A 230686-nucleotide genomic window follows, 5' to 3' on the forward strand; every position below is an offset into this window, starting at 1 on the left:
GGAGTATTGGGCAGATCCGCTGGCACGGCCTCATCACCGATATCCAATGCCAGCCGCGGGCGCACATGGTGGCCACGGTTGGCCAGCACCGCGGTGGCCGATGCCAGCTGCAGAGGCGTCACCTGGAGGTAGCCCTGGCCAATGCCAACGGAGAGCGTCTCACCCGGGTACCAGGATTGCTCGAAACGCGCCCGTTTCCACTCTCGCGACGGCAACAGCCCATCACCCTGCCCGGCGACATCAGCAGCGACCCGGGTACCAAAACCAAAGCTCCCGAGGTGCTCGTGGATATTATCGATGCCGAGATCATGGGCCAGCGAATAGAAGTAGGTATTATTGGACACCGCCAACGCGCGCTCCAGATCAACGCGACCATGCCCCCAACGCAACCAGTTGCGATAACGGCGGTCGTCATTGGGAAGCTGGTAGTAACCAGGGTCGTAGACCACCTCTTCCGGCGTGATGACCCCTTCAATCAAACCACTCATGGCCATGAACGGCTTGATGGTTGAACCCGCCGGATAACTGCCTCGTGTCGCACGATTGAACAACGGTAGGTCGATGTCCTCCTGCAAGGCTCGATAGGAAGCAACATCAATCCCGGTCACGAACTGATTACTGTCGAAGCCCGGTACCGAGGCCATGGCAATGATTTCACCAGTCTGCGGCGCGATGGCCACAATCGCACCACGCCGACCGTCGAGTAGATCATAGGCCAACTGCTGCATATCACTGTCGATGGTCAGCGTCAGGTCCTTGCCCGGCTCGGGATCCGTGTGCCCCAACTCACGAAGCACTCGGCCACGAGCATTGGTTTCCACCTTGCGCAGGCCTGCACGACCGTGCAACTGGTTCTCGTAGAAATACTCGACACCGGTCTTGCCGATGAAATGAGTGCCCGCGTAATTGCCGGGATCCAGATCTTGAAGCTCTTCAGCATTGATGCGCCCGACGTAGCCGAGCGCATGTGCCATGATATCGGCATGCGGGTAGTAACGTAGTAACTGAGCCTGGACCTCAACCCCCGGCAGACGGTGACGATTGACTGCCAGGCGAGCGATCTGCCATTCGGTGAGATCACTCATCAGCAACGCCGGCTGAAAAGGACGCTGACGCTGGCGCGAGCGAACCTTGAACTCATCGACTTCCTCAGCCGGGAGCTCCAGAAGATTCACCAGCATAGTCAACGTCTCATCGAGATCATCGACTCGCTCTCGCACCAGCGTCAGGTTGTAGGTCGGACGATTCTCCGCAACCAGTTTGCCATTGCGGTCATATATCAAACCACGCGTGGGAGGCAGTGGCTCGACGCGTACTCGGTTATTCTCGGAGCGGGTGCTGTAGACCTCATGCTGAACAATCTGTAGGTAGCACAGTCGGCCGACCAGCAGGCCCGACAGCAGCAACACCACCAACACGGCCAGACTGGCACGCACCCGGAAGATACGCAGCGCGTGCTCGGGGTTTTTCAGGGTTTCACGACGCTCACGCATGTGAGGGGCAATCCTTGGCAGACAGGGTCATCGGTGGTACGGATGTCCCACCATCAGCGTCCAGGCACGATAGAGCTGCTCGGCGAGCAGCAGCCGCACCAGCGGATGAGGCAGGGTCAAAGCGGACAGCGACCAGCGCTGGTGGGCGCGGGCCGAAAGTTCAGACGCCAGACCGTCAGGGCCGCCAACCAGCAATACGACATCACGTCCATCCAGACGCCATTGCTCAGCGGCCTCAGCCAGCCTTTCGGTACTCCAGGATTTGCCCAGGACTTCCAGCGCCACCAGGTGTTCGTCCCCCTTGAGGCGCGCTTCGATACGCTCTGCCTCCTGGGCAACGGCCCGCCCGACATCCGCATTTCGCCCACGATGGCCAGGGGCGATCTCCTCGACCTCGAGTGAGAAATCACGAGGCAATCGCTTGCGATACTCTTCGACCCCTTCGTTGACCCAACCCGGCATGCGTGTACCAACCGCCAGCAGGCGGACTTTCATGCCTTGGCCTCTTCTCCCGAGGGAGCGGCATCAGTCGGCAGGTCTGCCCACAGGCGTTCGAGATCATACAAGTCTCGCGTCGCCGGCAGCATCACGTGCACCACCAGCTCTCCCAGGTCCACGAGCACCCAGTCAGAACCATTCTCACCTTCGACACCAAGCGGCTGAATGCCCTCTTCCTTGACCGCTGTAACGACAGTGTTGGCCAGAGCCGAAACATGCCGCGTGGAGGTGCCACTGGCGACCACCATCCAATCCGTCACGCTGGTCAAGCGCGAGACATCCAGTGCCGCGACGTCTACGGCCTTGAGATCTTCCAGCGCCTCGATCACGATCGTCTTCAGTGCGTCGATCTGCATAGCCCCTCTTCTATGGGTATTCGGAAAGATCGCCATTGTAACCCGTGTGTCGACTTCTGGCAGTGACAAAAACGCCGACAGTGATATCTCGTCTGCGCGATAAACACCCAGCCGCCATCAACGATAGAGGCCAAGACGCAGAATTTCCTGCTCCACTGCTTCGCTGAGCAGGTAGCGCACGCTGTCGCCACGCGCCAGGCTGTCGCGCACAAAGGTTGCCGAAATCGCCATGCGTGACGGGAGTCTCAGCCGCAACAGACTGCCACAAGGGCGCTGTTCAAGAGCGTCGGCGCTGGCCACCTCACGCCCGGCAAGCAGGCGCTGAAGCGCCCCCGGCAAGGCTTTTTCATGGTCAGGTCTGTCGACCACCACAACGTGAGCAAGTTCAAACAGACGCTCGGGCTGATGCCAGTCGGCCAGCTTGAGGAACGCATCATGCCCCAGCGCCATGATCAAACGCGCCTGGTCACCATAGCGCGCACGCAGGTCGCCAAGCGTATCTGCGCTCCAGGACGGACCGTCTCGTTCGAGTTCACAAGGGTCGGCCAGCAACCCCGGAGTGCTGTCGATGGCAAGACGCAGTAATGCCAGGCGCTGCTGAGAGGATACCTGAGGACGGTCACGCAGCGGCGGCTGTGCAGAGGGGATCATGTGCACCCCGTCCAGTGCCAGCGCCATGCGCAGTTCAACGGCGGTACGCAGATGACCGAGATGCACAGGATCGAAAGTGCCGCCCAGCATCGCAATACGTACCGGACGGCCTTCCGTCGAGCGGGGAAAGGTCAAGCTCACTGGCGAATCTGCCCTTCACCGAAAACAACATATTTGCGTGTGGTAAGGCCCTCAAGCCCAACCGGACCACGTACATGCAGGCGATCAGTGGAAATGCCTATTTCCGCGCCCAGGCCATATTCGAAGCCATCGGCGAAACGGGTCGAGGCATTGACCATCACCGAACTGGAGTCCACTTCCGCCACAAAGCGCCGCGCCAACCGATAGTCGTTGGTGACGATGGCATCAGTATGACGAGAACTGTAACGATCGATATGGGCCATGGCATCATCGATGCCATCGACGACACGAATCGCCAGAATCGGTGCCAGATATTCCGTCTGCCAGTCTTCCTCTGACGCCGGCAGCATATTCGCCACAACCGCTCTTGCACGCTCGCACCCACGCATCTCAACACCGTGACCAGCATACGCCGCGGCCAGGCGCGGCAGAATACGTTCAGCGATCGACGCATCAACCAGCAATGTTTCCATGGCATTGCAGACCCCATAACGATGGGTCTTGGCATTCACGGCAATTGCCTCTGCCATATCGAGATCGGCACTAGCGTCTATATATACATGACAGATACCATCAAGATGCTTGATTACTGGAACGCGAGCTTCGCTCGAAATCCGTTCGATCAAGGATTTGCCTCCGCGAGGGATGATGACATCAACATATTCGGGCATGGTAATCAGACGTCCCACCGCCGCACGATCCGTGGTGGCCACTACCTGAGCGGCAGTCACATCAACCCCGGCTTCCGAAAGGCCTCGGGTGATACAGCTTGCCAGAGCAGCATTGGACTCGCTTGCCTCCGAACCGCCTCGCAAAATGCAGGCGTTGCCGGATTTCAGGCACAGACTCGCAGCCTCCATGGTAACGTTGGGGCGCGATTCATAGATAATGCCGATAACGCCGAGAGGAACGCGCATGTGACCAAGCTGAATGCCACTAGGCAGCGACTTCAAGCCATCGATCTCTCCTACCGGATCCGGCAAGGCCGCAACCTGATGCAAACCGGCAATCATCGCGTCGATGCGCACGTCGGTCAGCGCCAGTCGATCAAGCATGGCGTCGTCCAGGCCATTGGCACGACCGCGCTCGAGGTCATGTTGATTCGCCAGCTTGACCTCGCTGCGCGCAGCATCAAGCTGGCGCGCAATGGCCTGCAGCGCGGCGTTCTTGGTCCGGGTGTCGGTGCGGCGCAGTGTCGTAGCCGCGGCGCGCGCCGCCTGCCCCAGCTGAGTCATGTAGGTGTCGACATTGTCGATCAGGGTGGCAGTGGTCTCGGCATTCATACAGCCAGCAGTCTCCTGTGGGGCGATCGCCAACGTCCCTACACCAGGGACACCAGCGGAAAGCGCGGCAGATCCTGCTGCACAGCGCTTGTCATTGGAAGACAACCATCTTAAGACAGCATGCGGACCAAGTACAAAGTCAGCCTATTCAAGATCAACCTCCTTATCGGCGCCCTGCTGCTTGGCTACCAGGCATTCAGCGCACCGCAACTTGTTGACGCCTCGATTCTGAGTATCGCCGCGCTATGGCTGGCGATTACAGGATTGCTGATCGAATTCAATCACCGGCGCCAGGCGCATCGCAGCTGGCTGCCGGTCATCAGCGTGTTGCTGACGGCATTGATCATGCTGTCACCAGATGCCCAAGGCGAGTGGTTATGGGCCTGGCCATGCCTGCTGATGCTGGCTCAGCCAACGTGGATGCTGGCACTCAACATCGGCCTGTCCTGCCTGTGCTGGTGGTGGCTACTCAACCTGCTGAGCCTGCATCACTGGTTACTGAGTGGCGCCGTGCTGTTGTGCATGATCCTGATCGCGGTGGCTCGATCACTGCCCATCGGACAGTCACAACGCACCATCCTCAAACGTGCCCGCCTGGCGCCCGGTCTTCCGCTATGGCCGCTTACACAGCTGGAGCGCGACCTTCCTCGCGAGCACGGCCGCGCGGCACGCGACAATGTCTTTGCCGAACTGGTATTGATCCAGACCTCAGCCCGCCACCTCTGGCCGCTGGCACAGCAGATCTGCCATCGTATCCATGCGTTCGAGAATGTCTATCGTGTCAACAGCCGTACTATCGGCGTCATCCTTACCAGTCAGGACGCACTTCAAGCCGAGTCCCGACGCACAGAGATTCTCGAGAGTCTCGCCCATCCATCCACCATCCGGGCAACCGCTCTAGGCAAGGTCACCAGCCTTCCTCAAGCGCTGAGCGCGCTGGACAAGCAACCACCGTCGACTCGTGTAATTGAGGATACGCCATGAACGAATCGCCACAGTGGTCTACCCGCCTACGTGCCAGCGCGGACGTTATCGCCACGCTGATGCTGGCAGGATTAGCCGTCTGGCACTACCTGCTCGGTGAGTACGAACAGATCATTCTTCCCGTACTGCTGGCTTGTCTACTGCTGTTCGCCACCCTGGCCGACATGCGCCGCAAGACAGTGTTGTCCGGGTGGCTACTTCTGTTGTGCGGCTATACGATGGCCATCGACCGTCTGCCGGGACTCCATGAGTTTCACGACTTCTGGCTTGCCGCTACGATCACTTTCACTCTGCTTCTGCTGCCACTCGGACCAGCGCTGATTCTCAACCTTCTGTTACTGCCGCTATGGCTGGCACTGCTCGATGGAGGCATGGAAGAGTGGTCGCACGCGCTGTCCTATCTCACCCTCGTCAGCACCCTGACTCTCGCTGCCTGGGAGCATCTCCGTCAACGCGATCTGGCACGTGCTACCGACCCCACAGACCCTGACTGTGATGCAGTCAACCATGCCACACTGCACGAACGTCTCGCCGGTGAATTCGATCGCGCCAAGCATTTGAACCAACGCCTTGCTGTCTTGATCATGCATCTGCCTCAGCTCGACCTCGCCAGCGAGCAGTTCGGCACTCGTGCCCAACTGGCACAGCTTGACCTCCTCTGCAGCACCGTACGCAACAAATGCCGAAATCACGATTTTCTCGGACGCGAGAACCACGCAGACTTCTGGTTGGTACTGCCAAACACCACCGAAAGTGGCGCGCTGCTTGTGCTCAAACGCCTTGAGCAAGCTCTCGACGAAGTACGACTGATAGACACTGGCCCTCTCACGCTTCGAACCCAGCTGTGTGCATTACACAGCGATGAGAACTTGAATCACTTCGAGCAGCGCCTTGCCATCCGCACACAATCTCTGACTGAGGCATAATTACCTCCTTCAGGACACCGAAGCCTGGCATCGATCCATATCTCGACAGGGACAGCATGAGTTACCAGCAAACCTCCCCCTTCAGCAAACTGAGTGCAGCATTCTGCTCAGTCTCGAAAGCGACGCTCCAGCACCAGCGCATCATCGCCTGCGTCCAGGCAGCTCGCGCGTGAACCTTGAGCACTGGCTGCTGCAATTAACGCCATCTCCCAGCATGCTGCTGCTGTTGGTCATGTTGATCGCGCTGACAGAGTCACTGGCACTGGTAGGCGTGTTGATCCCCGGAGTGGTGTTGATCACTGCGGCGGCATCACTGGCCGGACACCAGGAACTCAGCGCCTACTGGGTCATGCTGGCGGCGTTCATCGGCGCAGTGATCGGCGACGGCCTCAGTTATGGTCTTGGTTACCGCCACCGTGATCAGGTCACGTCCATGTGGCCTCTGTCACGCCATCCGGAATGGCTGGAACGCGGCACGCGGTTCTTCCAACGTCACGGCACCCTGTCGGTGTTGCTGGGACGCTTCGTCGGTCCCGTCAGGCCTATCGTTCCGCTGATCGCTGGCATCATGCGCATGCCTCCTACAACCTTCCTGTGGGCCAATATCGGTTCGGCGTTACTGTGGGCCCCTGCTTATGTCCTACCTGGCTACCTGCTGGGCCGCACCTGGCAGCAATGGCTAACGGTGCCAAACGAGCTGAACCCATGGTTGACAGCACTGGGCGTAACGATAGTGATCCTGGCCATACTATTTTCGCTGGTAAGGCACCACGCCTACCCCGATGGCCTGCTGTACCGTAGCCTCGCGTGGCTGACCGGGCACTTGCCCCACGGTCAACGGTTGTGGCACGCATTGGCACCACAGCATGAAGATGAACCGCCGCTGGCCAGTTGGCTGCTGCTGCTGTCATCACTCACGGCACTATGCGCCTGGACTCTGGTGGTACTGCATGCCGATGGCCCGCTGACAATCGACGCTCAGCTCAATCAGCTGATCGGTACGCTGAGCCTGCCGATCCTGGCTGGCTGGTCTCAGGTAATGGCAAAGGCGGGTGATACTCTGGGCGTGTTGGCGCTGATCGCTCCCTGGCTGATCTGGCTACTCAGCAAACGTCACTATGCAGCGCTTGGCCATGTACTCGGTGGCCTACTCGGCATCGCTGTGCTCAACACCCTGGGCAAGGAGGTCATCGGGCGGGCACGACCCGATGTGCCGGATTACCTTGCCCACTCGCTGTCCTACCCCAGCGCTCACACCTCAACAGCGGTGGTGTTGTATGGCATGGCAGCAACCTTTATTGCCCAGTCGATGCCGCGCTCCCAGCGCTTCTGGCCTTACTGGATCGCTATTGTGATTGTGGTACCCATGGCGCTATCACGACTGACACTTGGTGTGCACTGGCTCAGTGATTTGATCGGTGGCGCCCTGCTCGGGCTAGTGGTCTGCTCGATGATCAATCTCGCCTGGTTACGTCAACCACGGCGACAACTGGCACCCTGCCCACTGACACTACTGGTGATCTGTTCACTGGCACTGCTGAGCGCTCGGCTCTTGTGGCTTCCCCCCATCTAGACAGAAGTTACCGGGAGTAAAGGCGCGATCAAGAGACAGTGGCAGGAAGAGCAAGTGGGCTGGTTCAGTGCACAGCTCAGTTCAGTTCAGTGCACAGCTCAGCTCAGCTCAGTTCAAAGGTCTCAATCCCAGCATCAGCCCAGCGCCAGCCAGACACCAACACCGATCATCAATGTGCCGGCAATACGATTGAGCAAGCGAACATTTCCTCCCTTGCCCAGCAGGTGACGCAGGCTCTTGCCCCCTGTGGCGTAGAGCAGTAGGCAGCAGAATTCGAGGGTCAGAATAATCGCAATCAGGCCAAGCAACTGGCTCACGACCGGTCGGCCGGCATCGATGAACGGTGGCAATAGCGCAACAAAGAATGCCCAGCCCTTGGGATTGGCAACCGCGGTGACGAACCCCTGCAGTGCCAGCTCACGACGACTGGCCGGCGCTGTATCGACGACTTCCTCAGGGATCGCCATTCGGCCACGGGAGCGCCACATCATCACCCCCAGATAGAGCAGATAGGCCCCTCCCGCCCACTTGAAGAGTTCGAACAGCGCCGGCTGTTTGAGCATCAGTGCGGCCACTCCGGCGCCAGCCGCGAAGGCCACCAACCCTACGCCGAAAAGCTCACCAAACATCATCCACAGCGCCCGCTTCACGCCCTGAGTCATGCCCAGCACCATGGCCAATGTCATGCACATGCCCGGCGTCAATGACACAAGAAAGAAGGTCGGAACAAATACCGAAAGTACCGACAGCGACGGCATCAAAGGTCCTTACCCGGAAGGCCGGGAATCTATCTTTCAGGGGAGGGGCTGATCGCCCCAGCGAGGCACCAGACGTTGCTCGATACCCAACTGGTTGAGTATGCGCGCGACGATGAAGTCGACCAGTTGATCGATGCTGGTCGGGCGATGATAGAAGCCGGGAGCTGCAGGCATCACCACCACTCCCATCTGCGTCAGCTTGAGCATGTGCTCGAGATGAATCGCGGATAAAGGCGTCTCGCGCGGCACCAGCACCAGAGTACGGCGCTCCTTGAGGGCGACATCGGCAGCGCGTTCAATGAGGTTGTTACTCGCGCCGCAGGCCACTGCCGACAGTGTCCCTGTGGAACAGGGACAGATCACCATCGCCGTACTGGCTCCAGAGCCCGAAGCGACCGGCGCCATCCAGTCCTCACGGCCGAAGCAACGAATCTGACCCGGTGCCGCCGCGAAGCGCTGGCTCAGCACCTCGGCCTGACGCTCCGGGCGCGGTGGTAACTCATCATCGGTTTCCGTGGCGATGACCAGCAGCGCCGCCTTCGAGACCATCACCCACACCTCGTGATTGGCCTGCACCAGCGCCTCGATCAAGCGCAGTCCATACTGCGCCCCCGAGGCTCCGGTAATCGCCACCGTCACCGGCGGATTGAATGCCTCAGCCATGCTTCTCCTCCAGCGCCGACAGCAACAGCTCGTGGATACCGCCGAAGCCACCGTTGGACATCACCACGATCCGGTCCTCGGGGCGAGCCTCGGCAACGATGTCCGCTACCAACGTGTCGATCGTGCCAAGGCAGCGTGCCGGAACTGGTGACGTGGCCACCACGCCATCCAATGACCAGTCCATGCCTTCGGGCTGGTACCACCAGACCGCATCGGCGTTCTCGACACTGGCCGCCAGCCGCTCTCGCAACGTGCCCAACCGCATGGTGTTCGAACGCGGCTCTATCACTGCCAGCAGGCGCCCCGGTCGTGATGACCCGCTCAGTCCACCGAGCGTCGCAGCGATAGCCGTTGGATGGTGAGCAAAATCATCAATCACCTGAATTCCAGCCACCTCGCCACGCACTTCCTGACGGCGGCGCGGTGTTTCGAAACGTGATAGCGCCTCGGCTCCGTTATCCAGCGAGATGCCGTAAAAGTGAGCCACCGCCAACGCCGCCAGGGCATTGCGGGCATTGTAGTCACCGCTCAACGACCAATCGATGACAACCTGCTCTTCACGGCCATCACCGTCGCGGTGAGCTACCCGGAAACGACTGGCATCGTCACGCTCCAGCTCGAGTCGCCAGCACCCCTTATCCGAACTACCGAAGTGCTCAACGGGCGTCCAGACTCCCTGTTCCAACACTCGCTCGAGTGCCGGTTCATCCGCAGCCACCAACAGGCGCCCGCGACTGGGCACGGTACGCACCAGGTGATGAAACTGCCGTTCAATCGCGGCGAGATCCGGGAAGATGTCGGCATGATCAAACTCGAGATTGCCCAGCACCGCGACTTCAGGTCGGTAATGCACGAACTTGGAACGCTTGTCGAAGAACGCCGTGTCATATTCATCAGCCTCGACGACAAAAGGCCCGTCAACTTCACCCAGCCGCGCAGAAATCCCGAAATTACGCGGCACGCCACCAATCAGGAATCCGGGCTTCAGACCGGCACTTTCCAGCAGCCAGGCGCACATGCTGGCGGTAGTGGTCTTGCCATGGGTGCCGGCAACTGCCACGACACGCCTCCCCGGCAAGACATGCTCTGCCAACCATTGAGCTCCGGAGATATACGGCAGTCCAGCATCGAGAATCGCTTCGACTTCGGGATTGCCCCGCGACAGCGCATTACCGATGATGACCTGATCCGGGCGAGGTCGTAGATTATCAGCGGCATAGCCGCTCATCAGCTTGATCCCCGCCTGCTGCAACTGGGTGCTCATGGGTGGGTAGACATTGGCGTCGGAGCCGGTCACCTCGTATCCCAGCTCGCGCGCCAGCAGTGCCAGACTGCCCATGAAGGTGCCACAGATTCCGACAATATGAAGATGCATGGCGCCTCCAATACGCTCAACCAGCCATTGCGGGGACAACGCCGCCCCGCGGGAATCCATTGCCGGGGCACTCTCCGACCCGCCCCCAGCAAAGCAGCGAGACTAGCACGCTCCCCCGTCTGCCTCCAGCGACGACCTACGACGCCGCCTCCCGACAGATGCAGCGCCCAGGTTGATGGGCTATTATCGGCGACCCACCCGAGTCAATTTTCGATGGTGTCGAGCGTCAAGGATGCACCGCACCCACCACCAGGATCAGGAGCCCTCAAGCCCCATGGCCAAGCACAACGCTTTCTATGCACAGTCAGGCGGCGTTACTGCCGTAATCAACGCCAGCGCCTGCGGCGTCATCGAAGCCTGCCGCCGCCATAGCGACTCCATCGGTAAGGTCTACGCCGGTCACAATGGAATCATCGGCGCCCTGACGGAAGATCTGATCGACGTCAGCCAGGAAAGTGACGAAAGCATTGCCGCCCTTCGCCACACGCCCGGAGGTGCCTTTGGCTCCTGCCGCTACAAGCTGAAGGACATCGAGAGCCATCGCGTGCAGTACGAGCGGCTGATCGAAGTCTTCAAGGCTCACGACATCCGCTACTTCTTCTACAACGGCGGCGGCGACAGTGCCGACACCTGCCTCAAGGTCTCCCAGCTGTCGGAGAAAATGGGCTATCCGCTGACCGCCATTCATGTACCGAAGACCGTCGACAACGACCTACCGATCACCGACAACAGCCCGGGTTTCGGCAGCGTGGCCAAGTATATCGCCACCTCCACCCTCGAGGCTTCGCTCGATATCGCCTCGATGTGCGCCACCTCGACCAAGGTGTTCGTTCTCGAAGTCATGGGCCGTCATGCTGGCTGGATCGCGGCTGCAGGTGGCCTTGCCGGTCAGGGTGAAGGCGAGCCGCCACACCTGGTGATCTTCCCGGAAGTGGCCTTCGATCGTCGCAAGGTCATGGAGCGCGTCGAGTACGCCGTCAAGAACTACGGCTACTGCGTGATCGTGGTCTCCGAAGGAGCGCGTTACGAGGACGGTACCTTCCTCGCCGACTCCGGCAACACCGACGCCTTCGGCCATCGCCAGTTGGGCGGTGTAGCACCAACACTGGCCGGAATGGTCAAGCAGGATCTCGGCTACAAGTACCACTGGGCCGTCGCCGACTATCTGCAACGGGCAGCTCGCCACCTCGCCTCCAGAACCGATGTTGAACAAGCCTATGCGGTTGGCGAGAGAGCTGTGGAACTGGCTGTCGCCGGTGAGAACTCACGCATGCCAGCGATCAAACGCGTCAGCGACAATCCCTATCGCTGGGAAATCGAGTCGGCGCCACTGGCAGAAGTCGCCAACCGTGAGAAGTTCATGCCGCCCGATTACATCAGCGAGGATGGTTTCAGCATTACCGATGCCTGTCGTGCCTATCTGTCGCCATTGATCCAGGGCGAAGACTTCCCGCCGTTCGAGAACGGCCTGCCGAAGGTGGCTCATCTCAAGCTGGCTCGTGTCGAGAAGCGTCTACCGGAATTCACCATCTAAACCGACGCGCTACTCTCGACCTGCACCACCACAGACCTGCACCACCACAGACCTGCACCAACTTTGCTCCGCCTGCCGCCAGGCGGAGCAATGTCCTTCCCGCGTCAGCCGCGCGACACCGCTACAATCCCTCCCAGCAACAGCACGCCCCCGACTATGAAGCTACCGCTCAGCGGCTCATCCAGCAGCACAGCACCGAATATCACGCCGAAGATAGGCGACAGGAAGGAAAACACTCCCAACTGCGACGCCCAGTAACGACGCAACAACGCAAACCACAGCAACAACGCCGCGCAGGAGATCACCAGCGTCTGAAAGACCAGACTGGTAACGGCGACTCCACTGAACTGCATGCTGCCGAGATCTCCCGTGAACAGCACCACCGGGAGCAACAACGCCCCCGCGGTAAGCAATTGATAGCCCTGAGTCTGCAAGGGCGGCGCTTCCGACAGCGAAGTGCGACGCAACACCAGTGTCGTTGCCGCCCAGCTCAAACCTGCCAATAGGCCCAGCGCATCGCCCACCAGCATCGAGCCCGCATTGATACCAGTCCCACCCGGCGCCATGGCCGTCACCAACCCCACAAACGCCAACGCCATTCCCCACCATTGGCGCTTCGACAATTGCTCTCCCGGCACCAGAAGATGCAGCCCCAGCGCCGCAAACACCGGAGCCGTATAGAGAAAGACCGACATATGCGAAGCGGTGGTGTAGTTGAGCCCCAGAGCGACAAATACGAACTCAAGAGTGAACCCCAGCCCAACCAGAATCCCCGGCCCCAGCCCCGCCATGAAATCACGCCAGGTGACCCCACGCAGAGCAGCCAACCCAAGTACCAACAACGCAGCCAGACTCGAGCGCAAGGCGATCTGAGTCAGCGGTGCGATGTCTGCCGCTGCCGATTTGATTGCCACTTGTTGCAGCCCCAGCGCCAGGCAGAACACCAGCATGGCGCCGCTGGCGGACAAGTCCATGGAACGGCGCATCGGCGCAATAGCCACCGGCGTCGACGAAGCGGAAGAACAGGACATGAATCGTCTCCTTGGTGAACCATGTGGCAGAGTTGAGCATTTGCAACGCAATAGTCCAAACGATTATCCTGGTGCCCCAGGCTCAGGAAAACTCAACTCATGAAGATCGAGCGTCTGCCCCTGAATGGCCTCCGCGCGTTTGCCGAAGCGGCTCGTGAAGGCAGTTTCAAACTGGCTGCAGAGCGTCTTGGCGTCACACCAGGTGCAGTCAGTCGACAGATCAAGCAGCTTGAGGAAAACCTGGGTGTAGCGCTGTTCGAGCGTCATGCCAACGGCGTACGAACCAGCGCTGCTGGACGGCGTCTCGCTGAGGATGTCGACGCCGGACTGGCGCGCATCGCTGCCGGTATGGATGCGATCACCCAGCTCACGCCGGGCACCACGCGACTACTGCTCAGTGCGCCGCCCTCCCTCGCCCAGTTATGGCTGCTGCCACGCCTCACTGATTTCGAGGCCCAACACCGCCAACTGGAAATATCGATTGATGCGAGCCAGGGGTTCAGCGAACCCAGTTGGTACGAGAGCGATGCTCGCCTTGCACTGAGCTACGGCCGCCCACCCCGACCTGGCGTAAGAAACCTGCCGCTGTTCGAAGACATGCTGGTCCCGGTGTGCTCACCGGCATTACTCAAGCAAAGCCCGATCCAGCATCCTCGGGACTTGTTGGGACACACACTGTTCGATGTCAGCTGGTCAACGCCAAGGCGAGATGGATTCCCCGGCTGGAAGGATTGGTTTGCCAAAGCGGGCATGCCCGAGCAGCAGTTACCGACCTTGCGTCGCTACTCACTTTACGGCCTGGCGCTGGATCAGGCCATCGCAGGACGCGGGGTGATCCTCGCCAGCTTACCGGTTGTCGCGGATCGCCTGGCCAGCGGCGTACTGACCCGCCCCTTCGGTGATGAACTCATGATTCCCTCACCGTTCCGCTATGAACTGGTTATACCCGACACAGGCGTGCCGCCGAGGGGTATCAAAGAGTTCATGGACTGGCTACTCGAGGAAGCCCAGCGATTTCGCGAAATCACACCTGGAATGTCGTAAACAAGAGTTAAGAGTTAAGAGTTAAGAGTTAAGAAACATGACACCTCTCCTCATCCTGTAAAGGGAGGTGTCTACAAAATCGGGGGCATAGCACCTCTTCCCTCTTCCCTCTTCCCTCTTCCCTCTTCCCTCTTCCCTCTTCCCTCTCGCGCTGTGCGCGTCTAACGCACCCACCATGAAATGATCAACAGCACCAACAAGCCCCCGGCGATGATCTGCCAGACATTGGCCGGGTCTCGCCATACCCTTGGCGTGGACGACTCGCCACTTGATTGACGGTTGGGGTGCAGGCTGTAGAGAAACTCGGACAAGCGCCGAAAACGCAACGAGCGCTGTGGATCCAGCGCACGACGCAAGGCTTCATCCAGTTCACGGCTGACCTCGGGATTTCGCGTGCGAGCACTGCGATAGTTCAGTTGCTCGAGATCGGTATGGCTACGCAGCTTATGGCTAGGTACCGCGTAGGGCAGCTCGTTGGTCAGTATCCAGTAAGCGGTTGATGCCAGCGCGTACTGATCGCTGCGTCGGCCCACCTCGTCATCGAGCGCATATTCCGGGGCACTGTGCTCATTGAGCCCAACCTGCTGAGCCAGCAGCCGCGAACGACGATGACCATCGACATCACGGAGATGACAGGCACTGAAGTCAACCAACACCACCTGCCCATGCTCATCGATGAGCACATTATCGGGATGTATCTGCTGATGCAGAAGGTCGCGGTGATGCAATGCCTGCAATGCCTTCCCCAACTGCAGCGCAAGGTCGAGTCGCTGAGCCAGACTGGCCTGCGGATGCCGTGCCATCCAATCACTCAGCGTGATGCCCCCGACATGGCGCATCAGGTAATACAGGTAGCGTCTCGGTCGCGAAGGTTCGATCACTCTGACCACGAAGGGTGAACGCACTCGTTCGACCACCCACTGCTGCAACAGGAAATGCTCGAGATAGACGTTGCGATTGGACAACTCCGGGCTCGGCGCCTTGAGCACGCAGTCACGGTTGGTGCGGATATCTCGCACTCGATAGACCCGCGAATGTGTAGTGCGTGACAGCACCTCCACCACTTCCAGGCCATCGAGGCGCTCTCCCGGCGTCAACTCAGGAGGAATCGGTAGGTCACCATACACGCGGCTGGGCGTATCCAGCTCGGCATCAGGCAGCTCATCGACGCGTACCAGCTGAAAGCAGAAGGAGTCACTACCGTAGCCGCGCTCTCCCGCCCGTTCGCGAGCGGCCTGGGCCAGACGCTCACAGGCAGCGTTGAGATCACTGGCATTCTGACGTATCAAACCGACATAGTCCGAGGGCATCAACGTCCCGCGCACCCCCTGGGTGGTCAACAGGAAAATATCGCCCTGCTTGAGTCCCGGCTGGATATAGTCAATATCAACACCGGCATCCATGCCCAACGCACGCGCCGGATAGCGGTAACCACCAAGATCAGTGACGTGATCGCGGCTGAGCTGCTCAAATTCGGCACCACGCAGACGGAACACCATGGTATCGCCAACATGAAAGAGATGAGCGTCACGACCGGCAAGCACCAGCGCTGACATGGAGGAGACATAACTGCCTTCGGGCAGCTGCCGAGTCTGACCATGGCACCAGGCGTTCAGCGCCCTCATGACGCGATACACCGAATCCTTGACATCCCAATGCTCAGGCGTCGAGTAGTAGTCAGCAAGAAAACCACGCACACAAAGATCACCCGCCTGGGCGGCGAGAGCGTTGCGCGATGCCGAATCACTGATCAAGGCACAAGCACCCTTGGTACTCATCTGCTGCCCCGACGGCATCGATACCGACATGCTGCTGCGATGACGCCGGCGGTCCGGCGCCACGAATGCCTGTCCATAACTCAACGATAATCGCCCAGCGGCCAAACTCACCTCCTGTATGGAACACCTTGACGCTGTGTCATGTCGCATCGGGTCAATATCATACACCTCAATGACATACGCTGGCTCGTACTGGATCGCTCACAGCAGCTCTCATTGCGGAGCAGCCATGCGTCATTTATTCGCCAAGGAAGTGGAGATGTTGGTAATCGGTCCACGGGATTCGTATAATTCCGGCGATTTTACGACCGTACAGCCCGTACCCGCTCAACGAAGGACACGCACTCATGAACTTCGATAACATCCCCGCTGGCAAGGATCTGCCCAACGACATCTATGTCGCCATCGAGATTCCGGCCAATCATCAGCCGATCAAATATGAGATCGACAAGGACATGGGCGCACTTCTTGTTGACCGTTTCATGGCCACTCCGATGTTCTATCCGGCCAACTACGGTTTCATTCCCCATACCCTGGCCGATGATGGCGATGCCCTCGACGCCCTGGTGGTAACTCCCTACCCGGTAGCTCCGGGCAGTGTTATCCGTGCTCGTCCCGTCGGCATCCTCAACATGACCGATGAAGCTGGCGAAGATGCCAAGCTGGTGTGTGTACCTCATCCCAAGCTGTCGTCCCTGTACGACGATATTCAGGAAGTCACTGACCTGCCAGAGCTGCTGCGCCTGCAGATCGCCCATTTCTTCGAGAACTACAAGGATCTCGAGAAAGGCAAGTGGGTCAAGGTCGAATCCTGGGAAGGTGCCGACGCCGCACGCAAGGCCATCGAGAAATCAGTGGAAGCCTACGCTCGCGACAAGTAATTCGTGTGACAGGCAACTCGCTTGATGGCTGAATTGAAAGCGCCCTTGTCCAGGACAAGGGCGCTTTTCATAGCACAGCGCATTGCTTACGAATGCTGCTCACTGCTGGTTTCAGCAGGCTCTCCCTCGTCCCCGGTAGACTCTTTCTCAGCCCCGGTAGACTCTTTTCCAGCCCCGGTAGACTCTTCCTCGGGCTCAGTAGACTCTCCTCCAGCCCCAGTAGCCTCCGGCGTGGAGTGTTGCTCTGAATCCAACTGCTGGCCTTCTCCGCCTGACGATCCGGGCTGTGGTTGGGCAGCCTCTGTGGATTGCTTACCACCTGCCTGATCCTGCGGCATATCAGGCGCGGCCGCCAAGCCTGCTTCCAGCTCAACCAACGATTCGTCAATCCGCGTCAAGTGGTGAGCCATGGTCAACGGGTAGTTGGCAAAGACGCCGAAACCACTGCCTCGCAGTACTACCGGGCTCCATAGGTGACGCTGAGTACGCTGTAGTTCAGCCTGCACTCGCTGCCATTGCTGGAGCATGCCGGCTGCCGTGATGACATCACGCTGGTCACGCAGCATCGCCTCCATCAGGTGCAGCAATGCCCAGGCCTGGCCACGCGCCTGATGCAGATCATTATCGACTCTGTACCAGGCGACGTCGGCTGACTCGGGCACTTCAATTCCCAGCTCCCTCAACATATCGGCATCACCCACCGACGCCGACAAGCGCTCGGTCACAGGTGTCAGCTCGGTGCGTGCTGCGGCCAACCAGTCCGCCATTCCCTTGCCACTGGCCTCAAAGGCGCCACTACCGCTTTCACTAAAGGCCTGGAGATAGTCATTCACTTGTCCACGTGCTGTCTTGAGCTGTTTGCCCGTGGAGGAAATCAACCAATTGTCGGCATTACCCCGCATCACTGCATCCAGCGACTCTATTGATGGCGCTCCCTGAGGGTCGAGCGTCGCCAGACTGTGGCTCATCACCTGGGACTGACGCAGTACACCCCACTCCCAGGATGGCATGTTGTCCATCACCAATCCTGGCGGCAGGATATCATCGCGTAGATACCCTCCCGGCTTGTCCTGCAACGTATCGAGTAGCTGCTTCAAGGTGGCTACACTGACCGCGCCACGCTTGTCGAGCACCAGAGAGCCCCGCTGCTGCTCTGTCGCGGCCTCAACGTCAAAAGCCCTGGGCGTCATGTTCCACCATATTCCCAGCCCTGCCATCACCACCAGCGCGGCGATCAACAACACCAGCAGAGGTTTCCATATCCACCCATACTGTGGCTTCTCCAGCTGTTCGCGGCGGCGGGCAGCGCGTAATCGGCGGCTCGTCATGGCTTGGTCTCCTGCATGAATTGATCTCCTGCGCTGAGGCTCCGTTATCCGCATGTTCGCTGTTGAATCATGAAACGCGATTGAACAGGAAACAGCGGACTTATTGGTACAATACCATTGCATCCCAAATTCTCAGCGTCGAGGTCGGAACCTGCATCGGTGCCCATAGTCAGACATTCGTGTTCCACTATCCCGCAACTCTCGCTTCATCCATGACGACACCATTCAAGGATATGATGTGCTGTCTGTAACTCGCTTCCTCACACTACTCTTGTTGACGCTTCTTTCCTGGAGCGCCCAGGCGCAGTTTTTCTCACAATCAAGCTCGTCCACCTTCCTGCCGGTGGACGAAGCCTTTGTGCCCAGCGCCTGGCACGATGGTGATCATCTCTACATCGGTTTCGAGAATGCCGACGGCTACTATCTGTATCGCCACCAATTCGACGTCGCAAGCGCGATGGGCGATGGCATCCTCAGCGAGCCAGAGTTACCTGCCGGAGACGAGAAGACCGATGAATTCTTCGGCGAAGTGCGAGTGTTCTATGATCAGGTGGTGTTTGCCACGCCCTTCACCGCTCCCCAACAGGGTCCGGTAGATATTCAGCTGACCTTTCAGGGCTGTGCCGATGCCGGCCTCTGCTATCCACCGGAAACCATTGACCTTACCGCGGCGGAAACCTCTCCACCGCCCCAGTTTACCGACGCGGCACAGCAGCTGACTCCCGGCGATGCCTCCGACAATGCGCAAGCTGCGGATACCGGTAACACTCAAGCGGACAGTGCCAGCGCTGAATCACAGGGTTCTGCAGCGCCATCTGCGTCACCGAGCAGCGCTCCACTCAGTGAAGACAGCCGCTTCAAGGCACTGATCGAGGATGCGGGCCTGCCGGTTATGCTCGGCCTGTTCTTCCTCGCAGGCCTGGGTCTGACCTTTACGCCCTGCGTGTTGCCGATGATCCCCATCCTGTCATCGATCATCGTCGGCCAGAACCCGAGCCGCGGACGCGCTCTAGCCCTATCCGCCAGTTATGTCGCCGGTATGGCGCTGACCTACGCCAGCGTCGGTGTACTTATGGGCCTGTTTGGAGCGGGACTCAATCTTCAGGCACGCCTGCAGTCTGCTCCAGTGCTGATCACTTTTGCGATCCTGTTCGGACTCTTTGCTCTGGCAATGTTTGGTGTCTTCAACCTCCAACTGTCACCACGCCTGAACACCATGATTGATGGCTGGCAGCAGCGCGCACAACGCAGCGGCCCTCTGGGACTTGCCGTAGCAGGAGCGCTATCGGTATTGGTGGTGTCCCCCTGCGTCTCGGCACCACTGGCCGGCGCACTGGTGTTCATCTCGACCACTGGCGATGCGATGGTCGGTGGTATGGCGTTATTGGCACTGGCGCTTGGTATGGGCGTCCCGCTATTGCTGGTCGGCACCTTCGGTACCACGCTGCTACCGCGCTCGGGTAACTGGATGAATGGCGTCAAGGTTGCCTTCGGCATCCTGCTGCTGGGCGTTTCCATCTGGCTGATCGAGCGCCTGTTGCCAGGTCCCATCGCGCTGATCCTGTGGGCCGCATTGGCGATCGGCAGCGGTCTGACGCTGGGAGCAACCAACCTCCAGACCAAATCCGGCTGGCCGAGAGTGCGTCAGACCGCCGGCATCCTGCTGCTGATCTGGGGGATTACCCTGGTCATCGGTGCATCGCGTGGCGCCGAAGATCCTCTACGACCATTGGCGGTAGCACAGTTCACTGGCATTCCGGGCAACAACGCTCAGGGCAACGACCACGCCGAAATCACCGTGGTCCATACGCTCGACGAACTGCAGCAGCAATTGGCCAGCACGGACCAACCGGCCTTCGTCAACATCACTGCTGAATGGTGTATTTCCTGCAAGGTCATGGAACGCGAAGTCTTTCCCGATCCCGATGTCCAACGGGCACTGGCCGGTTACCGCTGGATCGACGTTGATGTGACCGAGAGCAATGCTGATAGCCGTGAAGTGCTGGAACATCTGCAACTGTTCGGCCCGCCCAGTTTACTGTTCTTCAACGGTGCGGAGGAGATCCGCGAGGCGCGAATCCAGGGCGAATTGGACGCCGATGAACTCGCTCGTCACGCCGAAGGTGTCAGCCAATGGCTGGCCGCACATGACCCTGCACAAGCATGATCAGACGAGGGCGAACAGCGTTCGTCCTTTTCTGGACAAGGCTGGTTATTTTGGGCAAACTTCGCAACCAACTGTGAATTATTAGCAGATAGAGCAGCAAGAGACGCAATCTTGCAGGGATCTATCGAAAGTTCGCCCGGGTTTACAGCACCCGGCCCATTCTTCATCTGATTGTCGAGATACTGTCATGGATATTCGTAAGGTCAAGAAGCTGATTGAGCTACTGGAAGAGTCAAACATCAGCGAAATCGAGATCCAGGAAGGCGAAGAATCGGTCCGTATCAGCCGTCACCCTGAAGGTGCTACATGGCAACCTCCGATGCATGCTGCACAACCGTGGGGCGCCCCCGCTGCACAACAGCCTGCTCCGGCCGCTCCCGTTGAGCAGCCGGCTGCCGCCGCTGACAACGGCCCAAGCTACCAGGGAAAGGCTGTACCATCACCGATGGTCGGCACCTTCTATCGCTCTCCGGCGCCAGGCGCCAAGCCATTCGTTGAAGTCGGCTCCAGCGTGCGCAAGGGCGACACTGTGTGTATCGTCGAAGCAATGAAGATGATGAACCAGATCGAAGCTGACAGTGATGGCGTTATCGAGGCTATCCTCGTTGAAGACGGCGAACCGGTCGAGTTCGATCAGACGCTGGTTGTCATTTCCTGAGACGCTGACATTTCACGGCAACATGCGTTGCTCTCGTGATTGAACAGGTCTTCCAGTTGTCATCTCAGGAAACACTGACCAGATGAACAAGGCGGTGCGACGCGGATATCACAAGTAGCGCTTGCGCCTTGTCGGTTCCACCGCCAATGTCACCGGCCAGTATTTCCCCCACTTTCAGCGGACACCAACATGTTGGACAAGGTTCTAATCGCCAACCGAGGCGAGATCGCACTGCGAATCCTGCGCGCCTGCAAGGAGCTGGGAATCAAGACAGTCGCGGTACACTCCAAGGCCGACCGCGAACTCATGCACGTGCGCCTCGCCGACGAAGCCGTGTGCATTGGCCCGGCCTCCTCGGCCCAGTCATATCTGAACATCCCATCGCTGATCAGCGCCGCCGAGGTAACTGATGCCAGCGCGATCCACCCTGGCTACGGCTTCCTTTCCGAGAACGCCGATTTCGCCGAACAGGTCGAGCGCTCAGGATTCACCTTCATTGGCCCACGCCCTGACACCATCCGCCTGATGGGTGACAAGGTCAGCGCCATCGAAGCGATGAAGAAGGCCGGTGTTCCCACCGTGCCAGGCTCAGACGGCCCGCTGTCCGATGACGAGGGCGAACTGATCGCCACCGCGCGACGCATCGGCTACCCGGTGATCATCAAGGCCGCCGCGGGTGGCGGCGGTCGCGGCATGCGCGTCGTGCACACCGAAGCTCACCTGATCTCCGCGATTACCGTGACCCGTACCGAGGCGCATTCTGCCTTCGGCGATGGCACCGTATACATGGAGAAGTTTCTCGAGAAGCCGCGCCATGTCGAGGTTCAGGTACTGGCTGATGGCCAGGGTAACGCCATCCACCTCTTCGATCGCGACTGTTCGCTGCAGCGCCGCCACCAGAAGGTGCTCGAGGAGGCCCCAGCTCCGGGCCTCGATCCAGAAGCCCGTGCGCGCGTTCTCGAGTCGTGCCGCGAGGCCTGTGTCGAGATCGGTTACCGTGGTGCCGGTACCTTTGAATTCCTCTACGAGGATGGCGAGTTCTTCTTCATCGAGATGAACACACGCGTTCAGGTCGAGCACCCGGTCACCGAAATGGTGACCGGTGTGGATATCGTGCGCGAGCAGTTGCGCATCGCCTCCGGCCTGCCGCTGTCGATCCGTCAGGAAGATGTGGAAGCCAGTGGCCATGCCTTCGAGTGCCGTATCAATGCTGAGGACGCACGCACCTTCATGCCCTCGCCCGGCAAGGTCACGCTCTATCATCCTCCGGGTGGTCTTGGCGTGCGCATGGATTCCCATGTATATACCGGCTACACCGTGCCGCCGCACTATGACTCCCTGATCGGCAAACTGATCACCTGGGGCGTCGACCGCGAGACGGCATTGACCCGCATGCGTAATGCACTGGACGAACTGTTGGTCGAAGGCATCAAGACCAATACCGATCTGCACAAGGATCTGGTTCGTGATGGTTACTTCCAGCAGGGCGGCGTCAATATCCATTACCTGGAAAAGAAACTCGGCCTCTGATTACGATCAGCGGACGATCTTGACAGCACGGGGCGGCCTTGGCCGCCCCGGCTGCGTTTTGCCGACCTATCACTATCAGGAGGCTTGCCATGGCCTGGCTTCAGCTCAAGGCACAGGTGCCGCCCGAACAGGCGGAGCTGCTCGAGGAACTACTGCTGGAGGAAGGTGCGACTGCCATCACTCTGCAGGACGCGCATGACGACCCGGTCTTCGAGCCCGACCGCGGCACTACTCCCCTGTGGGATCAGACGGTATTGACCGGTCTCTATGATGACCTCGAAGGCATTCACGACATGCTGGAGCGGCTGGCGGCCGCCTGGGCGGAGCAGATGCCTGAAGAGCCCTGCCCGGTCATCGAGCATGAGCTGCTCGACGACCGTGACTGGGAACGCGAGTGGATGGAAGACTTCAAGCCGATGCGCATGGGGCAACGCCTGTGGATCGTGCCCAGCTGGCACGAGCCACCAGAGGACGATGCGGTCAACCTCAAGCTCGATCCGGGCCTCGCCTTCGGCACCGGTACTCACCCGACCACCGCGCTGTGTCTTGAATGGCTCGATGCGCTGGCGATCGCTGGCGGCCTCGACGACGTCGAGGTACTGGATGTCGGTTGTGGCTCAGGCATCCTGGCCATTGCCGCACTGAAGCTAGGCGCCAGCAATGCCATCGGTACCGATATTGACCCTCAGGCCCTATCGGCCAGTCGTGACAACGCTGAGCGTAACTCCATCGACGAGCCACGCCTGGTGTTGCGCTACCCCGAGCAGATGAACGATGAGCGCTTCCCGCTGGTCGTGGCCAATATTCTCGCCGGTCCATTGGTCGAACTGGCTCCGAGCGTTGCCGGGCATGTGGCTCCGGGAGGGCGCCTTGCACTGTCCGGCATCCTCGACAATCAGGCCGAAGAGGTACTCGAGGCCTACCGTGACCAGGGATTGATCATGGATGAACCGAGCTATCGCGAAGGCTGGGTGCGTCTCAGCGGCTACCGCCCGACCCCCTAAGCAGCCGTAACCACTGTAGATCAGGCGTCTGTACCTTCACCAAAAGTGATTGGACGCGTATGATATGCAGCCCCGATCAAGGACCAGATACATGTCCGATACTCGCCCACTGCCCAGCATTGGCCCCCATCGCCTCACCAGCCGTGTGATTCTTGCACCCATGGCTGGTGTAACCGATCGGCCATTTCGCGCCCTATGCCGACAGTTGGGTGCAGGCCTGGTAGTGGGCGAGATGTTGACCGCCGATCCTGCATTGTGGAACACGCGAAAATCACGTTTGCGCATGGACCATTGCGGCGAGCCGGGGCCCCGTGCCGTGCAGATTGCCGGTGGTGATGCCGAGATGCTTGCTACCGCGGCCAGGCTCAATGCAGAACAGGGCGCCGAGATCATCGATATCAATATGGGTTGTCCGGCAAAGAAGGTCTGTAACAAGGCCGCAGGTTCTGCACTGCTCCGCGACGAGTCGCTGGTGGCCGAGATTCTTGAAGCGGTGGTCAAGGCCGTGGACATTCCGGTGACCCTGAAGATTCGCACTGGTTGGTGCGCCGACAGCAATAATGCCGTGCGTGTGGCGCGGCTGGCCGAGGACAACGGCATTCAAGCGCTGGCCGTGCACGGCCGTCATCGCCAGCAGCGCTACACCGGTGACGCCGAGTACGACACCATTGCCGAAGTAGTCTCCAGCGTACAGATTCCGGTCTTCGCCAATGGTGATATCACATCAGCCGACAAGGCTTGCGCTGTGCTCGACTATACTGGTGCGAATGCGGTGATGATTGGTCGCGGTGCCCAGGGTAACCCATGGATTTTCCGCGAGATCGACCATTACCTGCGATACGGTGAAAAATTGGCCGCCCCAGACATGACTGAACGATGTGGCGTGCTCGGTGGACACCTGAAGGCTCTGCATGCCTTCTATGGGGAGCATATGGGCGTCCGCATTGCCCGTAAGCACCTGGGTTGGTATCTGGACGGTGACAATCGCCTCGACGATGCATCGCGCCGCCAGCTACGCGCCACTTTCAATGGCCTGGACAATGTCCAGAGCCAACTGGATTTTATTGACGAACTCTTTCGTCACGACCCCGCTGACGCGCCTACGCGCGTGGCCAGGGTCGTGGCACACCATGGAACCCGCGCCGCATGACTAGCCGACAAGCCATAGATCAGACGCCATCGTTCTCCTCGCTGGACGACGAAAACCAGGATCTTGAAGGCCTGGCCTCTGCCAGCATGGCCGACAGCGACGACCGCCCGTTGCGAGAAGCCGTGATCTTCGCCATGCGACGTTACTTCAATCATCTTGATGGCGGCACCGTCACCGACCTCCACGCCATGGTACTGGCCGAGGTCGAGGCACCACTGCTGTCTTCAGTGCTTGAGCACACCAATGGTAATCAGACCCGCGCCGCCGAAATGCTCGGCCTCAATCGCGGCACGCTGCGCAAGAAGCTCAAGCACTACGACCTGATCTAGAAGGAAGGGAGCCCAGCGGCTCCCTTCCTGCGTTTGTTCCACCACGATCATCGACTGCTATAGAGACCAACCCCCATGGCCCATTCCTCTCCCATCGCCATTCGTCGCGCCCTGATCAGCGTGTCGGACAAGACCGGGATCGTCGACTTCGCTCGCGCACTGCATGCTCAGGGCGTTGAACTGCTGTCCACCGGCGGCACTTTCCGCCTGCTCAGTGAACACGGTATCCCGGTCACCGAGGTATCCGAGCACACCGGTTTCCCCGAGATCATGGACGGTCGCGTCAAGACTCTGCACCCGACCATTCATGGCGGCATTCTGGGTCGCCGCGGCCAGGATGATGAGGTCATGGAGCAGCATGGTATTGCGCCCATCGACATGGTCGTGGTCAATCTCTATCCCTTCGCCGAGACCATTGCACGCCCCGACTGCACACTCGAGGACGCCATCGAGAACATCGATATCGGCGGCCCGACCATGGTTCGCGCCTGCGCCAAGAACCACGCCTACACCTCCATCGTCGTCAATGCCAACGACTATGCCCGGGTCATCGACGAGATGCAGAACAACGCTGGCGCTCTCGCTCAGGCCACTCGTTTCGACCTCGCGGTCAAGGCCTTCGAGCACACCGCTGGTTACGACGGTGCCATCGCCGACTACCTGGGTCGTCTGGTGGAAGACTCCGAAGATGGCTTCCCGCGCACCTGGAATATGCAACTGACGCGCAAGCAGTCAATGCGCTATGGCGAGAACCCGCACCAGAAGGCCGCCTTCTACGTTGATCCGCAGGCTAGCGAGCCCAGTGTTTCCACTGCTGTGACTCTGCAGGGCAAGCCGCTGTCGTTCAATAACGTCGCCGACACAGATTCCGCCTTCGAGTGCGTCAAGGGCTTCACCGAAACCGCTTGTGTCATCGTCAAGCACGCCAACCCCTGCGGTGTGGCCGTGGGCGATACCGCTCTGGCAGCCTATGACAAGGCATTCGCGACTGACCCGACCAGCGCCTTCGGCGGCATTATCGCCTTCAACGTCCCGCTGGACGCCGAAACCGCACGCGCAATCATTGACCGCCAGTTCGTCGAAGTCATCATCGCTCCCGGGATCAGCAACGAGGCAAGTGCCATCGTCGCCGAGAAGAAGAATGTACGCCTGCTCGATGTCAGCGCCAATTGGTCAAACCAGCGCGATACCGGCCTCGACCTCAAGCGTGTCACTGGTGGCCTACTGGTCCAGGACCGCGACCTGGGCATGGTCGGTCGTGACGATCTGACCGTGGTTACAGAGCGCGTGCCTTCCGAGCAGGAAATGCGTGATCTGGAATTCGCCTGGAAGGTCGCCAAGTACGTCAAATCCAACGCCATCGTCTACGCCCGCGAGGGACAGACCATCGGTGTCGGCGCAGGTCAGATGAGCCGTGTCTACTCGGCACGCATCGCCGGCATCAAGGCCGCCGATGAAAGCCTGTCGGTTCCCGGCTCGGTCATGGCCAGCGATGCTTTCTTCCCCTTCCGTGACGGCATCGATGCCGCCGCTAGCGCTGGTATCACCGCAGTGATTCAGCCCGGTGGCTCAATGCGCGACCAGGAAGTCATCGACGCAGCCAATGAGGCCGGCATCGCCATGGTCTTCACCGGAATGCGCCACTTCCGTCACTGATCCCGGTGTAGAGAATAGAAAAGCTCGGGGTTCAAGCCCCGAGCTTTTCGTTTGTCCTGCTCTTGTCTCTTATCTCTTCCTTCTTACCTCTGCGCCATCATTCCCCAAGATCAATACACAGGTACTTGGTCTCGAGGAACTCTTCCAGGCCCTGGTGGCCACCCTCACGACCCAGACCGGATGCCTTGACACCACCGAAAGGTGCGGAGGCATTGGAAATCATGCCGGTATTGATACCCAACATGCCATATTCCAGCGCATCGGCGAGACGCCACATGCGGCCCATGTCCCGGGTATAGAAATACGCCGCCAGACCATACTCGGTGTCATTGGCCATGCTCACCGCTTCGGCCTCATCATCAAAGGCAAAGACTGCCGCCAGCGGGCCAAAGGTCTCTTCGCCGGCGACCTTCATTGAGGAGGTTGCACCACTGATCAGTGTTGGCGTGAAGAAATTGCCGCCCAACGGATGCGGGTGACCACCGATCCACAGCTCAGCACCACCATCCACGGCATCCTGAACGTGCTCGTTGACCTTGGCCACGGCCTTGTCATCGATCAGCGGGCCAATATTGACGCCGGCATCAACACCATCGCCAACGGTCAGTTCGCTGTTCATTGCCACAGCCAGTTTCTCGCTGAAGGCGTTGATCACACTGGACTGCACCAGGAAACGATTGGTGCACACGCAAGTCTGCCCGGCATTACGGAACTTGGCGGCCATCGCACCAGTGACAGCTGCGTCGAGATCCGCATCCTCGAAGACGATGAACGGCGCGTTGCCACCCAGCTCCAGGGAAATCTTCTGGATATGCTGTGCGGCTTGCGCCATCAGACTGCGGCCGACTTCTGTCGAACCGGTGAAGGTCACCTTGCGTACGACCGAAGACTCGGTCAGAGCACTGGCGATTTCACTGGCGGCCCCCGGCACCACGTTGAACACACCACGCGGAACACCAGCGCGCTCGGCGAGCAAAGCCAGCGCCGTCGCAGACAGCGGCGTCTGACTGGCGGGCTTGCAAATGATGGTACAACCCGCCGCCAACGCAGCCCCCGCCTTGCGGGTGATCATCGCCGCCGGGAAGTTCCAGGGAGTGATGGCACCACAGACACCCACGGGGTGCTTGGTCACCACGATGCGCTGATTGGAATTGGCTGCCGGAATGGTCTCACCGTAGACACGACGACCTTCCTCGGCGAACCAGCGCAGGAAGCTGGCTGCGTAGACAATCTCACCAGCCGCTTCCTTGAGGGGCTTGCCCTGCTCGAGGGTCATGATGGTAGCCAGCTCATCCTGATGCTCGAGCATAAGCTCGTACCACTTCATCAGGATATCGGCACGCTGCTGAGCGGAGAGGTTGCGCCAGGCAGGCAAGGCGGCATCCGCTGCAGCAATGGCCGTTTCGGTCTCGGCACGCCCAAGGCGCGGCACCTGAGCGATGACCTCGCCGGTGGCGGGATTCACAACATCGATCTGCTCATCGCCATCTGCGGCGACCCAACTGCCATCAATATAGGCGAAGGGACGAAACAGCGGCATGTCCTGTAACGAAGTCATGGGGTAGCTCCTGAGGGAAACAGCAATGGGTAATCGACTCCCATGCTAAGCGCTACACCCCCGGATCGCCAACCTGACAGCGACTCAAGATTTATCTGAATCACTATCGAATAGTTGCGAATTTTCCCGACGCCGCGTCTGGCGCGACGCAGAGAGGGTAATCGACACGGAATCCGCAAAACGCAGCGCGTGAGGTTTGTCGATTTCCAGTTGGGTCGTCAGCACCTGCTCATGGCTCATGATCAGATCAAGCAACTCCCGGGTCATACGCTCCAGCAGCAGAAAGCGATTACTCTCGACATGGGCGATGATTTCCTTGGTGATGGTGCGGTAATTCAGCGCCTGCTCGATCTCGTTGAACTCCACGGCGGCATCTGCGGAATAGCGAATCACCGCATTGATGATCACATCCTGTTGATTGCGCAGCTCCTCATCCTTGATACCGATGTAGGTTCTCAAACGCAGGTTCTTGATACGGATCGTCGCCAATGAATGGTCGAGATGCTGATCATCCAACACGTGTAATGCCATACTGCCCTCCCTGACACGGTTATCAACCAGGAGATACGGTTGTTGATTATTATCGGCCGCCAGCCGCTGGAATCATTAACTGGCTCTGGACTCTGGCGCCGAAACCCGGCTCTGGAACTTGGCTCTAAACCCCGGCTCTAACCCCCGGCTCAGCGGCCATTGACCAGAGTCAGGAACTCCTGACGAGTTGACGACTTCTCGCGGAAAGCACCCAGCATCACCGATGACGTCATGCTGGAATTCTGCTTCTCGACACCACGCATCATCATACATAAGTGACGCGCCTCAATGACTACTGCCACGCCCTGAGCATCGGTGACCTGCTGTACAGCGTCAGCGATCTGGCGGGTCAGGTTTTCCTGGATCTGCATGCGGCGCGCATACATATCGACGATACGAGCAAACTTTGAAAGTCCCAGCACCTTACCGTTGGGCAGGTAAGCGATATGGCACTTACCGATGAACGGCAACAGATGGTGTTCACACATCGAGTACAGTTCGATGTCCTTGACCAGCACCATCTCATCGGTCTCGGAGCTGAATACTGCTCCATTGACGATTTCCTCGAGCGACTGGGTATAGCCGCGATTGAGAAATTGCATGGCCTTGGCCGCGCGCCGTGGAGTATCAACAAGTCCTTCGCGGTCCGGGTCTTCGCCCAGTTCCGTGATGAGGTTGCGATAATGGTTGGCAAGAGAGTCGATCATGGTCAGGCCCTTCAGGGGAAATCCAGCTAACGGCTGCGATGGCGCTGCCACCACTTTGCGAATGGCTGATGCAGGTTGGCAATCACGCTCGCATCACGACCGAACTCCCCCCACCAAAGGAGAACGCGTCACACGAGCAGGAATTCTGGCACTTGGCAAAATACAAACCATCTAGTTTACACATTGCCAAACAAAGATGTGACCGCAGCGTAGCGTTGCGTAGGTGGGTCTTGTGCGCATACATACCTTGTACACCATTGAACGCAACGTACAATTCGGAAACAACAAGCGCCGTAGTCTACCTCAGCCAACACTTCTGCGCAGCGCCAGAAACGTCATCCCACCAGCGACTTGCGCATGAAAAGAGGTTACTTCGGTAAACAATGCTCACGCCAACCAACGCGGCGTCTTGTCCATTGCCAGTCGCTGCTGCTCCAACTGGCGAATGTGAGTATCCCAGAACTCCGCGCCTCTGACCCAGGGGAAGGCCGCAGGGAACGCAGGGTCTTCCCAACGCGATACCACCCAGGCACTGTGGCGCACCAGACGCAGCGCCCTGAGAGGCTCCATCAGCTCCAGCTCTCGAGTGTCGAATTCTCGAGCCTGTTCGTAACCTTCAACCACTTCGCTGTACTGCATGAAGCGCTCTTCGACGTCCTCGGAGGTAAGCAGCATCCACAGGTCCTGTACCGCAGGCGCCATCAGTGCATCGTCGAAATCAACCAGTGCGAAGTGCTCATCACGTCCAAGCATGTTGCCGATATGACAATCGCCATGAACACGTAGCCAGGCAAACTGCTGCCAGTCGATCACCTCCATCTGACGTATCATGGCGCTGGAGACACGTTCATAGGCCTGACACTGACGGCGATCCATCCAACCGCTTGCCATCACTACTTCGCCAGCCTGTGCCGCCATGCTGACCGGTTCCAGACGCAGACGTGTGGAGAACTCCTGCCGCTCTCCAACCGCATGCATCTGACCTATCAGTTCGCCCAGCACAAACAGGTGGGAAGGATTTTCCAACTCCGGAGCCTGACCACTCAACTGCGGAAACAACGCGATGCGAAAGCCCTCGCCATGGTGCAGGCTCTCGCCGGCATCGTTGCGCCAGGGAACACCCACAGGCACACCGGCATCCGCCAGCTGGAAGAGCCAATCGTGCTCCTCCTGGATCTGCTCATCCGTCCAGCGGCCGGGACGGTAGAATTTGACTACCCAACGCTTGCGATCATCGTCATGTACCATGTAGACGCGATTCTCGTAGCTGTTGAGAGCGAAGGGCTCTCCCGGCAGCCAGAAACCCAGCGACTCGATGGCCGACACCACAAGGGCCGGAGACAGTTCTGCAAAGGGAAGCAGCGGCGAGGTCATGGAAACTCCAGACAATAATATCCACGCATGCTATCAGACCCTCGACGCAGGTGTCCTTGCCATCGCCCAGGCATCGACACGATCAGCTCCTGAGCGCAGACAGCAACGCGCCAGGTGCTCCATGGTTGCCCCAGTGGTCATCACGTCATCCACCAGCGCCACATGCCTCGGTAGCGTGCCGTCAACTTGAAAGCCTCCACGCATATTACGCAGTCTGGCACTGCGACTCAGACCACGCTGCGCCGTGCCCTGTCGTTGACGGCGTGCCTCAATCACAGGCAGTGATAGGCGCGCTGCCAGTTGGCGCACCAGCCACTCAGCATGCTGAAGCCCACGCTGACGGGCACGCGCTGCATCTGCAGGCACCGCCAGCAGCGCCTCTGGGCGCTCGAGATCCGGCACAGCTCTCAACTGAGCGGCAAGCAACGAGACCAACAGCTGCCCCGCATGACGGTCAGCATGAAACTTGAAACGCTGCACCAACTGCTGCACCTCTCCACGATACAGCAGTGGCGCATGACAAGCCGTATAGGCCGGCGGCAAGACTAGACAGCGACCACACAAACCGTGGTGTGTGACCTTATCGAGGGACCTGCTCAAGGGCTCGGCGCATCGTCGACAGGCGATATGGTTCCATGGCAATTGCCGATAACACGCCTCACACAGCCCAGCCGCCCCCTCCCTGCCCAGCCCCGAGCCGTTGCCCCCCGCAGGCAAACCTTCTCGACACAACAGACAGCTTCCCGGCAACCATCTCCCGGCCAGGCAGTTAACTTTGAAAATGACACTGGTTGACAGTGAACGCCAAGTCTTTATCCTTCGTGTAAACTTAAAATATCCAGCAGAGTTGACCATGACATTGACCTCCCAGTCCGCCACATCGTCATCCGCGACCGCTCCATTCGCTACCACTCCATCTCCCGCTCCTGCCACTCCAACCCATGCGGATTCACGCGTTCGCCATGACTGGTCAGTGGAAGAGATCGAGGCACTGCTGGCGTTGCCCTTCAATGATCTGCTGTTCCGCGCCCAGCAGATTCATCGCACCTATTTCGACCCCAATGCCGTGCAGATTTCCACCCTGCTATCGATCAAGACCGGTGCCTGCCCCGAGGACTGCAAGTACTGCCCTCAATCAGGGCACTACAACACCGGCCTTGGCAAGGAGAAGTTGCTGGAAATCGAGAAGGTCGTCACCCAGGCTCGTGCGGCGCGCGATGCCGGCGCCAGCCGTTTCTGCATGGGCGCCGCCTGGCGCAGCCCGCGCCAGAAAGACCTTGATGTGGTGCTGGAAATGGTCCGTCAGGTCAAGGACCTGGGGCTGGAAACCTGCATGACGCTGGGTATGCTCGATGGTGACCAGGCCTCACAGCTGGCCGATGCCGGGCTCGACTACTACAACCATAATCTGGACACCTCGCCGGAATACTATGGCGAGATCATCACCACTCGCACCTATGGCGACCGTCTGGAAACCCTGGATCACGTCCGCCAGGCCGGAATGAGCATCTGCTCCGGCGGTATTGTCGGCCTGGGTGAATCCTCCCGGGACCGGGCTGCCCTGCTGCAGCAGTTGGCCCGCCTCGAGCCACAGCCCGAGTCAGTGCCGATCAACATGCTGGTCAAAGTGGCAGGCACTCCGCTGGAGGACGTCGACGACCTCGACCCCATCGACTTCATCCGCACCATCGCCGTAGCGCGCATCCTCATGCCAAAGAGCCATGTGCGCCTCTCCGCTGGCCGCGAGCAGATGTCGGAGTCAACCCAGTCACTGGCCTTCCTTGCCGGAGCCAACTCGATCTTCCACGGTGAGACGCTGCTGACCACCTCCAACCCACAACTCGCACGGGACCGGGCACTGTTCGACAAGCTCGGCCTGCACCCCGAACAGCGCGAGGTCTGCCGCAGCGACAACGAGCAGCAGCAACACCTCGAGGCCGCCATTCAGCGTCGCACCAACGAATCCCTCTTCTACGACGCTACGGCTTGATGGATGCGCCCGTTTGATGAACATACCAGCCTGATGAACATGGGAAACTGGCAGACCTTTCTCGCCCACCACGCGGCCAACCAACAGCAGGCGGGACGCTGGCGCCATCGCGCCGTGCGCAAGTCAGGTGATGAGCGAATCGACTTCGCCAGCAATGACTATCTGGGGCTATCCAGCGATCCGCGGATCATCGAAGCCCAGCAGCGCGGCGCACAACGTCATGGTGCCGGCAGTGGTGCCTCACACCTGGTGACCGGGCACTGCGATGTCCACCATGAGCTGGAGGAGGCCCTTGCCAGGCATACCGGCCGCGAGCGCGCTCTGCTGTTTTCCACCGGTTACATGGCGAATCTGGGCGTGCTCCAGGCCCTGTGCGACAGCGATTGTCTGGTATTTCAGGATCGTCTCAATCACGCCTCCCTGCTCGACGGTGCAAGGCTTGCCAATGCGCGTTCACGCCGCTATCACCATGCCAACGGCGACGACCTGCAGCGCCTGCTGACTCGAGCCGCGCCTGGACAAAGGCGGCTGATTGTCAGCGATGGTGTATTCAGCATGGACGGTGATATTGCGCCACTCGAGGCACTTACCAGCATCGCAGCACACCACCATGCATGGCTGATGATCGATGATGCCCATGGGTTTGGCGTATTGGGGGAGCATGGTGACGGCTGTGTCGGCCAGCGCTACGCCAGCGACCAGGTTCAGGTACTGGTCGGGACTCTCGGCAAGGCGCTTGGCACCGCCGGCGCTTTTGTCGCCGGTGATGCCACATTGATCGACCACCTGATCCAATTTGCTCGACCCTATATCTACACCACTGCGCTGCCTCCCGGGGTGGCCAGTGCCAGCCTCGAGTCGCTATCGATCTGTGCCAGCGAACCCGAGCGCCGCCGCCACCTGCAGCACCTGATCGCGCATTTCCGTGCTGCAGCCCTGACAGCGGGTCTGCCGCTGATGGATTCCTCGACTCCCATTCAGCCGTTGTTGCTCGGCGACGAAGCTCGGGTCATGCGCTGGAGTCATCAGTTGGCTGAACAGGGGTTGAGTGTCGGAGCCATTCGTCCACCCACGGTGGCCGCTGGCCAGGCTCGGCTGCGGATTACCCTCAGCGCTCGACATGACGTCGGCAGCATCGAGCGCCTGGTCAACGCCTTGCAGCATTGCCAACAGGGAGAGCTACAGCGATGAAGCTGATACTGCTTTCCGGCTGGGGACTGGATGCCCGCATCTGGCAACCTCTGGCACCTTACTGGTCCAACACTACCCAACTTACCTCTCCGGACTGGCCAGGCATGGGACAACGCCCAACACTGGACCAGGCCACTGAAGAAGCCCCTATCGCCGCCCTGTCCTCGGCCATGGCTGAGGACCTTTCCGCAGATGCCATCTGGGTCGGCTGGTCGCTGGGCGCCCTGCAGGCAACTGCCCTCGCCCACCATCTCCCGACACCTCGAGGGTTGGTTCTGCTCGGCATGGGCTCACGATTCTGTCATCCGCAAGGCGTCAGTGAGGCGACTCTGGCCAATTTCCGCAGTGCCTTCGACCGTGATCCAGACAAGGCATGGCAGCACTTTCTGCGCTGGCAGTTGAGCGGCGAACCGTCACCGCGCAGTGGCTTCCAGACGCTCAGCAGACTGATAGGCGAGACCCTGTCCGGCGATCGCGACACTCTGGCCCATGGCCTCGAGTGCCTTGCACACAACGATATTTCCAGTGTGCTGTCGCAGATTTCCTGCCCAGTCCGGCGCATCTGCGGCGACAACGATCCACTACTTGCCGAATCAGTCCGCAACAGCATGGATGCTCAACTCGCCGATGCTGGCCATTGCCCAATGATCAGTCAGCCCCGCGCTCTGGCACAGCTGATCGAGCACGAGGCACATATCATTGACATTCAAAGTCAGCAGCAGCGGCATTCCGCTGAGGAGCAAACCGTCTGATGAACGCTCCGCTACGTGTTGATCAAAGCCGGCTATCTGCTGAGGGTGAGGACACCAATAACTGGTCCCGGCGTGTCGCCCATGCCTTCTCACGCGCGGCTCCCCACTATCGACGCCATGCCCGAGCTCAAGCGGTAATGGCAGAATCCCTGTGGCCTCACTTGCCCAACACCGCGAGGCGAATTGTCGATATTGGCTGCGGACCGGGAGACCTGACCTGCGCACTGGCCGATCACTTCCCTGAGGCTCAGTTGCTCGGTGTAGACCTGTCAGCAGCTATGCTCGACGCGGCTCGACAGTTATCACAGCAACCGCGACTTACCTGGCTCTGCGCCGATGCCACTCAGCTTCCCCTCGCCAACGCCAGTCAGGATCTGGTCGTTTCCAACCTGGCGATTCAGTGGTGTCCCGATCTCACGGCCACCCTCCGGGAACTGCGGCGCGTGATGCGTCCCGGTGGTCGAGCGGTGATCAACACCCTGGCTCCCGGCACTTTGAGTGAGATCGAACACGTCTGGCGCCGGCCCGGGACTCCATCAGGTCTGTTGCAATTTCGCGATGCGGCCCAGCACCGGCTTGCTGCCCAGCTCAGCGGTTGGTCCGATATTGCCATTGAGGAATTCCAGCAGCGCTTCTACTACCCCGATCTCAAGGCGGTCATGAATTCGATCAAAGGTGTTGGCGCTCAACTCAGTGGCAGTAGCACTCAACGCACCCGAAGCGATATACAGCGGGCACGACATCGGTACGAAACATTACGCGAGTCCGAAGGCCTTCCGGTCAGCTACCAGCGACTGACCCTGGTACTGGATGCCTGAGGTACTGGATGCCTGAGGTACTGGAAGCCCAGAGCAACGACATCGCCATCATCAGGAGTCATGAGCAACATGCGGCACTACTTCATCACCGGTACCGATACCGATGCCGGCAAGACGCTCGTTGCCTCGGCGCTGCTGGCCCGAGCGCGGTTGGATGGACTCACAACCCTGGGCCTCAAACCCGTGGCGTCGGGTTGCGAAGCCACGGCCGAGGGACTGCGCAATGCCGATGCACTGAGCCTGATGGACCAGACCTACCCGGCGACCGACTACGCGACCATCAACCCTCACGCCTTCGAGCCCGCCATCGCGCCTCACCTGGCCGCACAACGTGCCGGATGCAAACTGGATCTTGAACAACTGACACAGACCCTGAAGCCAGCGCTTGAACAAGCTCGAGACCTGGTAGTGATCGAAGGGGCTGGCGGCTGGCGCGTCCCGCTCAACACCAATCAATATCTAGCGGAACTTGCCTCGAGGCTTGAGCTGCCGGTGATCCTCGTCGTCGGCCTGAAACTTGGCTGCCTCAACCACGCCCAATTGACCGCAGAAGCCATCAAGGCTGATGGCCTCGAACTGGCTGGCTGGGTCGGCAACCTGCTGGACCCCGGTTTTTCCGCAGACGAAGCGTTGTATAAGGAAAATCTCGATCACCTCACCGGGGTGCTACCAGGCCCTTGCCTGGGTATCGTGCCCCGAATCTCAGCGACATGCCCTTGCGAGCGCGCGAAAAAGGCCGCAGATTACCTGCACTTGCCGATAATTGATTGACTTGAGGAACGGCTTCCGTAAAATACGGACCGCCTACCTGCAGTGCGGATGTGGTGGAATTGGTAGACACGCTAGATTTAGGTTCTAGTGCCTTCGGGCGTGGGAGTTCAAGTCTCCCCATCCGCACCATTTTGATTCCCTTCAGTTTTTCCCTATTTCGATCACGTTGTCTCGACGCGCTGGATTATCCAACGTGACAGGATCGTGACCGAGCCGGTTGGTCGCCCCTGGCGAGGTCGGATTCATGGCCCGTTATCTGATTTCGCCAAATCCGGCATGACCGGCATTCAGCGCCATCGACTCCCGCTTCCTGCCGTCTCTCCCGAGGTTGAGTTCGATCCGGCCAAGTGCCCTCTGTAGTCCACTGCCTACAACCGGGGTATGCTGCGCAGACTCCCTCGCATCAACACAAGGAGCGTGTCGTGCTGTCCACTGCCATCGCAATCTTCGCCACTCTGCTGCTGGGCATCACTATCCTGGCGCGTCTGCCGTTCCACTGGTGGTGGATACGCTGCTGTGAGTTCCCTCGCCTGCAGATCGCCTTTCTGGCTATATTCGCGCTGTTGCTCACTCCGCTCGCCGATGGCTCCTTGCGCTGGCTGGCCATATTGAGCGGCCTTGCCACTCTGGTGATCCAGGCATGCTATATCCTTCCCTGGACTCGCTTCTGGCCGGTACAGGTCCAGCGCTACGAACCAGGCCACGATGAGCGCTGCGTACGCCTGTTGGTTGCCAATGTACTGACGCCCAACCGCAATGCCGAAGGACTGATCGCTCTGGTGCATCAACACGAGCCGGATATCGTGTTGACCCTGGAGTCTGACGACTGGTGGGGCCAGCAGCTCGACAGCGCCCTGGCCAGTCAATGGCCACATGCCGTGCGTATTCCCCAGGACAACCTCTACGGCATGCACCTCTTTTCTCGGCTACCGCTGGCGTCAACGCAAGTCGAGCGGTTGATTCAGGACGACATTCCTTCGATTTCCACCGAGGTCACCCTGAGCTGCGGAGAGACCATTCGCTTGTACGCGGTGCACCCTCGCCCACCGGCTCCCAACGAGAGCAAGGAATCCCTGTGGCGTGATGCCGAGTTGCTGCTGATCGGCAAGCGTATTCATGAAGATCCCGTCGCGACTCTTGTCGCAGGTGATCTCAATGACGTGGCATGGTCACGCACAACCCGATTATTCTGCCGCGTCAGCGGCATGCTTGACCCGCGCCGAGGGCGTGGCATGTTCAGCACCTTTCATGCTCAGTATCCGTTGCTGCGCTGGCCGCTAGACCATGTCTTCTCAAGCGAACACTTCACGCTACGCGACATGCGGCGGCTGCCGGGATTCGGGTCGGACCACTTCCCGATTCTCACCACACTCTGCTATCGCCCCTCCCGAGCGGACGAGCACGAGACACCCGAGGCGAACCATGACGAGCGACATGAAGCACGCGCCACGATCCGCGAAGGCATGGAGCGAGAACAGGAGTCTTGAATTGCCCCTCTTTCCTCCAACCCCACCGTTATGGATAGCCCATGGCGCGTAAGTGACGCGCATGGAACGGGTTCATCGTTATGCAGGAAAGTCCGAGCAACTGCCTGGTGACTGCACGGCCTGCCTGTGATCAACGGCGCGGATGGGCTGACGCTTCAGTTCCCAACACTGATTCTGTCCATATCCTGCAAATAGTTGCTACGAGTGCCCTTGCTCCAACGACGGCCAACACGTCCCAATCAAGGCACTTGCGTTGAAGACAGAAGAGCCACCTTGCCGGAATCATTGTGGTGGAATTGACGGCCAGCGAACTGTCAGCACCAGCGACTCTTCTTCAGAGCGAAAGGAGTGTGGTGTGCCTGGACCGAAGAGGACAAAATCTCCTTCTTTCTGAAGCGCAACTTCCTTATCTGGAAAAAGCAGCACGAAATGACCGCGAACAAGGATATTGAGGGTCCTGACGGGGTTTCCTGGCGCCCACTCATGGCGAGTTTCACCCTCGGCATGCGTGTACCACTTCAATTCCACGTCTTCAGTCCGTAAAGGGTTATCTTCACCCGGTATAAAATGCCCGAGGAGCCAGCCACGGGTATCTCTGGAATCGGTCAACGCATTTCCTGAAGTTGGTACTGGGTAAGCTACGTCCATATCACCTCCTTATGATCATCAACCTCTGAATAGATGGGTATCTGGCTACCAGAAGATGGCCATCCGGACACCTACAGGATGCATTTTCATCCTGACCTAGAGACCGGGAATGCCGATAGGTCCGGGCAGGTCTGGAATGGGAGAACAGGCAGCCAGTGCTGTCGCAGTAGCAATGAGAGCGGCGACCATCACGAACACATTCAATTTCGACATGCAGTGAACCTCAAATTGGAAGGTGTATTGCCGGACTATCCGAGCAGGGAATCAAACCACAACGGACCCATTGTTCAACATCAGATAACACAGGCTAACCGTCCTCACCCACGGAGGTACACTGTCGCATGAGGGCTACACTGGCCGCTGAATCTCCACGTATGGGGCCGGCCAGCCAATTTCCGGAATGTCTTTACTTGAGGGAGCAACACCATCTGTGTTTACAGCCTACCCTGCTACTTTCTTCCCAGTAGCGTCCAAACGCCAACCCCGAAAATAACACCAAGGATCATAGGCACATTCTGCAAATGAGCCACAAACGAAAACAGTGGCCCACTGGCCAATGCCTCCTGAGCTCGTGTCACGAATACAATGAAAGCAGTTGCTGCCGCCAGTGCTACTGCTACGCGCAAGAGTGCGAACATTTCCATCTCCCGAGACAACCGTTCTCAAGGCCACCCATGGCCAGCCCCATACGCTCATGCTATTCAGCATAGGTGATGGAAACCAGGTGATGGAAACCAGGTGATAGAAACCAGGTGATGGAAACCACACGGCGTCCTCGAATGATCAAAGTCCCCTCTATCTGCTTCTCCATCCTCCTTGCTCAGCTCGTTGCCCTTATTGATTGAATTCAGGTTGATTGAATTCAGGCGTCACTGGGTCGGCAAGCGCGCCATGAGGAAGATGCCAGAGGTAGCGCCTGGTATATCGTCCTGATTTGCGCTCGACTCAATACCTTTCACGTTGCGCCGAGAGTGGTAGCGGTGCAGAATGCACCAGCGAAGGGGAGTATTCTCTGGGAGCCCTCTCCCAGTGCGGCTATCGTCAGCACGGACCCAATGGTTCCGGTAGCAGCAGCATCGGGAAAACCGATGTAGAAGAGACTTTCGGTAACTACACCGTTTACCGGAGGATTCTTCATGGCTATCCCATTCTGGCTGTGGGCCACCACAGTCGTCGGCATCATCGTACTGTTTCTCTTCGATTTCGTGTTCCACGCACGCAAGCCACACGAGCCTACCTTCAAGGAGGCCGCAGGCTGGTCGGTATTCTTCATCACCCTGGCAATGATCTTTGGTGCAGGCATCTGGGTCTTCTGGGGACCTCAGTATGGTGCCGAGTACTTTGCCGGCTTCGTCACTGAAAAGAGCCTGTCGGTCGATAACCTGTTCGTGTTCGTGATCATCATGGCGCGTTTTGCGGTACCGCGGATCTATCAGCAGAAGGTGCTGCTGCTGGGCATCGCGATTGCACTGGTCATGCGAGCAATATTCATTGCGTTGGGTGCTGCAGCTATCGCACGTTATAGCTGGGTTTTCTATATCTTCGGTGGCTTTCTCGTCTATACCGCGGTGCATCTTGCGAAAACACACTTCAGCGAGACAAAGGATGAGGATGAAGGCCAACAACCCAGCTGGATCGAGCGCTGGACACGTCGAGTGATTCCCGCCACCAGCGAGTATCATGGCAATAGTCTGTTTACTCGCATTGATGGAAGAAAACTGGCGACTCCGCTGTTCTTCGTGGTTGTTGCGCTGGGCTTCACAGATCTGCTGTTTGCGCTGGACTCCATTCCCGCGATCTATGGCCTGACCAAGGAGCCCTATATCGTCTTCACCACCAACGCCTTTGCTCTGCTTGGTCTGTTGCAGTTGTACTTCCTGCTGGGCGGACTGCTGGACCGCCTCGTTTACCTGGGGCTGGGACTGTCCATGATTCTGGCCTTCATTGGTGCGAAGCTCATTCTTGAAGCACTGCACACCAACAGCATCCCGTTCATCAACGGCGGCCAACCTATCCATTGGGGTCCAGAAATCCCCATCTGGCTTTCGTTGACCATCATCATCGGAGTCCTGCTGATCACGACCGTTGCCAGCCTGCTGAAGACTCATGTGATCGACAGCAAGGTCGGTCGTTCCTGACGCTTGTCGCTTGCCCCCGGCACGCAAGCGTAGCGATTGCAGAAGCTACTGGGCGTACTTGAAACACCGGGCGTACTTGAAACACCGGTCGTCGCTGAACCATCAAGGGGAGACGAGGCAGACAATCCGTCGGCGCCTCGTCCCCTCTCGATCATCCCCCACAACAAGACCCTCTTTCGGACACATGGCATGCCCGACGAGGGGCCTTTAGCGCAGATTCGCCCTCACCGTCAATACCTTCCAGCTTGACAACAGAATAGCGTTCTTCACGCTCGAAGCTCATATAGTGGTCTCGTTGCAGAATATAATGAATAAAAAATTAATGAATATAACGCAGGGGGAAAACCATGAAGCAGGAACTGGAGAAACGGCTAACCGAAGCCGTCGCCAGTGGCGATGCTGGTCTAATCATGCAGGTACTTGGATCAATAGCTCAGAAAAAAGGCGGTATGCTGGAGCTGGCGGAAACCACGGGGCTGTCGAGAGGAAACCTCTATCGAACCTTCTGGGATCAGGCCAACCCCAAGCTGGAGGTATTGCTGGCGATCCTTGAAGCACTGGATCTTGAGCTGAAGATCGAAGTCAAACAAGCTCGTCGCGTCTGAGAGGAAAGGTTACAACGTGCCTACGGAGCCATAACAGGCTCCATAGCCACGATTGAATCGACTATTCTGACGCTGAACCAGGATCACCCGCCAGTTCCGCCGGTTCCGCCAAGTCCTCTACGCTCCCGGAACAACAGGTTCGGGCCATAGCACGTCATGATGGCAGCATCATCGCCCAGGGCAATCACTTCGATTGTTAAATTCTACTATCAATATAATTAGCTTGCTAATAATATGCTCGGTATCAAGTCACACCAAGACAAGGATACCAGCATGAAGATCAAGCTAATCAGTGCCAGCCTTCTACTCGCCGCCCTACCGCTGGCGGCCCAGGCCGACCCAGCCACCGAACGTGCTCTGCAACTCAGCGAGCCGCTGTCTGCCGGGACACACTCTGCCCGAGTCAGTGAGCCAGTTGCCGATGTTTCCTTCGACCTTGTGGCCGAAGGCAACAGCGCCGCCATAGCCCAATCAAGGCTCAAGCTCCGCGCTCAGCAACAGGACACCACCGACATCACCATCAGTGAACACGCACAGCAACTGGCTCTGAACGCCACACGTTAAGACACAAGTCGCACTACCCTTTATAGACCGAAGGCCTCCAACCGGAGGCCTTTTCTGTTGCTGAGACGCCATTTCACTCACTCGACAAGCGTGACCCGAAAGCCAATGAGGCTTTCGAACTGCATCAAGCACGTTGCGCCGACAGGAACTAGACTCAAGATCCAATCTAGACAGATGGAGGCACTACATGTTCAAGAAGATTCTGGTGCCCATCGACGGGTCCGAATACGCTCGTGATGCCTTGAAGGTCGCCTGTCAGCTCTCGGACGATACTGGCAGTCAGATTATTCTCCTTCATGTCCCCGAAGAATTGGACCACGAGCCTCTCCTGGTATGGGGAGTTGCTGCAGTGCCGGCATTTTCGGCTCTCGAGAAGCGTGAAGAAGTCGGCAGGGAGATACTGAACAAGGCCGAGCAAGAGGCCAGGCAGCTTGATGCACCGGAGACAAGCACCATCCTGACACATGGAGACCCTGGGCGAGTGATTCTCAATACGGCCAGGGACATGGCGGTCGATGCCATCATCATGGGAAGCCGAGGCCTGGGTGAGCTCAAGAGCCTCATGATTGGTAGCGTCTCACATAAAGTCAGCCATGGCGCAGGCTGCCGGGTCATTACCGTGCATTGACGCCCTTTTCTCCCTCCCTAACCAGTCAGCAATGCAATGGCCAGCAACCATATAGAGAAGCGGAAATAGCTCATTGTCCTGGCTACCTCCATGACCGGAGGCTGGGCAAACCAGCCCCCGGTCATGACACATCATTCGTCGGGAATTGCGGCTTCGATCAGTTGTGTCAGCAGGGTCAGCGATTCCTGCCAACCAACGTGGCAAGACTCGGCCGGAATAAGGTCGGGAACACCCTCCTGAACAATCTCCAGCTCAGTTCCGCAGGAAACTTGACGGAAAGAGACCGTTACCTGCATCTCACCGGTCAAGCCAGGGTCGTCGAAGACGTCAGTGTGACGAATGCGCTTGTTTGTCTCCAACTCAAGGTACTCGCCACCAAAAGTGTGTGATTGGCCTGTGGTGAAATTGGTGAACGACATCCTGTAGGAGCCGCCCACCCGGGCATCAAGATGATGAACCTTTGCAGTGAAACCATGGGGTGGTAGCCACTTGACCATGGCATCCGGATCAAGGAAGGCCCGATAGACTCGCTCGGTCGGGGCGCGGAGGACGCGATGAAGACGGATCGTGCTGGGCATGAGGAATGCTCCTTTTGGTTGACGAAGTGGTTCAGCCTTCGGTAGACGAACGAGCCGCCTCGATTTCGACAACACAACAGATGCGGAGCATGCCCTTGAGACACTGTTGATTACCGCAAAGCCGATAATGCTGGGCGACTCCACGGCATTGCTGGTGTTGATCACCTTGCAGATGGCCGGCGTCTGACCACCAGAGTGATCATTTCTGCTCGAGGTCTATCGAATCCAGCCGCCAACGGCGCTGTTCCTCGCTACAGCCCGGTACGTCATTGCAGCGCTGCAATGTCATCGTTCCATCATTCGAGAACGGTTCACCACGACGAGCGCCTGATACCCTGATCGGAACCTCGGCATAGAGAGTTCCCGCTGCACCTTCGGTCCGTGCTTCACCTGTCATCTCGCCATGGAATGCTTGATAGGCCAGCATCGACTGCTCGAAGCGGCGCGATCCACTCTGATGAATCGGTGTATCCGGCCCCCACATCTCATAGGCCTGTTCAAACTCCCCTGCCGTCAGCAGGTCGAAGTAGCGCTGCCCCGTCAGTACCGGATCACTGGCAACCCTGGCGTCAGCATCCCGGGAGGCATTCTGCTGCGATTCAATGGAACTCGGGGCCGCAAGCGAAGTGCAGGAAGTCAGCAATAGTAGCAACAGCGCCGAACAGAAGACGCTATTCACTTTGTGTCGAGCGTACATGCGCATCGTTTTCACCATTTCCTGAAGACAGGAAACAGTGACAAACCTCCGTCACAACTTCAATCGATACCCTCCAGTCAGGACGCAATGGCTTCGGATAATTGTCGATTTTGGTGGCGCCTGTTCGTCTATTCCCCAGAGGCAGGTATAGCTCCTGTCCGCATGTTCATAATCGCCTGACCATGGGAGAGTCATAATGAAACTGTATGGATTGGGACCGACTCGCTCGATCCGCGCCCTCTGGGTCCTGAACGAGCTGAAAATTCCCTTCGAGTTCGTATCGGTCAACCTGCCTGAGGCAGAGCACCAACATCCCGAATTCCTGCGCCTCAATCCAGCTGGCAAGGTCCCGGTACTGGTAGATGATGACGCCGTGATCACCGAATCGGTGGCTATTGTGCTGTATCTAGCAGAAAAATATCCTTCCAACGGGCTTCTGCCTGTCGATATCAAGGCACGAGCCCAGGTATATCGCTGGATGATGTTTGCCGTTACCGAGTTGGAACCCCCGCTGTGGCGCATTGCTCGACACACCATGGTCTATCCGGAAGATAGTCGCCTACCCGCAGAGATAGCCTTGGCAAGGCGAGAATTCGTGGAAATGGTCACAGTTCTGGAGCGTCATATGCAAGGAAGGCAATTCATTGTCGGTAACAGCATCACGCTGGCCGACTGCGTGACCGCTTATCTGATCGACTGGGCAAATGAAGACGGTCTGCTCGAGGATCAGCCACAACTCCTTGCCTACCTGCAGCGCATGTACGCTCGTCCAGCTGCACCGCCACGAATCGCAGCGGCATTCGCGGAGCTCCAGAGCGGTGATAATCAACACAACTGACCTTGTGCAGAGGCTGGACACTCACCCAGTTCAGCCTCTTCGGGGCTCTCACCAAATTCCATTTCACCATGCACGAGGCAAGGCAGCCAACGCCATGGAAAGTGTCGCGACACACCTCTCAATACTGGGCTGTCATCAAGCCGCTGGTCCTCCTCCGCATATCGTTCCCTACTGAGTGCAGACGACACATTCAGCCGCGTGTTCGTCACCATCCCCAACACACCGGCGAGAAATGTCAATTTTTCGCACCGTAAACAACTCACGTGGACCAGTCATTGTGGTGCGATCGTCGCCAGCCTGAAAATACCGTCCGCAAGCCAGCTACCCTCAGTATCTACGAGGGTCTGACAATACGCCGATGCAATAAATACAGGGCATTCATCTCTGTGCTGGTGGCAACATGGCTTCACACGCAAGATACACGCCCCCTGACCTCCGATAGTCAACAACGCCATATCATCAATGACTGATGTCACGGGTCACTGGAGAACGCCTGTACTACGGCCTGTACTACGGTACCTGTTATTCATGACCCCGAGCGTCCTTCCCGGTATGGTATTACCTACCAGGAACGCCTGATCAACTGGAGACAACTCATGCTCACCAATGTCGCCCTGGGATTGCTGATCTTTGCCGTGCTGATGATCTTCTACGGCGTTATCGCAATCCACGACATCCCTTACCTGATCGCCAAGAAACGTAATCACCCCCACCAGGATGCCATTCATGTTGCCGGCTGGGTCAGCCTCTTTACCCTGCATGTGCTGTGGCCCTTCCTGTGGATCTGGGCAACGCTGTATCGCCCGGAGCGTGGCTGGGGATTCAAGCAGATCGAGGCAGAGCAGGCCCGCGAGCGTGATGAGATCGACCGTCTGCGTGTTGAACTCTCCGCCATGCAGTCACGCCTTGCCGCCCTCGAGAGCCGCCCCACTCAGCCACCATCAGCCCCGCAAGGAGAGTAAGACGCCATGGAAATGATGATCCTGCTGGTATACGGGGCGATCTGTATCGCGATCTTCAAGTTGTTCCGTATCCCGGTCAACAAGTGGACAGTGCCTACGGCAGTACTGGGGGGCATTGTCATCATCACCGGGCTGGTGCTGATGATGAACTACAACCATCCCTTCACCCATCAGGCCCGCCAGGCCTATGTGGTAACGCCGTTGGTGTCTGAAGTGCGCGCACGGGTGGTGTCCGTCGATGCCAAGCCCAATGAGTTCGTCAAGGCCGGCACGCCGTTGTTCACTCTGGACTCCGCCAAATACGAAGCCATCGTCGAGCAACTCAGTGCCGAGCTTCAGGATGCCCTACGCAACTCTCAGGGACGTGAGGCAACCGTCAGTGAAGCCGAGGCAGCACTGGTGGCAGCTCAGGCTCAGCGTGACCAGGCAAGCCGCACACTGGCACGCTACCGGAATGCCTCCAGTGCATTCAGTCGCCAACAGATCGATCAAGCACAACGCAACTTTGAAACCGCCCAGGCGGGCGTTGGCCAGGCAGAAGCGGCATTGGAACGTGCCAGAGCCCAGCAGGATACCGTCGAAGGTGAGCTGGACCCTCTGGTTGCTGCCAAACAGGCTCAACTCGAGCAGGCTCAGCTCGATCTTGACCACACCATCGTTCATGCCCCCACCGATGGCTACCTGACACAGCTGGCCGTTCGTCCCGGCATGATGGCTGTGCCACTCCCCCTGCGCCCAATGGGTGTTTTCCTGCACAAGCAGGAGGGAACCTTCACCGCCGCCTTCCGTCAACAGTCACTGTTGCGTCTCGAAGAGGGTTCGGAAGCCGAGTTGATCTTTACCGCACTACCGGGGCGTGTCTACGCTGCGCGCATCGAGCAGATTCTGCCAGCCATTGCCGAATCACAACTGGTGGCTGGAGATCGCCTGGTCGGTACCGAAGCCTTCGCCAACATGGACAGCCGAGTACTGGTCACCCTTAAACTGGACGAAGATCAGGATATCCCCGCACTGCCTCTCGGTGTAACCGCCCAGGCCGCCGTCTATAGCGAGAACCGCGACCATCTCTCGATCATGCGCAAGGTGTTGCTGCGCATGCTGAGCTGGCAGCACTATCTCTACGTCGATCACTGATCCCGACTTATGCCACCCCGGCCATCAGCCACAGCATGGCCGGGGTGGTTTCCGCATACAGAGCCGGGGACAGGACCGGACAGGACAGGACAGGACAGGACAGGACAGGAAAATACCAACATCAAAAGGCAGCACAATAAACGACAGTGTGCCCAACGATGTTTTCCATCACCTGGTGAGCAATGACGACATTCGGCATGCGCGACTCAGCCAGGCAGCCCGCAGTTGAAAAGCCATGAATATGGCAATCAGCAGCTTCTATTCTTCAGGCATATCCAATTCAATCGGAATCGGCGATGGCGGGACCCACTGGCCGTCGATCAGCGTATTGATGGGTCGATAGAAGCGGAAGGTATAGCCCCACCCGGGCTCGATCGCTAGATAGTTTCGCGCCTCGGGATCGCCTCCGAACATCACGGTGACGGAGCCATCTTCGTTGGCATGGGCGTTACTACTCATCAATGACCAGGCCCCCCTGGCATCAGGCAACAGACGTCCTTCTCGATCGTGGACGGTAACCGACCAGAAGCCGGTGATCGGGACATCGAAGGGGATTGTCAGCATCTGGGCACTATCGCTCTCATTGTGTAGCGGAGTAAAGGTCATATAGTAGGCAGCTGATTCAGGCTGGCCAAGCCAGCCGGCGGCAGTGCCCCACAAATGACGGATAGGGTCGACTTCCTCGCTGGCGCCGAACATCCGGTGGCTGCCCTTGACCCAGGGCGAGAGCGCCAGCACCGCCTCACGCAACTCGGTCATCTGGCGTGCATCCCAATCCGGTAGTTCCAGCGAACCGGAAGCCTCCTGATGCCACTGGATGGCATCCTGCATCTCGTTGGCGCGGGCAATGTCGTCAGGATCATCGGCATCCACCTGGGTGCGGAAAACCACCAGCGCATAGCGTGTTCCCACGCTGTCCTCCGTCAACTCCAGCTCACGCCCACCATAGGTCATGGAAGGTGTGAAATGGTCCTGATTGATGACCTGCATCGACTGCATGCGTGTTGCGCTCTCCGGTGTGACAAGGCTTACCGGGTGACTCAGATCGAACAGGCCGATGCTATGCAGCACATCACGATTGGGCCGCACCATTTTTCCCTCAACAGGGAGCGGCTCACGCTGGTGGCGTAACGTGCCGAAATATCCATCCTCAGCATAGCGCCGCAAATGCATATCGGTCTGCGCCCGCACATAGTTGTCAATAGTGACCTCGACGGCCGCGTTGGCCATTACCGGCCACGCCAGGACAGCGATCGCCACTAGTGCAAGCCATGCCGAGGTTGTTGTGTGTTTCATTGCTGTCCACCTGATCACGAATCCGACTTTTTGAGGATAGTCCCTATATGCCGATTACCGAGAAGCGTCAGCAGATATCCGCGACCAGGCAAACCTCCGCGCCAGAGCTCTCCCGATGAGTCCGCCAGATACGACAGGGCCCATCTCATGGATGGGCCCTGATCACTGACATGACAAGCGATGAGATTCAGCTACCGGCGATGGTCATCTCATCAATCAACCAACTGCCGGTATGAATGCTGCCTCGGGTGTCTATGTCATTACCGACACCAACCAGACCGGCATACATCGCGGGTAAGTTACCGGCGATGGTGAACTCCTCCACCGGATGCTGAATCCTGCCATTCTCTACCCAGAAACCGGCAGCTCCACGCGAGTAGTCGCCAGTCACACCGTTGACGCCCTGCCCCATCAGTTCGGTAACCAGAATGCCGCGATCCATCTGTGCCAGAAGCTCGTCACGCGACTTCAGCTCGGCGCCGATACGCAGGTTCCGCGCGCCGCCAGCGTTAGCGGTGGTATTCATCCCCAGGCGACGAGCACTGTAGGCCGACAGCATATAGCTGGCCAACTCCCCCCGATCAATGAACACGTTGTCACGCGTTTGCACGCCATCACCGTCGAAGGGACTACTCGCCGTACCGCCCATCAGCATTGGCTGTTCACCCAGAGTAAACCAACTGGGGAACAACGTATCGCCCAATCGTCCACACAGGAAGGACGCATCGCGGTAGATGGCTCCTCCTGCGATGGCCGACATCAAGTGTCCCAGCAAACCACTGGCCTGGCTGGGATCGAACAGCACCGGGAAACGCCCTGTCTGCAAGCGCTGAGCGCCGAGACGACGAACCGTACGTTCAGCAGCGCTACGTCCCACTTCAGCAGGATCCAGCAGCTCACCAGGATGACGCGCACTGGTGTAGTCATAATCACGCTGCATGCCGCCGGCATCCTCGGCAATCAACATGCAGGACAACGAGTGACGACTACCGCGCTGACTACCCATGAAATCATGGCTGTTGGCGTAGACGCGCACGCCCTCACCGCTGGACAGACTAGCGCCATCGGAACTACGAATGCCCTTGGCCGCGAGACCTGCTGCTTCGCAGGACAACGCCAGTTCAATGGCCTCATCGGTGCTCAACTCCCACGGATGATGGACATCAAGATCCGGCAGGTGCGTCGCCATCAGTTCGGCATCCGCGAGGCCAGATGCCGGATCTTCACCGGTATAACGAGCGATAGCCATGGCTCGTTCAACCACGGTCTTGATCGATGCATCACTGGCATCTGTCGAGGAAGCGCTGCCCTTGCGCTGACCAACATAAACGGTGACCGCAATTCCCTGGTCCCGTGACAGCTCGACCGACTCCACGTCACCTTCCCGGACACTAACGCCAATGCCCTGATCGACACTGGCCCCGACCTCGCAGGCATCGGCACCCAACTGCCTGGCCATCGCCAGAGCGGCGGCTGCGCGACCCTCGAGCACCTTCTGCTGGGCTCCGGCATCGAATGCCTGTGTCATGACTATTCTCCTATCGTGACCACGCATGGCCACTGCTGTATTGCATTGCGCGCCGCGTAGCACGACGCGTACTGGTATACTGCGCACATTTCCCGACTCCTGGAACATGGGCACCGGTATGACTCAAACTGAGCACAACCCCGCGGACGAACAACCCAGCAAATCCCAGCTCAAACGCGAAATGCACGAACTGCAGGCGCTGGGTGAACAGTTCATCGCCATGAAACCCGAAGAGCGCGAGCGCTTTCCTCTCTCTGACGAGTTCAAGCGCGCCATCGAGGAAACCGGTCGTATTCGCGCCCGAGAAGCTCGCCGCCGCCATATGCAGTACGTCGGCAAGCTGATACGCAAGGAAGACCTCGAAGCCATTCAGGCTGTTTTCGACGAGATCGAACAAACACAGACCCAGCGCGATCATGCCTTCCATCGCCTCGAGAAATGGCGCGACCGCCTGCTCGAGGATGGCGATGACGCCGTACAGGCCTTCATCACCGAGTACCCGCACGTCGATATTCAGGCGCTGCGTCAACTCGTGCGTAACGCCCGCCGTGAACGTGAACAGAACAAGCCGCCGACCAACAACAAGCGACTGTTCAAACTGATGCGCGAGACGGCGGGGCTCTGAAACCCACAAGAGGGAAGAAGGAAGAGGGAAGACCAGGGCGCGCCGCCAGCGGTAAGCCACGGATCTCGAGCCACGTGCCCCTGGCTGTCCATTATTGCGCAGTGGAGGACAGACAAAAGCCAGGGTCGTGCTTGCTGACTTCTTCCCTCTCACTTCTTCCCTCTGACCTCTTGTCCTCTCAGGACTGCGTCCCACCCACTGTCAGTTCATCAAGTTTCAGTGTCGGCTGTCCCACGCCAACCGGCACACCCTGGCCTTCCTTGCCACACACGCCGATACCGGTATCCAGCTCCATGTCGTGGCCGATCATCGATACGCGCCCCATGGCTTCCGGACCATTGCCGATCAGTGTCGCGCCCTTCACCGGCGCCGTAATACGGCCATCCTCGATCAGGTAGGCTTCACTGGCCGAGAATACGAACTTGCCGGAAGTGATATCGACCTGGCCGCCACCGAAGCTGACGGCATACAGGCCACGGCTGACGCTCTTGATGATGTCCTGCGGATCGTCATTGCCCGCCTGCATATAGGTGTTGGTCATCCGCGGCATCGGCATATGCGCAAAGGATTCACGGCGAGCATTGCCGGTAGGCTTCATGCCCATCAGGCGCGCATTGAGCTTGTCCTGCATATAACCGGTGAGAATGCCGTCCTCGATCAGGGTGGTGCACTGAGACGGTGTCCCTTCATCATCCACTGACATCGAGCCGCGACGATCCTGCAGCGTGCCATCATCAACCACCGTGACGCCAGGTGCGGCGACCCGTTGACCAATACGCCCAGCGAAGGCCGAGCTACCCTTGCGGTTGAAGTCTCCTTCCAGACCATGGCCCACCGCCTCGTGCAGCAGAATACCCGGCCAGCCTGCCCCAAGGACTACTGGCATCTGCCCCGCTGGCGCATCGATGGCCTCGAGGTTGACCAGCGCCTGGCGTACGGCTTCACGGGCATAGGTCTCGGCGACGCCCTCGTCGCGCAACCTGGCCATCGGGTAGCGTCCACCACCTCCAGCACTGCCACGCTCACGACGGCCATTGCGGGTTACAATCACACTGACGTTGAAGCGCACCAGCGGGCGAATATCGGCCGCCAGGGTGCCATCACTGGATGTCACCAGCACCACTTCATGGACGCCACTCAGTGATGCACTGACCTGAGAGACACTGGGATCTGCGGCACGCGCAACGCGATCGGCGAGCTTGAGCATCGCAACCTTGTCTTCAGCCGACAGCCCCGTCAGCGGGTCGACTCCGGCGTAACGCGGCTCAGCACTCACCTGAATACGTGGCGCACGCTCGAGACGAGAGCCGCTGCGCACGATACCGCTGGCCGTGCGGCCGGTTTCCATCAGTGCATCGGCGGTAATCTGGTTGGAGTAGGCAAAGCCGGTTTTCTCGCCAGCCATGGCTCGAACACCGACACCACCGTCGATGTTATAACTGGCTTCCTTGACCTCACCGTCTTCCAGCACCCAGCCCTCATGCCAGGTTCGCTCGAAGTACAGATCGGCATAATCGATGCCGGCACCCAAGGCATGCTCGAGGCCACGATCAAGGCCATCGAGATCCAGGCCGCCAGGCGTGAGAAGCGTCGTTACCGCTTCGTCGAAGGACTCGTGTTGAGATGTCATTGAGCACTTTCCAGAGAAATCTGCGGCGCGGTCCAGGGACCACGCACTTGATAATGGATTCGCGTGACACTATCGATAGCGTCACCGAATAACTTGTCGGCCACGAACAGTGCGCCACCGACCATGGGCGCCCCCGCAAGCACCGCGGCCAACGGCAGGTTATTGCTGACAGGAACGGTCACTCCCAGCATCAATTCGAGCTCTCGTGTCGCAAGATTCGCTGCGCCCTCTAGAGTGAAGTTCGTTGCCGGGCCATCAATCTTGATCGGGCCCTGGGTCTCCAACACTCCACCATACAACGTTGCGTTCCCTCTGACACGGTCAAAGGCAGTACCAGAGCCCGTCACATCGGAGAAATCGAGGCTCAGGCGGCGCAGCAGATTATCGACGTTGAGCAGACCAATCACGCGCGCCGATGGAGAACTGATGTTGGCAAAGGACCCATCCTCCAGGTCTACGTCGAGGCTGCCACGCGAACGTGCAAGGGCGAACTGCCACGGCGCACCGGGCCATGCCAGTTGACTATCGACGTCCATTGAGCGACTACGTACTGCCACCTGTTGTCCCAGGGCTTCCAGGGCCGTCCCCGGGTCACCGCCCGTTATCGCAAGGCGTGAACGTGTCAGGCTCTCACTGCTGCCCGAGGCCTCCCACACCAGCTCGCCTTCTGCCGTCAATTCGCCGAGACTCAGCGACAATGGGTCCAGCGACAACCGCTCCTGACTAGCCAGCCATTGGCCCTTGAACGGACCGAACTGGTGGCCCTGATACTCCAGATCGATAATTTCCAGAATGCCGGCAGGCAGCTCACCAAGACGCCGAATAAAAGGCTCAGGGTGGCCTGCGATATCCAACTCACCAAACAACGAGCCTGGCGCGGCTTCCACCGCCGGTTCCGGAGTCAGGTTAGCCACCACCCCATCAAGATTGAGGCGATTCAAGTGAATACGCAGCGGCTGTGGTGCTCCGATCAGATAGTCGATCTGTCCCGCCATCAGGCTGCCATCCACCGAAGCGCGCCAGTTCCTTCCCTGAGGGTAAGCATCAAGCGCCAATGACCCGAGACAACTTCCATCGCTGGAGAGGCATGCCGTATCGGCCTCTACACGACTGATGGCAAAAGGCAGTCCACCACTACCGGCAACGTTGCTGGCACCGTCATTGCTCAACAGCGGTTTGATGGCATCGACCCAGGCAACGCTATCAAGGCGCGGCAATGTCGCACCGATCACCCAGCCAGAGGAAGTCGGCCAGCTACCCGGACGTTGACGTCCGATCCATACCTGCCCCTGACCGTCGAGCGCATCACGCCAACGCATGCCGACCGACGTCCCCAATTGGGCACTGATGGTACCGGGGTCGCCGAGCCCGATATCGAGATTCAATGGCAACATCTGGCCACTGGTCTTGCCGATCGGCTCGGGCAAGGCGATGGCCAGTCCCTGCAGGGTACTGTCGATGCTCAGCTGCTTATCGTTGATATCCAACTGACCCCGCCAGGGAGTAGACCCACTGATCAGCGTATCTGGATTCAGGCCAGCAAACTCACTCAGGGCGTTGGCATGCACGGTTCCAGACAGAGATACCGGCTGACCAATTCCCTTCAAGTCAGCGCTGATGTCACCACCCAGCATGTGCCCCTGGAGCTGACCCAGTAGTCCCCCTTGCTCACCTTGCTGTTGCCAGCTCAACGGTCCACTGACATCAGTAAATTCCAGCCCAGTGGTCGCTTGTTCGATGCGCGATGCATTGACCCGAGTGGCAACCTCAAGATCCAGCGCTTCAGGGTTGTCCATCGGCATGCTCAACGTCAGTTTGCCATCGACGTTGCCCTGCCCCTGCCAATTCGCCCCAGCCTCAGCACCCTCCACCGGCATCTCGGCGATAAAGGCAAACAGGTCCTCAAGCGAACCTTGCACAGGTCCCTCTATATCAAGCGTCTTCTCATGGAGCTTGACCCTGGCGTTCTCAGTGACCAAACCATGGGATTCTGCGTGATCGACACTGGCCTCAAGATCTTCCCCGGCTATCGACAGATGGCCGCTGACATTGGTCAACGCAGGCCAGCCTTCCGCATAAGGCAGCAGGCCATCGACGACCTCCAGCTCAAGATCCAGCGTCGGGTCGAACCGCTCACCGGATAGCCCATCCTGCTCGCGCAGGGGCACATGTAGACGCAGGCTGCCTTCAGGCACTCGACCTGCCAACCCGCTGGACAGCCATTCGGCAAGATCCGGATCGACGTCATTACGCAGCAGTGGCATGGGTAGCCACCCGGTCAGCGCCTGATCAACAGCATCAACATTCTGGAAGTCCAGGCTCAGGCCAAATCCGCCACGCTGATCCGAGGCTATGGCCAGGCCGAAATCGCCCTGAACGTCAGCCCCTTTCCAGCCTACGGAGAGATTACGACCACTGACATAGCTGCGCGGGCCATCATAGGACCAATCGACCAGCCCCTGTGCGTAATCCAGCTCCATCGGTTCAGCAAAGATCTCGGGGAAGAACATCGACGCGCCCTCGTCGTTGACGAAGTTGACACGTCCATGAGTACCATCGGCCTCAACCCACACCTTCAGAGGACCGCCACCTGGCGCGCTTTGCCAAGGGGAAACCTCAACGGAAGTTGCCGCCACCTGAGCCTGCCACAGACCATCGCGCTGTCCGAAACCAAGGCCCGTGACCTGGCCTCGTGGTTGCAAGGCATCAACGGCACGCGCCAGCCCCTCGGGAAGCTGCAGGCGCTCACGCCAGGCTGCCAATGCCGACAGCTCAAAGCCCGATGCATTGGCCCACCAGCCATCCTCGGTGCTGGCCACATGCCAGAAACGCGGAATCGGGTTGCCAGTCGGAGCCTGTTCACCTTCACCACCGGTCCATTCAACGTTCTCGGAACGCCCCTCGAACCAGGATTCCCAGTCATCGCCTTCCTTGCGCACCCACTGTCCACGCAACTCACTGCCTGTGAGTACCACGCCACCGGGATGCTCGGCATCGTCATCCAAAGGACGCGACTGATTAAGTGCCAGGTGTGGTGCCATGATATCGAGACGAACATCCGCTACTCGCCCAGCGTCCCAGCGCCCCCACAGATTGACATCACCACTGGCCTCGTCGAAGCGCACGATGTCCTCGATCCCCAGCAATGCGGAAAAGCCAGTGAGACTGTCGAGCTGCATGCTGCCCTGAAGCCGGGCATTGAAGTTCGCGGCATCCTCCTCGCCTGGCGTAAGAGACATGACAACCTGCATGCCTTCCTTGCCTCGGCCATCGACAAAGACCTTACCCTCGATATGGGTATTGCCGTTGTCATCCGCAGTCATCAGCACCTGTGGGGCATGTAGTACCGTATTACGATGCTGACCGTGGAGCACCAGCCGCAGGTCATCTACCCAGGCTCGTTGCCGCAATAGAACGCCGACCCAGAAATCGACTCGCTGCAGGCTGAACTCACCTTCGGGCACCAACTCCGGGGGAATACGGGCTGGCTTGGGCCACACCCAGCGACCCTGCTGGTCCTGATAGAGATGCAGGGTGACCCCACTGAAATGAGCACGCTCGACCACCGGAATCGCGTTGCGGATGGACTCGATAGTGTCGAGGCGCACGTCGCCGTGCTCGATCTGCAGCAACGGATAGTCGCCCAGCGAGCTACGTGAATCGAGAGCCAGACCTTGGATGCTCGCGCGAGGATCAACACCAACCATGGCACCATCGATATGCGTCAGGCTGGCACCGGCATCAAAGCGCGACTCGAGCATATCGACCAGCGCTGTCTCCAGCAGGTCGATCTGAGAGAACGACAGGCGCAACACCAGCAACAGTAGTGCGACCAGCGCCAGCACCACCGCAACCAGCGTCAACAACCATCGTGACAGCAGGCGGAATGGCGCCATGAAATCACATCAGCACGATGTCGTACTGCTCCTGGGAATAGTGAGATTCGACCTGAAAACGGATCGTCTTGCCGATGAATTCCTCGAGATCGGCCACTGCGGAGGACTCTTCGTCGAGCAGACGATCGACCACCGCCTGCGACGCCAATACCGCATAGGTTTCGGCATTATAGGCGCGCTCTTCACGCAGAATCTCTCGGAATATCTCGTAGCACACCGACTCAGGGGTCTTCAGCGTACCGCGCCCATGGCAGGATGGGCACGGCTCACAGAGCGTCTGCTCAAGACTCTCGCGAGTACGCTTGCGGGTCAGCTGAACCAACCCCAGCTCAGTCACCCCCGTGCACTTGGTCTTGGCATGGTCACGCTCCAGAGACTTCTCGAGCATGCGCAACACCTGGCGCTGATGCTCGAGGTCCACCATATCGATGAAATCAATGATAATGATCCCGCCGAGATTGCGCAGACGCAGTTGGCGAGCAATTGCAGTCGCCGCCTCAAGATTGGTCTTGAAGATGGTTTCCTCAAGATTGCGATGGCCGACATATCCACCGGTATTGACATCAATGGTGGTCATCGCCTCGGTCGGATCGATGACCAGATAGCCACCGGACTTGAGCTGTACCTTGCGCGCCAGTGCCTTCTGGATCTCGTCCTCGACACTATACAGATCAAAGATCGGGCGCTCGCCTGAGTAGTGCTCGATGCGCCCTACAGCAGTCGGCATGAACTCCTCGGCAAACTCCACCAGCTTGACGAAGTTCTCGCGAGAGTCGATACGCACCTTCTCGATCTCGTCACGCATTACATCACGCAGCGTACGCATGAACAGCGGCAAGTCGTCATAGATCACACTGGGGGCCGGTGCTGTAATCTTCCGCTCGCTGACTTTACGCCATAGCCGCAGCAGGAAATGCATATCAGCGGCCATTTCGACCACTGATACACCTTCTGCAGCGGTGCGTACGATGAAGCCACCGGAAATCTCGATATCCTGATCGGCCTGGGCCTGTTCGACCAGTTCGCGTAGACGTTCGCGTTCGGCCTCATCCTCGATACGCTGGGATACTCCATTGTGCGAGGAGTCCGGCATATAGACGAGATAACGCGAGGGAACGGAGAGATGCGTCGTCAGTCGCGCGCCCTTGGACCCGATCGGGTCCTTGGTGACCTGAACGACCAACGACTGCCCTTCGTGCAACAGCTGGGAAATCGAGGGCTGCTCTTCAGGAGCAGAGCCCGCAGCGACGACTTCATGAGCATGGATAAAAGCGGCACGCTCAAGGCCTATATCGACAAAAGCTGCCTGCATGCCCGGGAGCACACGAACCACCCGCCCCTGATAGATATTGCCGACGATACCACGACGTCGTGCACGTTCGATGAAGGCTTCCTGCAGTACGCCGTTCTCGACCACTGCAACTCGAGTTTCCATCGGCGTCAGATTGATGAGTACTTCACCACTCATGCAGCAGTCCTTGTCCCGGTCTTCTGAAAATCCTGTAGCCTGAACATCCATGCAGTCTGAAGACCCGACGACCTGGAAAATTCAGCAGTCTGGTAATCTGGCACTCTGTGCGCATTATGGCACGGCTTGCGCCGGTCAGTCGCGGTCTGCACGGTTCTGGACGCCCTCAGCAATCGCGATCGCAACGCGCAACCTCGTCTCAAGCCTGCCAGACGGCCACCCCCTGACGCGCCAGCAACTGAGCCGTCTCGTACAATGGCAAACCCACCACGGCAGAATAACTGCCTTCGATTCGCTCGACGAACACCGCTGCCAGCCCCTGAATCGCATAGCCTCCGGCCTTGTCCGAAGGCTCGCCGGTATGCCAGTACGCACGGATTTCATCGTTGCTGATTGCACGCATATGAACAGCGGTGACCACTGTCGTCTCCAGCGTGCCCTGGGGACCGACCACCGCTACTGATGTCAGCACCTGGTGCTGACGAGCGGACAACGACTTGAGCATGGCAAAGGCATGCGCCTCGTCTCGTGGCTTGCCGAGAATCCTGCCATCGCAGACCACGGCGGTATCCGACCCGAGAGTCGGCAACCCATCCCCGATCGCACCCGCTTCAGCCTTGGCGATCGCCAGCCGTGCGACATAGTCCTCGGCGCACTCCTCTGGCTGCGGGGTTTCATCGATATCGACCGGAGACACCACAACCTTGATGCCAATCGACGCCAACAGCTCACGCCGCCTCGGTGATGCCGAAGCGAGACGAAGCTGCTCTGGAGCACCTGCCGACACGGGATCAGTCATTGGCTGGACGCCGTCCCAACGCCTTGAACAGCGTTGCCAACCAGGGCCACAGCGCCGCGCCGATCAACGATGGAATCAGGAATGACAGATGCATGGAGAATGGTCCGAACAGAGTGCGCAGCCACTGCTCAACCAACTGCGACAACCCCAGCAAGACGAGGATCAACACCGCCTGCTGAATCAGCGAATAGGTGCGGAAGCGCGGGTAGACCAAAGCTCCGAGGAACGCGAGCAATGACAATATCAGCGCATTCTGACCCAGCGGCGCTCCCTCGATGAGGTCAAGCAACAAGCCGAACACGAAGCCATGGAAGACGCCAACTCGCTCGGGCTGCTGCATGCACCAGTAAATCAGCATCAACCCCAGCCAATCAGGGCGCCATACCTGCCATCCTTCGGCCATTGGCATCACCTGCAGGCACAGCGCCAGCAGCAGAGACAACCACACCCAGAACAGGCTGGTTCGAACTGGAACTGCCATCAGCGCTCCTCCTCTTCCTCGTTGGGCAGCAACAGCGTTCCCAACCGCACGGCGGCGTCAATGGCCTGGGGATCCAGGTCGGGCTGCCAACGCCCTTCTGCGACGTTCAATGCCGGCTCTGGCGGAAACAGCAACAGGAAGTGCCGGGAACGTTGCAGGCGCGCCACCGGTTCAGCAACGACCGCGGCAAATGGCTCGCCCGGGTCATGCCCGACATCCGTCACACGCGCCACCGGGTAACCGACTGGAAAGCGTCCGGCGAGACCAGAGCTGACCAGCAGATCGCCAACGCGGATATCAGCAGTATCAGGAACGTGAAGCACCTTGAGCGAGCTATAGCTACCAGTGCCCTGAATGATGAAGCGCAAGCCGTTGCGGTTGACCTGGATAGGCAGAGCATGACTGGCATCGGTGACCAGCAGTACACGGCTGGAATAGGCAGAAAGCTCACTGACCTGACCAGCCAGACCAGAAGAATCCATCACTGGCTGTCCCACATAGACACCATCACGACGGCCACGATTGATGACCATCTGATGGGTAAAGGGATCAGGATCCAGCGACAGCAGTTCCGCTGTCAGGTAGGGAACATCATGCTCATGAGCCGCATCCAGCAGCTCACGCAGGCGCACATTCTCGGCAGTCAGACTGGCCATGCGCTGAACACGATGTGACAACGTGAGCAACTGTTCACGCAGGCGCGCGTTCTCCTCGACAAGGGCACGTTGTTCAGACAACGCCAACGCCCCCCAGTTGAGTATGTCGCTGGGTAGACTTACCGCCAGTTGAATCGGCGCCACCAGCGTCGACAGCTGGGCACGCACCGACTCCATGCGAGTGAAGTGAGTGTCAACGAACATCAATGCACCGGCTACCACCGCACACAGAAACATGCGGTAGCCAGGCACTGAGCCGTGCGAGAACAGCGGTTTGATAGGCCGTCTCCCTGGAGATCCTGGGCCGAGATTCAGTCGCTTGAGAGCAGCTCGAACGTACGCTGGTCAATCATCTCGAGGGCCTTGCCACCGCCACGCGCTACACAGGTCAAGGGGTCATCTGCCACCACCACCGGCAGACCGGTTTCCTCGGCGATCAGCTTGTCCAGATCACGCAGCAACGCCCCACCGCCGGTCAGTACCAGACCGCGCTCGGCGATATCCGATGCCAGCTCAGGCGGAGACTGTTCCAGCGCGCTCTTGACCGCAGCGACAATAGAGCCCAGCGGCTCCTGCAGTGCGTCAAGAATCTCATGGGAGTTGAGTGTGAAGCTGCGCGGAATGCCTTCTGCCAGGTTGCGTCCACGCACATCGATCTCGCGCAGCTCGCCGCCCGGATAGGCACAACCGATCTCTTCCTTGATACGCTCAGCGGTCGCCTCACCAATCAGGCTACCGTAGTGACGGCGCACATAGGCACTGATGGCTTCATCGAAGCGATCACCACCCACGCGAATCGACTCGGAATAGACCACGCCGTTGAGCGAGATGATGGCAATCTCGCTGGTGCCTCCACCGATATCCACCACCATTGAGCCCTGCGCTTCCTCGACCGGAAGGCCAGCACCAATGGCTGCGGCCATCGGTTCTTCAATCAGGAACACCTCACGCGCACCAGCGCCCTCGGCGGATTCCTTGATCGCACGGCGCTCAACCTGCGTGGACATGCAGGGAACACAGACCAGTACGCGCGGAGACGGCGTCAGGAAGGTGCTCTGATGCACCTTGCGAATAAAATGCTGGAGCATCTGCTCGGTCACGGTGAAGTCGGCAATCACGCCGTCCTTCATCGGACGAATAGCAGTGATGTTCCCGGGTGTGCGGCCCAACATACGCTTGGCGTCGGCCCCCACCGCAGCAACACTGCGCATGTTGCCGGATTGACGAATGGCAACAACAGACGGCTCATCGAGGACAATGCCGCGATGACGCACGTAAATAAGTGTATTGGCCGTTCCCAGGTCGATCGACAGATCGCTTGAAAACACACCTCTTAAACGTTTGAACATGGAAACGATACCTAGTGCTGACCGGAAACCCTGTGCGGACGCAAACGGTATCACTGCGCCCCCCCAGCGGCAAGCGCAAGGCGCATATGTTGTGCATCCAGACCTGCCAGACCACGCTGATCTGTGGTACCTTTTGCGGTCATTTCCCGCAAGCTTCCCTTGAGGAAAACCATCATGGCGCTTGAACACGCCGAGGTACTCCGCGCCGCGCACCTGGCACGGTTAGACCTTTCCGACAAAGATGCAGCAAAGTACCTGGACGATATCGGACAAATCCTGGACATGGTTGACCAGCTTCAGAAGCTGGATACGACGGATGTCGCCCCTCTTGCTCACCCGATGGACGCCACACAGCGTCTACGCGCCGACGAAGTGACCGAAAAGGATCAACGCGATCACTATCAGCAGTGCGCTCCTCAAGTTGAGAACGGGCTCTATCTAGTGCCCCGCGTCGTTGAGTAGCACGGATGAACAGCATGCCCATCCTTGATCCAGCCCCCCCCGGAGCCACGCCTTTTCGGAGCCAGGCCCATGCATGACAAGACGATTACCGAGATTGTCGGCGCACTCGACGCCGGTACGATCTCCAGTCGCGAGCTGACTCAAGATCTGCTCGGACGCATCGACCGTCTCGACGGTCAACTCAATTCCTTCATCACCGTCACCGCCGAGCAGGCGCTGTCCGCTGCCGATCAGGCCGACCAGCAGCGTGCCAATGGTCAGGCCGGCCCATTGACCGGCGTACCGCTGGCGATCAAGGACATCTTCTGCACCCAGGGCGTCAAGACCAGCTGCGGCTCGAAGATGCTCGACAACTTTGTCGCTCCCTATGACGCCACAGTGGTCAGCAAGCTGCGCGCGGCAGGCACTGTGAGTCTCGGCAAGACCAATATGGATGAGTTCGCCATGGGCTCATCCAACGAGAACAGCTTCTACGGCCCAGTGAAAAACCCCTGGGACCTGACGGCGGTTCCCGGCGGGTCGTCCGGCGGTAGCGCCGCGGCAGTTGCCGCCGGCCTGGTACCGGCAGCACTCGGTACCGATACCGGAGGCTCGATTCGTCAGCCGGCAGCATTCTGCGGCATTACCGGCCTCAAGCCGACTTATGGACGTGTCTCGCGCTACGGCATGATCGCCTACGCCTCGAGCCTCGACCAGGGCGGCCCAATGGCGCGCTCCGCCGCCGACTGTGCACTGCTGCTGAATACCATCGCGGGGCACGACGCCCGCGACTCCACCAGCATCGCGCGTGGCGTGCCGGACTACAGTGAAGAACTGGATGCCCCGTTGGCTGGCCTCAAGATCGGCCTGCCACGCGAATACTTTGGTGACGGCCTTGATGCCGACGTCGAAACCGCTATCCGCGATGCCATCAAGGTCTTCGAGTCACTCGGCGCCAGCGTGCGTGAAGTCAGCCTGCCGCATACGTCCTATGCGATTCCAGCCTACTACGTCATCGCGCCTGCGGAGGCTTCCTCCAACCTGTCGCGCTATGATGGCGTGCGCTTCGGTCATCGTTGCGACAACCCCAGCGACCTGATTGATCTCTACAAGCGTTCACGTGCAGAAGGCTTTGGCGACGAGGTCAAGCGCCGCATCCTGATCGGCACCCACACCCTTTCCGAAGGTTTCTTCGACGCCTACTACAAGAAGGCTCAGCAGGTTCGCCGCTTGATCCGTCAGGACTTCCTCGGCGCCTTCGAGGAGGTCGACGTGCTGATGGGCCCTGCCACGCCAACCCCGGCGTTCGACCTGGGCGCGACCAAGGACCCGGTGTCGATGTATCTGCAGGATATCTACACCATCGCCATCAACCTCGCAGGCATCCCCGGCATCAGTGTGCCGGCCGGTTTTTCCGGCAAGCGCCCGGTGGGGCTGCAGATTCTCGGTACGCACTTCTCCGAGGCCCGTCTGCTCAACGTCGCCCACCAGTTCCAGCAGGCCACTGACTGGCACCTGCGTCGTCCCGAGATCGCCGAGGAGAACGCCTGATGCAATGGGAAACCGTGATCGGGCTGGAAGTCCACGTCCAGCTCGCGACTCAGTCGAAGATCTTTTCCGGGTCCTCCACCGCCTTCGGCGCCGAGCCCAACACTCAAGCCAACGCTGTTGACCTGGGACTGCCCGGCGTACTGCCGGTACTCAACGAACAGGCCGTCGCCATGGCACTGAAATTCGGGCTGGGCATCAACGCCGAGATTCCCGAAGTGTCGGTGTTTGACCGCAAGAACTACTTCTACCCGGATCTGCCCAAGGGCTATCAGACCAGCCAGATGTACGACCCCATCGTCGGTCGTGGCGAGGTCGAGGTGCTGCTCGACGACGGCAGCGCCAAGGTCATCCGCGTGCACCACGCGCACCTTGAAGAAGACGCCGGCAAGTCGCTGCATGAAGACTTCCACGGCATGACCGGTATCGACCTCAATCGTGCCGGGACTCCGCTGCTGGAAATCGTCTCCGAACCGGACATGCGTTCCGCGAAAGAGGCCGTCGGCTATCTGCGCGCGATCCACTCAATCGTCACCTACCTGGGCATTTCCGACGGCAACATGGCAGAAGGCTCGATGCGCTGCGATGTCAACGTCTCGGTACGCCCCAGGGGGCAGGAAGAATTCGGTACTCGCGCCGAGATCAAGAACGTCAATTCCTTCCGCTTCGTCGAGCGCGCCATCGCCTACGAAGTCGAACGCCAGATCGAGCTGATCGAAGACGGCGGCAAGGTGGTCCAGGAAACGCGCCTATACGACCCGGATGCCGACGAAACTCGCAGCATGCGTACCAAGGAGGAAGCCAACGACTATCGTTACTTCCCCTGCCCCGACCTGCTGCCGGTAGTGGTCGACAGCGCTTACGTCGAGCACCTGCGTGAATCGCTGCCGGAACTGCCCGCCGAGAAGCGCGCGCGCTTCCAGGACGAACTGGGACTGTCGGCCTACGACGCCGGAGTGCTTTCAGCCAGCCGCGCCATGGCCGAATACTTCGAGCGCGTCAAGGATGTCTGTGGCGATGCCAAGCAAGCCGCCAACTGGGTACAAGGCGAACTGTCCGGCGCTCTCAACCGCGACTCACTGGATATTTCCGATAGCTCGGTCGATGCGGACCAACTGGGTGGGCTGATCACTCGGGTCATCGACAACACCATCAACGGCAAGGCGGCCAAGCAGGTCTTCCAGGCGCTGTGGAACGGCGAAGGTGACTCTGCCGATGCGATCATTGATGCTCACGGCCTCAAGCAGGTCACCGATACCGGTGCCATCGAATCGATGGTCGACCAGGTCATCGCTGACAGCCCGGCCCAGGTGGCCCAGTATTGTGATGCCGAACCGGACAAGCGCGGCAAGATGATTGGCTACTTTGTCGGCCAGGTGATGAAGGCATCGCGCGGCACCGCCAACCCGCAGCAAGTGAATACCCTGTTGAAGGATAAGCTCGACGCACTGTGTTGACAGGAAGCATGCTGCTTGAAACTGGTTGAGCTGAACCGTGCTGAATTCAACCGCTGAGCCGGCTCATGGACCAGCCGTATGAATGATGCCTATTCAGCAGCAGTTATGGCATGATCGCGACAGGGTCGGCGCTATGCCGACCCTGTCGTACTGCTTTATGGACACAACAATTCCGTATTCAAGGAGCTTCGGAAGCACCGAGCTTCAAAATCAAGGACTACCGGGTTTAAGGAACGATAGATGTCAGATGACGTCGGCGCCCGCCTCAGGGCCCTGAGAACCTTGCGCGGCATCTCACAGCGTGAGCTGGCCAAACGTTGCGGCGTGACGCATTCCAGCCTGTCACTGATCGAACAGGGCAAGGTAAGTCCCTCAGTCAGTTCACTGAAGAAGATTCTCGATGCCATTCCGATGAGCGTCGGCGACTTCTTCACCATGGACCTGGAAAGTCGCAATCAGGTGTTCTTCGGTGCAGACGAGCTGACTGATGTTGGCAGTGGAGATGTCATCTACAAGCTGGTCGGAGCCAATCGCGAATCCCGAGCACTATCGTTCATGGTCGAGACCTACCGGCCCGGCAGTGACACCGGACGCGAGATGATTGCTCATCAGGGAGAAGAGGCAGGCGTGATTCTTGAAGGTGAGATAGAGATCACCATAGGTGCTGAGACTCGCGTGCTGGGCGCTGGTGAAGCCTACTACTTCGATACCAATGTCCCCCACCGCTTCCGCAACCCCGGCAAGACGCCCTGCCGACTGGTCAGCTGCGCCACCCCAGCGCGAACCTTTTAACTCGGCCAGCCATACTCGACCGGCCAGCCATACTCAACTGGGCCAACCACCCAAGGAAGGCCTACTCCAGGTGCTCCCAGCCGAAAACCTGGCAACAGGTCGGCGACTGGGAGCATTTCCGGCGCGCTACCCCAACGCCATCCAGACACTCTTGAGCTCGGAATACTCTTCCAGCGAGTGGTGAGACTTGTCACGACCGTTACCGGATTGCTTGACGCCACCGAAGGGCACGGTCTGATCACCACCTGCCCAGTTGTTGACGAATACCTGGCCGGACTCGAGGCGACGCGTCACACGCATGATGCGATCGATATCCTGACTCCAGAGACCCGCGGCGAGGCCATAATCACTATCGTTGGCCATTGCCACCGCCTCGTCCTCGCTATCGAAGCCAAATACCGACAGCACCGGGCCGAAGATTTCCTCACGGCCAATGGTCATCTGGTCGGTAACGCCATCGAACACCGTCGGGCGAATGAACAGCCCCGGCCCTTCCAGCGCCTCGCCACCGGTACGCAGTCGCGCGCCTTCCTCAACACCCTGACGAATGAAGTCGAGTATGCGCTCATATTGCGTCTGGTCGACGATCGCGCCCATGAAGCTCTGCGGGTCGAGCGGGTCTCCCGGCTGCATTGACTCGGCGGCCTTGAGCACCTTGTCCACAAAGGCTTCACGCACACTATTCTCGACCAACAGGCGTGACCCCGCGATGCAGACCTCACCCTGATTGTGGAAGATCGCCTCTGCCGCGTGGCGAGCGACTCGGTCCAGATCGCGACAATCCGCAAATACCAGATTGGGGCTCTTGCCGCCGCACTCCAGATAGACGCGCTTGAGGTTGGATTGCCCGGCATACTGCATCAGCATCTTGCCGACACCGGTGGAGCCGGTAAACGCCAGGCAATTGACGTCCATCGACAGCGCCAGCGCCTTGCCCACGGTATGACCGAAGCCCGGCAGCACCTGGAACACCCCTTTGGGAAGCCCTGCTTCAAGCGCCAGCTGCGCCAGCCGCAGCGCCGATAGCGGTGATTTCTCGGACGGTTTGAGAATCACACTATTGCCTGCCGCCAACGCCGGTCCGATCTTCCACGCTGTCATCATCAACGGGAAATTCCACGGCACGATGGACGCCACCACACCGAGCGGTTCGCGCAGCACCATCGCCAGCGCATCCTCTCCCGTTGGCGCCACTTCGCCGTACATCTTGTCGATGCACTCCGCCTGGTAACGGATGGTGCCGATAGCTCCCGCCATATCTCCCAGCGAGCTCATGATTGGCTTACCCATATCGAGGGTGTCCAGCAACGCCAGTTCATCACGGTGCTGCTCCATCAGATCAGCAAGCCTGAGCATCACCTGCTTGCGCTTGCCGGGCGCCATACGCGACCACTCGCCACCACGAAACGCCTCTCGAGCATGGGCAACGGCCTTGTCAGCGTCCGCCGCATCACAGCTGGCGACGCGCGCCAGCACTTCGCCGGTGGCCGGGTTGATGGTTTCGAACGTTTCGCCACTTTCGGCATCGACGAACTCGTCATTGATGAAGGCACGGCATTCCAGTTCAGTCTTGAGCTGCTCAGCCAGGTCGCGCCAACCTGCCAGATCCTGAGGACGTGTCATGCAGGAGTCTCCATGTGGGAAGGTGTTGTGGTCTTGACGGTAACGCCCTGCTGCTCGAGTCGGCGCATGGTCTCGTCCAGTGCCGCATGCGCGAGACGCACCAGCTCATCAACCTGTTCAGTGGTTATCACCAACGGCGGCGAGATCACCATGGTGTCACCAACCGAGCGCATCACCAGGCCAGTTTCAAAGCAGATATCACGGCATAGGTTGCCCACCGCCAGTGTCTTGTCGAAGCGCTTGCCACTGGCCTTGTCGGCGACGATTTCCAGCGCCCCGATCAGGCCGAGAGAACGCGCCTCGCCGATCAACGGATGCTGTTCCAGCTCCTTCCAGCGCCTGGCGAGGTGCGGGCCGGCAACATCACGCACGTGCTCGACCACCCCTTCCTGTTCCATCAGCTGTAGATTCTTCAGCGCTACCGCCGCACAGGTCGGATGACCGGAGTAGGTAAAGCCATGGTAGAACTCACCGCCTTCGTCGATCAGAGTGCTGGCCACGCGGTCGCCGACCAGTACGCCACCGATCGGCAGATACCCGGACGACAGTCCCTTGGCGATCGGCATCAAGTCGGGTTCGATGCCATAGTGCACACTACCGAACCATTCGCCGAGACGACCGAAGCCGCAGATGACTTCATCGGCAACCAGCAGAATGTCGTACTTTGCCAACACCTCCTTGATCGCCGGCCAGTAGCTGTCCGGGGGAATGATCGCGCCACCGGCGCCCTGCACCGGCTCGGCGATGAAGGCTGCCACCTTGTCGGCTCCCAGCTCTTCGATACGCGTTTCCAGTGCTGCGGCACAGACCTTGCCGAATTCCTCGGCACTCAGCTCACGTCCTTCTCCGAACCAGTAAGGCTGGCGAATATGGCTGATACCCGGCACACAGGGGCCACCCTGCTCATGCATCGGCGCCATGCCACCCAGACTCATGCCCGCCACCGTGGAGCCGTGGTAGGCATTCTCGCGACCGATGATCCACTGCTTCTCCGGTTTACCCTTGAGCGCCCAGTAACGGCGCACCATACGCAGCACCGTGTCATTGGCCTCAGAGCCAGACCCGGTGAAGAACACTCGATTCATATGCGCAGGCGCCAGGCGACATAGCGTCTCGGCAAGCTCTACCGCAGGCGGGTGCGTGGTCTTGAAGAAATTGTTGTAGTACGGCAGCTGTTGCATCTGCTCGGCTGCCGCCGTCACCAACTCCTCGCGACCATAGCCGAGATTCACACACCACAGGCCAGCCATGGCATCGAGGATCTGATTGCCATCGGCATCCTGGATATAGATGCCTTCAGCCGAAGTGATGATACGGCTACCTTCCTCACCAAGCGCCTTGAAGTCGGTGAACGGATGCAGATGATGATCGCGGTCGAGCTGCTGGAGCCTCGCGGTATCTGGCGGGGTCATGGCCCACTCCTTTCATGAAAGAATGCCGATAGAATTGTTATGTTTTAATCAACATATCGATCCGCATGCGGAATGCCAACCTTTTTCGTATCACCACGCGCCATCCATAGGTAACTTACTGATTATAAGCATTAGACCATCGTAGGACTTCTATATTTCCTGAAAATATTTCAGTTCCATACTAACCATACGCCACCAGATTGGTCGCCTATGAATAACGAAACAGCGGAGAGATTCCAACACCGAGTTGCCCGCAACGTGGAGCGATCCACGGCTTCCTGAGCGGCCATTTCCCGAAAGCATGATCGCCATGGGACAATCCAGGCTACTTATAGGCAGGTAACACAGAGCGGCCACCCGAGAGCGATGTGATGAATATTGAACAGCCAGGCAAGCATGAGCACCAGAGATTGGTGGAGGTATGGGAGGCATCCGTACGCGCCACGCATGACTTTCTCGACGAGCAGGACCTTATTGCCCTCAAGCCGCTCATCCTCGAGCAGTATCTGGATGCCGTCGAACTCAAGTGCGCCAGGAACGAGGATGGAGCCATCGTCGGCTTCTCTGGCGTACACGATGGCAATCTGGAAATGCTGTTCGTGGCGCCACAGGCACGCGGTACAGGCGTGGGCTCACTGCTGATCAGCCATGCCATCCAACATCAGGGCATCACCAAAGTGGATGTCAACGAGCAGAATGAACAGGCACTGGCGTTCTACAGACACATCGGCTTCCAGGTGACCGGACGCTCACCGCTGGATGGCCAGGGCAAGCCCTATCCCATACTGCATATGTGCCTGGGCACGGGTTAGCAACGCATAGCAGGCCCTGCCACCGACGGCGGTTACCTCTACACCAGCGCACTGTCAGTCAGATGCTCAGAAAAGAACGCCAGCAGGTGCTGATGGTGGTCGTTCTCGGCAACGCTTCTCGGTATATGATCCTCACCTTGATAGTAATGGACCGAAGGGTTGCGTCCATGATCCACCAAGCGTTGTTCGAGACGACGTGTCATATCCACGGTCCATACCGTGTCGGCGGTACCATGAGACAACATCAATGGGCCAGCATATTGTTCAATCTCGATCGGCGTTGTAGGCAACAATCCTTCGTGAGTCCCCCGCCACGTCCAGGCACGCTCCGCAGCATCCCACGCCCGCCAGTCAGCCTCGCCTACATCACGATACATACGTGAGTCAAAGGCCGCACAGATACTATCGGGCGGGCTATGTGCAGCCAACGCATCCGGCAAGCCGCTCATTCCTTCCCGCGCCATCAATGTGGCCATCAGCAAGGCATACTCCGCACCACGCGACACGCCATAGACACCAACACGCGACTGACTGAAGTTAAAAGCACGCAGCGCCGCCAGTGCTTCGACACCTCGGTCCAGCGGGCAGTCACGAATATGCCCCGCGTTCCAGGCATTACCGCCCTCGGAGTAGCTGAAGGGAAAAGCCAGGAAGCCATGCGCGGCAAGGATCACCGCGTTGCGATGGCTCCAGCCTGACCAGGGACCTTCAGATCCGTGCAACACCATAACTGCGGGAAAAGGCCCATCACCAGCGGGACCATAGGTTGTGCTCCACTGATCCTGAGACAAGGGCATCAAGCGCCTGACGATCTGCAATTCCATTGCAACCTCTCTGATTCCTGAGTTCGATTTCTAGAACCTGGAACCCTGAACCTAATCCAAGTTCAGGATTCCAGGCTTTTCGACCAGTTGACCGCAACAGCGGCTCTTCCGCCATCCATTTGACGCCTCCATAGCGGCTAACTAGTTTGAGTTGACACTCCAGCTACGACAACAAAGCCAATGGAGGCTGTCATGCATACTCCTCGCTGGTGGCACCGCTCGCAGCAAGGCAAGTATCTCGTTGGTGCCGCTTCTGCCTTCCTGCTCGCCTGCTCGACCGCCAACGCGCAGTCTTCGTCATCGGAAGAGATTCCTCGACTGGAATCCACGCAATGTGTGACCGACGCACTGACAGCGTTGAACGCCGAGTGTTACACCTTCCATGGTTACGAGAACTGGGACGAACCTGGCGATAACCTCATCGAGATTCCGGTTGCGGTGATCGAACCGCAGCACGGCGAATCCCAGTCAGACGAGACGCAAGACGTACCGGTGTTCTTCTTCCCCGGTGGACCAGGCTACTCATCACTGGGCAATCAGGACTATATCGAGCAACTGCGCAAGGACATCGGCAACCGCACGCTGGTGACGATGGATCATCGTGGCTACGTCAATGCCAAGCCGGCGCTGGAGTGCCCTGATTACGCCGATGTTTCTCCCTATCACAACATCATCCATACTCCTGCAATCACCTCGTCGCTGAAGCCCATGGAGCGACTGGAGACGATCACCAGCGCGGTGGAAGACTGCTACCAGAAGCTCAGCGATGAAGGTATCGACGTTGCGCAGTACAACCAGTACAGCGTGTCACGTGACGTTGAAGAGATACGCAAGCTACTGGATTACGATGAGATCGACGCCTTCGGTTCCTCGACCGGCAGCGGCACAGTCGTGTCCTTCATTCAGTATTATCCCGATAGCGTACGCAGCGCGATCCTCGGCTGGCCGTGGTTCAGCCACCTGCGCAACCGCCCACCTGTCGACGAGTTCTACACCGCCAAGCAGACCTTCACCGATACCCTGGCACTGTGCGCCGCCGAAGATAAGGCCTGCCGTGACATGCTGCCGAACTGGCTGCTGGCCATCGACCAGGCGCGTCGCAGCCTGGATGCCAGGCCCTACATCGTCGATGTCGAGGATGATGCCGGCCACAGCGAGACACTCTATTTCGATGGTGCCGCCTTTCTCGACACCCTCTACCTGATGCTGCCTGCGGACTATGCGGAATTGCCCAGCCTTGTCGCCGATATCAAGGCCGGCGACTACACCCGCCTCCGGGACTTCTTCCTGATCGACGACTACTCCGCCGAGACCGAAGCTCCCAATTACGCACTCGGCTACTTCCTCGCCCATGTGTGCGGTGATATGGGCAGCAACCGTCCCTCGCGAGCCGACTCGATTGCCGCTGTGCAACGCGAGCCAGCGATTCTCGGCTTCGAGCCACCCTGGGTCTGTGGCTGGTGGGGCAAGGATGGTGACGTGCCCAGCGAGCACAATGTGCCGCCGGAATCCGACACACCGGCACTGGCCATTCACGGTCAGATGGATCCCTGCTGCGGCACCCGCTGGAGCGATCAGCTACGCCGGACCATGCCCAACGTGCAAGCGGTGGAGTATCAAGGCCTGGGCCACAACCCAGTCAATGAATGCCGCTCGACGATGATCCAGGCGTTCCTCGACGACCCCATGGCAACTGTCGATGATAGCTGTCGGCAGGAAGTGGCACTGGAGCCCTGGGTGATCGAACCACCGCAATAGCGGTGGTTCGCCTATGCTTTCACCTCTCAGCCTTATTCACTTCTCACACCCCTTCATACCACCATTCCTATCACCACTAATGAACAGATGAGTACGCCCCCATGAAGCCACAACAGCAAAAGGAACTGCTCCAGACGCTGCAGGAACGGTTCGAAAGCAACATGAATCGCCATCCGGATATGTCCTGGGAAGACGTACAATCTCGACTGGAAGGCAAGACCGCCAAACTGAAAGCGCTGTACGAGATGGAACGCACCGACGGTGAGCCGGATGTGGTGGGGCTCGATCAGAAGTCGGGCGAGTACCTGTTCGTCGACTGCTCAAAGGAAAGCCCCACCGGCCGCCGCAGCCTATGTTTCGACCGCGCAGCGCTGGAAGCCCGCAAGAAGCACAAGCCGGAGAGCAGTGCTGCTGATGTGGCCAGGGAGATCGGCATCGAACTGCTGACCGAAGACCAGTACCGTGAGCTGCAGCAGTTCGGCCCCTTCGATGCCAAGACATCGAGCTGGATACAAACCCCTGACAACATTCGTCAGCGTGGCGGCGCGCTGTTCTGCGACTACCGCTATGGCACGGTCTTCACCTACCACAATGGTGCCGATTCGTATTATGCGGCACGAGGCTTCCGCGGCTTGCTACGTGTCTAGATCGGAGTCCTGCTATCCAAAGGAGACGCTGGATGAGCAACCTGATTCTCACCACCTTCGATTGGGTTCCCGAGATGCCACGCGGCTTTGTGCGCGATCTACGCGTGCGCTGGGCACTGGAAGAAGCCGAGTTGCCTTACCGTGTGGAAGGCGTGCCCTTTGCCGAACGCGGGGCCGAGCATTTCGCGCATCAACCCTTTGGCCAGGTTCCCTGGCTGACCGATGGCGATATCTCGATCTTCGAGAGTGGCGCGATCCTGCTGCATCTGGGTGAGCGCAGCGACGTACTGATGCCCAGCGATCCACGCGGCCGTAGAGAGACTATCGAATGGCTGTTCGCGGCTCTCAACTCCGTCGAGATGGCGAGCCTTCCCTGGGCGCTGTACCTGTTTACTGGTGATAGCGAAGACACGCCCGGCCGGAGACTCCTCGACAGATTTCTCGCTTCACGACTCGAGCATCTCGAGCCGATCCTCGCCAAGCGCGAGTGGCTGGCGGGAAGCTTCTCGATTGCCGACATACTCATGGCGGATATACTGCGCCTTGTCGATCGCTTCGATGGGCTGAAGGACCATCCCGCCAGTCGGGCTTATATTGCTCGCGCCACGGCCCGCCCATCTTTCGTCAAGGCCCACGCCGATCAGATGGCGCATTTCGCTGCTGCAGACTAATGAGGCCCAGAGCGGACCTTCCGACATGTTCAGGCGATATGATGCTCGCTGAATAGCGGATCCCTCTCTCCCACCATCCTCACCATCATTTGATACCAGAAGGACGCTCATGGATCAGGATCAACTCAAGGCGCTATTCGATCAGCAGGCTGAGCACTACGACACTCAATGGACGAAAATGGCTCCGATCAACAATGGGCTGTATTTCCTGCTTGAATCGGTTTTCGCCGAGCTTCCGACAGACGCGCGCATACTGTGTGTCGGCGCCGGTACCGGCAGAGAGCTGATCCACCTCGCCAACACATTCCCCGGCTGGCACTTTACCGCCGTGGAGCCTTCCGGCCCAATGCTTGATGTTTGCCGACAGTCCGCCGAAGCGGCATCCATAGCAGCACGCTGTTCCTTTCACGAGGGATATCTCCATTCTCTTCCCGAAGTCGCCCCCTTCGATGCGGCAACCAGCTTTCTGGTATCCCAGTTCATTCTGGACAAGAGCGCTCGCTCGGGATTCTTCAATGAAATTGCCACCAGGCTCAAACCGAGCGGCATACTCGCCAACGCCGATCTAGCATCAGACACCAGCTCCGCGGAATATCCATTGCTGCTGGAAGTGTGGCAACGGGTGATGTCTGGGGCCAACCTGTCCGCCGAAGACTTGAGCAAAATAATGGAAGCCTACGCCAGAGACGTGGCGATTCTTCCGCCCACCGAAACAGCAGCCATCATGCAATCCGGGGGCTTTGAGACACCGGTTCAGTTCTTCCAGTCCGGGTTGATTCACGCCTGGTTTGCCCGGCGCCATTCCGAGAGAGCCGCCTGATGACAAGCAACGTCGTGATTCTGGTCGATGTACAGAACGTGTACTACACCACCCGCCAGACCTTTCGCCGCAACTTCGATTACAACCGTTTCTGGTCGAGGGCCACCTCGGGCTGCAACGTCGTCAAGGCCATCGCCTATGCCATCGATCGCGGCGACCGCAAGCAATACGAGTTTCAGAACATCCTGCGCGCGATCGGCTTCGAGGTGAAATTGAAGCCCTTTATCCAACGAGCCGACGGCTCCGCCAAGGGCGACTGGGACGTCGGTATCACCATCGATGCTCTCGAGTACGCCGAGAGCGCGGATCGCGTGATACTGGTCACCGGCGATGGAGACTTTGCAATTCTGGTCGACAAACTGCGCCTGGATAAAGGCAAGGATGTCGAGGTGTATGGTGTTGCGAGGTTGACCGCCAACTCATTGATCAAGGCCGCGAACACCTTCACTCCCATCGACGATGAGTTGCTGCTGAACTGACGTGCGCCAGTTCGATCCCGGCGGGTCCTTTCCATAGGTGTAGCCGTTTTTCCACCAGCGGAGGTTGCATCTACCCTTGAGGAACGAGGTTCTGTCACACCAGTGCCGTTCAGGCAAAACGGGGGCATACATGGTCTATCAGGCATGTTTCAGGAACTATCACCTAGCAGTGCTACCGGCTATGGCGCCGACCTTTCCAACGCGCCCACAACCCCGTTTCAGGGGTACAGATACGGTGGGCATGGGAGCGCAGAAATGAGCACAAACGACCCGCGCCCAACAGTGAGCGTGGCACACATTGTCCTGCAGACCGACCGGATGGAGGCATCCGCCGAGTTCATGCGCACCATTGGCATGCGACCTATCTTCGATGGCCCCACAGTATCCATCTACGAGCTGCGTGGAGGCACCCACCTGATCCTGATGCAGGATGACACTGTCACAGCAGGTGACGCAGCCTTCGACCTCATGGTGGATGATCTGCACGAGATGCATCAGCGACTGACATCACAGGGACTTGCGCCCTCACCCATCGAACCGCGCCCGGAAATCGACCATGAAGCCTTTACCGTCCGCGAGCCCGCCGGACATGTCATCACGGTCTTTTCCAGTCACGTATCCAACAACCCTGTATAAAGCGAGGTGCCCCAGTGCTGCAGCAAGTCGGTGGAGTGGCAATTCAGCCCAGGCACAGGGCGACATGCCACTGCAACCCGCGGGCGTGACCAACCCCCTGGCCGGCCCGCTTTCATGAACAGTGTGTAGCTCAAGCTGTGATGCTACGGTCGAGCAGCTCCAACATGCCGTCAGCGATTTCCTTACCATGGGTTTCGATGGCGAAGTGACCACTATCGAGGAAGCGCACCTCGGCGTTCGGGTTGTCACGCTTGAACGCTTCGGCACCAGGCGGCGTGAAGAACGGGTCGTTCTCGCCCCAGATCGCCAGGGTTGGAGGTTGGTAGCGACGGAAGAACTCGTGTAGCTGCGCGTATTGCTTGATGTTCTCGCCATAGTCCAGCAGCAGATCCATCTGTGCCTCGACGCCAATGCGTTCGATGGCGGCATGCGCCAACTGGTAGGTCTCCGGCGGAATCAGCGAAGTGTCGCTGACGCCTTCGATGTACTGCCACTTGATCATTTCATAGGTGGTGAACCGGCGTAGCGCCTCGCGGTTGGCGGCAGTCGGCTCGGCCCACGCCTTGCGCATATCCGCCCAACCGGCACTCAAGCCCTCTTCGTAGGCGTTACCGTTCTGGCTCAGGATCGCGGTGATCTTGTGCGGGTTCTTCACCGCCAGACGCCAGCCGACCGGCGCGCCGAAATCAAACACGTACATGGCGAAGCGATCCAGCTCCTTTGCCACCGTGAAGGCATCGATCACCGACGCCAGGTTGTCAAAGGTGTAGCTGAACTCAACACCCGGCATGACAGAGGTCTGCCCGAAGCCAGGCAGATCGGGGGCGATCACATGGTATTTCCGAGCCAGTTGCGGGATCAGATCACGGAACATGTATGACGAGGCTGCAAACCCGTGCAACAGCAGCACGACAGGCGCATCCGGTGAGCCAGCTTCGCGATAGAAGACGCTGACGCCCTGGATTTCCATGCTTCTGTAGTGGATCTGAACGGGGCTTTCCGCGGTGTTGGTTGTGGCGGCCAATGGCATTTCGCTGGTGTTCATGACTTTACCTCGACGTTAAAGTTGGTGCGCAGCCTCCAATAACCTCTATAATTTATCCATACAGGTTACTTGGACTGAGCATGGACCACCCCATCATAACCTGTCAAAGTATTTTTTAGAGGTTACGAGATGACGAATACAGGAACACCGCACGACGCCAGCGCATCCGAGGCACCGATGGTCGGCGACCATCTCGCCATGGACTTGCTGAATACGGAGGCGCGCGACAACGGTGAGGTCATTGAATACTGGAACAGCGGTAACGATGTGCTCCAGTGGCTGGAGCGAAGCAGAGGCGTTTCGGCATTGGAGGACAAGGCGGTAGACCTTGCTGAGTTACTGACCCAAGCGAAGGCGCTACGGGCACTGGCGCGGCAGCTTATCGTTCAGCGCAAGGAGGGCCAACTGGGTGATGTCAGCGGCCTGAACGAGTACCTGAATGCCTACCCCAGCGTCCCGCATCTGGAACGCGATGGCGAAGACAACCTGATAATGACCCGCACAGCGTGCGGTGAACCGATGGCCTCCCTACTCGGCCCCCTCGCCGAGGCAGTGGCGCAGTTGCTGGTTGAAGGCAACTTCACCCTCGTCAAACAGTGCGATCACCCGGATTGCATCCTGTGGTTCTACGACCGCACCAAGGCGCACAAACGCCGCTGGTGCAGCATGGCCTTGTGTGGCAACCGCTACAAGGCGGCTCAGTTCAGGAAAAGAACCGGCAGCGCAACGCCTTGAAGCGCAGTGCCGGCAATGGTCGGCCAACCGCTTGGCGCAAAATCGGTTTCTGGCCACCAGCAGGAATTGCACATCAGGGCTCAATCGATGATGGTGGCCTAAACAGGTGTGGAGCGGTATGGATAGGTGCTGATAGATAAGTATTGATAGCCTGGTATCAATAGCCAGGTATAAAGAGGCATGCGCGTGTCGCAGAAGCCTTTCGGGCTGACGTGGAGAGGATAGTTCTCTTTCACCGGGGACCCTATCCTGGCTGGGAAGCGGTTAACCTCCTCATGATCACCCAAGGCTGAACACCGGACCATCACGCACCCCAGCAGGAGCACCTTGAATGTTCTTCTCTCTACAAGGCCATGGACGCGGCCTGGCGATGGCAGCCGCAGGCGTCACGGTCCTGAGCTTCGACAGCCTGCTGGTTCGGCTGGCAGCGACGGATGGATGGAACATCATCTTCTGGCGGGGTGCCCTGATGGCACTATCGCTCGGTTTGCTGTGCCTCAGTGGGCGCCGGCTGGCAACGCTGCGTGGGAATCCCGGCGTTTCACTGTTCTCTGCCATAACGCTGGCTATCACCTCCAGTCTATTTGTGCTCGCGGTCATGAACACCAAGGTCGCGAATGTGGTGGTCATCCTGAGTGCCGCCCCCCTGTTTGCTGCCATCTTCACGCGTTGCTTTCTGCATGAGACGGTAGCCATGCGCACCTGGCTGGCGATCATAGCGGCCATGGTCGGCATGCTGATCGTCTTCTCTGGTTCGCTGTCCGGTGAAGGCCTGCTCGGCGATATCTATGCAGTGATCGCAGCGGCCGCCGTCGGCGGTAACCTCACCCTCCTGCGCCGCCACCCCAACCTGGATAGAATTCCCCTGATTGCCATAGGGGGCGGCTTATCAGCGCTGATTGCCTGGCCGATGGCAACGCCACTGGCCCTGTCGACACAAAGCTACGGCGTATTGGCACTGATGGGCCTATTACAGATGCCGCTGGCCACCGCACTGATCAACAACGCGACCCGCTATCTGCCATCGGCGGAAGTTGCGCTGTTCTATTTGATTGAAGCGGTGTTTGGCACCCTGTGGGTGTGGTGGTGGTTGGATGAGCAGCCACCGCAGGCGACCCTGCTCGGCGGCTCCTTGATCCTGTTGACGCTCTTCATCAATGCCTGGCTGGGCCTACGCAGCTCAACCCGCCGAATGGCCCAGCCTACCGGCGAGTACCGCAGCCCATAGCGGCCAACTCGTCCGTCTGGAAGCAGACAGTCTGCCGTTGCGCCTCCCCGGAGGCGCATATTGCTCTCGCCAGGCACGGTACCGTCGATGAATAGAGCCCCAATACGGTCAGCAGTATCATGGAGATACCGTAGGCCCCTCGATATGAGGGCAATGTCGCCAACCACTTGTACTGAAAGTAAAAAAGCCCCATGACAATCGCCATCAGGGCTTCTCTTCTCTTCTCTTCTCACCACACCACACCACAACATTCCCACTAATTCTGTCCAGGCCCGTCTCACCAACAGGCTGTTGTTACTCACTACGGCACTGCCACTGATGGCGGTACCAGGCCAAGTCAAGGCCTGGTACCGCCAAACGCATCATGGTTACCACGATACGACAATTCAGGTGCATCCTCGCGAGCAACGCTGAGGTTTCCGGAATGGAAATGACTCAGCAAATGCCTTCATCTTCGTGAGTCAGACAACGCTAGAGGCACCATGGCGCATCCTGGCACTACCGCGACACCTGGCGACGCGATAGCCAACCGCCCCAGCGATGAGCAGCATGCCACCACAACCGACTGCCAGCACGTATGCTCCGAGCGTTGCTGATCGAGATAGCCCGTACTCGCTGGCATATCCGGAAAGGGTATCTGCGTACTGGAACCATAGAAATGCACTAACCAGCACGCCTGAGAGCATGGTAATGATGGCAATCCAGCGAGTACCCCGCTCCCACGCCGTTCGTGACGCCTCACTCGGGCGATGCAAGCTCGCTAGATAATCTCGCTCCGCCTGACTGACCTCGGTCAGTCGTGAAGCGATAACAATAGCGACCAGCGCAGCAATCGCACTGATCACCACGGGATGCAGATAAACAGGCAACGAGATCCACTCAACCTGGACTGCAAGCGAGAGCAGGAGGTTACCAGCGAAACCGACGATCAGACCCCAGGCCGCGCCGGCAGCAGTAATGCGTCGACTCCAGATACTCATTAACGCGACCGGTCCCCATGATGAAGCAAACAAGGTCGCCGCGAACCACACCACAGCCATCACCGCCGGTGGCTGAAAGAGCGCCAACAGGAAGGCAACCAGCCCCGCCAACAGCACAGAGATACGACTGGCACGCATCGCGGCAGCCTCGCTGCGTGAGGCTGGCAGGATATCATTGGCGATACTGAAGCCAATGATCGACAGGAAGGTCGAGCACGATGACAGGCCCGCGGCGAAGACCCCCGTCAGAATAATCATGCCTAACCACGTCGGTAGCACGTTGAGCGACGCCCAGATCATGGATCGTTCGGACTCAAGATCCGGCATGTAGAGGTTTATTGCCGCACCGGTAAGCATCATCAGCGCGTAGAAGACAGCCAAGGACACGGCCGTCAGCATCGCTGAGCGCATCACCACATGCTCGTTGCGTGCCATCAGATAACGGCTCGACTGCCAGGGACTAGCTGCCAGCACGGCAGCCCACACCAGCCCCAGTGTGACGCCCCAGGTAGCAGCCTCCCCCGGTGTACTGAACTGGGCACCGTCCCCCTCCAGCACACCATGCCATAGCGCGATTCCGGGTTTATCGGTTTGACTCAGCAAGCCACCAATAACGCCCTGCCAGCCGCCCAGGTCGCTGATGATGTAGATGGACCCACCGATAGCGGCCAACGAGAAGATCACGAACATCACGGTATCGGTGAGCACTACGCCAGCCGATCCCGAGTAGAGAATGAAGCTGGTGAAGGTGAGCCAGACCAACAGCAGGCCCATCCAGTAGGGCAAGCCAGTCAGTTCCTCGAACATGATGCCCGCGCCTTGCATGACGCCAAGCAAATAAGCCCCCAGCCCCACCACTGTAGTGATTCCCGCGATGCACTGAACCCTACGTGATGCGAACCGTTTACCGAAGAACTCCGGCACGGTAAGCGCTTCGCTGCGGCGCAGATAACGCCCAAAGGCCAGCGCCCCCAACAGGCACCCCGAGGTGCTGATGGCGGCGAAGATCAACATCACAAACGGGTAGCCTGCATAGGCGAACCCTGTCTCACCAAGGAAGGCGCTGGTGCTGAGATAACTTGCTACCAGCGTACCGAGAATCAGGAAAGTGGGGGCGTTACGTCCTGCGACGAGATAATCGTCAAGGTGTTTGACGCGCCGCCCTGCCCAATTACCGATCAAGAAATAACAGACGAGACTGAAGACGATAGCAAGCGTATAGCTCATGAGGCTCTTGTTCTATGGTTGTTGGAAAGTCCGTCATCCTAGAGCTTACCTATGGGCACAATATGTCCTGTGCACGTCACTCACCAAAACGACGGCGACATCGATGCAGGTACCCGCTCTCTGCTTGACCTTATGGAGTAGATGCCTGGGGAGCAGGACACACCGAGACCAACGCACAGGCTCAGACACTCATACAGTTGGTTCAGTGACACTCCCAGGCAATGGAGTAACCAGTTGAACAGTTGTAGCTCCAGCTCGCCTGGTGCACGCAGCTATTGGTAGGTGAGCCGCGGCCAGGAGCCCAAGCCGGAAAGTCTGCTTTGCTCCAAGGTGCTGCTTGTCCTTCCCTGGGCCATCAAGTCGCCGACATCGCGTGGTATGCCTAAAGGGTTATTGGTTCAAATAGGCGAAGTGCTCAAATACCGATGCTGTGACAGCTGAGATTCGCATACTCCACCTCAATATGGATGACCTTCCCTGAGGTCCCGGATACGGTGCTGACGTTCCGCTCCAGGGCACCGCAGTGATTCATACGGCCGGAGCCGTTGAAAATGGATACATGGATCGCATGTGAATTCAGGGAGATCTTCTACCATTTAAATAGGCAAGGCCCGAGTAGCAAAATAACAAATGAGGTGGAAGATGCCCGTATTGCAGACCCCCGATAATTACGAATCGATGAAGCCCAAGCTGAATTCAGCGGCAATCGTGGGACACACCACGGCATCCTCTGTACGACTCTGGGTGCGCACCTACAAGAAAGGGAAATGGTGGCTACTACTCAGTAAACAGAAACTGGAAGAGGATAACTACGGCCTATCGGGTAAGACACCTGAAGCGATCAAGGATGAGCACGACTACGTCGTCGCGCTCGATCATCACCAGTTCCTTGATGAGGAGGGCCTGACACATTGCTTCACTGTTGATGGTCTGGCCGCCGAAACCCGCTATTACTACTACCTGATTGGACCACAAGATATCGGAAGGCGCGTCGAGTTGGGCGGCGATCACCAACACTGGTTTCGCACGTTGCCGAAGACGCCAATCGGTCTGCGCTTCGGGTTCTATTCCTGCCACGATCCCTACAGTGTCAAACCGACTAACGAAGGTGCCTGGGAGAACTTTCTCGAAGTCCTTGATGATCGCCGCGCCCACTTTGTGATCGGCGGTGGAGACCAGATCTACTGCGATACCAACAAGGCGTCTCGTATTCAGGATGTCTGGGACTGGCTGAAAGACAACAAGCAGGCGCTACTCGAAGAATACACTGACGACTCTGGATTCCTCGATGAAAAAGGCCTGGTCGACTATTTCGTAAAACTGTATCGAACGTATTACCGGGTCTACTGGCATTTCGAAAACGTCAGAGCGGTCTACCGGCGCTTTCCGCAATACATGATCTGGGATGACCATGAAATCATGGATGGTTGGGGGTCGCTGACAAAGCGGGAACGCGAAGATAAGCTGGCTCGAATATTCCGTGATGATGACCCGGAGAAGGACTATCAGCTCGTCATGCTGATGTTTCGCGCCGCCTCCAAGGTGTACTGGGAATACCAGCACTCCCACAATCCACCGACAACGCTGGACTTGGAAAACCTGGACAATGCGCAATGGGATTATGGCTTCGAGCATGGAGAATTCGCGTTCTACGCCCTCGACCTGCGCGGTCACCATGACTGCGAACTGGATGAGTACAGGCTGCTCGGAAAAGCTCAGTTCGATCGCTTCAAGCGTTGGATGACATCACGCAAAATAACGCGCAAGAAAGCAGTCTTCATCATCTCACCCGTGCCAGTCGTGCACTGGAACGAGATGATGGCGAATACCCTCGATGTGGGTAGTGTTAAAGACGATTTCATGGATGAGTGGGGACACAAAACGAACCACGAAGAACGCAATAAACTGCTGGACGTACTACTGAGAACTTCCGATAAGCACCAACTACCCATCATCATCCTGAGTGGCGATGTTCACTGCGCCAGCGCATTTCGCATCACCCACTCAACCCGGTACAAAAAGGCCAATCTGTGCAATGTCACTTCCAGCGCAATATCGCGCGCTCCAGCACTATCCCTCGCCACCATTGCCATGCAGCGTTCGGCCAGGATCAACGGCTATGATGGGAACTTCGAACAGATCTATACCGTAGCAGGCAAGAACAACTTCGCATTGATTAACGCTGATTACTGGGATGGCGAACTCACTATAGGAGCTCATCTGTACCGATGTGGACCCGAAGGAGATGACCTGCACCAGAAATACATTGCGTTGGTGTAGCTGGAACAACATCAGGCAACAAACTGAGAAAACTCCGCGATCGGCACCGTACTGCCAAGCACGCGGTCAGGAGCCCAGGCCGGAAAGTCGGCTCTGCTCCCTGGTGCTGCCTGCCCTTCCCTGGGCCATCAAGCCGCCTACACCTCGCCCTACTGCCTGGAACATCCAGCAGACACAAGCCCTTTGAGGATGGTGATCAGTACTGGGACAACAGCTCTTCCACAACAGGTGTCATCTTGCTGCGCACGCTAGCCCACTTGCTGAAGTCAAAGCCGCCCTTGCCTGTCAGATGGTATTCCGCATAGGCAACCCGTTCATCGCCCTTGAACATCCTGAGCTCAGCGTGGGAAAGATACGGCGTGAAATCCCATGACCTCAGCGCGGTATAGGTCATCCTGTATTCGCAATGTGCCGGTGTCGCTCCGGAGTAGATTTCTGTTGTAATCGAGTGGTCGTGGAACACGTCAGTCACAGCGTCGACGAAGCCATCCACGATCACCTTGGGGTTATCCTCGATACAGACATTCGACACGCTATACGAGCGATCCAGCGATGTGACCTGAATGGAAGTACAACCGGAAACGGTCATCAGCAACGCCACCACAGCACATTTCTTCAATCCAACCTCCTTGCCAAGCTACCTGGTTTCGTGGAGCACATCCGGCCTATCGCCGTGCGCCACGCTCCCTTATCGGCAGCCAGGAAGGCATCTTGAGTCGAAGTGGTCCACCTTCTGACGGGCTTAAGTCACTGCTTACCTCGCAAGCCTCTTAGCGAGCCACCACTGCCCTGCCGTACCCCTAAGGCGTGATTCCCGCCGCGTCCATCAGGCATGGATTGATAAGAAAAAACGTTCAGAAAAATGGGGAAAATCATAATTGTCTGCTATAAGAGACATAATGCATACATGAGGGGTGATAGCGATGCGGCTGGGCTCGGTAGCGTCGTTGCAACGAATAGTCGATCAATGGCCGGTTGCGACCCAAAGCGGCCCTTCCGGCAAAGGCAGCATGCTCGTTTATTGGTATTATATAGCCACGCCAGCAAAAAAAACATCGAAAAAGCAATGGATTGGTGTGTCGGCATACAAATGTTGAACGCGCACGCTCGTTCAAGTCAATAAACGAGCGGGCTATCTAATACCTGTTAGGCATCGAAATGGACAACAGTGCAAAGATCAAGAAGTGGATATCGGAAGACTCCATGCGAATGCAGGCACTTTTCATTGCAAATGCGCTGGAGTTGAGTGATTGGTGCCTCGCCGCCGGGTTCGTTCGCAACCTTACTTGGGACAAAGTTCATGGGTATAGCTGCGCGACAGCTCTGAATGACATCGACTTGATTTACTTTGATCCGGGCAACACAAGCGAGGAAACGGATAAGGACTTAGAACAGCAACTCAAAGCTATCTCCGACTTCCCATGGTCGGTAAAGAACCAGGCGAGAATGCATAAACGGAATGACGATAGCCCGTATGCGTCAACTGAAGACGCTATGAGCTATTGGGTAGAAGTAGAAACGGCGGTTGGCGCCACCTTAAATGCAAGCCACAATATAGAAATCGTTGCTCCTTTCGGTATTGATGTGCTTTTCGAATATACGATTACACCGAATTCAAAGAGGCCGAAGCCAGAAGCATTCGCTCAGCGCATGCAAGAGAAAAGGTGGCTCGAAATATGGCCAAGGCTGGTGGTAAATGCCTAACCATGCAATTAAGTACGCTCCCTGCGGTCGCCGGACGCTCGTTCCTCGCGCCGCTTATTGCGGGCGTTATATTTTTGGAGATCGCAATGCTGGAAGGTTTGGGTAAATTCTTGAATTCCTTGATAGGAGCCCTTCCAGCCCTCTACGAAAAGTATAGGGAAGGCCAGCATGACGAAAGAATAGTGGAGTTGTTTGAAAGCTACTTCATCCTTGGGGACTTGGTGGAAACTGCCGATGAGCTATTAAGCCTTGCTCGCAACAGAGAGATCATTGAGTTTTCAAAGCTGTCTGAGAAAGAGCTCGAAGAACATTATGCTATCGTTCAAAGCAATATCACGATACAGCTCCAGCGGTTACAAAGGCTTGGAGACATCTTTCTTCAAAATCCAACGATTGATCTCCTCGACCCCAGCATCCGAAAGAATTTGAAGTCATCGATTGGCGACAAAGAGAATGGACTTTTCACCCTTGGTGCAGGTTTGTTTTTCAATCAGATTTTTGGAACAGGGTCAGCGGTTCCGGAGGTCGAAACAGACAGGCAGCGCATGGAGAGAGCAGTCGATGAAAAATACCGTTTTATTTATGATATTACAGAGTCGGAAAGAATATCAGTGAAAGATCAGAGAGTTATTGTTTCCGACCTGAGAGAACTAAGAACTAGATACAGAGACATACTGAATGAAGTAACAGAGCCAAAACACAAAATCTTATTGGCATCGCGGGCACAGCAATTTTCTGCTAAATATAGTGTAAGGCGGTAGCAAATATAACCAGTCGCTGTAGTACGCGGCCGATGGGCGCCGCTAAGCTAAGTGTTAGGAAGGAATATGGAACATAGCACTCCAAAAAGGGTCTTTCTTGATAATTGTATTCTCAGTATCAGCGATACTGTGCAAGGCGCGCAAAAAAACCATCAGATCAATTGGGGTGGAAAAGAGCATACAGTGAAGATTTCTGGGTTTGAGGGAAAGCCATTGCCTAAGGAGTCCCAGCCTTGGAAGAGAGAGCAAGTTGAATGCATGCCAACAATTGGCAGACTGGCAAGACAGGATGTTATCGCTTTGTCGTCTTACGTGGAAACCATGTTCGAGGGATGGAAGCGTCCGGGATCATCCTCAGCGACCGCCATTGGCAATGTTTTTAACGGGGTAGAGTTTGAGCATGTAGAGGCTGCCGTTGAGAGGTCGTACTTTTTTCAATCCTCACTGGATGAGCATGTTGATAGTCAGAGTATGATAAAGTTCTGTAAATGGCTATTGAATATCGATCCGAATGTTTTAATTGATAAAGTCACTCAGGCGAAGAGTTTGCCAAGCTTTCAAGTGGCCAATCTTCGGAACGTTAAAAGGTTCAGTGAGCTTTGCAAGGGATTGTCTGAGAAACAATATCCGGACGCATTTCACCTATGGACAGCTGAGGTTAATGGTGCAGATTTTTTCTTAACAATTGATAAAAAATTCATTCACGTGATGACTGAAACGAATCGAGTAGACTTGCCTTGCCCTCCACTTTCACCTTCTCAGCTGCTTAATCAATTAGGAATAGATGAGAGAGATCCCATTGAATACATGGAGGGAGTTTTCTACGACATTTTGGGAAGGCGCGGATAACAAGAGTTTCGAACCGGCCTTGCCTAACAATGCGGTCAACGGGACGCCAACGACGCTGCGCTCCAAATTTGCCGCAGAGCGCGTCGTTAGTTTCTGAGGACATCGGGAGTAAAAATGGAAGTTCGCGACATTAAACTTTACATTGATGGACGCTGGCAGCTCACTGATCTCAATGTGCTGACAAGAGTTTATATCCAGCTATATGGACTTCTTTACTCTCTGGATGTTGCTGATGACTACCTGGACGGGGAAATTCAGTACATATATGGGAAGTATCCTTGGTGCGGCGGATTTAGTGCTGTTAATTTCTATCAAAACCTTTTCGTTAAAATGCCGCGCGACTACAAGCCTCAGATTCGGTCAATTCAATATGCTTCTCCGGGTTTCATTGAGCTTTCCCAGCTAGTTGACGTTGCAAAGGATGTTGCCCAGATTGTTGGCTATGTCTCGGCCGCACTACTTGCAGGCAACAAAACCTACAGTACTATCCAGAAGGGGATAAGCGAAAGGAAGCTTTCGAAAATCAATCTTCGCAGCGAAGAGCTTTCATTGCTCGAAAAAGAAAGAGCATTCATACATAACTCCGTGAATGACATCGCTAGGGTGATGGGAATAAAAGCTGAGACATTGTCTAAGATTTATTTCCGAACAGAGAATAACGAGTTAGCTGTCCTAAAAATCTTATCATCTGTTTATCGCCGGGCACGGGACCTAGCCAAGCTAGAGAACAGCGGTAAGCTGGATTTGAAGAAGGGGCATGCCACAGAGAGTGAAACTAACAATAAAAGGCAGTCGGACTCGTAAACTCGCCGCTGCTTTGGGGCGTTAGAGCTCACGAAGTTTCGAATGTCAGCGTCATTAAAGGACAGAAATGCAAAGCCTTGTAAAACACACACTTTATCTATTTCTTTGGATTACTGGTCTCACTGCTGCTATGGCGCTCGCCGGAATTGGCTATGCATGGTTTTCCTCAGAGCCCAAAGAGCTTCCTCATTTAGAGTGGTTAATTGGTTCCGTAATAATAGAGGTGGTTGTAGTAATTATTATGCTTGCAAAAAAGGGGATGAAGTATCTGCCTGACACGCAAACGGATAAAGAACCAAAGGACACACTTAAGTTTATGGAGAATTTTATCTCAATGGGAACAAGTGCGACGGTAGTGAGTAACAGAGTTTCATGGCTTGTTGGTGATGATAAATTGACATCTATTCTTCAATCCAAAATTGAAAGCGGTACTCGCATTGAAATTATTACGCCAAGTGCAGTTCCAGAGGTGCTCAGAGAAAAGCTGAAAGGCGCATCTTTCATTATTACAAAAGAACCAGTTTCTCCTGAATCAAGATTTACATTAGTGAATGGCGACCGAAGCGGTGCTGAAAAGCTTGCCATAGCACGAGGCGTTCACCCTGATCATGAGATAACAATTTTCGACAATAATTCTGGCCCTCAAATAATTGCAATGGCAAAGGACATAATTAGAAAATCTAAGGAGTTGTCCAATGCCGCATAGATGGTGCAATTCAGCACAAATACGTCGAGAGCAAATTGAGTCAGGGACAGACTTAACATTCAATGAGATATTCAAGCCACTTATAGTAAGCCGCATTAATGAACTTAGGCCTGGTCGAGTTCTGGAAGTCGGTGCTGGGACTGGTCACATTTCCATTGAACTATTTAAATTGGGTTATTCGGTCACGGCAATAGAACCTTCTTTAGGCATGTATTTGGTCGCCCAAGATGTTTTGTCTTCAACCGATGTAAAATTGGTAAACTGCACATCATTCGAGTTAGAGCAAGATACGTTTTACGAGGTCGCTTTTTCTCACCTTGTTGCACACGTTGTTGATGATCTTTCTGCATTTTTTAGGTCGATCGGACAGCACCTTGAGAAGAACGGACACTTTATTTTCTCAATTCCACATCCCTGCTTTTATAATGACTACAAGCGTTTTTTTGGAGATGAATATAATTACATGGTATCAATGACAAAAAACGTGTCATTTACCATCACAAAAGATTCACAAAATACAATAAGTGGAGTTCCGTATCACCACAGGCCATTGTCAGAATACTTTAATAAGCTGGTTGATTCCGGTTTCGCTATCGACGGCTTTGATGAAACTTACCCAGATGAACATATACAAGAAAAATATGGATCCAAATGGGAAGCTCCGCGATATTGTATGTTTACATGCAAAAAGATCTAACAAACGCATGTTGTCGGATTGGTTTCCGCTACGCTCCAAACCAACCGCAAATGCGGGCGTTATATCAGCTTCATCTGAATGGCCGCTTCTGGCCGAATGCACAACTTTAGACAATACCGATGGATTAGTTTTGGCAGTCAATTAGTGAGATGCCACATAGATCGACTGGGATTCGGGTGGGGGTAGCTCGAACGTTGAGCGCATCCAAGCGACTTCGGCTGTCGGCGTACGGCCGAATAGACGTCTGAACTCGCGGCTGAACTGAGAGGGGCTCTCATAGCCGACATCGCTTGCCGCTACAGCGGCAGTCCTGGCTTGACGAAACATCAGGAGCCGCGCCTGATGAAGCCGGACAGCCTTCACGTATTGCATGGGTGACGTCTGTGTCGCCGCTTTGAAATGTACATGGAAGGTCGGGACGCTCATACGTGCCTCACGCGCCAGTGACTCGACATCCAGTGGCGTTGCGTAGGCTTCGTGAATACGACGTATCGCACGGCTGATACGGCCGAAAGGCGTGGTTGTCCCCAGTGCGGCTCGCATCGCCCCGCCTTGCTCACCTCGAAGTACGCGGAAGTAGATCTCGCGAACCATTTGGCGACCAAGAATCTTCCCGTCCTCTGGCGACTCCATGATCTCAAGAAAGCGCGACACCGTGTCAGCCAATGCCGGCTCTATCGGTGACGCCATCAGACCGCATGGCGTTGACGGGCCGCTTATGCCTTCTTCCTCGAGCTCAAGCAGCAGCTCAGCGGCCAGCGGAATATCCAGATGAAGATAAATGGCCAGCAAGGGCTGTTCGATACTGGCCTCGGTTTCCATGGTAAACGGCACAGGAAGCGATACCGCCAGATAGTGCTGCGCGTCATAGACGTACGTTTGATTGCCCCAATATCCGCGCTTGCGTCCTTGGCAAACGATGACGATACCCGGGTCATACAGAACAGGCGTCCGGCGCAATGGGCGATTGGAGCGCAGCAAACGCACGTCCGGCAGCGCGGTCAGGTTGTAGCCTTCTTTTGGTGCCATCCTGGCGAGCAAGTCGACGATGTGCTGCTCTTGATGCGCTAGTTGCATGTCCCGGTCGTTCATCGATCTCTCAATCAGGAAACTGTGCGTCGATCATCTGTGCGAGTTCTCTTCTGAATCGTTGCTGCGCCATAGGAATAGGCAAGCAAACCAGACGATCTCGCGTTCGAATTCAAGACCCTACTCTCTAGCATAAGCGCTCTTCTTGTACACAAGCCACAATCAGTGGAGAGCGTAATCATGAGTCAGTCCAGAACTATCCTGATCACCGGAGTCAGCAGTGGGTTCGGCCAGGCCTTGGCGAACGAAGCACTCGCTGCAGGCCACCAAGTCATCGGTACGGTGCGTCGTGAGGAAGCTGCCAAAGCGTTCGAGGCCCACGAATCGAAGCGAGCACATGCTCGTCTACTCGACCTGACCGATACTCCATCGATACCCTCAGTCGTCAAGGGGATCTGCGATGAGTTTGGCCACATCGACGTGTTGGTCAACAATGCCGGATATGGTCATGAAGGCATACTGGAAGAGTCACCCTCCGAGGAGATGCGTCGGCAGTTCGAGGTCAATGTATTCGGTGCAGTCGAGATGATCAAAGCCGTGTTGCCATCCTTCCGCGAACGCCGCGCTGGCCATATCATCAATATCACGTCGATGGGTGGCTACATTACGATGCCGGGTATTGCGTACTACTGTGGCAGCAAGTTCGCGCTGGAAGGCATCTCCGACACGCTGAGCAAGGAGTTGGCGCCGTTCAATATTCATGTCACCGCCGTGGCGCCCGGCTCGTTTCGAACCGATTGGGCTGGCCGATCGATGCGCCGCTCCCCTCGCAGTATCGCTGATTATGACACCCTGTTCGATCCGGTCAGACAAGCCAGAAAGGACAAGAATGGGCACCAGTCGGGCGACCCGGTAAAAGCGGCTCAGGCCATGCTCGAGATCATTGAAAGCGACACACCACCGGCGCACCTATTGCTCGGCAGTGACGCACTCAAGCTGGTTCGGAACCAACTGGTCGATAAGTCGCGGGAGATCGATGCCTGGCAGAGATTGACGGTATCGACAGACGGTTGAATTCGGACTCTACTCTTCTCGAAAGGCCCTACTGAACTGGTCGGTGATAGGCTTGATGAAATACGTCAGTGCGGAGCGCTCTTCGGTGGTGATAAAGACTTCGACTGGCATACCAGGCAGCAACGAAGGAACGCCGAGTTTTTCAAGCTCTTCTGCAGAAACGTCAACCTCGCCGAGGTAGTAGGGTTCGCCAGTCGTATCGTCGCGTGTTGTCGCTGCGGAGATATAGACGACCTCACCTTTGAGCTCCGGTGTTGTTCTCTGATTGAAGGCAGTGAAACGGAGCCTGACCGGCTGTCCAATCCAGAGTTGGTCGATGGTTACTGGAGCAAGTTGCGCTTCGATTTCCAGTTTGGCCCCTTCCGGAACGATCGTGACAAGTTCTTCGGCAGGCGTGATCACGCCTCCTATCGTATGGATATTCAGCTCATTTATGGTTCCAGAAATCGGCGCGCGAATGTCCGTTCGCGCCAGCCGATCCTCGATGGCGATGCGCCGGTCACGCAGTTCCGAAAATTCCGCCTCCACGGTACTTAATTCACGCTGTGCCTCGGTACGGGCGTTCTCGTCGATCGCAATAATCTGCAGGCGAATTTCACTCATGCGGGTTCTCGCTCTGGCAATGGATGCGTGGATCTCACCGCGTTCACCCGAAAGTTGTGCTCTTTCACGAGCGATCGGAACGAAGCGTGTTCGTGCGAGCAGCCCCCTGCCAACAAGGCCTTTGTTCGCCTCGTATTCGTCCTCGACTACAATCGATTCCTCGTCTTTCGACTCCCGCTGCGCTTCCAGTCCCTTTATCTCCTCTTCGATTTGCTCGACGCTGAGTTCGAGCTGCTGCTTCTTGCTTTCGCGACTTGTCCGATTGCCGTGGAAGAGGCGTGTTTCGCCGAGGAACACATCCGGAGATTCGTCTACGGCCAGATCAGACGGGAACTCGATTGCCGCAAGCCCATCCCGTTCTGCCAGCAGACGCGCCCGCCGGATGGCCAATTCCACGAGTTTGGAGCGCACGATCGAAAGCTCCGCCCTGGTCTGTGTGTCCTGGAGCCGCAGCAACACGTCTCCCGCTTGAACGAAGTCCCCTTCCCTGATGACTATCTCGCTGACGATGCCGCCATCTGGATGCTGTATCGACTTCAGATTCTGATCCACCGTCACCGATCCTTGCGCGATGATGGCACCACTGAGTTGAGCGCTCACGGCCCAACTGCCGGCCCCCACCACCAACAGTAGGGCGAGTGCCGCGCCCACACAGACACGCGGACCGAGCCGAAAGGCGTTATCCGGTTTCGGCAAGGGCTTTCCCGCCCCCTCGGAAAGATCATCTGCGCTCATACTGTGCTCCTATGATAGCCACTCAAGACCATCGTCACGCTGTGTAGACCACGACAGCTTGTGTACTCCCTGAAGCGAGACGGCCGTCGCCCACATTTCATCGTCCTCGAAGTCGGTCTCGACCACGGTCCACTCGCTGCCATCGTCCCGATCATGGCGATAACGTATCGGCAGATCGTCATCGTCTTCACCGTGATAGATGTGCTCGAAACGGTCGTCCGGCTCGTCGTCGTCCTTCCAGAAAATATCGTACTCAGACATCCGGATACGGTCTCCGACGCCAAAATCCAGGATCACGTGCGAAACGGCGAGAGATAGACCCCCACCGGCGCTGGCGAACGCAAAGACGTCATCACCAGCACCGCCAGCGAGCGTGGCTGCCTCACCACCGAGGATGAAGTGATCGGCCTCACGGCCTCCAAGCACCTTCTCGAACCCGGTGATGGAGTCATCGCCGATTTCCACACCGCTGACGACACCGCTTACCAGATTGACCACGAGCCCTTTCGTCGCATGGCTGTAGTCCAGAGTGTCCGAGTTCCCGCCGCCACCGTCGTACACGTCATCGTCCGCATCCAGCGCCGCCACGACCCGATCACTTCCCATGCCACCGAAAACCTGGTCGCGACCTGCGCCGTCGTACAACTTGTCGTCTCCCGCACCGCCGGTGAGCGTGTCATCTCCTCCGTCACCGTGAACGGAGTCTGCCCCATCCCCCCCAAGCAACAGATCGTCGCCTTCACCGCCGCTCAGGTGATCCTCGCCAGTGTTCCCGAAGATCACGTCATCGCCGAATCCGCCAAATAACCTGTCGTCGCCGGCTCCGCCGAAAAGATGGTCGTTGCCAGCGCCGCCGAAAATAATGTCTTCGCCATCGCCGCCGACCACCACGTCATCACCGTCTCCAGCGACGATGTGGTCGTCTCCCGATCCTCCGATCAGTACGTCGTTGCCGGCCCGTCCATCAATGTTGTCATCACCACCTGCGCCGTCGATCTCATCGGCACACATGCTGCCGAGAAGCGTGTCGTTTGCCGCAGTCCCCGTGATAACGGGCTGCTCAACGACGGAGAAACGGGCGACCGCATCGGTCACAAGCTCGCCGTCAGTGACCTGGTAGGTAACAGTCACGGGCCCCGGTTGCCCATCATCGCTCTGGAAAACCCAACCGCCTTCCGCTTCCGTGAGCGTGCCGGAGGACACGGCCAGGTTTTGAACCGAGAGGACGTCGCCATCGGGATCCTCGGCCTTGCTCAGCAGGTCATCGAGGGCGATCAGCAGTGCCACGCAAGGCGCCACATCCAGCAGATAGACGGGACCTGATACTCGGGGAGCACGGTTGCCATCGGGCCGGGTGCCAACATCATCGTCGTCTTCGGGGTCGAGTGTGTCGCTATCCGCAGAGTCATCACCATTCGCAGAGCCATCGCCGTTCGTAGAACCATCGCCATCCGCAGAGCCATCGCCTTTCGTAGAGCCATCGCCGTTCGTAGCACCGGAGCCATCCACGGGGCCATTGCCTCCGGCGGGCGGGTTATCACCCGGCGGTGATTTGCCAACCGAAGGACCGCCACCACCGGGTGAGAGGCGATTACCGGCAAGATCAAAAATTTCGGCAGTCGCTGGACTGGCACCGCCCCCTCGGTCCGCCCTTTCAGCGCCACCATTGGCGCGTGCCGATCCGGATACGGGCACGCCTTCGCTTTCGTTCGGATAGCGAAGGGCCATCGCGGCGGCTATCGGCGTTACCGAGCCGGGAGATTCGGAGTCAGGCAGATCAGGAGATTCCCGCGGAATGGCACTCTCCTCAACCATGCCCGCTGGAGTTCCGGCATCCGCTGCAGCGGCGGGCGGCTCCTCCGGCTGCGATGGGGGTATCTGCTCCCGCCCCCAGGAAAAGATCGAGGCCAGGTAAGCAGCGACTCCCGTCAGTAGACCGCCGATAACCAGAGGTGTGCGAGAGACCTCGTCCCCGCTCTTCAGAACGTAGCGCTGCGAGGCGTCAGTCTCCGGTGAAACGCTCTTCGTACCTTTGACGTTAATCATGGTCCGAATGCCTCCTTCCTAGGCGGCGGGGTAGATCGTACTTCGCGCACGTTGGACTTGCCGATGATCTCATCCTTCTGACCAAAAGCGGCCAACCGTCCGTTCTGAATCACACCCACGAGATCAACCGCAGACAGAGCGCTTGGGCGATGGGCGGCCACCACCGCGATGCCACCACGCTGTCTCACGCCCTCAATTGCCACCGTCAGCGCTGCTTCACCTTCCGCGTCGAGGTTGGAATTGGGTTCGTCCAGGACGACGATGAAGGGATTGCCGAATAGTGCGCGGGCGAGTCCGATCCGCTGCCGCTGGCCGCCTGACAGCGACGCACCGAGTGAGCCGAGCTGCGTGTGATAGCCGTTCGGCAAGCGCACGATCATCTCGTGGACGCTTGCGGCCATCGCCGCCGCCACGATTGCCTGTGGGTCCGGTGTTTCCTGAAACCGCGAAATGTTCTCTTCGATCGTGCCATTGAGCAGCGCGACCTCCTGAGGCAGGTAGCCGATGAGCTGACCGAGAGCTTCGTCGTGCCATTGCGAGAGCTCCGCATCATCGAGCCGCACACTTCCACGCAGCACCGGCCAGATTCCTGTCAACGCGCGCAGCAACGTGGTCTTGCCACCTCCGCTGGGGCCGATGATTCCAACCGCTTGGCCAGCCTTCAGTTCGAAACTCACCTCGCTGAGCAGGACTTGTCCTGAATCGGGTGCGGCGACGGTGATGTTCTCGACCTTGAGCGAGGAGCTCGGGGTCGGCAGTTCCATCGGTTCATCAGCATCCGCCAGCGCCTCTACCGTTTCCTTCAGCCGTGCGAATGCGGTTCGCGCTCCGACAACGCTCTTCCAGTTACCTATCGCAAGATCGATGGGGGCAAGGGCCCGCGCAGACGCGATGGAGGCAGCGATGATTGCGCCGGCGCTCAGCTCTCCCAGGATAGTGAGCAAGGCACCAAGGCCAAGGACAGCTGACTGCAGGATCATCCGCAGCACGCGCGAGACCGCTCCAAGGGTGCCGCTGACATCGTTGGTTCGCGTCTGCAACTCCAGATGATCATCGTTGGCACGGTTGAAGCGGGCAGCCGCACGTCCGGCGAAACCCATCGCCTTGAGAATTTCGGCATTGCGGGCGTTGGAATCGGCGATGGTGTTGCGGATGATAACCGCCTGCTGCATGGCGCTGCTCAGTTTGGAGGTCATCAACTCCGTGACGATCGCGAGCATGGCCAGAATGAATCCGCCGAGAAAAACCAACGCGCCAAGATAAGGATGCAGCAAGTAGACGAACACCAGAAACAGCGGCATCCAGGGAAGGTCCAGCAGTGCTACCGGCCCCTGACTCCCGAGGAAGCCACGCACGGTATCGACGTCGCGACCACGCTCCAGTGATTCCGCTGTCGAAAACCCGAAGCGCGGCATGTCGATAGCGACCCGGTGCGCCATCGGCGCGATATTCTTGTCGAGGCGCGCGCCGACACGAACAAGAATCTGGGAACGGATGATGTCGAACATCCCCTGAAAGCAATACAGGCCAAGCGCCAGAATGGAGATGGCGATCAGCGTTGAAATGCTGCCGCTGGTCAGCGCCCGGTCGTAGATCTGCAACATATAGAAGGCACCGGTCAGTGCGAGGACGTTGATGATCCCCGACATACTGAACAGGAAGAAAAAGATCCCTCGAAAACCTTTGGTCAGCTGCTCTGCGCTCTTACGCTTTGCCGACGTCTTTGCGTCTCTCTTGCGCATGAGAACTCCCCCCTGTCCCTATATTGAACGGTCTATCCCTGCGGGCAGGCCCGCCCCGCAGGGATCGTTCTTGTTGTAGTTGTAGTTATTGTTGTAGTTCCTGTTGTAGTGCTTGTTGTTGTAGTTCCTGTTGTAGTGATTGTTGTTATAGCGCTTGTTGTCGTTCGTTAGAGGTTGAAGTCGCTCACTCCCAGTTCATGTCGACCCTTGATGCTGAGGGAGAAGTCGGCATCATCATCTCCGGTCGTGTTGCCCTGAACGACGGTGTAGTCCTCGCCGTCGAGTGTTTGGTGGCTGAACATGAGCTGGCCAGCGCCGGTGAAGGCCTCCGTCACCAACGTGAAGTTCTGGTTCCCCGATGCACACCCATTCGCGTCAATGCCGCTTAGATCGATACGGTCGCCCGGCTGAAATCCCATGATGGTATCGCCGTCCGCATTCGCCGCGGAGAGGAAGCGGAACGTGTCATTGCCTGCACCGCCGTCCATTACGTTGACCGCGCCACTTGCCGTGATCGTGTCGTTTCCTGACCCCGTGACGATGTTCTCGACACCCCACAGCCCATCATTGCCGGTTTCAGTGCTCGAGACGCTGCCACGTCCCATGAACCCGGTGCCAAGGTCCGCTGTGATCGCCGCCGTGATCGCCGACATATCCAGCGTGTCGCTGCCACTGCCTCCCACCATGTCGTCGCCGTAGTAGGTGTCGTCACCATCGCCGGTTTCGGCCACTAGCAAGTCATCGCCATCGCCGCCGAAGACTGTGTCGTCACCGTCACCGGCATTGATGAAGTCGTTGCCGTCCTCTCCAAGAACGCGGTCGTCGCCGTCATCGCCGTAGAGCATGTCTGCCCCATCGCCGCCAAGGATGTCGTCGTCGCCATCATGGCCGAAGACCACGTCCCTGCCGCCCAGCGCCATGATCGTATCGCCGTCCGCCGTACCCACCAGAGCATCGGCGCCTTCGCTACCCGCAATCGCTGCCGCAGGAATCGACACAACGACCTCCTCCTCGTCGGAAGATGGTTGATCGCCATCATTCACGGGGACGTCGTCGTCCTGATCCACCTGATCGTCCTGATCGTTCGGCGGTGTTGCGTCGAAGGTCGGCAGCTGGCCGTTGCTGCGGAAGGTAACGGAGTGACCATCTGTCGATATCGTGGTCGAGCCGTCCTCGTTCGTGGTGGAGACGTAATCGTCGATTGTGGTGCCCGGCTTCAGCTCGACCACATCCTGTGGCCGCAATGTACCGATGATGGTGTCATTGCCACCGGCGCCCTTGAACACGATCCGGTGTTCGGAGAGCAGTGACGAGATGTCGACGGTGTCATTCCCACTCGACCCAAGGATCGTAATCGTATCGGGCCGCAGGCTCGTCGCGACGTCAAAGCTGCCGTACATTTCGACAGTGTCGCCGTCGAACTGGCCGCCACCGCTTACCCCGCCGCCGTTCACGACGATCTCCTCGATCTCGGTGAGCTCAGCGATGATGGTGGCAGCGGCTTCGCCGACGCCACCGACTTCGCGGGTGACGATGATCTCGACCTCATCGCTTCCGGCAAAGCCGATACGGGCAACCGCCTCGTCGTAGGTATAGATGCGGTAGGTCTCGGCTTCCTCATTACCGACGACCTGGAAGGTGTCGCCCTCGGCACCTTCACCGCCACCGTTGATGTTGTCCATACCGTCGCCGGGCCGCCAGATGAACGTGTCATCGTCGGTCTGCGGCGGTACCACGTCGTCATCGCCGTCGCCCAGATCATGCCCTTGCAGCGTATCGTCACCGGCACCGCCGATGATGACATCGTTGCCATTGCTACCGACAATGTTGTCGTCACCATCACCGCCGAAGATGATCCCCGGGTCTGCCGATGTCACGTCACCGTCGCCGCTGACGATGTTCAGCACTTCGCCATCACCGAACTGCAGCCGCTCGATGCTGATCAGCGTGTCCTCGTCGCCGCTGGCCAGATGCGTGACGGTCGAAAGCCCCGAGCCGCTCACGCCGAAGGTGTAGTCTCCCGCCGACCCCGCAAAACGTGCGGTATCGATGCCGCTGCCGCCGTTGAGGACGTCGTTGCCTTCGCCGCCATCCAGCACATCGTCCTGGTTGCCACCTTGCAGGTTGTCGTTGCCACCGTTTCCGATCAACTCATCGTTGCCGTTGGCGCCGACCAGGTTGTTGGCGCCGGCGTTGCCCGTAAGCTGATTGCCGACACCGTTGCCCCGCGCATTGAGGTTACTGCCGCCAAGCAGCACCGCATTCTCCACGGTGTGACCACCAACGACCTGATCGTCCAGGCCGGGGTGCAGGTTCACCGAGATGGTGGAAAGGATCGTATCGATGCCACCACCACCGTTCACGACATCGCCGTCATCGGTGACAACGAAGGTATCGTTGCCAGCGCCGCCGATCATCGTGTCTGCACCGCCACCAGCGAGGAAAATGTCGTCTCCCGCGCCACCGGTAAGACTGTCATTTCCGCCGAAGCCCAGCATGAGATCGGCCTCGTTGGAGCCGGACATCGGAGGTCTGACGATGTTGTAGGAACTACCCTCGACCTCAACCCGCTCGATAGCGATGAGCGTGTCGGTGCCGCCAGCAACACTGGTCACCGTCAGATTGCCCCCTGCAGGAGCAAAGGTGTAATCGGTGATCGGACCCTCCAGTACAACGGTGTCCGTGCCGTTGGCCCCAGTCAGGATGTTATTGCCGGAGTTACCTGTTAGCTGGTTGTCGGCCGCGTTGCCTCGGGCATTGAGGTCATCGCTGCCAAGCAGTACCGCATTCTCCGTTGTGTGCCCCCCAGTAACCTGGTTGTCCAGGGTGGGGTGCAGGTTGATCGAGATGGATGCACGGATCGTGTCAATGCCGTCACCGCCATTCACCACATCCCCGTCGTCGTCGATCACGAAGGTGTCATCGCCCGCGCCACCAGACATGGTGTCGGCACCTTCTCCGCCGTCGATGAGGTTGTCGTCATCGTCACCGCTCAGGGTGTCGTTGAAGGCACTACCCTCGAGATTCTCGATGTCGATCAGCCGGTCGACGCCAGCGCCGATCGTATCCTGCTCCTCGAAGCTGGCCAGCCCAGCCTGCCCAAGCAGCGAGACAGTGACTGCGGCTCCCGCAGCGGCATACGAAGCAGTATCTCGCCCTGCACCGCCATCAATACGGTCGTCTCCTGCGCCACCCTCGAGATGATCGTCACCGGCTGCGCCGCGGAGGTCGTCTCCGCCATCGCCACCCAACAGGGTGTCGTTACCGAAGCCGCCATTCAAGGCATCGTCGCCCTGACCTCCTTGCAGGGTATTATCGAGGCTATTGCCCAGCAGCGTGTCGTTACCGGTTCCGCCGGTAACGTTCTCCACGCCGCGGGTGATTGAAAAGCCCGTTGCCGCTCCGGTAAGCAGATTCACCGAGACGTTCTCGCCGGTGTCGTAGGTCAGGGTGTCAATCCCGCCGCGTAGGTCGAGATCTGTCGCCTCCACGCCGGTGACCGAAGTCGTGCCATTCACCAGGTCCACGACACCACCGTTCACCCGGACTTCGACGTCATCGTCGGCATCAAAGCTGCCTTCAACGATCCTCAGCCGATCCTGGCCAGCGCCGCCATCAATCTCGTCGCTGCCATGACCATTGCCATAGATGATCGTGTCGTCGCCAGCCTCGCCAAGCACCACGTCATCGCCTTGACCGCCATCGAGCGTGTCTCCGCCGGCACCGCCCCGGAGGGTGTCGCTGCCACCGGCGCCATTCAGAACGTCATTCCCGTTACCTCCGGAGATGTCATTGGCTCCATCACCGGCGATAACGAAATCGTCGCCCTGGTTGGTGCCGCCCTCGGCGTCACCACCGATCCCAGCGCTCACCACCGGATCGTTGGACTCGATGTAGTTACCGACGACTTCGGTCACTTCCGAGATCACCTCATGGGTGTTGAGGAGGTCATCCTGGTAAACCACCCGCATCCGCAGCTGCATACCGACAAGATCCGGCCCGGGGATGAAGGAACGGTCGTTGCCGCCGAGTTCCGCCGGCACTGTCTGCCAGTTGTTGAGGCCGTTCGGTGAGTACTCCCAGTTATAGGTGAGCAGGAACTCCTCGAAGGCGTCAGTCATGCCATCGGGGTCGGTGAAGGCCACAGTCGCGGTGAGCTCCTGCCCTTCAGTCGGGGACATATCGCTGATCAGCAGCGGTCCCGTCGGATCGTCGTTGACGCCGATGACAGGGTCTGTTGGCTGCGAGGAAACGATCTCCAGCACCCCACCGGCATCGACATAGTTGCCGAGTACCCGGATCCGGAGCCCATCGTGCTCATCACCCGGAGTGAAGGTCAGTCCGTTGACATTGGGAATGTCGATATAGTCACCGGTGCCATCGTTGCGCTCGATCTGCCAGCGGAAGGTCATCTGGGTCGGATCGACGCGACCGTCCGGGTTGTTGAGATCCCGGATGTTGTCGGCATTGACCGTCAGCGCCTGGTCCTCGCGAGCCGGAAGCCCCTCGATGATCAGACGGCCGGTGGGATCGACGTTGCCGGTTTCGCGGATGGTGTAGATGCCATCTGCGAATTGGATCCGTTCGATGCCGATGAGTGTGTCGGTACCCTCATCGATCTGCGGATCTATATCCTCGTGCTCGCGCCGCGCCACGTAGGTCCGGTCGCCGACATGAGTGATCTCATACCAATCGCGGTTGCCCGCGAAGATCGCCGTGTCGGTGTCATTGCTGCTGTCTTCGTCGTACTTGATCTCACGAACAATCTTCAGCTGTTTCGGTTTAATGACCCCTTCCAGCAGGAAGTTGGACAACTCTTTGGTCACACCGCCTACCGTGACCATATCCGTGAGACTGTCGACGGTGAAGGCCTCGGTCCCTTCCATCACATTGCCATCAACATCGAGCTCGCGGATGCTGAGGCGCACGTTCAGCCAGGCATCGCCGTGGATGAAGTCGTTGGCGCCGCGCCCCTCCATGGTATCGTTGCCGTCCCCGCCCAGCAGCATGTTGCCCTCGGCCCAGGCCACTACCTCCTCCAGATCAACGTTGGGGTCGGTCGGCGCATCCTCGATGCTGATGCCGAGGAGTTCGCGCAACCCATCGATCCGGTTGACGCCGGCCTGAGTCAGGCCGTGATTCTCGAGGCTGAACTCGACCTCGATCTCCTCAGTGCTGCCGCGGTCGTCGCCGCGCAGAACGTCGTCATGGATCCACCCGGACAGACCTTCGGTCTGATCGAAGCGGTCACGCAGGATATCGTCAGCGACTGTGGTGAAGATAGGAATCCGCATATCGGAATCCGCGGCTACCGGGCTGCCCTTGTGGATCGCCCAGTCAAAGCCGAACATGCCCTCGTTGCGCATGACGCTTTCACCCTGGACCATGATGTCGTCGCCGGACTCCGCGTCGAAGTCGTTTTCGTTGGCGCCGGCAAACATCACGTCATGACCGAGGATGGTGGAGTTGAAGAACAGCTCCGAGTTGTCTCCATTTAGAACATCGAAGCCGTCGCCGCCCTCCATCCAGTCGTCGCCTTCATTGCCGAGGATGAAATCGTGATCGGCACCACCGAGGATGAAGTCGTTGCCCTCTCCCGCGAATACCTCGGTCGCATCAACGCCGACGAGAATGACGTCCTGGCCATCTCCGCCCATGACTACATCGAGGCCGTTCGAGTTGGCAATGACGTCGTCGCCACCTTCGCCTTTGATGAAGTCACCGGTGTCGCCGGTATCGGTGATGATGTCGTCACCGGCGCCACCGATGATGAGGTCAACACCATGGCCACCCTCGATTCGGTCGTTGCCGGTGTCGCCCCAGATGGCGTCATCTCCGTCACCACCAATGATGGTGTCGTCGTTCTCCGTGCCGCCGATTACCGCATGCTCTCCGCCGGTGAAGCGAAGATAGTTATCGTCAGGCCCTTCTGTCGACGGATTATCCCGCTCCACCTTATCGCGGATCGCGTTGAGCACCGGGTCGTCGCCCTCGGGGTCCATGGCGATCTGCTTGGACTCATCCACCTCGAGCACCACGTCGTGCTTGGCAAAGGAGTCGACTCCCACGTGGAAGTTGACCTCGTCGTCCTCGGTGCCGAGGATTCCGTCCGCGCCGGGTAACGCCATGTCCGTATTGGCCATGATCAGCTTGGAAAAGGCGTTGTTCTCGAGCTCGTTGAGCAGGTTCAGGCCCTGGGTCCGCGACAGGTAGTAGAAGCGGTCGCCTTCCTGCAGGTTCTCGAGCTGCAGCTCGAATACCGCATTGAAGGTGGAACCCAGCATGCCGCCAAAGGGCATGATCTTTTCAGCGAGGCCGCCGATCCAGAGGTCAACCAGGTTGAGTCCGGTCTCCACTCCCGCCCAATCGCCTGTACCGTTGAGAAACTCCAGGCGATCCGCGATTTCTCCCGCCGGGCTCACAATATCGAGCCGCACGTCCTCTACCAGGATCTGGTTCATTGATCCATCGGTCTGCTGGATCTCGATGCTGAGCTCTTGCCCGGCCTGTGCGGCACCGATCAAGCCAGTCTCGATCGAGAAGGTCGCCCAACCGCCATCATCAGCAGGAGCGGTCAGCGAAACGGTCGCCAACACGACCCCGCCCGCGACGAGCCGCGCTTCTCCGCCGGGCCAATCCTGGTTGGTACGATCACCCACATCGAGCGTCAGCCGGTAGTTCACACCCTCCTCAAGGGTGATACCGGTGTCCTGGGAAAGCTGCGCGTTCTCGCGGAGCCAGGCCACGTTCGAGCCATCGACACCATTCGGATCGACCACACTGGCGTCCGGGGCGTAGAGGCCGCCGGTACCGCCGGTCAAGGTCCAGCCGCTCGGCGCTCCGACGCTGTAGTTGCCTTGTGGATCAACGTTGACACCTGGCTCTCCCGCGGCCAGCGAGTCCGACTCGAAACCTGCATTGGTGAGCGCGGCTGCCACCGTCTCTGTAGACTCGGCCAGACCCAGAAGAGCCATCGCCACGTCGCGCTTCTCAACCAGAGTATCGGCAGCCTCCAGCAGCGGATGAGTGCCGTAGGCCGCGATGAAGTTGATAACCGAAGCAGGCGTCTTCAAGTTGGCGCCGAAATCCGCCCAGCTTTCATAAGGCTTGAGCCAGCTCGAATTGCTCGCGGCATACAATTGTTCACGGGCATCGTTCAGCGAGGGCACGCCGGCATCACGACCGCGGGCAATATTGATTGCCGGCAGATCCAACGGCAGGCCAAGCAGGTTGTTGCGCAGCGAATCGGTCACGAACTCATCGATTTCGTTGCCGTGGACATAGGTCATGCCGCGGAATATCGCTCCGGCCGCCTGCTCTGCGCTGATCGTCTGGTTCTGGTCGAACAGAACCGGGTTGAGGAAGGCCTCGATCAAGCCCACATCCACACCCCAGTCCTCGATGGGGATGAGATTGCCGTCCGCATCCACTGGCTGCCCCTCATCGTTGAGGGGAAGCAGCTTCAGGTGGTCAGTCAGCATCGAATGACCGAAGCGGTAGACAGTGTGGGCGAACTCGGCAAAGATCGCCGGATCGACATCGGTCACGGTGTTGAAGACGAAGACATCGATCAGCGGCGAGACCTTACGGCCGAACTCCTCGAACACGAGGTGCTGGTACTGCATCTCAGTGGAGAAACGCGCGGTCTGGAACAGACGCTCGCCGTCCCAGTTGAGCGCATTAGGGTCGAACCCGGCAACGACCGGATCGATCAACCACTCGTTGAGGAAGTCGATATCACCGGCTTCGGCAAGTTCGAGGATCTGCCTCTTGACGTCCTCGACCTGGCGATTGTGCTCGGAGTGGAAAACGTGGTGCACGGCGGTGAGGCCGATGTTTTCGTTACCACGACCGTCGCCGACGATGAAGTGGCGGTCGAGCAGTTCGTTGTCGTAGAAGGTCTCACCGGTATTCGGATCCACCGGAACCGGATCGCCGATCGGGTCGGTGCCGGAGTTCGGATCAGGCATCAGGATCGCCGGCTGTCCTTCGGCTCCCGCCACCAGCACCGGCACCGCATTATGGGCGATGTCGTCAAGGAAGGCATGCGAGGTGCGGACCGGACCGCGGCCATCATTCAGCTCGGACAGCACAATCGGGTTGGCAGCCGTGCCGCTGACGGTCACATCGTCGGCAGTGTTCGGAATGAGATCCGGGCCGATATTGACCACCACCTGCGGGAAGCCATTCTCGTCGCGGATGAATTCGCCGTAGGGATCGGTGCGCAGCAGAGGAACGCCGAAGACGTCGCGGTCATCGAGGTCGATCCCGAGCTTCTCGCGCGCCTGGTCCTTGACGTCCTTCCAGGTGGCCAGACCGCCACTTTCACCATTGAGCAACCGGCCACTCGCCATCGGCTTGCCGTCAACCATCTCGTAATGGCGCAGGAATACCTGGTGTGACGGATGCGAGGTGTAGGTCTGATTCTGGTCGACGAACGGCGTCGTCTTGTTTCTTGCTTCCGGCGTGTCGTCGTCAGTTCCCAGAATGCCATCGGCCCCCGGCCCCATGGACGGTGCCAGACGTGTCAGCACCAGCGGCATGTTGACGTCCACCTCGTCGCCGCTGTCTGGAATGCCGTCAGGCCCGTGGGTGACAAGCGGATCGTCCGCCGTCAGCGGCATGTAGATCGTGCCGTTATCGCCCTTGTGAATCAGGTCGAGACCATGGTCAAAGAACTGGCCGAAGAAGGTCATCCAGCCGTTGAATGGTGCCGATAGCCCCTCGTCCGGCGCCACGTTGGGCAGCAGGATGGTATTGCCGTCCATCTCAATGCCGAAGGTGTCGGACAACTCCTGGTCCATGACGGCCTTCGCTGCGTCGAGCGCCGGCTTGAGCGCCTCACGCGCCGCAGCCACAGTCTCTTCAGTGGTGGCCAGCGCTTGCTGGGCCGCAGCCAGGCTCGCCTCTGCATCGTCGATGGCAACCTGATCACCGCCCTGCTGTGCCGCCTCGAGAGCATCCTCAGCAGCGGTGACCACATCCTTCGCCGCGTTCACCTGCTGCGCCAGTGGCTGATACGCCGTCACTGCAGGGTCGTTGAGAAACTCGGCGTAGCGCGCCCGCACCGCTGTAATGGCGCTGGACAGCGGCATGGCATCGTACTCGGCATGCTGTAGCGCCGCCATGATAGCGGCAGGGTTGTTCAGCGTCTGATCGGAAATCAGCGTCGAGATGATCCGCGGATCGGCATCTACGACGTTGCCCGTATGCCCGCCGTTCTGCCCCATGTTCGTCGGCTCACCAACGACACCATAGTCGTTGTTGTTGATAATGCCGTGGAAGGTGTCATCGCCTTCATTGATGTAGTGCGGCTGCATCGCACGCGGCATGATCTGATCGGCTGCGCCCCAGAGTTCTCGCCCTGGCGTAATGTTATTGAGGCTGCCGTCAACGGTGCGCAGGCCATAAGGCAGATGCGGCTGCGCAAGCAGTTGATCGAGTGGCGTGCCAGCAACATGCGCCTCGGCGATCTTGATTTGCTCGAGTATGAACTCCAGGTCGTGTTTGTTCAGTTTGACGGCCATGTTCCCTCCCAGGCCCCACAGGGCTCTGCGACTTATTCTTATTAACCAATATGGTTATTTGGCGACCCCTTGAACCTCACCAGCGGGCTACCGTTTTATGTCTTCCACAGCCAGCAGGCATGTCTCCGCACCTCGACAGACAAACCATCTGCGGTATCTTTTTCACCCCTGCTAATGACTCAAGATGACATTCAGCAAGTCTTTTCACCTCCTCATATTCATCATCACTTATCTTCGAGAGTTCTAATCAATAAGCACGAGATGCTCGTTCCTCAAGAAGATGAAGTTTTTGTGACAGCAGCGATCAACATTCTCATCATTACCTGACTAACTAATTACAACCATTGATTCCAGATAGGAAAATCATCCACCAAGCGTTGTGCGACAAGTCATCGAGCGGTGATCAGGCAAGGCGGAATCGATGGAAAAGGTGGAATTTACGATGTGCAAATGAGCATTTTGAGAGCGGCTCCAACACCGAACGCACAAGCCCAGGCCCTTTTCGTACAAGAACTCGATCCATTTCAGGACTGCCATGGGGGTTTGCCAGAGCCATCGGAGCACCAGTCAACATGGGGAGAGTACCGGCTATGGAAATGGCTTTGGGTTCTGATGCCATTGCATCAATTGCATTGGTCATCAGCAGTGTGACCGGGTCGTACTGAGCGCTTATGCCCTGAGTTCACGGCCGGAATTCAAAATAACCGCAGCAACTGGATCTCATGGATCTGCTGAATCAGGAAAGGCGACTATCGTGCATGGGATGCAGGTACCACCACATCATCAGCCTTGCGAGGGCATGGCCGTTCTTGTCCAGAAAGCAATGGAGCGCGAAAGCGCTGCAAGTGGCCAGATCGACTTGAGGGCGACATCATCGCCCTACCGAAAAAAGGAATTGAACGGGGTGCTGGACAGCAATCAGTACTGGGACAACAGCTCTTCCACTACCGGCGTCATCTTGCTGCTTACGCTAGCCCACTTGCTGAAGTCAAAGCCGCCCTTGCCTGTCAGATGGTATTCCGCATAGGCAACCCGTTCCTCACCCTTGAACATCCTGAGCTCAGCGTGGGAGAGATACGGCGTGAAGTCCCATGACCTCAGCGCGGTGTAGGTCATCCTGTATTCGCAATGTGCCGGTGTCGCTCCGGAGTAGAGTTCTGTTGTAATCGAGTGATCGTGGAACACGTCAGTCACAGCGTCGACGAAGCCGTCCACGATCACCTTGGGGTTATCCTCGATACAGACATTCGACACGCTGTACGAGCGATCCAGCGGCGTGACCTGAATGGATGTACAACCGGAAACGGTCATCAGCACCGCCACCACAGCACATTTCTTCAATCCAACGTCCTTGCCAAGCTACCTGGTTTCGTGGGGCAAATCGGGCCTATCACCATGCGCCCCGCCCACCGCTTATCGGCAGCCTAGAAGTCACCTTGAGTCGAAGTGATCCACCTTCTGACGGACTTAGTCACTGCTTACCTTGCGAGTCGCGTAGCGAGGTACTACCGCCCTCCCGCACTCCCTAAGGCACGGTTCCCGCTGCGTCCATCAGGCATGGATTGATAAGAAAAAACGTTCAGAAAAATGGGGAAAATCATAATTGTCTGCTATAAGAGACATGATGCATATATGAAGGGTGATAGCGATGCGGGTGGGCTCGGTAGAGTCGTTGTAACGAATAGTCGATTAATGACCGGTTACGGCCCAAAGCGGATGTCTTATTTTTACTCCGACTCCAAAGTTAGGAAAATGGAAAATATCGTTTACAGAGAGGCTCTGTATGCTGAAAAAGATACAACAGATAAAGAAGCTCGGCGTTTTTGAGGATTTTTCTTGGGATCATGAAGTAAAGAGCAATGGTGGTGCCGTTCAAAGCTTTGTTGATATAAATATTATCTACGGGCGCAACTATTCTGGAAAAACAACGCTTTCACGTATTGCTCGTGCATTAGAAACGGGTGAAATTTCTGAAAAATTTGGCTCCCCTTCATTGAGTCTAAAATTCTCCGATAACTCCGAAATAGCTCAAGCGAATCTGACAGCGCATGGAAAAACTTCACGAGTATTTAATGAAGATTTCACAAGAGAAAACTTGAAATTTATCACTAACCCAGATGACAGTATAGAGCCATTTGCCATTCTTGGTGATGATAACAACAAAGTTGAGAAAGAAATTAAAGAGATAGAAGCGGAGCTAGGGTCAAGTGAAGAAGGCCAAGAAAGTGGTTTGTTTTCGGAAAGAAAATCCGCTTTTGATGACTACTCCGAGGCTTTTCAATCGCACAAAACAGCTAACGATAACCTCAAAAGGCAATTAGGTGACAAAGCAACTAATAAAAATATTGGTATAAAATATAAACCAGAGCGATTTGGCGATCAAAACTATACAATCAAAAAATTGGAAGATGACTTGGCAGAGGTTCAAAAATCTAACTTTCAACCATTGACTGATGAGAAAATCGCACAGCACGAAAAGCTCATTGAAGAAAAAACTCTTCCCAACATACCCAAACTCACACCGCCCAACCTGAGCTTTACCATTTTTGTTAAAGAAGCCGGTTTATTAGTCACAAAGGAAATCAGTGAATCTGACAAGATTGAAGAATTAGTTAAAGATGCCGTTTTAAATCGTTGGGTAAATGAAGGTCGCATGCATCACAGAGGCAAGCATGAAAAATGCGCCTTTTGCGACAATGCAATTTCGCAGGAACGCTGGAAAGATCTGGACAAACACTTTGATGAAGAGTCTGAGAAACTAGACAAAGATATTGAGGCCTTGGTTAAACGTATTGAGGATGAGAAAAAATCTATCAGCACAGCTTTGACCATTAACCCGTCACGCTTTTATTCTAAATTTCATATTCAACTTTCCGAACTAAACTCAACGCTTAAGTCGGCTGTTACTGAGTATCAATATTCCTTAGAAGCACTGATTTCGCAGCTAACGAGTAGGAAAAACGATATATTGAATGCTAAAAAATTCGCTCATCCTGTTGATTATTCAACTGAATTAGAATCTGCTTGGGATGACTACAAAAATATTTGCAATGAATCTGACTTATTCAGTAGCTCTTTGAATAGCGAGCAATCCAGTGCCAGAAGAGCGCTAAGATTAAAAGAGGTTGCAGATTACCTAATCACCATTGATTACCATTCGCAGCTCGATTCTATAGCTGCCTTACAAGAAAAACTGGACAAAGCGTCTAGAGAAAAGGTGCGTATTTCCGAGGAAATCACTCAAAAGCAAACATTGATTAGTGCAAAAAAACGTGATCTAAATGATGAAGAAAAAGGCGCCAAAAAGGTTAATGAATATCTCAACAATTTCTTTGGTCATAAGTTCTTGACACTTGAATCCAAAAAGGATGCGGAAAATTCAAAGCGCATTCGTTTCGAAGTTATACGAGATGGAAAGAAAGCTTATCACCTCAGCGAGGGAGAATGCAGCCTTTTGGCGTTTTGTTATTTCTTGGCAAAACTAGATGATATTGAGACGCGAGATTCAAAGCCAATTATTTGGATTGACGACCCTATTTCATCACTGGACGGAAATCATATTTTCTTTATATATAGCTTAATAAGCACCGAGATTGTTGCCAAAGGAGAATTTGAGCAACTATTCATATCAACACACAACCTTGATTTCCTAAAGTATTTGAAAAAATTGAAAGGTAGCTATATTAATTCTACGGGTGGAAATATCGGATTCCAGAAAGCTTATTTTATGGTTGTTAGGCAGGATAGGAAATCCACCGTCCAAGTTATGCCTTCCTATCTAAAGGAATATGTCACAGAGTTTAACTTTCTCTTTCACCAAATTCATAAATGCGCAACGATGGGATCTGTTGACGACACTAACTATATTACTTTCTACAACTTTGCCAACAATGCGAGGAAGTTCTTCGAAATCTACCTCTACTACAAATACCCAGACCAAGGAATGAATGAAGGAACACTCAATCTATTCTTTGGCAATGATAGTGTACCAGCTGTTTTGGCCGATCGAATAAATAATGAATATTCACATTTATGCGGGGTATTTGAAAGAGGAGCAACGCCGGTTGAAGTTCCAGAGATGCAACTGGCGGCCCGACAAATTATAGAAAAGCTAAAAGAAGATAGCGAACAATACTCCGCATTGCTAAGAAGTGTTGGTGAGCCTCCTGAGGCGGGAGATGTATGATATATACTTCCGCACAGTATCTATCAAATAGCTCCCAACAAGTTCCAATGTTTTTTTGGGAATGCGCTAGGGGTTTGATCGTCCGCTTTTGGCCGCAAACAGCCTCCCAGGCCATCAATATCCTGTAACCCCAAACCGCCGATAAACAATGACCCGATCGGCACGATCCGTGGCGAGGGCCTCACAGCCCTGCGCCACGGCCCACTCCTCCGAGGCTCGCAGCAACTGACGTGTGAGGCCGCTGCCGCGATGCTGGGTGACGATATAGAGCCCTTCGATGTAGCCGGTTCTTACACCTTCCAGGCCGGGAATATCGGTTCTGATCGATAGTTCTACATGCCCTGCCGCCCTGCCCTGTTGGTCTCTGGCGATCAGGACTTCCAGCGGTTCATCCAGTTCGCCACGAAAGAACTGTTCGATCTCCTGCTGATGATCGTCGGCTTCCCACAGTTGGTTACGCAACCGTAGCCAATCGTCGGCATCTGTTCGCTGAATGCGATGTATCGTATAAGCCATGCTGCCCTCTCCTTCTCTCCCCCTTTTCCCCCTGCCGGTTACCAACTATCACTGGCCCTTGGGAAAATACAGAATCATCCGCAGATGGCGATGTTCATCGACGATCAGCATTTCGTGGTCGAAGTCCTCACGTTGTGAGTCGTTCGTGGTGACGGCGCCGATGCCGTACCCGTAGCTGTGGAGCTCCGGCTTTTCCCACCAACGTCGGAAGTCCGGCGACAACTGGGTCAGGTCGTCGATCAATCGGTGCATCTCGGGGTCTTCGGGGGCCGATGCCAGGTCGCAGCGGAACTGGGCCAGCAGTCGGAAGGCATCCTGCTGCCAATCGGGCAGGCGACGGCGCATTGCCGGGTTGGCGAAGATCATGCGCAGCATATTGCGCTCGGCCCCCGCTTGCTCGGTGAAGGCAAACAGCCGCTCGGCGGCGTCATTCCAGGCAATCACATCCCAGCGCAGGTTGATGACGTAGGCGGGCCGTGCAAGCTCGTCCATCATCCGTTGCACGCGTGGCGGAATCGATTGCCATTGATATGCCTCTACCGGCGGTGGCCGGCGCTGCGCCAGCAGGAACAGGTGGCAACACTCGGCATCATCCAGCTTGAGCGCCTTGGAAACACCGAGCACGAAGCTTTCCGAGACGTTGATATCACGCCCCTGCTCGAACCAGGTGTACCAGGTCAGCCCCACTCCAGCGAGAGTGGCGACCTCCTCGCGGCGCAATCCCGGTGTCCGTCGCCGCCCTGTCGTCGGCAACCCCACATCCGCCGGCGTCAGCTTGTGGCGGTGATGGAGCAGGAATTCCGTCAGATCACTACGGGTTCGATCAAGGCTTCTGCTGTGCCGCGCTGTCTCACTCATGTCGAGCTCCTGACAGTTGCCATTGGTAATAGGATAACCAGCTATATTGTACCCGGATAATGACTGTTCGAGCATGTGGCTTCCGATGCATTTCGCTGGAGGCGATATGAGCAACCAATGTGATTCCCCCACGCTATCCGACGGCCCCTTCCCCGCGGCTCGTCAGCCGACACAACAAGCCGGCTTCATGGCCTGGTTGGGCATGGCGGTGCTGGCACTGCCCACGCTGTTGCTGGGGCTCGATGTCACCATTCTCTATCTGGCTCTACCGGCGCTGTCGGTCGAGCTGCAACCCAGCAGTAGTCAGGCGCTGTGGATCATGGATGCCTACGGGTTCATGATCGCCGGCTTGCTGATCACCATGGGTACACTTGGCGATCGCATTGGCCGGCGTCGTTTACTGATGGTCGGTGCTGCTGCTTTCGGTGTTGCCTCGGTGGTCGCCGCCTATGCCACCAGCGCCGAGATGCTGATTGCGGCCAGGGCCGCACTCGGTGTGGCCGGTGCCACCTTGATGCCGTCGACTCTGGCACTGATCAGCAATCTGTTCCCGAATTCACGTCAGCGCTCACTGGCGATCGGCATCTGGGCAACGATGTTTGCACTGGGTATGGCGGCGGGCCCGGTGATCGGCGGCTGGGTGCTGAGTCACTTATGGTGGGGCGCCGCCTTCCTTGTCGCGGTACCGATCATCGTTCTGCTGTTGATTGCCGCACCGATGCTGTTGCCGGAGTATCGTGCGGAGCACAGTGAACGGCTGGATTTCACCAGTGTGCTGCTGTCTCTCGCCGCCATCCTGCCCGCCATTCATGGCCTCAAGGAACTGGCCAGGCACGGCGTTGCGCTCGCTCCCACCCTGTCGCTGCTTGCCGGAATCCTGCTCGCCGTGCTGTTCGTACGTCGCCAGAACCAGCTCAGCGCTCCGCTGCTGGATATGCGCCTGTTTGCCAGCCGCACGTTCAGCACCGCACTGCTGGTGTTGCTGTTCAGTTTGATCGCTGTCGGCGGTGCCATGCTGCTGGTCACCCAGTATCTGCAACTGGTGGTGGGGCTCTCGCCGCTGGTCGCCGGACTCTGGATGGGACCACCGGCGTTGATGATGGTCATCGCAGGCATCGCCGCACCACTGATCGCAAGGCGTATCCCGCCGGGCCAGGTGGTGGCCGGTGCACTGGCATTCTCGTCGCTGGGGTATCTGGCGCTGTTCATGGTCAGCACCGCTCCGGGAGGGTTGCTGCTTGCCATCGGCGGCTTCTCACTGGTCTATCTGGGCATGGGCACCATTGCCGCGCTGGGAACCGAACTGGTGATCGGCACCGCGCCCGCCCACAAGGCAGGTTCCGCTTCGGCGATGTCGGAGATGGTTCAGGAATTGGGCGTCGCTCTCGGCGTCGCGTTGCTGGGCAGTCTATCGACGCTGATCTACCGGCTGCAGATCGCTTCGCATCTGCCGAATGAACCGTCGAGCGGCGGTGTCGATACCGTCCACGACAGCCTCTGGGCCACGCTCTCCGCGCTCGATCAACCCGCGCCCGATATTGTCGAGGCCGCCACGCGGGCATTTACCACCGGGCTCAACGTCACCGCCGCCATCAGCGGTGTAGCGATCCTGTGTCTGGCGATGCTTGCCGCCATCCATCTGCGTCAGGTTCCAACGCTGGGCATGGATGACAGCGAGTATTGAAGTTTTTACCCATTGCACGCCATGAAAGACCCTCATGGCGTGCTCTTCACGCTTGCCCCAACGAGGTTCGGATCACTCGGACTGCAACGGCACGTCCCAGGCGTTGAGCTCGGCTTCACTCCAATCGCCATATGCAGCATTGGGGAAGACGATCCAGTCATCGCCGAACCGCTCAGCATTTTCCTCGACCAAGCGGCGCTGTCCCTCGAGATCCGCGTCGGCAAACTCGCCGGAGAAGTCATGCAGGGAGTCACCGAGTTGCATTACCACGGTGTGATCGTCGACGACTTCGGCCCGGCGTTCTGCTTTGGGAGGACCGAGCAGCATGACGCTATCCTTCGATACCTGTGGCAACTCGAGGGCTTCGAGGCTCGCGATGGTATCGGCCTTGTTCTCTTGATAGCGGTCAGAAACGTAGAAGATGTCCACTCCCTGCTCGTCGGCGAACTTCAGGAAGTCAGCAGCGCCGGGAATCAAGCGCGGATCCCCCTCGCGCTCCCAGTGCTTCCAGGTATCCCAGGTGGTGAAGTCATGGCATGCCTGCATGTCGCGAACCAGCAAGGCGCTGTTATCGAGCACCGTCTCGTCCAGATCGGTGATGATTGCCAGGTTCGCGTCTTCGCCATGCTCAGCAATGGCTTGCTCAAGACGCAGAGTCGCGAGGGCAAAGCCTTGACGCTGCAATGCCGCGACCTCGGCGGAACGCTGCTGATAACGAAGCCCCATGGAATAGGCGGCCTGGGCACAGAGGGTCTCTCCATCAGCCCCATCGGCCCCATCGGAGGCAGCGCCAGCAATCGGTACCAAGCCAGCAAGCGGTACTATGCCAGCGAACAGGGTGGCGGTGAGCAGAGTATTTCGGCTGAACGTCATCATGGACATCTCCTGCTTGGTGATCGCAACAGCGCTACCGGGGGTAAAGCAGTTTGATCACGCTTTGTTATTGAAAAGAGCGAGATGACCGTAATTTATTTTAATTAAACGTTCAACTTAACATCTGCAGCCTTGAGCGCTGAATTCAAGCCGTAGAAGCACCAATGGTGGCGTTCAGGGCGATGGCCTGCCGCCTCCTGCGAAGGCTTGAAGCTCCGAATCGTGGCCGCTTGTATCAGCTAGCTGGGCAACAATGCTGTCACCCAAGCACCAGACGCTGTTCGACGTGAACCACGACTTGAACTACTTGAACCACGAACAGCACTGCGGCTATTATCCGCGCCATGAAATATTCCCGTGGTCTGATCTTCAATATCGTGGTTCCCATCGCCGCCATGCTTGCCATCGGCGGTGCGATCTTTGGCGGCCAGGCGATCTCGGAAGCGCGTGTCAGCGGTAATGTTCAGCATGCCCTCAGCGCAGAGCTCGCGACTGCAGCGCTGGTTGAGGTGAAGTACCTGCAGGAGGTCAACCACGGCTACGGCATCTGCGGTCTGTACCGTGTCGCCTCTGCGGACCAGGGCTACGCTTCGTTCTTCTATGACAAGATCAACGACCGCGTCACCCTCGACGTCAACTCTCCCCGTTTCAAGTCGAACTGTGGCCTGTCAGCCATCTGCTGACCCCCAACTCGTCGCAGACCATCAACGTATGATGCTCAGTGGCCAGCACTGACAAATTGTCGCAGCAGCTTGTCGAAAGGCTGGATAACGCTATGGTGGTTCTCTCATCGACTCCCTGAACGGAGAACCGGTCATGTCGGTATCCCAACGCTCGATCATGAAACGCCGCGCCATGTGGGGGCTTTTCGCCCTGATGATGTCGGCTGGTACTGCCCACGCCCAGGACCTTGAAGTAACGGATGCTCAACTGAGGCTGCTGCCTGGCGATCTGCCGGCTGCGGGCTACTTCACGCTGCATAACGCCGGTAGCGATGCGGTAACGCTGAGCGGTGCGGAGAGTGCGGCCTTTGCCATGACGCACATGCATCTCAGCACCGAAGAAGACGGCATGGCCAGTATGAAGTCAGTGGACCAGCTTGAAGTGGCGACGGACGAGACTCTCGAATTCGCACCCGGTGGCTATCACCTGATGTTCATGAAGCGCCAACAGCCTCTGGAAGTGGGTGATGAGGTCGAGGTAACCCTTCAATTCGAGGATCAGCCACCACTGCCGGTAACCTTCGAAGTGGTATCACCGGCGTCGATGTAGCCGTCGACCGTGCAGGAGAACAGTATGTACAAGTGGTTGTTTCCGGTCGCCGTGTCTCTGGCACTTGCGGGCTGCGATAGTGCCAATTGGCATGGCACCGATATCTCGGAGACGATGCCGCCTCTCGACTTCCATCTTGTCGACGAGAATGGTGAGGCGGTGACGGCCGAGGACTACACGGGAAAGACCACGCTACTGTTCTTCGGCTTCACCCATTGTCCCGATGTATGCCCGACCTCTCTGGCCAGGATGACTGCCGCCATCAAGCAGGTCGATGAGCCGCTGCGCGATGATATCCAGGTGCTGTTCGTCTCGGTCGACCCCAGCCGCGATACCCCCGAAGTCATGCAGGCCTACACCGATGTCTTCGGGCCACAGTTCATCGGGCTTACTGGCGACAAGGCGGATATCGATGCCGTTACCAATCGCTATCGTGCAACCTACGAGTACGGCGAGAAGGATGAGCACGGCAACTACGATGTCTCGCACACCAGCGCCATCTATGCCTTCGACAGTGACGGCGATGCACGTCTGTTGATGCGCGAGAGCGATCCGCTGGACTCAACGGTGGCGGATCTGACGCGGCTTGCCGAACAAGGTTGATGCGGTGCCCCCGCTTTCACTCCATCGATCTCGATAGCCCGCTATCATGAGTCATACATTCGCCATCGAGTATGACTCATGATGCAAGTGCAACATGTCAGCCGCTATATCCACCGCTCACCGAGCGAAGTTCAGGCCTTTGCTGCGAACCCTGCCAATCTGCCGCAGTGGGCGGCGGGCCTGGCCGGCTCGGAGGTCACCAGAGACGGTGAGCGGTGGCTGGCAACAGCACCCTTCGGCCGCGTCAGTATCCGCTTCTGTGCTGATAATCCATTTGGCGTCATGGACCATGATGTTGAGCTGGAAGACGGTACGCTCTTCCATAACCCCATGCGTGTGGTGCCCAACGGTGAAGGCAGTGAACTCACCTTCACGCTGTTTCGTCAGGCTGATATGAGCGACGAGCAATTCGCCGCGGACAGGCAGGCGGTCGAAAACGACCTCGAGACATTGAAGGCATTGCTGGAAGGTCCGGCCGCCACCAGCGAGAGCTGACGACAGCCGGCTGTTGCATATCAGGCCGCTGCGGCCATCTTTTCACCACAGGCAGCGGCAAAGCCGCGGAAGATGGCGTCATAGAGCGGATGCTCGCGCGGCTTCCACTCCGGGTGCCACTGTACTGCGAGGGTAAAGCTGCGCGCATCGGCTACGGAGATCGCTTCAACGAGACCATCCGGTGCTGTTGCTTCTACACGCAGCCCCTTGCCGAGCTGATCTACGCCCTGCTGATGCAGTGAGTTGACCTCCGCCTGAGGCGCCGCAAACAGTTCGGCCAGGCGTCCACCCGGATGAATATCGATGCTGTGCACGGGAGCGTACTGCTGCTCCTTTTCTCCCTCTGGTTCACGATGGTCCAGTTTGCCGGGAACGTTCTGTACCGCCTGATACAGCGTGCCACCGAAGGCGACATTGAATTCCTGGAAACCCCGGCAGATGCCGAGTAATGGCATGGCGCGCTCCAGTGCCAGCGGCATCCAGGCCATGGCCGCCGCATCACGATCGACATCTTCGCGAGTATTCTCTGGAGCGCGCTCGGCGCCATAACGGGCCGGCAGCACATTGGTGTAGCTTCCGGTCAGTACCAGTCCATCAAGACGATCCAGCAAGGCACCCGCGGCGCTGGCATCGAGGTCTTCCCAGACCGGCAGAATGACCGGTTCGAGTCCGTACTCACGCAGCGCACTGAGATACTTGTCGGTCACCATATGCGAGGGGTGGCCTTCGACCATACGGCGGCAGGCGATGACGCCAACGAGGGGACGGGATTGCATGATGCCTCCAGGGTTGTTCAATAAAGCTTTTCGAGACTGCACTGCTGTTCAAAAATGCACGTCACGAACGCTCATCGAGTGACTGTTATGCTTTGCTCAACATACATTGGTTCATTTTCCTTGCCAAGCAGGCTCGACTCGACCTTTGGACAATACACGCATAACAGGCTGTTTATAGAGCGTTTATAGAGTGGCAAACGCCCCGTGCTCCATTAGAGCCTGATGACCATAACGTAAATTATTTGACAACACGAAGCCGCAAACGGAACACTAGGGAAAACGCTGATTCGACGCGTAGCTCACAAGAACGCAAACAGGTAACGCCCCATGTCCTCACACCCAGTCGACGAGGCCCGTGACTTCCTGGCACGCCACCCCGATATCGACAGTATCGATCTACTGTTGAGTGATCTCAACGGCGTCCAGCGCGGCAAACGCATCCCACGCGACAACCTCGAGAAGGCCTATATCAACGGCATCAACCTGCCTGGCTCGGTGTTCGCACTCGACATTACCGGCAACACCATCGAGGCAACCGGTCTGGGCCTGGACACAGGCGACCGCGACTTTGTCTGCCGCCCTGTCGCCGGCACGCTGATGCCCACGCCATGGCTACGCAACGGACGTCATGCTCAGTTGCTGATGAGCATGCACGACGACGATGAAAGCCCCTTCTTCGCCGACCCACGCAGCGTATTGGCGCGTCAGATTCGTCGACTTGCCGATGCCGGCCTGAAGGCCGTGGTGGCACTGGAGCTGGAATTCTATCTGGTCGATCGTCAGCGTGACGAGCTGGGAATGTCACAGCCGCCCCGCTCTCCGGCGACTGGCGAGCGTGCTTCCGAGAGCCAGTTGTACTCGATATCCGAACTCGATGAATACGCCGACTTCCTCGAAGATATCCAGAGCGCTGCCGAACTCCAGCAGTTACCGTTGGATACCGCCCTCAAGGAATGCGCGCCCGGCCAGTTCGAGATCAACCTGCTGCATGGCGATGATGTGCTCAAGGCCTGCGACAGCGCGGTGCTGCTCAAGCGCCTGATCAAGGGGGTTGCCATCCAGCACGGCTTCGAGGCCACCTTCATGGCCAAGCCCTATGGTGGCGAAGCCGGGAATGGCATGCACGTGCACATGAGTCTGCTCGATAACGAAGGCAACAACGTGTTTGCAGCGGCGGACGAGAATCCTCTGGGCACCGAAACACTGCATCATGCCATTGGCGGCCTCATGGCATTGATGGCCGACTCCATGGCGTTGTTCGCTCCCAACATGAACTCGTTCCGCCGCTTCCAGGCGGGGCTCTATGTTCCGATGACACCAACCTGGGGCTACGACAATCGCTCGGTGGCACTGCGCATTCCTTCCGGTCCCAATGTGGCCCGTCGTATCGAGCATCGTGTGGCGGGTGCTGATGCCAACCCCTACCTGTTGCTGGCGACGCTGCTGGCGTCCATCGACTACGGCATTCGCCAGCGCATCGAACCCGGCAAGGAAGTCACCGGTAACGCCTACAGCCAGTTCGAGCCGACGCTGACCAACAGCTGGGCACAGGCACTGGATCTACTCGAAGCCAGCGAGCCGCTGACGGAAGCTTTCGGCAAGGACTTCATCAAGGTGTTCATCGCCAACCGTCAAGCAGAGCGTGAATCCGCGATGCAGGTCGTCAGCAAGCTGGAATACGACTGGTATCTACGCCATGTCTAACGAGCATCTGAGCCATGTCTAACGGACATATTCGTTTGTCCAGGTAGACACGGCTCACCCTCGGCACTCCTCGCGCTTCCCCTCTTCGAGTGCTGAGGGCTACAGCAAATCCCGGCCCCTGCGGGCTCCGCTGTCGAACACTACCCGTTCGGCCATGGATAGCTGTTGCCGCGTGGGGGTCATGAAGCGCCATGTTTCGTCAAATAAATCCCAACAACCTCTGGACAAGCAAGATGACAATCACAACCCGGAAAGGGGCGTCCCAGCGCGATATCAGGGAGGCCTGGTCATGACTCACTCAGCACAAACGCCAAGTGCCGCACAAGCCCAACCTTCGCCAGCGGATAGCCATGCATTCGCACCGTCTCAGCCTGACCAGCGCGGCAAGGGCCGAATCTTCATGATGGTCGTTGGGCTGCTGGCACTGGTTATCGGTTTGACGCTCTATCATCAGGCCGGTACCGATTTCGGCTGGATCAGCCTTGTGCCTTCATTGATCGTGCTGGTGGTGGCAATATCCACACACCGCACCCTCGAAGCGCTGGCCATCGGTTCGCTGGCAGGCCTGATTCTGCTTGAGCCCAACGACTATATCGGTGAGCTGGCGGATATCTCGCTATCGGTGATGATGGACGAAACCATCGCCTGGCTGATTCTGGTCTGCGGCCTGATGGGCGGCTTTATCGCCATGCTCGAGAAGTCCGGCTGCACACTGAGCTTCAGTCATTTCATGGGCAGATTGGTCAAGACTCGTCGCCAGTCGATGCTCAGCACCGCCATGCTCGGCGTACTGATCTTCATCGATGATTATCTCAATGCGCTGGCCACCTCGGCGGCGATGAAACGCCTTACCGACCGCTTCGGTGTCTCACGCGAGAAGCTGGCCTATATCGTCGACTCCACGGCGGCGCCGATGTGCATTCTGGTGCCGATCTCGACCTGGGCGGTGTACTTCGCGGAACTGCTCAGAACCAACGGTGCGACAGAAGGCTCGGGGATGGCGCTGTACATCCAGTCAATCCCGTTCATGCTCTATGGCTGGATCGCGATGGGCCTGGTGTTCCTCGTCGCTATCGGACTCGTTCCTGACCTCGGCCCGATGAAGAAAGCCGAAGCCCGTGCCCGCGCCGGGCAGCCGATTCCCGATGGCGCGCCGGACGTGGCGATGAAGGATGAGGCACCGACAGGCAGCCCATGGATTGGTGTGTTCAACTTCCTCGCACCCATGGCGGTACTGATCGGCGCCAGCGCCTGGTTCGAGATTGATCTGCTCAAGGGCGTTATCACGGCAGTACTGTTCACCATCATCCTGTACCTGGTGCAGCGTCTGGCGACCTTCGCCACGCTGATGGACGCGATCATGGATGGCTTCCGCACCATGATGCTGCCACTGGCGATTGTTGCGGTCGGTTTCGTGCTGCGTGAGGTCAATGATCAACTGGGCATGACCCAGTTCATGATCGACTCGCTGGCTCCGTGGCTGACGCCTGCCCTACTGCCGGCCATCGTGTTCCTGTCGATGGCGGTGGTGGTATTTGCCACCGGCTCGTCGTGGGGCGTATTCGTGATCTCGATCCCCATCGTCGTGCCCATGGCGGTGCATATGGATGCCTCCATGCCGCTGGTGGTCGGTGCGCTGCTGTCAGCCTCCAGCTTCGGTAGCCATGCCTGCTTCTTCTCCGACTCTTCGGTGCTGTCTTCCCAGGGAAGCGGGGTCCTGCCGATGCAGCATGCGCTGACTCAGCTGCCCTATACGCTGATCGGCGCCACCGTTACTACGCTCGGCTTCATCGTACTTGGTGTGCTGATGCATTGACGGATGCATTGACGTTGTTAGCGAGACTCAGAAACACGAATCCCGCCTCCAAAGAGGCGGGATTCTTCGTTTAGCGCGCTTCATACACAGCGCTGTAGCCTTTAGAGAGGCCTTTCGGCAGCATCAATCACGCATGGCGCCGGGGTCATTGCCAAGCTTGCGGTTGATGCGCTGAAGGTCCTCGGGCTCGAGCTGCCAGGCATTCGGATCGAGGTTCATATCAGGATGTCTGTTGGCATCGAAGACCGGAAACTCTATACCGTCACGCACCTGATCATCGAAATCGCGCAGAATACGCAGCCCCTTGCGGAACAGGAAGATCAGCGCGATGAGGTTGACCACTGCCAACAGGCCCATGGTGACATCGGCGAAGCCGAAGACGGTGCCGAGATCGGTGGTCGCTCCCCAGCACACCAACGCTATGATGGCGACGCGAAAGACATTGAACAGTTTGCGGTTGTCGCGGCTGAAGAAGTTGAGGCTGTTCTCGCCCAGGTAGTAGTTGTAGAGGATGGTGCTGAAGGAGAACAGCAACAACGCCACACTGACGAAGATGCGCCCCCACTCGCCAACATGATCCGCCAGCGCCGCCTGGGTCATGGCGATACCCGCTACTTCATTGCCCGACGCTGGGTCATAGATACCGCTGAGCAGAATCATGAAGGCAGTTGCAGAGCAGATAATCAAGGTATCGATGAACACCGAGAAGGCCTGCACGATGCCCTGGTTGGCCGGATGAGGCACATAGGCAACCGCCGCCACGTTGGGTGCACTACCGAGGCCCGCTTCGTTGGAGAACAGACCACGCTTGAGGCCCATCATGATTGCCGCACCAATACCGCCGCCGATGGCAGGCTCAAGGCCGAAGGCACTCTTGACGATCAAGGCCAGCACCGCAGGAATCTCGCTGATGTTCATCACCACAATGGCAAAGGCGATCAGCAGGTATCCAACCGCCATGAACGGCACCAGGAACTCGGATACGCGGGCAATACGCTTGATTCCACCGAAGATGATCAAGCCAACGACGATGGCAAGCGCGATACCGCTGTAGAGCACCGGTACCCCAAACGCATCGCCGAAGGATGTCGCCACCGCATAGGACTGCAAGGCGGTGAAGGCGAAACCAAACGTCAGCAGCAACAGGATGGAATACAGCCCCGCCATCCAGCTCCAGCGCTGCCCCAGTCCCTTGACGATGTAATAGGCTGGCCCACCGCGATAGGTGCCTTTACGTCCGGCCTGCTTATAGGTCTGCGCTAGAGTACATTCGAGGAAGCTGGTCGCCATGCCCATCAGGCCGACCACCCACATCCAGAACACCGCACCTGGCCCACCGAGGGTAATCGCTACCGCAACCCCTGCGATGTTGCCGCCACCAACACGGCCTGCGACAGACAACACCAGTGCCTGGAAGGAGCTCAGATGACCATGCTCATCACGCTTGAAGGCCTGACTGGCACCCAGGATGCTGAACATACGGCCAAAATAGCGGAACTGCACAAAGCGCGAGGCCACGGTAAAACCGATGCCGACAGCCACCAGCAGTACGAGAAGTACCTTCCCCCAGAGAAGGTCGTTGAGAAAATCCATCATGAATCAGGTGACTCCCTTTTTGTGTTGTATGGGGCCTGATAGATTCAAACATTAATTCAACGCCATGAGATTTGACGCTTTGGTGCTTGATGGTGCAGTCTCCTTCGCGCCTTGTGCACCACATTGCACCACCCACCAGCACATTGCCTGGACATTCACTGGGGGAGACTCTCGAACGTGGACGATGATTTCGCGGCAAATCTTCGCTATCTCTGCACCTTCTATCACTCCATCGCAGACGTCTGCCGCCGATTACAGATCAATCGGGCACAGTTCAACCGCTACCTGAGTGGGCGCTACAAGCCGTCCGGCAACACCATGCGCCGAATCTGCAGCTTCTTCGGGGTCGAAGCCCACGAAATCCTGCTTCCCCACGCCACATTCGCGGCACTGGTGGGAGACCGGCCCCGCGGTGAAGAGCAGGAGGATAGTGCCGAAGCGCGGATCGAGAACGCTCGCGAGACGCTCACCCCCAACCTGCCCGACAGCGTCATTCAGCGGGGTCGCCATGGACTGTCGCGCTATCTGGGGCGCTATCACGAGTACTATCTGTCGATGTCACAGCCGGGCAAGGTGCTGTGCACTCTGGTGACGATCCAGCAGCACGGCGAGGACGTCATCTATGAGCGGGCCGAACGCATGCCGCTGCCCAGCAGCAACCTGCCGCACCGCAACCGCTATCGCGGGGTGGCGCTGCTGCTGTCCAGCCGCCTGTTTCTGGTCGATTACGAAGCCGTCAATGAGCATGAGATCACCGAGACCGTGCTGTATCCCAGCTTTCGCAGTCACGTGACGCGGCTGAATGGCCTCAAGCTGGGCGTGGCCGACAGCAGTGACCGAGTTCCCTGCTGTGTGCGTGTAGTCTATGAGCGCCTCAGCCAGCGCATTTCGCTGCGCGAGAGCCTGTCACGCTGCGGCCTGTACGACCCGGACGACCCCCGCCTCGACCCGAGCATCGTCGCGGCAATTCGCAATGATGTCGATGAAGGAGAATGGCACTTCCGCGCCCGCTGCTGACCACCACAGCTCCATCATCTGCCCACCGCTTCTGGCTTCTGGCTTACGGCTTCTTGCCTCTTGCTTACGGCATCAGGCTGATCGAGGCACTCGCCGAGCGCCCGCGACTATCCAGCACCGTGAGGCGATGAAAACCACCGCCGATATCATTGATCCAGCCTTCGCGACGCAACTCGTCCATGCTCACCGGCTGGTTGTTGACCAGCCAGTGAAACGGCGGCTCGCCGCCCTGCAGGCGCACAAACAATGAGGCCGCGTCCACGGACGACAGATGCACTTCAGCGCCGTCTCTCGGCACGACAATGCGCAGTGAGGCCAGCGACTGACCCGACGCTCCCTGAAACTGACGCAGTGAGTGTGGCAGCTCTGCGGTCGACGCGATCAGCGCATCAGCCGGTGGGGTGCGATCCGGGGCCTCAACACCGAGGACGTCGAAGGCCGAGAACAACAGCGGTGCAGCACTCTGTGCCCCCAGCGAACCCGGCATCGAACCGTTGTCGGCGCGCCCTACCCATACTGCAATGACGTGCCGCCCATCGAAACCGATCGACCAGGCGTCGCGATGACCGTAGGAAGTGCCGGTCTTGTAGGCGATGCGATCCGAGGCACCAAAACCCGCGCGCGGCGTTTGCCGAAGAATATCGGCCAGGTACCAGCTGGCTCGCTCGCTGATCACGCGGGGGCCAGTGGCAGCATCGGCGTCCGCTGCTCGTGGATCAGGTGCCTGCTGAGTCGTTGTCAGACGCACGGCACGCCCATGGTTGGCGATCATCGCGTAGATCGCCGCCATGTCCTCCAGCCGAGTGCCGACCCCACCCAGGGCCACCGCCAGCCCCGGTGCCGCTCCCGATGCCACCACCGGCGAGGCACCGGAGCGGCGCATGGCTCCCATCAGGCGTGCCGGCCCCACCGCATCGAGCACCGCCACTGCGGGGAGATTACGCGATGCCTGCAATGCCTCGCGAACCGTCATCGGCCCGAGATAGTGACCATCGAAGTTGGACGGCGACCAACCATCAAAATCGTAGGGGGCATCATTGATCAGGGTTTCGGGATGAACGATGCCATCATCGAAACCCAGCGCATAAACCAGTGGTTTGAGCGTCGACCCGGGCGAGCGCAGCGCCTGGCTCATATCGACATATCCGGCACGTTCAGTATCCATGACATCCGGCGCACCGATTCGCGCACGCACCTCTCCACTGTGATAATCGACGACCAGCATGGCCGCTGTTATCGGCTGCGGCTGCCGGGCCACCCAGCCACTCAACTGATTCTCCAGGCGACGCTGCCATCGAGCGTCAAGAGAGGTCGCGACGATGGGTGCTGTCGAGCCTGCCGTGGGTGGCTGAGTCAGTTGCCGAGATAGTGGCTGAGTCAGTTGACGAGATAGATGCCATGCTAGACGCGGCATGCGCTGCTGCACGGTCGGCATCGGTTCCTGAAGTGCTTCACGGGCGATCTCGTCATCCAACACTCCCGCCGACAAACTGCGCTCCAATACCCGATTACGCGCGGCCAATGCCGCTTGTGCATTACGATCCGGAGTACGCTGTGACGGAGACTGGGGAATCGCTACCAGTAACGCGGCTTCGGCGGCGGATAACCAGCCGGGATTCTTGCCGAACCATGCCAGACTGGCAGCACCGACACCTTCGAGGTTACTGCCCATCGGTGCGAGATTGAGGTAAAGCTCGAGAATCTGTTGCTTGCTTAGCTGCTGCTCCAGCGCCAGGGCACCACGAATCTGGGCAACCTTGGCGGACAGCGTTCGCGTCGATCCACCCTTGAGCAGGCGCACCACCTGCATGCTCAGCGTCGAACCACCGGAAACAATCTCCCCGTGCCACGCCGCCTGCATTGCGGCGCGTACCAGCGCCAACCAGTCGACACCGTGATGGGAATGGAAGCGCCGATCCTCATAGGCCAGCAGCATCTCGATATAGTGGCGATCCACATCCTGCAGTGACACCTGCCGCCGCCAGTAGCCATCGGCACTCAGAAACAGACTCAAGGGTTGCTGCTGGCGATCGAGCACCAACGGCGAATAGTGAATCTGGCGCAGCGGATCGGGAGCGTTATCCACCCACTCGTCCAACGCCAGGCGCGCAGCGCTCAACAGTGTCAGTAGCACCAACAGCGCAACCAACAACCATCTTGCACCACGACCGCGATACCAGTGCTGCCATCGGCTCACCGGTATCGTGCTGTCACTCTGCCTGGTAGCCGGCATTCACTGGTTATCCCTATCAACACCTGCCTCATCGATACCACCGATCACCACCCGTCCCGATGCTGTGTTGGCCTGCAGGTGCGGCAGATACATGTCCTGTACTCGTGCGGCAGGATGACGGAAATCACCGGGGCGAATGGCGCGGACCATATAGGCCAATTCGAACGCGTCGCCGTTACGCAGATCCACCGCCGCGAAGAAGTGGTCATCGGCGAACTCGGCATGGGTCGGCTTGATGCCACCGGAGAACCATTCCAGCCCATCGGCATCCGCCGATGCCAGCACATTGGGGTTATCGATATGGAAGCCCGCCGGCAATGGGTCCTCAATCGCCAGTTGACCACGCTGGGTCGCCAACGGCGTGATGGTCAGCACCACCAGCATACGTTGGTTGAGTTCGAGCTGTGCAACATCGATGCGCTCGCCTTCGAGGCTGTAGTAGCGGCGCGATATCTCAACGCCCGAACTACGTGGAGCAACCTCGCCGGTGGGTGCGCCACTCAACGTCACCGCCGCGCTGGTATCTTCATCCAACGGGTTGAGCGGTGCCGAATGACGATATTCATCGAGACTCAATGACAGACTGGCCGCCGTCTCACCCTGCTCCTCGAGCTGACGTGCTGCAACGCGTAACAGGTTGGCCTGCTCCACGCTGTTGCCATGATCGGCCGCAAGCTGGATGGCATTGACCAGCTGCTCTCTGTCCACGGGATAATCGGCTGCCAGCGCCAGACGGTAAGCGATCAATCGATCTCGAACATTGCTGGCGTAGGGGTCCCAGGAGCGCGAGTAGGGATCGATGTCATTCGATCCGAGCACCTCGAACGCGGTCTGGAACAGCCGTGTGGCTCGTTCGGGATCGCCCATCTCATTGAGTGCCGCCCCCAGCCAGGCCCCCTCCAACCCGTTACGCTTGTCGGGGTCCTCGGCACCAAGCCAACTGTCGGCGAAATAGCGCAGATCACTGGCCCGCGCTTCACCCGTCAATGCCAGTACGTAGAGGGCATAGGCGGCACTGCTGCGACTTTCCGCCGAATAGCTGGCACCGTTGACCTTATTCTGCAGGTTGCGCAGGGCCAGACTCAGCGCCGATGACGGCACCTCGAGACCAGACTGTGAGGCGCGCCACAGGAACTCACTGGCATAGGCATCCAACCAGAAATTATTGCTCTCCGGGGCCCAGTCACCAAAAGCTCCCGTCGGTGACTGACGCGACAACACTCCCGCCACGACATCATCGAAGTGCTCGGCGGCCTTGTCGCGAGCCTCTTCGGGCAACACGTCACGCGCCGACAGCAGCGGCTCGACACCGGAAATCAATTGCTCGGTACAACCCCATGCCAACGTATACAGCGACTGCGCCACCGCTGGCACATGAAAATCTGCCAGACCGCCGAAACTCACACTGAGGTTGGAATCCGCTGCCATGCCCCCGGTAAACGTCTCAGGCAACTGGAGCGCCGCGCCGGCCTGCACCGGGAACTGCTGACGACGCTGAATCGGTAGGTCGTTGTAACGCACGTCCAGCGGCAGCGTCTGGGTCAGTATTTCGCCTCCCGGAGTCTCCAGCTCGAGGCTCAGATCTGCGGCGCCGGGATCGAGAGCGGTCAACTCGAAGGTCAGCACGCGATGCTCGCCCTCGTCCAGGCTCAGGGTCTGAGTTCCATTACCGGCCACCGAAACCGGCCCCTTACCTTGCAACTGCACGCGTACTTCGCCGGTCGGCCCTTCGGCATGCGCCAGCTCAAGCCGTACCTGGGCTCGATCTCCCGGAGAAAGGAAGCTCGGTGCATGCGCGGTCAACACGATGGGATCGCGAACGATGAAATCCTCGGCTAGACTGCCGAGTCCAGTCTCGGACCAGGCGGTAGCCATGGCCCGCACCGTGCCATTGAAGGCCGGCAATGGCAGATCGATGATCGCTTCACCATTGGCATCAACGTCGACCAGCCCCGAGAACACCGTGACGTATTCCTCGCGGCGCGGCCCCGGCGCCTGCTGCCCCGGCGAATTGCTGTCCCCGCCTTCGCGCAGTGCCGCTGCCGCGCCGGGAACGTTCTCGATCAAGCGACCATTCAGGTCGCGCATCTCGAAGGCCAGTCGCCTTTGGCCGAAGAATTCCTCCTCGGGCTGTGGCGCCTTGAAGCCGGTCAGATTGAGAATTCCCAGGTCGACCACGGCCACCGTGGCGTAGACGGGCTCGCCCTCAGGAATATTCTCGACCGATAAGGTCAGTTGATTACCCTGCCGCGACTTGAGTGGCTCGACAGGTGCCATCGCCAATTCGATGGTGCGCAGTGACGCATCCACCGCCACCCAATTGACGCCAATCGCACGCCGCGGATTGAGATCACTGGCCTGGTCACGAGGCGTAATCAGTGAGGTGACCAGATAAGCACCAGATCCCCAGCGTTCATCGACCGTCAGGCTGAGCTCGTTGGCGCCCTGCTCGACATCGAAGCGCTGCGTCTCGACCAGACGTCCGTTGAGCACTCGCACCTCGGCGATACCGGAGCGCCGTGCATCGAGCAGCAGTTTGAGCTTATCGCCGACCTGATAGCTGGAGCGATCCAGCCCGGTGGAGAGCCGGTCCGGGGTATCGGCACTGCCTCCGCCGCCGCCGTAGTAGCCCGCCCAGAAGGTGTGGCGAGTCACTACCGGCTGACCATCGACCTCGGCTCGCAACTCAAGCTCGTATTGGCCCCAGCCCACCGGCACCGATAGCTGCCCACCATCCGCTTCCGCAATGTCCACGCTGCCATGGCCATCCCGGCTACGGCGCTCGACGGCGGAGTAGCCCCACTCGCCGTTGACCTTGTACCACTGATAATCCCGTGAAATGCGTGACAGCGTCCATTCAACGCCTTCCAGCGCCTGAGCAGAGCGTCCTTCACCCAATGCCACCAGCTCGAAAGTGGCATCACTACCCTCGGCGGCAACCTGATCGAACAACGGCTTGAGACCGATCACCACGCCATCCAGCGCCATCGGCAAACTGAGTTTTCGTTCGACGGGGCGCCCCGACCCCTCGCGGATCTGCATATTCAGGGACAGCTCCTCCACCTGACCGGCAGAAGCAGCTGGCGGCACCGGCAAGGTCACCAGAGCCTTACCCTCGGCATCGGTGGTCTGACCGGCAGGTAACAACGCCGAGGTACTCTGATCCTCACTGGCGGGAATACCGAAGTGGTAGCCGGGATAGCTCTGCATCTGCCCTACCGGGCGGCGCGTGACCTTGCCCGAGATCGATAGGCCGGCCCCCGGTGCGCCATACAGATAGCGCGCATTGACCGCGACTTCTGCGGGCTCGGCCCGGCTGACTTGCGGCTGACGACTGTCGAGATCGAAGTCGATGCGTTCCGGTACGAAGTCCTCCACCAGAAAACTGACCTCCGCCAGCGCCTCAGCCTCAGGATCGGCATGGAAGCGCAGCTTCCACAGACCATGCATGGCACTGGTATCCAGATCGAGCTGGCCGACACGGCCTCCCGCCGCCTGATCATTCAGCGTCTGCCGCGAATGCTCCTTGCCATCGGGGCGCACGGCAATCATGGTCAACGGCATATCGGCAATCGCCCGACTCTCGAGGTCCCTCGCCAGCACGGTAGCGAAAACGCTGGCTCCCGGGCGATAGATGCCACGCTCAGTGGTGGCAAAGATATTCACCGACTGTGGTGCCGAGTGCCCGGAAACACCACGGTCACTGAGATCAAAACCGGCCTCGCGCAGATTGATGAAATTGAAATCCGTGCCGCCAGCATTGACCACGCTCAACAGCGCCGGACTATCGCCTCCTCTTCCCGACAACCACTGCGGCGCAATGCGGACATAGCCTTGATCATTGATCTCGGCCCGATGCAGTACGCTATTGTTGCGCGCCACCAGTTGGACTTCGCCATCGCTTATCAGACTGCCATCACTGAAGCGGCTGACAAAAACGTGCAGACCGTCCGGCCCCGAGAATGTTGTGAGCGAAGTGTCCGACACCAGAAACCACTGAGTGGCCAGCTGATAGCTGTCTTCGTCGTCGGGTAGCGCGGTGATCGCATAGATGCCGGGCTCGAGGACTTCCAGCGCCGAACCGACATCGAGCAGCGATACGGTGTCCTGGTTACGCTCACTGGCGACACTGGCTTTACCCTTCCAGACCAGACTGCCTTCTTCCTCGGCCAGCTCGGATGCCTGGTAGCGATACAAGGGGTCAAGCCACTCATCGCCGCGCAGCAGGTTGGTCAGGTTACGATCCGCGACATGGTAGATACTCACGTCGACACTGTCGGTATTGACCGCGGTGATCGGGATCTGGTGCGTCTTCCCTTGCGGCAACACATAGCCACGCCCGCTGAAGCGCACGCTGGGCGAACGATCCGGCATCACCAGATCGAAGGCGCGCTCGCGGGCCATGACCTCACCGGAAGCCGCCGGTAACCCCTGACGCAATACGATGTGGTACTCACCGCCATGTTCCAGCCCAGCAATGCACAACCGCTTGCCTTCGGCGCTGACATCAACATCGACACCATTGGTCTGGGTACCCTTACTGACCCGTAGATAGTCACCGTACAGGAAGCCGTCTTCACGCAGTGGCTCGGAGAACTCGGCACAGAAACGTGGCGCGCTGCTCTCGGCCTCAGCACGGGAGTCCATGACTCGCGGACCGTAGGTCAGCAATGCTCTCTCGAGCTGGGAATGATCCCCGGTCAACTCAGTCAGCAAGCGATACGCGGCAAGGATATCGGGGCCGCGCTCCGGTTCTTCCTCGAGCTGATCGATAATCGCCCGCAGCACCAGGCGTTGTTCATCAGACTGTTCAGCGCGCAACCAGGCGTTGACCAGAAAGGCCATTTCCGCGCTACTCCAGCGGTTGAGGTAGTTCGGCCTTCCTTCGCGGTTTGTGGCACGCCGCATCAAGGCCAGCCATCCACTGGGCTGATTGCCTCTGATCGCCTCGTTGAGGTAGTCCCAGTTGCCCTGCACCGGCTCCAGGAACTCGTAGAGCGCCCGAGCCCGATTCAGCTCTTGATCACGGAAGAATCCCAGCGGCTGGCCAGCTGCATGATTCAGCAATGCCGGGTTGGTGGCGACCATGGTGCCGGATAGTGCGCCGACGAAGTTGGTGGGCGGAGATACGGTTTCGGTCTTGAGGAAGCAGGCATTAGCCCTGCCGTTGAAGGTAAATCCACGGCAGGAAGACTCATTGCGGCAGGCGCTGGCACAGTACTTCAGATCAGTCTGGAAGATTGCACGCAGATCATTGCCGGGCATGTCCACGCCGGCTTGATACTCGATACGCTCAGTGGGCATGATCGCAGCGGAGTCGATGGCTTGCGCCGTCCACGGCAGGCTCAATAACGACAGACACAACAGAATGCGACGCATGATCGGGGCTCTCCCTGCGGCAGTCCCCAAAATCTAGACCATTACATGCCTCTGCGCGGCTTCAATCAGGCCGCAATACCAGAAACGCCTGCCTGAGATGCTCTCAGGCAGGCGTTTGCTTTGTATCTCTGTTCTAGCCGCTATCTGTTCTAGCTACTATCTGTTCTAGCTACTATCTGTTCTAGCCTCTAACTGTGCTAGCCCCCTACCTGTTCCAATTCTGCGTTCGTGCTGCAGGGCAGGAAACCCTTCAACCAGCAGGAATCAGGCATTAGCAGGAATCAGCCATTGGCAGGAATCAGGTATTAGCAGGAATCAGGTATTGGTCGTTTGCTGACCGCCAACCACGACATCCCACTGCGGCTGGCCTTCTTCCAGCAGCACTCTATCTCCGTCGGGCGCCTGATCCAGGCGCGCAGTACGTGTGACGCCATCATAATGCCACACCACGTCATAGCCGACGGTCTGCTGCTGGGTATCAGTCACCGTCTGACAGCGTTGCTCAGTGGTGGTGACAGTCTGTCCCGACTCGATGTTGCGCTGGATCTCGCGACCCGCGTAACCACCACCAACCACCCCTGCGACCGTGGCAATCTTGCGGCCGCTACCGCCACCGATCTGGTTACCGACCAGACCACCGACCACTGCGCCCGCGGCGGTACCGAGAATGGAATGCGGATCACGCGTCGGAGCCTGACGACTCACCGGCACGCTTTCACATACCTGACGTGGCGTCTCGACTGTCTGGGTCACCGGTGTGACCGCTGATATATCGGCAAACTGGGGTCCTTCCGGCTGCTGCTGGACCTGCCAGGCACCAAAAGCCATGCCCCCCAAGCCAAATACGGCCAATGTTGAACCTACAATGATCGACTTGCTCATATTATCGTCTCCTTCTGACGCAGACCGCACAATCCGCACCAGGGGTCCTGTTCGAGGAATGAGACTATTCTGGCATTATCGAACACCGTTCGCAGCACCTTGGATGCAAAATGCATGAAACTTGCCGAGGCTGTCGGCTTTCAGCGACGCCACCTGCAGCCAAGCCGCGACAGGGGGCGAGCAACGAGCTGCGAGCAATTACAGCAGAAAGCTAAACAAGCTGTAAGTCACCCCGCTGGTGGATATCCGATGGGCCACAGACAAATCACAGCGAAGCGGCACTGCGCTGCCCGTAGCTCGTCGCTCGTCGCTCGTCGCTCGTCGCTCGTCGCTTAGACCCCCAGCTTGTCGCGTGTTTCGTAGTACCACGCACCCAACGCTGACAATGGCACTCGCAGCATGCGTCCACCGGGGAACGGCAGGTGCGGCAGTCCGGCGAAGGCGTCGAAGCGTTCGTCGCGCCCGGTCATGACTTCACTGATCAGGCGTCCAGCCAGGTGGGTGCAGGTCACACCATGGCCGGAGTAGCCCTGGGCGTAGTAGACGTTGTCGTTGATCACCCCGAATTGCGGTAGACGATTAAGGGTCATCAGGAAGGTCCCGCTCCAGGCGTAGTCGACCTTGGTGTCACGCAGCTGCGGGAAGGTCTTGAGCATCTTGGGACGAATCACCGCTTCGATATCCGCCGGGTCTTCGCCGCCATAATTGACGCCGCCGCCGTAGATCAAGCGGTTGTCACGGGTCAGGCGGTAATAATCGAGCAGGTAATTGCAGTCCTCGACGGCAATATTGTTGGGCAACAGCGCATGGGCCAGATCCTCACCCAGTGGCTCGGTGGTAATGATCTGAGTGCCGCAGGGCATGGATTTATTCTCCAGCTCAGGCATCACTCCACTCATGTAGGCATTACCCGCCAGCACCACTCGCTCGGCCTTGATCGAACCACCTCGGGTTCTCAGCGTCACCGGCTGGCCGTGCTCAAGCTTGATCACCGGACTCTGCTCGTAGATCACTCCGCCGAGGGATTCCAGCGCCGCCGCCTGCCCCAGCACCAGGTTCAGCGGGTGAATATGGCCGCCGGAGTGATCGACCAACACCCCGGTATAACGGTCGCTGGTGACTTCCCGCTTGTAGGCCTCGCCCTCCAGCAGTTCCAACTGATCGTTGCCGTAGCGCTCCCAGAGTTGCTTGTGCTCCTTGAGGCCCTGGAGTTGCCGGGCGTTGCAGGCAGCGAACAGGTTCTTTTCGCGCAGATCGCAATCGATACCGTAACCGGCAATGCGCTCTCGGATGATACGATTGCCCTCGAACGCCATATCGCCCAAGGCACGAGCGGTCTCATCACCGTACTTGTCCTCGATGACATCCATATCGCGGCTGTAGCTGTTGACGATCTGGCCACCGTTGCGACCGGAGGCACCGTAACCGACACGAGCGGCTTCCAGCACCACGACCTTGAGGCCCTTCTCGGCCAGATGCAGCGCCGAAGAAATTCCGGTGAAACCGGCACCGACAACGCAGACATCACAAGTGACATCCCCTGCCAGGGCGGGGCGCTCCGGTGATGGATTGGCTGAGGCCGCGTACCAGGACCCGGCGTGCTCGGTAGCAGACGCGGAATGCTTCGACGTCGCAGACATGGCTAACTCCGAAAGTGGTTATTTTATTTAACACATGACGTCATTCTATGAGCCATTCAGCCCAATTCCAACCCTTTCGATAGCATATAATCACCACCCACAGAAACAAGAAGCCGCAGGAATCCTGCGGCCTCAATGCCTTGTCGCCTTGTTCCACTCATTTCCGCTCAGTTCCGCGTCATCCATAAATCAGCGTGAACGTGCTTCCGACCACAACTGCTGCAACAACTCGAGCTGCTCGCCATCAACACTGGGCGTCAAGGAAAGTCGTGCACGCGTCTCATCATCCGGCATCACCGGCGGCTCACGCAGGGCAGCATCCAGCATCGACTGAGCGGCACCATTGGGTGAGGTATACATGTTGTAGTTCGACAGTTTGGCGGCCACCTCCGGGCGCAACATGTACTCGATGAAGGCCCGTGCTGCTTCTGGGTGCGGTGCACGCGCCGGTATCGCCATCACGTCCACCCAACGCTGCGAGCCTTCCTGCGGCACGAAGAAGCCGACATTGGCATAAAGCTCGGGGTCTGCGGCTTTCTTGCCGGCGACATCTCCGTTGTAGGCCACCCCGGCATGAATCACACCACTGGACACCTGATCGATCGCGGCGAGCGCATCCACAAAGCCCACGAAGTTGGGACGCTGACGTGTCTCAACCACAACCTTGGCCGCCTCGACCCACGGCTGCTGGCCCACGCAATCGAACCCCTTGCCCAACCAGGCGCAAATGGTGCCGAAATTGAACTGACCGTCCCCCTTCAGCATGGCAAACGGATACTCACCATTGACCTCAGAGTCGTACAGCAGGCCCCAACTGGGATCAGGCTCAGGGAAGGTCTCGGTGTTGTAGACGATACCGGTGACACCCCACTGGTAAGGCACGGTGTAGCGGTTTTCGCGATCGTAGTCCGGTGAGCGGAAGTCCTCGAGGATGTTATCCACCCCCTCCAGGCTATCGCCATCATCAGACAACGGCTGCAACAATTCCGCACCGACCAGACGTGGCACCATGTAATCGGATGGCATCACGATATCGTACTGGGCATCGCCGCCGGCGGTGAGTTTGGCCATCAATTCGGAATTGGAGTTGAAGTAGTTCTGCACGACTTCAATCCCCGACTCGGCCTCGAAATCCTCGATGATTTCGGGGTCCATGTAGTCGGTCCAGTTGAACAGGTTGAGCTGGGTTTCCTGAGCATTGACGGACATAGCCACGCCCGCCAGTAGCAATCCGGCCCCAAGCCCACGCCCGATGATCCAGCTGCTGTGCATTGTCTTCATTGTTGTTCTCCTCGCCGGTAGTACATGACTGACAGCACATGCCTGATAGCACAGGACCGGGCTATCCCCGGTCCTGTGAAACACCTGCAATATCACTACACCGAACCTGCCGGGGAGCGTAGTCGAGCCTACACTCGCAGCAACAGGTGCTCCCGCTCCCAGGAACTGATCACCTGGAAGTAGGCGCGGTGCTCGGCACGCTTGACCGCCAGATAGCTGTTGGTAAAGCGCTCGCCGAGAATCCCGGCCAGCTCCGAGCATTCACGCAACATATCCAGTGCCGGGCCAATGTCATCCGCCAGTTTGCTGCCGCCGGCCCAGGCGGACCCAACCATCGGTGGGCGCGCTTCGATCTGCCCCAACATACCGAGATAGCCGCATGCCAACGAGGCCGCCATGACCAGATAGGGGTTGGCATCGGCTCCCGCGAGTCGGTTCTCGACTCGAGTTGCCGACGGCGATGATACCGGCACCCTCAAACCCACCGTACGATTGTCCATGCCCCATTCGACGTTCACCGGCGCTGAGCCGCTGTGGTCGCTGCGCATCAGTCTGCGGTAGGAATTGACGTTGGGCGCCAGCAGCGGCAGTGCTGCCGGAAGGTAACGCTGCAAGCCACCAATGAAATGATGGAACAAGCGGCTGGGCTGACCATCTTCACCGGCAAACAGATTATCGCCGCTATCAGGATCGACCAGGCTCTGGTGAATATGCATGGAGCTGCCGGGCTCGGTCGCCATCGGCTTGGCCATGAAGGTGGCGTACATGCCGTGACGCAGTGCCGTCTCACGCAGCACGCGTTTGAACATCACTACCTGGTCGGCAAGCATCACCGGGTCGCCGTGCTGGAAGTTGACTTCCATCTGCCCGGCGCCTTCTTCATGGATCAGGGTATCCAGATCAAGGTTCATCGCCTCGCAGTAGTCGTACATCTCCTCGAACAACGGATCAAATTCATTGACCGCATCGATGGAAAACGACTGCCGACTGCTTTCTTGCCGCCCTGTGCGACCGATGGGCGGCTCGAGCGGATAATCCGAATCGGTATTGGTCTTGACCAGATAGAACTCGACCTCCGGCGCGACTACCGGCTTCCAGCCACGAGCAGCATAAAGATCGAGGACGCGCTTGAGTACGTGGCGCGGCGACAGATCGACCGGCTCGCCGGTCAGGTAGTAACAGTCATGAATGATCTGGGCGGTGGGATCTTCAGCCCAGGGGACCAGGTACACGGCATTGGGGTCAGGCACCAGTTCCATATCCCGCTCAGCGGGGTTCCAGAAGCGGATGTCTTCATCATCGGGGTAGCCCCCGGTCACGGTCTGGATGAAGATCGAGTCCGGGAGCCGAGGACGCCCGCCGTTGAGGTACTTGCCCGCAGGCATGATCTTGCCCTTGAGGATACCAGTGAGATCCGTGACGAGACTCTCGACCTCGGTAATGCCGTTTTGTGTAAACCAGTCGTTGAGTGCTGGTGTTTCCTGGCGGTTACTCATGTGAGTTTTCCGTATGGTGAATGAACTGCTCGGTAACCGAGCCCCGGTGCAAAATGCCGAACACCGGGGCTCCAGTGTGATGCGTCGCAAGCGGGCGTGACCGACTTGCGAAACACCACACCTGGTCCCTTACCGAGCCTTTACCTCTGACCAGAGCTGTTGGAAGGTCTGCAGTGCTTCGCCCTTGAGGCTTGGCGTGAAATGCAGGCGCTGCATCTCCTCTTCGGTGGGCTGAGTCGGAGACTCCGTCAACACTTCATCGAGATAAGGGCGCGCAGCCTCATTGGGGCTGGCGTAATAGTTGTAGTTCGACAACTGGGCGCCGACCTCGGCATCAAGAATGAAGTTGATGAACTTATGGGCCAGATCAGGGTTGGGTGCGTCGGCCGGAATCATCATCGAGTCGACCCACATCTCTGCACCTTCATCAGGAATCGCGAAGGTCAGGTTGGCAAATGCCTCAGGGTCTTCTTCCTTGTAGAACAGGTAATCCCCGTTGAACGACATCCCCGCATGCACGACACCACGAGCCAGCTGCTGCAAGGTCGGGGTGCCATCGGCGAAGCCGGAGAAGTTGTCGCGGTTCTTGGTTTCGATCAGCAGGTGCGCAGCATTCTTCAAGGATTCAATATCGCCACACTCATAGCCCGCTCCCAGTGAGGCACAGGCGGCGCCTACTGCTACCTGGCCGTCCTGAATCAGCGAGAACGGGTAATCGACATTGATGTCAGGATCGAACAGCAGTGACCAGCTGTTGGCCGCATCCGGGAAGGTTTCGGTGTTGTAGACCATGCCGGTCACGCCCCACTGATAGGGCGCCGAATACTCGGAGCCGGGGTCGTAGGACGGGTCGCGGAACTGCTCCATGACATTTTCCAGGTTGGGCAGTTTCGACGGATCCAGCTTCTGCACCAGCCCGGTCTCGATCAGGCGCGGAATGTAGTAGTTGGACGGCACGATGATGTCGTATTGCGACGTGCCACCGGCATTGAGCTTCGAGACCAGCTCGGGGTTGGAGTTGAAGTAGTTCTGCACCACTTCCACACCGAACTTCTCCTCGAAGGCCTCGATAATCTCGGGATCCATGTACTGGGTCCAGTTGAACAGGTACAGCTTGCCCTCTTCAGCCTGCGCACCGCCGGCCAGCAGCATGCTGCCGAGCGAAATTGCCAGTGCAGCTCGTGTCTTGTTGAGGCTCATGATGGTTCTCCTTGTTGTGTTCGTACCGCGTTGCATTCTTGCTGAGTTGCGTTCGTGCTGAGTTCTGTTCCTGCTGAGTTCCGTTCCTGCCATGCCGTGTCCCCTGGTGGATTTTCATGCGTTCAGGCACGGCGACGGTTGAACATGAGGCTGAACACCGCCGCCAGCGCCACGGCACTGATCATCAGTGTGGCAATGGCATTGATCTCCGGCGAGATACCCTTCTTGATCGCGCCCCAGATATAGATGGGCAAGGTGGCACTTTCCGGTCCCGAGGTGAAGAAGCTGATGACGAAGTCATCCACCGACAGGGTAAAGGACAGGAAGAATGCCGAGATCAAGGCCGGCTTGATGGTCGGCAGCATGAAGTGCACGACCCTCTTGACCGGAGAGGCATACAGATCCTTGGCCGCTTCAAACAGCGAGGGATCCAGGCCGACAAAGCGCGAGTAGATAATCAGCGCCACGAAGGGAATCTGGAAGGTCACGTGGGCGATGATCATCGTCGTCAGCCCCGGCTGCAGCATTCCGGTCAGGCGATGGAACTGGACAAAAAAGGCCATTTCCGAGATACCGAATACGATGTCAGGCAGCACGATCGGCAGATAGATCAGGATGATCAACCACCCCAGCTTGCGGTGCCGGTGACGATACATGCCGTAGCCGATCATGCAGCCGATCACCAACGCGATCAGTGATGAAATCACCGCCAGAATCAGCGTATTGCTGAAGGCAGACATGATCTGCTCGTTGCCCAGCAGCTGGTGATACCAGCGCAACGAGAAGCCCGTGATCCTTGCGGCACTATTGGAAGCATTGAAGGAGAACAGCACCACCACCGCGAGCGGCAGATAGAGGAACACTACCGTCAACCACCAGAAGCCCGTCAGGCCGCGACGCATTGCACGCTTGTTCATATCACCACCTCCTCGCCGCCACCCAGGCGTTTACCGATGCGACGCATGGCAAACAACCCGATAAAAGTCGCGATCAACATCAGAATGGCGCCCGCTGCGCCCAGCGGCCAGTTGGAACCACCGGAGAATTGGGTAGCGACCAGGTTGCCCAGCATCAGTCCTTTACCACCGCCCAACAGCTCAGGGATGACATACATACCGAATGCCGGAATCGCGACCAGCACAACCCCCGCCAGCAGACCCGGTAACGTCTGCGGGAAAACAGCGTGCCAGAAGGCCTTTATCGGTGAGGCATAGAGGTCCTGGGCGGCCTCAACCTGAGCGGTATCCAGCTTTTCGAAGGCAGCGTAAAGCGGCAGCACCATGAACGGCAGGAAGTTGTAGGCCAACCCGAGGGTCACGGCAAAATTCGAAGGGTACAGCCCCATGTTGGGAGGGATCATGCCCAGCATCTCGGCGAAACCCGACAATGGTGTCCCCGGCGCCAGCAGGTTCATCCAGCCGAAGGCGCGAATCACCTGATTGGTCCAGGAAGGTACCACCACCGCGAGCAACATCAGCGGACGCCATTTGTCGCGGCAGGTGCTGATGTAATAGGCGATGGGATAAGCCACGATCACCACCAGCGCGGTGGCGAGAAAGGTCTGCCACAGTGAGCGCAGCAATGTGTAGATATTGCCTGGACTCCAACCGAGGAAACCAAACCCCGCCAGTTGCTTGAAGGATTCCAGTGACAGCGGCATCTGCGGCAGGCCATAGGGACCGTTGGTCATGAAGGCCACGGCCATCAGGTAGACGCTGGGCAACACCAGAAACAACACGATCCAGGCGGCCCCCGGAGTGACGGTAAACAGCAGGTGGCGTGCTTCGCGCACCATGGCCTGGCTGCGACCGACGGCAAGAGTATTGCTATTCGACATGTCGCACCTCACTCGCTGAGCGTCACAAGATCTTCCGGCGCTACCACTACCGTCACTTCATCGCCAACATCCGGCATATGCTTGCCGCGGTTGTTGACCACAGCCTGCAGGCTGGTGCCGGCCAGTTCGAGGCGAAACTCCGCATGACTACCCCGGTAGAGCCGCTCGCTAATGCGGCCATGGAGATGGTTACGCCCCTCGACATGGCCGAGCTTGAGATCCAGCGTCTCCGGGCGAATCAGCACCAGAGCACCACCGGCGTCCTGTTCCACTTCCAACTCTCCAAGCTCGGTGGTCAGTTGGTTGCCACTGCGTGCGGTCACCGAGTACAGATTGCCATGCCCCATGAAGCGTGCCACAAAGGCATTGGCCGGGTGCTCATAGACTTCGCGCGGCGCCCCAACCTGCTGGATCTTGCCGCCATTGAGCACCGCGATACGGTCGGACATGACCATGGCCTCGTCCTGATCGTGAGTCACGAATACGAAGGTCATGCCGAGACGCTTCTGGACCCGCAGCAGCTCAACCTGCAATTGACTGCGAAGCCCCGCATCCAGCGCCGATAGCGGTTCATCAAGCAGCAATACATCCGGCTCGCAGACCAACGCTCGTGCCAGGGCAATACGCTGACGCTGCCCTCCCGAGAGCTGATCGATACGCCGATCGATGAGATCGCCAAGCTTGATGAACTGCGCGATTTCGGCGACCTTCCGCTCGCGCTCTGCTGCCGGCATTCCTTTCATCTTGAGGCCGAAGGCGAGATTCTCACGCACCGAGAGATGCGGGAAGAGTGCATAGGACTGGAACACCGTGTTGACGCTACGGTGGTGTGGCGCCACATCGGTGACATCCTTGCCACCGATATTCAGTTGTCCTTCATCGGCCTCTTCGAGACCCGCCAGAATCCGCAACAGTGTTGTCTTGCCACAGCCGGAAGGCCCGAGCAGGGTAAAGAACTCCCCGGCTTCGATGGTCAAGTCCACGCCATCCAGCGCCACCGCATCACGCCCGAAGCGCTTGTGCAGTCCACTCATGGTGATCGATGAAGCACCGCGCTGCTGACGACTCTCCGCCTCGGCATCCTCGCGCGAGGGGGTCGCGTCACCCACATGCCCGGGGGCATCGGCAGCATTCGTGATATCGGTCATGGAAAGGTCCTCTTGTCGTTGTAACCCACCACAGTTCCTGTCGTTCACCGCAGCTCCTGTTTCGTTGTTCTCGAAACTCGTCACAGGCGGTCACGAAGCTTGTAGAAGGTAGTCGCCAGTACCAGCAATGGGGTTCGTAGCCAACGCCCACCGGGGAAGGTCCGGTGCGGCATGGCAGCGAAGATATCGAAGCGCTCACTCTGTCCACTGATGGTTTCCGCCAACAGCTTGCCGGCCATGCCGGCGAGTGCCATGCCGTGACCGGAATACCCCTGCGCATAATAGATATTGGGCGCCAGACGACCGAAGTCGGGAGCACGGTTCAGGGTGATCGCCACGTCTCCCCCCCAGCGATACTGGATATCGATATCGTCGAGGACCGGGAACAACCGACGAATCTTGCCATCTATCCGCTGATCCAGGTCGCGAGGCGGATTACCGTCGTAACTGACCTGACCGCCGTATATCAGGCGTCGATCCGCAGAGAGACGATAGTAGTCGAGGACAAAGTTGGCATCCGACAGGGCATCATTGCGTGGTAGCACCTGACTGGCCTGGGCTTCACTCATTGGCTCGGTGGCGATCATGTAGTTGGCGGCACGCATGATACGGCCACTCATTTTCGGTACCAGCCGGTCGCCGTAGGCATTGGTGGCCAGTACCACATGATCGGCAATGACCCGACCGCGTTCGGTGGTCACCGTTGCCGGGTCGCTGTAGTCGATATCGACCACAGGGCTGTACTGATGCAGGCTGACACCGGCCCGTTGAGCGGCACGCGCCAGCCCCAGGGTGTAATTGAGAGGATGCAGATGACCACCTTCACTCTCCCAGAGGGCTGCCGGGTAGGCATCGGTCACTACGTGCTGCCGTAGTTCCTCGCCTTCGCGCCACTCCATGCTGGTGTAGTCATAGTCGCGAGCCATGCTCTCCTGCCATTGGCGGAGCTCATGCACATGGCGAGGTTTGACGGCGGCATGCAGATACCCCCAGGCGAGGTCACAGGGAATCTCGTGGCGTTCAACCAGGTCAGCGGTAAGGCGTACTGCCTCGCGACTCATTTCCCAGATGTCGCGAGCGGCCGAGCGGCCTAGAGCCTTCTCGACAGTGCCGATATCGGTTCCCAGACCGGGCAGGATCTGCCCGCCGCTACGGCCGGACGCACCATGACCAACAGTCAGGGCCTCGAGCAATACCACTCGATAGCCACGCTCGGCGAGATGCAGGGCAGTGGAGCAGCCGGTCACACCAGCGCCAATCACACAGACATCGGTGCGTACGTCACCTTCCAGGGGAGGGGTGGGATCAAGCTCAACCGCGATGGAGTCGCGGTACCATGAAGCAGGGGTCGCGGACGACGAAGAAACTGTCATAAAAAGTCCGTCTCGATTGCGCACTGCGCTTTGTCGTTATTGGAGACTCATGTGCCAAATACGGCATCACCTCTCCAATGTGGCACCATGCCCCGGCATGATGTCAAGAATTCAATAACAAGCATTCGCTCAACGGAAGTACAGCAATTCCATAACTATCCTGTTCGTCCCTGTAATTACGGGTGCCACACAGCAGCGGCGCCCCTCCACAACCGGAATGCTACGCAGGTTATCGAATACGATGGTGGCGCCGACTCGACAGCACATCAGCAGCCTCCCTGGTGATCACACCAGCATCACCGACCTGCAATACTCGACAGAAGCCTATACTTCAGGTGTACAAAATGCCGCTGCAGAAATACCGTTCACGCATCATCGGCGTGTTCAACGAAGATCAACGCTGGCAAGTGCGTCGAGGAAGACATCCAGCACACGGTGTGGACGCCGATCACGGCGGGTGATGGCGACAAAGGGTGTCGAATACCAACCGCTCTCCTCGCAGAGCGGTCGCAACCGCCCTTCCGCCACCCAGGCACGTGCCTGATGGTCCGGGAGGTAGCCGACATAAGCACCGGTAAGAATCAAGAATGCAGCACCTTCACGATCCGAAGCGGATGCACTGCTCTTGAGCCAGGAATGTTGCTCGCGTCCTGCCTCCGACAATGGGTAGGACGGCACCACTGCATCCCAGTGCGCCAATTGCTCGAGGCTCGGCTCCTGCGTGGCGGAGAACAGAGGATGCTCACATCCACAATAGAGCCGCGAGATCTCCTCATACAGATCGCGGGTTTCGACACTGGCCGGCAGGTTAACAGCCGGTACCACGCCAACATGCAGTCGCCCGTCGACCACGGCTCGCGCGATCTCTCCCGGTGGCTCCATCATCATGTTGATGCGGACATCGGGCCCCTGCTGCTTGAGATCTGCCAGGGCGTGGGTGATGCGCATCTCCGGAGAACTTACCAGGGTGTCGGTAATGCCGATATTCAACTCACCGCGCAAGCTGTGGTGCAGCGCATTGACCTCGCTGCGGAAGGCTTCCAGTCCCGCCAGTAAACGCCGCGCGCCTTCCAGCACCTCACGGCCTTCCTCGGTCAGGGCGAAACCACCGCGCCCACGGCGACACAGCTTCAATCCCAGTCGCTTCTCCAGATCGCCCATATGCAGACTGATGGCCGAACGGCTGATCCCCAGTTCCCCTTCAGCGGCCGAGAAGCCACCGCATTCAGCAACCGCCTTGAAGACTCGCAGCAGACGAATATCGAAGTCGGTGACCGGACTCTGGTGGGGGCGCGACGGTTTCATGAGCGCTTGCAACCACAGACGGTACAGGCAGGGTCTTTCGGCACCCGGAAGTGGCGCCATTCGCCAGCCAGGCCATCGAAGGTCGACAGGCCCTGATGCGGCCGACCAGCGCCACTGAGCAGCTTGAGCGCTTCCAGCGCCTGAAAGCTGCCGATGACCCCGACCAGCGGTGCAATCACGCCACTCTCGGCACAGGACAATGCCTCATCGCCCTGATCGTCAGGGGGATACAGACACGCATAGCAGGGGCTCTCCGCGTCGCGTGAATCAAAGACGGCCAACTGACCGCCAAAGCGGATGGCAGCACCGGACACCAATGGCACTCGTGCCGACACGCAGGCCTGATTGATCGCATAGCGGCTGGAGAAGCGATCGGTACAATCCAGCACTACGTCTGCCTGGCTGACAACAGCGCGCAGCTCCTCGGCCTGTAGACGATGATCGATGGCGGTAACTCGGCAGCCGGGATTGAGAGCCCGGGCGGACGCTGATGCAGAATCGGCCTTGTTGATACCCAGGTCCGCCTCGGCATGGGCAATTTGACGCTGGAGGTTGGAGATCTCCACCAGGTCATCATCGGCGATGGTCAAGCGCCCCACTCCGGCAGCCGCCAGGTACAACGCCACCGGAGAGCCGAGCCCGCCGGCACCGATCACCAACGCATGAGCATCCAGCAGGCGCTGCTGGCCCTCGATATCCACTTCATTGAGCATGATCTGCCGGCTGTAGCGCAGCAGATCCCGATCGACCATGGTCAAGATGTCCTCGCCTCACTCATTACTTGTCGTCAAACTCATCGATATCCGGGACATGGAGGGTGAAGTCTTCCTTGACCTCCTCCATCACCACATAACTTTTCGATTCCTTCACCCCCGGGAGCGTCAGCACCACATCACCCAATAGCTGGCGATAGGCCGACATTTCGGGAATGCGACACTTGAGGATGTAATCGAATTGGCCGGATACGAGGTGACACTCCTGAATCTGGGGCAACTTCGAAACGGCACGGCGAAACTCATCAAACACAGCCGGGGACTGCGTTTCGAGACTGATCTCGACAAACACCAACAGATTGGCCTTGAGCATGCGCGGGTTGAGTACCGCCTTGTAACCCCGAATGACGCCTGCCCTTTCGAGACGCTTGACGCGCTCGAGGCAGGGGGTGGTCGACAATCCCACCTGAGCCGCCAGGTCAACGTACGAAACCCTGGCATTATCCTGCAGGCAGCGCAGAATCTTGAGATCAATACGATCGAGAGAACGATTGCGGTTTTTCATTGTAATCCTGAGTCCCATCTGGAGCGCTGATACAAGTCGCGAGAGTCATTGCCGAATGCTGAGGGAGTTGTCAGCAGCAGTAATTTCTCGCGTGAATCCGTTTTTATCACATTATTTTAATGTTGAATCTGTAGCATACCGTATGAACCTCTACCAGCGTCAGGCTTCAACGTTTCTCGCTTCCGTACAACCGACGCTGACCCGGTCATTGCCTCCGAGATCGCTGATACTGATCACCTGGTAATACCCGTGCTCATTCAGAATCCCGCGCACAACCTCAGCCTGGCCGTAGCCATGCTCGATCATTAGCCAACCTCCCTCGCGCAGGTGCGACCGGGCATCTCGAACGATATGACGGATATCGCTCAATCCTTGATCCGCGGCGACCAGTGCACTTCTCGGCTCGTGGCGGACATCGCCCCGCACCAGATGAGGATCCTCGGCATCGATATAGGGAGGGTTGGAGACGATCAAATCAAAGCGTTGGCCGTCCACAGCGGCAAACCAGTCGCTGACAAGAAACCGAGCCTCGAGGTTATGTCGCACGGCATTGCGCTTCGCCAACGCAATCGCCTCCGCGGAAACATCCACTCCGGTAACCCGCCACTGCGGCCGCTCACAGGCAAATGCCAGCGCAATGGCACCAGTGCCGGTGCCCAGATCCAGCAGCTCACCCGACTCGGCTTGCGTGCTGGTCAGTGCCGCCTCGACCAGGGTTTCGGTATCAGGGCGAGGAATCAAGGTGCAGGGCGAGGTTTCCAGCGCCAGCCCCCAGAACTCACGCTCCCCGGTCAGGTAAGCGACTGGCTTTCCCTGACAACGCGCGGCCACCAGCGCCTCGAAACGCGCCCGCTGCCACGTCTCCCAGAGTCGATCACCCCAGGTGTAGAGCCAGGCGCGATCGACCTGCAGCACATGCATGGCGAGAACTTCGGCATCGAGACGCGGCGTAGGAGAACCCGCCTCCTGCAGGCGTGAGGCCGTTCGCGCCACCAGCATGTCGATACGCATCAGGAATCCTGCTGCAGAGCCGCGAGTTGTTCGGCTTGAAACTCATGAATCAATGGCTCGATGACCTCATCAAGACCATCGCCGGTAATCACTTCGGAGAGCTTGTAGAGTGTCAGGTTTATACGGTGATCGGTAACTCGCCCCTGAGGGAAATTGTAAGTGCGGATACGCTCACTGCGGTCGCCCGAGCCCACCAGCGAGCGGCGGGCATCGGCCTGCTCCTGTTGGCGGCTATCCAACGCGGCCTGCTTGAGACGCGCGGCCAACAGCGACATGGCCTTGGCACGATTCTTGTGCTGACTACGCTCTTCCTGGCACTCCACCACCACGCCGGTCGGCAGGTGAGTGATCCGAATCGCCGAGTCAGTGGTGTTGACGTGCTGCCCGCCGGCACCACTGGAACGGTAGGTATCCACGCGCAGGTCTGCCGGATTGATATCGACATCAGAGACCTCATCGGCCTCAGGCATGATCGCCACCGTACAGGCCGACGTGTGAATGCGCCCCTGGGATTCAGTGGCCGGCACCCGTTGTACCCGATGCGCGCCGGACTCGAACTTCAAGCGTGCATAGACACCATCGCCCTTGACCCTTGAAATCACTTCCTTGTAACCACCCTGCTCACCATGGCTGGCACTGACAATCTCGACCTTCCAGCCTTGGTTCTCGGCATAGCGTGAATACATGCGAAACAGGTCACCGGCGAACAGCGCCGCCTCATCACCACCGGTGCCGGCACGAACCTCGAGAAAGACACTGCGGCCATCGTCGGGATCTCGTGGCACCAGCAAGCGCTTGAGTTCAACATCCAGTTCCTCAAGCCGTGCCATACCCTCATCACGTTCGAGTTGCGCCAACTCTCGCATTTCTGCATCTGAGTCGTCGGCCATCTGCTCGGCAGTGGCGACATCCTCCTCGACCCGCCGATATTCGCGCCAGGTTTCGACCAGCGACTCAAGCTCGGCGTACTCGCGTGAGTAGTCACGGAAGCGCGGCTGATCGGAGATGACATCGGGCTCCGACAGCAGTGCAGAGAGTTCTTCGAAACGTTCGACAAAAGTATCGAGACGCTGACGCAGGGAAGCTTTCATCGACAATTCCTTGAAATGAGTTCCTTGGAGCCAATTACTTAAAACCGGGAAAGGCACGAAATGCGGCACAGTGATGCCCGAACGGGCCAGATCATGCGGAGTCGTGATGCAGCAAGCCGTGGTTCATGGAGGAGCGCACGAGGGAAAAACATGGATCAGCGCAACAACATGGTTCAGGCGAGAGCTCACAGGAGATGACGGACGCTAATGACCCTGCTCGGCGTCGCTGAGCAACAGCTCCGATGCGGCTTCGAGCAGTTCCTGGCGCTCCTCGGCGGCGGCGCTACGCAGAGCCAGTGTAGGTTGGTGCAGTAGGCGGTTGGTCAACTGATGCGCCAGGCGACGCACGACCTTCTCGGCATCCTCACCGCGAGCGAGTCGCTCCAGTGCCTGCTGTTGGGCTTCGTCGCGCAGGCGCTCACCATGGGAGCGTACGTCACGAATGACCTCTCCAGCGCTGCGAATGCGGCGTTCATGGTGCCAATGGTTGACGCCGTGTTCGATCAGCGCTTCTGCCTGATCCGCAGCCACCTGGCGATGACGGCGATTCTCCTCGATGACCTCCTGGAGGTCATCGACGGTATAGAGGAAGATATCGCTGAGATCACCAACCTCAGGCTCGATATCGCGCGGTACCGCAATATCGACCATGAAGACAGGGCGATGGCGGCGGCGCTTCAAGGCGCGTTCAACCATGCCCTTGCCGAGGATCGGCAAGGGGGCAGCAGTGGAGGAAATCACGATGTCCGCGCCCTCCAGGGCTTCGGGAATCTCGTCCAGACTAATCGCCACTCCTCCCAGAGACCCCGCCAGATGACTGGCTCGCTCGCGTGTGCGGTTGGCTACGCTCAACTTGCGCACCCCGGCTTCATGCAGGTGACGTGCTACCAGCTCGATGGTCTCGCCAGCGCCAATCAGCAGTGCTGACGCACGGGATAGATCATCGAAGATACGACTGGCAAGACTGACCGCAGCGTAGGCGACAGACACCGGGTTCTCACCGATGCCCGTCTCGGTACGGACCTGCTTGGCGACGGCAAAGGTATGCTGAAAGAGTCGCTCGAGCTCTCCCCCCAGGCCTTGCGCTTCACGCGCCACCTGATAGGCATCCTTGAGCTGACCGAGAATCTGCGGCTCACCGAGCACCATGGAGTCGAGCCCCACAGCAACCCGCATCAAATGGCGTGCCGCGTCACCATCGACATAATGGTAGGCACAGCGGGTCAGCTCTTCGGTGGGCAACGCATGGAAGCGACTCAACCAATCCAGTACGTCCTGTTCGCCATCCGCTTCAGTGATGCAATACAGTTCGGTACGATTGCACGTCGACAGCACCGCCGCTTCCCGCACCCGTGGCAACGCACGCAGCTCCGTCAGCGCTGTTGTCAGCTGCGACGGACCGAAAGCCACTCTTTCACGGACTTCGATGGCGGCGGTGCGATGGTTGATGCCTAGGGCGAGCAGGGTCATGCGTTTGAGGTCTTCACTTGATGGTGTCCGGGCGGCGCCCGTATCCGTATCGTATACCTATCCGTATACCTCTATATTAAGGTATCCAGTACATATACATTAGGGTATCCAGTACATGCCGCACCGCAAGGGCACACATTCTAACATAGCGACACTGGTTCCGACTCCCCCCGGGAGTTGTGCTTTGCCAACCCTCTCCAAGTCGTTATCCTGATACTTCCTACTGATATGGTGATTCGGGTATGCCCTGCGCTGTGTGCAATCGAAAGCAGACAAGACCGTTGATCTGCAAGCCACTGGTAACAATGACACTTTCAGCCTTTCTGGCTGGCTGCCAAGGCTTCAACATCGCACCGTCCAGCGCGGAAATCCGGGACCCCATGGTCAACGCTCCGCCGATCACCCGTGGACTGGATGCCAGCGGTCTATCCACGCTACTGATTGCCGAATTTGCAGGCCTGCGCGGTGACTATCGCCGCGCCAGCGAAGGCTATCTGGAAGCCGCCAACCGCTATCAATCTCCAGCCCTGGTCGAGCGAGCCACGCTGGCTGCCCGTTTCGCTGATGACCCGTTGCTGGTCGAGGAAACGGCCCGCCGCTGGCAATCGATTTCGCCCGAAGCCCTGCCTGCCGCAGAAATTCTCAGTACGCTGGCCAGCAGCCGTGGTGACTGGCAGGAAGCCCTGCGCCAGGCACTGATTCTCAGCGAGAACAGCGAAGACAGCGACATCACTCGCTTCGTCGACGCAGCTCTGTCCGGCGGTGCCAACCCCGAGCGACTCGCTGAACCACTTCGCGACGAATTGTCACAGCCCCAGCTCAATGACCACTTTCGCAGGGACCTGACTCTAGCACTGGCGCTGACCGAAACCGCTGAAGGCAATCTGGAGCAGGCTCAACAGCACCTGAACTCGCTGGGCAGCGAAGCCGATCAGATGCCGCAACGCTGGCTGGTTACGACACGCGTGGCGCTGGACAGTGAGCGTCCGAGCGAGGCTCGCCGGGCCGCCCGTCGAGGTCTCGCACTGTCACCGGACGACCCACGCTTCCTGTTGCTGATGACTCGTGCCGATATTCTGCTCGGCAACATGACATCTGCGCGCAGTAATGCCGATGCACTGATTGAGTTGCGCCGCGAAGTGCCGCTGCTGAGAGTCGGGATCGCCCAGCTGTTTCTCGAACAAGGCTATCCTGATGAAGCCTCTCGACTGCTGACGCCCGTCGTCGGCGAATCCGACACCCCCCCGGTGGTCTACCTGGTCCTCGGTAACATCGCCGCGGACCAGGGCGACGTCGATAACGCCTTGCTTTATTACCGCCAGGTCCCGGAAGGCCCGGACTTTCTGTTGTCACGACATAACGCCGCCCAGGCATTGGTCGACGCTGGACGGCTGATGGACGCACGTGCGTTCCTGCGCGTAGAACGCCTGCACTATGATGCCGCCTACAGCGACCTGGTCATCATCGAAAGCCAGCTACTCGATGCCGCCGGAAAGCTGGCCGAAACCGACGCACTCCTCAATCGCGAACTGGAGCGTGTTCCGGATGATGCCGAACTTCGCTACTTCCGTGCCATGCGCGCCTGGGAAAACGGCGACACCGACACCTCGGAAAGTGATCTACGCACACTGATCGAGCAGCAGCCAGACAACGCCAATGCTCTCAATGCCCTCGGCTATACCCTGGCTGACAACGGCAACCCCAATGATCTGGACGAGGCAGAAAGCCTGATCCAGCGCGCCTACGAACTTCAGCCCAACAACCCCGCCATTCAGGACAGCCTGGGCTGGGTGGCCTTCCAGCGCGGCGACCTGCAGACCGCACTACGCTGGATAGAGCAAGCCTGGGCACAACTCCCCGACCAGGAAGTCGCAGCCCATTTGATCGAAATATTGTGGGACCTCGATCAACATGAGCGAGCCCTTCAGTTGCTTGAAGAAGCGCAACAGCGGTTTGCCGAGCGCCCCCTGGTTGACGCACTGATTCAGCGTCGTCCGGAGATTGCTCGCTAAGCGAGTCCGGTCCGAGCTACCTTTTATTGACCAGACGACGTTCGATACACACCGACGTTCAATACATACCGACTTTCTATACACGTAAGGATAGCGTGATGACCTCCACCCTTAGACTCTCCATCGGTGCCCTCTGCCTGGCTGTGCTGGCGGGTTGCGCTACGCCGGGTACCACAACCACCTCACAGAGTACCGAGCGCAGCACCGGCCAATGGCAGGAGCAGCTCAATGAGGTCGAGGAATTCTCCTCCTGGAGCCTGATCGGCAAGGTGGGCCTACGCACCCCTGAAGACTCGACCAGCGCCAACCTCGACTGGCGTCAAACCCCCTACCAGTACCGCTTACTGGTCACCGGCCCGATGGGCGCCGGGCGCAGTACCCTGGAAGGCCGTGCGGGTCGTGTATCGCTGACCACCAGTGAAGGTCGTTTCGAAGCGGATAGCCCCGAGGCCTTGATGGAGCAGGAACTCGGCTGGTCGTTACCGGTATCCAGCCTCTCGGATTGGGTACGTGGCCTACCGGCGGAAGGCGAGCCTCATGAATCCAGCGAAGACAGCCTCGGCTTCCCTGCCACCCTGTCCCAGGCGGGATGGGAGATCGAATATCGCAGCTGGCAAAACGTCGATGGCGTCTGGCTACCCCAAAAACTGGTCATGAACTACGACGACCTGCGTGCAACCCTGGTTGTCAATCAATGGCAGGCTCTGAATGACGAGCAATAGAGTCACTGTAAAGGCAGAACGTTTAAAGAAAGAACCTTTAAAGAAAGAACCTTTAAAGGCAAAAGCAGCCGCGTCAGCGGACACGACAGCAGTGGACACAGCTGCAGACACAACGACACAAAGTGCCGGGCTGACCTTGCCGGCACCTGCCAAGCTCAATCGCATGCTGCACATCGTCGGTCGTCGCGCCGACGGTTACCACGAGCTGCAGACCTTGTTCCAGTTTCTCGATCATGGCGACACCCTGCAACTGACATCACGCGATGATGGTCATATTCAATTCTGCGGTGAGCTGGGCGACCTGGCCGCCGAAGACAACCTCATCGTGCGCGCCGCACGACTACTACAGGAACATACCGGCACGACGGCAGGAGCAAACCTGTCCTTGACCAAACGTCTGCCGATGGGTGGCGGTCTGGGCGGAGGAAGCAGCGATGCCGCGACTACCCTAGCCGGCCTGAACCAACTCTGGTCGCTCGACCTCGACGAGGACCAATTGGCCGGGCTGGGCTTGAGCCTGGGAGCGGATGTTCCGGTGTTTGTACGTGGCCACTCGGCCTGGGCGGAGGGTATAGGTGAAAGGCTGACTCGCGTCGAACTGGACACCCCCTGGTTCGTGGTGGTTCATCCGGGAATTGGGGTTTCTACTCCCGGGGTATTCCAGGCCCCTGAATTGACACGCGACACCCCTCCGATTACCATAGCGCGCGCAATCGAGGGAGGTACGTCGAGTTGGCGTAATGACTGCGAGCCCACTGTCAGGCAGCTCTATCCTGAAGTGGCGCAGGCACTTGATTGGTTGAATGCCCGGGCACCGTCCATGCTGACGGGGACCGGCGCTTGTGTTTTTGCTCGTGTCACGAGCCAGACACAAGCGCTGCAATTGCAGGCAGAGCTCGAGTGTGAGCATCCTGAATGGCATGCCTTCAGCGCTCGAGGTCTCAACCGCTCCCCTCTGTTGAATGCTCTGCACACCTGACGTGCAGACTTGCTGGGGTATAGCCAAGCGGTAAGGCAGCGGTTTTTGGTATCGCCATGCGGAGGTTCAAATCCTCCTACCCCAGCCAACTTTCCTGTGAGTCATGGCTCCGATTCCATGGCCCATCATGAAGAATGAAGACCCAACACAGCAAAGGTGGCTGCGCGTGTCAAAATTGATGGTTTTCGCCGGGAATGCCAACCCCGAACTCGCCCGTAAGGTCGCCGAGGGTCTGGACAGCCGACTGGGTAACGCAACAGTAGGTCAGTTCAGCGACGGTGAAGTTGCGGTCGAGATCAACGAGAACGTGCGCGGCAAGGATGTATTCATTCTGCAGTCCACCTGCGCACCGACCAATGACAACCTGATGGAACTGATCCTGATGGTTGACGCCCTTCGCCGGGCCTCGGCAACTCGTATCACCGCAGTAGTTCCCTACTTCGGCTATGCTCGCCAGGATCGCCGAGTGCGTTCGGCTCGTGTACCGATCTCGGCCAAGATCGTAGCCGATATGATGGTCAAGGCCGGTGTTGACCGTGTCATGACCATGGATCTACACGCCGACCAGATTCAGGGCTTCTTCGATGTGCCAGTGGACAACGTCTACGGCTCGCCGATCCTGCTGGATGATATCGAGCGCCAGAACTACGACGATCTGGTCGTGGTTTCTCCAGATGTCGGCGGTGTAGTCCGTGCACGCGCAATCGCCAAGCAGCTCAATGCTGATCTCGCTATCATCGACAAGCGTCGCCCGCAGGCCAACCAGGCCCAGGTGATGCACATCATCGGTGAAATCGAGAATCGCACTTGTGTGGTGGTGGACGACATGATCGACACCGCAGGCACACTGTGCAAGGCCGGCGAAGCACTCAAGGAGCACGGTGCTCGCCGCGTGGTGGCGTACGCCACTCACCCGATCCTGTCTGGCCCCGCGGTGGATAATATCGCCGCCTCGGTGCTCGACGAAGTCGTTGTCACTGATACCATTCCGCTGTCCGATACCGCACGCCGCAGCGGCCGTATCCGTCAGCTGAGCGTGGCAGGACTGATTGCAGAGGCGATTCGTCGCGTCAGCAATGAAGAATCCGTCAGCGCGATGTTCCACTAGGTTCAGAAAAACCACCTGGTTTCAGAAAAACCACCTGGTTTCAGAAAAACCACCTGGTTTCAGAAGAGCCACCAGGTTTCATCAGGACAGGGGGCACACAAGAGCCCCCTCCTCTCGAAACCAGGGAACAACGCGCCGGAAGGGAACGCCTGGCGTTTCCGCAACGCGCTCCGATCATCCAGCGGAGCAAATGGAACCATCGCAGTCTGGTCGCGGGCTACGGTGGCTTCCTTACTTTTGATCAAGAGGCAATTACATGTCCGATTACACACTTACAGCCAGCGTTCGTAACGACCTGGGGAAAGGTGCGAGCCGCCGCCTGCGTCGTGCGAACGAGCAGGTGCCTGCCATCATCTATGGTGGTACGCAGGCACCTCAGCCGATCTCTGTCGACAAGACTTCCTTCTACAAGGCACTGGAAGATGAAGCATTCTTCTCCTCTGTCATCACTCTGAAGGTTGACGGCAAGCCGCTTCAGGTTGTTGTTCGTGATCTGCAGCGCCACCCGTTCAAGCCGCTGGTCACTCACGCCGACTTCCTGCGCGTCGATGCGACTCACGAGATCACCATGCGCGTACCGCTGCATGTGGTTGGCCAGGACGAGTCCAAGGCCATCAAAGAGGAAGACGGAGAGCTGCACCAGCTGGCGACTGAAGTCGAAATCAGCTGCCTGCCGAAGGACCTGCCCGACTACCTCGAAGTCAGCATTGCTGACCTTGAGCTCGGCGCAACGCTGCACCTGTCTGACATCCAGGTTCCGGCTGGAGTCACTGTTGTCGAGCTGACTCATGGTGAAGACCATGACCAGGCTATCGCCAACGTGACCAAGGCCAAGGTACTCAAGACCGAGGAAGAAGAAGCCGAGGAAGCAGCACCTGCTGCTGACACCTCTGCCGAATCTGCCGAGGATGAAGGCAAGGAAGGCGACAAGGAGTAATCCTTAGCGACTTCCAGGGGTCACCATGTCTCACGGGCTATGGTGGCCCTTTTCGTTTGATGACGAGTTCTTTGTCCAGCATCTCTTGGATGTTGAGCAAAGCACTTGCTCCAGCCAGTAATGACTGGATGTGACACGGAGATATGACATGGCAAGGATCAAGGCGCTGATCGGCCTCGCCAATCCCGGCGCAGAATACGAGGCAACTCGTCACAATGCTGGCGCCTGGTTGATTGAGGAAGTTGCCCGTCAAGCCAGCACCAGCCTGCGCCTGGAAAAGAAATTCCTCGGCCTGTATGCCAAGGTCATCGTCGATGGTCAGGATCTCCACCTGCTGATGCCGACCACCTTCATGAACCGCTCGGGCGGCGCCGTGGCGGCACTGGCCAACTTCTTCAAGCTGGCCCCCGACGAGATACTGGTCGCCCATGACGAGCTGGACTTACCACCAGGCTGTGCACGCTACAAGCAAGGCGGTGGTCACGGCGGACACAATGGCCTACGCGATATCATCAGTGCACTGGGTAACGACAAGTCCTTTCATCGAGTGCGCATCGGTATCGGCCATCCCGGCAACGCCAGCATGGTGACCAACTATGTACTGGGCCGGCCCGGCAAGAGTGAACGCGAGGCAATCGACGCCAGTATCGAAGAGTGCATGGCCACCCTGCCGCTGGCACTGGGCGGTGACTGGGCGAAGGCCATGAATCGTCTGCACAGCTTTTCTCACGGCTAGCTTTTTCACGGACCAGTTTCTCACGGACCAGCTTTCCCACGACCGGTTTTTTCGTGGCCAGCCCCGCCCGTGACGGCTGCCTTCGTGAATACAGGCAATGAGAACAGTTTTTCTGCGCCGAGGCATCACAACCGATACACTACCCGCACTCAAACGACTCGCACCCATCGCTGGGCGTAGCCCAAGAAACACTTCATCATCAGGACATATCCATGGGATTCAACTGCGGCATCGTCGGTCTGCCCAATGTCGGTAAGTCGACTCTGTTCAACGCCCTGACCAAATCCGGCATCGATGCGGAAAACTTCCCTTTCTGCACTATCGAGCCCAACGTCGGCATCGTGCCGATGCCCGATCCCCGCCAGGACAAGCTGGCCGAGATCGTCAAGCCCGAGCGCGTGGTTCCAACCACCATGGAGTTCGTCGATATCGCAGGCCTGGTGGCCGGCGCATCGAAGGGTGAAGGTCTTGGCAACCAGTTCCTCGCCAATATCCGCGAGACTCAGGCTATCGCCCATGTGGTGCGCTGCTTCGACAACGACAATGTGATCCACGTCGCCAACCAGGTCGACCCAAGCGCCGATATCGAGACCATCAACCTCGAACTGGCACTGGCCGACCTGGACACCGTGGAGCGCTCAATCCAGCGTCTGGCCCGCGTCGTCAAGGGTGGAGACAAGGATGCCATCGCCACCAAGGCGGTTCTCGACCGTATTCAGCCGCACCTCGCCGAAGGCCAGCCGCTGCGTAGCTTCGACCTCAGCGATGATGAGTTGAAACAGGTCAAGAGCTTCGGCTTCCTGACGCTCAAGCCGACCATGTACATCGCCAACGTCAACGAGGATGGGTTCGAGAATAATCCTTATCTCGACATTGTCCGCGAGATCGCCGAGTCCGAAGGCGCCGTCGTGGTGCCGGTGTGCAACCAACTGGAAGCCGAGATCGCCGAACTCGACGACGACGAGCGCTCCATGTTCCTCAGCGAGATGGGCATGGAAGAGCCTGGCCTGGATCGCGTGATCCGTGCGGGTTACTCACTGCTCGGCCTGCAGACCTACTTCACTGCCGGGGTCAAGGAAGTCCGCGCCTGGACGGTCAAGACCGGAGCCACTGCGCCGGAAGGTGCCGGTGTCATCCACACCGACTTCCAGAAGGGCTTCATCCGCGCTGAAGTCATTGCCTATGACGACTTCGTCAGTCTCGGTGGCGAACAAGGTGCCAAGGATGCCGGCAAATGGCGTCTGGAAGGCAAGGACTACATCCTCAAGGATGGCGACGTGGTGCACTTCCGCTTCAATGTATAAGCGTTTCAATGTCTAAGCGTTTCAATGTCTAAGCGTTTGTTGTCTCGGCGTTGCGAGTTTCAAGCGCCGTAACGTCGGAACGCTGCACTCGTTTCGATGCAAATACCCCCTTGAAGGCAATAGCCTCAAGGGGGTATTTATTTGCTGTGAGCGTATACAGCAATGAAGCAGCGCCACAAAACAGCGCCACAAAACAGCGCCACAAAACAGCGCCACAAAACAGCGCCACAGATAGAATGAATCAGTAAATACCGAGCAATGTGCTACGGACAGCGTGTCACGGAGATTACATGAGCCTGCCTTTCTTTATCGCCGGATGGTCTTTTGTGGATGAGGTCAAGGAGCTGGCCGAACCGGCTCCAGGACCGCTGACACCGGGTTGCTGGTATCACTTTCAGCGTGATGCCGAGGATGCTGAAGCACGCTTGCTGGCGGCAGGCATTCCTCTGTCGGCCATCCAGGGAGTGCTGGCCGAGGATACGCGGCCACGTTTCGAGTTGCTCGACAACGATAACTTCCTGCTCAACCTGCGTGGCGTCAATCTCAATGAAGGCGAGAAGCCGGATGACATGCTCAGCATCCGCATCCTGTTCTACAACGGCGTACTGATCTCGACGCGACGCTTTCCCTCCAGAGCCATCGCCGATATCCGTCATGATTTGAGCGAGGGCAAGGGACCGAGCGGACTGGCGGATGTGCTGGTGGCCATCATCGACAAGCTTCACCAACGCATCGAGGATTTTGTGGAGCCTGCCGAAACCATCATCGCCGAGCAGGAGGATGAGCACAGCGCCGAGAAAAGCGAGCTGATGCCGCTCAACAAGCGCCTGATCAAGCTACGACGCTTCCTCAAGCCCCAATGCTTCGCTCTGGATGAGATGCTGGACGCCTTACCCATGTTACTGGCAGACAAGCGCCTGGCGCTGGCCAATGCCCGCGATACCGCCGTGCGTATCAACGAGTCGGTGAGCTTCTATCTCGAGCACATCGCCATCATCGGTCAGTATCAGGCACACTGGCACTCCGAGCGAGTCAATCGCAACACTTACCTGCTGTCGATCATGTCCGGAATATTTCTGCCGATCAGCTTTCTCACCGGCCTGCTCGGCGTCAATATCGCCGGAATGCCCGGTATAGAGAGCCCTATCGCCTTTACCCTCTTCTGTATCAGTCTGGTGACACTGGTGGTCATTGAGGTCGCATTATTCAAGCGCTGGAGGTTTATCTAGGGGCACGCTGAACAGCTGACTACACAGGCGAATCACAGCGTCGTGAAGCATCACCGCATACCAGCCGCGACACTGAATGCCGTCATGGTCGCCGGCCTTACCTTGCGTCAATGAATGGCCCCCCTGCACCGAGCAGATAGCCAGTGACAACAACCTGGCCGAGGAAACAGGACGCGCGACATGTGTACTGATCAGTGCACAGAAATCCCCCCTGCCGTTTTGACGGCGTCAGTCGGCCTTCTTTTGTACTTTAGCCGACCTGATTCCGTACTTTAGTCTACGTAGTAGCGGACTATTACCCACTTTTCTGCACAACCTCTAGAGTGGAATCACAACAAGCATACCGAAAGTATTCAGGATTCATTTCGATAAATCGTTGCTGATTTATCCAGGCAAGTCTTGCCTGAAAAAAGGTAACTCCCTGTAACCCATGGTCAGGAGAAATACCCACCGGGGACAAGGATTGCCACCACCCAGCAGGTTAGAAGTGGAGAAATGGAATGCCATCACCTCAGCAGTCTCGTAACGTTATTGTCACAGGCGCAGCTCGTGGCATCGGCAAGGGTATTGCACTGCGTCTCGCCGAAGATGGCCACAATGTCGTGGTCAATGATATCAACGCCAACAGTAGTGCTCTGGATGGTGTTGCCGCCGCCATTCGCGACATGGGACGACAGAGCATCGCCGTAGCCGCCGATGTCACCAGCGAAAACGAGGTCAAGAAGCTGGTTCATCAGAGTGTGGATGAGCTCGGCTGCCTGGATGTGATGGTGGCCAACGCCGGTATTGCGCATGTCGAATCACTGCTCAACGTCTCGCTGGAAGACTGGGACCGAGTCATGGATGTCAATCTGCGCGGCGTTTTCCTCTGTTATCGAGAAGCCGCCAGGCAGATGATCGATCAAGGCAATGGAGGAAAGATCATTGGTGCTGCCTCCATCGTTGCCTACCGCCCCTTCGCTCTACTTGGCCCCTATTCGGCATCCAAATGGGCGGTACGTGGCTTGACTCAGGCAGCCGCCATGGAATGGGCCAAACACGGTATTACCGTTAACGCCTATTGCCCAGGCATTGTCGGCACGGATATGTGGGAATTGATCGACGAAAAACTGGCGGCAGAAGAAGGCTGGCAGAAAGGCGAAGCTCTGAAGACCTACTCAGGCTCCATTGCCCTGGGCCGCGTTTCGGTACCCGAGGATGTTGCCAGCTACGTCTCTTACCTTGCATCATCCGACTCGGACTATATGACTGGCCAATCGGTAATGATCGACGGTGGCATTCAGTTCTCTTGAGCGCATCCTGAGTGCAATACGTACACCTCGTCACGGCGTCTCCGAACAGGGTGTGCGTATTGTCCATCAATGGCATTCAATGAAAATCGCGTGACCTGACATGCATTCTCTGCCACAGATCGCTGATATCGGTCAGGCGTCCAGCGATCACATGCATCACCTGCCCTTCTCGCTCCAGGGTCCCGGTCACCTGAAGAATACTTGAGCCCAGCAGGGCTCGACGCTGGGCCTGGGCGGTATCCCGCCAGACCACGACATTGATGGAGCCGGCCTCATCTTCCAGAGTCACGAAGGTCACACCGGACGAGGTACCAGGCCGTTGGCGTCCAGTCACTAATCCAGCAACCCGCACCAGTTGGCCATGCGGGATGACCTTGAGCGCCTCAGCACTCACGCAGCCCTTGAGCAGCCCATGGTCGGCATACTGTTCACGCAGCAGGGCCAGAGGGTGACGCCCGAGGCTCAAGCCGACGTGCTGATAGTCCTCTTCCAGATTCTGTTGTTCATCGGCAGCCGACAACTGCACTACCGAGGACTCACGCACTCTTGCATCTCCCAGCTCCAGTAACGGATCCGGATCGAGAAGCTCCCAGCGTGCCTGACGACGGTGTCCGCCAAGTTCATTGAGCGCCCCGCTGGCCGCCAACGCTTCCCACTCTCTGGCCCCCAGCGCGACAAGACGGCGCGCCTCATCGATAGAGCGGAAGCCCGTCGCCGGGCGTGCCTGCATCAGGCGCTCCACAGCCTCTCGAGACAGTCCCTTGACCAGCCGGAACCCGAGACGCATCACACGGTCACCTTCCAACCCCGAGTCCCAGTCACTGGTATTGATATCCACCGGCCGTACTTCAACCCCATGGCGCTGTGCATCCTGTACCAACTGCGAAGGCGAATAGAAGCCCATCGGCTGGCTATTGAGCAGGCCACAACAGAAGGCGGCGGGATGATAATGCTTGAGCCAGGCGGACACATACACCAGTAGAGCGAAACTGGCGGCATGTGATTCAGGGAAACCGTACTGGCCGAAGCCCTCGATCTGGCGACAGATCCGCTCGGCAAAATCGTCATCATAGCCCCGCTCCTGCATACCCACCCTGAGCTTGTGCTGATATTCAGCAATGGTCCCGCTACGCCGCCAGGCGGCCATGGCACGACGCAACTGATCGGCTTCGCCCGCCGAAAAGCCCGCCGCCACCATGGCCAACTTGATCACCTGCTCCTGAAAGATCGGTATACCCAGCGTACGCTCCAGCACTTCCCGCACCTCCTGCCTTGGGTAGCTCACCTCCTCCAGTCCATCGCGACGTCGCAGATAGGGGTGCACCATATCGCCCTGTATGGGTCCCGGACGCACGATCGCCACTTCGACCACCAGGTCGTAGTATTTACGCGGTCGGAGTCGAGGCAACATACTCATCTGCGCCCGCGACTCGACCTGGAAGACACCCACGGTGTCGGCATTCGACAGCATCTCGTAGACCGCCGGATCATCGCCCTCGATCTCCTGCATCGGGAAAGGTCGACCGCGCCGTTCCCCGAGCATGTCCAACGTACGCCGGATGGCAGTGAGCATGCCGAGTGCCAGCACGTCGACCTTGAGTAAGCCGAGCGCCTCGAGGTCATCCTTGTTCCACTGGATCAGGCTGCGATCCGGCATCGCCGCGTTCTCGACCGGCACCAACTCGTAAAGTGGTCCCGCCGAGATCACAAAACCGCCGACATGCTGCGATAGGTGGCGAGGGAAGCCGAGTATTTCCTCGATCAACTCCACCAACAGCACAAAGCGTGGTGAGGGGTTGTCGCCACCAAGTTCTCGCAGCTCCTGCAGCCAACGACGTTGACCAGCACGGCGATCCAGCTGACTGGAAAGCCAGCTCAGATAGAGGGGGTCCAGCCCCAGCGCCTTACCCACATCGCGCAGGGCACTCCGCGTCCGATAACTGATCACGGTGGCCGCCAGACCGGCCCGCTCACGACCATAGCGCTGGTAGATATACTGAATGACCTCCTCACGTCGCTCGTGCTCGAAGTCCACATCGATATCCGGTGGCTCACCACGTTCCTCGGAAATGAAGCGCTCGAACAGCAGCGTTGCCTGACGGGGATCGACCTCGGTAATCCCCAGGCAGTAACAGACCACAGAATTGGCCGCCGAGCCGCGACCCTGACAGAGAATGCCGCGGCTGCGAGCGAAGCTGACAATATCCTCAATGGTCAGGAAAAAGTGCTCATAGTCCATGCGCCCGATCAGGCGCAATTCGTGCTCGATCTGGGCACTTGTATCGCTGGGTGTTCCTTCAGGGAAACGCTCCTTCTCTCCCTGCCGGACCTTGAGTGCCAGATACTCGGCAGCACTCACCTCCGACGGCACCAACTCGGCAGGATACTCATAGCGCAGCTCTCCGAGGTCGAAACAGCAGCGCTCAGCAATACCCACTGTCTCGGCCATCATCTCAGCACCGTAGAGCTGCTCCAGCTTACGCAGTGAGCGTAGATGGCGCTCGGCATTGCCCTCCAGCCGGAAACCGGCTCGCTGCACCGTCACGCCATGGCGTATGGCGGTGATCACGTCCTGCATGCGCTGACGAGACGGATGGTGCATCAATACCGCGTTACCACAGACCAACGGCATCGTCAGCCGCTCGGCCATATCCCGCTGCCAACGACTGCGCTCGGCATCTGCTGGCCCCAGCAAACGCTCATACAGCCACCAGCAGCGCCCGGTATAGCGCTCCAGCAGCCAGCTGGCCCGCTGCTCGGCCACGTCAGGATCATCACCGGGACGATACAGCAGCAGACAATCCTCCAGCCCCTGCAGATCCGCCCAATCGAGCCGATAGCTGCCCTTCGGAGCGCGTCGCCGCCCCAGGGTGATCAACGCGCACAGCCGCGCATATCCTTGACGGCTTTGTGCCAGCACCACCAGACGCTCATCAGCGAAACGAAACTCCGCGCCGACCAGCAGCTTGAGCCCCTGAACGCGAGCTTCCTGCCAGGCTCGCACCACGCCAGCGACCGAACACTCGTCGGTAATCGCCAGCGCTTGATAACCCAGTTCACTGGCACGTATCACCAACTCCTCGGGATGCGATGCACCGCGCAGAAAGCTGAAATTGCTCAGGCAATGGAGCTCTGCATATGCGGCTTCAGCCGAACCAGCCATGTACAAACCACTCTCCCTGCGCGTCGCGAAACACCCAGCCACAGCGCCCATCCGGCCAGCGCCCGACGTAATAGTCTCGACGGACCGGCGCCAGATCCCACCAGCCTCCCGCGACCCGCTCTGGCCCCTCGACCAGGGCGATGGTGGTGGCAATCTGTGCGGGCTCCACCGGCTGTGGTGTTTCCAGTAACCAACCAGGGCGAGTTGCCGGTAGTTCCACTATCTCAGGCCAGCGCCCTGTCGCCGGCAGCCGCTGCCAACTACATTCCGGACGATAATCCTCGCGGCATACCAAACGACTCACAGCCCCATCTCCCAGGCGTGAAACCAGGCGACTCAGCAACTGACCGGGGGTATCTCGAGGCGCCGGCGCACTGAACAGATCCTCACCGCCACGCTCCAGTTCCTTCAGTTCACTGACTATCAGCCTCAGGCTGATCACTGGCTGGGACAACTGCAGCCCTTCCAGACGCAGACGACAGAGTTCGAGCCAGGCATCGGCTTGTTGCTCACCGACAGCATGACCGATATCCAGCTGTTGTTGCCCCTGCGGGTGTCCGAGACATAACTCCAGCTTCAGTGCTCGTCGGCAACGTGCATGCAGAAATCCCTCCAGCTCCACCAGCAGTCGACGCAGTGGAAAGATCAGCGCCGGTGCTCGCTCGATCTCGTGGGACAATGTGATAGCACGACAGAACACCTCCGGTGGCACGAAGTACTCCGGCGGATCGGCCTGCTGGCCACTGATGCGCGCCAATTGATCACCCAGTTCCTTCCCCAGACGATGGACTATTTCCGTCTGCGGCAAGGCCTGCAACTGCCCAAGCGTCGCAAGTCCCAACCCCTTGAGACGCGACTGCTGACGTGCCTCCAGATCAAGCCGCGACAGCGGCACCTGCGTCAGGCGCTGCAGATGTGGGCCCTCATCTTCCGCCCAGAATCCACCATCCAATGCCAATAGCCGAGCAGCCCGGGGCGTATGCCCAGTGGCCGTGACGCAGGTCAGGCCGAGCTTCTCGAGCTGGTGTCGCAATAATGTCCGCAGCCCCTCGAGACCACGGAAGTAGCGCAACATGCTGCCGACTTCGAGCAAGACACCATCCGGGGGTCGCAAGCTGACACGGGCGCTGAAGCGTCCACTCCATAATCCCAGCCCTTCCAGCTGCGCTTGATGCCGAGCAGGACACGCCTGCAACATTCGCAACCTGGGGACCAGGCTCAGGGCGCTGGCCATGGCCATGCCTGGCACCACGCCATCGGCCTGTGCCAGAGCATTGACCTGCACCACCTGCGCCGCGCGCTCATCAAGCAGAGCCGCCGGCCGCTCTGCCGCATCGCTCTGCGATTCCAGCGCCAACAAGGGAAAATGTAGATAGAGCCACAGTCCTTTCATCGCCGTCTCTCCACCAGGCGCAGTTCAGGTTGGCCCTCAGCCCCTGCTTGCCGAATCTCTCGATCAGCAACTCGAGCCGCCCCAACAGGGGGCAGCCACGGTCGTTGTCCCAGAGAGACACGCAAACGCGGCAAGGCCCAGCCTCCCTTACGCTTGAACGGGGTTACACCCAGTGCCTCACCATTCGCCTCGGGTTCAAGCAATAGTCGCCAGGGCGCTGGAGAACTGTGCTGACGAAAGCGTCCGGGTCGTATGACCACGCCCCAGTTACCGCCCTCACTGACAGCCAGTTGCAGACGACGCAGCGCCGTGGGATTAGCCACCGGCACCCAGCCCAGTACGACTCTACAACAGCCGCTCCTCAACGCCTGCTCCATCGCCCAGAGCCGCTCCTTCACGTTGCGAGTACGCACGATCATCAGTCCCTCCAGGGACACTCCCAGGTGTTGAAGTGCCGGAGCATACGGTAGGCAAGGCGGGTCAACCCACACCAACCATCCCGAGTGCTCCCTATCAGCCAACAGTGACAACATGAGCTGCAATTCACCGATCCCCGGCTGATCATGCAGCAGTTCAACCAACTCCGCGCGCGGCCAGCCACCATGCAGGGCGCTATCGAGTGTCGAATCGCCAGTGGACAACACCTCCGAGTCGGATGAGCGAAGTGCACGAGGACCACGCCAGACATCGCCTCGATTGATCAGATGATCCAGCCCCATATCGTCCTCCTCAGCGCTGCTCGTACACTCTGCCTGTAATTACTGTTCATATATACAGTATTGTGAGAGATATTTCATTACCCGGCAAGAGCTCCGCTTCTCCATCGTAGAGACTCGACAACTCTCGTTCAGCACTGGGGCCAGAGCCTTTTCGATCCGCTGTCGCTTGACACCAGAAACCTGCCTGGTAGAATACGCCGCGAATAAAGGCTACGTAGCTCAGCTGGTTAGAGCACATCACTCATAATGATGGGGTCCCCTGTTCAAATCAGGGCGTAGCCACCAGATACAGCAGAGCCCCCGCCGATCAATGATCGGCGGGGGCTCTGTCGTTATCGGAGGCGTTTTCGCGATGCAAGGAATAACGTCTATCGGCATGCCGCGATAGCATGCCCACGGTCACCGTGCCGCTGCCCCACGACACGATGACCCTTGCTTCATTTCTTGTGCACTCATTCCTTGTGTGCTCATTCCTTGTGAATCAGGGCTCCAACACCAACTCAGGGCAGCTCACGCCAGTTCGGGACAGTTGAAGAACGCCGTCAACACGCGCGTCAGGTATTCCACATCACGGGTTCCCGCTGTCTCGCGAATCGAGTGCATCGCCCACTGCGGTACGCCGACATCCAGAGTCGGCACACCGATTTCGGTGGCGGTAATCGGACCGATAGTGCTGCCACAACCCATATCCGCACGCGTAACGAAGGTCTGCACCGGCACTTCGACTTCCTCACACAAGGCCCGGAACATCGCCGCTGTAGCACTGTTGGTGGCATAGCGCTGACTGGTATTGACCTTGATCACCGGGCCACCATTGATTGCCGGACCATGCTGGGCATCGTGCTTGTCACGGAAATTGGGATGCAACGCATGGGCGTTGTCACAGGAAATCATCCGCGAGGCCTGGATCAGACGAATGTAACCTTCATCTCCAGACTGCCCCAATTGCGCATTGATACGCTTGAGAACGTCACCCAGGAACGGTCCCTGGGCGCCACAGGCGCTGGCACTGCCGACTTCCTCGTGATCGTTGGCAACCAACACCATGCCCTGACTGCCATCGGCCTCAAGCATTGCTTCCAGGCCAATGAAGCAGGACAGCAGGTTATCGAGCCGTGCACTGGCAATCAGTTCACCACCGATACCGACGATGGAAGGTGGCTGAAGATCATGGAATCCCAGCTCGAAATCCATGACACGAATATCGTCCAGGCCGTGCTGCTCCTTGACCCAATCCTTGAGCAGACGCTCGAGGTCCTCGGCCTCGCCACCCTGGAGAAATACCGGTGCCATTTGTGTCTGTGCATTCATCGCACGACCTTCGTTGGCTTCCCGGTCCAGATGGATGGCAAGACTGGGAATGATCGCTACCGGCTGCTCGACATTGATCAGCAATCCTTCGAGACGACCATCCGGGTGACGAACATGCACTCGGCCCGATAATCCCAGGTCACGATCGAACCAGGGGGCCAGCAAGGCACCACCGTATACCTGCACCCCAAGCTGTAGCCATCCGGCTGACGTTTGAGCCGCATTGGTCTTCAGGCGCAAGCAGGGACTATCGGTATGGGCACCGACCATTCGCAACTCGGTCAGTGGTGAAGCGGGCAAACTTACGGCGATAATGGCAGAATCATTGCGTGTTACATAAAAACGGTCACCAGGCTTCAGTGACCAGCTATCCGTCTCATCCAGACACCGGTACCCGGCGGCCTCAAGGCGTCTGGCCATTGTCGCAGTAGCGTGCCAGGGTGTTGGCGAACGGTGAAGAAACTCGCGCAGGCGATCAAGCCTTGCGCCCTGAGTGGAATCATCCTTTGGCAGGCACTCCTGTGACATGGGCGTCCTCTGTTGCATGATGGATATAAGGAGGGGTCATGGGATAGGCATCGACCTGATACAATACCGATTTGTTCCTGTGAACATGCCAGTATGTTCCCGAGAACCCGCCGACTGTGTCGGTATCTGACCGACGAGTGTACACCAATCCTGGAGTGCTTCATTGATGAGCCTGTTTGAGTCTGTGGGTCGCGCGCTATCGCTGTCCCTGCTGCTAGCGGCCCCAACAGTACTGGCCAACCCTACCCCCGGGGATGACCAGCGCCAGGCGGCCATGGAGGTGGCCGAATCATTACGCTACGGCCACTATGCCGATGTGAGGCTTGACGACCAGTGGTCCACTCGCGCCTTTCAGCGTTATCTCGACATCCTCGATGGTCAGCGAGCCTATCTGCTGAAAAGCGATATCGACCAGTTCGACGATCTACGCACTACCATGGACGATGCTGTCCTCGACGGCGACCTCGGCAGAACCTACGATCTCTACAACCAGTATCAGAAGCGTGTCATCGACCGTCTCGACTGGCTGATTGCCGAACTCGACAATCTCGACATGAGCTTCGATGGCGATGAGCGTCTGGCGCTCGATCGTGAAGACGCTCCCTGGGCAACCAACCACGAAGAACTCGATGCTCTGTGGCAAAAGCGTCTTGCCAATGCTGCTCTGACGCTGTCGATCAGCGGCCAGGAAGATGACGAGGTCATCGACACCCTGCGCGAGCGCTACGAAACCCAGCGCCACCGTGTCGAGCAGACCAACACCGACGATATCTTCACCATCTTCATGGCGGGTGTGACCGGCACAGTCGACCCCCACACCGAATACCTGTCTCCTCGACAGAGTGAGTCCTTCGATATTCAGATGCGCCTGTCTCTGGAAGGCATCGGTGCCCTGCTGCAGGCCGATGGCGAATACGTCAAGGTCGCCAGTCTGGTGCCCGGTGGCCCCGCCGAGAAAGGTGGCTCACTCAAGCCCGCCGATCGCATTATCGGCGTCGGTCAGGAAGGCGAGGATATCGTCAATGTCGTCGGCATGCGCCTTGATGACGTCGTTGAGCTGATCCGCGGCCCCAAGGGCTCGGTGGTCCAGCTTGAAGTCGTACCGGGCGAAGCGGTCGACACAACTCGCTCCACCGTGATCGAGATCACCCGAGACACCGTAAAACTGGAAGATCAGGCCGCCAGCAGCGAAGTCATCGAGGTCGAGCGTGAAGACGGCACACATCGTGTCGGTGTCATCAAGGTGCCCGCCTTCTATGTCGACTTCGACGCCTGGCAGGCCGGAGAGGAAAATTACCGCAGCACCACGCGTGACGTGGCCGCCGAAGTCGAGAAACTGCAGGAAGAGAACGTCGAAGGCATCGTCCTCGATCTGCGCAACAATGGCGGTGGCGCACTGCAGGAAGCCAACTCGATGATCGGGTTGTTCATCGACCGTGGTCCGACGGTGCAGGTGCGCGATGCCCGTGGCCGCATCAGCCTGTATGGCGATACCGAAAGTGGTTCACTGTATAACGGCCCGCTGGTGGTTCTGGTCAACCGCCTGTCGGCCTCAGCGTCCGAGATCTTTGCCGGTGCTATCCAGGACTATGGCCGCGGCCTGATTGTCGGCTCCAGAACCTTCGGCAAGGGCACGGTTCAGACGCTCAGCGATCTGAACTACGGCCAGATCAAGCTGACCCGCGCCAAGTTCTATCGCATCTCCGGTGAAAGTACCCAGCACCGAGGCGTCAAACCGGATGTTCAGTTCCCCAGCTTGATCGATCCTGAAGTCATCGGTGAAAGCGCACTGGACAACGCCCTCCCCTGGGATACTGTCAGCGAAGTGCAGTACCGCAGCTATGGCACGCCTCGCCAGTACCTCAAGGAATTGCGCGAGCGCCATCAGCAACGAGCTGACGAGCATCCCAACTTCCATTACCTGGAAGAGCGTGCGGCCCTGGCAACCAGTCTTCGCGAGGAGCACACCAGTGTCAGCCTCAACCGTGAGCAGCGCCAACATGAGGCTGATGCTCAGGATGCCGAGATGCTGGCGTTGGAGAACGAGCGGCGCGAAGCACTGGGACTCGAGCCACTCGAAAACTGGACCGATACCCGTGACAGCAACGAAGGCGGTGACGACAACGCACAGACTGACTCGGAAGAAGAGAGCTCGGATCAGCCGGTGGATCGCGCCGAGGTAGAGGAATCTGCAGAAATCCTGCTTGATTTCACCGACCTGGGCCCCAGCTGGCAATACGCCCTCAAACAGCAACAACAGTAGAGCGGTATCGGCTATCGCCTGGCGATAGCCCTCAACGAGAAAGGCCGGGGCATTAGTCCCGGCCTTTCTCTGTATGGCGCCTCACTTCAGGCGGTAGCTCACCAACCGACTCAGCGATTATTCTCCCGCACACCGTCCCCAGCCTCTCGAATCTGCGCATCACCATTGGCGTACTTCATCCAGGTCTTGCCGAGATGGTTGCGCAACTCGCGACCAACACGTTCAGCGTCACGCTCCGCCAATGCCTCCATGATCGCCTCATGTTCAATCATCGCCACCTGCCATTTATCGGTCCGCTCATTGGACAGGTAGCGCACACGATACAACTGACGGCTGAGATTGGTATGAATCTCGATCAGCGAAGCATTGCCGGAAAGGGCAACAATGCGGTTGTGAATTTCCTGATTGAGCCGGAAGTAGTTCTGACGGTCACGGCGCAGGAACGCCGCCTTCATCTCATAATGCATGGCCTGCAACTCAGCGATATCGTCATCCGAGGCTTGAGCACAGGCCAGTTCCGCCGCAGCCTGTTCCAGCACACTCAGCACATGCGCTTTCTCTTGCATATCACGCGGACTCACGTCTGCCACCACCGCCCCACGGTGTGGCAGCAGTACGACCAATCCTTCCGTGGCCAGTATCTTCAACGCCTCTCGCATCGGCGTGCGCGACACCTGCAACTCCTCAGCCAGAGTACGCTCAGGAAGGCGCTGACCAGGCTGAAAGTGATCCATGACGATATGCTCGCGCAGATAACTGGCAACCTTCTCCACCAACCCTGCGCGCTCTACCTGCTGTTGTCCGTTATCCATCCGGATGGCTACCTCGTTCCCAGAACATCGCGATAATGGCATACCACTTTCATACTTTCCAATCCTGACCACCTTACCCTCTAAAAATATTCTATATCAATTTCATGAAGTTACATTAATACATTCACCACCCTGGACGAAAGTCTCAGCTAGTCATCGTTGACCATCAAAATGGTATACCACTACATTCCCCCACAGCCATCCCGACTCTCCAATGCACTTGAGCGGGCACAACGAACTCTGCGCATCAGCGGCGTCTCATGTGGAGAAAGTCCAGATAATGAACTACCTACATCACTTTGACTCACCTCAAGTCATCGAAGCCTGTGTCGCCGGAGCCGGAGATTTTGGTCGTGGACTACTACGTCAGGCACTGCAGATGCGAAGCCTCTCGGCGCGTATCGCAGTGGATGTCAACGCCGATAGCGCCGCCCAGGCGCTGCGATCATGTGGGATCGCTAAAGACCAGATAATGGTATGCCATAATGCTGACGAGGCACTGAAGGCCTGGAATAAAGGCCATTTCATCGCCGCAGGCTCGCTGGATGATGTTCTTCATCTGCCATTCGATATTCTGGTCGAGTCCACTGGTATACCAGAAGCCGGTGCTCGTCACTCAGAAGCGGCCATTCTGGCCGGTAAACATGTCGGCATCGCCACCAAGGAAACCGAATCCGTCATCGGCCCCTGGTTGACGCGTCTCGCCCAGCAGCACGAGAGAATCTTCACGCCGCTGGATGGTGATCAGCCAGCGCTGCTGATCGGTTTGGTCAGTTGGGCGCAGACGTTGGGCTTCGAGATCATCGCCGCCGGCAAGAGCAGCGAATACGATTTCGTCTGGCAACAGGAGCAGCAGAGCATCCTGTGCAACGGAGAGCAGTATTCCGCCAATGAGATGGCGGCGCTGTGGGATCTTCCCGAGGGAGAAGAGCATCGCACTGTGCTGGCACGCGGCCAGCATCTTGCCGCCATCCCGCAGATTTCTGCGCCAGACCTGTGCGAGATGACCAATGTGGCCAATGCCACCGGCCTGCTGCCGGACCGCCCGGAATTTCACGCCCTGGTGCTGCGCAACCACGAGGTACCCACCCTACTCGATAGCGAATCACGCGGCGGTGTGCTCCAGGGTCATGCACGGCTGGAAGTCTTCAACTGCCTGCGCCGCCCCGACGAGCTGAGTTTCGCCGGTGGTGTCTTTGTCATCCTGCGCTGTGTCGATGAGTACGACTGGCAGATACTGCGTGGCAAGGGCCACGTCCTGAGCCTCTCCAGCCAGAGCGCCATGGTCTACCTGCCGCGCCATCTGCTCGGCCTGGAGGCCCCCATTTCGCTGCTAGACGCCGTGCTCAAGCAACTGCCCTCCGGTGGTGGCAAGCACACCAGGCCCCATGTCGACCTGGTCGCCCGCGCCACAACCGACTTCGTGGCAGGACAATCGCTCGAGATGCGCGGCCATCATCGCCACATCCAGGGGCTACGCCCGGAAGTGCACCCCGCCGCCGCCCTCGCCGACGCTGCCCCGGTACCCTTCTATCTATTGCCCGGCGCCGAGGTCCAGCGCCCGATAGCCGCCGGTCAGTTGATTACCCTCGCGGACGTCAAACTGCCGAATACGCATCTCAAGCGCCTGCGACACGCGCAGGATGACAGCTTCCATGGGGCGACTTCAGCGGCCAGCGCCTGAGTTCTCGCCCCTTCCACCCCGCAGCCGACAGCACCAGCGCTGGCCACGATCATTACAAGACAAATCGTTCAGGAGCACACAGCATGTCCATCAAGCCTTATCTGATTGCCGGTTCCACCGGTCTGGCCCTGATCTGGGGTGCCACTGCCACGGCAGAAGATGCTGCCGATTACCCGAGCGGCCCGGTGCAGTTCCTCGTCGCCGCCGGTGCCGGCGGCGGCACCGACAACTTCGCGCGTACCGTGAAGCCGATGCTCGAGGAAGCCCTCGACACCCGGGTCACGGTGATCAACCTGCCCTCCGCCTCCGGTGCCATTGCCCACCAACGCACCGCCAACAGCGACCCGGACGGGCTGACACTGGACTTTGCCTCCTCGACGCTGGTGACATCACTGGCCGCTGGTCAGAACCCCACCGGCCTCGACCAGCTGACGCCGGTCGCCCGCATGCAGTCCGATGTCATGACCCTGATCGTCGATCCCGACAAGTACGCGGACTTCGACGCTTTCATGCAGCAGGTCAAGGACAACCCCGGCGAGGTAATCATCGGCGGAACCCATGCCGCCAGCCCGGATCGTATGGCCTTCCTCGCGCTGCGCGACGCCTCGGGACTGGACATGAACTTCATTCCCTATGACGAGGAAGGCAGCGTTGCCGCCAACGTCATGGGCGGCAATATCGACGGCATGTTCGGCGAGATCAGCTCAGTACTGAGCTATATGGAATCCGGCGACATGATGCCGATTCTGGTGTTTGCCGGCGAGCGTCTGCCCAACTTCCCGGATCTTCCGACCACCGTGGAGAACGGCTGGGATCTGACCGACGGCAACGAGCGCGGCATCTTCGTCAATGCCGAAACACCCGATGCCATCGTCGACAAGCTGGAAACCGCCCTCAAGGAAGTCTACGACTCCGAGGACTACCAGCAGTACGAGGAACGCGTGAACCTTCACTATCGCGAAGGCTGGCTGGGTAGCGACGAATACCGTCAGAAGCTCGAGAGCAACTACGAGCTTTACAAGCGTCTGCTGGACAACAGCTGATCCGGGCGAGCAGTGGCGTGGCGCACCGAGTCAGCCCACGCCGCTGCTCGACCCATCGCACGGCAAGGCACGGGGACTCGCCACAAGACAGCTCCCGTGCCGGGCCTGATGACCTTCAACCCCACATCATCAGTTGGGTGTTCCCATGCGTACCAGACTTACGCTATTTGCCATCGTTGTCCTTGTCCTGGCCTCGGCGGGGTTGATCCCCACCCTGCAACTGCCAGATTCAGAGGCAGTATCGACCTTCATCGGCCCGCAATTGTGGCCTCTCTCGCTGCTGATCGCCCTGCTGCTGTTCGGTGCCTTCCTGCTGTGGGAGACCCGCAAATCGGCCGGCAAGCAAAGTGATCTCCACGAAGCCGGTGACGAGCCGGAGGCCGCCATTCCCAATCACCGATTGTCGATCGCCGCCAGTCGTCACTGGTATCTGATGGCCGCCACGGTGATCTATACGCTGATGATGCAAGCGATCGGCTTCCTGCCTGCCACCGCCCTGTTCGCGCTGGTGGTGAGCTGGCTGCTCGGCGCTCGCCATTGGGGCCCGATTCTGGCCACGGTAGCGATTGCCGTGGTGCTGATCCAGGGCGTGTTCGTCCTTCTGCTGGGCATCCCGCTGCCCTGAGGCAGTCCACCCTTCGTTGTCGAGGAGCTGACAATGCTGGATAGTTTTCTCACTGGGCTAAGCGTCGTTCTCCAGCCCATGAATTTGCTGATTCTGACCTCTGCGGTCTTCATCGGCTTTATCGGTGGCGCCCTGCCGGGGATCAGCGGGGTCATCCTGGTGGTGATTCTGCTGCCGGTCACCTACGGCATGGAGCCAACCCAGGCCTTCATGCTACTGACGGCAATCTACGGTTCGACGGTATTTTCCGGACTGATCACCGCGATACTCTATCGCGCTCCGGGTACGCCCGAAGCCGTGATGACCTCCTTCGACGGCTATCCAATGACCCAGCAGGGTGAAGCCGGCAAGGCTCTGGGTATCGGCATTCTCAGCTCAGCCATTGGTGGTCTGGTCGGCACCATCGCGCTGATCGTCTGCACACCACTGCTGGCCTCGGTGGCGCTGAAATTCTCGTCGCCGGAATACTTTGCACTGGCGATTCTCGGTCTGACCGTGGTTGCCTCACTCGGAGGACGGCTGATCCTCGGCCTGATCGGTGCCGCCATTGGCCTGTTCATCGCCACCGTTGGTATTGACCCGCTGACCGGCGTCAGCCGCTACACCTTCAACAACCTCAATCTGTCAGAAGGTATCGGCCTGATCCCGGTGATTGTCGGCTTGTTTGCGGTATCCGAAGTCATGAAACGCTCGCTGGGCGGAGAAACACATCAGCCACTGACCAAGGTCCGCGTCAAGATCTTCGACATGCCGATCCTGCGTCGTATCGGCATGACCTTGTCACGCTCCTCGATCATGGGCGTGATCATCGGCATCCTGCCCGGCATCGGCGCCAGCACCGCCGCCATGGTCAGCTACAGCGAGGCCGTGCGCTGGTCGAAGCATCCCGAGCAGTTCGGCAAGGGGGCTCCCGAGGGCATCGCCGCACCGGAATCCGCCAACAATGCTGCCGCCATGGGCGCACTGGTGCCACTGTTCGCGCTGGGTATTCCTGGTAGTGGTACCACCGCCATCATCCTCGGCGCCTTCATCATGCATGGCCTGCAACCCGGCCCACTGTTCATGATGAACAGCTCCGACCTGATCTACGCGGTGTTCGCTGGGCTATTCATCGTCAACTTCATGATCCTGGCGTTCTCCAAGCCGTTCATCGCGCTGTTTACCCGCCTGTTGAATGTGCCTTACTCGGTACTCGGCCCGATCATCATCATGTGTTGCATCGTCGGCACCTATTCGGTCAGCAACTCGATGTTCGACGTGTGGCTGATGCTGGGTTTCGGCGTGATCGGCTACCTGCTGGAGAAGATCGACTTCCCGACCGTGTCGATCATCCTGGGCCTGGTGCTTGGCCCAATTGCCGAAAGTGAATTACGCCGCACACTATCGATGTCCCAGGGCGACCTGTCGATCCTGATGACTCGACCAATCAGCGCTACCCTGCTGATTATCGCGTTGGTGTTGTTGATCGCCGCCATCATTGTTCCATTGCGCAAACATGCCCGAGCAAAAGCTGCTGTATCACAACACCAGGAATGAGAGCCCCGCCCTGGATTGCCATTTTCGTGGTGCTGGAACTGTTCAACTGACAAATAGACGGCTACGACGCTTCAATGGGCAAGGCAATTTCGGCACAGCCTGCGCTTGACCCGTGGGCAGCACCAGGGTTCCAGACTGGGGATGCCGTATCCGAGCCCCTGGCTGTACGGCATCAATCCAGGAAGATACGAACAAACCTTTAAATGAGGATGGCGCCATGACCAGAATCCATTCCCTGGCACTTACGGCTCTTGTTACCGCTAGCATATTCAGTGCGGGACCTCTATTCGCCGACGAAGATAATGGTCCCCCAGCCCCGGACGATCAAAGCAATATGATGGGTAGCGCCGACTCCAGCATGATGATGGATGAAGGTGCCATGCAGGAACAGATGATGAGCATGATGGGGCAGATGCAGGAGATGCACGCCAACTGCAATGCCATGATGTCGCAGATGTCTCAACAGATGACCGACACTCCGCAGGACTCGTAACAAAATGGCGGCTCCGCCTGGTAGCGGAGCCGCCGACTCATGACTTGTTGATACGAACACTCTCGCCAACGACTCAGCGACGCTTGCGTTTACCGCTTCCCTGACGAGCCTTGAAACGCGGATTGTCCTTGCAGATCACATAAAGGCGGCCACGACGCTTGACCACCTGACAGCCTGGGTGACGACTCCTCGCGGTCTTCAGTGAACTCAGTACCTGCATGTTGCCTCTCCCTTACTGTTCGCCCGAGGAGCGTCGTGAAAACGCCCCGAAACGCTTCTCGAAGCGCGCCGCACGCCCCTCACCCGATGCCTTGCGCTGTTTGCCGGTATAGAACGGATGCGAGGCACTTGAGATATCCAGGTTGACCAACGGATAGGTCTTGCCATCCTCCCAGACGATGGTCTCCGACGAGGTGCAGGTCGAGCGGATACGAAAGGTTTCGCCACAGCTGGTGTCGCGGAAGACGACGTAATCGTAATCGGGGTGCAGATGTTTTTTCATGATGCGATTCACCTGATCAAGCAGACGTTATCCTGAGTACAGGACAGTATTGATATGTAATAACATAACAATTGAAAAGTATTCTCGATAAAAAGTAAAGCCTCAGAAACAACACCTGGTGCAGGAAGGACAGTGCATTGGGCCTGGAGCCGTCAGTCAGTCAGGCTGGCTGGCTGGCTGGTTAAGTCTCTACCACGAAGGCAATCGCCGAAGCATCGTCGCGTAACTTGAGTCGAGGCCAGGCCCGGGCCTCGGGGTCCTGTTCCTCGGCGCTTCGCAAGGCGGCAAGGATGGCCCCCAGGCCATCACGGAAAGCGGTCTCGAACAGCTCCTCACTGGACAACAGTCGGTAGGTATCGACGGCACGGAAGAAACCGTCACTCATCGCCAGCAGACGTTGACCGCTGCGGGCGGGCATCAATACCCGCTCCAACTGCGTGGTCAGCCCGGCGATGGGCTCGACAACGTCATAGCCGAAGAGGCGGTTACGCTGTGCCACATTGTCGAGAATGGCGGGCACCGTCGCTTGCAGTGCATCGGTATGAGAAGCGCCAGTGCGCACCTTGAAATCAATCAGGAAATCGGTGGCGCGCCGCTCGAGGGCGCTGACAGCGCTGTAACCAAAGCTGACCACTCTTCCAGCAGCGTCCTCATAGAGCAGCACGCAATCGCCAGCATTGGTAAGCTCAAGCGTCTCACCGATCAATCGGGCAGCCCCGAAGCAGGCAAAGGGAGGGCCTACCACGGCATTCGCTCTAGTCTGCCCGAGACCGGCAAATTCCTCGGCAAGGACTCCCTGCACCTCCGCGACCAGGGTTTGAGTATCGCATTCAGGTGTCAGGTGTTCGAAGAAGTTCCGTGCGAAGCGGCGCACCAGCCAGGCGGCATCGCTGGAATAGTCGCTGCGCGTCGTCCCGGAGTTGACCGGCACAGCACCATCCATCCACAGCACACAATCGGCGCGTCCCTCTACCCAATCGGCATTGGCATCAGTGTCCGGGTCGCCAAGTCGTTCGATAACCTTCAGATTGGCACTCCGGCCCAGCGTTTCTCTGCTCGTCATCACTTACCTTCCCTGTGGTCAAATGGCTATGGCTGCTCCTGCAACGGTGCTCGATGAGAATAATGCGTTGCGGCGTCCCCGTGGTTGGCCCGATGAGCCCGCTCATCCGCTCCGACAGTGATACCTCAGACCAGTTCCAATGAACTGGGTGTTGTTGGTGTGTTACACCACCACGCCTCTGCTGGCTTGCCACCTTCAGTATCAGCGAGCATCAATGGCATTTGCTGGTCCATTTTCTCGTGCTCTCCGGCACTAAGCGGCACACGACGAGACCGTTACCGGGATATACTGGGAACGATTTGCCTATGAATGATCATGGCCTCTGGATTCGCGTCGGTGATGAGATATCGACCACGACCTTCCGTACGCAACTGGCCTCAAAGCCAGCACACTTGCCACCCGGCAGCTCAGAGAACAAGCGATGGATATTCCCCACCAACGGCTGGTGTACTTTCAAGTAACTATCGAGGCGGGCTCTGTACGTCAGGCTGCTGCACGCCTCGATATTGCGCCTTCCGCCGTCAGTCGCCAGCTCACATTGATCGAGGCGGCGCTTGGCGCTCCGTTACTGGAACGCTCGCGTAATGGTGTGGTGCCAACGGCGGTGGGAGAAATGCTGCTGGAGTACTGTCGAAAGCGCTCGGCACTGGATGACACTTTCAGCGAAGAACTCGATGCCTATCAACGTCTGGAAACCGGCCACCTGTCATTGACCGTCGGAGAAGGCTTCGTCGGCGATCTGATCGACACCCCACTGCGTAACTTTACCGAGTGCTATCGCGGTGTGCGTCTCGATGTGGATACCGGCAGCACCAGCGAGATCATTGATGCCGTGGTCGAGGATGAGGCACATATCGGCTTGATGTACCACGAGCGGGTCCACCCGAGGCTGCGCTTCTGGCATTCCAGTCGCCAGCCACTGGTGGCGCTTATGTCACCGACGCATTGCCTGGCCAATGAACAGAATGCCTTGTCTCTGCCGATACTCAGCGAGCACCCTCTAGCGCTGTGGCGCACCGGTCATGGGGTTCGCCAACTGGTCGATGACGGATTTCGTGAAGCAGGCCTGCGTCATCAGGTCAGCATGCAGACCAATTCACTTTCAGTGCTCAAGCATGCCGTCCGCTCCGAACTGACCCTCACGTTACTGCCCGCTTTCGCTGCGGCCAGGGAACTCGAGGATGGCCTGCTCGTTGCGCGCAACGTGGACTGTGAACGTTTCCGCCAGGCACAAGCCCACATCATCACCCGCGTTGGCCGTCGCATGCCCAGAGCGGGGCTGCAATTGCTGCGCCATCTGGAACGCTGGATGCGAGCCTTCAACTCGCGAACCGAAGCAGGCATCAACGCCTCACGTTCCTGACTCCTGGGCTGGCAGCCAGGTGTTCCATGCCCGGCTGCCGAGGGCATTATTCAACCTACGCCATTGCCATAGCCCATCGCCACGCTGGCAGATGTCGCCGTCTCTACCCATACGCTCTGGGCTACCGTGTATTCCTTGAGCCCTTCGACACCGCTGGAGCGGCCGAATCCACTATCGCCGAAGCCACCGAATGGCGACATGACATTGATCGCCTTGTAGCTGTTGATCCAGACCGTGCCGGCACGCAGCCGAGCAGCAACCCGGTGGGCGCGCGCGGGGTCCTGAGTCCATACCGCCCCGGCCAGACCAAAACGTGTGGCGTTGGCCAGGCGCACCGCGCCCTCTTCGCTATCGAATGGCATGACCACCACTACCGGACCGAACACTTCCTGCTGAGCAATCGCCATATCCTCGGTGACATCCACCAACACCGTGGGTGCCAGATAGTAGCCCTGGGCTTCCGCCGGCAACGACTCCGGGCGCTTGCCACCACACAGCACACGAGCCCCCTGCTGCTCTGCGGCTTCGATCATCGAAGTGATGTGCAGATACTGCCGGGCATTCTGGACCGGGCCCATCTGGGTGGTTTCCTCACTGGGCAAGCCAATCGCGATCTCAGCTGCCGCGCGAGCCAGGCGCTCGCAGACCATATCGAGGACTTCCCGCTGCACCAGCAACCGCGAGCCAGCAACACAGCTCTGCCCCGCGGCGGCGAAGATGGCTGCCTGAGCCCCAGCCACGGCATCATCGAGCCTGGCATCAGAGAAGACGATATTGGCTGACTTGCCGCCCAGCTCCAGCACGCTCGGCACCAGGCGCTCCGCTCCGGCCTGGGCGATGCGTCGCCCGCTCTCCGGCGAGCCGACAAACACCAGCTTGCTGATACCAGCATCACCGGTCAGCGCCGCCCCCGTGGTCTGTCCCACACCATTGACGATATTGATCAGCCCTCTGGGCAAGCCGCTTCGCTCCAGCAGCATGGCGATCACTACCGATGAGAAAGGCGTCATCTCCGAAGGTTTAAGCACGACGCCATTACCCGCGGCAATCGCTGGAGCCAACTGCCAGCCACAGGTGAACATCGGTGCATTCCAGGGGGTGATCTGGCCGACAACCCCGTAAGGCACATGGCGCACATAGTTGAGATGCGACGTGGGTACCGGAATCACCTCGCCGTGCTGCTTGTCACACCAACCAGCGTAGTATTCGAACATCTCTCGGACCTTGGCGACTTCACCACGGCAGTCACGAATCGGCTTTCCGGCAACCACGCTCTCCAGCTGCGCCAGCGTCTCCTCATGACCACGCAGCGCCCAGGCGGCAGCCGTCATGCGCCGCCCACGTTCGCTGGCGGTCAGCGCCATCCACTCCTGCTGAGCACGTGTTGCGGCTTCCACGGCGGCTGCAACCAGTGCGCCACCAGCATCACGGTATTCAATCAGCGGCAACCCCGTCACCGGATCGATCAGCTCGATGAGCTCGCCTTGCCCCGCCACCAGCTCGCCATCGATCCAGTTACTGAGTGGGGTTGCCGCCTGCAGTTCCAGCGCTGTCAGCAGCTCAGCCAGCGTATCCACGGCAGTGGCGTTGAGAGCGTTCATTACGCATCCTCCTGATCTGATGATGATTTCGACGGAGCGAGGTGCAGAATCGCATCGGTGATATGGTTGAAATCAGCGCTGTCAGACAAGCCATCAGCATCGGCGTGCCATTGCTCGACAACCTTGTTCAGTAGATCCAGCGACAAGCCCTGATCAATGGCCGCATCGCGCGCCAGACGAAGGTCCTTACGCATCAGGCCGGTAGTGAAGCCGGAGTCGAAGGCGTCGGACAGAATCCACCTGGGGAAGTTGACCTCACTGACGGCACTGCGGCCGGAGCCACTGTTCAGCCCTGCCAGGCAAGCCTCGGGCGACACCCCGGCCCGCTGAGCCAACGCCACTGCTTCTGCTGTCGTCAACAGATGCGCCGCACACAGGTAATTGTTGGCCAGCTTGACGACGTGCCCGCTTCCCGCGGCACCCACATGGGTATAGCGCGCCGACATCGCCTTGAGCATGGGCTCGACACGCTCAATGGTCGTTGCTTCCCCACCCAACAGCATGCCGAGCGTTCCCGAGGCAGCACCCGCCGGGCCGCCACTCACCGGGGCATCGAGCCACTCGAGCCCAGCATCGATCACCTTGCCCGCCAACTCCCGGGTGACCACCGGGTCACTGGTCGAGGTATCGACAATCACACTGCCCTTTGGCGCCAGTTGCAGTAGCCCCGGCGAGGATTCAATGACTTCCCGGACATGTGCCGAGGTGGGTAATGACAGCAGATAAACGTCGGCGGCGGGCAGCGCTTTCGGCGCAACTACTCTGAGCCCGCGCTCGGCGATTTTATTGCGGGTACTCTCGGCAACATCGGTGCCCAGCACCGTAAACCCGGCGGCATGCAGGGTCAGCGCCATATTCCCGCCCATGTGACCCAGGCCGATGACTACAATCTTCATGAATAACTCCTCCTGTGTTGTACTTGTCCTGCCGCTGTCCCGATATGCCCCCTCCACCGAAATTCAGGTAAAGGGGCGCTGGGCCATGCCTTAACGGCACGGCCAGACAGTAGCGATGTTGGAAATATGGTCGTATTGCGAAGAGCGTTTGTATTGAGTGGAGCGCGCCTATGGCTGACGCCACTAGCCGAGCAGTGTTCTCACCAGCGCCGTCCAGTAGCCCACGCCGATCGGCGCCAGTTCATCATTGAAGTCGTAATGGGGGTTATGCAACGCCGCGCTGTCCTTGCCATTCCCCAGCCAGATATAGGCACCGGGGCGCTGCTGCAGCATAAAGGCGAAATCTTCCGATGCCATTGAAGGTGGCAAATCCCGACGCACTCGATGAATACCCGGCATCGATTCCAATACATCGGCACAGCGGCTGGCATGCTCAGGCGTATTGAAGGTGGCCGGATAGCGCGACTGATAGTCGATGCTGGCTTCCAGCCCATGGAAGGTTGCCATCGAGGCGACGGCCTGGCGGAAACGCTCCTCAAGTTGATCACGTAACTCGGCGTCAAAACAGCGCACCGTGCCGCACAGCTCGACGGTTTCCGGCATGACGTTGTAGGCATCCCCGGCATGGAACTGGGTCACGCTCATCACCGCTGTCTGATGGGCGGGTGTTTCACGACTGACAATGCCCTGGAGCTGGTTGACCAATTGGCATGCCGCCAGCACCACATCCTTGCCCAGGTGAGGCATGGCGGCATGGCAACCGTAGCCCGAAAGCTTCACGGTAAACACATCGAACGCCGCCATCACCGCCGAGTCGTGCACGGCGGCTTCGCCAACCTCGAGGCCCGGCCAATTGTGAACGCCGTAGACGGCCTCCATCGGGAAGCGTTCGAAAAGACCCTCCTCGACCATGACACGCCCGCCGCCTTCATTTTCCTCTGCCGGCTGGAAGATGAAATACACGCGGCCAGCGAAGTCAGGATTCTCAGTCAGCGCATAGGCGGCCCCCAGCAGCATGGTGGTATGTCCATCATGGCCACAGGCGTGCATCTTGCCTGGCGTACGCGAGGCATGAGCAAAGTGATTGGCTTCGGTCACATCCAGCGCATCGATATCGGCCCTGAGGCCGATGGCACTGCCGCTACCGCGCAGGCCATCGACCCAGGCCACCACGCCAGTACCACCACCCAGCCCGGTAACCATTTCGATGCCCCGGGCAGCGAGGATCTCGGCAATGCGAGCGCTGGTACGCTGCTCTTCAAAGGCGGTTTCCGGATGGCTGTGAAACTCATGGCGCCATTCACGGAGAAGATCCGGCGTGATGATAGTCGACATAGCATTTTTCCTGTTGGTAATCACATCGGTTACAGCAGTGCCTGAGCCACAACAGCCGAACCAATGAAAGTGCCGGTGAACACCAGCAGAGACACGATAACCAGCTTCCAACCGACCTGCCGGAACATGGTGAACTCCCGCGGTGAAAGCGCCAGGCCGGCATAAGCCAGAACCGGGGTCACGATGGCGAGGAAGCTTACCGACTGCAGTTGCTCGACGATCCAGGCGTTACCCGGGAACCACGGCAAGGTCACAACGATGCTGACCAGTGACACCCAGGCGACGCCTGGCAGATAGAAGGGAGCGAAACGGGTGACGACCAGGCCCAACATGGTCATGGCATAGAGGATCATCATTCCCGGCAGCGCCACCAGCAGCGAACCACCATTGATGGTATTGCTGATCCAGCCGACCACACAGACCACCGCCATGACGATGGCAGTCTGGCCGAGATGTCTTTCAGGACGTTCTGCATCACTTACGGTGGCGGAAAAATCCGTCGCCTTGGCACCTGCAGAGCGCATCTCTCGGCGCCCGGAGCACCACTTGAAGACCCGTTCGGCCACTGGCAAGGCAATGAACAGTGAGATATACAGGCCAGTGGCGTAAGTCAGCAGATTGCTGGCGCCAGCGAACGCCAGCAGCTCATCACGCAATTCCGGCAAGGCACCGGCAATGGCTCCCGAACAGGCCGCCACCATACTGCCACTGCCCACTCCACAGGCCATCGCCAGCGCCCGCGGATCAAAGATATCCAGCGTTGTCAGATAGCCCGCCATCAGCGCAAACCATAGCGTGCCGAACATGGTGCCTACGACGTAGACGCCCATGACACCGACACCCTCTGGTCCCTTGAGACCGTATTTATCAGAGATGATCGCAATATTGGGCTCACGCGCGATGGAATAGGTCGCGCCGATGGCTTCGCGCCCCATCTTCAACACCAACACTGCAAATGGCATGGCCACCAACATGGTGCCGAGGTTACCCAGCTCCTGCAGGATCAAGGCCGGACCAGCACTGAGAATCTGCTCAATCGCCGGCCCGATGGTCGATCCAAAACGCGCAATGAACGGCATGATCGATAACAGAATCACGGGAGCTGCCGCTTCACTCACTTTCACCGGCACCAGGCGGGAAGTCGCCGAGAACAGATGTGGATTGAGCAGCAGCCCGATGATAAAGGCATAGAACAGTGGCAACAGCAGTAACGTACCGGGCCCGAGAGGAATCTTGATGATACCGATGGCTTCAGAGATCAGGGCTGCCACAGCCACGATGCTGTGCAAACGCCAATCGAGGAGCATGGAGAGTTTCATGTGAGTGCCCTGTCTGTTGTTGTAATGACTCGTACTGTAATGACTCGTGCGGTAATGACTCGTGTCGTAATGGCGACAACGACGGCTTTCCCTTGGCAGAGGTTGGGCCATCGCCATCTATTCGAGTATCGAAGGAGCACACGCTCTAATAAAAGGACAACAGTGTGCTGTTTTTTAGAACTCGGTCTTCAACCGTGATCAACGCCTGTTATCAAGTTGTCATTCCGGCGTCACGCTGCCTGCCCAGACTGGACATCACGGCGGTGATGCCGGCCTTCCCGTCATTCACCGATCAGCCAGCGCCCCCTGAAGGAGTGTTCGATGCGCGTCGATCCCCAAACCAGCCCGACATCGCTGTCGCGTGCCAGCGAAACCTTCACCAGAGCACTCAACCAGGCCAGTCAGGTGACGGGAGGCGACAGCTCCGAAAGCTCGCCGACACCGGGCAATGATGATTACGAGGATCTGCTCAATTCGCTGGCATCGCACCTGGCTGAGGGAATCAACACGGACAAGCGCACCGTAACGCCGTTGAAAGGTGACGCCGCGACTCAATTTCAAAGTCTGGTCGCGGCAGAACTCCAGGCGCAGCGCGAACGCGGGGAAACACCAGATCTCGAGACCGCCGTCGAAGATGCCAGAACGGCGCTTTTCGACCGCATTGGCAATGCCTTGAGCAACAGCGGCCGCGACGCCGATGATGGGTTGGACGTGTTCGAAGGTTACTGGAATCGGCATGGTGGTAGCGACGCCGCAGTGAATGCGGCTTACCACGCCTATGATGACTTCCTTGCCGATACCACGCTGATCGACAACCCCAGCTACGAAGATAATCTCAATGCTCTGGCGTCGGCTCTGGCCGGCGGTACTCTGACTGATTCGCGCAATATCCTGCACCTGGATTCCTCCGAGACCCTGTCCCAGCTCTACCGGAATCTGATCGAGAACAAGCTCGACGAGGGCCTCGATGTCGAGCAGGCACGGGAGCAGGTCAATGAGGACCTGCGCAACCGTCTCGATGGCGCCGCTGGTGACGACGTCGTTGATATCTTCGACGGCTACTGGAGTCGGCATGGCGGTGAGGAAGATGCCATGGACCTCGCAGACGAAACCTGGTTGGCCAACCGCGACGACAGCGATATCGCCTATGACAATACGCTGAACTCGCTGGTCGACGATATGGCCAACGGCATCGATATCGACAACAGAACCGTGACGCCACTAACTGGAGAGGCTGGTGAGAAATTCAGCCAACTGGTCGAATATGAGCTCAATCAGCAACGTGAGCGTGGCGAGCAACCGGATCTTCAATCGGCCATTGATGACGCAGAGGAAGCCCTCTTCGGCCGCCTCGGCAACGGGCTTGCCAATGTCGGCAAGGAGAGTGACGCCGGGATCGATGTCTTCGAGGGTTACTGGAATCGCCACGGTGGTGAAGAGGCGGCCGTGAATGCCGGCTACAATGCCTACAATGATTTCCTTGCCGACACCACTCTGCTCAACAATCCCAGCTACGAAGACAACCTCAACGCCCTGGCATCGGCAATGGCCGGCAGCACTCTCACCGAGTCGCGCAACATCCTGCATCTCGATTCATCCGATACACTGTCTCAGCTTTATCAGAACCTGATCAATATCAAGAAGAACGAAGGCCTCTCTCCGAGCGAGGCCGTCACTCAGGTCAATGATGACTTGCGCTCACGGCTCGGTAATGCCGCTGGCGAAGATGGCGACGCGGTGGTGGATATCTTCGATGGCTACTGGACACGACACGGTGGTGAGGACGATGCACAACGCCTTACCGACCACTCTGACCTCGATACCGTACGCCGCGAGCACGACCTGCCGCCAGCCAGCGAGTTGGACATCCAGTCCATGGAAACGTCAGAAGTCGACCCCGACAACGACTCACGCAACCTCACCGTGAGTGAGCTGACGTGGCAGACCCTGATCGATGATTGGAAAAAAGGGATCGAAGACGGCAGCATCTCCCATGATGACCAGCGAGCCCAGTTCTACCGTGCGTTACGTGCCCAGGGTGCGCTGGATAACGGTCTAGACATGACCGTACTGGATATCTCCAAGGGACAGAACCTGGCACACGCCACCGGTGATGACCTCTCCGCGATCATCGATGGCAATACACTCGATGAGCGCCTTGGCGAGCTGTTTGTTTCCGATTCCGTACAGAAGGACTATCAGGAGGCGCAGGCCAGCGCCATCGACAAGGTCGCCAACAAGGACGAGATCGCGGCCAGTCTCGAGGATATGGCGTTCAGCGAAGAGTACGTCAGCTATATCAAGGAGCTGCGCGCGAGTGGTCAGAGCGAGCTGGCCGAAGCCGACATTTCCCGCACCTACAGCTCACTTGCCGCACTGTTCCCGGCCACCGAGGATTCCGATAAGGCAGCGGAATTCGCTCAGGGGCTGCAACTTGATGCTTCAATCATCGATCTGGATCACCTGATCGAGAACCCTGACCAGATCAACGATGCCAATACCGCCACGGCAACCCAGGACGTGGTCAAGATGGTACTCACAGCGCTCAAGCGCGCCGGCGTCGATATACCACGACGCACTGTCGAGACCATCGACAAGTTCGTCAACGAATACCTCAATGATAAACAGACAGCGAAGAACTTCGGCAAGGCGTTACAGCAACTGGGTGACACCTTCCAGAAGAACGGCGAAATCACTCGTACCGATATCGACAACCTGCTGAAGAAAGACGTCTACAAGGCACTCAACGAGAAAACCAACGGCGGCATGCTGTCGTTGATCAGCACGCTCAACAGCAACGGCGCACTAGGCTCGACCGGCGGCTTGATCTCGCTGGCCTCGGGTATCTATCAGCTGGCTGGCAAGGGCGGTACGCTCGCCGATACTCCGGAAGAACGCGTGGCCATTGCCAAGGAAATGATCGCCTTCCTCGGCGCCAGCCAGCATTTCGTCTCCCTGGGCAGCAATATTGCCGACACGGTCAAGGGTACCAGGGTCAACGCGATGCTGGGACTGGACAAGTCGCTCCCGGAAATCTGGGGTGACGACAAGTCTTCTGGCACCCCATTCACCGAAGAGAAAGGACTCCAATTCGTTCAGAACCTCGAACAGATCATCGATGACGCCCCGGTTGGAGATCGCGAAAGGCTAAGCCAGAAGCTGGGGCTGAGCGAGGAAGATACCCGGAAGATCGTTGAAGGCATTGAAAATGGCTACGCCGATCGCCCTGGCCTTCCCAAAGCGACCACCACGACCCGCACCATCAGTTCCTTCCTGCGTATTCTCGATGCCGGAGCCAATATCACCACGGGTGTCATGGACACGGTACTGGGCGGATTGATGATCAAACGTGGCGCCGACAGCGGTGACGGCGCCACCATCGCTCAGGGCTCGATAACCGTGGCAGCGGGTGCTTTCGGGCTGGCCGGCGGCGGCTCGGCAATGGCGGCACTACGCGGCATCAGCTTCGCCCGCGCAGCCACCGGCCCACTGTTCTGGGTCAGCGCAGGCCTGACGCTGGCAACACTGCCCTTCACCATCGTTCAAGACATCAAGTACAACAATGCCCTGGATGCCCACCGCGACGATCTCAATGACCTGTTCGCGTCGCTCGACGAGGACGGTCTGCTGCAGGAGGACGGGCTCGAAAGATACACCTTCCTCGATGCCTACATGTACAGCTACGGTCAGCGCGATGCCCCCGAGGACAAGAGCATCTTCGATTATCGTGACAAGGAATATGAGTTCTACACTCAGGAAGGACATCTGCCTGACCCGATATGGGACGGTGCCGAAAACGAGCACGAGGATTACGCCGGCGACGGCAGCAACCTCGATACGCAGATGGACAAGGGATCAACGGTTGGCGCCTGACGAACTGTCGTCAGACAGACCCGCCATGCCTCCGGAGGCCGGAGGCATGGGTGCTCGCCTCAGCGTTCTAGAATGCCTCCCACTCTTCGGTTTCGCCCTGCGCTACCGACCTGGAAGGTGTAACCTCAGCCCTGGAAGAAGATGCGCTTTTGTCGTGCGAACTGGTGAGCTGGGGGATACGCTCTGGCCCTGAGCCCTTGAGCCGGAAGGCGCCAATGGCATGGTTCAGTTGCTCGGCCTGGTGCCGGAGACGTGTGGCAGCCGCTGCCGAAGCCTGCACGCGTGACGAATTCTGCTGTGTCACATGATCCATTTCGGCGACGGCCTGATTGATCTGGCCGATACCATTGCTCTGCTCGTCGGAAGCGGCGGTGATTTCACCCATGATATCGTTGACTCGAGCGGTGGCCGACATGACCTCCGTGATCGAGGCTTCCGCCTGCCTCACCAGCTCAGCACCACCGGCTATGCGCTGATTGGAGCCGTTGATCAGTCCGCGAATCTCACCGGCCGCCTCTCCAGAGTGACTGGCAAGCTTACGCACTTCGCTGGCGACCACAGCAAAGCCCCGCCCCTGCTCTCCTGCCCTCGCCGCCTCGACCGAGGCATTGAGTGCGAGGATATTGGTCTGGAAGGCAATCGAGTCGATGACATCGATGATCTCCGACATCTTTTTCGCGCCGTCAGTAATCTCGCCCATGGTCGTGACCAGCTCATTCATCAACTCGCCGGTAGACTGGGTGCGCTCGGCGTTCTCGGCAACCAACTGACCAGCTTGCCGAGCGTTGTCACTGTTATGGGCCACGGTAGTCGTCATTTCCTCCATGCTCGAGGCTGTCTGCTGCAGCGATGCAGCCTGCTGTTCAGTACGTGAGGCGAGATCCTCATTACCGTTGGCGATTTCACGCACCGCCGGTGTGACGACGCCAACGCCATGGCTGACATCACGGATGATACCGCCAAGACTCAAGCGCATGACCCTCAGTGCCTGCAATACCTGACCAAGCTCGTCGCGACGCGGCTCGGGCTCGCGTGCTGCAAGGTTGCCCGAGGCAATCTGCAGGCTGAAGGTCTCGGCCTCACGTAGCGGCCGCAACATGGCACGCAAGGTCAGCGCTCCAGCCAGGCAAAGAATCAGCAAACCTGCGACCAATACACCACACAGGATAATCCGCATCTGTTGCTCAGCCCCCATGCTGGCGGCGACCAGACTATTGGCAGCGGATTGCTTCTCGGCAATCAGCTGACTGATCTGCGAGGACAGCTCTCTCCCCTCTTCGACCAGCGCATTGATATGGTCTGGCAGGCTGATCAATGTCTCGTAGCCATCCTCACTGTCGAGAGCCTTGATCGTGTCCGCTAGGGTGGAGTTGATGTACGTGTTCAGTCCGGCACCGAAATGGCTGGCCAACTCCCCCTGGTTCGACGCTCGCTGACGATAGCTCTGCCACCCTTCTCTCAGTCCATTGGCGGCATGACTGAGTACTTCAGAATGTTGCTCCCGGTCCTGCAGGATCTCCATGCGCTCCTTGACCAGCAGAGCTCGATAGCTCTCGGTGATCAGTTGATCCATGCCCTGCAGCCGAGCGACATCCTGCAGGCCGTCATGGTGTATCGACACCAGCAATTCACCGGACTTGTGCTGCCCATAGAGGCCAATGGCACTGGTTATCAGCAGCAACAGGCCGGCCAGCGCGATGATGCTTATCAATCGCGCACGCAGGCTGGTCAGATTGATACGCTGCACCAGCCCCGTGATGCCACGGCGATGCAGCGCACCATGCTTCAGCCGATATCGGGGACGGCGCTTGCTGCTGTTGAATTCGGCATAGGCATGCTCGGCCTTGTTGATGGCCTGAGGACTCGCTTTGGTACGTATTGACGCAAAGCCAACAAGCTCGCCTTCCTCAAACAATGGAGAGACGCTGGCGGATACCCAGTAGTAATCGCCATTCTTGCGGCGGTTCTTGACCAGACCTTTCCAGCTTCTACCCGCCTTGAGGGTACTCCAGAAATCCTTGAAGGCAGCCTCGGGCATCGATGGATGCCGGACCAGGTTATGCGGCGAACCAATCAGTTCTTCACGCTCGAAGCCGCTGACATGGATGAATTCTGCATTGGCGTAGGTGATTCGCCCCTTCAGATCGGTGCGTGAGATCAGAAAATCATCATCACCGAGGACGTATTCGTTCTGCGTTACGGGTTGGTTATTGCGCATGACGCCTGCCTGCCCTGTGTTATTTTGCCGAGACCTGCTTTGCAGATAGCGGCTTTCTGATACCGGCTCTCTGATACCCAACTGCTCTTATCGGCACAGACGGCAGAACATTTAGAGCACGCGCATAAAAGGTATTGCCCAGCGGCGTGAAGGCCCACGAGGCTGACAGTGCGCAAGGCCTGCCATCAGCTCTGCCCCTGCCGCAAGGCCCTCTACTGCTTTTGTCGGCATTCTAGGCACTCCGCTCGCAGGAAAAAGTCAGCCACGAACGCTCATCATGCGCCATGAATATTGTGACGAGATGCTTTAGCACCACTATCTCCAGGACAACCTGACGCCCCGTACTTTTCACAACTTTCTGTAAAAAAAGACTTATATCCAATTTCTCGGGAGGGATACCTCTGCCTTGAGGATTCACCTGCCTCAGGATTCTTCATACCTGATAGGTATGAAAGTGAATACAAACGATATTGGTGAGTCTCTCCGGGAAGGACAAGAATCTCTGAATTCATGGACCTGAACTCATGGAAGGGCCGCAGCATCTTCCTGCACTCATCACATCCCCTGCACATCACGCTCTGCCATCACACAACGACAATAATTCACGGAGTACATATGAAACATATCGAGAAAGGCGTAGGACTCCGGTCCGCGCCCCGTGATTTCATCAGAGACCTCAACGCCGACAATTTCAGTGCTGGCCTCGTCGCCGGTATTTTCGGCCTCAGCGCCGGTATCATTCATATCAGTGCCGGCACAGCCGCAGGACTTCCCAAGGAGTTCACCCTGATGTGGGTGATCAGTTATCTGATGATCAACGGCATGTTCGGGTTGTTGCTGCCAGCCTGGTACCGGCTACCGCTGCCGATGGCCAATTCCATTCCCGGTGCGCTGCTGTTTGCCTCCATCATTCCCATTGTCGGGTTGAATGAAGCACTGGGCGCGACGTTGATCGCCGGCGCCATCTCATTGATCATCGGCCTCGCCGGGATGATGAGTCTGGTCATGAAGCTGATACCCATGCCTATCGTCATGGGCATGGTCGCGGGCATCCTGCTCAAGTTCGGCACCAACATGGTGATGCCGTTGCAGAATGCCATGCTGCCAGCGGTGGTGATGATCCTGGCGTTCTTCCTCGCCACGCGCTTTCTGCGTCGCGTTCCGCCGCTGGTGGTCGCTCTGCTGGTGGGTGTCGGCTATATGGCGTTTTCCGGCGCGGACTTCTCCGGTGTAACGTTCTCGATGCAGCTCCCTGAATTCATCATGCCCACTTTCACGCTTGAAGCCTTTCTCGCCTATGGACTGCCGCTGGCACTGATTCTGGTCGGCATGGAAACTCCCGCGGGGGTCGGTCTGGTCAAGGGCATGGGCTTCAAGGAAGTACCGGCCAATGCCATCACGGCCGTCGGCGGTATCGGCACCATGATCTCGGCGTTCTTCAACCTGCACAGTACCTGCATCGCCGCACCGATGACCGGCATCTGCTCCGGACCGGAAGCCGGCAATCATGACAAGCGCTGGGTGGCTGCCGTCATCGTCGGTATCATCTTCATCGTAGCGGCGCCCTTCTATGGCTTCGTGTTCAGCCTGATCGAAGCCATGCCAGGCTACTTCATTGCCATCATTGCCGGTCTGGCGCTGCTGCGGGTAATCGGCTCAGCGATGCAAATGACCTTCTCCGGCAAACATCAGGTGGGGGCATTGTTCTCCTTCCTGATCGCCGTCTCCGGCATCCAGATCCTGGGCATTGGCTCCTCCTTCTGGGCGCTGGTACTGGGCGCTGGACTATCAATGCTCGTCGAGTTCAAGGACTTCGGCTTCAGCCGCAGAGTCGCGGACGAATCCGCGGCCTGATGATCCGATGCGACCAAGGTCTGCCTGGCCTGGTCGCGTCCTCCTGCTATTGTCCGCAGGCTCGCTCACTGCCACCCAAGGAGTTTTCGATGTTCAAGGACTGGTCGCTATCCGCCGTGACCGCGGGTTTTCTGGCAGTACTGATTTCCTATTCCGGTCCGCTGGCGATCTTCTTCCAGGCCGCTCAGAGCGCCGACATCTCGAGTGGCATGATGACCTCGTGGGTGTGGGCAATTTCCCTCGGTGCAGCCGTCTCAGGCATAGGGCTCAGTCTGTGGCTCAAGGTACCGGTAATCACCGCCTGGTCAGCACCTGGCACGGCGCTGCTGGTCACGCTGTTCCCCGGGCTTTCCCTCAACGAAGCAATAGGCGCTTACCTCACCGCTGCCGTGCTGATTCTACTGATCGGCATCACCGGCACTTTCGATCGTCTGGTGCGGGCCATTCCCCCCGGCATCGCTGCCGGCATGATGGCAGGCATCCTGTTTCAGTTTGGACTGGGGGCTTTCCAGACCATCGAGTCGACGCCGCTACTGGCAGTGGGCATGCTCGCCGCCTATCTGGTCTTCAAGAGTCTAGCCCCGCGCTATAGCCTGATACTGTTGCTGATCACCGGCATCATGCTAGCGGTGGGTCTCGAGGGTGCATCACTGGAAGGCGTACGCTGGACACTGGCAACCCCAACCCTGATCACTCCGCAATGGAGCTGGCACGCGACCTTGAGCCTGGCACTGCCACTGGCGCTGGTCAGCCTGACCGGACAATTCCTGCCCGGCATGGCCATCCTGCGTGGAGCCGGCTATAAGTGCTCGGCACGCCCTATCCTCACCGTCACCAGCCTCGCCTCATTGCCAACAGCGCTGTTCGGTGGCATCACCACCGTAGTGGCAGCCATCACCGCAGCAATCTGCACCGGCAAGGAGGCGCATGAGAACCCCGACAAACGCTATGTGGCCGGTATCGCCAATGGCGCCTTCTACCTGATCGGTGGCCTGTTCGCCGGCACCATCGTCACCCTGTTCACCACCCTACCAGGCGCATTCATTGCGGTGCTCGCCGGGCTTGCACTGATCGGTGCCATCACCAGCAACCTCAGCGTGGTCATCGACGCCAGAGACCACCGCGAAGCCTCGGTCATTACCTTCATGGCCACCGCCTCGGGAATGAGTTTGCTCGGCCTCGGCTCGGCGTTCTGGGGCATGGTGATCGGCGTAGTGGCGTATCTGATCCTGCACAGAACGCATCGGGTCAAGACACCGCAAACCGCATCCGCTACTGGGCAGGAAAAGGGATAAGAGGGTCTCATGAGGTCAGCATTTACGATGATCCAACCCTCCATCCCCAAACGAACCTACTAAGTCCTGTGGACGCGCCTGCAGGATCTGTATTTGATGAGCGGCTATATTGCCCAGAGTCAGGCCTGATACCCCTCTTGTACCTGCGAAGTCCGCTCACCGCGAGTCACCAACTTGCGCAGTGCCACGTAGAACACTGGCGTGAGGAACAGCCCGAACAGCGTGACGCCCACCATCCCTGCGAATACCGCCGTGCCTGGCGCCTGCCGCACTTCAGCTCCAGCACCACTGGCCAGCATCAGCGGCACCACCAGCAACCTCAGCGTGGCCACCGATGCCAAAGACCACCGCGAAGCCTCGGTCATTACCTTCATGGCCACCGCCTCGGGAATGAGTTTGCTCGGCCTCGGCTCGGCCTTCTGGGGCATGATGATCGGCGTGGTGGCGTATCTGATCCTGCACAGGACGAATCGGGTCAAGACACCACGGACAGCGTCCGCCACTGGTGGGAAGGAAAAAGGATAATGAGGCCTGGTCGAGCCCTTCACCCACAGACGAAGCTACTATAGCGTCACTGAAGATCTGGCTGCTCTAAACCGGCGCGAACCAATGGCCATTGCTGGCTGATCGACCTCGAGTGGTTACCCGTCCTGACGATCTCACCCGGCCACGTCGATAACTATCTTGCCGACATGATTCCCGCTGGCAAGCCGTTCGTACGCCTCACGGTATTCCGCGAACGGATAAACTCTATCAATGACTGGTTTCACTTCATGCTGGGCCATTGCAGCGAGCAGCGCTTCGAAATTCAGTCGAGGACCGATAGCCGTACCTGCTACCCGGAGAGAACGCGAAAGGATGTCGATAGGAGGCAAGCCACCACCGAAGCCGCTGGTGAACCCAACCACCACAATCTCTCCTCCAATTCGGCACGATGCCGCAGATTTTACGATGGTTTTCTCTCCCGCGATATCGATAACCTTATCGACACCCTTGCCATGAGTCAGTTCAAGGATCTCACGATCCCAGTCCGGGAAGGTGCGGTAGTTGACAACCGATTCTGCGCCCAACGCTTTCAGTTTCTCGGCCTTTTCGTCGCTAGAGGTGATTGCCAGAACACGCGCTCCGAACATCCGTGCCACCTGGAGAGAAAATAGCGCGACACCGCCCGTCCCCTGAACCAGTACTGTTTGACCGGGCTGAAGGGGCGACAACAAACTGAGGCCTGTCCAGGCCGTAACCGCTGCACAAGGCAACGATGCCGCCTCTACGTACGATACGCAATCGGGCAGATGCACAATGGCGTTTTCGTGTACGAGAATATACTCACTTAACCACCCGTCTGCTGATATTCCCAAGCTGTTCGAATGGTACTCTGCGTGCATAGGGCCACCAATCCAGTGCGGATTGCAGCTTGCCGTGACCCGGTCGCCAATTTTGGTACGGGTTACATGGTCTCCAACAGAAACGACCTCTCCAGCACCGTCTGATAGAGGGACACCATTTTCCTGGGTTGGCCCGCCATATTGGCCATCCAATATCGCTTGGTCACGAAAGTTAAGGGAGGCAGCGTGAACCCGAACCAGCACCTCATGGTTTCCTGGAGTAGGTGTCGATTCGTTGTGCAGCTCCAATTCTGGTTCGTCACCATTAGTCCATCTTACGGCTTTCATTTCTCTTTTCCTCAAGTGGAACAGTTAGGCATGCCTACAGCATCCGGGGGCATGGATCACTTGAAATGCCGATTTGTCAGGTCAGGCAGGCCAATTCAAGGAGCGATTGAGAGCGACGATATCAGTGTGGGACGGAGTCGCACCGAGAGTCCCAAATTGCTCAGGCAACTGAGCGCGCTTCCCAGGTGCTTCACCTTCCACTGCAGCAGCCAGAGCTTTGCGCATTGTCTCGGCGTCCCAGTCGCAGCAGTAAGCCGGCGTTGACGGTTGCTGTCGCCACGACTCCTCCAGCGTACCGCCATCGACCGGGTCGAAACCGATATCGGCTACTAGCCCCATGACCATGCGTTTTTGCACGGCATTGTCACCGGCTACCGCGATGGCCAGGCGATCTTCCGTCCCTTGTGGGCGTCCCAGGTTCGCCAGTGAATGCGCCAGAATGTTGTTGAAGGCCTTGATCACGGGAAAACCAAGCTGTTCCGAGACCCATACGCTCTCTACCTGCCCCGCATCAATTTCGGGGATCCGAGAATCGCCTAACTCCGGGTAGTAGTTGCTGGTAGTGACGATTGGAACTGTCTGGGGGACCCCATCGAAGAGCGATCTGGGTAGCCTGGCAATGCCGGAGAGCGGGATTGCCAGGATAACCAGCCCTACCCCATCGACCGCGCCACGAGTGTCGACAGCCTCAGCGCCGATTTCTTCCGCGAACGGCCGAACGTCGTCAGGGCCCCTGGAGTTTGCAACACGAACCTGGTGTCCCGCAGCGATTAACTCTCGGGCAAGCGTACCGCCGATATTGCCGATACCAATTACGCCAATTTTCATTTCTGTACCTAGCCTCCGCAGCTGCTTTTCCAGCAAAATAGAGACGAACAAACACAAAGACAAGAACCTACCAAAAAGTCCAATACCCACCTGGAGGTAAGTATGGGGGATCGAGATTGGCGCTGCGAAGATCCCAATCAGCAGCTCATCTGGGCGACCGCAACAAGCGAGACCTTGAGAGTGCTTGAAGGGAAATGGAAGATCGTCATTATCTGTCAGCTGTTTGCGGCAAAAGCGCCGTTGCGGTTCTCAGAGCTGGAGCGACGTGTCGAAGGGGTAAACCAGAAGATGCTGATTCAACAGCTCAGACAGTTGGAGAAGGATGGCATTGTTACGCGGAGGGTCTACCCACAAGTGCCTCCCAAGGTGGAGTACACGTTGACCGAGATGGGAGTCGCACTCGGCCCTTCGATAGAAGCGCTTATTGATTGGGCCTTTATGCGCCGCGCAGCACTTGACCACCAAACCGAAAATACATGATGAGAGGCAGCCATGGTGTCACCATAAAAGGTGGTGTCATGGAACGACTAGCCATTGGTGCCACGGGCAACCTATTTTCTACGATCCTTGGTCGAAGATGAGGCACGTTGTGCTTGCATGAGCGTATAGCTTGCCATCGGGTCCAAGGATCCGACCTTCTGCCGTCGCCACCTGGCGTCCACCGTGAACCAACCAACCTTCCGCGCGTACCAGAGGTATCGCCTCGGTGAGAGCTCGGACAAGATTGAGCTTCAGCTCCAGGGTCGTGTAACCCTTGCCTGCATCCAGAGTCGAATGCACTGCACATCCCATCACTGTGTCGAGCATCGCCGCATACCAGCCGCCGTGCACCGTGCCCATCGGATTGTAGTATTTCGAGCCCGGCCGTCCGAGGAATACCGCATGTCCAGGCTCGATACTGACGGGAGTGAAGTCAAGCGTGGCTGCCATCGGAGGGGGCGGCAGCTCGCCGGAGAGGAGCGCTTCGAGTATTTGCAAGCCGCTACGTCCGACAACCTGAGCAGGAGACGCCACGCCAGGAACAGTCTGCAGGCGAGCACGCACAGCCACTTCCTCATTTTGCCAGAGAGCAAGCGTTTCTTCAGGGTTCATCGCGTCGATTGGTGCAGTCATGGTATCAACCTCTTGAATTATGTGTGCTCCGGCGAGTGATGACTGTTGCGACATACACGAATATCGAAGGTGTTAGCCTTGTCGCTTGTCACATCGTTTGATCAAACGCTGGGGCATCCATGCAGGACGCGAGAAAAGAGAAGCCTGATGCGGTCAGCGTGGCGTCGCCCATATGAAGATCCTGGAAGTCTAATTGGTCCAATCCCGCACGATGCTGATTCGCCTGTCATGTGGCACGTGCCTGGGCGACGCGTCCTTCCGCCTGCGCGATGTCCAGGTCCTGTTCGAAAGCCCGGGAAACGAAGCGCGCTAGTAGGGGATCATTGGAATCGCCCCACCATGCCTGTAGAGCTCATGTCTCCCCTTCGCTCGACATCCCTCTGGCCGAAGAAATGCGCCAGCAAGGTGGTTTCGGTTGGCCTGTAGCTCGGTCCAACTACGAAGTCCATCAAGACCCTGACACCCAGCAGAAAGGCGAGAGAGCGGGAGCACACAGACATGAGTATCTCCGGAGAGCAGAATTGTTCACGTGACTATAATCCAATATAGTCACTGGTTGTCAAACAACGTATCAAGGTATGGTTTTCTCATGAGTGAAATCTCGTCTACCACCCCGCAGTCACGTGGCCCCGCCGACCACAGCGTTCGAGAACAGATCGTGGAGGCTGCCGAAGAGCACTTTCGTCACTATGGTTATGGCAAGACCACGGTCTCCGACCTGGCCAGGGCGATTGGTTTTTCCAAGGCTTACATCTACAAGTTCTTCGATTCCAAGCAGGCCATTGGTGAGGCCATCTGCTCCAGGACCTTGAATACGATCATCGTGTTGGTCGAGGAGGCTGTGGCTGACGCGCCCACGCCGACGAAGAAAATCCGTAGCATGTTCAATTCCCAAGTGGCTACTGCCACGAGCTTGTTCTTCAATGATCGTAAGTTGTACGACATCGCGGCGCACTCTGCCGGTGAAGGATGGCCATCAGCCCGGGCCTATGCGCATCGCATCGAGCAGATCCTGATGGAAATCGTCCGTGAGGGGCGCGAGAGTGGCGAGTTCGAACGCAAGACGCCATTGGACGAGACGGTGCATTCGATCTTTCTGGTCATGCTGCCTTATGTGAATCCTCTTCTGCTCCAGCATAATCTCGACCTCATTGAGGAAGCGCCGGTGCAGCTTTCGAACCTGGTACTACGCAGTCTGGCTCCTTAGTGAACCCGACTAGTGACTATTTACAAATATAGTCACTAGTCATAAACTGGAGATATTCGCTTTTCCGGAGATCTCCATGTTCAAGCGTCGCGATATTTCATTCCTCGCAGCCGTCGGCCTGCTGCCGATTGCCTTGGTAGCGTGCAGCGATGCCACGTCTTCAATCGATCCGCGAACGCAGGATCCTCTCGTGCGAGTGACGACGGTGACGGCCCAGAGCCACGCGGAGCGCTCATTCACAGGGGTTGTTGCGGCGCGGGTGCAAAGCGACTTGGGCTTCCGGGTTCCCGGCAAGGTCACGGAACGGCTGGTCGATATCGGGCAGACCGTCGAACGTGGCCAGCCGCTCATGCGGATCGATGATACGGACCTGAAACTCGCCACGCGTGCCCAGGAGCAGGCCGTTGCTGCAGCGGCGGCGCGGGCGCACCAGACCGCGCAAGATGAAGCACGCTATCGAACACTCGTTTCCAGGGGCTCCGTTTCTGCATCAGCCTACGACTCCGCCAAGGCAGCTGCTGATTCGGCGCGGGCGGAGCTCAACGCGGCCGAGGCTCAAGCCGATGTAGCCCGTAACGAAGAAGACTATGCAGTCTTGCTAGCCGATGCAGATGGTGTCGTGGTGGAAACCCTGGCTGAGCCGGGGCAAGTCGTCGGTGCTGGACAGGCTGTCGTGCGTGTGGCGCACGCCGGACAACGAGAGGCGGTCATCGAGCTCCCCGAGACCCTGCGCCCCATTCTCGGTTCCCTGGGTCAGGCAACCTTGTACGGCAGCGGGCTGACCGGCCCCTCGAGTCTTCGCCAGCTGTCGGACTCTGCGGACCCTTTGACTCGAACTTTCGAGGCTCGGTACGTGCTGGAGGGGCCTCTAGCAGATGCACCACTAGGCTCGACTGTCACCATCCAGATTCCCGACAGCCGCTCTACATCAGCACTGCAGATACCGATGGGCGCGATTCTTGACCGAGGAAAGGGGCCTGGCGTATGGCTGATCGAGGGATCCTCTCCTCAGGTTACCTGGCATGCGGTGCAGATTGCCGCACTGGGTGAGGAATCAGCATCGGTCGTTGGCGGTCTCAAGGCCGGAGACCGTGTCGTGGCACTCGGTGCGCATCTACTGCACGAAGGTGAACAGGTACGACTTCCCGAGGATGCAGCAGAGTCCGATGTGGCAGCCAATGGTGGGGTGCGGCCATGAGCGGCTTCAATCTCTCGGCCATCGCTGTACGCGAGCGCGCTGTCACCTTGTTCCTGTTGCTGGTGATCTCGGTTGCCGGTGTGATGGCATTCCTTGAACTGGGCCGAGCGGAGGACCCGGCCTTCACGGTCAAGCAGATGACCGTTGTCACAGCCTGGCCGGGAGCAACCGCTCATGAGATGGAGGACCTCGTCGCCGAAAGATTGGAAAAGCGGATGCAGGAACTCCGCTGGTATGACCGGACAGAGACCTTCACACGACCGGGACTTGCCATCACGACGGTCTTCCTGCTCGACAGCACCCCTCCCGCTGATGTTCCCGAGCAGTTCTATCAAGCCCGTAAGAAACTCGGTGACGAAGCTCCAGATCTACCGCGTGGTGTCATTGGTCCGATGGTGAACGATGAGTACGCCGACGTGACCTTTGCTCTCTATGCTCTGAAGGCCAAGGGTGAACCTCTCCGCATGCTTGTCCGCGATGCGGAAGCTCTGCGCCAGCAACTACTTCATGTGCCAGGCGTAAAGAAGGTAAACATCATCGGCGAGCAGGCGGAACGCATCTTTGTCGAATTCTCTTCAGACCGACTCGCAACCCTTGGAGTGTCTCCGGAGGATATCTTCACCGCACTCAATAGCCGAAACGTCATGACCCCCGCAGGCTCGGTTGAAGCTGAGGGGCCGCAGGTCTTCATCCGGCTGGATGGTGCCATCGACGACCTGGAAGATATCCGCAACACCCCCATCACGGCACAGGGCCGCACACTGAAACTGTCTGATATCGCGGAGGTGAAACGCGGCTATGAAGACCCGGCCACCTTCCAGGTTCGCAATAACGGTGAGCCAGCGCTACTGCTTGGTGTCGTCATGCGTGAGGGATGGAATGGCCTCGAACTCGGCAAGGCTCTGGAAGCAGAAACGGCCGCAATCAACGACGAGATGCCGCTGGGTATGAGCCTGACCAAGGTCACGGACCAGTCTGTCAATATTCGTGCGGCAGTCAATGAGTTCATGGTCAAGTTCTTCGTCGCCCTCGGTGTGGTCATGCTGGTGAGTTTCCTGAGCATGGGATGGCGTGTCGGTATCGTCGTCGCAGCAGCGGTTCCCTTGACTCTGGCAGTGGTGTTCATCGTCATGGCGGCCACCGGCAAGGACTTCGATCGCATTACGCTCGGTTCCTTGATACTGGCGTTGGGGCTACTGGTCGACGATGCGATCATTGCCATCGAGATGATGGTTGTGAAGATGGAGGAAGGTTATGACCGCCTTCGCGCAGCGGCCTACGCATGGAGCCATACCGCCGCGCCCATGCTCGCCGGAACATTGGTGACAGCAATTGGTTTCATGCCCAATGGTTTTGCCAAATCGACCGCCGGTGAATACACCAGCAATATGTTCTGGATTGTGGGTATTGCGCTGATTGCGTCCTGGGTGGTGGCTGTTGTGTTCACGCCGTATCTGGGAGTGAAACTGCTGCCGCAGATCAAGGCGCTTGAGGGTGGACATGCAGCGATCTACGACACACCGCGCTATAACCGCTTTCGTCGATTTCTGACGCAGGTGATTCGTCGCAAGTGGTGGATGGCAGGCGGTGTGGTGGCTGCATTCGTGGTGGCGGTGCTGGGCATGAGCGTGGTGAAGAAGCAGTTCTTTCCGACGTCCGATCGCCCGGAGGTGCTGGTCGAGGTTCAGATGCCGTATGGCACCGCCATTGAACAGACCAGTGCGGCAACCGAAAAAGTCGAGAAATGGTTGGCCAACCAGCCGGAAGCCGAGGTCGTCACCGCCTACATCGGACAGGGAGCACCGCGTTTCTACCTTGCCATGTCGCCAGAGCTACCCGATCCATCCTTTGCCAAGATCGTTGTATTGACGGACAACTCAGAGGCTCGTGAGGTGCTCAAGACCAGATTGCGACAGGCAGTAGCCGATGGGTTGGCTCCTGAAGCTCGTGTGCGCGTTACCCAATTGGTGTTTGGCCCTTACTCGCCATTCCCGGTGGCCTTCCGTGTGATGGGGCCGGAGCCTGACAAGCTGCGTGACATTGCCGCGCAAGTGCGTGGGGTGATGCAAGCAAGCCCACTGATGAGGACAGTCAACACTGACTGGGGAGAACGAATCCCCACGCTTCACTTCACGCTGGATCAGGACCGGCTCCAGAGTATCGGTTTGACGTCCAGCGATGTGGCGCAACAACTACAGTTCCTGCTGAGTGGTGTCCCGATCACCGATGTACGCGAAGACATCCGTTCGGTGCAAGTCATGGCCCGTTCCGGAGACCGGCGTCTCGACCCGGGAAGAATTGATGATTTCACTCTGGTAGGCACGGCGGGCCAGCGGATACCACTATCCCAGATCGGCTCCGTGGAAGTGCGTATGGAGGACCCGATCCTGCGTCGCCGTGATCGAACACCGACGATCACCGTGCGAGGGGATATTGCCGACGGCCTGCAGCCCCCGGACGTGTCCACTGTTGTGTGGAAGGAGTTGCAGCCGATCGTTGCTGAACTGCCCGAAGGTTATCGAATCGAGATGGGAGGTTCCATTGAGGAATCCGGGAAGGCCAATCGTGCCCTGCTTCCGCTGTTCCCGATCATGATCGCGCTCACGTTGATTACCATCATCTTCCAGGTCCGTTCGATCTCGGCAATGGTGATGGTGTTCGCTACGGCACCCTTGGGCCTTATTGGTGTCATTCCAACCCTACTGTTGTTTCAGCAGCCATTCGGTATCAATGCGCTGGTCGGGCTGATCGCTCTTTCCGGCATCCTGATGCGTAACACCCTGATCCTTATTGGCCAGATCCGCAGCAACGAAAAGGAAGGACTGGCGCCATTCGATGCCGTGGTCGAGGCCACCGTACAGCGTGCACGCCCCGTTATCCTGACGGCACTCGCTGCCATGCTGGCCTTCATTCCACTAACTCATTCGGTCTTCTGGGGCACTCTGGCGTACACCCTGATCGGTGGAACCTTTGGCGGAACGGTCATGACGCTGGTGTTTCTTCCAGCGCTGTACGCCATCTGGTTCAAGATCAGGCCGATGTCAGTGCCGTAACGCGCTTTCTCGCACATCTGAGCAAGTTTCGGTCCGACTTACACCGCACCACCTTGTACCTGCAAAGGGAGCGAAACCATGAGTCACCGGGTTGAAGTGCAAGTCCCAAACATCGCCAAATACAACGGCAGTGTCGATATTGAATGCGAGATGCTGGTCCTTGGTGCTGGCCCTGGCGGCTACTCTGCCGCCTTCCGCTCAGCTGACCTGGGCATGAAGACGGTCATCGTTGAGCGTTACGCCACGCTTGGCGGCGTCTGCCTGAACGTTGGCTGTATCCCATCGAAGGCGCTGTTGCACGTCGCTGAGATGATTGAGAAAACGCAGTCCTCCAACGACCTGGGAATAACCTTCTCGGAGCCTCAGATCAATATCGACAAGCTGCAAGCGCACACAGAGAAGGTCGTCAGCACGCTAGCCAATGGTCTCGCCAGTATGGCCAAGGGGCGCAAGATCAAGGTGGTCCGCGGCTACGGTAACTTTCTCGACCCACACCACCTTGAGGTCGAAGTCACCGACGGAAAAGGCCAGAACAGGACCGGGGCCAGGAAAGTCATCAAGTTTCAGAAGTGCATCATCGCCGCTGGCTCGGCAGCTGTGCATTTGCCCTTCATCCCTCACGACTCACGCATCGTCGACTCAACCGGCGCACTCGAACTGAACTTTGTTCCCCAGAAGATGCTGGTCATTGGAGGCGGCATCATCGGTCTGGAAATGGCCACCGTCTATTCATCGCTGGGTGCCAGGGTGGATATCGTTGAAATGGCAGATGTATTGATGCCGGGCCCCGACCGAGATGCCGTCAGAATCTGGGAAAGGCAGAACCTACACCGCTTCGGCAAGATCATGCTGAAAACGAAGGCGGCCGAAATCGAAGCAAAAGACGACGGTCTTTACGTAAAGTTTGAAGGTGGGAACGCCACCGCTGAAACCATGAAGTACGACATGATCCTCCAAGCCGCAGGCCGCATCCCGAACGGTAACAAGATAGCCGCCGATAAAGCGGGCGTCATTGTCGATGAGCGCGGCTTCATCCCGGTTGATTCCCAGATGTGCACCAACATGCCACACATCTTTGCAGTTGGTGACATCGTCGGCCAGCCAATGCTGGCCCACAAAGCCATGCATGAGGCACACACTGCCGCCGAGGTTGCTGCCGGTACCAGAGCCTTCTTCGATGCACTGGTTACCCCTGTCGTTTCCTACACCCACCCGGAAGTGGCGTGGGTTGGCTACACCGAAGCGCAGGCGAAGAAAGAAGGGCGCAACGTCGACGTTGCCAGGTTCCCATGGGCCGCCTCTGGTCGTGCAATTGCCAACGGCGCCGATTATGGCTTCACCAAACTGATATTCGATATAAAGACGCGTCGGGTAGTCGGTGGCACCATCGTCGGTCCATCGGCAGGTGACATGATCGGAGAGGTCTGCCTCGCCATCGAGATGGGCTGCGACGTTGTCGATATCGCCAGGACCATCCACCCACATCCGACGCTAGGTGAAACGATTGGTCTGTCCGCAGAAGTCGCGGATGGTTCTTGCACTGACATCCCTCCACAACGCAAGAAACCAACGCACTAGAGATGGTTGTTCATTGCGTGGAAAACCGAGCGCAATGAGCAGCAAGGCCTGCCTGACCCACGCCTTTACCAACAGGGCCTGGCGGCCACAGAGATTCATTCAGCATCACTACTGAAGATCACCGTGTGAGGCGATATTGCACAAAGTCGGCTCTGGCATGCACCTCGCCAGGACACGAACGCTTCAGGTATCACGAATAGCACACGAGGAATCCAGTATGTCTACACGTCGAGTCGTCGTAACCGGCCTTGGGCTGGTTTCTCCATTGGGTATCGGTGTAGAGCCCACCTGGCCCCGGCTCTTGAACGGAACCTCTGGAATCAGACGATTACCCGAGGGCATGGTGAATGACCTGCCGGTCAAGATCGCCGGCGTGGTCCCCGACCACATGGAAGATCCGCAAGCCGGATTCGATGCTGGCCGCATTGCCCCTCCTAAAGAACAGCGCAAGATGGATCGATTCATACTTTTTGCGCTGGCAGCAGCTGACGAGGCAATCAATCTGGCCGGATGGTACCCCACGCAAGCCCACGAGCAGGAGCGTACCGCAACGGTGATTGCGTCTGGAATTGGAGGATTTCCAGCAATTGCAGCGGCAGTACGCACAACCAGTACTCGTGGTGCCCGCCGCCTCTCCCCTTTCACCGTGCCTTCTTTCCTGGTCAATCTTGCTGCTGGCCAAGTCTCCATTCGGCATGGATACAAGGGACCCATCGGAGCCCCCGTAACCGCTTGCGCCGCCAGTGTCCAGGCGATTGGCGACGCAGCGCGAATGATCCGGGACGACGAGGCAGATGTGGCCATCTGTGGAGGAGCCGAAGCCTGCATTGACGAAGTGAGTATGGGTGGCTTCGCAGCAGCACGTGCCCTCTCCACCGGCTTCAATGACACTCCAATACGTGCCTCTCGCCCTTTCGACAACGCCCGAGATGGATTTGTCATGGGGGAAGGCGCGGGTGTATTGGTCATTGAAGAACTGGAACATGCACTTGCGCGTGGCGCGACGCCCCTCGCTGAAATCGTTGGTTACGGCACGACAGCCGATTCCTACCACATCACATCAGGCCCAGGCGATGGCAGCGGCGCCCAGCGTGCAATGTCAAACGCTCTAGCGCAGGCAAGGTTGAATCCTTCGGATATCCAACACCTCAACGCCCACGCCACCTCTACTCCGTCAGGAGACAAGGGGGAACTCGCAGCGATCAAGGCAGTGTTCGGTAACGGGGTGGCCATCAGTGCAACCAAATCAGCGACTGGCCATCTACTCGGTGCAGCCGGGGGCCTGGAGGCCATTCTGACGATTCTGGCGCTGCGCGACCAAATTGCGCCACCGACACTCAACCTGGAAAATCCGGATCCCGCTGCCGAGGGACTCGACCTGATTCGGGGATCAGCACGGCAACTGCCGATGGAGCACGCCATTACCAATGGCTTTGGCTTTGGTGGCGTCAATGCCAGTGTCATCTTTCGCTGCTGGCCATGATCCCAGAATCTCGCGTATAGCGCTCTCGAACGTTTCCACGAGTGTTTGCAGCCCCCTCAAGGTGGTTCCAGACGAAAGACCTCTTGGGCGGCGATAGTTCCGGTCGCCAGAGCGTGCTCCGTTGCGCCCCTGAGGTGCTGTTGCAGGATATCCCGTGCGCCTCGGGCATCCCGTCGTAAAGCACAGTCGCACAGCATCCGGTGCTCATCGGCGACGACACGTCCCCGGCTGGACACGGCATTGAGTTGGTAACGCAGGTACTTGTCGAAGACGGCATTGTGCAAGTGCATCAGCGCCTCGGAACCGCAAGCCGAAATCAGTGCCTGGTGAAACTGCCCATCATATTGCTTCCAGCGCTCGGCGAGCTGAGGGTCACTACTGGCCTTGTCTGCATCGATGGTGGCGAGTTTGTGGTGAGCGGCCACCACTCTCGCCTCCCAGTCCACGTCTCCTTTTTTCAGGGAGTCCTCCAACGCCCGGCCCTCCACGAGAAGCCGCAGATCAGCCAACTCACAAACATTCTGTTCCGATATCGGTGCGACTTCGAAACCACGTTGCCCCTCGGCGACGACGAACCCTTCCGACGCGAGCCGGTTGAGTACTTCACGCAGTGTGGCCACGCTGGTGCCGTAGTCGTCACGCAGGCTGCTCAGCTTCAATTTCCTTCCGGGAATCAGCTTCCCGGCGATGATGTCGGCACGTATGCGGTGCCATGCCGCCTCACCTACCGAAGTCAATGCCTCTGATTTGCCTGGCATTCCGTGCGTTCGGGAAGAGGAGAGCTCGATAGAGGAGAGTTCGGTAGAGGCCAGTTGCCCAGTTTCCAGCGTGTGTGCCACACAGGCCGATATATGTTGGTGCAATACGGCAGTCGCGTGGTCCGCATCGCGTCCCAGGGCTGCGTCCAGCAGCAAGCGGTGTTCCTCGGCGGCAGCTTCGCCGCGGAAGATGACGGCGACAATCTGGTAACGCTGGTAACGATCGAAGATCGCACTATAGGCCTGGAGCAGTTCCGTCGAGCCGCACGCGGAAACGAGGGTATGATGGAATTCGCGGTCATAGTGCTTCCACTCGGCGCTACGGCTGCTATCTCCCAGTATCATCAGGCGCTCCATGGTCTCGAGCTTGTGGTAAGCGCCGACCACTCGCCCCTCCCACTCCAGGTCGCCCTTGAGGAATGACCCGCGCAGGGCATGACTCTCCAGCAATTCGCGAAGGTCGGCGAGTTGCTGAAACTCCTCCTGAGTGACGGCGGCAACCTCGAAACCGCGCTGGCCTTCGGAACAGACCAGGCCTTCGGCAGACAGACGATAGAGAGTCTCACGCAAAGTGCTGACGCTAGCTGAGTAGTGCTCTTTCAGCGCTTCCAGGCGCAGCCGGGAACGCGGTGCCAGGTGCCCGCCGATGATATCGCTGCGAATGGACCGGTACGCGATTTCCCCCGCCGTTTCCTGTTGTGCTGACAGCAAGTTCGACCTCCTCGTTGGTCCAGGCATTATGTGCTCCGCGAGCCGGGCCGGCAACGGAGAGCAGACACTTCAACTGATGTTATTCAAAACATACGACAAAAGTCATTATACAGGTTGATTGCGAGAATGTAGCATGCCTATAGTCCAGCGTAGGAGGAAGACCCTCGCCTTGGGCACATCACAATGACAAGACAAAGGAGGCACTCCATGCCCATTACCGCCAAATGTCGGAGCATTCTCGCCATCGGTGCCATGATGGTCGCGGCAACGGCAGTCGCGCAGGACAACCCCACGTTACGCTTCTCGGCAGTGTTCTCGGATCAGGATATCCGCGCCGAGATGATGCAGCGCTTCGAAGAGGCCATCGCCGACGACTTCGACATGGAGTTGCATTACGGTGGCACACTCTTCAGACAAGGCTCAGAATTGGTCGCACTCCAACGCGGCAACCTGGAAATGAGTAATGTCGCACCCCAGGATATCGCTAACCAGATCCCGGCCTGGTCTCTTCTTACATCAGCCTATCTCTTTCGTGATGCCGAGCACCTGCTGACTTTCTTCCACAGCGAAGCTGGCGAGGAAATGAAGTCCATGGCAGAGGAACAGCTTGACGTCCATATTCTTGGCCCGACCTTCTTCGGCACTCGCCATGTGGGTCTGGTCGACGATAAGCGCATCGAAACCCCCGAAGACATGTCCGGTATCCGGCTTCGCATGCCGCCGGGCGAATCGTGGCAATTCCTGGGCGAGTCGCTCGGTGCCAATCCAACCGCCATGGCCTATGCCGAGGTTTATACCGGTTTGCAAACTGGCGCCATCGACGGTCAGGACAATCCACTGCCCAACGTCCAGAACATGCGTTTCTATGAAGTGATGGACCAGATTGCGTTGACGTCGCATCTCGTAGCGTTCGATCTGCTGATGGTTTCCTCCAGCGTCTGGAATGATATGTCGCCGGAGCAGCAGCAGGAATTCCAGGCTGCTGCAGACGAAGCGATCGCCTGGAGTACAGCGGAACATGAGCGCAACGAGCATGAACTGGCCGATTTCTTCCGCGAAGAAGGGCTCGACCTTTACACACCGGATGTAGATGCCTTCCGCGCATATGCACAGCAGAAGTATCTTGAGTCATCACTCTCCGATGCATGGCCGAAAGGTATGCTTGAACGCATCAACAACCTTTAATGGCTGGTGGATCGGCCACATTACGGCCGATCCTACCCCACCCTATAGGTAGAAAAATGCGCCAGAAGATTCTCCGTTTCGCAACCAGGCTGCGTCATGGTGCTGACGCCATTGCGGCTATCATGCTTGCGGTCATGTTCATCTCATTCCTTGTCACAGTATTATTCCGCTACGTTTTCAACTTGCCGGCAGGTTGGGCCTCGGAACTCAGCACTGTCATGTGGATCTGGCTGGTGTTGTTTGGTGCCGCGTTCACTCTGAGAGAGCGTGACGAAATTCGCTTCGACATCTTGTACAGCAATGTTCGCCCTTCCATTCGCCGTGTGATGGCGATGATCTTTTCTATAGGAATCGTCAGCCTTTTTCTGATTTCTCTTCCCGCAGTTTATGACTATGTAACCTTCATGAAAGTGCAGGACACGTCCTATCTCCACATTAGATTTGACTGGCTGTATTCAATTTACGTGATCTTCTGCGTAGCCATCATCATTCGTTACGTCTGGATTGGTATTCGTGCCGCACTGGGGCACGACCCAATGGCTAGAAGCGACATCATTAAAGAAGAAGAACGGAGAGGTTAAGGATGGATCCATTCATGCTTACACTGCTGGTCATCATCGCCCTGGCAGTTCTGGGGTTGCCGATCGGGCTATCGATGATCTCCGGTTCCGTCGTTTATCTCTTCATGAACGGAATGGACATGGGGCTAGTGGCCGAACAGTTGCTGAACAGCATGTTCACAGGTTATGTAATTCTCGCAGTGCCACTGTTCATTCTTGCCGCAGAACTGATGAATATTGGCTCGATGACCAATCGCTTGCTGCATTTCTGTAATGCACTGGTCGGACGCTTCCGTGGCGGTCTTGCCTACGTGAACATCGTGCAATCCATCATTTTCTCGGGTATGTCCGGGTCTGCTTTCGCCGACGCAGCGGGTACGGGCCGGATCATCGCCAACATGATGACTCAGGACGGACGCTACACCCGCAGCTTCGCCGCCGCGCTTACCGCTAGTGCTGCCGTTATCGGGCCGATCATTCCGCCGTCGATTCCGATGGTGCTTTATGCTCTGGTTTCCAATGCGTCTATTGGATATCTGTTTCTCGGCGGTATTATTCCCGGGTTGTTGATGGGGGGAATGCTGATGGCCGTGGTGATGATCACGGCGCGACGCAGGAAGTTTCCAGTGGAGGCACCTACACCAGTCCGACAGCTACCAGGCATTACCGCTCGTGCTTTCCCTGCATTGATGCTGCCGGTGGTGCTACTGGGAGGGATCTACAGCGGAGCGATGACCCCCACCGAAGCAGCCGCCGTCGCCGCGGCCTATGCTTTTCTGATTGCAGTGCTTCTGTATCGCAACATCAGTGCAAGACAGGTATTCGGTTCACTTGTCAGCAGCGCCCGCTCTTCTGTCGCCATTGGCATGTTGATCGCAGGTGCATTGGTCTTCAATTATGTCGTAACGTCGGAAAATATTCCTCAGTCACTACGCCTATTTTTGACCGATTATGACCTTACGGTGCTGCAGTTCTTGTTAATGGTCAATATCGTGCTGCTGCTGTTGGGCTGTTTGTTGGAAGGGACAGCCATCATATTGATCATCGTGCCAGTATTCATTCCCACTGCAAATGCACTTGGCGTAGATCTGATACATTTCGGCGTGATAGCGGTGGTAAACATAATGATCGGCTTGGTGACGCCACCTTACGGGTTATTGATCTTCATTATGCAGAGCATCACCCGCGCCCCGTTACGCAACCTGTTCTTCGATCTTATCCCGTTTATTGCCGCACTACTTCTGTCTTTGGCGATCATTACACTTTTCCCCGAGCTCGTCCTCTGGCTACCGCGAAAGTTTGGCTATGATGGCTGAAAACTATAAGAGATAATTTCGATGTCTAAACCAATTCATGTTATCAACGGACCGAATCTCAATCGCCTCGGCCTGAGAGAGCCGGAAATCTATGGCTACACGACATTAGCCGAAGTGGAATCCATTTGCCGGGATTCCTGCGGAGAGTTTGAACTTGTCTTTCGCCAGTCAAATTCCGAGGCTGAACTGATTGAGTGGATTCATGAAGCAATCGACAATTCGAGTGGCATATTGATCAACCCAGCGGCCTTCACCTTCACCTCCATGGCAATCATGGATGCGCTGAAGATGTATCCTTTTCCAATCATTGAATTTCACATTTCCAATATCCATAAGCGAGAACCGATGTATCACAACTCGCTGATTTCGCCAATCGCAACGGCGGTTATGGCGGGGACTGGCGCACCAGGCTATGGCTATGCGGTGCGGCTATTACGCGACATGATCACCGATCGCGCCTAGCCGTGGGTAACTGTGCTCGTCGGGTTATAGTTGTTCCCTAAGCTGCACACGGAAGTGCTGCACAACCCCGTTATTCCGGCAGGCGAGTGTTCCGCGCTGTCTGCAGGGCCCAATGCCTTGATCGCTGGATCTGCATCCGAGTAGAGCGCCATCGCTCAATCCAGGGCGCGCCGAGAGAAGAGCTCTGGTTGCCGACAGACAAACCAAAGCTCCCGCATAAACCAGGGACGGCGGGGACATCCCCCGCCTCCTTCCCTGTATATACCGCTTACCTACTCGGCTTCAGGCAAAGCGTAGGCAATCAAGTAGTCACCACGATCAGGGGACTGGCGTGCACCACCGGCTGAAATCACTACATACTGCTTGCCGGTTTCCGGCGACACATAAGAGATTGGAGTACCTTGTGAGCCCACGGGCAAACGGGCCTTCCAGACTTCTTCTCCAGTGGCACTGTCAAAGGCACGCAGCCAATAGTCCTGAGTTGCAGCAAAGAACACCAGACCTCCCTGGGTGGCAAGTGACCCACCAATGGTAGGCATACCGATCGGTATCGGCAGGTGTGTCTTCATACCAAACAGCACCGTGTCCTGAACGGTACCGAGTGGTGCCTCCCAGTCGACACTACGAGTCTGCATATTGACAGCGGTGAGGGTGCCGAAGGGAGGCTCCTGACAGGGAATACCAAGCGGAGACAGGAAACGATCCTTCAGCACCGAATAAGGTGTGCCCTTGAGCGGAACCGCTCCCATGCCAGCATTGACAGCTTCGGATCCATCAGACGCAGCGGCGTTTTCGGCTTGTGGCTCCATATGGACCCAAAGCCCGAGACGCATGTCGTTGATGAACATTGTCTGTGACGTTGGATCGTATGAGACACCACCCCAGTTCAAGCCACCCAACGACCCAGGGAAGCTCAGTGAGTAATCCGTGTCTGGTGCGGTGAACAGGCCGTCATAGCGATAGCCACGGAAGATATAGCGGCACATCAACTGATCGAACGGAGTACCGCCCCACATGTCCTTTTCCGTCAGCCGCTGAGCACCGATCTGAGGCATACCGACTGATACCGGCTGATGAGTCGCATAGGGCTCATTCGGGATCGTGGCGGGCTGAACTTCATGCTCCTCAACTTCCGTCAGAGGCTCTCCGGTGAGCCGATCGAGCACGAAAAGCTGACCAACCTTGGTGCCAAAGACCAGTGCCGGTACGGAATTGCCATTGCCATCAGGGAAATCAATCAATGTGGGCTGCATTGGCACGTCATAGTCCCAGAGATCATGGCGCACTGTCTGATAGTGCCACTTCTCGTTGCCGGTTGAGGCATCCAGGGCAAGCAGCGTGCCGCCGTAGGTTTCATCCAACTCGGAACGTTCTGCTCCCCAGAGATCAATCGCAGCGTTACCGACCCCCATGTAGACTGTATTCGATGCGGGGTCGTAGGTCATCGGCGCCCAGACATTGGGGGTCGAGCGCACAAAAGTCTGGTCCGTAACAGGCGCGTTGCGATCCTGAGGGTTGCCGGGATCAAAAGCCCAGCGCATTTCGCCCGTAATGGCATCAAAGCCGCGAATGACCCCACCTGGCATGTCAATTGCCACGTTATCCGCTACGCGCCCCCCTACTACCACCGTCGTTCCGGCAATGGTGGGCGGCGATGTCAGCGAGTAGAGGGGAACGTCTGCATTACCGAGACCAGTCTTCAGATCGACACGTCCTGCATCGCCAAAGTCACTGCAGAGCTCTCCACTATCAGCATCGATGGCCACCAGCACGGCATCGATCGTATTCATGTAGATGCGACGTTGGCAGGCAGAACCTTCACTCAACACCACCGGTGGTACTTGAGTGCTGCCGGGCACGGTCGGCTGTTCAACCGCGCTGGCCGCATCGAAATACGCCAGTCCACGGCAACGAACCCAGGTGCTCGTATCGGAAGGAAATTCTTTACGCCACTTTTCTTCACCGGAGGCACTGTCGAGAGCAACGACAGTGTTATGTGGAGTGCAGAAGTAGAGTGTGTCATCCACCATCAGAGGGGTGCCCTGGTCTTCGGCCCCACCGCCTCCTGGACTTTGTGGTGTATCACCAGTTTGGAATGTCCAGGCAACTTCAAGATCCTGAACATTGTCGCGGGTAATCTGGTCCAGTGCTGCAAAGCGCGTGGCGTTGGTATCACCGCCATAATTCGCCCAGTTGGACGTCGCTGCATCGGCAACGGGAGACTGACCGGTTGGGGACTCGGCAATCAGGTGCCCATGAGGCAGAAACATTCCCCAGACCATCCCGACCATGGCCAGCAGTGCAACACCTGCGACACTCATATTGAGCGCAGCCGCTGGTTGACGACCAGCTCGCCTGAGAATCAGCGGATGCAGCAGCATCAACAGGAAGAAGGCACACAGGAACGTGAATATTCGCGCGTGTAGAGCCCAGAAGTCGAGCCCTGCTTCCCAGAAGGCCCATACCACGGTGGCCAGAAATGCCAGAGTATAGATTGCCGTACCCGAAGGCCTGCCGCGCGCCACCTGAACGCCCGAGATCAGCAGCGCCAGACCCATGAGCAAATAGTACCAGCTGCCACCACGGGAGATCAGCATCGCCCCACCGACCAGCAGCCCCAGCCCTACAGCAGCGAAAATCAAACCTACAACGATCAACAGCACTTTGATGGGTGCTGAAACCGAATTGCGGTCGGTGCCCTTCATGTCATTTCCCATTATGCGAACGAAAACAAACTCGACCACCGGTGATTTTCATTCACCGGCTCAGTAGGGCGAGTACGAGGAGGATAGGATCCTGTCAACAATATTAGCATGCTAATGTTATACATTGTATTGGCAAACCACCGTCACAGGCCATTTGAGTAGTATCAGAGCCTTATATGAGCCCAGCGCTCAAAACTGCAAAGATGAATTATCAGGTTAGATGATCTACCCCAGTATCGCAGCGGCGAAAAGCAGTAAGTCATACTGTATAGCTGCTCGGCCTAACGAAGATCGGATTGGCACTGCCTCGCTCAACAATAGACCTTTCCTCCTATCTCCCTCCTCCTACACGGTGACGAAATGAGCCATCACTACTGCAAGATCATGGTTCATGAGCAGATACGTTAGTCTGTGCATCTGCTACAGGCTAAGCAACAAACTGATAACAATAATGAGGATGTCCTGCGTCTTAAGAAGCAGCTTTCTTACTTTAAGCTAAGCGACAAGACATAGCCTCAATATATAATAAAGAAATCATGTCCCGTTCGGCTCGGCTCGGCTCGGCGGACTGGATCAGGTTCATGATGCTGGTGGCACGCTGGCCGCTGCGCAGTAACCCGGCGAAAAGCCAGTTCGAGCTTCCCGGTGCCCCGGAATTGCCCGATCCTCCGCCTCTGGAAGACGCTTGCAGATAGAGACTGGCCCACGCAGTTCCTTCCTTTCTCGAGTTACCAGAAACGACGCATCACCATCGATTGTTAAAGACAACGCTACCCTTGGTTCCGGAGAGCCCGTTCCACCTGCCAGAGCCGATCTTGACCGAAGAACATCTCCTCCTCGACAAAGAAAGTCGGCGCGCCGAATGAACCGCGTGCCACTGCCTCTTCGGTGATGGTTTTGAGCCTATCTCTCACCGATGACTCCTGGCACCTAGCTAGCACGGCTTCCGTATCAAAGCCCGCCTGCTTCAGGACTTCCGCAATCACCTTGGGGTCGTTCATATTCCTCTGTTCAACCCAGAGAGCGGAAAAGACTGCGCTCAGATAATCCTGGAACCTGGGATCATCCAGGTGTGCAACCGCGCCCCGCATAAGCATCAGCGTGTCGACGGGGAAGTGGGGGTTGAAGTGGAATCCAACTCCGTACTCATCTGCGAACCGCTTCAGGTCCGTCTGCATATACCGGCCCTTTGCCGGATTGGCACCCGGGGACTGGTTGTCGGTGGCCTTGAAGACGCCGCCGAGCAGCATGGGTTTCCAGTTCAGTTCTGCCTTATTGCGTTCGGCAAGGGCGGGGAGTTGGGTCCAGGCCAGATAGCTGGCGGGACTGCCTACGTCAAAATAAACATCAATGCTCTGTGTCATGGGCTTGTCCTCTTCAGAAGGTTTCCATCCAGGGGCGCAGGTCCAGTTCATGGGTCCAACAGTCCCTGGGCTGGCAGTGGAGTTGCCAGTACTGGCCGGCAATATGGTCCGGGTTGAGGATGCCGTCCTGGCTTTTGAGGGCGTACTTGTCGGGGAAATTTTCACGGATGAAATCCGTGTCGATGGCGCCGTCGATGAGCGAATGCGCAACATGGATTCCCCTGGGGCCGAGTTCACGCGCCATGCTCTGGGCAGTGGCCCGTAACGCGAACTTGGCACCGGAGAACGCGGCGAAGCCGCTGTTGCCGCGAACGGAGGCGGTAGCGCCAGTGAAGATAATGGTGCCCTGCTCACGAGGGAGCATGGCTTTGGCGGCTTCGCGTCCGGTGAGAAAACCGGCAAGGGCGGCCATTTCCCAGACCTTGCGGTAGACCCTTTCAGTGGTGTCTGTGATGGAGAACGAGACGTTGGCGCCAATGTTGAAAATCACGAGATGGATCTCACCGATGGCCTGTTCGATATGCTCGAACAGTTCCGTCATCTCCTGTTCCTTGCGGGCATCACACCCGAAGGGATGAATGATACCGCCTTCGGACCGGATCTCATTCACAAGCGGTTCCAAGGCTTCTTTGCGGCGGCGAGTGGCAACCACCGCCATGCCTTCCCGGGCGAAACGTATGGCAATGGCGCCGCCAGTGGCGTCACCAGCACCAACGACGACGGCAACCTTGGGGTTGTGATTGGAGGTGGGCATAGGCTCTCCTAGGTTCTTTTTTAGAACTGGAAAAAACCTAGGTTCCATTTTGGAACCTGTCAAGCTATTCTGTGTGCAGTTGGCTTGAAAGAGGTTGTCTATGCGCTGGGAAGAACTGGACCAGCAGCCGTGCTCACTGGCCCGTACACTCGCCGTGATTGGCGACCGGTGGACGCTATTGGTATTACGCGAGTGCTTTCTGGGAGTGAGGCGTTTCGAGATGTTTGAGCAACGCCTGGGCATTACCCGTCATATTCTTACGGACCGTCTGAAGAAGCTGGTGCACCATGATGTGTTGTATAAAAGCCCCTACCAGGAAAAGCCGGTGCGCGAGGAGTACCGGTTAACCGAGAAAGGGCTGGACCTGCACCCGGTGATCCTGTCGCTGGTTCGGTGGGGCGATACCTACATGGCGGATGAACGGGGTGCGCCTGTCGTGCACATTCACAAGAGCTGCGGTGAGGTTATGCACCCAGTAACAGTTTGTTCCGAATGCGGAGAGCCGATCGGGGCGCGGGATGTCCGAGTTCAAACGGGAGATGCCTGGGCAAACCAAGCCGGGCAAGACCCTCTTCCCAATGCAAATCCGGCTGACTGACAAGCCATCGATATTGTAGGCACGCAATATTCCATCGTGGACTACTCCCGTCAGGGAACACTTCTGTCTATGATTGGACTAGGGAAACGCTGCGCAAATCCTGCCGTAGCTGCCTGCTCGCCACTGGCGGCGGAGAATCTGATCATCCCGCCACCGTTAGCCATCCGATGAAGCAGATCTCGTTCGCCCAAGCAGGCTCGCATGGAAAACATCAAGAGCGCTGAACCATCAGCCAGCCATCCGGGGCGAAGCGGCTAGTGTCAACCTATTGGATCTCTGCAGTTGATGAGCGGCTATATTGCCGAGAGTCAGGCCTGATACCCCTCTTGTGCCTGCGAAGTCCGCTCACCGCGAGTCACCAACTTGCGCAGTGCCACATAGAACACTGGCGTGAGGAACAGTCCGAACAGCGTGACGCCCACCATCCCTGCGAACACCGCCGTGCCTAGTGCCTGCCGCACTTCAGCTCCAGCACCACTGGCCAGCATCAGCGGCACCACCGCTGCGGTAAAGGTGATCGAGGTCATGATGATCGGACGCAGGCGTAGACGACAGGCCTCCAGCGCTGCTTCGACGATACCCCGCCCCTGCATCTCCAGTTCGCGCGCAAACTCAACGATCAGGATAGCGTTCTTGCAGGCCAGTCCAATCAACACCACCAGCCCGACCTGAACGAAGATATTGTTGTCACCCGCCATCAAATGCACGCCGAACAGAGCCGAAAGCATGCACATCGGTACAATCAGAATCACCGCCAGCGGCAAGGTCCAGCTCTCGTATAGCGCAGCCAGGGCAAGGAACACCAGCAACACCGACAGCGGGAACACTATCAAGGCGGCATTGCCTTGAGTGCTCTGCTGAAAACTCAGATCGGTCCACTCGAAGCTCATCCCGTTGGGCAATACCTCAGCAGCGAGTTCGCTCAGTGCCTCCATCGCTTGAGTCGAGGACAACACTAGAGGATCCGCCTCACCAGCCAGGTCAGCGGCAGGATAGCCGTTGTAACGCAGCACCGGATCCGGGCCAAAGGTCCACTGAATATCCACCACAGAGCCGATCGGCACCATTTCTCCGCGATCATTACGAGTACGCAGGTTGGCGATATCCTCCACGTTATCGCGGTGGGAAGCATCGGCCTGGGCTATCACCTGCCATGTCCGACCAAACTGGTTGAAATCATTGACGTAAGTCGAGCCAAGATAGGTTTGCAGAGTATTGAACAGCCCCGTCAATGGCACGCCCTGAGCCTTGGCCTTCACCCGGTCGACCTCGGCATCAAGCTGCGGCACATTGGCCTGATAGCTGGTGATCGGGAAGCCCATACCCGGCGTCTGTGCGACCGCACCTTGAAACGACTGCACGGCTCCCTGTAGCGCGCCATAGCCGAGCCCTGCGCGGTCCTCGATAAACATCTGCCAGCCATTGCCGTTGCCCAGGCCGAGGATCGGCGGTGGCATGAACGAGAACGCGAACCCCTCCTGCAATCCGGCTATCTTCTGGTTGATTTCGGCATTGATCTCGGCCGCCGAGCGGCTCCGTTCGGAGAACGGGGCCAGAGGCAGGAACACCACTCCGCTGTTGGGCGTGCTGGTAAACTGCAGCGCATTGAGCCCCGGGAAGGCAATCGTGTGGGTTACGCCCTCACTCTCCATGGCGATCTCGCCCACCTGGCTCAACATCTCATCGGTACGCGAAAGCGAAGCTCCTTCCGGCAACTTCACGCCTGCGATCAAGTACTGCTTATCCTGGGTCGGGATGAACCCCGGCGGCACCGCCTGGAACATCACCCCTGTTCCGACCAGCAGCAGCGCATAAATGCCGAACACCACACCTCGCCGCCGTAGACTGCGCGAAACGCCTCCCTGGTAGCGTCTGGAGCTGGCGAGAAAGAAGCGATTGAACGGGCGGAACAACCAGCCAAACAACCCGTCGATTATCCGCGTGAGGCGATCCTTTGGGGCATCGTGTGGTTTGAGCAGCAGCGCCGCCAACGCCGGTGACAGGGTCAGCGAGTTGACCGTGGAGATCACCGTGGAAATGGCGATGGTGGCCGCGAACTGGCGATAGAATTGCCCAGTGACACCGGACAGAAATGCCATTGGCACAAACACCGCACACAATACCAGGCCGATGGCGATAATGGGGCCCGATACTTCCTTCATTGCCTGGTGCGCGGCGGCAAGCGGCGCCAGGCCCTCCTCAATGTTGCGCTCGACGTTCTCTACCACCACGATCGCATCATCAACCACGATGCCGATCGCCAGCACCAGGCCGAACAGGGTCAGAGTATTGATCGAGAATCCCAACAGATAGAGCACCGCGAAAGTGCCCACCACCGACACCGGCACTGCGATCAGCGGAATGATCGACGCGCGCCAGGTCTGCAGGAACAGCGTCACCACCAACACCACCAGCAGTACCGCCTCAAGCAGCGTCTTGACCACCGACTCGATCGAGTCGCGCACGAAGATGGTGGTGTCATACACCGCCTCGTACTCAACTCCCTCCGGGAACTGCTGGGCAAGTTCATCCATGGTCGCGATGACGTTTTCCTGGATTTCCAGGGCATTCGCCCCCGGCGCCTGGAAGACACCAAGTGCGACCGCGTCGCTGCCGTCCAGCTTCGAACGCAGGCTGTAGTCATTGGCCCCCAGCTCCAGACGGGCCACATCGGACAAATAGGTGATCTGTCCGTCGCTACCGGTCTTGACCACGATGTCGCTGAATTCCTGTTCGGAGGTCAGCCGTCCTCTGGCATTGATCAAGGTCAGGAAGTCGCTATCGGGAATCGGCTCGGCGCCGAGCTGACCGGCCGAAACCTGAACGTTCTGCTCACGGATCGCCTCCACTACGTCGCCGGCCGTGAGCCCTCGAGCAGCAACCCTGTCCGGATCAAGCCAGGCGCGCATGGCATAATCACCGCCACCGAAAATCTGCGCATCACCGACGCCCTGGATACGTGCCAGAGCATCCTTGACGTGCAGGCGGGCATAGTTTCGCAGATACAGGGTGTCATAGCGGCCATCCGGAGAGGTCAGGTGCACGACCATCAAAAAGGTCGGTGACTGTTTCTGCGTGGTCACCTCCTGTCGGCGCACATCCTCAGGCAATCGCGCCAGCGCCTGGCTGACCCGGTTCTGTACCTTGACCGTCGCGTCATCCGGATCGGTACCGGGACGGAAGGTTACGGTTACCTGCAGTACACCATCGGAACCAGCCACCGACTTGAGGTACATCATGTCCTCAACGCCATTGATCGCATCCTCCAGCGGTGTGGCTACCGTCTCGGCGATGACCTTGGGATTGGCGCCGGGATAGACCGTGCGTACCACTACCGAGGGTGGCACCACGTCCGGGTACTCGCTGACCGGCATCAGCGGTATGGTGATCAACCCCGAGATAAAGATAAGGATCGACAGCACCCCGGCGAAGATCGGGCGGTCAATGAAAAACCTGGCAAAATCCATGGCAATGCTCCCTCGCCGAGGCAGGCATCCAGAGCCTACCCCGATGACTCGGTCGACAGTGAAGTCAAATGACGGCTATTGACGTTCGAACACGCTCAATGACTCGTGGCCAGCTCCCGTGAGGCAGGCTCCTCTCCGGACATCTCGATGTTTTCCGCAGCCACCTGCATGCCTGGATAGAAGATCCGCTGAATACCGCGCACCACCACTCGGTCTCCCGGTTCCAGGCCCGTCTGGATCACCCGCAATCCATCAGCCATACGCCCGAGCTTCACATCCTTACGGATGGCGAGACCCTCGGCGTCGACAACGTAGACATACTTGCGGTCCTGATCGGTCAAGATGGCCTTGTCATCGACGAGAATGGCACTATCGGAACTGCCGCCACGCATCTGTACCCTGGCAAACATACCGGGCGAGAAGCGCCCAGCGTCATTGTCGAGCACGGCACGGATCAGAATGGTGCCTGAGTCGGCATCCAACTGATTATCGACAAAGTCCACTTCGCCGCTGTAGGGATAGCCCCCATCGTTTGCTAGCCCAACGCGCACTGGCGTTCTATTCTCACGAGAATTGAGGCGCTCTCCGGAACGGGTCATGTCGCCGTACTGCAGCCAGGTCCGCTCGTCGCTGTAGAAATGAACATGAACCTTGTCCAGAGAGACAATGCTGGTTAATAGGGACGCGTCCGACACCAGATTGCCGACAGTGATCAGCGCTCGACCGGTTCGGCCTGCGACTGGTGCACGGACCTCGGTGAATTCCATGTTCAAGCGCGCCGTCTCGAGTGCGGCCTGGGCCGCATGCAGATCGGCCTGAGCCTGGAGTGACGCAGCTCTACGCTGGTCCAGTTCTTCCCGGGAAATCGCCTGGGTCTGGGCCAGGCGCTCGGCACGGGCAGCCTCACCATGGGTTAGCTCGACCCGTGCGCGAGCACGCTGTAGGTCGGCCTCTGCGCTATCCAGGCTGGCACGATAAGGACGCTGATCGATGGTGAACAGGACATCTCCCTTGTCGACGCTCTGGCCCTCGGTGTAATGGATGCTGTCGATGTAGCCGGCAACTCGCGAACGCAGTTCCACCGTCTCTACCGCCTCGATGTGGCCCGTAAACTCGTCCCAGAAACTCACATCCTGGACCACCACCTCGGCTACACTGACCTCCGGTGGCGGTGGCGCCTCCTGCTCCAGACTGTCGGCGTGACTATCGCAACCGGTCGTCGCAATGGCACCAAGCACCACCATCATGGCTACTAACATGTGTATGGAAAAAACGCGGGTCGCCAGACTGGGGGGCAATTGCCCTCCTCGTCCACGTGCCGTGGCGGGATCACTCATCAGTTCATCTCTCCAGGAAGGTGCTGACACGGCAAGCTTGCATCCCGAACTCAACTTGAGGTAACCAGCCGCATGCCCATGGATCACTTATCGATGCACAGCGCGTAGCTTGCGCAGGAAGCGCCATAAGACTGTCGTATCGTGCGGACTACTTAGCCTGCCTGCTCATGGAAGTAGTCGTTTGCCAGGGTATGAAATCGACACCGCCAGCATGCAAGTGCAATGCAACACCATAGGAGTTCAGCCACAATTTGATTACCTGCTAAATCAGGGAAATACTGTTCCACTGATGGGACAGTTCGCAGACACAAGTACTTCCCAGACACAAGTGCATGGGACAACAACAATGCAACCGGATCTCAATGACGCCTTGATCTTTGCCAGGGTCGTAGAACAAGGCAGTTTTACTGCGGCCTCCAGGCTGCTGAGCATTCCCAAGACCACTGTGAGTCGCAAGGTCCAGACGCTGGAGCTGCGCCTCGGCGCACGGCTGCTGAACCGAACCACCCGTAAGCTGAGCCTGACCGAAGCAGGCTCTGTCTACTACGACTACTGCAGTCGCATTGTCCAGGATATGGACGAGGCAGAGAGCGCCGTCCAGCAATTGGAGGGCAACCCACGGGGCTGGCTGCGAGTTACCGCTCCATTCACCATGTGTACCGAATTCACCTCGACACTGGTACGAGACTTCCGCGAGCTGTACCCGGCGGTAAAGATCGAGTTGGTGCTGTCCAACGACCGGCTCGACCTGGTGGCCCATCAGATTGACGTGGCGCTGCGCGTTGGAGAACTTCCGGACTCAAGCCTGGTGGCCCGCCACCTGGCCAGCTACCGTTCGTTCGTCTATGCCAGCGACAGCTATATCGCCCGCCACGGAGAGCCTCAGACGCCTGCGGAGCTGGCCCGCCACCCCGCTCTGGCCAAATCCATGGACCAGCGAGGTCAACGTTACTTCTGGGAGTTGCACAAAGGGGACCATCGGGAGGAGATCGAAATAGACCCGGTTGCCGTCGCCAACGATCCATTCGTGCTGAGAGGGCTACTGGTCGAGGGCCATGGAGTGATGCTGACCAGTGAGATCGTTGCCTGCCTGGGGCCAGAAGAGCGCCAGTTGCGGCGCATCCTGCCAGAGTGGGAGGGACCCGAAGTCGAGTTCAATGCCGTATTCCCGGGCGGCCGCCTGATCTCACCCAAGGTGCGAACCTTCGTTGACTTCGTGGTGGAACGCACTCGCCTCGACCATATCATGCCCGCACATTGGCAACCTCTTGTCCAACCGGCAGCGGAGAGCGTCACTCCAGTAGACGAAACGGCCTGAGAGGCTACTCATGATCCAGCGACACGATTCCCCAACCGATGATAAGCGCTCCCCTCCACTCATATGACACAACGACGCCAATACAGGGTGGAGGGGAACTACATCCCGTTGATCATGTTGGTGTGTGCCACGCAGTGACCACTGGCATCATAGAACTCCCCTGGCTCTGGCCGTATGGGAAGCAATGGCATCCATCAGCGGTGGTGACAGACAGTCATAGGGCTCCAGGCCCAGCTGCTTGAGCCGGCCGCGTACCTTGTCCATGTTGTCTGGATGGGCCCCCGACTCGATGATCGAGGAGACGAAGGCAGCAAATTCAGGGGCCGCCCAACCGGAGTCTTCGGAGAGTTCTGTGTGGATGAAGTCCAGGCCGTGGAAAGGATGGTCGGTATTCTCGATACGACCGAACATATGGACCCCGCATCCTCTGCAGGCATGCCGCTGGATGGCGGCCGAAGCATCGACCACCTCCAACTTGTCCTCATTGGCGGTGACGCTGAGGGTATCTCGGGGTACCACAGCGACCATCGAAAACAAAGCACCTTCAGGCTTCCAGCACTTGGTACAGCCGCAAACGTGGTTGTGGGCACACTGTGCCTTGACTGTGACCTCGACAGGGCTGTCGGTACAGTGGCAATGCAGGCTGCCTCCTTCAAAGTTATCACTGCCGGCACGTACCCCGTCGTCTACGGCGGGATGAATCCTGATATCGTTCATGGAAGTGGCTCCTTGGGCAATGGTGAGCGTTGCAGAAGCCATCACTGCGAGGGACTCGGGTCGCTCACGGCATGATTGTCGAGGGCGCCACCATCTGACGGTTATTCGTCAGGTTCATTGGCTTCCGCTCCACTATGTAGTCTAGTCAGCATGGGCGTGCTGCGCTCACCCTTGACACCAGGTTCGTGTATACGCCTCGCATGCTGAAAACCGAAGCATCTTGAGAGGCTCCTCGAGACGCTGCAACGGTCAATGATTCGTTGGCAGACAGGGGTTTCCTGAACATTTCTCCATCATGTGAAGAAGGAAAACGCCGCCTGTAGGGAGCCGTCTTCTACGCCCGACACAACCTGATGCGCACTTGATGTAGGTCAAATTCCTTTTAGGCGGCACGCCTATACTCATGACGATAGCCCACCAGATGCCAGCTGGAAGGAGTACAAAGCCAATGAAAGCTCTTGTCTATGAAGGCCCTGGCCAACGAAGCTGGAAAGACAAGCCTCGTCCCTGTATCGAGAAGCCAACAGATACTATCGTGCGGTTGACACATACCACCATTTGCGGGACCGACCTGCACATACTGAAGGGAGACGTCCCCACGGTGGAAGCCGGACGTACACTGGGTCATGAAGGAATTGGAATTGTCGAAGAAGTCGGCGACAGCGTGAGCAGCGTGAAACAAGGAGACCAGGTACTTATCTCCTGCATTACCTCTTGCGGTCACTGTGACTACTGCAAACAGGGAATGTACGCTCACTGTCGCGATGGTGGCTGGATTCTGGGTCACAAGATTGATGGCACGCAAGCGGAATTCGTGCGCATCCCTCATGCCGATAACAGCCTCTATCGGCTACCTCCAGGGCTTGATCCCGCTGCTGCCCTGATGCTGAGCGATATCCTCCCAACTGGCCATGAGATCGGCGCACTCAATGGAGAAGTCAAACTCGGAGATACCGTCGCTATCGTCGGCGCAGGCCCCATCGGTCTTGCAGCTCTACTGACATCGCGCTTCTATTCTCCTGCCCACATCATCATGGTTGACCCCGATGAAAACCGACTGGCCGTAGCCCGTCAGCTAGGGGCAACCGAAATCGTGAGCACTAACCCTGTCGAGGAGATCATGAGCCTCACCCATGGTGAAGGCGTCGATGTCGCAATGGAGGCGGTAGGTATCCCTGAGACATTCGATATCTGTCAAAGCATTTTGAGGCCAGGTGGAAAACTCGCCAACATCGGGGTGCATGGCAAAAGCGTAGACTTCCACATCGAGGATTTGTGGATCAAGAACATCACACTACGTACCGGGCTGGTGAACACCAACACCATCCCCGTGCTGATGCGTTTCCTCGAATCAGGTGGCATTGATGCAGAGAGCCTGATCACTCACCGCTTCGACTTGAATGACATTGAACAGGCCTACAACGTTTTCGCACAAGCAGCCTCGGAAAAGGCAATCAAGGTACTACTTACCTCATGAACAATAGTTGATGCGTGACTCATCCCCTATCAATACGCATCGATAAAGGTGCGTCAAAGCGGAAAATGTCGATCATCCATCCAGCAGCCACTGAGCGAAGCGCGCAGTAGTATAGGCCAGGCCTGCCGCTGCTGCGCCCATCAGCAAGGTACGCAGCCCAGAGCGCCACACCGGTAGGCCATATACCACACTCTTCAGTAGACCGACGCCTACGAAAATGCCGGCAGCCAGTCCCAGGCTGCAAAAGAACTGAGTGGTAACGCCAAGCCCGGGTATCAGATAGGGCAACAATGGAATAGAGCCAATAACAATGAAGGTACTGAAGGTTGCAAGCGCCGCTCGCAGCGGGCTGACTCCTTCAGTAGACAAACCGTACTCCTCCCGCAGCATGGTGGATACCCAGATATCAGGATCTCGACACAGGGTGTCCACTACCTGCTCAAGCAGCTCGCCCTCAAATCCCTTGGCTCGAAATAGTTGCCGGACTTCCTCACGCTCACCTTCCGGTACCAGAGCAATATGCTGTCGTTCGGTGCGTTCGGCACTGGCGACATGGGCAAGCTGCGCCTGACCAGCCTCATAATTACTGACTGCCATGCTGAAACCATCGGCAATCAAGTTGGCGGCCCCAAGTACCAGTGCTACTTGTGGTGAAAAGCCAGCACCGAATGCGCTGGATACCACTGCAAATGTGGTCACACAACCATCAATGCCGCCAAGCACCGCATCGGGAAAGACCGACGCCCGCACTGGAGCCATCAGACGACGTCGCACCGCTGCGGGGCGATGGTCTGCGAATAGGCGTTCGCGGTTTGGTGATGACATGACGGCCTCCCCCAGAACTTGCAACTTATGGCAGCCCCACAAGTGTAAGCTGAATTGAGGTTTTGGCAGGAACAGTCCTAAACAGATACAACCTCACCTCTTTACAACCACAACCTTACCGAGTGGCGAAAGGACGGCTGATCAGAACTTCAGCTCAGGTGCAGAGGATGCTGCTCGACATACAACGGGCATCATTCAACAGACCAGAGATCTTGAGATGGATCAAGGCAGGAGGGAAGACTTGAACAGAGTTGCACTGGCTCCCCGAGTAGGACTCGAACCTACGACCCAATGATTAACAGTCATTTGCTCTACCAACTGAGCTATCGGGGAACGACGATGTGCAATCTAGAGCAATATACGAGCTCTAGCGACAATATCAGGTGGAGGGATGGCTCCTCGAGCAGGACTCGAACCTGCGACCCAATGATTAACAGTCATTTGCTCTACCAACTGAGCTATCGAGGAATGACCCTGAATTGTCGGTGCGAGAAAGCAATCTCTGACAGCTTATTCTACCTTTAAACCATTGAGTTCAAAGTAAATCGTAGAATGTCACTCTCAGCATTTGGCTCCCCGAGTAGGACTCGAACCTACGACCCAATGATTAACAGTCATTTGCTCTACCAACTGAGCTATCGGGGAATTGCCTCAAGCACGGGGCGTAGTATACGGATCGGCTCCGATTCGTCAAGCCTGCCAGGGGAATTCGTCGCTTAACTCTCTGATACGGCGATGACTTCCCTGATACCATGCTGGCTTGTGTTCGGAGCATCCGGGGACAACCGGCCGCTGAAACGAAAAACGCCCACCAAGCTATGCTTGGTGGGCGTTCTACGGAATCTGGTGGCTACGCCCTGATTTGAACAGGGGACCCCATCATTATGAGTGATGTGCTCTAACCAGCTGAGCTACGTAGCCTTTTCAGTCGTCTACGCGCCCGGTAGGCTGCGTCGACGGGGGTGAATTATGCACATCGGAAGGTAACTTGGCAAGCACCGGCGATCATTTTCTCCCGCGCTATTCTCCCTTTACGCTATTCTCCCTCTACTTAACTTTTCCGCGACCTTACTCTACCTCGCTATTCTTACCGTCCCCCTGCTCATTCTTACCGCCCCCTCCTCCGCTGCTGGTCTGTCTACCAGCATTCTTTTTTATATTGAACGTACAATCAATAAAAGGCATACTAGCAACATATACCACAGGACTCGAATCCACTCAGGAGTTCGCGTCGACAGGTACAGACTCGAGAGTCGGAGGAAACTGCAGTGCCCAAGGTAGGAATGGAGCCGATACGCCGCCAGCAATTGATCAATGCCACCATGACGGCGATCAACGAGGTTGGCCTTGCCGATGCCACAGTGATACGCATCGCCCGTCACGCGGGGGTATCCGCCGGCATCATCAGCCATTATTTCGGCGGCAAGGACGGCTTGCTGGAAGCCACCATGCGCCAGATTCTCCACGATCTTGGTTCTGCGGTGAGCGATAGACGCAAGGCTCTGACAGACACCAGCCCTCGCGCTCATCTTTCGGCAATCATCGATGGCAACTTCGACTCGTCTCAGGTCAACGCCAGCGCCGCACGCACCTGGCTGGCCTTCTGGGCAAGCTCGGTGCACAAGCCGGAGTTGCAACGCCTGCAATACGTCAACGACCGCCGCCTGTACGCTAACCTCTGCCACCAGTTCCGCCGCCTGATGCCGCGTGAAGATGCACGCTACTCCGCCCGTGGCATGGCGGCCATGATCGATGGGCTATGGCTGCGCGGCGCATTATCACCGGAAGGTCTGGACGTTACCAAAGCACGGCGTGTTGCCATCGAGTATCTCGATCGACTACTCCGCGACTACGAAGGTTGATACGGCCGTCAACACCAGCACCTGACACGCCCAGCAGCCAGCAAAATACTACCGGCCACCAGGCCGTCACCACCCTGACACCCGTTCACATCGACGTTGATGTGACGTCTGCTCGACAGGAGGATGCCATGGCAACTTTCGATACTGATTCCCACAGCACGCACTCCACCGACACTCATCTCGCTCCGGTGACGCTCTATATAGATGGCCAGCGCCAGAACGCCACTTCTGGAGACACCTTCAGCGTCACCAACCCCTACGATGGCAGCCCGCTTGCCGAGGTTCAGGTCGCCAGCGAGGCCGATGTCGACGCAGCCGTCGCTTCAGCCGCGCGTGGCCAGAAGATATGGGGCGCAATGTCGGGCATGGAGCGCGGACGTGTCATGCAACGTGCCGTCGCACTATTGCGTGAGCGTAACGACGATATCGCACACCTGGAAACGCTCAACACCGGCAAGCCGCTGAGTGAGACCAGCAGCGTCGACATCGTGACCGGTGCCGACGTCCTGGAATACTACGCAGGCCTGGCCGCTGCCGTCGAAGGCAGTCAGATTCCGCTGCGTGAGGACAGCTTCGTCTATACCCGTCGTGAACCACTGGGCGTCATCGGCTCCATCGGCGCCTGGAACTATCCGATCCAGATTGCCTGCTGGAAGGCTGCTCCCGCGCTGGCTGCCGGTAATGCGGTAGTGTTCAAGCCCAGCGAGGTCACTCCGCTGACCACCATGATGCTCGCCGAGATCTTCACCGAGGCGGGCCTGCCCGATGGTGTGTTCAATGTCGTGCATGGTGCCGCCTCCGTTGGTCAGGCAATCACCGCTCACCCGCATATCGCCAAGGTTTCCTTCACTGGCGAAGTGGGTACCGGCAAGAAGGTAATGTCCGCCTCCGCCGCCTCGTCATTGAAGGATGTGACCATGGAGCTGGGTGGCAAGTCGCCGCTGATCGTGTGCCGTGATGCCGATCTCGACCGCGCCGCCGACGCTGCGATGATGGCCAACTTCTATTCCAGTGGACAGATCTGCACCAACGGCACTCGTGTATTTGTCGATAGCGCCATCAAGGCCGAATTCGAGGAGCGCATTGTCGAGCGAGTGGCACGTATCAAGGCCGGTGACCCGCTTGATCCGCAGGTCAACTTCGGCCCGCTGGTCAGCTTCGAGCATCAGGCCAAGGTATTGTCCTATATCGAACTCGGCAAACAGGAAGGTGCTCGAGTACTGGCTGGTGGCGAAAGCTGGAATGAAGGCGATTGGGCCAATGGTGCCTGGGCTGCGCCCACGGTGTTCACCGATTGCAGCGATGAGATGCGCATCGTACGTGAGGAAATCTTCGGCCCGGTGATGTCGATTCTGTCCTTCGATGACGACGAAGAGGCTATCGCTCGTGCCAACAACACTACCTATGGTCTGGCCGCCGGTGTCTTCACCGAAAGCCTCAATCGCGCGCACCGCATGATCCATCGGCTTGAGGCCGGTATCTGCTGGATCAATACCTGGGGCGAGTCGCCTGCCGAGATGCCGGTTGGCGGCTACAAGCAATCAGGTGTCGGGCGCGAGAACGGTATCGAGACCCTTGCTCACTATACCCAGACCAAGTCAGTGCAGGTCGAGATGGGGCCCTTCGCCTCGGTGTTCTGATGAGCGTGATGCACGGGAGCCAGCATTTCCCGGTCTCCGTGCTTCTTCCACCCCCATACATGGCAGGCACTCGGCAGCACCTTGTGCTCTTCCCCTCCTCTGACAACCTCACATCGGAGGCGTCCCATGACCCAACTCCGTGAATTCGACTACATCATCATCGGTGCAGGCTCCGCCGGTAACGTACTCGCCACACGTCTGACCGAGGACGCCGACGTCAGCGTACTGCTGCTGGAAGCCGGTGGACCGGACTATCGTTTCGATTTCCGTACCCAGATGCCTGCTGCGCTGGCCTTCCCCCTGCAGGGCAAGCGTTACAACTGGGCCTTCGAAACCGATCCTGAGCCGCATATGAACAACCGTCGTATGGAGTGCGGACGCGGCAAGGGGCTGGGTGGATCGTCACTGATCAATGGCATGTGCTACATCCGTGGCAACGCCCTGGATTACGACAACTGGGCAAAGCGTCCCGGCCTCGAGGATTGGAACTACGCCAACTGCCTGCCCTACTTCCGCAAGGCGGAGACCCGTGACATCGGTCCCAACGACTACCACGGTGGCGATGGGCCGATCAGCGTGACAACCCCCAAGGCCGGCAATAACCCGCTCTACCACGCCTTTATCGAGGCAGGTCAGCAAGCCGGCTATCCCGCCACCGAGGACGTCAACGGCTATCAGCAGGAAGGCTTCGGTCCCATGGACCGTTTCGTCACCCCGAAGGGGCGCCGTTCGTCCACGGCACGCGGGTATCTGGATCAGGCCCGGCAACGTCCCAACCTGACCATCGAGACGCACGCCACTACGGATGTGATTACTTTCGAAGGCCAGCGTGCCAGCGGTGTACGCTACCAGCGCAAGGGTCAGACACAGAACGTCGTGGCACGCCGCGAGGTATTGCTGTGTGGTGGCGCCATCGCCTCACCGCAGATCCTGCAGCGCTCGGGAATCGGTCCGCGTGATGTTCTCGATGAGTTCGGCATCGAACCGGTGCATGTCAACGACAATGTTGGCCAGCACCTGCAGGACCATCTGGAGATGTACATCCAGTATGAGTGCACCCAACCGATTTCACTGTACCCGGCATTGAAGTGGTACAACCAACCGAAGATCGGTGCCGAATGGATGTTCAACGGCACCGGCGTGGGCGCCAGTAACCAGTTCGAGGCCGCAGGCTTCATTCGTACCAGTGATGAAGAGCCCTGGCCCAACCTGCAGTATCACTTCCTGCCGATTGCCATCAGCTACAACGGCAAGAGTGCTGTCCAGGCGCATGGCTTCCAGGCACACGTCGGCTCGATGCGCTCGGAGAGTGAAGGCCGTGTGCGGCTGACCTCGCGTGACCCCAAGGCGGCACCGTCGATCCTGTTCAACTATATGTCCACCGATACGGACTGGCAGGAATTCCGCGACGCCATCCGTCTGACTCGCGAGATCATCGCCCAACCGGCGATGGATGCCTATCGGGGCCGCGAAATATCACCAGGCGCTCATATCCAGAGCGATACCGAGCTGGATGACTTCGTGCGTCAGCATGCGGAAACGGCCTATCATCCCTGTGGCAGTTGCCGCATGGGTGACGACGATGATTGCGTGGTCGATGGTCAAGGACGCGTTCATGGTGTCGAAGGCCTGCGCGTCGTCGATGCCTCGCTATTCCCGGTCATTCCGACCGGCAACCTCAACGCACCGACCATCATGCTTGCGGAACGCATTGCCGACCGCATTCGTCAACGCGATATGCTGCCAGCCAGCGACGCACCCTACTATGTAGCGCAAGGTGCTCCGGCACAGAAGGCTCCAATGCGGCCACTGACAAACCAGCCAGCCTGACACTCCCCCGCACTGAGCGCCTGCTCTTCGTCATCACTCCAGCCCCGGTTCCCCACCGGGGCTTCTATTATGTATCCAGACACACCTATGTATCCAGACACACCGGAAATGTCAGACCATCCAACTCGCGCCCATAACGCTTGTGGCGATGTCTGGTTTCCTCTGTGCCAGACTTCCCATATCGAGGCCCTCGTGTAGAGGCCTCCAAGCGTTCGACCTTGGTGTAATGAGCAGCGGGAAACAGTAGCTGCCGCTTGAGGAATGCGCTAGGCTGCAGGAATTAAAACAGTTGTTTGATTTCGGTCGCATACCGATATCCAGAAACGGTATGCACTACGCATGTTCCAATCCCTGAAGGAGACGTAAATGCTCAGTCTGCTCCTGATAGTCCTTGCGATCGCCGCTCTGGCTGTCGTTGCGCGGCGCGAAGCTGGCGCCTTACCCGCACTAGCCGTGTCCGCTATCTTCGGCCTTGTGGGTCTGGCGATCGGAGCGGTAGTAGCTGGCGTGCTGCTGATCATCACCGCCGCCATCATCGCCGTCTGCGGCCTGCCGGCCATTCGTCGTAGCTGGCTGACGCCACGTCTATTCACCATGTTCAAGAAGGTCGCCCCCAAGGTTTCCGATACTGAGCGCACGGCGTTGGAAGCCGGTAGCGTCGCCTGGGATGGGGAGCTGTTTTCCGGTCGCCCGGACTGGCAGCAACTGCTGAAGTTCAGCGATGATGGCCTCAGCGATGAGGAGCGGGCGTTCATCGATCATCAGTGCTCTGTCGCTGCCGGAATGTGCAACGCCTGGGATATCGCCCAGGAACGTGCCGATCTGCCGCCGGAGCTGTGGGAGTACGTCAAGAAGGAGCGCTTCTTCGGCATGATCATTCCGAAGGAGTATGGCGGTCTGGGCTTCTCGGCCAAGGCACAATCCGCGGTACTGCAGAAGCTGGCCGTCAACGAAACGCTGATGGTTTCGGTGGGTGTTCCCAATTCATTGGGCCCGGGCGAATTGCTGCTCAAGTACGGCACTCAGGAACAGAAGGATTACTACCTGCCGCGCCTGGCGGACGGCCGCGAGATCCCCTGCTTCGGCCTGACCGGTCCACGTGCCGGCTCGGATGCCACTTCGCTTCCCGATGTCGGTATCGTCTGCAAACGTGTCATCGATGGCGAGGAAGTGCTGGGTCTGAGCATGACCTTCAACAAGCGCTGGATTACCCTCGCGCCGATCGCCACCGTGGTGGGCCTTGCATTTCGCATGTTCGACCCGGATCACCTGCTGGGTGAGGAGGAAGACCTCGGCATCACCTGCGCACTGGTGCCACGCGACACTGATGGCATGGAAATCGGCCGTCGTCACCACCCCATCGGCAGCCCGTTCATGAATGGCCCGATCCGTGGCAAGGACGTATTCGTGCCACTCGACACCATTATCGGCGGCCCGAAGATGGCCGGCGAAGGCTGGCGTATGCTGGTCGAGTGCTTGTCCGTGGGTCGTTGCATCACCCTTCCTTCCGGCGCCACCGGTACTGGCCGCTATGCCATCGGCTGGGCGGGCGGCTTCGCCCGGATTCGCCGTCAGTTCAACGTCCCCGTGGCAGAAATGGAAGGTGTTCAGGAGCCGCTGGCCCGCCTGACAGCCAAGGCCTGGATTGCCCAGGCTGCGGTCTATCAGACCGCCAACACCATTGACCATGGCCAATCGCCCTCGGTGCCTTCGGCCATCCTCAAGAGCCAATTGACCGAGTTCCAGCGTGATGTACTCGCCGATGCCATGGACATTCACGGCGGCAAGGCCGTGACCCTTGGCCCACGCAACTACATAGGTATCGGTTATAGCGCCAACCCGGTGGCGATTACCGTGGAAGGCGCCAACATCATGACGCGTAACCTGATGGTCTTCGGTCAAGGTGCCATCCGCTGCCATCCGTTCGTGCTCGAGGAACTTGCGGCACGCGATGCCAACGATATTGCCGCCTTCGACAAGGCCTTCTTCGGCCACGCCGGACTGATCTTCGGTAATGCTGCTCGCGCCTTCACGCTTGGTCTCGGTATCGGCAAGTCGGCAACACCTTTTGACGACATTGCCGGCCCCTATGCCCAGGAAGTGGCTCGCATCTCTGCTGGCTTCAGTCTGTGTGCCGATGCCGCCATGGCTAGCCTCGGCTCCGCACTCAAGCAACGCGAGATGCTTTCCGCACGTCTCGGTGACATCCTGTCCAACCTCTATCTACTGAGCATGGTGCTCAAGCAATGGCATGAGGGTGACAAGGTCGAAGGCGAGGCTGACCTACTCCACTACGCTAGCCACTTCCTGCTGGGTCGCGCCGAGCAGGCCTTTGTCGAAGTCTTCGACAACCTGCCCAATCGTGCTCTGGCACGCACCCTCAAGGTGGTGGTAATGCCGCGCGGCCGTCGTTGGGCGCGTCCGCATGACGATCTGGCCCGTTCCATCGCCCGCAATGTTTCCAGCGCCAGCGACCTGCGTCGCAAATTGCTGGTCGGCGCCTGGGACAGCAGTGACCAGGTACAGGACAACCCTCTGGCTCGCTACAACGCTCTGCTCGAAAGCCAGGAGCGTGCCGAAGAGCTGTACCGCCGTATCAACAAGGCCTACAACAAGGGCGAACTGCCCGCCGAGGCCCTCCACCCAGAGCAGCGTCTCGAAGCCGCACTGGCCGCCGAGATCATCGACAGCGACGAAGCCGACTTCATGCGCAAGCGTGAAGCCGAGGTGCTGGATATGCTGACCGTGGATGACTTCGAATTCGACGCCTTCGCCACCGACAAGTCCAAGGTGCACAAGCACAGCGTTATCGCCTGACCGGCAACAGGCTGCAACCCATCGCGCCCCGATCATCCGAGCGGGGCGCTTTGGTTTTCCCTCTTCCCTCTTTTTTCCTGGTGGCAAACCTATAACGGCCAGACCATCATGATCATCGGCACTGCGACCAGCATCACCAGCAGCGACATCGGTAGCCCAAGGCGCCAGTAATCACCGAAGTGATAACCCGCAGGCCCCATCACCAGCGTATTCGACTGGTGACCAATCGGGGTGAGAAAAGCACAGGACGCACTCACCGCGACCACCATCAGAAACGGGTCCAGCGAAGCGTCAAATCCCCGCGCCAGGCTGGCGGCAATTGGGGCCATCAGCAACGCTGCGGCAGCATTGTTGATGACGTTGGACAACAACATGCTGCACAGGAACAGCCCTCCGAGCACCAGCACCGGCGGCCATGTTCCACCCAACACCAGCAGACCATCCGCCACGAGCTTTGCGCCACCACTGGTTTCCAGTGACTGACCTACCGGAATCATCGCTGCCAGCAGAATCAACACCGGCCCATCGATGGCCCGATAGGCCTCGCGAAGTGGCATGATGCCGATACTCACCGTGACCAGAGCCGCCAGTGCCAGCGCAACCGCTGCCGGTAGCAGATCAAACAGCATCGCCACAATGGCCGCAGCGAATATCGCTACCGACAGCACCACCTGGCGCGGTTGACCAAGATTGAGATTGCGATCTGCCAACGGTAGACAACCAAGCATGGCGAGCTTCTCACCGAGTTCCTCGGCTTCGCCCTGGAACAACACCACATCCCCCGGCCTGAAACGAATATCGCGCAGCCGCTGGCGCAGACGGGCGCCATCCCGCGCCACCGCGACCAGGTGCAATCCATATTGGGTGAACAACCGCAACTCCGAAGCACTGCGACCGCTGAGCAGCGCATCATTACGCACCACCGCCTCTATCAGGTGCAAGCCTTCGGTATCGACGGCGTCCTTGTCATCCTTGGCCTGCTTGCGTGCCTGCTGGAGCTGCTGCTCTTGTTCCGCAGCCTTTTCGTCGCACGCCACAACCTCGCGGGCCTGCTGTGCCAGATGCCTGCCACGCTGCTGGGCCTCGAGCTGTTCATCATGTTCAGAGCTTTCGCCAGTTCTGTCTTCAGGGCCTTCCTCACCGTCCGGAGCTTCCTGAGCATCGTCATCGGCCTCTTCGCCTTTCTGCTCGGCGGCCGTGAGTCCCACTTTCAATCCGGTCTTGTCTTCCAGCAGCGCCAGCTCATCCGGTCCGGCTTCCAGCAACAGGATGTCTCCCTCGCGCAAGGTGCCATGAAAGGCATGAGCGGCGAAGCGCTGCTCATCACGCACCACAGCCAGCACCGGGATGTTGTCGTCGAGCTTGCGGCGGAATTCGTAAAGCGACCAGCCCAGTGCATTGGCCTTCTCCCCGACCTGCACCTCGACCAGATAAGCAGCG

General features: G+C 58.2%; 183 protein-coding genes, 7 tRNA genes and 2 pseudogenes (2 of these 192 cut by a window edge). 98 read left to right on the forward strand and 94 right to left on the reverse strand.

Annotated features, from left to right (window positions below):
* The 5 genes from mrdA to AR456_RS11825 all read right to left on the reverse strand — a co-directional run.
* Positions 1-1493, reverse strand: the 5' portion of a protein-coding gene (gene mrdA, locus AR456_RS11805; RefSeq protein ID WP_021817175.1) for a penicillin-binding protein 2. Its footprint begins 409 nt before the window's first position; 1493 of the gene's 1902 nt are visible here — the first part of the coding sequence; the start codon lies at positions 1491-1493; its stop codon lies beyond the left edge, outside the window.
* Positions 1494-1520: 27 nt separating this feature from the next.
* A complete protein-coding gene (rlmH, locus tag AR456_RS11810) occupies positions 1521-1988 on the reverse strand; it encodes a 23S rRNA (pseudouridine(1915)-N(3))-methyltransferase RlmH (protein WP_021817174.1) in 468 nt (155 codons plus the stop codon).
* Positions 1985-2347, reverse strand: coding sequence for a ribosome silencing factor (gene rsfS / locus AR456_RS11815; protein WP_021817173.1), 363 nt, complete (start codon positions 2345-2347; stop codon positions 1985-1987). The genes rlmH and rsfS overlap by 4 nt, the downstream gene beginning before the upstream one ends.
* Positions 2348-2464: 117 nt before the next feature.
* The gene (gene nadD / locus AR456_RS11820) at positions 2465-3088 is read right to left on the reverse strand and encodes a nicotinate-nucleotide adenylyltransferase (protein WP_021817172.1); all 624 of its coding nucleotides are present in this window, start codon (positions 3086-3088) and stop codon (positions 2465-2467) included.
* A 47-nt stretch (positions 3089-3135) separates the two neighbouring features.
* A complete protein-coding gene (locus AR456_RS11825) occupies positions 3136-4422 on the reverse strand; it encodes a glutamate-5-semialdehyde dehydrogenase (RefSeq protein WP_021817171.1) in 1287 nt (428 codons plus the stop codon).
* Positions 4423-4542: 120 nt separating this feature from the next.
* Here AR456_RS11825 and AR456_RS11830 point away from each other — a divergent pair, with 120 nt between their 5' ends.
* The 3 genes from AR456_RS11830 (at position 4543) to AR456_RS11840 (ending at position 7905) form a co-directional block, all read left to right on the forward strand.
* Positions 4543-5406 carry a hypothetical protein gene (locus AR456_RS11830; protein ID WP_021817170.1) on the forward strand — a complete coding sequence of 288 codons (864 nt, stop codon included), beginning with the start codon at positions 4543-4545 and terminating at the stop codon, positions 5404-5406.
* On the forward strand, positions 5403-6332 hold the full coding sequence (locus tag AR456_RS11835) for a diguanylate cyclase domain-containing protein (protein ID WP_021817169.1): 930 nt from the start codon (positions 5403-5405) through the stop codon (positions 6330-6332). Before AR456_RS11830 ends, AR456_RS11835 begins: the two co-directional genes overlap by 4 nt.
* A 169-nt stretch (positions 6333-6501) precedes the next feature.
* On the forward strand, positions 6502-7905 hold the full coding sequence (locus tag AR456_RS11840) for a bifunctional DedA family/phosphatase PAP2 family protein (RefSeq protein ID WP_031206886.1): 1404 nt from the start codon (positions 6502-6504) through the stop codon (positions 7903-7905).
* Positions 7906-8039: 134 nt separating this feature from the next.
* On the opposite strand, the gene AR456_RS11845 is transcribed toward AR456_RS11840, so the two are convergent.
* The 3 genes from AR456_RS11845 to mpl are packed head-to-tail and all read right to left on the reverse strand — an operon-like array spanning position 8040 to position 10701.
* A complete protein-coding gene (locus AR456_RS11845) occupies positions 8040-8663 on the reverse strand; it encodes a LysE family translocator (RefSeq protein WP_021817167.1) in 624 nt (207 codons plus the stop codon).
* Positions 8664-8699: 36 nt separating this feature from the next.
* A complete protein-coding gene (locus AR456_RS11850) occupies positions 8700-9326 on the reverse strand; it encodes a flavin prenyltransferase UbiX (protein ID WP_021817166.1) in 627 nt (208 codons plus the stop codon).
* Positions 9319-10701, reverse strand: coding sequence for a UDP-N-acetylmuramate:L-alanyl-gamma-D-glutamyl-meso-diaminopimelate ligase (gene mpl, locus AR456_RS11855; protein WP_031206885.1), 1383 nt, complete (start codon positions 10699-10701; stop codon positions 9319-9321). Before mpl ends, AR456_RS11850 begins: the two co-directional genes overlap by 8 nt.
* Before the next feature lie 274 nt (positions 10702-10975).
* Between mpl and AR456_RS11860 the strand changes: the two genes are divergently transcribed.
* Positions 10976-12235 carry a 6-phosphofructokinase gene (locus AR456_RS11860; RefSeq protein WP_021817164.1) on the forward strand — a complete coding sequence of 420 codons (1260 nt, stop codon included), beginning with the start codon at positions 10976-10978 and terminating at the stop codon, positions 12233-12235.
* A gap of 104 nt (positions 12236-12339) precedes the next feature.
* Here the strand turns inward: AR456_RS11860 and AR456_RS11865 are convergent, their stop codons facing one another.
* Complete coding sequence (locus tag AR456_RS11865) at positions 12340-13266, reverse strand: DMT family transporter (protein ID WP_021817163.1); 927 nt, start codon at positions 13264-13266, stop codon at positions 12340-12342.
* A gap of 99 nt (positions 13267-13365) precedes the next feature.
* Between AR456_RS11865 and AR456_RS11870 the strand changes: the two genes are divergently transcribed.
* Positions 13366-14310 carry a LysR substrate-binding domain-containing protein gene (locus AR456_RS11870; protein ID WP_021817162.1) on the forward strand — a complete coding sequence of 315 codons (945 nt, stop codon included), beginning with the start codon at positions 13366-13368 and terminating at the stop codon, positions 14308-14310.
* Between the two features lie 161 nt (positions 14311-14471).
* On the opposite strand, the gene AR456_RS11875 is transcribed toward AR456_RS11870, so the two are convergent.
* Positions 14472-16193, reverse strand: coding sequence for a bifunctional protein-serine/threonine kinase/phosphatase (locus AR456_RS11875; protein ID WP_021817161.1), 1722 nt, complete (start codon positions 16191-16193; stop codon positions 14472-14474).
* A gap of 242 nt (positions 16194-16435) precedes the next feature.
* Here AR456_RS11875 and ppa point away from each other — a divergent pair, with 242 nt between their 5' ends.
* A complete protein-coding gene (gene ppa, locus AR456_RS11880) occupies positions 16436-16969 on the forward strand; it encodes an inorganic diphosphatase (RefSeq protein ID WP_021817160.1) in 534 nt (177 codons plus the stop codon).
* 86 nt (positions 16970-17055) lie between these two features.
* Here ppa and AR456_RS11885 read toward each other — a convergent pair whose 3' ends face one another.
* Positions 17056-18297, reverse strand: a complete 1242-nt coding sequence (locus AR456_RS11885; protein ID WP_021817159.1) for a DUF2333 family protein — start codon at positions 18295-18297, stop codon at positions 17056-17058.
* Between the two features lie 238 nt (positions 18298-18535).
* Between AR456_RS11885 and dsbD the strand changes: the two genes are divergently transcribed.
* From dsbD to purH, 7 genes are all read left to right on the forward strand, one after another.
* On the forward strand, positions 18536-20464 hold the full coding sequence (gene dsbD / locus AR456_RS11890) for a protein-disulfide reductase DsbD (protein ID WP_021817158.1): 1929 nt from the start codon (positions 18536-18538) through the stop codon (positions 20462-20464).
* Between the two features lie 187 nt (positions 20465-20651).
* Positions 20652-21122, forward strand: a complete 471-nt coding sequence (gene accB, locus AR456_RS11895) for an acetyl-CoA carboxylase biotin carboxyl carrier protein (protein ID WP_021817157.1) — start codon at positions 20652-20654, stop codon at positions 21120-21122.
* 189 nt (positions 21123-21311) lie between these two features.
* The gene (accC, locus tag AR456_RS11900; RefSeq protein WP_021817156.1) at positions 21312-22652 is read left to right on the forward strand and encodes an acetyl-CoA carboxylase biotin carboxylase subunit; all 1341 of its coding nucleotides are present in this window, start codon (positions 21312-21314) and stop codon (positions 22650-22652) included.
* Between the two features lie 89 nt (positions 22653-22741).
* On the forward strand, positions 22742-23656 hold the full coding sequence (gene prmA, locus AR456_RS11905; RefSeq protein ID WP_021817155.1) for a 50S ribosomal protein L11 methyltransferase: 915 nt from the start codon (positions 22742-22744) through the stop codon (positions 23654-23656).
* A 91-nt stretch (positions 23657-23747) separates the two neighbouring features.
* Positions 23748-24806 carry a tRNA dihydrouridine synthase DusB gene (gene dusB, locus AR456_RS11910; protein WP_021817154.1) on the forward strand — a complete coding sequence of 353 codons (1059 nt, stop codon included), beginning with the start codon at positions 23748-23750 and terminating at the stop codon, positions 24804-24806.
* Positions 24807-24892: 86 nt separating this feature from the next.
* The gene (gene fis, locus AR456_RS11915; RefSeq protein WP_081694551.1) at positions 24893-25135 is read left to right on the forward strand and encodes a DNA-binding transcriptional regulator Fis; all 243 of its coding nucleotides are present in this window, start codon (positions 24893-24895) and stop codon (positions 25133-25135) included.
* A 75-nt stretch (positions 25136-25210) separates the two neighbouring features.
* The gene (gene purH, locus AR456_RS11920; protein ID WP_021817152.1) at positions 25211-26791 is read left to right on the forward strand and encodes a bifunctional phosphoribosylaminoimidazolecarboxamide formyltransferase/IMP cyclohydrolase; all 1581 of its coding nucleotides are present in this window, start codon (positions 25211-25213) and stop codon (positions 26789-26791) included.
* Positions 26792-26888: 97 nt separating this feature from the next.
* Here the strand turns inward: purH and AR456_RS11925 are convergent, their stop codons facing one another.
* The 6 genes and pseudogenes from AR456_RS11925 to AR456_RS21820 form a co-directional block, all read right to left on the reverse strand.
* Positions 26889-28349 carry an NAD-dependent succinate-semialdehyde dehydrogenase gene (locus tag AR456_RS11925; RefSeq protein ID WP_021817151.1) on the reverse strand — a complete coding sequence of 487 codons (1461 nt, stop codon included), beginning with the start codon at positions 28347-28349 and terminating at the stop codon, positions 26889-26891.
* Between the two features lie 84 nt (positions 28350-28433).
* Complete coding sequence (gene folX / locus AR456_RS11930; protein WP_021817150.1) at positions 28434-28880, reverse strand: dihydroneopterin triphosphate 2'-epimerase; 447 nt, start codon at positions 28878-28880, stop codon at positions 28434-28436.
* Between the two features lie 149 nt (positions 28881-29029).
* A complete protein-coding gene (gene folE, locus AR456_RS11935; protein WP_021817149.1) occupies positions 29030-29587 on the reverse strand; it encodes a GTP cyclohydrolase I FolE in 558 nt (185 codons plus the stop codon).
* A gap of 387 nt (positions 29588-29974) precedes the next feature.
* Positions 29975-30961, reverse strand: coding sequence for a serine/threonine protein kinase (locus AR456_RS11940; protein ID WP_021817148.1), 987 nt, complete (start codon positions 30959-30961; stop codon positions 29975-29977).
* A 33-nt stretch (positions 30962-30994) separates the two neighbouring features.
* Positions 30995-31504, reverse strand: coding sequence for a ComF family protein (locus tag AR456_RS11945; protein ID WP_021817147.1), 510 nt, complete (start codon positions 31502-31504; stop codon positions 30995-30997).
* Between the two features lie 15 nt (positions 31505-31519).
* A pseudogene (locus AR456_RS21820) lies at positions 31520-31816 on the reverse strand (double zinc ribbon domain-containing protein); the annotation flags it as partial.
* Between AR456_RS21820 and bioB the strand changes: the two are divergent.
* From bioB to AR456_RS11980, 7 genes are all read left to right on the forward strand, one after another.
* Positions 31815-32951: a biotin synthase BioB gene (gene bioB, locus AR456_RS11950; protein ID WP_081694546.1), complete on the forward strand. Its 1137-nt coding sequence runs from the start codon at positions 31815-31817 to the stop codon at positions 32949-32951. The pseudogene AR456_RS21820 and the gene bioB sit on opposite strands and share 2 nt — an antisense overlap.
* Positions 32952-32954: 3 nt before the next feature.
* Complete coding sequence (gene bioF, locus AR456_RS11955; RefSeq protein WP_021817145.1) at positions 32955-34142, forward strand: 8-amino-7-oxononanoate synthase; 1188 nt, start codon at positions 32955-32957, stop codon at positions 34140-34142.
* Positions 34139-34894 carry an alpha/beta fold hydrolase gene (locus AR456_RS11960; protein ID WP_021817144.1) on the forward strand — a complete coding sequence of 252 codons (756 nt, stop codon included), beginning with the start codon at positions 34139-34141 and terminating at the stop codon, positions 34892-34894. The genes bioF and AR456_RS11960 overlap by 4 nt, the downstream gene beginning before the upstream one ends.
* Complete coding sequence (gene bioC, locus AR456_RS11965; protein WP_021817143.1) at positions 34894-35712, forward strand: malonyl-ACP O-methyltransferase BioC; 819 nt, start codon at positions 34894-34896, stop codon at positions 35710-35712. Before AR456_RS11960 ends, bioC begins: the two co-directional genes overlap by 1 nt.
* Before the next feature lie 69 nt (positions 35713-35781).
* Positions 35782-36483: a dethiobiotin synthase gene (gene bioD / locus AR456_RS11970; protein ID WP_031206876.1), complete on the forward strand. Its 702-nt coding sequence runs from the start codon at positions 35782-35784 to the stop codon at positions 36481-36483.
* A gap of 44 nt (positions 36484-36527) precedes the next feature.
* Positions 36528-36612 (forward strand) — tRNA-Leu (locus tag AR456_RS11975).
* A 293-nt stretch (positions 36613-36905) separates the two neighbouring features.
* Entirely contained in the window at positions 36906-37970 is a 1065-nt protein-coding gene (locus AR456_RS11980) for an endonuclease/exonuclease/phosphatase family protein (RefSeq protein WP_021817141.1), read from the forward strand.
* Between the two features lie 282 nt (positions 37971-38252).
* Here AR456_RS11980 and AR456_RS21125 read toward each other — a convergent pair whose 3' ends face one another.
* Positions 38253-38618, reverse strand: a complete 366-nt coding sequence (locus AR456_RS21125) for a hypothetical protein (protein WP_081694545.1) — start codon at positions 38616-38618, stop codon at positions 38253-38255.
* Between the two features lie 955 nt (positions 38619-39573).
* The gene (locus AR456_RS21305; protein ID WP_155829107.1) at positions 39574-39756 is read right to left on the reverse strand and encodes a hypothetical protein; all 183 of its coding nucleotides are present in this window, start codon (positions 39754-39756) and stop codon (positions 39574-39576) included.
* Between AR456_RS21305 and AR456_RS11995 the strand changes: the two genes are divergently transcribed.
* From AR456_RS11995 to AR456_RS12010, 4 genes are all read left to right on the forward strand, one after another.
* Positions 39755-40756 carry a TerC family protein gene (locus AR456_RS11995; RefSeq protein ID WP_021817137.1) on the forward strand — a complete coding sequence of 334 codons (1002 nt, stop codon included), beginning with the start codon at positions 39755-39757 and terminating at the stop codon, positions 40754-40756. The genes AR456_RS21305 and AR456_RS11995 overlap by 2 nt on opposite strands.
* A gap of 347 nt (positions 40757-41103) precedes the next feature.
* Complete coding sequence (locus tag AR456_RS12000) at positions 41104-41361, forward strand: addiction module antidote protein (RefSeq protein ID WP_021817136.1); 258 nt, start codon at positions 41104-41106, stop codon at positions 41359-41361.
* Between the two features lie 273 nt (positions 41362-41634).
* Positions 41635-41925: a hypothetical protein gene (locus AR456_RS12005; protein ID WP_021817135.1), complete on the forward strand. Its 291-nt coding sequence runs from the start codon at positions 41635-41637 to the stop codon at positions 41923-41925.
* A gap of 187 nt (positions 41926-42112) precedes the next feature.
* Positions 42113-42553, forward strand: a complete 441-nt coding sequence (locus tag AR456_RS12010; RefSeq protein WP_021817134.1) for a universal stress protein — start codon at positions 42113-42115, stop codon at positions 42551-42553.
* A 131-nt stretch (positions 42554-42684) separates the two neighbouring features.
* On the opposite strand, the gene AR456_RS12015 is transcribed toward AR456_RS12010, so the two are convergent.
* Together AR456_RS12015 and AR456_RS12020 are read right to left on the reverse strand one after the other, a co-directional pair.
* Positions 42685-43131: an SRPBCC family protein gene (locus AR456_RS12015; RefSeq protein WP_021817132.1), complete on the reverse strand. Its 447-nt coding sequence runs from the start codon at positions 43129-43131 to the stop codon at positions 42685-42687.
* 199 nt (positions 43132-43330) lie between these two features.
* On the reverse strand, positions 43331-43834 hold the full coding sequence (locus tag AR456_RS12020) for a hypothetical protein (RefSeq protein WP_021817131.1): 504 nt from the start codon (positions 43832-43834) through the stop codon (positions 43331-43333).
* A 190-nt stretch (positions 43835-44024) separates the two neighbouring features.
* Here AR456_RS12020 and AR456_RS12025 point away from each other — a divergent pair, with 190 nt between their 5' ends.
* The 3 genes from AR456_RS12025 to AR456_RS12035 all read left to right on the forward strand — a co-directional run bounded on the left by AR456_RS12025 (position 44025) and on the right by AR456_RS12035 (position 46762).
* The gene (locus AR456_RS12025; protein ID WP_021817130.1) at positions 44025-44666 is read left to right on the forward strand and encodes a glutathione S-transferase family protein; all 642 of its coding nucleotides are present in this window, start codon (positions 44025-44027) and stop codon (positions 44664-44666) included.
* A 596-nt stretch (positions 44667-45262) separates the two neighbouring features.
* Positions 45263-45628 carry a DUF3302 domain-containing protein gene (locus AR456_RS21825; protein ID WP_021817129.1) on the forward strand — a complete coding sequence of 122 codons (366 nt, stop codon included), beginning with the start codon at positions 45263-45265 and terminating at the stop codon, positions 45626-45628.
* A 6-nt stretch (positions 45629-45634) separates the two neighbouring features.
* A complete protein-coding gene (locus AR456_RS12035; RefSeq protein WP_021817128.1) occupies positions 45635-46762 on the forward strand; it encodes an HlyD family secretion protein in 1128 nt (375 codons plus the stop codon).
* Between the two features lie 258 nt (positions 46763-47020).
* Here the strand turns inward: AR456_RS12035 and AR456_RS12040 are convergent, their stop codons facing one another.
* Together AR456_RS12040 and pmbA are read right to left on the reverse strand one after the other, a co-directional pair.
* A complete protein-coding gene (locus tag AR456_RS12040; RefSeq protein WP_021817127.1) occupies positions 47021-48058 on the reverse strand; it encodes a DUF1214 domain-containing protein in 1038 nt (345 codons plus the stop codon).
* 187 nt (positions 48059-48245) lie between these two features.
* A complete protein-coding gene (pmbA, locus tag AR456_RS12045; protein WP_021817126.1) occupies positions 48246-49586 on the reverse strand; it encodes a metalloprotease PmbA in 1341 nt (446 codons plus the stop codon).
* Positions 49587-49704: 118 nt separating this feature from the next.
* Here pmbA and yjgA point away from each other — a divergent pair, with 118 nt between their 5' ends.
* A complete protein-coding gene (yjgA, locus tag AR456_RS12050) occupies positions 49705-50211 on the forward strand; it encodes a ribosome biogenesis factor YjgA (protein WP_031206871.1) in 507 nt (168 codons plus the stop codon).
* 178 nt (positions 50212-50389) lie between these two features.
* Here the strand turns inward: yjgA and tldD are convergent, their stop codons facing one another.
* From tldD to AR456_RS12085, 7 genes are all read right to left on the reverse strand, one after another.
* Positions 50390-51841: a metalloprotease TldD gene (gene tldD, locus AR456_RS12055; protein WP_021817124.1), complete on the reverse strand. Its 1452-nt coding sequence runs from the start codon at positions 51839-51841 to the stop codon at positions 50390-50392.
* Complete coding sequence (locus tag AR456_RS12060; RefSeq protein ID WP_021817123.1) at positions 51838-55737, reverse strand: YhdP family phospholipid transporter; 3900 nt, start codon at positions 55735-55737, stop codon at positions 51838-51840. The genes tldD and AR456_RS12060 overlap by 4 nt, the downstream gene beginning before the upstream one ends.
* Before the next feature lie 4 nt (positions 55738-55741).
* Positions 55742-57205 carry a ribonuclease G gene (rng, locus tag AR456_RS12065; RefSeq protein WP_021817122.1) on the reverse strand — a complete coding sequence of 488 codons (1464 nt, stop codon included), beginning with the start codon at positions 57203-57205 and terminating at the stop codon, positions 55742-55744.
* A 199-nt stretch (positions 57206-57404) separates the two neighbouring features.
* On the reverse strand, positions 57405-58004 hold the full coding sequence (locus AR456_RS12070; RefSeq protein ID WP_021817121.1) for a Maf family protein: 600 nt from the start codon (positions 58002-58004) through the stop codon (positions 57405-57407).
* A complete protein-coding gene (gene mreD / locus AR456_RS12075) occupies positions 57997-58485 on the reverse strand; it encodes a rod shape-determining protein MreD (protein ID WP_021817120.1) in 489 nt (162 codons plus the stop codon). The genes AR456_RS12070 and mreD overlap by 8 nt, the downstream gene beginning before the upstream one ends.
* Entirely contained in the window at positions 58485-59378 is an 894-nt protein-coding gene (gene mreC, locus AR456_RS12080; RefSeq protein WP_051995673.1) for a rod shape-determining protein MreC, read from the reverse strand. Before mreC ends, mreD begins: the two co-directional genes overlap by 1 nt.
* A gap of 74 nt (positions 59379-59452) precedes the next feature.
* Entirely contained in the window at positions 59453-60490 is a 1038-nt protein-coding gene (locus AR456_RS12085) for a rod shape-determining protein (RefSeq protein ID WP_021817118.1), read from the reverse strand.
* A 174-nt stretch (positions 60491-60664) separates the two neighbouring features.
* On the opposite strand from AR456_RS12085, the gene gatC reads away from it, so the two are divergent.
* From gatC to AR456_RS12105, 4 genes are all read left to right on the forward strand, one after another.
* Positions 60665-60952, forward strand: coding sequence for an Asp-tRNA(Asn)/Glu-tRNA(Gln) amidotransferase subunit GatC (gatC, locus tag AR456_RS12090; RefSeq protein ID WP_021817116.1), 288 nt, complete (start codon positions 60665-60667; stop codon positions 60950-60952).
* 69 nt (positions 60953-61021) lie between these two features.
* Positions 61022-62482, forward strand: a complete 1461-nt coding sequence (gatA, locus tag AR456_RS12095; RefSeq protein ID WP_021817115.1) for an Asp-tRNA(Asn)/Glu-tRNA(Gln) amidotransferase subunit GatA — start codon at positions 61022-61024, stop codon at positions 62480-62482.
* The gene (gatB, locus tag AR456_RS12100; protein WP_021817114.1) at positions 62482-63936 is read left to right on the forward strand and encodes an Asp-tRNA(Asn)/Glu-tRNA(Gln) amidotransferase subunit GatB; all 1455 of its coding nucleotides are present in this window, start codon (positions 62482-62484) and stop codon (positions 63934-63936) included. Before gatA ends, gatB begins: the two co-directional genes overlap by 1 nt.
* Before the next feature lie 240 nt (positions 63937-64176).
* Complete coding sequence (locus tag AR456_RS12105; protein WP_021817113.1) at positions 64177-64728, forward strand: cupin domain-containing protein; 552 nt, start codon at positions 64177-64179, stop codon at positions 64726-64728.
* 126 nt (positions 64729-64854) lie between these two features.
* On the opposite strand, the gene AR456_RS12110 is transcribed toward AR456_RS12105, so the two are convergent.
* Together AR456_RS12110 and AR456_RS12115 are read right to left on the reverse strand one after the other, a co-directional pair.
* Positions 64855-66351, reverse strand: coding sequence for an aldehyde dehydrogenase (locus tag AR456_RS12110; RefSeq protein ID WP_021817112.1), 1497 nt, complete (start codon positions 66349-66351; stop codon positions 64855-64857).
* The gene (locus AR456_RS12115) at positions 66348-67763 is read right to left on the reverse strand and encodes an aspartate aminotransferase family protein (RefSeq protein WP_021817111.1); all 1416 of its coding nucleotides are present in this window, start codon (positions 67761-67763) and stop codon (positions 66348-66350) included. Before AR456_RS12115 ends, AR456_RS12110 begins: the two co-directional genes overlap by 4 nt.
* Positions 67764-68134: 371 nt before the next feature.
* Here AR456_RS12115 and AR456_RS12120 point away from each other — a divergent pair, with 371 nt between their 5' ends.
* Positions 68135-68575, forward strand: a complete 441-nt coding sequence (locus AR456_RS12120; RefSeq protein ID WP_021817110.1) for an acetyltransferase — start codon at positions 68135-68137, stop codon at positions 68573-68575.
* A 38-nt stretch (positions 68576-68613) separates the two neighbouring features.
* Here AR456_RS12120 and AR456_RS12125 read toward each other — a convergent pair whose 3' ends face one another.
* The gene (locus tag AR456_RS12125) at positions 68614-69399 is read right to left on the reverse strand and encodes an alpha/beta hydrolase family protein (protein WP_021817109.1); all 786 of its coding nucleotides are present in this window, start codon (positions 69397-69399) and stop codon (positions 68614-68616) included.
* 192 nt (positions 69400-69591) lie between these two features.
* Here AR456_RS12125 and AR456_RS12130 point away from each other — a divergent pair, with 192 nt between their 5' ends.
* From AR456_RS12130 to AR456_RS12155, 6 genes are all read left to right on the forward strand, one after another.
* Positions 69592-71157, forward strand: coding sequence for an alpha/beta fold hydrolase (locus AR456_RS12130; protein ID WP_021817108.1), 1566 nt, complete (start codon positions 69592-69594; stop codon positions 71155-71157).
* Positions 71158-71258: 101 nt separating this feature from the next.
* Positions 71259-71804, forward strand: a complete 546-nt coding sequence (locus tag AR456_RS12135; protein ID WP_021817107.1) for a DUF4256 domain-containing protein — start codon at positions 71259-71261, stop codon at positions 71802-71804.
* Between the two features lie 32 nt (positions 71805-71836).
* The gene (locus tag AR456_RS12140; RefSeq protein WP_021817106.1) at positions 71837-72475 is read left to right on the forward strand and encodes a glutathione S-transferase family protein; all 639 of its coding nucleotides are present in this window, start codon (positions 71837-71839) and stop codon (positions 72473-72475) included.
* A 109-nt stretch (positions 72476-72584) separates the two neighbouring features.
* Complete coding sequence (locus AR456_RS12145; RefSeq protein WP_021817105.1) at positions 72585-73295, forward strand: class I SAM-dependent methyltransferase; 711 nt, start codon at positions 72585-72587, stop codon at positions 73293-73295.
* Positions 73295-73774, forward strand: a complete 480-nt coding sequence (locus AR456_RS12150) for a LabA-like NYN domain-containing protein (protein ID WP_021817104.1) — start codon at positions 73295-73297, stop codon at positions 73772-73774. The genes AR456_RS12145 and AR456_RS12150 overlap by 1 nt, the downstream gene beginning before the upstream one ends.
* A 255-nt stretch (positions 73775-74029) precedes the next feature.
* Positions 74030-74410, forward strand: a complete 381-nt coding sequence (locus AR456_RS12155; RefSeq protein ID WP_021817103.1) for a VOC family protein — start codon at positions 74030-74032, stop codon at positions 74408-74410.
* A gap of 130 nt (positions 74411-74540) precedes the next feature.
* On the opposite strand, the gene AR456_RS12160 is transcribed toward AR456_RS12155, so the two are convergent.
* Positions 74541-75455: an alpha/beta fold hydrolase gene (locus tag AR456_RS12160; protein ID WP_021817102.1), complete on the reverse strand. Its 915-nt coding sequence runs from the start codon at positions 75453-75455 to the stop codon at positions 74541-74543.
* Between the two features lie 129 nt (positions 75456-75584).
* Here AR456_RS12160 and AR456_RS12165 point away from each other — a divergent pair, with 129 nt between their 5' ends.
* Positions 75585-76190 (forward strand): CGNR zinc finger domain-containing protein, encoded by a 606-nt coding sequence (locus AR456_RS12165; protein ID WP_031206866.1) that lies wholly within the window; start codon positions 75585-75587, stop codon positions 76188-76190.
* A gap of 331 nt (positions 76191-76521) precedes the next feature.
* Positions 76522-77418 carry a DMT family transporter gene (locus AR456_RS12170; protein WP_021817100.1) on the forward strand — a complete coding sequence of 299 codons (897 nt, stop codon included), beginning with the start codon at positions 76522-76524 and terminating at the stop codon, positions 77416-77418.
* 461 nt (positions 77419-77879) lie between these two features.
* Here AR456_RS12170 and AR456_RS12180 read toward each other — a convergent pair whose 3' ends face one another.
* The gene (locus tag AR456_RS12180) at positions 77880-79625 is read right to left on the reverse strand and encodes a sodium:solute symporter family protein (protein WP_021817099.1); all 1746 of its coding nucleotides are present in this window, start codon (positions 79623-79625) and stop codon (positions 77880-77882) included.
* A 642-nt stretch (positions 79626-80267) separates the two neighbouring features.
* Between AR456_RS12180 and AR456_RS12185 the strand changes: the two genes are divergently transcribed.
* A complete protein-coding gene (locus tag AR456_RS12185; RefSeq protein ID WP_021817098.1) occupies positions 80268-81905 on the forward strand; it encodes an alkaline phosphatase D family protein in 1638 nt (545 codons plus the stop codon).
* Between the two features lie 196 nt (positions 81906-82101).
* On the opposite strand, the gene AR456_RS12190 is transcribed toward AR456_RS12185, so the two are convergent.
* Positions 82102-82524 carry an Sbal_3080 family lipoprotein gene (locus AR456_RS12190; protein WP_021817097.1) on the reverse strand — a complete coding sequence of 141 codons (423 nt, stop codon included), beginning with the start codon at positions 82522-82524 and terminating at the stop codon, positions 82102-82104.
* Between the two features lie 539 nt (positions 82525-83063).
* Here AR456_RS12190 and AR456_RS12195 point away from each other — a divergent pair.
* The 6 genes from AR456_RS12195 (at position 83064) to AR456_RS12220 (ending at position 87426) form a co-directional block, all read left to right on the forward strand.
* Positions 83064-83609 carry a nucleotidyltransferase family protein gene (locus AR456_RS12195; protein WP_021817096.1) on the forward strand — a complete coding sequence of 182 codons (546 nt, stop codon included), beginning with the start codon at positions 83064-83066 and terminating at the stop codon, positions 83607-83609.
* The gene (locus AR456_RS12200) at positions 83582-84370 is read left to right on the forward strand and encodes a hypothetical protein (RefSeq protein ID WP_021817095.1); all 789 of its coding nucleotides are present in this window, start codon (positions 83582-83584) and stop codon (positions 84368-84370) included. Before AR456_RS12195 ends, AR456_RS12200 begins: the two co-directional genes overlap by 28 nt.
* Positions 84371-84436: 66 nt before the next feature.
* Positions 84437-85219 (forward strand): hypothetical protein, encoded by a 783-nt coding sequence (locus tag AR456_RS12205; RefSeq protein ID WP_021817094.1) that lies wholly within the window; start codon positions 84437-84439, stop codon positions 85217-85219.
* Positions 85220-85333: 114 nt separating this feature from the next.
* Positions 85334-86023 carry a hypothetical protein gene (locus AR456_RS12210; protein ID WP_021817093.1) on the forward strand — a complete coding sequence of 230 codons (690 nt, stop codon included), beginning with the start codon at positions 85334-85336 and terminating at the stop codon, positions 86021-86023.
* 67 nt (positions 86024-86090) lie between these two features.
* Positions 86091-86729, forward strand: a complete 639-nt coding sequence (locus AR456_RS12215; RefSeq protein WP_021817092.1) for a hypothetical protein — start codon at positions 86091-86093, stop codon at positions 86727-86729.
* Positions 86719-87426, forward strand: coding sequence for a class I SAM-dependent methyltransferase (locus AR456_RS12220; protein WP_021817091.1), 708 nt, complete (start codon positions 86719-86721; stop codon positions 87424-87426). The genes AR456_RS12215 and AR456_RS12220 overlap by 11 nt, the downstream gene beginning before the upstream one ends.
* A gap of 141 nt (positions 87427-87567) precedes the next feature.
* Here AR456_RS12220 and AR456_RS12225 read toward each other — a convergent pair whose 3' ends face one another.
* On the reverse strand, positions 87568-88518 hold the full coding sequence (locus AR456_RS12225) for an AraC family transcriptional regulator (RefSeq protein ID WP_021817090.1): 951 nt from the start codon (positions 88516-88518) through the stop codon (positions 87568-87570).
* Between the two features lie 177 nt (positions 88519-88695).
* Between AR456_RS12225 and AR456_RS12230 the strand changes: the two genes are divergently transcribed.
* Positions 88696-89529 (forward strand): oxidoreductase, encoded by an 834-nt coding sequence (locus AR456_RS12230; RefSeq protein WP_021817089.1) that lies wholly within the window; start codon positions 88696-88698, stop codon positions 89527-89529.
* 9 nt (positions 89530-89538) lie between these two features.
* Here AR456_RS12230 and AR456_RS12235 read toward each other — a convergent pair whose 3' ends face one another.
* The 4 genes from AR456_RS12235 to AR456_RS21710 form a co-directional block, all read right to left on the reverse strand.
* Positions 89539-90867, reverse strand: coding sequence for an HlyD family type I secretion periplasmic adaptor subunit (locus tag AR456_RS12235; protein ID WP_021817088.1), 1329 nt, complete (start codon positions 90865-90867; stop codon positions 89539-89541).
* A gap of 9 nt (positions 90868-90876) precedes the next feature.
* Positions 90877-92913 (reverse strand): calcium-binding protein, encoded by a 2037-nt coding sequence (locus AR456_RS12240; RefSeq protein WP_021817087.1) that lies wholly within the window; start codon positions 92911-92913, stop codon positions 90877-90879.
* Positions 92910-94655 carry a type I secretion system permease/ATPase gene (locus AR456_RS12245; RefSeq protein WP_021817086.1) on the reverse strand — a complete coding sequence of 582 codons (1746 nt, stop codon included), beginning with the start codon at positions 94653-94655 and terminating at the stop codon, positions 92910-92912. The genes AR456_RS12240 and AR456_RS12245 overlap by 4 nt, the downstream gene beginning before the upstream one ends.
* 167 nt (positions 94656-94822) lie before the next feature.
* The gene (locus AR456_RS21710; RefSeq protein WP_021817085.1) at positions 94823-104182 is read right to left on the reverse strand and encodes a peroxidase family protein; all 9360 of its coding nucleotides are present in this window, start codon (positions 104180-104182) and stop codon (positions 94823-94825) included.
* A gap of 69 nt (positions 104183-104251) precedes the next feature.
* Between AR456_RS21710 and AR456_RS21320 the strand changes: the two genes are divergently transcribed.
* Positions 104252-104509 carry a hypothetical protein gene (locus AR456_RS21320; RefSeq protein ID WP_155829104.1) on the forward strand — a complete coding sequence of 86 codons (258 nt, stop codon included), beginning with the start codon at positions 104252-104254 and terminating at the stop codon, positions 104507-104509.
* Positions 104510-105100: 591 nt separating this feature from the next.
* Here AR456_RS21320 and AR456_RS12255 read toward each other — a convergent pair.
* On the reverse strand, positions 105101-105523 hold the full coding sequence (locus AR456_RS12255) for an Sbal_3080 family lipoprotein (RefSeq protein WP_021817084.1): 423 nt from the start codon (positions 105521-105523) through the stop codon (positions 105101-105103).
* A gap of 442 nt (positions 105524-105965) precedes the next feature.
* On the opposite strand from AR456_RS12255, the gene AR456_RS12260 reads away from it, so the two are divergent.
* Entirely contained in the window at positions 105966-108368 is a 2403-nt protein-coding gene (locus AR456_RS12260; RefSeq protein ID WP_021817083.1) for an AAA family ATPase, read from the forward strand.
* A 114-nt stretch (positions 108369-108482) separates the two neighbouring features.
* Here AR456_RS12260 and AR456_RS12265 read toward each other — a convergent pair whose 3' ends face one another.
* Complete coding sequence (locus AR456_RS12265; RefSeq protein WP_021817082.1) at positions 108483-108884, reverse strand: GNAT family N-acetyltransferase; 402 nt, start codon at positions 108882-108884, stop codon at positions 108483-108485.
* Between the two features lie 48 nt (positions 108885-108932).
* Positions 108933-109742: a helix-turn-helix transcriptional regulator gene (locus tag AR456_RS12270; protein WP_021817081.1), complete on the reverse strand. Its 810-nt coding sequence runs from the start codon at positions 109740-109742 to the stop codon at positions 108933-108935.
* Positions 109743-109848: 106 nt separating this feature from the next.
* On the opposite strand from AR456_RS12270, the gene AR456_RS12275 reads away from it, so the two are divergent.
* Positions 109849-111426, forward strand: a complete 1578-nt coding sequence (locus AR456_RS12275; RefSeq protein ID WP_021817080.1) for an MFS transporter — start codon at positions 109849-109851, stop codon at positions 111424-111426.
* 72 nt (positions 111427-111498) lie between these two features.
* Here AR456_RS12275 and AR456_RS12280 read toward each other — a convergent pair whose 3' ends face one another.
* On the reverse strand, positions 111499-112299 hold the full coding sequence (locus tag AR456_RS12280; RefSeq protein WP_031206848.1) for a 5'-nucleotidase, lipoprotein e(P4) family: 801 nt from the start codon (positions 112297-112299) through the stop codon (positions 111499-111501).
* Between the two features lie 344 nt (positions 112300-112643).
* Here AR456_RS12280 and AR456_RS12285 point away from each other — a divergent pair, with 344 nt between their 5' ends.
* The 4 genes from AR456_RS12285 (at position 112644) to AR456_RS12300 (ending at position 114669) form a co-directional block, all read left to right on the forward strand.
* The gene (locus tag AR456_RS12285) at positions 112644-112982 is read left to right on the forward strand and encodes a hypothetical protein (protein WP_021817078.1); all 339 of its coding nucleotides are present in this window, start codon (positions 112644-112646) and stop codon (positions 112980-112982) included.
* 133 nt (positions 112983-113115) lie between these two features.
* Positions 113116-113571: a copper chaperone PCu(A)C gene (locus AR456_RS12290; RefSeq protein ID WP_021817077.1), complete on the forward strand. Its 456-nt coding sequence runs from the start codon at positions 113116-113118 to the stop codon at positions 113569-113571.
* A 24-nt stretch (positions 113572-113595) separates the two neighbouring features.
* The gene (locus AR456_RS12295; RefSeq protein ID WP_021817076.1) at positions 113596-114174 is read left to right on the forward strand and encodes an SCO family protein; all 579 of its coding nucleotides are present in this window, start codon (positions 113596-113598) and stop codon (positions 114172-114174) included.
* 78 nt (positions 114175-114252) lie between these two features.
* The gene (locus AR456_RS12300; protein WP_021817075.1) at positions 114253-114669 is read left to right on the forward strand and encodes an SRPBCC family protein; all 417 of its coding nucleotides are present in this window, start codon (positions 114253-114255) and stop codon (positions 114667-114669) included.
* Positions 114670-114689: 20 nt separating this feature from the next.
* Here the strand turns inward: AR456_RS12300 and AR456_RS12305 are convergent, their stop codons facing one another.
* A complete protein-coding gene (locus AR456_RS12305; protein WP_021817074.1) occupies positions 114690-115445 on the reverse strand; it encodes a gamma-glutamyl-gamma-aminobutyrate hydrolase family protein in 756 nt (251 codons plus the stop codon).
* Positions 115446-115772: 327 nt separating this feature from the next.
* Here AR456_RS12305 and AR456_RS12310 point away from each other — a divergent pair, with 327 nt between their 5' ends.
* Both AR456_RS12310 and AR456_RS12315 read left to right on the forward strand, forming a co-directional pair.
* Positions 115773-117149, forward strand: coding sequence for a glutamine synthetase family protein (locus AR456_RS12310; RefSeq protein ID WP_021817073.1), 1377 nt, complete (start codon positions 115773-115775; stop codon positions 117147-117149).
* A 289-nt stretch (positions 117150-117438) separates the two neighbouring features.
* Complete coding sequence (locus AR456_RS12315; protein ID WP_021817072.1) at positions 117439-118965, forward strand: Na+/H+ antiporter NhaC family protein; 1527 nt, start codon at positions 117439-117441, stop codon at positions 118963-118965.
* A gap of 123 nt (positions 118966-119088) precedes the next feature.
* Here AR456_RS12315 and AR456_RS12320 read toward each other — a convergent pair whose 3' ends face one another.
* Positions 119089-120561, reverse strand: coding sequence for an alanine/glycine:cation symporter family protein (locus tag AR456_RS12320; RefSeq protein WP_021817071.1), 1473 nt, complete (start codon positions 120559-120561; stop codon positions 119089-119091).
* Positions 120562-120738: 177 nt separating this feature from the next.
* Between AR456_RS12320 and AR456_RS12325 the strand changes: the two genes are divergently transcribed.
* Positions 120739-121578 carry a helix-turn-helix transcriptional regulator gene (locus AR456_RS12325; protein ID WP_021817070.1) on the forward strand — a complete coding sequence of 280 codons (840 nt, stop codon included), beginning with the start codon at positions 120739-120741 and terminating at the stop codon, positions 121576-121578.
* A gap of 64 nt (positions 121579-121642) precedes the next feature.
* Here the strand turns inward: AR456_RS12325 and pbpC are convergent, their stop codons facing one another.
* The 17 genes from pbpC to hemA form a co-directional block, all read right to left on the reverse strand.
* A complete protein-coding gene (gene pbpC / locus AR456_RS12330; protein WP_021817069.1) occupies positions 121643-123811 on the reverse strand; it encodes a penicillin-binding protein 1C in 2169 nt (722 codons plus the stop codon).
* Positions 123812-129190 carry an alpha-2-macroglobulin family protein gene (locus tag AR456_RS12335; protein ID WP_021817068.1) on the reverse strand — a complete coding sequence of 1793 codons (5379 nt, stop codon included), beginning with the start codon at positions 129188-129190 and terminating at the stop codon, positions 123812-123814.
* Positions 129191-129505: 315 nt separating this feature from the next.
* Positions 129506-130072 carry a glycine zipper 2TM domain-containing protein gene (locus tag AR456_RS12340; protein WP_021817067.1) on the reverse strand — a complete coding sequence of 189 codons (567 nt, stop codon included), beginning with the start codon at positions 130070-130072 and terminating at the stop codon, positions 129506-129508.
* A gap of 332 nt (positions 130073-130404) precedes the next feature.
* Positions 130405-131712, reverse strand: a complete 1308-nt coding sequence (locus AR456_RS12345) for an NAD(P)/FAD-dependent oxidoreductase (RefSeq protein WP_021817066.1) — start codon at positions 131710-131712, stop codon at positions 130405-130407.
* A 189-nt stretch (positions 131713-131901) separates the two neighbouring features.
* Positions 131902-132993 (reverse strand): polyamine ABC transporter substrate-binding protein, encoded by a 1092-nt coding sequence (locus tag AR456_RS12350; RefSeq protein ID WP_021817065.1) that lies wholly within the window; start codon positions 132991-132993, stop codon positions 131902-131904.
* A gap of 128 nt (positions 132994-133121) precedes the next feature.
* Positions 133122-134489 (reverse strand): glutamine synthetase family protein, encoded by a 1368-nt coding sequence (locus tag AR456_RS12355; RefSeq protein WP_021817064.1) that lies wholly within the window; start codon positions 134487-134489, stop codon positions 133122-133124.
* A gap of 129 nt (positions 134490-134618) precedes the next feature.
* Positions 134619-135689 carry an ABC transporter substrate-binding protein gene (locus tag AR456_RS12360; protein ID WP_021817063.1) on the reverse strand — a complete coding sequence of 357 codons (1071 nt, stop codon included), beginning with the start codon at positions 135687-135689 and terminating at the stop codon, positions 134619-134621.
* Between the two features lie 122 nt (positions 135690-135811).
* Entirely contained in the window at positions 135812-136606 is a 795-nt protein-coding gene (locus AR456_RS12365) for an ABC transporter permease (RefSeq protein ID WP_021817062.1), read from the reverse strand.
* Complete coding sequence (locus tag AR456_RS12370; protein WP_021817061.1) at positions 136603-137526, reverse strand: ABC transporter permease; 924 nt, start codon at positions 137524-137526, stop codon at positions 136603-136605. Before AR456_RS12370 ends, AR456_RS12365 begins: the two co-directional genes overlap by 4 nt.
* 8 nt (positions 137527-137534) lie before the next feature.
* Entirely contained in the window at positions 137535-138674 is a 1140-nt protein-coding gene (locus AR456_RS12375; protein ID WP_021817060.1) for an ABC transporter ATP-binding protein, read from the reverse strand.
* A gap of 80 nt (positions 138675-138754) precedes the next feature.
* Positions 138755-140047, reverse strand: a complete 1293-nt coding sequence (locus tag AR456_RS12380) for an NAD(P)/FAD-dependent oxidoreductase (RefSeq protein ID WP_021817059.1) — start codon at positions 140045-140047, stop codon at positions 138755-138757.
* 384 nt (positions 140048-140431) lie between these two features.
* On the reverse strand, positions 140432-141352 hold the full coding sequence (locus AR456_RS12385) for a LysR family transcriptional regulator (RefSeq protein ID WP_021817058.1): 921 nt from the start codon (positions 141350-141352) through the stop codon (positions 140432-140434).
* Positions 141349-142104: a HesA/MoeB/ThiF family protein gene (locus AR456_RS12390; RefSeq protein ID WP_021817057.1), complete on the reverse strand. Its 756-nt coding sequence runs from the start codon at positions 142102-142104 to the stop codon at positions 141349-141351. Before AR456_RS12390 ends, AR456_RS12385 begins: the two co-directional genes overlap by 4 nt.
* 25 nt (positions 142105-142129) lie before the next feature.
* Positions 142130-142630, reverse strand: a complete 501-nt coding sequence (locus AR456_RS12395; protein WP_021817056.1) for an Lrp/AsnC ligand binding domain-containing protein — start codon at positions 142628-142630, stop codon at positions 142130-142132.
* 159 nt (positions 142631-142789) lie between these two features.
* Complete coding sequence (gene prmC / locus AR456_RS12400) at positions 142790-143641, reverse strand: peptide chain release factor N(5)-glutamine methyltransferase (RefSeq protein ID WP_021817055.1); 852 nt, start codon at positions 143639-143641, stop codon at positions 142790-142792.
* Positions 143641-144732 carry a peptide chain release factor 1 gene (prfA, locus tag AR456_RS12405; RefSeq protein ID WP_021817054.1) on the reverse strand — a complete coding sequence of 364 codons (1092 nt, stop codon included), beginning with the start codon at positions 144730-144732 and terminating at the stop codon, positions 143641-143643. The genes prmC and prfA overlap by 1 nt, the downstream gene beginning before the upstream one ends.
* A 204-nt stretch (positions 144733-144936) precedes the next feature.
* Positions 144937-146202: a glutamyl-tRNA reductase gene (gene hemA / locus AR456_RS12410; RefSeq protein WP_021817053.1), complete on the reverse strand. Its 1266-nt coding sequence runs from the start codon at positions 146200-146202 to the stop codon at positions 144937-144939.
* 305 nt (positions 146203-146507) lie between these two features.
* On the opposite strand from hemA, the gene AR456_RS12415 reads away from it, so the two are divergent.
* The 10 genes from AR456_RS12415 (at position 146508) to AR456_RS12460 (ending at position 156521) form a co-directional block, all read left to right on the forward strand.
* The gene (locus AR456_RS12415) at positions 146508-148214 is read left to right on the forward strand and encodes a tetratricopeptide repeat protein (RefSeq protein WP_021817052.1); all 1707 of its coding nucleotides are present in this window, start codon (positions 146508-146510) and stop codon (positions 148212-148214) included.
* A gap of 98 nt (positions 148215-148312) precedes the next feature.
* Entirely contained in the window at positions 148313-148936 is a 624-nt protein-coding gene (gene lolB, locus AR456_RS12420) for a lipoprotein insertase outer membrane protein LolB (RefSeq protein WP_021817051.1), read from the forward strand.
* A 91-nt stretch (positions 148937-149027) separates the two neighbouring features.
* Complete coding sequence (gene ispE / locus AR456_RS12425; RefSeq protein ID WP_021817050.1) at positions 149028-149915, forward strand: 4-(cytidine 5'-diphospho)-2-C-methyl-D-erythritol kinase; 888 nt, start codon at positions 149028-149030, stop codon at positions 149913-149915.
* A 13-nt stretch (positions 149916-149928) separates the two neighbouring features.
* Positions 149929-150003, forward strand: a tRNA-Gln gene (locus tag AR456_RS12430).
* Between the two features lie 78 nt (positions 150004-150081).
* Complete coding sequence (locus AR456_RS12435; protein WP_031206835.1) at positions 150082-151023, forward strand: ribose-phosphate pyrophosphokinase; 942 nt, start codon at positions 150082-150084, stop codon at positions 151021-151023.
* 256 nt (positions 151024-151279) lie between these two features.
* Positions 151280-151960, forward strand: a complete 681-nt coding sequence (locus AR456_RS12440; protein ID WP_021817048.1) for a 50S ribosomal protein L25/general stress protein Ctc — start codon at positions 151280-151282, stop codon at positions 151958-151960.
* A gap of 148 nt (positions 151961-152108) precedes the next feature.
* A complete protein-coding gene (pth, locus tag AR456_RS12445) occupies positions 152109-152696 on the forward strand; it encodes an aminoacyl-tRNA hydrolase (RefSeq protein WP_021817047.1) in 588 nt (195 codons plus the stop codon).
* A 212-nt stretch (positions 152697-152908) separates the two neighbouring features.
* Positions 152909-154000 (forward strand): redox-regulated ATPase YchF, encoded by a 1092-nt coding sequence (gene ychF / locus AR456_RS12450; protein WP_021817046.1) that lies wholly within the window; start codon positions 152909-152911, stop codon positions 153998-154000.
* Between the two features lie 290 nt (positions 154001-154290).
* Positions 154291-155229, forward strand: coding sequence for a CorA family divalent cation transporter (locus AR456_RS12455; RefSeq protein WP_021817045.1), 939 nt, complete (start codon positions 154291-154293; stop codon positions 155227-155229).
* Positions 155230-155729: 500 nt separating this feature from the next.
* On the forward strand, positions 155730-156521 hold the full coding sequence (locus AR456_RS12460; protein ID WP_021817044.1) for an acetoin reductase: 792 nt from the start codon (positions 155730-155732) through the stop codon (positions 156519-156521).
* 76 nt (positions 156522-156597) lie between these two features.
* Here the strand turns inward: AR456_RS12460 and AR456_RS12465 are convergent, their stop codons facing one another.
* The 3 genes from AR456_RS12465 to imuA are packed head-to-tail and all read right to left on the reverse strand — an operon-like array spanning position 156598 to position 161796.
* Positions 156598-159684: an error-prone DNA polymerase gene (locus AR456_RS12465; RefSeq protein ID WP_021817043.1), complete on the reverse strand. Its 3087-nt coding sequence runs from the start codon at positions 159682-159684 to the stop codon at positions 156598-156600.
* Positions 159668-161077, reverse strand: a complete 1410-nt coding sequence (locus AR456_RS21620; protein ID WP_021817042.1) for a Y-family DNA polymerase — start codon at positions 161075-161077, stop codon at positions 159668-159670. Before AR456_RS21620 ends, AR456_RS12465 begins: the two co-directional genes overlap by 17 nt.
* The gene (gene imuA / locus AR456_RS12475; RefSeq protein WP_021817041.1) at positions 161074-161796 is read right to left on the reverse strand and encodes a translesion DNA synthesis-associated protein ImuA; all 723 of its coding nucleotides are present in this window, start codon (positions 161794-161796) and stop codon (positions 161074-161076) included. The genes AR456_RS21620 and imuA overlap by 4 nt, the downstream gene beginning before the upstream one ends.
* Positions 161797-162004: 208 nt before the next feature.
* Here imuA and AR456_RS12480 point away from each other — a divergent pair.
* Positions 162005-162081, forward strand: a tRNA-Met gene (locus tag AR456_RS12480).
* Positions 162082-162306: 225 nt separating this feature from the next.
* Here AR456_RS12480 and AR456_RS12485 read toward each other — a convergent pair.
* Entirely contained in the window at positions 162307-163635 is a 1329-nt protein-coding gene (locus AR456_RS12485; RefSeq protein WP_021817040.1) for a M18 family aminopeptidase, read from the reverse strand.
* A gap of 166 nt (positions 163636-163801) precedes the next feature.
* On the opposite strand from AR456_RS12485, the gene AR456_RS12490 reads away from it, so the two are divergent.
* The gene (locus AR456_RS12490; RefSeq protein WP_021817039.1) at positions 163802-165898 is read left to right on the forward strand and encodes a carboxy terminal-processing peptidase; all 2097 of its coding nucleotides are present in this window, start codon (positions 163802-163804) and stop codon (positions 165896-165898) included.
* Positions 165899-166008: 110 nt separating this feature from the next.
* Here AR456_RS12490 and AR456_RS12495 read toward each other — a convergent pair whose 3' ends face one another.
* Entirely contained in the window at positions 166009-166710 is a 702-nt protein-coding gene (locus tag AR456_RS12495) for a GntR family transcriptional regulator (RefSeq protein WP_021817038.1), read from the reverse strand.
* Positions 166711-166990: 280 nt separating this feature from the next.
* On the opposite strand from AR456_RS12495, the gene AR456_RS12500 reads away from it, so the two are divergent.
* The 5 genes from AR456_RS12500 (at position 166991) to AR456_RS12520 (ending at position 172091) form a co-directional block, all read left to right on the forward strand.
* Positions 166991-168394 (forward strand): hypothetical protein, encoded by a 1404-nt coding sequence (locus tag AR456_RS12500; RefSeq protein WP_021817037.1) that lies wholly within the window; start codon positions 166991-166993, stop codon positions 168392-168394.
* Positions 168395-168477: 83 nt separating this feature from the next.
* Positions 168478-169437 carry a tripartite tricarboxylate transporter substrate binding protein gene (locus tag AR456_RS12505; RefSeq protein ID WP_021817036.1) on the forward strand — a complete coding sequence of 320 codons (960 nt, stop codon included), beginning with the start codon at positions 168478-168480 and terminating at the stop codon, positions 169435-169437.
* Between the two features lie 145 nt (positions 169438-169582).
* Positions 169583-170062, forward strand: a complete 480-nt coding sequence (locus AR456_RS12510) for a tripartite tricarboxylate transporter TctB family protein (RefSeq protein ID WP_021817035.1) — start codon at positions 169583-169585, stop codon at positions 170060-170062.
* 33 nt (positions 170063-170095) lie between these two features.
* Positions 170096-171598, forward strand: coding sequence for a tripartite tricarboxylate transporter permease (locus AR456_RS12515; RefSeq protein ID WP_021817034.1), 1503 nt, complete (start codon positions 170096-170098; stop codon positions 171596-171598).
* 217 nt (positions 171599-171815) lie between these two features.
* Positions 171816-172091 (forward strand): hypothetical protein, encoded by a 276-nt coding sequence (locus tag AR456_RS12520; RefSeq protein WP_021817033.1) that lies wholly within the window; start codon positions 171816-171818, stop codon positions 172089-172091.
* Between the two features lie 73 nt (positions 172092-172164).
* On the opposite strand, the gene ykgO is transcribed toward AR456_RS12520, so the two are convergent.
* The 3 genes from ykgO to AR456_RS12535 form a co-directional block, all read right to left on the reverse strand.
* Positions 172165-172311 carry a type B 50S ribosomal protein L36 gene (gene ykgO / locus AR456_RS12525; RefSeq protein WP_021817032.1) on the reverse strand — a complete coding sequence of 49 codons (147 nt, stop codon included), beginning with the start codon at positions 172309-172311 and terminating at the stop codon, positions 172165-172167.
* 12 nt (positions 172312-172323) lie between these two features.
* A complete protein-coding gene (locus tag AR456_RS12530) occupies positions 172324-172593 on the reverse strand; it encodes a type B 50S ribosomal protein L31 (RefSeq protein ID WP_021817031.1) in 270 nt (89 codons plus the stop codon).
* A 181-nt stretch (positions 172594-172774) separates the two neighbouring features.
* Positions 172775-173656, reverse strand: a complete 882-nt coding sequence (locus AR456_RS12535) for a hypothetical protein (protein ID WP_021817030.1) — start codon at positions 173654-173656, stop codon at positions 172775-172777.
* 421 nt (positions 173657-174077) lie between these two features.
* Between AR456_RS12535 and AR456_RS12540 the strand changes: the two genes are divergently transcribed.
* Entirely contained in the window at positions 174078-175019 is a 942-nt protein-coding gene (locus tag AR456_RS12540; RefSeq protein ID WP_021817029.1) for a LysR family transcriptional regulator, read from the forward strand.
* Between the two features lie 50 nt (positions 175020-175069).
* Here AR456_RS12540 and AR456_RS12545 read toward each other — a convergent pair whose 3' ends face one another.
* From AR456_RS12545 to AR456_RS12560, 4 genes are all read right to left on the reverse strand, one after another.
* Complete coding sequence (locus AR456_RS12545) at positions 175070-176620, reverse strand: aldehyde dehydrogenase family protein (RefSeq protein ID WP_021817028.1); 1551 nt, start codon at positions 176618-176620, stop codon at positions 175070-175072.
* Entirely contained in the window at positions 176620-177516 is an 897-nt protein-coding gene (locus AR456_RS12550; protein ID WP_021817027.1) for an NAD(P)-dependent oxidoreductase, read from the reverse strand. Before AR456_RS12550 ends, AR456_RS12545 begins: the two co-directional genes overlap by 1 nt.
* A 183-nt stretch (positions 177517-177699) precedes the next feature.
* Positions 177700-178851: a M20 aminoacylase family protein gene (locus AR456_RS12555; RefSeq protein WP_021817026.1), complete on the reverse strand. Its 1152-nt coding sequence runs from the start codon at positions 178849-178851 to the stop codon at positions 177700-177702.
* 29 nt (positions 178852-178880) lie between these two features.
* On the reverse strand, positions 178881-180170 hold the full coding sequence (locus tag AR456_RS12560) for a DUF3100 domain-containing protein (protein ID WP_035587643.1): 1290 nt from the start codon (positions 180168-180170) through the stop codon (positions 178881-178883).
* Positions 180171-180491: 321 nt separating this feature from the next.
* Here AR456_RS12560 and AR456_RS12565 point away from each other — a divergent pair, with 321 nt between their 5' ends.
* Positions 180492-184043, forward strand: coding sequence for a hypothetical protein (locus tag AR456_RS12565; protein WP_021817024.1), 3552 nt, complete (start codon positions 180492-180494; stop codon positions 184041-184043).
* Between the two features lie 67 nt (positions 184044-184110).
* Here AR456_RS12565 and AR456_RS12570 read toward each other — a convergent pair whose 3' ends face one another.
* Positions 184111-186261, reverse strand: a complete 2151-nt coding sequence (locus AR456_RS12570) for a methyl-accepting chemotaxis protein (protein WP_021817023.1) — start codon at positions 186259-186261, stop codon at positions 184111-184113.
* 615 nt (positions 186262-186876) lie between these two features.
* Here AR456_RS12570 and AR456_RS12575 point away from each other — a divergent pair.
* Both AR456_RS12575 and AR456_RS12580 read left to right on the forward strand, forming a co-directional pair.
* The gene (locus AR456_RS12575; RefSeq protein ID WP_021817022.1) at positions 186877-188115 is read left to right on the forward strand and encodes a benzoate/H(+) symporter BenE family transporter; all 1239 of its coding nucleotides are present in this window, start codon (positions 186877-186879) and stop codon (positions 188113-188115) included.
* 89 nt (positions 188116-188204) lie between these two features.
* Positions 188205-189410 (forward strand): benzoate/H(+) symporter BenE family transporter, encoded by a 1206-nt coding sequence (locus AR456_RS12580; RefSeq protein ID WP_021817021.1) that lies wholly within the window; start codon positions 188205-188207, stop codon positions 189408-189410.
* 119 nt (positions 189411-189529) lie between these two features.
* Here AR456_RS12580 and AR456_RS21625 read toward each other — a convergent pair.
* A pseudogene (locus AR456_RS21625) lies at positions 189530-189721 on the reverse strand (efflux RND transporter permease subunit); the annotation flags it as partial.
* Positions 189722-189734: 13 nt separating this feature from the next.
* Between AR456_RS21625 and AR456_RS21630 the strand changes: the two are divergent.
* Positions 189735-189935, forward strand: a complete 201-nt coding sequence (locus AR456_RS21630) for a benzoate/H(+) symporter BenE family transporter (RefSeq protein ID WP_269465158.1) — start codon at positions 189735-189737, stop codon at positions 189933-189935.
* A 134-nt stretch (positions 189936-190069) separates the two neighbouring features.
* Here the strand turns inward: AR456_RS21630 and AR456_RS12590 are convergent, their stop codons facing one another.
* Complete coding sequence (locus tag AR456_RS12590) at positions 190070-191083, reverse strand: zinc-dependent alcohol dehydrogenase family protein (RefSeq protein WP_031208841.1); 1014 nt, start codon at positions 191081-191083, stop codon at positions 190070-190072.
* Between the two features lie 81 nt (positions 191084-191164).
* Positions 191165-191911, reverse strand: coding sequence for an NADPH-dependent F420 reductase (locus AR456_RS12595; protein ID WP_021820957.1), 747 nt, complete (start codon positions 191909-191911; stop codon positions 191165-191167).
* 102 nt (positions 191912-192013) lie between these two features.
* On the opposite strand from AR456_RS12595, the gene AR456_RS12600 reads away from it, so the two are divergent.
* Positions 192014-192391, forward strand: coding sequence for a winged helix-turn-helix transcriptional regulator (locus AR456_RS12600; protein ID WP_021820956.1), 378 nt, complete (start codon positions 192014-192016; stop codon positions 192389-192391).
* Between the two features lie 78 nt (positions 192392-192469).
* Here AR456_RS12600 and AR456_RS12605 read toward each other — a convergent pair whose 3' ends face one another.
* Positions 192470-193024 carry a PaaI family thioesterase gene (locus tag AR456_RS12605; protein ID WP_021820955.1) on the reverse strand — a complete coding sequence of 185 codons (555 nt, stop codon included), beginning with the start codon at positions 193022-193024 and terminating at the stop codon, positions 192470-192472.
* 589 nt (positions 193025-193613) lie between these two features.
* Here AR456_RS12605 and AR456_RS12615 point away from each other — a divergent pair.
* The 5 genes from AR456_RS12615 (at position 193614) to fabF (ending at position 201543) form a co-directional block, all read left to right on the forward strand.
* Positions 193614-194231 (forward strand): TetR/AcrR family transcriptional regulator, encoded by a 618-nt coding sequence (locus AR456_RS12615; protein ID WP_021820952.1) that lies wholly within the window; start codon positions 193614-193616, stop codon positions 194229-194231.
* 76 nt (positions 194232-194307) lie between these two features.
* A complete protein-coding gene (locus tag AR456_RS12620) occupies positions 194308-195429 on the forward strand; it encodes an efflux RND transporter periplasmic adaptor subunit (RefSeq protein WP_021820951.1) in 1122 nt (373 codons plus the stop codon).
* Entirely contained in the window at positions 195426-198482 is a 3057-nt protein-coding gene (locus tag AR456_RS12625; RefSeq protein ID WP_021820950.1) for an efflux RND transporter permease subunit, read from the forward strand. Before AR456_RS12620 ends, AR456_RS12625 begins: the two co-directional genes overlap by 4 nt.
* A 78-nt stretch (positions 198483-198560) precedes the next feature.
* Entirely contained in the window at positions 198561-200060 is a 1500-nt protein-coding gene (lpdA, locus tag AR456_RS12630) for a dihydrolipoyl dehydrogenase (RefSeq protein WP_021820949.1), read from the forward strand.
* A gap of 217 nt (positions 200061-200277) precedes the next feature.
* Positions 200278-201543 (forward strand): beta-ketoacyl-ACP synthase II, encoded by a 1266-nt coding sequence (fabF, locus tag AR456_RS12635; RefSeq protein ID WP_031208835.1) that lies wholly within the window; start codon positions 200278-200280, stop codon positions 201541-201543.
* Between the two features lie 56 nt (positions 201544-201599).
* Here the strand turns inward: fabF and AR456_RS21515 are convergent, their stop codons facing one another.
* Entirely contained in the window at positions 201600-203012 is a 1413-nt protein-coding gene (locus AR456_RS21515) for a GntR family transcriptional regulator (RefSeq protein ID WP_021820947.1), read from the reverse strand.
* 207 nt (positions 203013-203219) lie between these two features.
* Between AR456_RS21515 and dctP the strand changes: the two genes are divergently transcribed.
* From dctP to AR456_RS12665, 4 genes are read left to right on the forward strand one after another with little or no spacing between them, the layout of a single operon-like run.
* Entirely contained in the window at positions 203220-204197 is a 978-nt protein-coding gene (gene dctP / locus AR456_RS12650) for a TRAP transporter substrate-binding protein DctP (RefSeq protein ID WP_021820946.1), read from the forward strand.
* 56 nt (positions 204198-204253) lie between these two features.
* Positions 204254-204778, forward strand: a complete 525-nt coding sequence (locus tag AR456_RS12655; RefSeq protein WP_021820945.1) for a TRAP transporter small permease — start codon at positions 204254-204256, stop codon at positions 204776-204778.
* A 2-nt stretch (positions 204779-204780) separates the two neighbouring features.
* Positions 204781-206073 (forward strand): TRAP transporter large permease, encoded by a 1293-nt coding sequence (locus AR456_RS12660; protein WP_021820944.1) that lies wholly within the window; start codon positions 204781-204783, stop codon positions 206071-206073.
* A gap of 21 nt (positions 206074-206094) precedes the next feature.
* The gene (locus AR456_RS12665; protein ID WP_021820943.1) at positions 206095-206535 is read left to right on the forward strand and encodes a type II 3-dehydroquinate dehydratase; all 441 of its coding nucleotides are present in this window, start codon (positions 206095-206097) and stop codon (positions 206533-206535) included.
* Between the two features lie 272 nt (positions 206536-206807).
* Here the strand turns inward: AR456_RS12665 and AR456_RS12670 are convergent, their stop codons facing one another.
* The 3 genes from AR456_RS12670 to AR456_RS12680 all read right to left on the reverse strand — a co-directional run bounded on the left by AR456_RS12670 (position 206808) and on the right by AR456_RS12680 (position 211358).
* Positions 206808-209240 carry a membrane-bound PQQ-dependent dehydrogenase, glucose/quinate/shikimate family gene (locus AR456_RS12670; RefSeq protein ID WP_021820942.1) on the reverse strand — a complete coding sequence of 811 codons (2433 nt, stop codon included), beginning with the start codon at positions 209238-209240 and terminating at the stop codon, positions 206808-206810.
* 770 nt (positions 209241-210010) lie between these two features.
* Positions 210011-210604: a 2-hydroxychromene-2-carboxylate isomerase gene (locus AR456_RS12675; protein WP_021820940.1), complete on the reverse strand. Its 594-nt coding sequence runs from the start codon at positions 210602-210604 to the stop codon at positions 210011-210013.
* A 13-nt stretch (positions 210605-210617) separates the two neighbouring features.
* The gene (locus AR456_RS12680) at positions 210618-211358 is read right to left on the reverse strand and encodes an SDR family oxidoreductase (protein WP_021820939.1); all 741 of its coding nucleotides are present in this window, start codon (positions 211356-211358) and stop codon (positions 210618-210620) included.
* A 100-nt stretch (positions 211359-211458) separates the two neighbouring features.
* Between AR456_RS12680 and AR456_RS12685 the strand changes: the two genes are divergently transcribed.
* Entirely contained in the window at positions 211459-211956 is a 498-nt protein-coding gene (locus AR456_RS12685) for a winged helix-turn-helix transcriptional regulator (protein WP_021820938.1), read from the forward strand.
* Positions 211957-212264: 308 nt separating this feature from the next.
* On the opposite strand, the gene AR456_RS12690 is transcribed toward AR456_RS12685, so the two are convergent.
* Complete coding sequence (locus tag AR456_RS12690; protein WP_056933008.1) at positions 212265-215423, reverse strand: efflux RND transporter permease subunit; 3159 nt, start codon at positions 215421-215423, stop codon at positions 212265-212267.
* A 95-nt stretch (positions 215424-215518) separates the two neighbouring features.
* Complete coding sequence (locus AR456_RS12695) at positions 215519-216682, reverse strand: efflux RND transporter periplasmic adaptor subunit (protein ID WP_051995747.1); 1164 nt, start codon at positions 216680-216682, stop codon at positions 215519-215521.
* A gap of 424 nt (positions 216683-217106) precedes the next feature.
* Between AR456_RS12695 and AR456_RS12700 the strand changes: the two genes are divergently transcribed.
* The gene (locus AR456_RS12700) at positions 217107-218078 is read left to right on the forward strand and encodes a LysR family transcriptional regulator (protein ID WP_021819006.1); all 972 of its coding nucleotides are present in this window, start codon (positions 217107-217109) and stop codon (positions 218076-218078) included.
* A 147-nt stretch (positions 218079-218225) separates the two neighbouring features.
* On the opposite strand, the gene gfa is transcribed toward AR456_RS12700, so the two are convergent.
* Positions 218226-218795, reverse strand: coding sequence for an S-(hydroxymethyl)glutathione synthase (gene gfa / locus AR456_RS12705; protein ID WP_021819005.1), 570 nt, complete (start codon positions 218793-218795; stop codon positions 218226-218228).
* A 403-nt stretch (positions 218796-219198) separates the two neighbouring features.
* Between gfa and AR456_RS12710 the strand changes: the two genes are divergently transcribed.
* Positions 219199-220272, forward strand: a complete 1074-nt coding sequence (locus AR456_RS12710; protein WP_236995504.1) for a zinc-dependent alcohol dehydrogenase family protein — start codon at positions 219199-219201, stop codon at positions 220270-220272.
* A gap of 72 nt (positions 220273-220344) precedes the next feature.
* Here AR456_RS12710 and AR456_RS12715 read toward each other — a convergent pair whose 3' ends face one another.
* From AR456_RS12715 to AR456_RS12735, 5 genes are all read right to left on the reverse strand, one after another.
* Positions 220345-221097 (reverse strand): VIT1/CCC1 transporter family protein, encoded by a 753-nt coding sequence (locus AR456_RS12715; protein ID WP_021819003.1) that lies wholly within the window; start codon positions 221095-221097, stop codon positions 220345-220347.
* A gap of 257 nt (positions 221098-221354) precedes the next feature.
* A tRNA-Asn gene (locus AR456_RS12720) sits at positions 221355-221430 on the reverse strand.
* 59 nt (positions 221431-221489) lie between these two features.
* Positions 221490-221565 (reverse strand) — tRNA-Asn (locus AR456_RS12725).
* A 101-nt stretch (positions 221566-221666) separates the two neighbouring features.
* Positions 221667-221742 (reverse strand) — tRNA-Asn (locus tag AR456_RS12730).
* Between the two features lie 199 nt (positions 221743-221941).
* A tRNA-Met gene (locus tag AR456_RS12735) sits at positions 221942-222018 on the reverse strand.
* A gap of 347 nt (positions 222019-222365) precedes the next feature.
* On the opposite strand from AR456_RS12735, the gene betI reads away from it, so the two are divergent.
* The 4 genes from betI to AR456_RS12755 all read left to right on the forward strand — a co-directional run bounded on the left by betI (position 222366) and on the right by AR456_RS12755 (position 229246).
* The gene (gene betI / locus AR456_RS12740; RefSeq protein WP_202903943.1) at positions 222366-222959 is read left to right on the forward strand and encodes a transcriptional regulator BetI; all 594 of its coding nucleotides are present in this window, start codon (positions 222366-222368) and stop codon (positions 222957-222959) included.
* Between the two features lie 128 nt (positions 222960-223087).
* The gene (gene betB / locus AR456_RS12745) at positions 223088-224599 is read left to right on the forward strand and encodes a betaine-aldehyde dehydrogenase (RefSeq protein ID WP_021819001.1); all 1512 of its coding nucleotides are present in this window, start codon (positions 223088-223090) and stop codon (positions 224597-224599) included.
* A 126-nt stretch (positions 224600-224725) separates the two neighbouring features.
* Complete coding sequence (betA, locus tag AR456_RS12750; RefSeq protein ID WP_021819000.1) at positions 224726-226429, forward strand: choline dehydrogenase; 1704 nt, start codon at positions 224726-224728, stop codon at positions 226427-226429.
* 366 nt (positions 226430-226795) lie between these two features.
* Positions 226796-229246: an acyl-CoA dehydrogenase gene (locus tag AR456_RS12755; protein ID WP_021818999.1), complete on the forward strand. Its 2451-nt coding sequence runs from the start codon at positions 226796-226798 to the stop codon at positions 229244-229246.
* A gap of 89 nt (positions 229247-229335) precedes the next feature.
* Here the strand turns inward: AR456_RS12755 and AR456_RS12760 are convergent, their stop codons facing one another.
* Positions 229336-230686: the 3' portion of an SLC13 family permease gene (locus AR456_RS12760; protein WP_021818998.1), read on the reverse strand. It continues 641 nt past the right edge of the window; only the last 1351 of its 1992 coding nucleotides appear in the window; the start codon falls outside the window, past its right edge; its stop codon occupies positions 229336-229338.

This window comes from Halomonas huangheensis, assembly GCF_001431725.1.
Classification (GTDB): domain Bacteria; phylum Pseudomonadota; class Gammaproteobacteria; order Pseudomonadales; family Halomonadaceae; genus Halomonas; species Halomonas huangheensis.

Bases quoted from the DNA above. Each gene is read 5' to 3' on its own strand.
- AR456_RS21305 (WP_155829107.1), bottom strand. From the start codon at position 39,756: ATGAAGAATCCTCCGGTAAACGGTGTAGTTACCGAAAGTCTCTTCTAC.
- AR456_RS12695 (WP_051995747.1), bottom strand. From the start codon at position 216,682: ATGTTAGTAGCCATGATGGTGGTGCTTGGTGCCATTGCGACGACCGGT.
- AR456_RS12105 (WP_021817113.1), top strand. From the start codon at position 64,177: ATGTCAGATGACGTCGGCGCCCGCCTCAGGGCCCTGAGAACCTTGCGC.
- AR456_RS12605 (WP_021820955.1), bottom strand. From the start codon at position 193,024: ATGACTGCACCAATCGACGCGATGAACCCTGAAGAAACGCTTGCTCTC.
- folE (WP_021817149.1), bottom strand. From the start codon at position 29,587: ATGATCGACTCTCTTGCCAACCATTATCGCAACCTCATCACGGAACTG.
- AR456_RS12170 (WP_021817100.1), top strand. From the start codon at position 76,522: ATGTTCTTCTCTCTACAAGGCCATGGACGCGGCCTGGCGATGGCAGCC.
- AR456_RS12365 (WP_021817062.1), bottom strand. From the start codon at position 136,606: ATGAACAAGCGTGCAATGCGTCGCGGCCTGACGGGCTTCTGGTGGTTG.
- AR456_RS12390 (WP_021817057.1), bottom strand. From the start codon at position 142,104: ATGGTCGATCGGGATCTGCTGCGCTACAGCCGGCAGATCATGCTCAAT.
- AR456_RS11835 (WP_021817169.1), top strand. From the start codon at position 5,403: ATGAACGAATCGCCACAGTGGTCTACCCGCCTACGTGCCAGCGCGGAC.
- AR456_RS12205 (WP_021817094.1), top strand. From the start codon at position 84,437: ATGGAACATAGCACTCCAAAAAGGGTCTTTCTTGATAATTGTATTCTC.
- AR456_RS12285 (WP_021817078.1), top strand. From the start codon at position 112,644: ATGAAATATTCCCGTGGTCTGATCTTCAATATCGTGGTTCCCATCGCC.
- nadD (WP_021817172.1), bottom strand. From the start codon at position 3,088: ATGCTGGGCGGCACTTTCGATCCTGTGCATCTCGGTCATCTGCGTACC.
- AR456_RS12355 (WP_021817064.1), bottom strand. From the start codon at position 134,489: ATGAGTAACCGCCAGGAAACACCAGCACTCAACGACTGGTTTACACAA.
- AR456_RS12005 (WP_021817135.1), top strand. From the start codon at position 41,635: ATGAAGATCAAGCTAATCAGTGCCAGCCTTCTACTCGCCGCCCTACCG.
- AR456_RS12540 (WP_021817029.1), top strand. From the start codon at position 174,078: ATGGATATTCCCCACCAACGGCTGGTGTACTTTCAAGTAACTATCGAG.
- AR456_RS11925 (WP_021817151.1), bottom strand. From the start codon at position 28,349: ATGACTTCGTTACAGGACATGCCGCTGTTTCGTCCCTTCGCCTATATT.
- AR456_RS12185 (WP_021817098.1), top strand. From the start codon at position 80,268: ATGCCCGTATTGCAGACCCCCGATAATTACGAATCGATGAAGCCCAAG.
- AR456_RS12240 (WP_021817087.1), bottom strand. From the start codon at position 92,913: ATGATTAACGTCAAAGGTACGAAGAGCGTTTCACCGGAGACTGACGCC.
- gfa (WP_021819005.1), bottom strand. From the start codon at position 218,795: ATGAACGATATCAGGATTCATCCCGCCGTAGACGACGGGGTACGTGCC.
- AR456_RS12510 (WP_021817035.1), top strand. From the start codon at position 169,583: ATGCGTACCAGACTTACGCTATTTGCCATCGTTGTCCTTGTCCTGGCC.
- AR456_RS12370 (WP_021817061.1), bottom strand. From the start codon at position 137,526: ATGTCGAATAGCAATACTCTTGCCGTCGGTCGCAGCCAGGCCATGGTG.
- AR456_RS12520 (WP_021817033.1), top strand. From the start codon at position 171,816: ATGACCAGAATCCATTCCCTGGCACTTACGGCTCTTGTTACCGCTAGC.
- bioB (WP_081694546.1), top strand. From the start codon at position 31,815: ATGACATTGACCTCCCAGTCCGCCACATCGTCATCCGCGACCGCTCCA.
- AR456_RS12755 (WP_021818999.1), top strand. From the start codon at position 226,796: ATGCTCAGTCTGCTCCTGATAGTCCTTGCGATCGCCGCTCTGGCTGTC.
- AR456_RS12145 (WP_021817105.1), top strand. From the start codon at position 72,585: ATGGATCAGGATCAACTCAAGGCGCTATTCGATCAGCAGGCTGAGCAC.
- AR456_RS12155 (WP_021817103.1), top strand. From the start codon at position 74,030: ATGAGCACAAACGACCCGCGCCCAACAGTGAGCGTGGCACACATTGTC.
- AR456_RS12675 (WP_021820940.1), bottom strand. From the start codon at position 210,604: ATGACACAGAGCATTGATGTTTATTTTGACGTAGGCAGTCCCGCCAGC.
- AR456_RS12595 (WP_021820957.1), bottom strand. From the start codon at position 191,911: ATGAAAATTGGCGTAATTGGTATCGGCAATATCGGCGGTACGCTTGCC.
- AR456_RS12015 (WP_021817132.1), bottom strand. From the start codon at position 43,131: ATGCCCAGCACGATCCGTCTTCATCGCGTCCTCCGCGCCCCGACCGAG.
- AR456_RS12505 (WP_021817036.1), top strand. From the start codon at position 168,478: ATGTCCATCAAGCCTTATCTGATTGCCGGTTCCACCGGTCTGGCCCTG.
- AR456_RS12555 (WP_021817026.1), bottom strand. From the start codon at position 178,851: ATGTCGACTATCATCACGCCGGATCTTCTCCGTGAATGGCGCCATGAG.
- rsfS (WP_021817173.1), bottom strand. From the start codon at position 2,347: ATGCAGATCGACGCACTGAAGACGATCGTGATCGAGGCGCTGGAAGAT.
- AR456_RS12565 (WP_021817024.1), top strand. From the start codon at position 180,492: ATGCGCGTCGATCCCCAAACCAGCCCGACATCGCTGTCGCGTGCCAGC.
- ppa (WP_021817160.1), top strand. From the start codon at position 16,436: ATGAACTTCGATAACATCCCCGCTGGCAAGGATCTGCCCAACGACATC.
- AR456_RS11870 (WP_021817162.1), top strand. From the start codon at position 13,366: ATGAAGATCGAGCGTCTGCCCCTGAATGGCCTCCGCGCGTTTGCCGAA.
- AR456_RS12415 (WP_021817052.1), top strand. From the start codon at position 146,508: ATGACACTTTCAGCCTTTCTGGCTGGCTGCCAAGGCTTCAACATCGCA.
- accC (WP_021817156.1), top strand. From the start codon at position 21,312: ATGTTGGACAAGGTTCTAATCGCCAACCGAGGCGAGATCGCACTGCGA.
- mpl (WP_031206885.1), bottom strand. From the start codon at position 10,701: ATGCATCTTCATATTGTCGGAATCTGTGGCACCTTCATGGGCAGTCTG.
- AR456_RS12710 (WP_236995504.1), top strand. From the start codon at position 219,199: ATGACGATAGCCCACCAGATGCCAGCTGGAAGGAGTACAAAGCCAATG.
- betB (WP_021819001.1), top strand. From the start codon at position 223,088: ATGGCAACTTTCGATACTGATTCCCACAGCACGCACTCCACCGACACT.
- bioC (WP_021817143.1), top strand. From the start codon at position 34,894: ATGAACGCTCCGCTACGTGTTGATCAAAGCCGGCTATCTGCTGAGGGT.
- bioF (WP_021817145.1), top strand. From the start codon at position 32,955: ATGCGCCCGTTTGATGAACATACCAGCCTGATGAACATGGGAAACTGG.
- AR456_RS11960 (WP_021817144.1), top strand. From the start codon at position 34,139: ATGAAGCTGATACTGCTTTCCGGCTGGGGACTGGATGCCCGCATCTGG.
- AR456_RS12040 (WP_021817127.1), bottom strand. From the start codon at position 48,058: ATGAAACACACAACAACCTCGGCATGGCTTGCACTAGTGGCGATCGCT.
- AR456_RS12225 (WP_021817090.1), bottom strand. From the start codon at position 88,518: ATGAACGACCGGGACATGCAACTAGCGCATCAAGAGCAGCACATCGTC.
- AR456_RS12490 (WP_021817039.1), top strand. From the start codon at position 163,802: ATGAGCCTGTTTGAGTCTGTGGGTCGCGCGCTATCGCTGTCCCTGCTG.
- AR456_RS11845 (WP_021817167.1), bottom strand. From the start codon at position 8,663: ATGCCGTCGCTGTCGGTACTTTCGGTATTTGTTCCGACCTTCTTTCTT.
- AR456_RS12260 (WP_021817083.1), top strand. From the start codon at position 105,966: ATGCTGAAAAAGATACAACAGATAAAGAAGCTCGGCGTTTTTGAGGAT.
- AR456_RS11830 (WP_021817170.1), top strand. From the start codon at position 4,543: ATGCGGACCAAGTACAAAGTCAGCCTATTCAAGATCAACCTCCTTATC.
- imuA (WP_021817041.1), bottom strand. From the start codon at position 161,796: ATGGGGCTGGATCATCTGATCAATCGAGGCGATGTCTGGCGTGGTCCT.
- AR456_RS21620 (WP_021817042.1), bottom strand. From the start codon at position 161,077: ATGAAAGGACTGTGGCTCTATCTACATTTTCCCTTGTTGGCGCTGGAA.
- AR456_RS12530 (WP_021817031.1), bottom strand. From the start codon at position 172,593: ATGAAAAAACATCTGCACCCCGATTACGATTACGTCGTCTTCCGCGAC.
- AR456_RS11825 (WP_021817171.1), bottom strand. From the start codon at position 4,422: ATGAATGCCGAGACCACTGCCACCCTGATCGACAATGTCGACACCTAC.
- AR456_RS12600 (WP_021820956.1), top strand. From the start codon at position 192,014: ATGGGGGATCGAGATTGGCGCTGCGAAGATCCCAATCAGCAGCTCATC.
- AR456_RS12620 (WP_021820951.1), top strand. From the start codon at position 194,308: ATGTTCAAGCGTCGCGATATTTCATTCCTCGCAGCCGTCGGCCTGCTG.
- yjgA (WP_031206871.1), top strand. From the start codon at position 49,705: ATGACTCAAACTGAGCACAACCCCGCGGACGAACAACCCAGCAAATCC.
- AR456_RS12385 (WP_021817058.1), bottom strand. From the start codon at position 141,352: ATGAAACCGTCGCGCCCCCACCAGAGTCCGGTCACCGACTTCGATATT.
- AR456_RS12360 (WP_021817063.1), bottom strand. From the start codon at position 135,689: ATGAGCCTCAACAAGACACGAGCTGCACTGGCAATTTCGCTCGGCAGC.
- AR456_RS12020 (WP_021817131.1), bottom strand. From the start codon at position 43,834: ATGCGCATGTACGCTCGACACAAAGTGAATAGCGTCTTCTGTTCGGCG.
- AR456_RS12580 (WP_021817021.1), top strand. From the start codon at position 188,205: ATGTTCAAGGACTGGTCGCTATCCGCCGTGACCGCGGGTTTTCTGGCA.
- lolB (WP_021817051.1), top strand. From the start codon at position 148,313: ATGACCTCCACCCTTAGACTCTCCATCGGTGCCCTCTGCCTGGCTGTG.
- AR456_RS12135 (WP_021817107.1), top strand. From the start codon at position 71,259: ATGAAGCCACAACAGCAAAAGGAACTGCTCCAGACGCTGCAGGAACGG.
- AR456_RS12025 (WP_021817130.1), top strand. From the start codon at position 44,025: ATGAAACTGTATGGATTGGGACCGACTCGCTCGATCCGCGCCCTCTGG.
- AR456_RS12110 (WP_021817112.1), bottom strand. From the start codon at position 66,351: ATGACACGTCCTCAGGATCTGGCAGGTTGGCGCGACCTGGCTGAGCAG.
- AR456_RS12685 (WP_021820938.1), top strand. From the start codon at position 211,459: ATGCGCTGGGAAGAACTGGACCAGCAGCCGTGCTCACTGGCCCGTACA.
- pth (WP_021817047.1), top strand. From the start codon at position 152,109: ATGGCAAGGATCAAGGCGCTGATCGGCCTCGCCAATCCCGGCGCAGAA.
- AR456_RS12315 (WP_021817072.1), top strand. From the start codon at position 117,439: ATGACTCACTCAGCACAAACGCCAAGTGCCGCACAAGCCCAACCTTCG.
- AR456_RS12485 (WP_021817040.1), bottom strand. From the start codon at position 163,635: ATGTCACAGGAGTGCCTGCCAAAGGATGATTCCACTCAGGGCGCAAGG.
- AR456_RS12265 (WP_021817082.1), bottom strand. From the start codon at position 108,884: ATGGCTTATACGATACATCGCATTCAGCGAACAGATGCCGACGATTGG.
- mreC (WP_051995673.1), bottom strand. From the start codon at position 59,378: ATGTTTCTGTGTGCGGTGGTAGCCGGTGCATTGATGTTCGTTGACACT.
- AR456_RS12275 (WP_021817080.1), top strand. From the start codon at position 109,849: ATGAGCAACCAATGTGATTCCCCCACGCTATCCGACGGCCCCTTCCCC.
- AR456_RS12180 (WP_021817099.1), bottom strand. From the start codon at position 79,625: ATGAGCTATACGCTTGCTATCGTCTTCAGTCTCGTCTGTTATTTCTTG.
- AR456_RS12300 (WP_021817075.1), top strand. From the start codon at position 114,253: ATGATGCAAGTGCAACATGTCAGCCGCTATATCCACCGCTCACCGAGC.
- AR456_RS12125 (WP_021817109.1), bottom strand. From the start codon at position 69,399: ATGGAATTGCAGATCGTCAGGCGCTTGATGCCCTTGTCTCAGGATCAG.
- gatB (WP_021817114.1), top strand. From the start codon at position 62,482: ATGCAATGGGAAACCGTGATCGGGCTGGAAGTCCACGTCCAGCTCGCG.
- AR456_RS11995 (WP_021817137.1), top strand. From the start codon at position 39,755: ATGGCTATCCCATTCTGGCTGTGGGCCACCACAGTCGTCGGCATCATC.
- AR456_RS12495 (WP_021817038.1), bottom strand. From the start codon at position 166,710: ATGGATAACGGACAACAGCAGGTAGAGCGCGCAGGGTTGGTGGAGAAG.
- AR456_RS12130 (WP_021817108.1), top strand. From the start codon at position 69,592: ATGCATACTCCTCGCTGGTGGCACCGCTCGCAGCAAGGCAAGTATCTC.
- AR456_RS12575 (WP_021817022.1), top strand. From the start codon at position 186,877: ATGAAACATATCGAGAAAGGCGTAGGACTCCGGTCCGCGCCCCGTGAT.
- AR456_RS12690 (WP_056933008.1), bottom strand. From the start codon at position 215,423: ATGGATTTTGCCAGGTTTTTCATTGACCGCCCGATCTTCGCCGGGGTG.
- ykgO (WP_021817032.1), bottom strand. From the start codon at position 172,311: ATGCAGGTACTGAGTTCACTGAAGACCGCGAGGAGTCGTCACCCAGGC.
- tldD (WP_021817124.1), bottom strand. From the start codon at position 51,841: ATGACATCTCAACACGAGTCCTTCGACGAAGCGGTAACGACGCTTCTC.
- AR456_RS11865 (WP_021817163.1), bottom strand. From the start codon at position 13,266: ATGTCCTGTTCTTCCGCTTCGTCGACGCCGGTGGCTATTGCGCCGATG.
- AR456_RS12085 (WP_021817118.1), bottom strand. From the start codon at position 60,490: ATGTTCAAACGTTTAAGAGGTGTGTTTTCAAGCGATCTGTCGATCGAC.
- AR456_RS12115 (WP_021817111.1), bottom strand. From the start codon at position 67,763: ATGACCCCGCCAGATACCGCGAGGCTCCAGCAGCTCGACCGCGATCAT.
- AR456_RS12060 (WP_021817123.1), bottom strand. From the start codon at position 55,737: ATGGCGCCATTCCGCCTGCTGTCACGATGGTTGTTGACGCTGGTTGCG.
- AR456_RS12295 (WP_021817076.1), top strand. From the start codon at position 113,596: ATGTACAAGTGGTTGTTTCCGGTCGCCGTGTCTCTGGCACTTGCGGGC.
- fabF (WP_031208835.1), top strand. From the start codon at position 200,278: ATGTCTACACGTCGAGTCGTCGTAACCGGCCTTGGGCTGGTTTCTCCA.
- AR456_RS12280 (WP_031206848.1), bottom strand. From the start codon at position 112,299: ATGACGTTCAGCCGAAATACTCTGCTCACCGCCACCCTGTTCGCTGGC.
- bioD (WP_031206876.1), top strand. From the start codon at position 35,782: ATGCGGCACTACTTCATCACCGGTACCGATACCGATGCCGGCAAGACG.
- dusB (WP_021817154.1), top strand. From the start codon at position 23,748: ATGTCCGATACTCGCCCACTGCCCAGCATTGGCCCCCATCGCCTCACC.
- AR456_RS12320 (WP_021817071.1), bottom strand. From the start codon at position 120,561: ATGATGGATTTTCTCAACGACCTTCTCTGGGGGAAGGTACTTCTCGTA.
- AR456_RS12440 (WP_021817048.1), top strand. From the start codon at position 151,280: ATGTCCGATTACACACTTACAGCCAGCGTTCGTAACGACCTGGGGAAA.
- dctP (WP_021820946.1), top strand. From the start codon at position 203,220: ATGCCCATTACCGCCAAATGTCGGAGCATTCTCGCCATCGGTGCCATG.
- gatC (WP_021817116.1), top strand. From the start codon at position 60,665: ATGGCGCTTGAACACGCCGAGGTACTCCGCGCCGCGCACCTGGCACGG.
- AR456_RS12270 (WP_021817081.1), bottom strand. From the start codon at position 109,742: ATGAGTGAGACAGCGCGGCACAGCAGAAGCCTTGATCGAACCCGTAGT.
- AR456_RS12535 (WP_021817030.1), bottom strand. From the start codon at position 173,656: ATGACGAGCAGAGAAACGCTGGGCCGGAGTGCCAATCTGAAGGTTATC.
- AR456_RS12550 (WP_021817027.1), bottom strand. From the start codon at position 177,516: ATGAAGATTGTAGTCATCGGCCTGGGTCACATGGGCGGGAATATGGCG.
- AR456_RS12515 (WP_021817034.1), top strand. From the start codon at position 170,096: ATGCTGGATAGTTTTCTCACTGGGCTAAGCGTCGTTCTCCAGCCCATG.
- AR456_RS12625 (WP_021820950.1), top strand. From the start codon at position 195,426: ATGAGCGGCTTCAATCTCTCGGCCATCGCTGTACGCGAGCGCGCTGTC.
- prfA (WP_021817054.1), bottom strand. From the start codon at position 144,732: ATGAAAGCTTCCCTGCGTCAGCGTCTCGATACTTTTGTCGAACGTTTC.
- AR456_RS12290 (WP_021817077.1), top strand. From the start codon at position 113,116: ATGTCGGTATCCCAACGCTCGATCATGAAACGCCGCGCCATGTGGGGG.
- AR456_RS21825 (WP_021817129.1), top strand. From the start codon at position 45,263: ATGCTCACCAATGTCGCCCTGGGATTGCTGATCTTTGCCGTGCTGATG.
- AR456_RS12230 (WP_021817089.1), top strand. From the start codon at position 88,696: ATGAGTCAGTCCAGAACTATCCTGATCACCGGAGTCAGCAGTGGGTTC.
- AR456_RS12670 (WP_021820942.1), bottom strand. From the start codon at position 209,240: ATGAAGGGCACCGACCGCAATTCGGTTTCAGCACCCATCAAAGTGCTG.
- hemA (WP_021817053.1), bottom strand. From the start codon at position 146,202: ATGACCCTGCTCGCCCTAGGCATCAACCATCGCACCGCCGCCATCGAA.
- AR456_RS12560 (WP_035587643.1), bottom strand. From the start codon at position 180,170: ATGAAACTCTCCATGCTCCTCGATTGGCGTTTGCACAGCATCGTGGCT.
- AR456_RS12235 (WP_021817088.1), bottom strand. From the start codon at position 90,867: ATGAGCGCAGATGATCTTTCCGAGGGGGCGGGAAAGCCCTTGCCGAAA.
- AR456_RS12660 (WP_021820944.1), top strand. From the start codon at position 204,781: ATGGATCCATTCATGCTTACACTGCTGGTCATCATCGCCCTGGCAGTT.
- prmA (WP_021817155.1), top strand. From the start codon at position 22,742: ATGGCCTGGCTTCAGCTCAAGGCACAGGTGCCGCCCGAACAGGCGGAG.
- AR456_RS11860 (WP_021817164.1), top strand. From the start codon at position 10,976: ATGGCCAAGCACAACGCTTTCTATGCACAGTCAGGCGGCGTTACTGCC.
- AR456_RS12010 (WP_021817134.1), top strand. From the start codon at position 42,113: ATGTTCAAGAAGATTCTGGTGCCCATCGACGGGTCCGAATACGCTCGT.
- purH (WP_021817152.1), top strand. From the start codon at position 25,211: ATGGCCCATTCCTCTCCCATCGCCATTCGTCGCGCCCTGATCAGCGTG.
- AR456_RS12590 (WP_031208841.1), bottom strand. From the start codon at position 191,083: ATGAAAGCCGTAAGATGGACTAATGGTGACGAACCAGAATTGGAGCTG.
- AR456_RS12340 (WP_021817067.1), bottom strand. From the start codon at position 130,072: ATGAGCAAGTCGATCATTGTAGGTTCAACATTGGCCGTATTTGGCTTG.
- ychF (WP_021817046.1), top strand. From the start codon at position 152,909: ATGGGATTCAACTGCGGCATCGTCGGTCTGCCCAATGTCGGTAAGTCG.
- AR456_RS12460 (WP_021817044.1), top strand. From the start codon at position 155,730: ATGCCATCACCTCAGCAGTCTCGTAACGTTATTGTCACAGGCGCAGCT.
- pbpC (WP_021817069.1), bottom strand. From the start codon at position 123,811: ATGCCGGCTACCAGGCAGAGTGACAGCACGATACCGGTGAGCCGATGG.
- AR456_RS12345 (WP_021817066.1), bottom strand. From the start codon at position 131,712: ATGTCTGCGACGTCGAAGCATTCCGCGTCTGCTACCGAGCACGCCGGG.
- AR456_RS12380 (WP_021817059.1), bottom strand. From the start codon at position 140,047: ATGACAGTTTCTTCGTCGTCCGCGACCCCTGCTTCATGGTACCGCGAC.
- AR456_RS12500 (WP_021817037.1), top strand. From the start codon at position 166,991: ATGAACTACCTACATCACTTTGACTCACCTCAAGTCATCGAAGCCTGT.
- AR456_RS12150 (WP_021817104.1), top strand. From the start codon at position 73,295: ATGACAAGCAACGTCGTGATTCTGGTCGATGTACAGAACGTGTACTAC.
- AR456_RS11885 (WP_021817159.1), bottom strand. From the start codon at position 18,297: ATGACGAGCCGCCGATTACGCGCTGCCCGCCGCCGCGAACAGCTGGAG.
- mreD (WP_021817120.1), bottom strand. From the start codon at position 58,485: ATGGCAGTTCCAGTTCGAACCAGCCTGTTCTGGGTGTGGTTGTCTCTG.
- AR456_RS12545 (WP_021817028.1), bottom strand. From the start codon at position 176,620: ATGAACGCTCTCAACGCCACTGCCGTGGATACGCTGGCTGAGCTGCTG.
- AR456_RS12035 (WP_021817128.1), top strand. From the start codon at position 45,635: ATGGAAATGATGATCCTGCTGGTATACGGGGCGATCTGTATCGCGATC.
- rng (WP_021817122.1), bottom strand. From the start codon at position 57,205: ATGAGTGGTGAAGTACTCATCAATCTGACGCCGATGGAAACTCGAGTT.
- accB (WP_021817157.1), top strand. From the start codon at position 20,652: ATGGATATTCGTAAGGTCAAGAAGCTGATTGAGCTACTGGAAGAGTCA.
- AR456_RS12215 (WP_021817092.1), top strand. From the start codon at position 86,091: ATGCAAAGCCTTGTAAAACACACACTTTATCTATTTCTTTGGATTACT.
- AR456_RS12195 (WP_021817096.1), top strand. From the start codon at position 83,064: ATGGACAACAGTGCAAAGATCAAGAAGTGGATATCGGAAGACTCCATG.
- pmbA (WP_021817126.1), bottom strand. From the start codon at position 49,586: ATGACACAGGCATTCGATGCCGGAGCCCAGCAGAAGGTGCTCGAGGGT.
- AR456_RS12465 (WP_021817043.1), bottom strand. From the start codon at position 159,684: ATGGCTGGTTCGGCTGAAGCCGCATATGCAGAGCTCCATTGCCTGAGC.
- AR456_RS12000 (WP_021817136.1), top strand. From the start codon at position 41,104: ATGAAGCAGGAACTGGAGAAACGGCTAACCGAAGCCGTCGCCAGTGGC.
- AR456_RS12245 (WP_021817086.1), bottom strand. From the start codon at position 94,655: ATGCGCAAGAGAGACGCAAAGACGTCGGCAAAGCGTAAGAGCGCAGAG.
- AR456_RS12305 (WP_021817074.1), bottom strand. From the start codon at position 115,445: ATGCAATCCCGTCCCCTCGTTGGCGTCATCGCCTGCCGCCGTATGGTC.
- AR456_RS12395 (WP_021817056.1), bottom strand. From the start codon at position 142,630: ATGAAAAACCGCAATCGTTCTCTCGATCGTATTGATCTCAAGATTCTG.
- AR456_RS12140 (WP_021817106.1), top strand. From the start codon at position 71,837: ATGAGCAACCTGATTCTCACCACCTTCGATTGGGTTCCCGAGATGCCA.
- AR456_RS12210 (WP_021817093.1), top strand. From the start codon at position 85,334: ATGGAAGTTCGCGACATTAAACTTTACATTGATGGACGCTGGCAGCTC.
- prmC (WP_021817055.1), bottom strand. From the start codon at position 143,641: ATGCGTATCGACATGCTGGTGGCGCGAACGGCCTCACGCCTGCAGGAG.
- AR456_RS21125 (WP_081694545.1), bottom strand. From the start codon at position 38,618: ATGGACGTAGCTTACCCAGTACCAACTTCAGGAAATGCGTTGACCGAT.
- AR456_RS12570 (WP_021817023.1), bottom strand. From the start codon at position 186,261: ATGCGCAATAACCAACCCGTAACGCAGAACGAATACGTCCTCGGTGAT.
- folX (WP_021817150.1), bottom strand. From the start codon at position 28,880: ATGGCATTACACGTGTTGGATGATCAGCATCTCGACCATTCATTGGCG.
- AR456_RS12615 (WP_021820952.1), top strand. From the start codon at position 193,614: ATGAGTGAAATCTCGTCTACCACCCCGCAGTCACGTGGCCCCGCCGAC.
- AR456_RS12350 (WP_021817065.1), bottom strand. From the start codon at position 132,993: ATGAAGACAATGCACAGCAGCTGGATCATCGGGCGTGGGCTTGGGGCC.
- AR456_RS21710 (WP_021817085.1), bottom strand. From the start codon at position 104,182: ATGGCCGTCAAACTGAACAAACACGACCTGGAGTTCATACTCGAGCAA.
- AR456_RS12455 (WP_021817045.1), top strand. From the start codon at position 154,291: ATGAGCCTGCCTTTCTTTATCGCCGGATGGTCTTTTGTGGATGAGGTC.
- AR456_RS12070 (WP_021817121.1), bottom strand. From the start codon at position 58,004: ATGACTGATCCCGTGTCGGCAGGTGCTCCAGAGCAGCTTCGTCTCGCT.
- AR456_RS12220 (WP_021817091.1), top strand. From the start codon at position 86,719: ATGCCGCATAGATGGTGCAATTCAGCACAAATACGTCGAGAGCAAATT.
- AR456_RS12375 (WP_021817060.1), bottom strand. From the start codon at position 138,674: ATGACCGATATCACGAATGCTGCCGATGCCCCCGGGCATGTGGGTGAC.
- AR456_RS12680 (WP_021820939.1), bottom strand. From the start codon at position 211,358: ATGCCCACCTCCAATCACAACCCCAAGGTTGCCGTCGTCGTTGGTGCT.
- AR456_RS12655 (WP_021820945.1), top strand. From the start codon at position 204,254: ATGCGCCAGAAGATTCTCCGTTTCGCAACCAGGCTGCGTCATGGTGCT.
- fis (WP_081694551.1), top strand. From the start codon at position 24,893: ATGGCCGACAGCGACGACCGCCCGTTGCGAGAAGCCGTGATCTTCGCC.
- AR456_RS12160 (WP_021817102.1), bottom strand. From the start codon at position 75,455: ATGAACACCAGCGAAATGCCATTGGCCGCCACAACCAACACCGCGGAA.
- AR456_RS12165 (WP_031206866.1), top strand. From the start codon at position 75,585: ATGACGAATACAGGAACACCGCACGACGCCAGCGCATCCGAGGCACCG.
- gatA (WP_021817115.1), top strand. From the start codon at position 61,022: ATGCATGACAAGACGATTACCGAGATTGTCGGCGCACTCGACGCCGGT.
- AR456_RS11850 (WP_021817166.1), bottom strand. From the start codon at position 9,326: ATGGCTGAGGCATTCAATCCGCCGGTGACGGTGGCGATTACCGGAGCC.
- rlmH (WP_021817174.1), bottom strand. From the start codon at position 1,988: ATGAAAGTCCGCCTGCTGGCGGTTGGTACACGCATGCCGGGTTGGGTC.
- AR456_RS11940 (WP_021817148.1), bottom strand. From the start codon at position 30,961: ATGACCTCGCCGCTGCTTCCCTTTGCAGAACTGTCTCCGGCCCTTGTG.
- AR456_RS12200 (WP_021817095.1), top strand. From the start codon at position 83,582: ATGGCCAAGGCTGGTGGTAAATGCCTAACCATGCAATTAAGTACGCTC.
- AR456_RS12120 (WP_021817110.1), top strand. From the start codon at position 68,135: ATGAATATTGAACAGCCAGGCAAGCATGAGCACCAGAGATTGGTGGAG.
- AR456_RS12700 (WP_021819006.1), top strand. From the start codon at position 217,107: ATGCAACCGGATCTCAATGACGCCTTGATCTTTGCCAGGGTCGTAGAA.
- AR456_RS12335 (WP_021817068.1), bottom strand. From the start codon at position 129,190: ATGCGTCGCATTCTGTTGTGTCTGTCGTTATTGAGCCTGCCGTGGACG.
- betA (WP_021819000.1), top strand. From the start codon at position 224,726: ATGACCCAACTCCGTGAATTCGACTACATCATCATCGGTGCAGGCTCC.
- AR456_RS12665 (WP_021820943.1), top strand. From the start codon at position 206,095: ATGTCTAAACCAATTCATGTTATCAACGGACCGAATCTCAATCGCCTC.
- AR456_RS12310 (WP_021817073.1), top strand. From the start codon at position 115,773: ATGTCCTCACACCCAGTCGACGAGGCCCGTGACTTCCTGGCACGCCAC.
- AR456_RS12715 (WP_021819003.1), bottom strand. From the start codon at position 221,097: ATGTCATCACCAAACCGCGAACGCCTATTCGCAGACCATCGCCCCGCA.
- lpdA (WP_021820949.1), top strand. From the start codon at position 198,561: ATGAGTCACCGGGTTGAAGTGCAAGTCCCAAACATCGCCAAATACAAC.